Origin of the sequence: Natronorubrum marinum (genome assembly GCF_052040125.1) — an archaeon.
Taxonomy (GTDB): Archaea; Halobacteriota; Halobacteria; order Halobacteriales; family Natrialbaceae; genus Natronorubrum.
Map to the genome: position 1 here is coordinate 391,201 of NZ_JBPPFV010000001.1, position 221,709 is coordinate 612,909.

Annotated in this window: 226 protein-coding genes, 1 tRNA gene and 6 pseudogenes (2 of these 233 cut by a window edge); 127 read left to right on the top strand and 106 right to left on the bottom strand. The window is 64.0% G+C overall.

What is annotated here, in order from left to right; all coding sequences use genetic code 11:
• On the bottom strand, positions 1-1,028 hold the 5' portion of the coding sequence (locus tag ACSFC5_RS01980; protein WP_440763593.1) for a DUF92 domain-containing protein. The gene continues 325 nt to the left of window position 1, outside the view; only the first 1,028 of its 1,353 coding nucleotides appear in the window; it begins with the start codon at positions 1,026-1,028; its stop codon lies beyond the left edge, outside the window.
• Between the two features lie 255 nt (positions 1,029-1,283).
• On the opposite strand from ACSFC5_RS01980, the gene ACSFC5_RS01985 reads away from it, so the two are divergent.
• Positions 1,284-1,889: an undecaprenyl diphosphate synthase family protein gene (locus tag ACSFC5_RS01985; protein WP_440763594.1), complete on the top strand. Its 606-nt coding sequence runs from the start codon at positions 1,284-1,286 to the stop codon at positions 1,887-1,889.
• Between the two features lie 75 nt (positions 1,890-1,964).
• On the opposite strand, the gene ACSFC5_RS01990 is transcribed toward ACSFC5_RS01985, so the two are convergent.
• Together ACSFC5_RS01990 and uppS are read right to left on the bottom strand one after the other, a co-directional pair.
• Entirely contained in the window at positions 1,965-2,411 is a 447-nt protein-coding gene (locus ACSFC5_RS01990; protein WP_440763595.1) for a DUF7344 domain-containing protein, read from the bottom strand.
• 90 nt (positions 2,412-2,501) lie between these two features.
• Positions 2,502-3,458 (bottom strand): polyprenyl diphosphate synthase, encoded by a 957-nt coding sequence (gene uppS / locus ACSFC5_RS01995; RefSeq protein WP_440763596.1) that lies wholly within the window; start codon positions 3,456-3,458, stop codon positions 2,502-2,504.
• 145 nt (positions 3,459-3,603) lie between these two features.
• On the opposite strand from uppS, the gene ACSFC5_RS02000 reads away from it, so the two are divergent.
• From ACSFC5_RS02000 to hemA, 4 genes are all read left to right on the top strand, one after another.
• Positions 3,604-4,008 carry a DUF5778 family protein gene (locus tag ACSFC5_RS02000; protein ID WP_440763597.1) on the top strand — a complete coding sequence of 135 codons (405 nt, stop codon included), beginning with the start codon at positions 3,604-3,606 and terminating at the stop codon, positions 4,006-4,008.
• A gap of 114 nt (positions 4,009-4,122) precedes the next feature.
• Positions 4,123-5,226 carry a siroheme decarboxylase subunit beta gene (ahbB, locus tag ACSFC5_RS02005; RefSeq protein WP_440763598.1) on the top strand — a complete coding sequence of 368 codons (1,104 nt, stop codon included), beginning with the start codon at positions 4,123-4,125 and terminating at the stop codon, positions 5,224-5,226.
• Positions 5,227-5,380: 154 nt separating this feature from the next.
• Positions 5,381-6,037, top strand: coding sequence for a precorrin-2 dehydrogenase/sirohydrochlorin ferrochelatase family protein (locus ACSFC5_RS02010; RefSeq protein ID WP_440763599.1), 657 nt, complete (start codon positions 5,381-5,383; stop codon positions 6,035-6,037).
• Positions 6,034-7,440, top strand: coding sequence for a glutamyl-tRNA reductase (hemA, locus tag ACSFC5_RS02015; RefSeq protein WP_440763600.1), 1,407 nt, complete (start codon positions 6,034-6,036; stop codon positions 7,438-7,440). The genes ACSFC5_RS02010 and hemA overlap by 4 nt, the downstream gene beginning before the upstream one ends.
• A gap of 80 nt (positions 7,441-7,520) precedes the next feature.
• Here the strand turns inward: hemA and ACSFC5_RS02020 are convergent, their stop codons facing one another.
• Entirely contained in the window at positions 7,521-7,700 is a 180-nt protein-coding gene (locus ACSFC5_RS02020; RefSeq protein ID WP_440763601.1) for a hypothetical protein, read from the bottom strand.
• A 120-nt stretch (positions 7,701-7,820) separates the two neighbouring features.
• Between ACSFC5_RS02020 and ACSFC5_RS02025 the strand changes: the two genes are divergently transcribed.
• The 4 genes from ACSFC5_RS02025 (at position 7,821) to ACSFC5_RS02040 (ending at position 9,536) form a co-directional block, all read left to right on the top strand.
• Entirely contained in the window at positions 7,821-8,102 is a 282-nt protein-coding gene (locus ACSFC5_RS02025) for a 4a-hydroxytetrahydrobiopterin dehydratase (RefSeq protein ID WP_440763602.1), read from the top strand.
• Positions 8,103-8,124: 22 nt separating this feature from the next.
• Positions 8,125-8,508, top strand: a complete 384-nt coding sequence (lwrS, locus tag ACSFC5_RS02030) for an LWR-salt protein (protein WP_440763603.1) — start codon at positions 8,125-8,127, stop codon at positions 8,506-8,508.
• Positions 8,509-8,580: 72 nt separating this feature from the next.
• The gene (locus ACSFC5_RS02035; protein WP_440763604.1) at positions 8,581-9,228 is read left to right on the top strand and encodes an HAD family hydrolase; all 648 of its coding nucleotides are present in this window, start codon (positions 8,581-8,583) and stop codon (positions 9,226-9,228) included.
• 104 nt (positions 9,229-9,332) lie between these two features.
• Positions 9,333-9,536 (top strand): hypothetical protein, encoded by a 204-nt coding sequence (locus ACSFC5_RS02040; protein WP_006089844.1) that lies wholly within the window; start codon positions 9,333-9,335, stop codon positions 9,534-9,536.
• A gap of 90 nt (positions 9,537-9,626) precedes the next feature.
• Here ACSFC5_RS02040 and ACSFC5_RS02045 read toward each other — a convergent pair whose 3' ends face one another.
• The 5 genes from ACSFC5_RS02045 to ACSFC5_RS02065 form a co-directional block, all read right to left on the bottom strand.
• Positions 9,627-11,186 (bottom strand): glycosyl hydrolase family 28-related protein, encoded by a 1,560-nt coding sequence (locus tag ACSFC5_RS02045; RefSeq protein ID WP_440763605.1) that lies wholly within the window; start codon positions 11,184-11,186, stop codon positions 9,627-9,629.
• Between the two features lie 2 nt (positions 11,187-11,188).
• Positions 11,189-11,329, bottom strand: coding sequence for a hypothetical protein (locus tag ACSFC5_RS02050; RefSeq protein WP_440763606.1), 141 nt, complete (start codon positions 11,327-11,329; stop codon positions 11,189-11,191).
• A 103-nt stretch (positions 11,330-11,432) separates the two neighbouring features.
• Entirely contained in the window at positions 11,433-11,696 is a 264-nt protein-coding gene (locus ACSFC5_RS02055; protein ID WP_440763607.1) for a glutathione S-transferase N-terminal domain-containing protein, read from the bottom strand.
• 105 nt (positions 11,697-11,801) lie between these two features.
• Complete coding sequence (locus ACSFC5_RS02060; RefSeq protein WP_440763608.1) at positions 11,802-12,455, bottom strand: helix-turn-helix domain-containing protein; 654 nt, start codon at positions 12,453-12,455, stop codon at positions 11,802-11,804.
• A gap of 128 nt (positions 12,456-12,583) precedes the next feature.
• Complete coding sequence (locus ACSFC5_RS02065; RefSeq protein ID WP_440763609.1) at positions 12,584-14,467, bottom strand: molybdopterin biosynthesis protein; 1,884 nt, start codon at positions 14,465-14,467, stop codon at positions 12,584-12,586.
• A gap of 189 nt (positions 14,468-14,656) precedes the next feature.
• Here ACSFC5_RS02065 and ACSFC5_RS02070 point away from each other — a divergent pair, with 189 nt between their 5' ends.
• Positions 14,657-16,129 (top strand): MATE family efflux transporter, encoded by a 1,473-nt coding sequence (locus tag ACSFC5_RS02070; protein ID WP_440763610.1) that lies wholly within the window; start codon positions 14,657-14,659, stop codon positions 16,127-16,129.
• Between the two features lie 151 nt (positions 16,130-16,280).
• Here ACSFC5_RS02070 and ACSFC5_RS02075 read toward each other — a convergent pair whose 3' ends face one another.
• Positions 16,281-16,556 (bottom strand): hypothetical protein, encoded by a 276-nt coding sequence (locus ACSFC5_RS02075; RefSeq protein WP_440763611.1) that lies wholly within the window; start codon positions 16,554-16,556, stop codon positions 16,281-16,283.
• Between the two features lie 61 nt (positions 16,557-16,617).
• Here ACSFC5_RS02075 and ACSFC5_RS02080 point away from each other — a divergent pair.
• A pseudogene (locus ACSFC5_RS02080) lies at positions 16,618-17,543 on the top strand (IS1595 family transposase).
• 40 nt (positions 17,544-17,583) lie between these two features.
• Positions 17,584-17,835, top strand: coding sequence for a hypothetical protein (locus tag ACSFC5_RS02085; protein WP_440763612.1), 252 nt, complete (start codon positions 17,584-17,586; stop codon positions 17,833-17,835).
• A 7-nt stretch (positions 17,836-17,842) separates the two neighbouring features.
• Here the strand turns inward: ACSFC5_RS02085 and ACSFC5_RS02090 are convergent.
• A pseudogene (locus ACSFC5_RS02090) lies at positions 17,843-18,006 on the bottom strand (IS1595-like element ISHti5 family transposase); the annotation flags it as partial.
• A 295-nt stretch (positions 18,007-18,301) separates the two neighbouring features.
• On the opposite strand from ACSFC5_RS02090, the pseudogene ACSFC5_RS02095 reads away from it, so the two are divergent.
• Positions 18,302-18,406: pseudogene (locus tag ACSFC5_RS02095) on the top strand (IS6 family transposase); the annotation flags it as partial.
• A 296-nt stretch (positions 18,407-18,702) separates the two neighbouring features.
• Positions 18,703-19,830, top strand: a complete 1,128-nt coding sequence (locus ACSFC5_RS02100) for a serine hydrolase domain-containing protein (RefSeq protein WP_440763613.1) — start codon at positions 18,703-18,705, stop codon at positions 19,828-19,830.
• Positions 19,831-19,860: 30 nt separating this feature from the next.
• Here the strand turns inward: ACSFC5_RS02100 and ACSFC5_RS02105 are convergent, their stop codons facing one another.
• Complete coding sequence (locus ACSFC5_RS02105) at positions 19,861-20,001, bottom strand: hypothetical protein (protein WP_440763614.1); 141 nt, start codon at positions 19,999-20,001, stop codon at positions 19,861-19,863.
• 54 nt (positions 20,002-20,055) lie between these two features.
• Entirely contained in the window at positions 20,056-21,378 is a 1,323-nt protein-coding gene (locus tag ACSFC5_RS02110) for a molybdopterin molybdotransferase MoeA (RefSeq protein WP_440763615.1), read from the bottom strand.
• A 99-nt stretch (positions 21,379-21,477) separates the two neighbouring features.
• Here ACSFC5_RS02110 and ACSFC5_RS02115 point away from each other — a divergent pair, with 99 nt between their 5' ends.
• The 4 genes from ACSFC5_RS02115 to ACSFC5_RS02130 all read left to right on the top strand — a co-directional run bounded on the left by ACSFC5_RS02115 (position 21,478) and on the right by ACSFC5_RS02130 (position 25,720).
• Positions 21,478-22,302, top strand: coding sequence for a GIDE domain-containing protein (locus ACSFC5_RS02115; protein WP_440763616.1), 825 nt, complete (start codon positions 21,478-21,480; stop codon positions 22,300-22,302).
• Between the two features lie 95 nt (positions 22,303-22,397).
• A complete protein-coding gene (locus ACSFC5_RS02120) occupies positions 22,398-22,763 on the top strand; it encodes an Hsp20/alpha crystallin family protein (protein WP_440763617.1) in 366 nt (121 codons plus the stop codon).
• 46 nt (positions 22,764-22,809) lie between these two features.
• A complete protein-coding gene (locus tag ACSFC5_RS02125) occupies positions 22,810-24,525 on the top strand; it encodes an ABC1 kinase family protein (protein WP_440763618.1) in 1,716 nt (571 codons plus the stop codon).
• Between the two features lie 94 nt (positions 24,526-24,619).
• Complete coding sequence (locus ACSFC5_RS02130; protein WP_440763619.1) at positions 24,620-25,720, top strand: enolase-like domain-containing protein; 1,101 nt, start codon at positions 24,620-24,622, stop codon at positions 25,718-25,720.
• Between the two features lie 86 nt (positions 25,721-25,806).
• Here the strand turns inward: ACSFC5_RS02130 and ACSFC5_RS02135 are convergent, their stop codons facing one another.
• Entirely contained in the window at positions 25,807-26,280 is a 474-nt protein-coding gene (locus ACSFC5_RS02135; protein ID WP_440763620.1) for a DUF8162 family protein, read from the bottom strand.
• A gap of 256 nt (positions 26,281-26,536) precedes the next feature.
• Between ACSFC5_RS02135 and ACSFC5_RS02140 the strand changes: the two genes are divergently transcribed.
• Positions 26,537-27,394 carry a universal stress protein gene (locus ACSFC5_RS02140; RefSeq protein WP_440763621.1) on the top strand — a complete coding sequence of 286 codons (858 nt, stop codon included), beginning with the start codon at positions 26,537-26,539 and terminating at the stop codon, positions 27,392-27,394.
• A 185-nt stretch (positions 27,395-27,579) separates the two neighbouring features.
• Complete coding sequence (locus tag ACSFC5_RS02145) at positions 27,580-28,929, top strand: metallophosphoesterase (protein ID WP_440763622.1); 1,350 nt, start codon at positions 27,580-27,582, stop codon at positions 28,927-28,929.
• Positions 28,930-28,960: 31 nt separating this feature from the next.
• Here ACSFC5_RS02145 and ACSFC5_RS02150 read toward each other — a convergent pair whose 3' ends face one another.
• Positions 28,961-29,110 carry a DUF7557 family protein gene (locus ACSFC5_RS02150; RefSeq protein ID WP_440763623.1) on the bottom strand — a complete coding sequence of 50 codons (150 nt, stop codon included), beginning with the start codon at positions 29,108-29,110 and terminating at the stop codon, positions 28,961-28,963.
• A 255-nt stretch (positions 29,111-29,365) separates the two neighbouring features.
• On the opposite strand from ACSFC5_RS02150, the gene ACSFC5_RS02155 reads away from it, so the two are divergent.
• From ACSFC5_RS02155 to ACSFC5_RS02165, 3 genes are all read left to right on the top strand, one after another.
• Complete coding sequence (locus ACSFC5_RS02155) at positions 29,366-29,605, top strand: DUF8593 domain-containing protein (RefSeq protein ID WP_440763624.1); 240 nt, start codon at positions 29,366-29,368, stop codon at positions 29,603-29,605.
• A gap of 279 nt (positions 29,606-29,884) precedes the next feature.
• Positions 29,885-30,997 (top strand): aminotransferase class V-fold PLP-dependent enzyme, encoded by a 1,113-nt coding sequence (locus ACSFC5_RS02160; protein WP_440763625.1) that lies wholly within the window; start codon positions 29,885-29,887, stop codon positions 30,995-30,997.
• Positions 30,998-31,054: 57 nt separating this feature from the next.
• Positions 31,055-31,885 (top strand): universal stress protein, encoded by an 831-nt coding sequence (locus ACSFC5_RS02165; protein WP_440763626.1) that lies wholly within the window; start codon positions 31,055-31,057, stop codon positions 31,883-31,885.
• 100 nt (positions 31,886-31,985) lie between these two features.
• Here ACSFC5_RS02165 and ACSFC5_RS02170 read toward each other — a convergent pair whose 3' ends face one another.
• Entirely contained in the window at positions 31,986-32,483 is a 498-nt protein-coding gene (locus tag ACSFC5_RS02170; protein WP_440763627.1) for a hypothetical protein, read from the bottom strand.
• Between the two features lie 338 nt (positions 32,484-32,821).
• Between ACSFC5_RS02170 and ACSFC5_RS02175 the strand changes: the two genes are divergently transcribed.
• The 3 genes from ACSFC5_RS02175 (at position 32,822) to ACSFC5_RS02185 (ending at position 37,606) form a co-directional block, all read left to right on the top strand.
• Positions 32,822-34,156, top strand: coding sequence for a metallophosphoesterase (locus ACSFC5_RS02175; protein WP_440763628.1), 1,335 nt, complete (start codon positions 32,822-32,824; stop codon positions 34,154-34,156).
• Between the two features lie 167 nt (positions 34,157-34,323).
• Complete coding sequence (gene uvrA / locus ACSFC5_RS02180; RefSeq protein WP_440763629.1) at positions 34,324-37,344, top strand: excinuclease ABC subunit UvrA; 3,021 nt, start codon at positions 34,324-34,326, stop codon at positions 37,342-37,344.
• A 139-nt stretch (positions 37,345-37,483) separates the two neighbouring features.
• Positions 37,484-37,606 carry a hypothetical protein gene (locus tag ACSFC5_RS02185; RefSeq protein ID WP_440763630.1) on the top strand — a complete coding sequence of 41 codons (123 nt, stop codon included), beginning with the start codon at positions 37,484-37,486 and terminating at the stop codon, positions 37,604-37,606.
• A gap of 206 nt (positions 37,607-37,812) precedes the next feature.
• Here ACSFC5_RS02185 and ACSFC5_RS02190 read toward each other — a convergent pair whose 3' ends face one another.
• From ACSFC5_RS02190 to ACSFC5_RS02215, 6 genes and pseudogenes are all read right to left on the bottom strand, one after another.
• Positions 37,813-38,523, bottom strand: coding sequence for an ABC transporter ATP-binding protein (locus tag ACSFC5_RS02190; RefSeq protein ID WP_440763631.1), 711 nt, complete (start codon positions 38,521-38,523; stop codon positions 37,813-37,815).
• Positions 38,520-38,654: an ABC transporter ATP-binding protein C-terminal domain-containing protein gene (locus ACSFC5_RS23320; RefSeq protein ID WP_502262501.1), complete on the bottom strand. Its 135-nt coding sequence runs from the start codon at positions 38,652-38,654 to the stop codon at positions 38,520-38,522. Before ACSFC5_RS23320 ends, ACSFC5_RS02190 begins: the two co-directional genes overlap by 4 nt.
• Positions 38,655-38,708: 54 nt before the next feature.
• Positions 38,709-39,179 (bottom strand): annotated as a pseudogene (locus tag ACSFC5_RS02200) (ABC transporter ATP-binding protein); the annotation flags it as partial.
• Between the two features lie 181 nt (positions 39,180-39,360).
• A complete protein-coding gene (locus ACSFC5_RS02205) occupies positions 39,361-40,542 on the bottom strand; it encodes a branched-chain amino acid ABC transporter permease (protein ID WP_440763632.1) in 1,182 nt (393 codons plus the stop codon).
• 1 nt (position 40,543) lies between these two features.
• Positions 40,544-41,470 (bottom strand): branched-chain amino acid ABC transporter permease, encoded by a 927-nt coding sequence (locus ACSFC5_RS02210; protein WP_440763633.1) that lies wholly within the window; start codon positions 41,468-41,470, stop codon positions 40,544-40,546.
• 15 nt (positions 41,471-41,485) lie between these two features.
• Positions 41,486-42,730, bottom strand: coding sequence for an ABC transporter substrate-binding protein (locus ACSFC5_RS02215; protein ID WP_440763634.1), 1,245 nt, complete (start codon positions 42,728-42,730; stop codon positions 41,486-41,488).
• 175 nt (positions 42,731-42,905) lie between these two features.
• Between ACSFC5_RS02215 and ACSFC5_RS02220 the strand changes: the two genes are divergently transcribed.
• On the top strand, positions 42,906-43,742 hold the full coding sequence (locus ACSFC5_RS02220) for a proline dehydrogenase family protein (protein WP_440763635.1): 837 nt from the start codon (positions 42,906-42,908) through the stop codon (positions 43,740-43,742).
• A 79-nt stretch (positions 43,743-43,821) separates the two neighbouring features.
• Here the strand turns inward: ACSFC5_RS02220 and ACSFC5_RS02225 are convergent, their stop codons facing one another.
• On the bottom strand, positions 43,822-44,556 hold the full coding sequence (locus ACSFC5_RS02225) for a helix-turn-helix domain-containing protein (protein WP_440765006.1): 735 nt from the start codon (positions 44,554-44,556) through the stop codon (positions 43,822-43,824).
• A 113-nt stretch (positions 44,557-44,669) separates the two neighbouring features.
• On the opposite strand from ACSFC5_RS02225, the gene ACSFC5_RS02230 reads away from it, so the two are divergent.
• The 3 genes from ACSFC5_RS02230 to ACSFC5_RS02240 all read left to right on the top strand — a co-directional run bounded on the left by ACSFC5_RS02230 (position 44,670) and on the right by ACSFC5_RS02240 (position 47,379).
• Positions 44,670-46,253: an aldehyde dehydrogenase family protein gene (locus tag ACSFC5_RS02230; RefSeq protein WP_440763636.1), complete on the top strand. Its 1,584-nt coding sequence runs from the start codon at positions 44,670-44,672 to the stop codon at positions 46,251-46,253.
• Positions 46,254-46,464: 211 nt separating this feature from the next.
• The gene (locus tag ACSFC5_RS02235) at positions 46,465-46,884 is read left to right on the top strand and encodes a DUF7994 family protein (RefSeq protein WP_440763637.1); all 420 of its coding nucleotides are present in this window, start codon (positions 46,465-46,467) and stop codon (positions 46,882-46,884) included.
• A gap of 120 nt (positions 46,885-47,004) precedes the next feature.
• On the top strand, positions 47,005-47,379 hold the full coding sequence (locus tag ACSFC5_RS02240; RefSeq protein ID WP_440763638.1) for a hypothetical protein: 375 nt from the start codon (positions 47,005-47,007) through the stop codon (positions 47,377-47,379).
• 262 nt (positions 47,380-47,641) lie between these two features.
• On the opposite strand, the gene ACSFC5_RS02245 is transcribed toward ACSFC5_RS02240, so the two are convergent.
• Complete coding sequence (locus ACSFC5_RS02245) at positions 47,642-48,046, bottom strand: CBS domain-containing protein (protein WP_440763639.1); 405 nt, start codon at positions 48,044-48,046, stop codon at positions 47,642-47,644.
• Between the two features lie 197 nt (positions 48,047-48,243).
• Here ACSFC5_RS02245 and ACSFC5_RS02250 point away from each other — a divergent pair, with 197 nt between their 5' ends.
• The 3 genes from ACSFC5_RS02250 to ACSFC5_RS02260 are packed head-to-tail and all read left to right on the top strand — an operon-like array spanning position 48,244 to position 55,409.
• Positions 48,244-50,562: a PD-(D/E)XK nuclease family protein gene (locus ACSFC5_RS02250; protein ID WP_440763640.1), complete on the top strand. Its 2,319-nt coding sequence runs from the start codon at positions 48,244-48,246 to the stop codon at positions 50,560-50,562.
• A complete protein-coding gene (locus ACSFC5_RS02255) occupies positions 50,555-51,643 on the top strand; it encodes a PD-(D/E)XK nuclease family protein (protein WP_440763641.1) in 1,089 nt (362 codons plus the stop codon). Before ACSFC5_RS02250 ends, ACSFC5_RS02255 begins: the two co-directional genes overlap by 8 nt.
• A complete protein-coding gene (locus ACSFC5_RS02260) occupies positions 51,636-55,409 on the top strand; it encodes a UvrD-helicase domain-containing protein (protein WP_440763642.1) in 3,774 nt (1,257 codons plus the stop codon). Before ACSFC5_RS02255 ends, ACSFC5_RS02260 begins: the two co-directional genes overlap by 8 nt.
• 18 nt (positions 55,410-55,427) lie before the next feature.
• Here the strand turns inward: ACSFC5_RS02260 and ACSFC5_RS02265 are convergent, their stop codons facing one another.
• Positions 55,428-55,847, bottom strand: a complete 420-nt coding sequence (locus ACSFC5_RS02265; protein ID WP_440763643.1) for an EamA family transporter — start codon at positions 55,845-55,847, stop codon at positions 55,428-55,430.
• Positions 55,844-56,266 (bottom strand): EamA family transporter, encoded by a 423-nt coding sequence (locus ACSFC5_RS02270; RefSeq protein ID WP_440763644.1) that lies wholly within the window; start codon positions 56,264-56,266, stop codon positions 55,844-55,846. The genes ACSFC5_RS02265 and ACSFC5_RS02270 overlap by 4 nt, the downstream gene beginning before the upstream one ends.
• Positions 56,267-56,359: 93 nt before the next feature.
• Here ACSFC5_RS02270 and ACSFC5_RS02275 point away from each other — a divergent pair, with 93 nt between their 5' ends.
• From ACSFC5_RS02275 to ACSFC5_RS02285, 3 genes are all read left to right on the top strand, one after another.
• Positions 56,360-56,878, top strand: coding sequence for an 8-oxo-dGTP diphosphatase (locus ACSFC5_RS02275; RefSeq protein WP_440763645.1), 519 nt, complete (start codon positions 56,360-56,362; stop codon positions 56,876-56,878).
• A 125-nt stretch (positions 56,879-57,003) separates the two neighbouring features.
• On the top strand, positions 57,004-57,651 hold the full coding sequence (locus tag ACSFC5_RS02280) for a polymer-forming cytoskeletal protein (RefSeq protein ID WP_440763646.1): 648 nt from the start codon (positions 57,004-57,006) through the stop codon (positions 57,649-57,651).
• A 181-nt stretch (positions 57,652-57,832) separates the two neighbouring features.
• A complete protein-coding gene (locus tag ACSFC5_RS02285) occupies positions 57,833-58,399 on the top strand; it encodes a hypothetical protein (protein WP_440763647.1) in 567 nt (188 codons plus the stop codon).
• A 44-nt stretch (positions 58,400-58,443) separates the two neighbouring features.
• Here the strand turns inward: ACSFC5_RS02285 and ACSFC5_RS02290 are convergent, their stop codons facing one another.
• A complete protein-coding gene (locus tag ACSFC5_RS02290) occupies positions 58,444-59,415 on the bottom strand; it encodes a quinone oxidoreductase family protein (protein ID WP_440763648.1) in 972 nt (323 codons plus the stop codon).
• Between the two features lie 313 nt (positions 59,416-59,728).
• On the opposite strand from ACSFC5_RS02290, the gene ACSFC5_RS02295 reads away from it, so the two are divergent.
• Positions 59,729-59,863, top strand: coding sequence for a hypothetical protein (locus ACSFC5_RS02295; protein WP_440763649.1), 135 nt, complete (start codon positions 59,729-59,731; stop codon positions 59,861-59,863).
• Positions 59,860-61,179 (top strand): annotated as a pseudogene (locus ACSFC5_RS02300) (IS200/IS605 family accessory protein TnpB-related protein). Before ACSFC5_RS02295 ends, ACSFC5_RS02300 begins: the two are co-directional and overlap by 4 nt.
• Before the next feature lie 72 nt (positions 61,180-61,251).
• Here the strand turns inward: ACSFC5_RS02300 and ACSFC5_RS02305 are convergent.
• Positions 61,252-62,988, bottom strand: coding sequence for an alpha-amylase domain-containing protein (locus tag ACSFC5_RS02305; RefSeq protein WP_440763650.1), 1,737 nt, complete (start codon positions 62,986-62,988; stop codon positions 61,252-61,254).
• A 351-nt stretch (positions 62,989-63,339) separates the two neighbouring features.
• On the opposite strand from ACSFC5_RS02305, the gene proS reads away from it, so the two are divergent.
• Together proS and gltB are read left to right on the top strand one after the other, a co-directional pair.
• A complete protein-coding gene (gene proS, locus ACSFC5_RS02310) occupies positions 63,340-64,821 on the top strand; it encodes a proline--tRNA ligase (protein ID WP_440763651.1) in 1,482 nt (493 codons plus the stop codon).
• 443 nt (positions 64,822-65,264) lie between these two features.
• Entirely contained in the window at positions 65,265-69,815 is a 4,551-nt protein-coding gene (gene gltB, locus ACSFC5_RS02315) for a glutamate synthase large subunit (protein ID WP_440763652.1), read from the top strand.
• 21 nt (positions 69,816-69,836) lie between these two features.
• Here gltB and ACSFC5_RS02320 read toward each other — a convergent pair whose 3' ends face one another.
• From ACSFC5_RS02320 to ACSFC5_RS02330, 3 genes are all read right to left on the bottom strand, one after another.
• Entirely contained in the window at positions 69,837-70,301 is a 465-nt protein-coding gene (locus ACSFC5_RS02320; RefSeq protein ID WP_440763653.1) for a hypothetical protein, read from the bottom strand.
• An 87-nt stretch (positions 70,302-70,388) separates the two neighbouring features.
• Positions 70,389-70,991, bottom strand: coding sequence for a peroxidase-related enzyme (locus tag ACSFC5_RS02325; RefSeq protein ID WP_440763654.1), 603 nt, complete (start codon positions 70,989-70,991; stop codon positions 70,389-70,391).
• Between the two features lie 78 nt (positions 70,992-71,069).
• Positions 71,070-71,483, bottom strand: a complete 414-nt coding sequence (locus ACSFC5_RS02330) for a GIY-YIG nuclease family protein (protein WP_440763655.1) — start codon at positions 71,481-71,483, stop codon at positions 71,070-71,072.
• Positions 71,484-71,600: 117 nt separating this feature from the next.
• Between ACSFC5_RS02330 and ACSFC5_RS02335 the strand changes: the two genes are divergently transcribed.
• The 4 genes from ACSFC5_RS02335 (at position 71,601) to ACSFC5_RS02350 (ending at position 76,399) form a co-directional block, all read left to right on the top strand.
• Positions 71,601-72,590, top strand: coding sequence for an NAD-dependent epimerase/dehydratase family protein (locus ACSFC5_RS02335; protein ID WP_440763656.1), 990 nt, complete (start codon positions 71,601-71,603; stop codon positions 72,588-72,590).
• A 374-nt stretch (positions 72,591-72,964) separates the two neighbouring features.
• Positions 72,965-74,026, top strand: a complete 1,062-nt coding sequence (locus ACSFC5_RS02340; protein ID WP_440763657.1) for an NAD(P)-dependent glycerol-1-phosphate dehydrogenase — start codon at positions 72,965-72,967, stop codon at positions 74,024-74,026.
• Positions 74,027-74,105: 79 nt separating this feature from the next.
• Entirely contained in the window at positions 74,106-74,303 is a 198-nt protein-coding gene (locus tag ACSFC5_RS02345) for a hypothetical protein (protein ID WP_440763658.1), read from the top strand.
• 335 nt (positions 74,304-74,638) lie between these two features.
• Entirely contained in the window at positions 74,639-76,399 is a 1,761-nt protein-coding gene (locus ACSFC5_RS02350) for an acetate--CoA ligase (RefSeq protein WP_440763659.1), read from the top strand.
• A 46-nt stretch (positions 76,400-76,445) separates the two neighbouring features.
• Here ACSFC5_RS02350 and ACSFC5_RS02355 read toward each other — a convergent pair whose 3' ends face one another.
• On the bottom strand, positions 76,446-78,344 hold the full coding sequence (locus ACSFC5_RS02355) for a S9 family peptidase (RefSeq protein WP_440763660.1): 1,899 nt from the start codon (positions 78,342-78,344) through the stop codon (positions 76,446-76,448).
• A gap of 300 nt (positions 78,345-78,644) precedes the next feature.
• Here ACSFC5_RS02355 and ACSFC5_RS02360 point away from each other — a divergent pair, with 300 nt between their 5' ends.
• The 4 genes from ACSFC5_RS02360 to ACSFC5_RS02375 all read left to right on the top strand — a co-directional run bounded on the left by ACSFC5_RS02360 (position 78,645) and on the right by ACSFC5_RS02375 (position 81,136).
• Positions 78,645-79,280 (top strand): hypothetical protein, encoded by a 636-nt coding sequence (locus ACSFC5_RS02360; protein WP_440763661.1) that lies wholly within the window; start codon positions 78,645-78,647, stop codon positions 79,278-79,280.
• Positions 79,281-79,302: 22 nt separating this feature from the next.
• Positions 79,303-79,443 (top strand): hypothetical protein, encoded by a 141-nt coding sequence (locus ACSFC5_RS02365; protein WP_440763662.1) that lies wholly within the window; start codon positions 79,303-79,305, stop codon positions 79,441-79,443.
• A 141-nt stretch (positions 79,444-79,584) separates the two neighbouring features.
• On the top strand, positions 79,585-80,646 hold the full coding sequence (locus tag ACSFC5_RS02370) for a glycosyltransferase family 4 protein (protein WP_440763663.1): 1,062 nt from the start codon (positions 79,585-79,587) through the stop codon (positions 80,644-80,646).
• A 79-nt stretch (positions 80,647-80,725) separates the two neighbouring features.
• The gene (locus ACSFC5_RS02375; RefSeq protein WP_440763664.1) at positions 80,726-81,136 is read left to right on the top strand and encodes an HIT family protein; all 411 of its coding nucleotides are present in this window, start codon (positions 80,726-80,728) and stop codon (positions 81,134-81,136) included.
• Positions 81,137-81,191: 55 nt separating this feature from the next.
• On the opposite strand, the gene trpB is transcribed toward ACSFC5_RS02375, so the two are convergent.
• The 5 genes from trpB to ACSFC5_RS02400 form a co-directional block, all read right to left on the bottom strand.
• Positions 81,192-82,343 carry a tryptophan synthase subunit beta gene (gene trpB / locus ACSFC5_RS02380; protein WP_440763665.1) on the bottom strand — a complete coding sequence of 384 codons (1,152 nt, stop codon included), beginning with the start codon at positions 82,341-82,343 and terminating at the stop codon, positions 81,192-81,194.
• 79 nt (positions 82,344-82,422) lie between these two features.
• The gene (locus ACSFC5_RS02385; protein ID WP_440763666.1) at positions 82,423-82,995 is read right to left on the bottom strand and encodes a hypothetical protein; all 573 of its coding nucleotides are present in this window, start codon (positions 82,993-82,995) and stop codon (positions 82,423-82,425) included.
• A 48-nt stretch (positions 82,996-83,043) separates the two neighbouring features.
• Positions 83,044-84,027: a YeiH family protein gene (locus tag ACSFC5_RS02390; RefSeq protein ID WP_440763667.1), complete on the bottom strand. Its 984-nt coding sequence runs from the start codon at positions 84,025-84,027 to the stop codon at positions 83,044-83,046.
• 147 nt (positions 84,028-84,174) lie between these two features.
• Positions 84,175-84,771 carry an MGH1-like glycoside hydrolase domain-containing protein gene (locus tag ACSFC5_RS02395; RefSeq protein ID WP_440763668.1) on the bottom strand — a complete coding sequence of 199 codons (597 nt, stop codon included), beginning with the start codon at positions 84,769-84,771 and terminating at the stop codon, positions 84,175-84,177.
• A 39-nt stretch (positions 84,772-84,810) separates the two neighbouring features.
• On the bottom strand, positions 84,811-85,242 hold the full coding sequence (locus ACSFC5_RS02400) for a hypothetical protein (protein ID WP_440763669.1): 432 nt from the start codon (positions 85,240-85,242) through the stop codon (positions 84,811-84,813).
• Between the two features lie 186 nt (positions 85,243-85,428).
• Here ACSFC5_RS02400 and ACSFC5_RS02405 point away from each other — a divergent pair, with 186 nt between their 5' ends.
• The 3 genes from ACSFC5_RS02405 (at position 85,429) to ACSFC5_RS02415 (ending at position 87,337) form a co-directional block, all read left to right on the top strand.
• Positions 85,429-86,316 (top strand): acyltransferase, encoded by an 888-nt coding sequence (locus ACSFC5_RS02405; protein WP_440763670.1) that lies wholly within the window; start codon positions 85,429-85,431, stop codon positions 86,314-86,316.
• A 157-nt stretch (positions 86,317-86,473) separates the two neighbouring features.
• Positions 86,474-86,824: a DUF7577 domain-containing protein gene (locus ACSFC5_RS02410; RefSeq protein WP_440765007.1), complete on the top strand. Its 351-nt coding sequence runs from the start codon at positions 86,474-86,476 to the stop codon at positions 86,822-86,824.
• 195 nt (positions 86,825-87,019) lie between these two features.
• Positions 87,020-87,337 carry a HalOD1 output domain-containing protein gene (locus tag ACSFC5_RS02415; RefSeq protein ID WP_440763671.1) on the top strand — a complete coding sequence of 106 codons (318 nt, stop codon included), beginning with the start codon at positions 87,020-87,022 and terminating at the stop codon, positions 87,335-87,337.
• Between the two features lie 74 nt (positions 87,338-87,411).
• On the opposite strand, the gene ACSFC5_RS02420 is transcribed toward ACSFC5_RS02415, so the two are convergent.
• Positions 87,412-88,161: a hypothetical protein gene (locus tag ACSFC5_RS02420; RefSeq protein WP_440763672.1), complete on the bottom strand. Its 750-nt coding sequence runs from the start codon at positions 88,159-88,161 to the stop codon at positions 87,412-87,414.
• Positions 88,162-88,469: 308 nt separating this feature from the next.
• Between ACSFC5_RS02420 and ACSFC5_RS02425 the strand changes: the two genes are divergently transcribed.
• Complete coding sequence (locus ACSFC5_RS02425) at positions 88,470-88,721, top strand: DUF8593 domain-containing protein (RefSeq protein ID WP_440763673.1); 252 nt, start codon at positions 88,470-88,472, stop codon at positions 88,719-88,721.
• Positions 88,722-88,821: 100 nt separating this feature from the next.
• On the opposite strand, the gene prf1 is transcribed toward ACSFC5_RS02425, so the two are convergent.
• Positions 88,822-90,081 (bottom strand): peptide chain release factor aRF-1, encoded by a 1,260-nt coding sequence (prf1, locus tag ACSFC5_RS02430; RefSeq protein ID WP_440763674.1) that lies wholly within the window; start codon positions 90,079-90,081, stop codon positions 88,822-88,824.
• A gap of 192 nt (positions 90,082-90,273) precedes the next feature.
• On the opposite strand from prf1, the gene minD reads away from it, so the two are divergent.
• Complete coding sequence (gene minD, locus ACSFC5_RS02435) at positions 90,274-91,194, top strand: cell division ATPase MinD (RefSeq protein WP_440763675.1); 921 nt, start codon at positions 90,274-90,276, stop codon at positions 91,192-91,194.
• A 321-nt stretch (positions 91,195-91,515) separates the two neighbouring features.
• Complete coding sequence (locus tag ACSFC5_RS02440; RefSeq protein ID WP_440763676.1) at positions 91,516-92,049, top strand: hypothetical protein; 534 nt, start codon at positions 91,516-91,518, stop codon at positions 92,047-92,049.
• Between the two features lie 101 nt (positions 92,050-92,150).
• Here the strand turns inward: ACSFC5_RS02440 and argS are convergent, their stop codons facing one another.
• The 8 genes from argS to ACSFC5_RS02480 form a co-directional block, all read right to left on the bottom strand.
• Positions 92,151-93,938, bottom strand: coding sequence for an arginine--tRNA ligase (gene argS / locus ACSFC5_RS02445; RefSeq protein WP_440763677.1), 1,788 nt, complete (start codon positions 93,936-93,938; stop codon positions 92,151-92,153).
• Between the two features lie 76 nt (positions 93,939-94,014).
• On the bottom strand, positions 94,015-94,143 hold the full coding sequence (locus tag ACSFC5_RS02450) for a hypothetical protein (protein ID WP_440763678.1): 129 nt from the start codon (positions 94,141-94,143) through the stop codon (positions 94,015-94,017).
• A gap of 219 nt (positions 94,144-94,362) precedes the next feature.
• Positions 94,363-95,043, bottom strand: a complete 681-nt coding sequence (gene udk / locus ACSFC5_RS02455) for a uridine kinase (protein ID WP_440763679.1) — start codon at positions 95,041-95,043, stop codon at positions 94,363-94,365.
• A 128-nt stretch (positions 95,044-95,171) separates the two neighbouring features.
• The gene (locus ACSFC5_RS02460; protein ID WP_440763680.1) at positions 95,172-95,708 is read right to left on the bottom strand and encodes an NUDIX domain-containing protein; all 537 of its coding nucleotides are present in this window, start codon (positions 95,706-95,708) and stop codon (positions 95,172-95,174) included.
• Positions 95,709-95,774: 66 nt separating this feature from the next.
• Complete coding sequence (locus ACSFC5_RS02465) at positions 95,775-96,878, bottom strand: pyridoxal-phosphate dependent enzyme (protein WP_440763681.1); 1,104 nt, start codon at positions 96,876-96,878, stop codon at positions 95,775-95,777.
• Between the two features lies 1 nt (position 96,879).
• Positions 96,880-97,839, bottom strand: coding sequence for a succinylglutamate desuccinylase/aspartoacylase family protein (locus tag ACSFC5_RS02470; protein WP_440763682.1), 960 nt, complete (start codon positions 97,837-97,839; stop codon positions 96,880-96,882).
• Positions 97,840-97,995: 156 nt separating this feature from the next.
• Complete coding sequence (locus tag ACSFC5_RS02475) at positions 97,996-99,525, bottom strand: stage II sporulation protein M (protein ID WP_440763683.1); 1,530 nt, start codon at positions 99,523-99,525, stop codon at positions 97,996-97,998.
• A gap of 224 nt (positions 99,526-99,749) precedes the next feature.
• Positions 99,750-100,028, bottom strand: a complete 279-nt coding sequence (locus ACSFC5_RS02480) for a hypothetical protein (protein ID WP_440763684.1) — start codon at positions 100,026-100,028, stop codon at positions 99,750-99,752.
• A gap of 212 nt (positions 100,029-100,240) precedes the next feature.
• Here ACSFC5_RS02480 and ACSFC5_RS02485 point away from each other — a divergent pair, with 212 nt between their 5' ends.
• Positions 100,241-101,386: an MBL fold metallo-hydrolase gene (locus ACSFC5_RS02485; RefSeq protein WP_440763685.1), complete on the top strand. Its 1,146-nt coding sequence runs from the start codon at positions 100,241-100,243 to the stop codon at positions 101,384-101,386.
• Positions 101,387-101,531: 145 nt separating this feature from the next.
• Positions 101,532-101,705 carry a hypothetical protein gene (locus ACSFC5_RS02490; RefSeq protein ID WP_440763686.1) on the top strand — a complete coding sequence of 58 codons (174 nt, stop codon included), beginning with the start codon at positions 101,532-101,534 and terminating at the stop codon, positions 101,703-101,705.
• A gap of 48 nt (positions 101,706-101,753) precedes the next feature.
• Here ACSFC5_RS02490 and ACSFC5_RS02495 read toward each other — a convergent pair whose 3' ends face one another.
• Positions 101,754-102,077, bottom strand: coding sequence for a nuclear transport factor 2 family protein (locus tag ACSFC5_RS02495; protein WP_440763687.1), 324 nt, complete (start codon positions 102,075-102,077; stop codon positions 101,754-101,756).
• A 152-nt stretch (positions 102,078-102,229) separates the two neighbouring features.
• Here ACSFC5_RS02495 and ACSFC5_RS02500 point away from each other — a divergent pair, with 152 nt between their 5' ends.
• The 3 genes from ACSFC5_RS02500 to ACSFC5_RS02510 all read left to right on the top strand — a co-directional run bounded on the left by ACSFC5_RS02500 (position 102,230) and on the right by ACSFC5_RS02510 (position 105,042).
• Positions 102,230-104,044 carry a Rieske (2Fe-2S) protein gene (locus ACSFC5_RS02500; RefSeq protein WP_440763688.1) on the top strand — a complete coding sequence of 605 codons (1,815 nt, stop codon included), beginning with the start codon at positions 102,230-102,232 and terminating at the stop codon, positions 104,042-104,044.
• Between the two features lie 105 nt (positions 104,045-104,149).
• Entirely contained in the window at positions 104,150-104,677 is a 528-nt protein-coding gene (locus tag ACSFC5_RS02505) for a DUF367 family protein (RefSeq protein ID WP_440763689.1), read from the top strand.
• Positions 104,678-104,892: 215 nt separating this feature from the next.
• Positions 104,893-105,042 (top strand): 50S ribosomal protein L40e, encoded by a 150-nt coding sequence (locus ACSFC5_RS02510; RefSeq protein ID WP_019991865.1) that lies wholly within the window; start codon positions 104,893-104,895, stop codon positions 105,040-105,042.
• A gap of 56 nt (positions 105,043-105,098) precedes the next feature.
• Here ACSFC5_RS02510 and ACSFC5_RS02515 read toward each other — a convergent pair whose 3' ends face one another.
• The 6 genes from ACSFC5_RS02515 to ACSFC5_RS02540 form a co-directional block, all read right to left on the bottom strand.
• Positions 105,099-105,536, bottom strand: a complete 438-nt coding sequence (locus ACSFC5_RS02515) for a DUF7344 domain-containing protein (protein WP_440763690.1) — start codon at positions 105,534-105,536, stop codon at positions 105,099-105,101.
• A 113-nt stretch (positions 105,537-105,649) separates the two neighbouring features.
• Positions 105,650-106,261, bottom strand: coding sequence for an MBL fold metallo-hydrolase (locus tag ACSFC5_RS02520; RefSeq protein WP_440763691.1), 612 nt, complete (start codon positions 106,259-106,261; stop codon positions 105,650-105,652).
• Between the two features lie 408 nt (positions 106,262-106,669).
• Positions 106,670-106,972, bottom strand: a complete 303-nt coding sequence (locus ACSFC5_RS02525; RefSeq protein WP_440763692.1) for a HalOD1 output domain-containing protein — start codon at positions 106,970-106,972, stop codon at positions 106,670-106,672.
• A complete protein-coding gene (locus ACSFC5_RS02530) occupies positions 106,969-107,340 on the bottom strand; it encodes a DUF7344 domain-containing protein (RefSeq protein WP_440763693.1) in 372 nt (123 codons plus the stop codon). The genes ACSFC5_RS02525 and ACSFC5_RS02530 overlap by 4 nt, the downstream gene beginning before the upstream one ends.
• Positions 107,341-107,553: 213 nt before the next feature.
• A complete protein-coding gene (locus ACSFC5_RS02535; protein WP_440763694.1) occupies positions 107,554-108,066 on the bottom strand; it encodes an Lrp/AsnC family transcriptional regulator in 513 nt (170 codons plus the stop codon).
• 416 nt (positions 108,067-108,482) lie between these two features.
• The gene (locus ACSFC5_RS02540) at positions 108,483-108,878 is read right to left on the bottom strand and encodes a DUF7344 domain-containing protein (RefSeq protein ID WP_440763695.1); all 396 of its coding nucleotides are present in this window, start codon (positions 108,876-108,878) and stop codon (positions 108,483-108,485) included.
• Between the two features lie 311 nt (positions 108,879-109,189).
• On the opposite strand from ACSFC5_RS02540, the gene ACSFC5_RS02545 reads away from it, so the two are divergent.
• The 9 genes from ACSFC5_RS02545 to ACSFC5_RS02585 all read left to right on the top strand — a co-directional run bounded on the left by ACSFC5_RS02545 (position 109,190) and on the right by ACSFC5_RS02585 (position 118,603).
• On the top strand, positions 109,190-109,360 hold the full coding sequence (locus ACSFC5_RS02545) for a DUF5786 family protein (protein ID WP_006089939.1): 171 nt from the start codon (positions 109,190-109,192) through the stop codon (positions 109,358-109,360).
• A complete protein-coding gene (locus tag ACSFC5_RS02550; protein WP_440763696.1) occupies positions 109,360-109,932 on the top strand; it encodes an endonuclease dU in 573 nt (190 codons plus the stop codon). The genes ACSFC5_RS02545 and ACSFC5_RS02550 overlap by 1 nt, the downstream gene beginning before the upstream one ends.
• Positions 109,933-110,035: 103 nt before the next feature.
• Positions 110,036-110,641, top strand: a complete 606-nt coding sequence (locus ACSFC5_RS02555; protein ID WP_440763697.1) for a uracil-DNA glycosylase — start codon at positions 110,036-110,038, stop codon at positions 110,639-110,641.
• Between the two features lie 180 nt (positions 110,642-110,821).
• On the top strand, positions 110,822-111,892 hold the full coding sequence (locus ACSFC5_RS02560) for a PhnD/SsuA/transferrin family substrate-binding protein (RefSeq protein WP_440763698.1): 1,071 nt from the start codon (positions 110,822-110,824) through the stop codon (positions 111,890-111,892).
• 29 nt (positions 111,893-111,921) lie between these two features.
• A complete protein-coding gene (locus tag ACSFC5_RS02565; RefSeq protein WP_440763699.1) occupies positions 111,922-112,701 on the top strand; it encodes a phosphonate ABC transporter ATP-binding protein in 780 nt (259 codons plus the stop codon).
• Complete coding sequence (gene phnE, locus ACSFC5_RS02570) at positions 112,698-113,768, top strand: phosphonate ABC transporter, permease protein PhnE (RefSeq protein ID WP_440763700.1); 1,071 nt, start codon at positions 112,698-112,700, stop codon at positions 113,766-113,768. The genes ACSFC5_RS02565 and phnE overlap by 4 nt, the downstream gene beginning before the upstream one ends.
• A 160-nt stretch (positions 113,769-113,928) precedes the next feature.
• A complete protein-coding gene (hisH, locus tag ACSFC5_RS02575; protein ID WP_440763701.1) occupies positions 113,929-114,579 on the top strand; it encodes an imidazole glycerol phosphate synthase subunit HisH in 651 nt (216 codons plus the stop codon).
• A 435-nt stretch (positions 114,580-115,014) separates the two neighbouring features.
• Complete coding sequence (locus ACSFC5_RS02580) at positions 115,015-115,983, top strand: hypothetical protein (protein WP_440763702.1); 969 nt, start codon at positions 115,015-115,017, stop codon at positions 115,981-115,983.
• A 1,420-nt stretch (positions 115,984-117,403) separates the two neighbouring features.
• Entirely contained in the window at positions 117,404-118,603 is a 1,200-nt protein-coding gene (locus tag ACSFC5_RS02585; RefSeq protein ID WP_440763703.1) for a Cdc6/Cdc18 family protein, read from the top strand.
• Positions 118,604-119,043: 440 nt separating this feature from the next.
• On the opposite strand, the gene ACSFC5_RS02590 is transcribed toward ACSFC5_RS02585, so the two are convergent.
• Entirely contained in the window at positions 119,044-119,400 is a 357-nt protein-coding gene (locus ACSFC5_RS02590; protein WP_440763704.1) for a hypothetical protein, read from the bottom strand.
• A 122-nt stretch (positions 119,401-119,522) separates the two neighbouring features.
• Positions 119,523-120,386, bottom strand: a complete 864-nt coding sequence (locus ACSFC5_RS02595; protein WP_440763705.1) for a type 1 glutamine amidotransferase — start codon at positions 120,384-120,386, stop codon at positions 119,523-119,525.
• 457 nt (positions 120,387-120,843) lie between these two features.
• Here ACSFC5_RS02595 and ACSFC5_RS02600 point away from each other — a divergent pair, with 457 nt between their 5' ends.
• Complete coding sequence (locus ACSFC5_RS02600; RefSeq protein ID WP_440763706.1) at positions 120,844-121,965, top strand: tRNA (guanine(26)-N(2))-dimethyltransferase; 1,122 nt, start codon at positions 120,844-120,846, stop codon at positions 121,963-121,965.
• 211 nt (positions 121,966-122,176) lie between these two features.
• A complete protein-coding gene (locus ACSFC5_RS02605; protein ID WP_440763707.1) occupies positions 122,177-123,493 on the top strand; it encodes a YihY/virulence factor BrkB family protein in 1,317 nt (438 codons plus the stop codon).
• A gap of 92 nt (positions 123,494-123,585) precedes the next feature.
• Here ACSFC5_RS02605 and ACSFC5_RS02610 read toward each other — a convergent pair whose 3' ends face one another.
• From ACSFC5_RS02610 to ACSFC5_RS02635, 6 genes are all read right to left on the bottom strand, one after another.
• Positions 123,586-124,383 carry an alpha/beta fold hydrolase gene (locus ACSFC5_RS02610; protein ID WP_440763708.1) on the bottom strand — a complete coding sequence of 266 codons (798 nt, stop codon included), beginning with the start codon at positions 124,381-124,383 and terminating at the stop codon, positions 123,586-123,588.
• Positions 124,384-124,484: 101 nt separating this feature from the next.
• Positions 124,485-125,102, bottom strand: coding sequence for a DUF8593 domain-containing protein (locus ACSFC5_RS02615; RefSeq protein WP_440763709.1), 618 nt, complete (start codon positions 125,100-125,102; stop codon positions 124,485-124,487).
• Between the two features lie 176 nt (positions 125,103-125,278).
• Positions 125,279-125,863: a DUF8593 domain-containing protein gene (locus tag ACSFC5_RS02620; RefSeq protein ID WP_440763710.1), complete on the bottom strand. Its 585-nt coding sequence runs from the start codon at positions 125,861-125,863 to the stop codon at positions 125,279-125,281.
• A gap of 146 nt (positions 125,864-126,009) precedes the next feature.
• Positions 126,010-127,086, bottom strand: coding sequence for a Vms1/Ankzf1 family peptidyl-tRNA hydrolase (locus ACSFC5_RS02625; RefSeq protein ID WP_440763711.1), 1,077 nt, complete (start codon positions 127,084-127,086; stop codon positions 126,010-126,012).
• 190 nt (positions 127,087-127,276) lie between these two features.
• On the bottom strand, positions 127,277-128,452 hold the full coding sequence (locus tag ACSFC5_RS02630) for a Fic family protein (protein ID WP_440763712.1): 1,176 nt from the start codon (positions 128,450-128,452) through the stop codon (positions 127,277-127,279).
• 194 nt (positions 128,453-128,646) lie between these two features.
• On the bottom strand, positions 128,647-129,633 hold the full coding sequence (locus tag ACSFC5_RS02635; protein WP_440763713.1) for a DMT family transporter: 987 nt from the start codon (positions 129,631-129,633) through the stop codon (positions 128,647-128,649).
• 256 nt (positions 129,634-129,889) lie between these two features.
• Between ACSFC5_RS02635 and ACSFC5_RS02640 the strand changes: the two genes are divergently transcribed.
• The gene (locus tag ACSFC5_RS02640) at positions 129,890-130,687 is read left to right on the top strand and encodes a helix-turn-helix transcriptional regulator (protein WP_440763714.1); all 798 of its coding nucleotides are present in this window, start codon (positions 129,890-129,892) and stop codon (positions 130,685-130,687) included.
• Positions 130,688-130,721: 34 nt separating this feature from the next.
• Here the strand turns inward: ACSFC5_RS02640 and ACSFC5_RS02645 are convergent, their stop codons facing one another.
• Together ACSFC5_RS02645 and ACSFC5_RS02650 are read right to left on the bottom strand one after the other, a co-directional pair.
• Positions 130,722-132,320: a GMC family oxidoreductase gene (locus ACSFC5_RS02645; RefSeq protein WP_440763715.1), complete on the bottom strand. Its 1,599-nt coding sequence runs from the start codon at positions 132,318-132,320 to the stop codon at positions 130,722-130,724.
• Between the two features lie 196 nt (positions 132,321-132,516).
• Positions 132,517-134,025 carry a cation:proton antiporter domain-containing protein gene (locus tag ACSFC5_RS02650; protein ID WP_440763716.1) on the bottom strand — a complete coding sequence of 503 codons (1,509 nt, stop codon included), beginning with the start codon at positions 134,023-134,025 and terminating at the stop codon, positions 132,517-132,519.
• Between the two features lie 20 nt (positions 134,026-134,045).
• Here ACSFC5_RS02650 and ACSFC5_RS02655 point away from each other — a divergent pair, with 20 nt between their 5' ends.
• Complete coding sequence (locus ACSFC5_RS02655) at positions 134,046-134,273, top strand: hypothetical protein (RefSeq protein ID WP_440763717.1); 228 nt, start codon at positions 134,046-134,048, stop codon at positions 134,271-134,273.
• 212 nt (positions 134,274-134,485) lie between these two features.
• On the opposite strand, the gene ACSFC5_RS02660 is transcribed toward ACSFC5_RS02655, so the two are convergent.
• The 4 genes from ACSFC5_RS02660 to ACSFC5_RS02675 form a co-directional block, all read right to left on the bottom strand.
• On the bottom strand, positions 134,486-135,826 hold the full coding sequence (locus ACSFC5_RS02660; protein WP_440763718.1) for an FAD-dependent oxidoreductase: 1,341 nt from the start codon (positions 135,824-135,826) through the stop codon (positions 134,486-134,488).
• A gap of 186 nt (positions 135,827-136,012) precedes the next feature.
• Positions 136,013-136,894, bottom strand: a complete 882-nt coding sequence (locus tag ACSFC5_RS02665) for an ABC transporter permease (RefSeq protein ID WP_440763719.1) — start codon at positions 136,892-136,894, stop codon at positions 136,013-136,015.
• Positions 136,891-138,000: an ABC transporter ATP-binding protein gene (locus tag ACSFC5_RS02670; protein ID WP_440763720.1), complete on the bottom strand. Its 1,110-nt coding sequence runs from the start codon at positions 137,998-138,000 to the stop codon at positions 136,891-136,893. Before ACSFC5_RS02670 ends, ACSFC5_RS02665 begins: the two co-directional genes overlap by 4 nt.
• A 76-nt stretch (positions 138,001-138,076) precedes the next feature.
• Positions 138,077-138,472, bottom strand: coding sequence for a winged helix-turn-helix transcriptional regulator (locus ACSFC5_RS02675; RefSeq protein WP_440763721.1), 396 nt, complete (start codon positions 138,470-138,472; stop codon positions 138,077-138,079).
• A gap of 124 nt (positions 138,473-138,596) precedes the next feature.
• Between ACSFC5_RS02675 and ACSFC5_RS02680 the strand changes: the two genes are divergently transcribed.
• The 5 genes from ACSFC5_RS02680 to ACSFC5_RS02700 all read left to right on the top strand — a co-directional run bounded on the left by ACSFC5_RS02680 (position 138,597) and on the right by ACSFC5_RS02700 (position 144,430).
• Complete coding sequence (locus tag ACSFC5_RS02680) at positions 138,597-139,226, top strand: NAD(P)-dependent oxidoreductase (protein WP_440763722.1); 630 nt, start codon at positions 138,597-138,599, stop codon at positions 139,224-139,226.
• Between the two features lie 249 nt (positions 139,227-139,475).
• Positions 139,476-140,105 carry a class I SAM-dependent methyltransferase gene (locus ACSFC5_RS02685; RefSeq protein WP_440763723.1) on the top strand — a complete coding sequence of 210 codons (630 nt, stop codon included), beginning with the start codon at positions 139,476-139,478 and terminating at the stop codon, positions 140,103-140,105.
• A 410-nt stretch (positions 140,106-140,515) separates the two neighbouring features.
• Positions 140,516-141,733 carry a sensor histidine kinase gene (locus tag ACSFC5_RS02690; protein ID WP_440763724.1) on the top strand — a complete coding sequence of 406 codons (1,218 nt, stop codon included), beginning with the start codon at positions 140,516-140,518 and terminating at the stop codon, positions 141,731-141,733.
• Positions 141,734-142,229: 496 nt separating this feature from the next.
• Entirely contained in the window at positions 142,230-143,831 is a 1,602-nt protein-coding gene (locus ACSFC5_RS02695) for a histidine kinase dimerization/phospho-acceptor domain-containing protein (protein WP_440763725.1), read from the top strand.
• A gap of 137 nt (positions 143,832-143,968) precedes the next feature.
• On the top strand, positions 143,969-144,430 hold the full coding sequence (locus tag ACSFC5_RS02700; RefSeq protein WP_440763726.1) for a pyridoxamine 5'-phosphate oxidase family protein: 462 nt from the start codon (positions 143,969-143,971) through the stop codon (positions 144,428-144,430).
• 165 nt (positions 144,431-144,595) lie between these two features.
• On the opposite strand, the gene ACSFC5_RS02705 is transcribed toward ACSFC5_RS02700, so the two are convergent.
• Complete coding sequence (locus ACSFC5_RS02705; protein ID WP_440763727.1) at positions 144,596-146,437, bottom strand: hypothetical protein; 1,842 nt, start codon at positions 146,435-146,437, stop codon at positions 144,596-144,598.
• Positions 146,438-147,075: 638 nt separating this feature from the next.
• Here ACSFC5_RS02705 and ACSFC5_RS02710 point away from each other — a divergent pair.
• On the top strand, positions 147,076-147,867 hold the full coding sequence (locus ACSFC5_RS02710; RefSeq protein WP_440763728.1) for an aldo/keto reductase: 792 nt from the start codon (positions 147,076-147,078) through the stop codon (positions 147,865-147,867).
• 124 nt (positions 147,868-147,991) lie between these two features.
• Here the strand turns inward: ACSFC5_RS02710 and ACSFC5_RS02715 are convergent, their stop codons facing one another.
• The 3 genes from ACSFC5_RS02715 to ACSFC5_RS02725 all read right to left on the bottom strand — a co-directional run bounded on the left by ACSFC5_RS02715 (position 147,992) and on the right by ACSFC5_RS02725 (position 151,942).
• A complete protein-coding gene (locus tag ACSFC5_RS02715; RefSeq protein WP_440763729.1) occupies positions 147,992-148,693 on the bottom strand; it encodes a DUF2270 domain-containing protein in 702 nt (233 codons plus the stop codon).
• A 231-nt stretch (positions 148,694-148,924) separates the two neighbouring features.
• Positions 148,925-151,249, bottom strand: coding sequence for an aminotransferase class III-fold pyridoxal phosphate-dependent enzyme (locus ACSFC5_RS02720; protein ID WP_440763730.1), 2,325 nt, complete (start codon positions 151,247-151,249; stop codon positions 148,925-148,927).
• A gap of 489 nt (positions 151,250-151,738) precedes the next feature.
• The gene (locus ACSFC5_RS02725; RefSeq protein ID WP_440763731.1) at positions 151,739-151,942 is read right to left on the bottom strand and encodes a hypothetical protein; all 204 of its coding nucleotides are present in this window, start codon (positions 151,940-151,942) and stop codon (positions 151,739-151,741) included.
• Between the two features lie 350 nt (positions 151,943-152,292).
• On the opposite strand from ACSFC5_RS02725, the gene ACSFC5_RS02730 reads away from it, so the two are divergent.
• The 3 genes from ACSFC5_RS02730 to ACSFC5_RS02740 all read left to right on the top strand — a co-directional run bounded on the left by ACSFC5_RS02730 (position 152,293) and on the right by ACSFC5_RS02740 (position 154,060).
• Positions 152,293-153,027: a glycosyltransferase gene (locus ACSFC5_RS02730; RefSeq protein ID WP_440763732.1), complete on the top strand. Its 735-nt coding sequence runs from the start codon at positions 152,293-152,295 to the stop codon at positions 153,025-153,027.
• 59 nt (positions 153,028-153,086) lie between these two features.
• Positions 153,087-153,473: a pyridoxamine 5'-phosphate oxidase family protein gene (locus tag ACSFC5_RS02735; RefSeq protein WP_440763733.1), complete on the top strand. Its 387-nt coding sequence runs from the start codon at positions 153,087-153,089 to the stop codon at positions 153,471-153,473.
• A gap of 317 nt (positions 153,474-153,790) precedes the next feature.
• Complete coding sequence (locus ACSFC5_RS02740) at positions 153,791-154,060, top strand: PadR family transcriptional regulator (RefSeq protein ID WP_440763734.1); 270 nt, start codon at positions 153,791-153,793, stop codon at positions 154,058-154,060.
• A 46-nt stretch (positions 154,061-154,106) separates the two neighbouring features.
• Here ACSFC5_RS02740 and ACSFC5_RS02745 read toward each other — a convergent pair whose 3' ends face one another.
• The 6 genes from ACSFC5_RS02745 to ACSFC5_RS02770 form a co-directional block, all read right to left on the bottom strand.
• Positions 154,107-155,159 carry a deoxyhypusine synthase gene (locus ACSFC5_RS02745; protein ID WP_440763735.1) on the bottom strand — a complete coding sequence of 351 codons (1,053 nt, stop codon included), beginning with the start codon at positions 155,157-155,159 and terminating at the stop codon, positions 154,107-154,109.
• A gap of 295 nt (positions 155,160-155,454) precedes the next feature.
• Positions 155,455-156,627 (bottom strand): hypothetical protein, encoded by a 1,173-nt coding sequence (locus ACSFC5_RS02750; protein ID WP_440763736.1) that lies wholly within the window; start codon positions 156,625-156,627, stop codon positions 155,455-155,457.
• Between the two features lie 551 nt (positions 156,628-157,178).
• On the bottom strand, positions 157,179-157,946 hold the full coding sequence (locus ACSFC5_RS02755) for a Nif3-like dinuclear metal center hexameric protein (RefSeq protein WP_440763737.1): 768 nt from the start codon (positions 157,944-157,946) through the stop codon (positions 157,179-157,181).
• A 130-nt stretch (positions 157,947-158,076) separates the two neighbouring features.
• Positions 158,077-160,527 carry a cbb3-type cytochrome c oxidase subunit I gene (locus tag ACSFC5_RS02760; RefSeq protein ID WP_440763738.1) on the bottom strand — a complete coding sequence of 817 codons (2,451 nt, stop codon included), beginning with the start codon at positions 160,525-160,527 and terminating at the stop codon, positions 158,077-158,079.
• Positions 160,528-160,784: 257 nt separating this feature from the next.
• Complete coding sequence (gene speB / locus ACSFC5_RS02765) at positions 160,785-161,651, bottom strand: agmatinase (protein ID WP_440763739.1); 867 nt, start codon at positions 161,649-161,651, stop codon at positions 160,785-160,787.
• Positions 161,651-162,025, bottom strand: a complete 375-nt coding sequence (locus tag ACSFC5_RS02770) for a translation initiation factor IF-5A (protein WP_090302967.1) — start codon at positions 162,023-162,025, stop codon at positions 161,651-161,653. The genes speB and ACSFC5_RS02770 overlap by 1 nt, the downstream gene beginning before the upstream one ends.
• Positions 162,026-162,223: 198 nt before the next feature.
• Here ACSFC5_RS02770 and ACSFC5_RS02775 point away from each other — a divergent pair, with 198 nt between their 5' ends.
• Positions 162,224-162,829, top strand: a complete 606-nt coding sequence (locus tag ACSFC5_RS02775; RefSeq protein ID WP_440763740.1) for a hypothetical protein — start codon at positions 162,224-162,226, stop codon at positions 162,827-162,829.
• Between the two features lie 134 nt (positions 162,830-162,963).
• Entirely contained in the window at positions 162,964-163,632 is a 669-nt protein-coding gene (locus ACSFC5_RS02780; protein WP_440763741.1) for a GNAT family N-acetyltransferase, read from the top strand.
• Positions 163,633-163,678: 46 nt separating this feature from the next.
• Here ACSFC5_RS02780 and nrfD read toward each other — a convergent pair whose 3' ends face one another.
• The gene (gene nrfD / locus ACSFC5_RS02785; RefSeq protein ID WP_440763742.1) at positions 163,679-165,031 is read right to left on the bottom strand and encodes an NrfD/PsrC family molybdoenzyme membrane anchor subunit; all 1,353 of its coding nucleotides are present in this window, start codon (positions 165,029-165,031) and stop codon (positions 163,679-163,681) included.
• 167 nt (positions 165,032-165,198) lie between these two features.
• Between nrfD and ACSFC5_RS02790 the strand changes: the two genes are divergently transcribed.
• The 6 genes from ACSFC5_RS02790 (at position 165,199) to ACSFC5_RS02815 (ending at position 170,600) form a co-directional block, all read left to right on the top strand.
• Positions 165,199-165,615 carry a universal stress protein gene (locus tag ACSFC5_RS02790; RefSeq protein ID WP_440763743.1) on the top strand — a complete coding sequence of 139 codons (417 nt, stop codon included), beginning with the start codon at positions 165,199-165,201 and terminating at the stop codon, positions 165,613-165,615.
• Positions 165,616-165,774: 159 nt separating this feature from the next.
• A complete protein-coding gene (locus ACSFC5_RS02795) occupies positions 165,775-167,007 on the top strand; it encodes a digeranylgeranylglycerophospholipid reductase (protein ID WP_440763744.1) in 1,233 nt (410 codons plus the stop codon).
• A gap of 117 nt (positions 167,008-167,124) precedes the next feature.
• Positions 167,125-168,261 (top strand): hypothetical protein, encoded by a 1,137-nt coding sequence (locus ACSFC5_RS02800; protein WP_440763745.1) that lies wholly within the window; start codon positions 167,125-167,127, stop codon positions 168,259-168,261.
• Between the two features lie 6 nt (positions 168,262-168,267).
• Positions 168,268-169,332, top strand: a complete 1,065-nt coding sequence (locus ACSFC5_RS02805; RefSeq protein WP_440763746.1) for an ABC transporter permease — start codon at positions 168,268-168,270, stop codon at positions 169,330-169,332.
• A complete protein-coding gene (locus tag ACSFC5_RS02810; protein WP_440763747.1) occupies positions 169,332-170,081 on the top strand; it encodes an ABC transporter ATP-binding protein in 750 nt (249 codons plus the stop codon). Before ACSFC5_RS02805 ends, ACSFC5_RS02810 begins: the two co-directional genes overlap by 1 nt.
• A gap of 75 nt (positions 170,082-170,156) precedes the next feature.
• On the top strand, positions 170,157-170,600 hold the full coding sequence (locus ACSFC5_RS02815) for a universal stress protein (RefSeq protein ID WP_440763748.1): 444 nt from the start codon (positions 170,157-170,159) through the stop codon (positions 170,598-170,600).
• 156 nt (positions 170,601-170,756) lie between these two features.
• On the opposite strand, the gene ACSFC5_RS02820 is transcribed toward ACSFC5_RS02815, so the two are convergent.
• The 4 genes from ACSFC5_RS02820 to ACSFC5_RS02835 form a co-directional block, all read right to left on the bottom strand.
• Positions 170,757-171,089 (bottom strand): hypothetical protein, encoded by a 333-nt coding sequence (locus ACSFC5_RS02820; protein ID WP_440763749.1) that lies wholly within the window; start codon positions 171,087-171,089, stop codon positions 170,757-170,759.
• 12 nt (positions 171,090-171,101) lie between these two features.
• Positions 171,102-171,287: a hypothetical protein gene (locus tag ACSFC5_RS02825; protein ID WP_440763750.1), complete on the bottom strand. Its 186-nt coding sequence runs from the start codon at positions 171,285-171,287 to the stop codon at positions 171,102-171,104.
• Positions 171,284-171,634, bottom strand: coding sequence for a HalOD1 output domain-containing protein (locus ACSFC5_RS02830; RefSeq protein WP_440763751.1), 351 nt, complete (start codon positions 171,632-171,634; stop codon positions 171,284-171,286). The genes ACSFC5_RS02825 and ACSFC5_RS02830 overlap by 4 nt, the downstream gene beginning before the upstream one ends.
• 81 nt (positions 171,635-171,715) lie before the next feature.
• Positions 171,716-172,360, bottom strand: coding sequence for a helix-turn-helix domain-containing protein (locus ACSFC5_RS02835; protein ID WP_440765008.1), 645 nt, complete (start codon positions 172,358-172,360; stop codon positions 171,716-171,718).
• Between the two features lie 191 nt (positions 172,361-172,551).
• Here ACSFC5_RS02835 and ACSFC5_RS02840 point away from each other — a divergent pair, with 191 nt between their 5' ends.
• Positions 172,552-173,217 (top strand): helix-turn-helix domain-containing protein, encoded by a 666-nt coding sequence (locus ACSFC5_RS02840; RefSeq protein ID WP_440763752.1) that lies wholly within the window; start codon positions 172,552-172,554, stop codon positions 173,215-173,217.
• Between the two features lie 151 nt (positions 173,218-173,368).
• A complete protein-coding gene (locus ACSFC5_RS02845) occupies positions 173,369-173,683 on the top strand; it encodes a DUF7344 domain-containing protein (protein ID WP_440763753.1) in 315 nt (104 codons plus the stop codon).
• A 454-nt stretch (positions 173,684-174,137) separates the two neighbouring features.
• On the opposite strand, the gene ACSFC5_RS02850 is transcribed toward ACSFC5_RS02845, so the two are convergent.
• Both ACSFC5_RS02850 and ACSFC5_RS02855 read right to left on the bottom strand, forming a co-directional pair.
• Positions 174,138-174,551 (bottom strand): hypothetical protein, encoded by a 414-nt coding sequence (locus ACSFC5_RS02850; protein WP_440763754.1) that lies wholly within the window; start codon positions 174,549-174,551, stop codon positions 174,138-174,140.
• On the bottom strand, positions 174,548-175,015 hold the full coding sequence (locus tag ACSFC5_RS02855; RefSeq protein WP_440763755.1) for a phosphopantetheine adenylyltransferase: 468 nt from the start codon (positions 175,013-175,015) through the stop codon (positions 174,548-174,550). The genes ACSFC5_RS02850 and ACSFC5_RS02855 overlap by 4 nt, the downstream gene beginning before the upstream one ends.
• A 174-nt stretch (positions 175,016-175,189) precedes the next feature.
• Between ACSFC5_RS02855 and ACSFC5_RS02860 the strand changes: the two genes are divergently transcribed.
• Positions 175,190-176,008 (top strand): ZIP family metal transporter, encoded by an 819-nt coding sequence (locus ACSFC5_RS02860; protein ID WP_440763756.1) that lies wholly within the window; start codon positions 175,190-175,192, stop codon positions 176,006-176,008.
• 357 nt (positions 176,009-176,365) lie between these two features.
• Here ACSFC5_RS02860 and ACSFC5_RS02865 read toward each other — a convergent pair whose 3' ends face one another.
• Together ACSFC5_RS02865 and sp36 are read right to left on the bottom strand one after the other, a co-directional pair.
• Positions 176,366-177,382: a DUF7972 family membrane protein gene (locus tag ACSFC5_RS02865; RefSeq protein ID WP_440763757.1), complete on the bottom strand. Its 1,017-nt coding sequence runs from the start codon at positions 177,380-177,382 to the stop codon at positions 176,366-176,368.
• On the bottom strand, positions 177,379-177,585 hold the full coding sequence (gene sp36, locus ACSFC5_RS02870; protein WP_440763758.1) for a Sp36 family protein: 207 nt from the start codon (positions 177,583-177,585) through the stop codon (positions 177,379-177,381). The genes ACSFC5_RS02865 and sp36 overlap by 4 nt, the downstream gene beginning before the upstream one ends.
• Positions 177,586-177,718: 133 nt before the next feature.
• Here sp36 and ACSFC5_RS02875 point away from each other — a divergent pair, with 133 nt between their 5' ends.
• The gene (locus ACSFC5_RS02875) at positions 177,719-177,913 is read left to right on the top strand and encodes a hypothetical protein (RefSeq protein WP_440763759.1); all 195 of its coding nucleotides are present in this window, start codon (positions 177,719-177,721) and stop codon (positions 177,911-177,913) included.
• A 103-nt stretch (positions 177,914-178,016) separates the two neighbouring features.
• Here ACSFC5_RS02875 and ACSFC5_RS02880 read toward each other — a convergent pair whose 3' ends face one another.
• From ACSFC5_RS02880 to ACSFC5_RS02895, 4 genes are all read right to left on the bottom strand, one after another.
• Entirely contained in the window at positions 178,017-178,394 is a 378-nt protein-coding gene (locus ACSFC5_RS02880; RefSeq protein WP_440763760.1) for a DUF7344 domain-containing protein, read from the bottom strand.
• A gap of 129 nt (positions 178,395-178,523) precedes the next feature.
• Positions 178,524-179,111 (bottom strand): cysteine hydrolase family protein, encoded by a 588-nt coding sequence (locus ACSFC5_RS02885; protein ID WP_440763761.1) that lies wholly within the window; start codon positions 179,109-179,111, stop codon positions 178,524-178,526.
• Positions 179,111-179,908, bottom strand: a complete 798-nt coding sequence (locus tag ACSFC5_RS02890) for a YqcI/YcgG family protein (RefSeq protein ID WP_440763762.1) — start codon at positions 179,906-179,908, stop codon at positions 179,111-179,113. The genes ACSFC5_RS02885 and ACSFC5_RS02890 overlap by 1 nt, the downstream gene beginning before the upstream one ends.
• Before the next feature lie 90 nt (positions 179,909-179,998).
• Positions 179,999-180,472: an MOSC domain-containing protein gene (locus tag ACSFC5_RS02895; RefSeq protein WP_440763763.1), complete on the bottom strand. Its 474-nt coding sequence runs from the start codon at positions 180,470-180,472 to the stop codon at positions 179,999-180,001.
• A gap of 91 nt (positions 180,473-180,563) precedes the next feature.
• Here ACSFC5_RS02895 and ACSFC5_RS02900 point away from each other — a divergent pair, with 91 nt between their 5' ends.
• Together ACSFC5_RS02900 and ACSFC5_RS02905 are read left to right on the top strand one after the other, a co-directional pair.
• On the top strand, positions 180,564-180,854 hold the full coding sequence (locus tag ACSFC5_RS02900) for a UPF0175 family protein (protein ID WP_440763764.1): 291 nt from the start codon (positions 180,564-180,566) through the stop codon (positions 180,852-180,854).
• A complete protein-coding gene (locus ACSFC5_RS02905) occupies positions 180,855-181,367 on the top strand; it encodes a PIN domain-containing protein (RefSeq protein WP_440763765.1) in 513 nt (170 codons plus the stop codon).
• A gap of 2 nt (positions 181,368-181,369) precedes the next feature.
• Here the strand turns inward: ACSFC5_RS02905 and ACSFC5_RS02910 are convergent, their stop codons facing one another.
• Positions 181,370-182,110, bottom strand: coding sequence for an SDR family NAD(P)-dependent oxidoreductase (locus tag ACSFC5_RS02910; RefSeq protein ID WP_440763766.1), 741 nt, complete (start codon positions 182,108-182,110; stop codon positions 181,370-181,372).
• A gap of 150 nt (positions 182,111-182,260) precedes the next feature.
• On the opposite strand from ACSFC5_RS02910, the gene ACSFC5_RS02915 reads away from it, so the two are divergent.
• From ACSFC5_RS02915 to ACSFC5_RS02965, 11 genes are all read left to right on the top strand, one after another.
• Entirely contained in the window at positions 182,261-182,725 is a 465-nt protein-coding gene (locus ACSFC5_RS02915) for a universal stress protein (protein ID WP_440763767.1), read from the top strand.
• Between the two features lie 195 nt (positions 182,726-182,920).
• Positions 182,921-183,385 carry a universal stress protein gene (locus ACSFC5_RS02920; RefSeq protein ID WP_440763768.1) on the top strand — a complete coding sequence of 155 codons (465 nt, stop codon included), beginning with the start codon at positions 182,921-182,923 and terminating at the stop codon, positions 183,383-183,385.
• A 179-nt stretch (positions 183,386-183,564) separates the two neighbouring features.
• On the top strand, positions 183,565-184,536 hold the full coding sequence (locus tag ACSFC5_RS02925) for an ROK family protein (RefSeq protein WP_090302985.1): 972 nt from the start codon (positions 183,565-183,567) through the stop codon (positions 184,534-184,536).
• 210 nt (positions 184,537-184,746) lie between these two features.
• Positions 184,747-184,989 carry a hypothetical protein gene (locus ACSFC5_RS02930; RefSeq protein WP_440763769.1) on the top strand — a complete coding sequence of 81 codons (243 nt, stop codon included), beginning with the start codon at positions 184,747-184,749 and terminating at the stop codon, positions 184,987-184,989.
• Between the two features lie 156 nt (positions 184,990-185,145).
• The gene (locus ACSFC5_RS02935; protein ID WP_440763770.1) at positions 185,146-186,534 is read left to right on the top strand and encodes an LVIVD repeat-containing protein; all 1,389 of its coding nucleotides are present in this window, start codon (positions 185,146-185,148) and stop codon (positions 186,532-186,534) included.
• 92 nt (positions 186,535-186,626) lie between these two features.
• Positions 186,627-187,016 carry a NifU family protein gene (locus ACSFC5_RS02940; RefSeq protein WP_440763771.1) on the top strand — a complete coding sequence of 130 codons (390 nt, stop codon included), beginning with the start codon at positions 186,627-186,629 and terminating at the stop codon, positions 187,014-187,016.
• Positions 187,017-187,181: 165 nt separating this feature from the next.
• The gene (locus tag ACSFC5_RS02945; RefSeq protein ID WP_440763772.1) at positions 187,182-187,751 is read left to right on the top strand and encodes an amino acid-binding protein; all 570 of its coding nucleotides are present in this window, start codon (positions 187,182-187,184) and stop codon (positions 187,749-187,751) included.
• Complete coding sequence (locus ACSFC5_RS02950; protein WP_440763773.1) at positions 187,748-188,695, top strand: homoserine dehydrogenase; 948 nt, start codon at positions 187,748-187,750, stop codon at positions 188,693-188,695. The genes ACSFC5_RS02945 and ACSFC5_RS02950 overlap by 4 nt, the downstream gene beginning before the upstream one ends.
• Positions 188,696-189,216: 521 nt before the next feature.
• Entirely contained in the window at positions 189,217-190,482 is a 1,266-nt protein-coding gene (gene tuf / locus ACSFC5_RS02955; RefSeq protein WP_440763774.1) for a translation elongation factor EF-1 subunit alpha, read from the top strand.
• Positions 190,483-190,791: a 30S ribosomal protein S10 gene (gene rpsJ, locus ACSFC5_RS02960; protein WP_006090080.1), complete on the top strand. Its 309-nt coding sequence runs from the start codon at positions 190,483-190,485 to the stop codon at positions 190,789-190,791. It begins immediately after the preceding gene.
• Positions 190,792-191,253: 462 nt separating this feature from the next.
• Positions 191,254-191,958 (top strand): rhomboid family intramembrane serine protease, encoded by a 705-nt coding sequence (locus ACSFC5_RS02965; RefSeq protein WP_440763775.1) that lies wholly within the window; start codon positions 191,254-191,256, stop codon positions 191,956-191,958.
• Positions 191,959-192,015: 57 nt separating this feature from the next.
• Here the strand turns inward: ACSFC5_RS02965 and ACSFC5_RS02970 are convergent.
• Positions 192,016-192,276, bottom strand: a pseudogene (locus ACSFC5_RS02970) (ATP-binding protein); the annotation flags it as partial.
• A gap of 206 nt (positions 192,277-192,482) precedes the next feature.
• Here ACSFC5_RS02970 and ACSFC5_RS02975 point away from each other — a divergent pair.
• From ACSFC5_RS02975 to ACSFC5_RS02985, 3 genes are all read left to right on the top strand, one after another.
• Positions 192,483-192,554: transfer RNA gene (locus tag ACSFC5_RS02975), tRNA-Ala, on the top strand.
• Between the two features lie 425 nt (positions 192,555-192,979).
• Positions 192,980-193,174, top strand: coding sequence for a DUF4177 domain-containing protein (locus ACSFC5_RS02980; RefSeq protein WP_440763776.1), 195 nt, complete (start codon positions 192,980-192,982; stop codon positions 193,172-193,174).
• Complete coding sequence (locus ACSFC5_RS02985) at positions 193,171-194,172, top strand: DUF7972 family membrane protein (RefSeq protein WP_440763777.1); 1,002 nt, start codon at positions 193,171-193,173, stop codon at positions 194,170-194,172. Before ACSFC5_RS02980 ends, ACSFC5_RS02985 begins: the two co-directional genes overlap by 4 nt.
• Before the next feature lie 19 nt (positions 194,173-194,191).
• On the opposite strand, the gene ACSFC5_RS02990 is transcribed toward ACSFC5_RS02985, so the two are convergent.
• Both ACSFC5_RS02990 and ACSFC5_RS02995 read right to left on the bottom strand, forming a co-directional pair.
• The gene (locus ACSFC5_RS02990) at positions 194,192-194,419 is read right to left on the bottom strand and encodes a DUF8106 domain-containing protein (protein WP_440763778.1); all 228 of its coding nucleotides are present in this window, start codon (positions 194,417-194,419) and stop codon (positions 194,192-194,194) included.
• Between the two features lie 197 nt (positions 194,420-194,616).
• Positions 194,617-194,940: a hypothetical protein gene (locus ACSFC5_RS02995; protein WP_440763779.1), complete on the bottom strand. Its 324-nt coding sequence runs from the start codon at positions 194,938-194,940 to the stop codon at positions 194,617-194,619.
• Positions 194,941-195,321: 381 nt separating this feature from the next.
• Here ACSFC5_RS02995 and ACSFC5_RS03000 point away from each other — a divergent pair, with 381 nt between their 5' ends.
• Positions 195,322-196,056, top strand: coding sequence for a helix-turn-helix domain-containing protein (locus ACSFC5_RS03000; protein ID WP_440763780.1), 735 nt, complete (start codon positions 195,322-195,324; stop codon positions 196,054-196,056).
• Positions 196,057-196,075: 19 nt separating this feature from the next.
• Here the strand turns inward: ACSFC5_RS03000 and ACSFC5_RS03005 are convergent, their stop codons facing one another.
• The gene (locus ACSFC5_RS03005) at positions 196,076-197,569 is read right to left on the bottom strand and encodes an ATP-binding protein (protein WP_440763781.1); all 1,494 of its coding nucleotides are present in this window, start codon (positions 197,567-197,569) and stop codon (positions 196,076-196,078) included.
• Positions 197,570-197,755: 186 nt separating this feature from the next.
• On the opposite strand from ACSFC5_RS03005, the gene ACSFC5_RS03010 reads away from it, so the two are divergent.
• Entirely contained in the window at positions 197,756-198,823 is a 1,068-nt protein-coding gene (locus ACSFC5_RS03010; protein ID WP_440763782.1) for a WD40/YVTN/BNR-like repeat-containing protein, read from the top strand.
• 38 nt (positions 198,824-198,861) lie between these two features.
• On the opposite strand, the gene ACSFC5_RS03015 is transcribed toward ACSFC5_RS03010, so the two are convergent.
• Both ACSFC5_RS03015 and ACSFC5_RS03020 read right to left on the bottom strand, forming a co-directional pair.
• Positions 198,862-199,758, bottom strand: coding sequence for a hypothetical protein (locus ACSFC5_RS03015; protein WP_440763783.1), 897 nt, complete (start codon positions 199,756-199,758; stop codon positions 198,862-198,864).
• Positions 199,755-200,960: an outer membrane protein assembly factor BamB family protein gene (locus tag ACSFC5_RS03020; RefSeq protein WP_440763784.1), complete on the bottom strand. Its 1,206-nt coding sequence runs from the start codon at positions 200,958-200,960 to the stop codon at positions 199,755-199,757. The genes ACSFC5_RS03015 and ACSFC5_RS03020 overlap by 4 nt, the downstream gene beginning before the upstream one ends.
• Before the next feature lie 169 nt (positions 200,961-201,129).
• On the opposite strand from ACSFC5_RS03020, the gene ACSFC5_RS03025 reads away from it, so the two are divergent.
• From ACSFC5_RS03025 to ACSFC5_RS03035, 3 genes are all read left to right on the top strand, one after another.
• Entirely contained in the window at positions 201,130-201,447 is a 318-nt protein-coding gene (locus ACSFC5_RS03025; protein WP_440763785.1) for a 30S ribosomal protein S24e, read from the top strand.
• A 1-nt stretch (position 201,448) separates the two neighbouring features.
• Positions 201,449-201,583, top strand: a complete 135-nt coding sequence (locus tag ACSFC5_RS03030; protein ID WP_006090065.1) for a 30S ribosomal protein S27ae — start codon at positions 201,449-201,451, stop codon at positions 201,581-201,583.
• A 98-nt stretch (positions 201,584-201,681) separates the two neighbouring features.
• Positions 201,682-203,415, top strand: a complete 1,734-nt coding sequence (locus ACSFC5_RS03035; RefSeq protein ID WP_440763786.1) for a bifunctional N(6)-L-threonylcarbamoyladenine synthase/serine/threonine protein kinase — start codon at positions 201,682-201,684, stop codon at positions 203,413-203,415.
• A 20-nt stretch (positions 203,416-203,435) separates the two neighbouring features.
• Here the strand turns inward: ACSFC5_RS03035 and ACSFC5_RS03040 are convergent, their stop codons facing one another.
• On the bottom strand, positions 203,436-203,669 hold the full coding sequence (locus ACSFC5_RS03040) for a YgaP family membrane protein (protein ID WP_440763787.1): 234 nt from the start codon (positions 203,667-203,669) through the stop codon (positions 203,436-203,438).
• A gap of 63 nt (positions 203,670-203,732) precedes the next feature.
• Between ACSFC5_RS03040 and pcp the strand changes: the two genes are divergently transcribed.
• From pcp to arsM, 5 genes are all read left to right on the top strand, one after another.
• Positions 203,733-204,380 (top strand): pyroglutamyl-peptidase I, encoded by a 648-nt coding sequence (gene pcp / locus ACSFC5_RS03045; protein ID WP_440763788.1) that lies wholly within the window; start codon positions 203,733-203,735, stop codon positions 204,378-204,380.
• Positions 204,381-204,559: 179 nt separating this feature from the next.
• Positions 204,560-204,850, top strand: a complete 291-nt coding sequence (locus ACSFC5_RS03050) for a DUF5808 domain-containing protein (RefSeq protein WP_440763789.1) — start codon at positions 204,560-204,562, stop codon at positions 204,848-204,850.
• A 121-nt stretch (positions 204,851-204,971) separates the two neighbouring features.
• Positions 204,972-205,523: an XTP/dITP diphosphatase gene (locus ACSFC5_RS03055; protein WP_440763790.1), complete on the top strand. Its 552-nt coding sequence runs from the start codon at positions 204,972-204,974 to the stop codon at positions 205,521-205,523.
• A gap of 196 nt (positions 205,524-205,719) precedes the next feature.
• A complete protein-coding gene (locus tag ACSFC5_RS03060; RefSeq protein WP_440763791.1) occupies positions 205,720-206,109 on the top strand; it encodes an ArsR/SmtB family transcription factor in 390 nt (129 codons plus the stop codon).
• Positions 206,110-206,142: 33 nt separating this feature from the next.
• Positions 206,143-206,913 carry an arsenite methyltransferase gene (arsM, locus tag ACSFC5_RS03065; protein ID WP_440763792.1) on the top strand — a complete coding sequence of 257 codons (771 nt, stop codon included), beginning with the start codon at positions 206,143-206,145 and terminating at the stop codon, positions 206,911-206,913.
• Between the two features lie 75 nt (positions 206,914-206,988).
• Here the strand turns inward: arsM and ACSFC5_RS03070 are convergent, their stop codons facing one another.
• From ACSFC5_RS03070 to ACSFC5_RS03095, 6 genes are all read right to left on the bottom strand, one after another.
• Entirely contained in the window at positions 206,989-208,110 is a 1,122-nt protein-coding gene (locus tag ACSFC5_RS03070) for a guanosine monophosphate reductase (RefSeq protein ID WP_440763793.1), read from the bottom strand.
• 87 nt (positions 208,111-208,197) lie between these two features.
• Positions 208,198-208,671, bottom strand: a complete 474-nt coding sequence (locus ACSFC5_RS03075; RefSeq protein ID WP_440763794.1) for a DUF7384 family protein — start codon at positions 208,669-208,671, stop codon at positions 208,198-208,200.
• Entirely contained in the window at positions 208,664-208,792 is a 129-nt protein-coding gene (locus ACSFC5_RS03080; RefSeq protein ID WP_440763795.1) for a hypothetical protein, read from the bottom strand. The genes ACSFC5_RS03075 and ACSFC5_RS03080 overlap by 8 nt, the downstream gene beginning before the upstream one ends.
• Before the next feature lie 421 nt (positions 208,793-209,213).
• Positions 209,214-210,317: a molybdate transporter family protein gene (locus ACSFC5_RS03085; RefSeq protein WP_440763796.1), complete on the bottom strand. Its 1,104-nt coding sequence runs from the start codon at positions 210,315-210,317 to the stop codon at positions 209,214-209,216.
• A 147-nt stretch (positions 210,318-210,464) separates the two neighbouring features.
• The gene (locus ACSFC5_RS03090; RefSeq protein WP_440763797.1) at positions 210,465-212,084 is read right to left on the bottom strand and encodes a methyl-accepting chemotaxis protein; all 1,620 of its coding nucleotides are present in this window, start codon (positions 212,082-212,084) and stop codon (positions 210,465-210,467) included.
• Positions 212,077-212,712: a heme NO-binding domain-containing protein gene (locus ACSFC5_RS03095; RefSeq protein WP_440763798.1), complete on the bottom strand. Its 636-nt coding sequence runs from the start codon at positions 212,710-212,712 to the stop codon at positions 212,077-212,079. The genes ACSFC5_RS03090 and ACSFC5_RS03095 overlap by 8 nt, the downstream gene beginning before the upstream one ends.
• 529 nt (positions 212,713-213,241) lie before the next feature.
• On the opposite strand from ACSFC5_RS03095, the gene ACSFC5_RS03100 reads away from it, so the two are divergent.
• From ACSFC5_RS03100 to ACSFC5_RS03135, 8 genes are all read left to right on the top strand, one after another.
• Positions 213,242-213,757, top strand: coding sequence for a GNAT family N-acetyltransferase (locus tag ACSFC5_RS03100; RefSeq protein ID WP_440763799.1), 516 nt, complete (start codon positions 213,242-213,244; stop codon positions 213,755-213,757).
• 102 nt (positions 213,758-213,859) lie between these two features.
• Positions 213,860-214,894, top strand: coding sequence for an AIR synthase family protein (locus ACSFC5_RS03105; RefSeq protein ID WP_440763800.1), 1,035 nt, complete (start codon positions 213,860-213,862; stop codon positions 214,892-214,894).
• 353 nt (positions 214,895-215,247) lie between these two features.
• The gene (gene thiD, locus ACSFC5_RS03110; RefSeq protein WP_440763801.1) at positions 215,248-216,639 is read left to right on the top strand and encodes a bifunctional hydroxymethylpyrimidine kinase/phosphomethylpyrimidine kinase; all 1,392 of its coding nucleotides are present in this window, start codon (positions 215,248-215,250) and stop codon (positions 216,637-216,639) included.
• Positions 216,636-217,610: a TIGR03560 family F420-dependent LLM class oxidoreductase gene (locus tag ACSFC5_RS03115; protein ID WP_440763802.1), complete on the top strand. Its 975-nt coding sequence runs from the start codon at positions 216,636-216,638 to the stop codon at positions 217,608-217,610. The genes thiD and ACSFC5_RS03115 overlap by 4 nt, the downstream gene beginning before the upstream one ends.
• 154 nt (positions 217,611-217,764) lie before the next feature.
• A complete protein-coding gene (locus ACSFC5_RS03120; RefSeq protein WP_440763803.1) occupies positions 217,765-218,397 on the top strand; it encodes a hypothetical protein in 633 nt (210 codons plus the stop codon).
• A gap of 169 nt (positions 218,398-218,566) precedes the next feature.
• The gene (locus ACSFC5_RS03125; RefSeq protein ID WP_440765009.1) at positions 218,567-218,896 is read left to right on the top strand and encodes a tRNA-binding protein; all 330 of its coding nucleotides are present in this window, start codon (positions 218,567-218,569) and stop codon (positions 218,894-218,896) included.
• Between the two features lie 113 nt (positions 218,897-219,009).
• Positions 219,010-220,431, top strand: a complete 1,422-nt coding sequence (locus ACSFC5_RS03130) for an APC family permease (protein ID WP_440763804.1) — start codon at positions 219,010-219,012, stop codon at positions 220,429-220,431.
• Positions 220,428-221,135, top strand: coding sequence for a universal stress protein (locus ACSFC5_RS03135; protein WP_440763805.1), 708 nt, complete (start codon positions 220,428-220,430; stop codon positions 221,133-221,135). The genes ACSFC5_RS03130 and ACSFC5_RS03135 overlap by 4 nt, the downstream gene beginning before the upstream one ends.
• Before the next feature lie 73 nt (positions 221,136-221,208).
• Here the strand turns inward: ACSFC5_RS03135 and ACSFC5_RS03140 are convergent, their stop codons facing one another.
• Positions 221,209-221,709, bottom strand: the 3' portion of a protein-coding gene (locus ACSFC5_RS03140; protein WP_440763806.1) for a universal stress protein. Its footprint extends 315 nt past the window's final position; the window shows 501 of its 816 coding nt (coding positions 316-816); the start codon falls outside the window, past its right edge — the gene reads right to left on this strand; the stop codon is at positions 221,209-221,211.

Sequence of the window (221,709 nt, forward strand, 5' to 3'; positions counted from 1 at the left end):
CTCCCGATCTCGCTCGAGAGCGTGTCGCTCATCGCGGTCGAGACGGAGCCGGCGAAGGCGAACAGAAAGAGGCCCGGCTCGGGATTACCGGGCAGTATCGTCGCCGAACTCGCCGCATAGCCCAACACGGCGACGATCGCGACGGCGGCGTTGCCGAGCACGTTGCCGCTGCCGCGGGCGCCGTTGTTGTCCTCGGCGACGCCCAGTTCCTCTTTCTCCTCGTAGCGGAACTTCGAGGAGAGCCCGCCGATGGCGAAAAAGGAGATGAGGACGACGAACCAGCCGTAGCCGCCGAGGACGATGGTCAACAGCCCCAGCAGGATGCCGGTGAGCATTCCCGCGATCGAGGCCGTCTCGAGCGCATAGGAGGCGTAGCCGAGCGCGATGGTGATCCCGAGGGCGGCGACGATCTCAACGCTGTCGAGCGTCAGAGCCGGCTCGAGTTCCGCGAGCAGCCAGCCCAGCAAGCCGACCGAGAGCATGACGATGGGGTCGTCGCGGGCCAGCAGGACGTCCCGAAGCAAGGCGGCGAGCAACGCGGCGCTCGCGCCGAGAAAGAGCATCGTCGGAACGGTCGATCCTATCGACTCGAGCGAGCCCGACCCGTCGGTCAGCGACTGCGTGAGCGCCTGCCCGGCGACGGCTGCGGCGGTCGCGACCAGACAGAAGACCGCCACGAGGACGACGCTGTGATCGGTCCGGCGGCGGGCGAGTTGTTCCGCGGCGTTCCCGTAGCCGACGAGGAGCACGGCGCCGACGAAAACGGCGATCGACATCGAGGATGTGACCGCGATGAGACCGAGCGTGACGGCTGCGAGAACGAAGGTGATAACTCCGTAGAGGCGACCGTCCTCGTAGTCCCCCGGATACGCGAGGAGGTCGAAGAGCGGACCGTCGGTCACGGCGAACGCCCCCCCGATCACGACGGCCGCGATCGCAGCCCCGACCCAGGGGCCGCCGAGGGGCACGGCGAGGACGAGCGTACAGAGGAGCGCGAACGCCCCTGCTCGCCGAACGGGTGCTGTCACGATACCGAGTCCTTTCTGTGGCGTTTACTTGAAGGTTCGTGAACCGCGCCGCGGCCGTTCTCACGGTTGTCAACGGCGCTACCTGGGAAACGTGTCACTGCGAGAAAACACCGTTTCACTCCGAAATCTGGACTGTATCCAATTGCATACGTACACTGAAACAGAGCGGACGGCGATAGCTCCTCGCTCGCCGAGGCGGCCCGTCACCCCTGACGCTTCGTAACCGGTAAACCAACGCGCCGGAAACGCAAGGCTGTGGGTTTGTACGAACGGTACCTCGCGTTGCGAATCCGCCGCCACGACGGCACGCTGCCCGACCACGTCGCGCTCGTTATCACGGAACGCGACCTCCTCGAGCGCGGCGCCTACGAGACGCTCACCGAGTTTTTCGCGTGGGCGTTCGAGTACGCCTCGCAGGTGACGGTCTACGTGAGCGTCCTCGACGCCGCCGCGGTTCCCGCGTTGCGACGCGAACTCGAGACGATCGACGCGCCGCGAGCGGTGGCGGTTCGGGGACCGGACGATCAGACCCGTGCGGACGCGCCGATCCGGATCGGGATCGGTCTCGGCGGCAAACACGAGTTCACCAGCGCCGTCCGGACGCTCGCGGAACGCGTTGACGACGGCGAACTCGACCCCGACGAGATCGACGACGAGCGGGTCGAGCAACACCTGATCTTCCCGACCGAACCCGATCTCGTGATCAAGACCGGCGCCGAACGGCTCTCGGACTTCATGATCTGGCAGTCGGTCTACTCCGAACTCTACTTTACGGACGTCAACTGGCGGGACTTCCGCAAGCGGGACTTCCTGCGGGCGGTCCGAGAGTACTGCAACCGGTCGCGACGCTACGGTCAGTGAACTGCCCCACCCCGTTTTCCCGAACCCCGGATCCGGCCTTCCGTCTCGGCCACCGGTAGCGAGACGTCTGGGTGACTACTTTTTCGGGTCGCGCGCATCGATCGACCCGGGTCCGTCGCTGCCAGTCGTCGTCGTGCGACTCCCGCTCCTCGTCACCGGTCCACCACCCTCGTCACCCATCGCCTCCGGGGCCGTTCCGATGGGTTCTTCGAGGCCGACGATCGGGCCGTCGAGGTGCACGCTCTCCTCCCTCAGTTCGTACTTGAGTATGCTGTTCGCTTCGAGTTTCGGCAGGACGACGTGGACGAGCGAGATCCGGGCCGATGTCGGCGAGCCCTCGGGGTCCAATCGGGCGACCGCCGTTGCCAGTCGTTCGAGCGAGGAGCGCGGCCCGGCCGTCGAGAGCACGTGCAGGGCGATCCGAGTACGGGTACTCGCGAGGAGGGCGTAGGCTGTCTCGGTCGATACCTCGGCGACTCGCGTGAATCGATCGACGTCGACAGGGATGCGAGGTGTTGGCATGCCAGCTACATGTGCGGGAATGATCGATAAAATCCTTGTGGTGAGTAAACATGTTCGGCCGACCCCGTCGTCGGATGCCGGTCGTCGCGCTCAGTCTGCGGCCTGCCCGCTCGAGTCGAGGTCGTCGACCTGTCCGCTCTCGGCGGTCTCGAAGTCGTCCGGATCGGGCTGTTCGGCCGTCGGCAGCGAGTCCCGGAAGCGCTCGACGATCGACTTGGCTTCGACGAGTTCGGGATCGCTGACGGCGCCGAGCAGGGCCATCGCCCGCCGGGCGCGGGTCCGTCGCCAGGACTCCTCGCGGTGTTCGTACGTTCGAATCCCCCGAAGGAAGTCGGTCTTCGAGAACTCCGGCCAGTAGGGCGTACAGAAGAAGACGGCGGCCTCGTTGCCGTTGGCGTGCCACGGGAGGAAGTTCGACGTCCGCTCGTCGCCGCCGGTTCGGATGATCAGGTCGACGTCTCGAACCGGCTGGTCGTAGAGCCGATCCTCGATCGTCTCGACGTCGATCGCGGCCGGCTCGAGGGTGCCCGTTTCGACGTCGCTGGCGACGCCCTGGACCGCCTCGAGCAGTTGCGAGCGTCCGCCGTAGGCGAGCGCGATGTTGAGGACGAATCGGTCGTAGCCGCGGGTGCGGCGCTCGGCATAGTCGACCGCGTCTCGAACCCGCTCCGGGAGGCGTTCGACCTCGCCGATCACCCGGATGCGGACCTCGTTCTCGTGGACGCGCTCGGCGTCGGCGAACTCCCGGAGCTTCTCACAGAGGAGGTCGAACAGCGCCTGATTCTCTTCGTCCGGGCGGTTGAAGTTCTCGGTTGAGAACGCGTACAGCGTCAACTCCTCGACGCCGATATCCTGACACCACTCGAGGACGCGCTCGGTCGTCTTTGCCCCCTGGCGGTGGCCGTCGGTCGCGTCGTCTCCCTTGCGGCGAGCGTATCGCCGGTTGCCGTCCTGGATCACCGCGACGTGCGTCGGTGCGCCGGATATCTCTCTCGAGAGCACCTCCTCGTAGACCGCGTCGACGCGCTGCCGGAGCCACCGCTTCATTGCTCGGCAAAAGGTCACCTACCCCTATGTGTCTTGTGTGGTGTGTATCACCATGAGAATCCGAGTGTCGCGCCGCGAGCGTGGAGTTCCCTCGGTCTCCCGGAAATCGTGACGGCTATCCGTTCGGATGCCGTCGGCTCGAGCAATGGCAGACGCGATCGACGACGACCTCTATCAGCGGACCAAGCGGCTCCTCGAACCGGGCGAGATCGAACTCAACGGCGCGATCGTCCACACCGATCACGACGGACAGGAGGACGTCCAGATGATGCAGGCCACGCTCGACGTCGGCGACATCATCGCCGAGCACTCGGGCCACGAGCCGGAGGACTGCTACGTCTACTCGGGCAACGACGACCCCGACTTCTCCTCGAACCAGCACCAGGGGCTCACCCTCGAGGACGAGTCGTTCGTCTGGGAGTGCCAGCAACTGCTGCGTCAGGGGAGTTTCGACATCGTCATCTACTACCGAGCGAGCGCCGATCACGAGGCGATCCTCGAGGACGTCCGCAATCTCGGCTACGAGGTCACGGGCGTCGAGGGCGACTAACGACTCCGTCTCCGTCGAAGAAACAACCATCCTTCTCGGCGGTCGAACGTTCGAACAGCCCCTCGAGCGGACCGTCCCGGTTCGCTTATGCCACGGGACTCCCGAACGACTAGTATGAGCACGGACGTCGACCTGTCGGAACGCGAACGGGCGGTCGTCAACGCCTTTCAGGGCGGCTTTCCCGTCGTGGAACGGCCCTTCGAACCCGCCGCCGAAGCCATGCGCGACCGCGGGGTCGACATCGACGCGACCGGTTTACTCGAGACGATCCGCGACGTAGACGAGCGGGGCGTCCTCTCGCGCTTTGGCCCACTGGTCAACGCCCAGGAGATCGGCGGCGCGGCGACGTTGGTCGCCATGCACGCCCCCGAGGACCGCTTCGACGAGGTTGTCGACGCCGTCAACGCCCACCGCGAGGTCGCACACAACTACGAGCGCGCGCATCCGCACCTGAACGTCTGGTTCGTCGTGAGCGTGGCCGACGAGGAGCGAGTCGAGGAGGTATTGGCCGGTATCGAGGACGAAACCGGCCAGGAGACGTACAACCTCCCCAAAGAACAGGAGTTCCGGGTCGAGGCGAAATTCTACGTCGACGGCCCGCTCGACGGTTCCGACGACGACGAAGCCGAATCGGCCGGCGTCGACTGCACTGCTCTCGGCCCTGACGTCACCCCGACCGACGAATCGACGCTGACGCCGGCCGAGCGCGACCTCGTTCTCGAGATCCAGGACGGCCTCCCGCTGACCGAGACGCCCTACGCGGACGTCGCGGCGGCCATCGAGCAAGACCTCGAGTGGGTCCTCGAGACGATCAAGCGGTTCGAGCGGGAGGGCAAGATTCGGCGCATCGGCGTCGTGCCGAACCACTACGCGCTGGGGTACACGGAAAACGGGATGACGGTCTGGAATGTCCCGGACGACCTCGTGAGCGAGGTCGGTCCCGAAGTCGCGGGCCTGCCGTTCGTCACGCACTGCTACCGGCGCCCGCGCCACGAGGGCGTCTGGCCGTACAACTTCTTCGCGATGACCCACGGCCGCAGCGAGGAAGAGAGCCAGCGGCGGATCGAACAGGTTCGCGAGACGATGGCCGCCCACTGGGACGTCGGCGACGACGACTGGGACTCGCTGTTCTCGACGCAGATCCTGAAGAAGACGGGGATCCGGCTCGAGGAGCGAGCGGACGCGAACACTAAGGGAGGTGACGAACTGCAAACATGATTTATCCGCGAGCGACCGCAGGGAGCGAGCGGCCTTTTTTGGTCTCTTCGCGAGCGGCGCGAGCGAAGGTCAGCGAGAGCGCTGCTCTCGCCGGACAGATTTTTTGCGCGAGTGGTCCGCTCCGCGGACCCGAGTGGAAAAAAGGTGGGCACGGATGATTCCACTCTTGCACGATTTCACGGGTGCGACGGTGCTCGTCTTCGGCGGCGGCCCGGTCGGGGCGCGGAAAGCGCGCCGCTTCGCGGGCGAAGCCGAGGTGCTCGTCGTCAGTCCCGCGTTCGCGGACCGTGAGTTCGGTAACGCGACACTGATTCGGGCCGCTCCCGATGCCGTCGACATCAACGGCTGGCTCGAGCGAACCGCGCCCGCGCTGGTCGTCGCCGCCACGAGCGACGAGGCGGTCAACGAGGCCGTCGCGACGGCCGCTCGAGACCGCGGCGTCCTCGTCAATCGCGCGGATCGCTCCGGCGAGCGCGAGCCGGGCAGCGTCGTCGTGCCGGCGACCGTCCGGGAGGATCCCGTCGTCGTCTCGATCTCCACGGGTGGGACCGCGCCCGCGCTGAGCAAGTATCTCCGGCAGGAACTCGAGGAGACGCTCGCCGGCGCGGGCGAGATGGCGCGCGTCTGTGGCGAACTGCGGACGGAACTGAAATCACGAGACGTCGATCCCGACCGGCGACGCGAGATCGTCATCGATGTCGTCAATTCTCCGGCCGTTTGGACAGCTTTACGTACGGGTGCTTCCAACTGTAGTCAAGTGATCGAGGACGTGCTGGACGAGGAACTGCCCGCCAGGGGTGACCGACCGTGATTCCGGCGGGGGTCGTGACTGCCGGACGAGTAACGCACGAAAGCGGGAGCGTCGACGATCTCGCCGACGCGAGCCCCGAGAGCCAGCGGGCCGGCGTCGCCGACCTGCTCACCGTTCCGGCGGTCGAGGAGGCGTACGCCCTCTCGACGTGTAACCGAGTCGAAGCTTACGTCGTCGCGACCGACGCCGCCGTCGGTCGGGCCGCACTCCAGGAGTTTTTCACAAACGTATCCGACGACGCGGTCGTCATCACCAACCATGACGAGAGCCTGCGCCACCTGCTGTCCGTTGCGAGCGGCCTCGAGTCGGTCGTCCTCGGCGAGGATCAGATCCTCGGACAGGTCCGAACCGCCTACGAGGATTCTCGGAGCGCCGGCGGCATCGGCGAGATGCTCGAAGCCGCCGTCACGAAGGCAATTCACGTCGGCGAACGCGCCCGAACCGAGACCGAGATCAACGACGGAATCGTCTCACTGGGCTCGGCGGCGACGAAACTCGCTGCCGAGCGCATCCCGCTCGAGAACGCGACCTCGCTCGTCGTCGGTGCCGGCGAGATGGGGCGACTCGCGGCCCGCAGCCTCGCGGACGCCGGCGTCGAGGAAGTCGTCGTCGCGAACCGAACCGTCTCCCACGCCGAACACCTCGCGAGCGAACTCGAGACCGACACCAGTGCGGCACCACTCTCGGCACTCGATCAGTTCGCAAGCGACGCCGATGTCGTCGTCACGGCGACCGGCAGCGAGGACCCGATCCTCGAGGCACAGCATTTCGAATCGGATGGTGGTGTCGACGCGACCGGCCGCGGAGACGGAGACGACGCCGGGAGTCCCGGCGGCAATGAGGACGGTCCAGACGACTGTACCGAACGGGTCGTCGTCGACCTCGGACAACCCCGCGACGTCGCGCCGACGACCAACTCGCTTCCGACCGTGACCGTCTACGATCTGGACGACCTCGAGTCGATTACGGCCGAAACTCGCGAGCAGCGTGCCGACGCGGCCCGCGAGGTCGAGTCGATGGTCGACCGCGAGTTCGACCTGCTCTGCGAGCAGTACAAGCGCGCTCGCGCCGACGAGGCCATCGCGGCGATGTACGAATCCGCCGAGCGGATGAAGAAGCGAGAACTCGAGACGGCGCTCTCCCGTCTCGAGGGGGAGGAGTTCTCCGCGGAACAGCGCGAGGTCGTCGAGGCGATGGCCGACGCGCTGGTCAACCAGTTGCTCGCCCCGCCGACCAAGAGTCTGCGAGAGGCGGCCGCGGAAGACGACTGGAGTACGATCAACACCGCGCTTCAGTTGTTCAATCCCGACTTCGGCGGCGACGACGGCCCGATCGCACCGCCACTTCCCACCGGCGGTGCGACGGCCACCGAGACCCACCTCGAGGCGACGGACGACGATTAGTCGGCTCGAACGAGCACGCGACGTGCGCCACCGCGACCGTTTCTGACGACGTTCCCCGTCGAGTCGCGACAGCGACGCCGTCAGTGCCAGAGCTTCGTCGCGTCGACGACCTCGAGATCGTCGTCGGCTTCGACTTCCCAGATCCGGAGCACGAGGTGTGCCTTGCAGTAGTACTCGGTGGTCTCGATCCCGGTGTGCCCGTTTCTGAGGACGAGCTGGCAGGTATCGTCGTTCGAACAATTACCTGTCCGATCACACATTACACTGCCAGCACGTACTCCGCTCGTCGATAAGTCCCTGTCGGTGGGGTGAGTCCGCGTTCCGGTCGGACGACCTCGCGCGGCACAATCATTATTTGATTGGGTTGCGTTCGACCGACTATGGCCGATCTGCTTTCCGACGACGAAATCGACGCGCAGCTCCCCGACGAGTGGACCCAGGAGGGCGACGAGATCGTTCGTAAGTACGGGTTCAGTGACTACCTCCGCGGCGTCAACTTCGCGCAGATGGTCGGCGAGATCGCCGAAGCGCAGTTCCACCACCCCGAGATCATCATCCGCTACGAGGAAGTCGAAATCCGGCTCACCTCCCACGAGGAAGGCGGTATCACGGACAAAGACACCGAGATGGCGGAGCTGATCGAGTCCGAGAAAAACGCCTGAGCAGATGGAGAGAGGGTGAGCGATGGAGGCCCGATACGTCTTCCGCGCGGAGCTTTGCCTCGAGCCCGACCAGCCGTCGGTTCGGCTCGAGCCGTCGACGGCTGAGACGACGGTTACCGTCTTTCACGAGGCCCCCGAACCGGGGCGCGAGGGCTGGCTGTTCTTCCGGGACACGCTCTGGCGCGGCGAACTGAGCGACGCGGCGTACGGCCGCCAACTCGTCGAGGAGTGGCTCGACGAGCCGGTCGAGTCGGTCTCGTTTCGGGAACTCCAGGTCGACCAGGAGTACTTCGCAGCCATGAAAGACGGTATCGCGGCCGATCTCGAGTCGTTCAACGCCGAGACCGTCTCGGAGGTGCTCTCGAAGTATCTGGGCTCGAGTATCCGAGTTACCGACAAGGTGTGAGCGAGTGATTCCGTGACCGACGATTTGACAGACGATACATCTTTAGTTGAGACGCACGTACCTCAGCGTCCGATGGACGGCGAGATGGACGACGACGATCCGTACGATTTCTGGCTGCTCGACCTCGACGGGACGCTCGTCGACGTCGAGTGGTCGTACACCCGCGACGTATTCGACCGGGTCGGCGACCGGATCGGCCACGAGTTCACCGACCGCGAAGCCGACATTATCTGGAGCGGCCTGACCGGCTCTCGAGACCGCCAACTTCTGGAGTGGGGCCTCGACCCGCAGGCGTTCTGGGAGGCCTTCCACGACGAGGAGGATCCGCTGGTGCGGGCCGAACAGACCTACCTCCACGAGGACGCCGAGTTCGTCACCGACCTCGACGTGCCGGTCGGTCTCGTCACGCACTGCCAGCAGTTCCTCTGCGAGCCGGTGCTCGACCACCTCGATATTCATGACTGGTTCGACGCGCGCCTGTGCTGTACCGAGCAGACGGGCTGGAAACCCGATCCGGCGCCCGTCCAGTCCGTGATGGACGACCTCGGAGTCGCGAACAACGGTCATCGGGGCGTCCTCGCGGGCGACGGCGCCAACGACGTCGGGGCGGCCTGGAACGCCGGCCTCGACGCCATCCACGTCGAACGCGTCGGCCACGACCGGCGCGGGCGCTGCGTCCTCGGCGATTACCGGGTTCAGTCGTTCGACGACCTGTTCTGACGTCGGCCGTCGACTCCCGGACGTCTCGAATCGGGTCGAACCCCGAGTCATGCAATACCAAAAAAGATTCACGAGGCGACTCTAAGCTGAGAGCAGAGACGCGAATGAAATACTGCCTCACCTGCGACTGGCACACGAGCGAGACCGACGAGCCCTCCAGCAGCGCTCGCTCGCGCCGGGCAATCGAACACTACGTCGAGACGGGGCACACGATCGACTCGAGCGACGGGGTCGTTCCGCCACAGCTCCCCGATCTCCCCGACGAGGTCTTCGTTCGGGATCTGCTCCCTTCGCCCTCGAGCGACTAATCGACGGCGTATCGGTCGCGCTATCTGCGACGGTTTTTCGAGCGACTAGTACGGAGGCACGTCTCGAGACGGCAAGGCGATCGACGACGATCACGACGACTTCCACTCCCGTAGTTCGCCGTCGACGACGACCTCGCTTCCGACGTCGTCGAACGTGATGCCGCCGTAGGCGACGCGACTTCCGGGACCAGAGTAAATCCCCGCAGTGCCACAGTCGGCCGCGCGAGCGGTCGTGAGCGTCGCATCGACGTTCTCTCGGAATCTGTACGCTTGATGTCTGGCTCCCGTCGCCGTGACGGTACTCAGCTTCAGGTCGTCCATGTCGTCGAACACCATCGCGTTCGTAAATGCGCCGTCGACGATGACGTTCGAGATTTTCGCGCCGTCGAATCCGCTCGCGTAGAGTCCCGATCCGGCGGCCAGCCCCTTGTCGTCGGTTCTGATCGTGACGTTGTCGATGGTCAACTCCCGTCGACCGCTTCCGACGTGACCCAGCGAGATCCCTCGCGCGTTCTCGATGCACGAGACGCAGTCGATCGTCAGATCCGCGATCAGATCGCCGGTGTCGGCCCTGATCGCCGAGTGCTGACAGCCGGTGATGTAGCCGTCGCTGACGATGATCGACTCGTTTCCGTCGCGATGGATGTGAACGCCGTAGTCGGGGTCGTTCTCCGGATCGATCTCGAAGTTCGTCAGGCGGCAGTGTTTCGTCGGCGTGTCGTCGGCCGTCGCGGGGCTGTGATCCGTGCCGTTCCACACGCTGTTCCAGCCCGTCCCCGCATTCTGGTTGTCGAACTGAACGGGGGCGTCCGAACTCCCCTCGCCGCCGCGACTCGCCCAGTAGCCGTCCACGACGACGTTTTTCGACGAGACGACGTCGATGTGGTGGTAGTAGACCGCGTCGCCGTAGATATTCTCCAGTCGGACGTTTTTCGCGTGTGCGGGCATGATTCCGTTCGACTCCGGCGCGTCGATGCGGACGTTGCAGACGCCCCAGTTCGAGGCCCCCCCGTAGCCGGTCGCGTCGTACCCCCTGTTGGAGAGGAGCGCCCGTCCCTCCTCGCCGTCGGGCCGTGGCCCCTCGAGGACGGTCGATCGACCGGCACCCACGAGGAGCGTATCGTCACCCACCAGCGGCGTTCGCTCGAGGAGATACCGGCCCGGCGGAACGTAGACGATCCCGCCGCCGGCGTCCGCGACGGTTTCGAGGAGTTCGTGGACGGCCTGTCCGACGTCAGTCGTGCCGTCGCCCTCGATGCCGTGTGCCTCGACGTTCCAAACGGGAGTCTCCTCGCTGCGTGCGTGGACGAGAGTCGCTGCGTCGGCGCTCGCCGTATCGATACTCGCCGCGCCGATGGTTGCTTCGTCGACGTGCGTCGCCTCGAAGTGACTCGTCCCCGGCACCGGCTGATCGGCACTGCCCCGGCCGCCGAAGTACACCCAGTCCTCGCTCGAGTCGTCCCAGCGCCAGGTGATCCCTTGGTCGGTCGCGTGGAACAGTTCGTCGTCGTACTCGCCCGTCGCCGGACGGTCGGCGATCGGGGCGCGGACGATCGCGTGCTCGTCGAGCGCCTCGACCGTGTCGGTGTGATCCCACTCGTCGCCCGGTTCGTAGGTCCCCAGTCCGAGCCGCGGCGTTTCGTCCGGCATGCTCAGTCGGTCCCGTACCCGTAGCCGTACGCCGTTCCGTAGCCGGAGTTGGCGGTCCTGATCTCCGAACAGCCCGCGAGCGTGGCGTAGCCAGCCGATATTGCGACGAGGAGGTCCCGCCGTCGCAGCGCTGTACTATTCATACCACCTGACTATCCCGATACTGTATAAAAATAGTCATGCAGTGAGCAGATCCACGAACCGTCGATCGCTCCTCGTATGCGGAGTATCCGTGCCGTACCGACCTCAGGCGTAGTGGTCCTCGAGATAGTCGACGATCTCCTCGCTCTCGTAGAGCGCTTCCTCGCGGTCGGTGTCGACGAGGAACGGGATCGAGTCCTCGCCGCCCAGTTCGGTCATCACCCGCCGAGCTTGGTCGTTGAGCACGTCGCCACCCTCGCTGCCGGGCCGTCGCGGGTTGTGAATTACGTACGAGACGCCGAGATCGGTCAGTTTCTCGCGGACGTCGGCGCTGTGCGGACAGCCTTCCGCCTGGTACAGTTCGAGCATGCCACGAGGACCGTCGCCGCTGGCGGGCATAACCGTTGGCCGCGCACACTCAGCCGCAGACCTCGTTCGACGACTCGGCCGTTCGGAGGTGGCCCCAGATTGCGCTCACCTGACGTTCGACTGCTCGCTCGCCGGCTGTAGCTCGTCGTCGACCAGCGTCTCGTAGGCGCGTCGGAACCGTTCGGAGAGTGCCTGATGGGAAATTCCCAGCTCTTCGGCTAGCTCCTCCATCGAGATGCCGCGCGGAATCTCGAAGTAGCCGTGCTCGAGCGCCGCCTCGAGCGCCTCCTGTTGCTGGGGGGTCAGCCGCGTCTCGTCGCCGGTCACGCCGCTGATGTCGCTCACCCGGCGCAGGTCGACCGAAATCCCGGACGCCTCGAGGCGGTCGTACGCTCCGACGAGCGTCTCCCGATCGGGGAACCGGACCCTGACCTGCCACCAGCCGTCGGTGCCCCACATCTCGAGGACGGAGCCGCCGTTCGCGAGCAGTTCGTCGCGGAGTCGCATCGTCCCCTCGACGAACGTTACGTCGAACAGCAGCCGCGACTGGGTTTCGACGAGCAGTTCGTACTCGGCGACGGAGGGATCCGTCTCGAAGGCTGTGGCAGCCGTCTCGCGGCCAACGTCGGAGACCCAGAGCGAGGGACACGTCTTCGAGACCGACGACTCGAGCTCGAACGTGGCTTCGGGCGCGTATTCGAGTGCCGTACCCAGTGTCGTCTGCGCTGCTGGTAGCCGGAACTCGGCTATCGTCGACATCACCACCTGTACATCACACTGACGTAAAAAGCGCTGTTCTGGCGGTACTGACTGTCTGGCGGACTGATATCGGTCCGGAATCGGTTGGCGGTCACCGCCGATCTGTCAACGCGTCAGGTTGTCGAGGGTCAGGGCTCGCTCTCGGTTCCAGTCTCGTTCTCGAGGACCGTCTCGAGTTCGCGGACGCTCTTCTTGCCCGTTCGGTCGGGGTTCGCGAGCACCCGGACGGGTTGCTCCCCGAGGGAGACGAACGCGAGATCGAGTCGCTCGGCGGTCTCGCGCAGTCCCAGCCCGACGTCAACGTCGCCCGAGATCACTTTGCGTGCGGGACTCTCGTGGGCGCGAAGCCCCAGATCGAAGCCGTCGATCGACTCGCGAAGGTCGCGGGGGGAACCGTCGCGGTGCGCCGCGAGGTCGTCGACTGCGGCCTCGAGACTCGAGCGCAGTCCCGAGTCCGTCGTGCGGTTGACAAAGCGCAGGTCGCGGTCGACCAGATCGGCGAGTCCCTCCACCTCTGCGGGATTGCCGGGCCGGACGATCAGCCCCCACTCGCGGCTCCAGCCGCCGAGTTCGTCGGCCTCGTGCTCGCGATCGGTCGGTCCCGCGACGACTGCGACGTCCGGCACGCCCTCGCGCAGTCGGCGCAGCCCCGGCCGGGAGCCGACCGATAGATAGCGGGGGTTCTCGAGGCGGTCGAGCAGCCGATTCAGCGTCGGGTCGTCCTCGCCGACGCCGAGCAGCGTCGGCGGGCGGACATCCGGCGAAAAGAGCTGGACGGTGACGGGTTCGCCCGCCTCGAGGTAGTCGGTCTCGGGGCCGACTTCGACGACGCCGTCGGCTTCGGCGAGACTGGTCGTCGCGCCGGAGCCCTTGTCGACGGGGTAGACGAGCGGCTCCGCGTCGACATCGGTTACGACCCCGACGGGCATGAGCCGAAGTCGTCCCTCGCCGTGGCGTTCCTGTCTGGCCATCCGTCCCGAAACGGTCGCCGCCGTCGGCTCCGGCAGCCCCGCGGCCGCGCGGATCGCGGGCGCGACGAACGTCCGGAAGACCATCATCGCGGAGACGGGGTAGCCGGGAAGACCGATATAGGCGGAGCCCTGCAGCCGGCCGACGAGCATCGGTTTCCCGGGTTTGACGCTGACGCCGTGGAGCAGCAGTTCGCCCTGTTCCTCGATCACCCGGTAGATGACGTCGACCGCGCTCGCGCTGGTCGACCCCGAGGAGAGCACGAGGTCGCACTCGTCGGCCGCCTCGCGGAGGATACGCTCCATTTCGTCCTGCTCGTCGCCGGCGTGGGGGTAGAGCACCGCCTCGCCGCCGGCGTCCTCGACCCCCGCGGCGATCGTGTAGCTGTTGACGTCGTAGATCTCGCCGCGGTCGCTCTCGAGGTCGCCGCCCGGCCGGACGAGTTCGTCGCCCGTCGAGACGATGCCGACCGCGGGCCGTCCCCGGACGGGCACCTCGTCGATTCCGAGCGCCGAGAGCAGTCCGATGTCTCGCGGCGTGATTCGGGTCCCTGGACCGAGCGCGCGCTCGCCGGCCGCGACGTCGGCACCCGCGAACATGACGTTGTCGCCGGGGGCGACCGAGGTGCGGATCAACACGTCGTTCGCCCCCTCGCCGTCGGTTTCGTCCGTGTCAGTGCGCTCGACGGGAACCATCGCGTCCGCGCCGTCGGGCATCACCGCTCCGGTCGAGATCTCGACGGCCTGCCCGTCCGCGAGTTCGACATCGGGTTGCGCTCCCGCGTGGACCGCGCCCACGACCTCGAGTCGCGCCGGGTCGGCTTCGTCCGCGCCGAACGTGTCTCGTGCCCGAAGTGCGTAGCCGTCCAGACTCGCCCGGTCGAATCCCGGGACGTCGAGTTCGGCGTCGAGTCGTGCCACGAGCACCCGACCGCGAGCGTCTTCGAGTGAGACGCGGTCGATGCCGGCCTCGAGCGAGAGCGAGTCGATCGCCTCGCGGGCCGCCGCGGGCGAGGCGAGGTCGCGAAACTCCTTGCGTTCCATACGCGCCGTTGGCGGGCCGGGGCTAAAAACGTCGGTCGACCCGGTCGCGGCGTGTGAGTGTCACGCACGACATCGAACGTATGGATATCCAATGAACGATAATGGTGTACTATTTCGAGAAAATGAGAGTGACTGCCGGTGTACCTGCCGATATCAAGCCCTTTACCGCCAGAATCCAAACCCGTGTTCGTGTCTTTTCGATGGAGTGATCTCCCGAATCCGTTCCGGTGGCTGCTGCTCTCGGTCGGCTCGCTGCTCGCGCGGTTCGGGGTGATCGAACCTCGTCGCGTCGAGCGGACGACCGACCTCGCGTGGCCGCGGATCGTCACGGGACTCGCCCGGATGTCGAAGTCCGCGGCGGACGTCGCGATGGTCGGGATCGCCCTCGGACCGGCAGCGATCGCTGGCATCGGACTCGCGGCCCCGTTCTGGGGGCTGGCGTTCGGAATCGGCGGCGGGATCGCCGGCGCGACGATCGGGTTGGTCTCCCAGCGCTACACCGGCGGCACCGCCGAGGGGGTCTCGCTGGCGGTGACGACGAGCGGACTCATCGTCGTGGCGATCATGCTCCCGCTCGCAGCCCTCTACTGGCTGGTACCCCACCAACTGATCGCGCTCATCGGCAACGACGCCGCGTCGATCGCCTACGGCGCGGACTACCTCAAGGTCGTCGCGCTCGGGGTTCCCTTCGCGGCGCTGAACCTTATCGGGAGCCGGACGCTCGTCGGCGCCGACGACGCCTGGACGCCGATGATGCTCCGCGCGGGCGGTGCCGTCGTCAACGTCGCGCTCAACGCGGTGTTCATCTTCGCACTCGGGATGGGCGTCGTCGGCGCGGCGATGGGAACCGTCGTCGCGAACGTGGTCGTCCTGGCCGCGTTCGTCGTCGGATTCGCCGTCGGCCGACTGCCGCTGGTCGGCGAGTTCCCGGTCACCCTCGGCTGGCCCCAGACGACGCTCGAGGACGTCCGTGACATCCTCACTATCGGCACCCCGCTGGTGTTCACGAACGTCGCCCGACGAGGGGCTCAGTTCCCCATGCTCGCCATCGTCGCGCTGTTCGGCCCGAACGTGCTCGCCGCCTACGTCGTCGCTCGACGGGTCCGGGATCTGATGGACACGCCCGGTTGGGGGTTCTCGCTCGCCTCGAGCAGCCTCGTCGGCCAGGAACTGGGCACCGGCGACGAACGGGCCGCCGACAGCTACGGCCGTCAGGTCCTCTGGTTCGGCGTCGGCGTCTACCTCGTCAGCGCGGCGGTCGTCTTCGTCTTCGCCGAACAGATCGGTCGCGTCTTCGTCGACGATCCGTCGATCCTTCCGCTCGTGACCACGTTCATCGTCGTCGCCTGCGTCAGCGTCGTCTTCCGCGGCGTCAGCGGCGGTGCGACCGGCCCGCTCCGGGCCAGCGGCGACACCCGCTGGCCGTTCTACGGCCAACTGCTCGGGCTCTACGTGTTCGCGCTTCCCGTCGCCCTCCTCGGTGCCGTCTCGGTTCCGGTCCCCGGCCTCGAGGCCGTCACTCCGCTCGGGATCGAGGCGCTGTACGCTGCACTGGTCCTCGAGACGCTCGTTCCCGCCGTCGTCACCTACTACCGGTTCGAGACCGGGACCTGGAAGGCGATCAGTCGGTCGTATCGGCCAGACTCACAGCCGAGTGATTAAGCTTGAGGAACGGTCGACGAGGGACGACGGAACGACCCGTGAGCGAACGAAGTGAGCGAGAGCGGAGACTGTGCGATCGGTGTGCATATCGGTTCAGTGCTCACGAAACCAGTTCGCCGTCGTTCGGTAACTGGTCGCTCGTCGGAGGATGCTACCGATAGGGCTGTACTACCTCCCAGACGACCGCGGCGCCGATGAGGAGAAACAGGAGTATCCCGGCGAGAGATAACACGCTCGTCAGAATCGGCCAAATCACAGCGCCGACCAGACCGTGCCGGTCGATGAGCCACTCGCTGAACGTCAGACTGGTACCGTCTGCGGCCGCCGAATCGACATCGTCCGGCAGGAACGGAAGCCACGACTGGAGGCCCCACACTGTGAGTTCACCGACGTAGAGTCCGCGCCACGCCGCATCGTACTCCGGCATCGAGGCGACCGGTTCCGGCGTGCTCGTCTCCGAGAGGTCCGGCGAATGGGACTCAACGGGAATAATAGGGTTGTGTCGCGAATTTCGCCTCGAGCCCCTCGATGCCATCGTCAAGCGGCGCTGCAAACTTGTGTGAACAGGCTCCCTGGCCGGAATGCACCGACATAGCTCTACAGACGCGGGACGCCAGTCCCAGCGTCTGGTGCCGCAATTGCCGCTATGGCTTCCTTTGTGCCAGAGATACACCTTTCGCAAATAGTTGCCTCACTCACGGAAAACTCCCTCTCATGTTCATCCTCTACGCCGATACCTTGCCCAGCATCACCCAGATCGCCCAGCTATTCGACCGCTATTATGAAACGATCATATGCGCTTACGCGAGGGAGAAGTCGCGTTCGAACGCGGCTTTCCCCTCGTCTTCGGGCGCATTCAACACACTCTCGACGGACCAACTCAAGTCGATGAAACCGAAACCAAATGCTTTGCTACAAGGCTCAGTTGCCGTCGCGGGACGGTCTGTCCCGTGCCGGCTCCGAGGAGCCAGGTCGATCACGGTGGAAAGGAGTGCCAGGTGATTGGATGACGCTCGTCGGGGCCTGTCGCGACGTACTTCGGGTGGTACGGGCAGAGGATGGCACTGAGGCGGACGAACTGAAGCCAGCGATCGATGAGATCGAGGTCCTGTCGGGCGAACTCGAGGAGGTCTGGCATGACGAGTGGCGCGGGTATTCGCCACTCGTCTACGAGCACGAGGAGACGGTCGTTCACACCGACGAATTCGTGACCGATGAGGGCGTTCACATCAATCAAGTCGAATGCCTCTAGTTACTGGTGAACCCGTGGTTGGCGAAATTCCGCGGGCTCTCCAACCCAGGACTGGAACAGTCGGTCCGAACCTACAGATTCGTCTGGACCTTGAACCTCGTCGGAACACTGCTTCAGGGGCTCATTGACTGCTTTGTCCTCAACGTGTTTCACCAAACTTGATAAGAGACAGATGTGTAACTTCTCAACACAATCGTCAGTTATGGTCGGGTATCAGGAGGTCGCGGTCGCCGTCGGTGCTGGCCTCGTGCTCGTATGGGTACTGTCGGCTGTTGTGCAGGGAGATTCAATTACGGAGGTTGCACCGGCTGTTCTCGTCGGACTCGGACTGTTTTTCCTGGTCATTCCGTTGTATTTCGACGCCGGGTCCGCAGTGAACGCCGGACTGATTGGGCTGGCTGTCATCATCGGGGTTTTATTGTTCGTCGACACGGCACTGAAGCCGATATTTTGAGGTGCGCTCATCTATAGAAGTCAGGACCTATGATTTTCTTGAACCCATGGTCATCGGTGAGAATGAGGCTGAGGACGTTCAGATAGCCCTGTAAGTGGTGTTTTGAGACCCTCGAAATCTTCGCAAGCAGTTGCGAAGGAAGCTATGCCGGTTCTCACAGCTGTTTGTATGCACCCGTTATCGCTTTAGGTCCAGATGGTCGGTCGGTTCAGCAGTTTGAGCTCAAGAAGGGCTGTTGAATTGTGAGACGCAAGACGAAATCAGCGAATTCACGTCGATTCTTCGGGAGAAGCGGCGAAAGCCGTCCAAGGCTCCAGCTGCTCGATAGCGTTACCACTCGCTGCAGACGTTCCCGGCCCGGCTGACGGATTCAGCCGGGCCGAATTGTCGCCAATTCGCCGTCGTTGGTCAGGTTTGGATCGACGCTAGCGTGAGCCACGCGCTCGGTCAGCGCGTGGCGATCGACGTTCGGATCGACCGCTTTCACTCGTTTTGGCGGGGCAGTCTAGCCAGCGCTCGCCGCTGGCTGCGATGGTTCAGACACCACTACAATCACGATCGACCGAATTAGACGCTAGATGGGCGAACTCCTGTCGAAGAGGTGCTCAACTAGACAGTGCCGGCCAAATGGGTCTCCCGAGGATAGCACACAGGAGCGTAATGATGATATTTAGCCGGTAGATGATCACCGTTTCAGTCATTCATCGACCGTCTGTCAGTAAATAGCAAATATCTCCCAAACGTGATTATCACGCTGTTATTATTGAGGGTCAATTCGGGGTTACTCACTCGAGACCCGGTTCGTGAACCGAGTCGGAGTCGGCCTCGAGGACAACGATTACAATACTACCGCGTGAGTCTGCTGGTATGTCACGACTTGCCGAATCCGATCGCGAGCGGATCGCCGCGCTGTTCGACCGTCACCTCGAGGTCGGCCTCCACCACGGCGCCCAGTTAGCCGTCTACGTCGACGGCGAGCAGGTGCTCGACCTCGCGGGCGGCGTGACGGGGCCGGACGGCGACGACGAGACGACGGACACGCGCCACGTCCTCTTTTCGTGTACGAAGCCGTACGCCGCGGTGACCCTCCACGCGCTCGTCGACGAGGGCGAACTCGCGTACGACGACCGCGTCGTCGATCACTGGCCCGAGTTTGCCGACGACGGAACCGAGAAGGCTGAGATCACTGTCAGGCAGGTGCTCAGTCACACGTCGGGGCTCAATCGCGGCGAGATCGACGACCGACCGGATCTCTGGAGCGATTGGGACGCCGTCGTGGAGCAGCTCGAGTCGATGGAGCCGAACTTCCCGCCGGGCGAGCAACCGGCCTACCACGCGCTGACCTTCGGTTGGCTGGTTGGCGAACTCGTCCGCCGAGTCTCGGGGACGTCAATCGAGGACGCCGCCGCCGAGTGCGTGTTCGACCCACTCGGCATGGACGACACCGGCATTGGCCTGCGCGAAGACGAGGACGACGACGTCGCGACGCTGGTCGGCTTCGAACCGTTCGACCGCTGCCGCGACCCGGGCGAGGGACTCGGCGACCACACCGCAGTCGCCGCGCCGTTCAACACCGAGGCGATCCACCGCTCGGTGATTCCGGCGGCGAACGGCATCGGCACCGCGAGCGATATGGCTCGCTTCTACGCCTGTCTCGCCAACGGCGGCGAACTCGAGGGCTCCCGACTCCTCTCGGCCGAAACAGTCGAGAAAATGACCGGCCTCGAGGCCGAAACCGATTCGGACGGCACGCTCGGCCGCGAAGGCCGGTTCGCCCTCGGCTTCTGGAAGGGGGGGACGACGGTCGCACCCTACGGAACGCTCTCACCCGACCGGGTGTTCGGTCACGCCGGTCTCGGGAGCAGCGTCGGCTGGGCCGATCCCGAGGAGAATATTGGCTTCTCGTACGTCACGAACGGGGTTCGCGACGGTTCCTACGAACACGTCGCTCGCGTGAACGCGCTCGCGGATGCGGTTCGACTCGCGCTCGAGTAGGATTGACGACTCGAGTATGGGTCGACGGCTCTATACGGCGAGCCAGAAGACGTCTCTGAGCGCCACGAGGAGTATCCCCGCCAAGACGACCAATATCAGGAAGGTAAAGAAGATAATCGCGGCCTGTCGTCCGGTAAGCGACTCCCCTTCGAGGAGTTCGTTCAGTTCCATACGTGCAGAGTAGCCAGACAGTGTTATTAATGATGGTGGTCGCGAGCGCGCCGGTTACCCGTTCGGCTCCCAGTCCTCGACGGCGACCGTCTCACCCGCCGGAATCCCCTCGCGCTCGTCGTCGACGACTACCCAGCCGTCGGCCAGCGCGACGCTCGAGAGCACGCCCGACCCGCTCGCTCTGGTCGGCGTCGCAGTGTATCGCGGCTCGTCGGCCTCGAGTTCGCTCGCGTTTCCATCTCGCGGCTCGAGTTGCACTCGCGCGAACGTTCGCGTGCCGGGTCCGCTCGGAATCTTGCGCTCGAGTCGGGCCAGCGTCGTGGGGTGGGGATTGGGCTCGGTGCCCTCGAGCCAGCGCAGTACGGGGCGCAGGAACTGGACCGCGTTGACGATGCAGGCGACGGGGTAGCCGGGTAAGGCGAGGACGGGCGTGTCCTCGACGAGACCCAGACAGACGGGGTGGCCGGGTTTCAGGCCGACGCCGTGGACGAGCACTTCGCCCAGCTCGTCGATCACTTCGGGCAGGAGGTCGCGTTCGCCGACCGAGGAGCCGCCGGTCGTCACGAGGACGTCCTTCGTCAGATCCCGCTGGATCGCCACGCGCAGCGACTCGGGGTCGTCGGTGACGACGTTCCGGTAGGTCGCACGGCCGCCCCAGCGCTCGACCAGTCGGGAAACGGTGAGCCCGTTCGTTTCGACGACCTCGCCCGGTTCCGGATCGGCCGCGACGAGTTCCTCCCCCGTCGGCACGACGCCGACCGTCGGCCGCTTCGCGATCGGAACCTTCGCGTAGCCCGCGGAGCGCAGGAGCCCGAGATCCGACGGTCGGAGCCGATGGCCCGCGTCGTAGAGCCGTTGGCCCTCTGCGACGTCCTCCCCGATCGGCGCGACGTTTTCGCCCTCCGCGACCGCGTCTTCGACCTCGAGTTCGCCCGCGGACTCGAGGTCGGTCACGTGCTCGATCATGACGACGGCGTCGGCGCCCTCGGGCAGGGCGCTTCCGGTGTGGACCCGCGCGGCGGTGTCGGGTCCGACGCTGGCGTCGCCGCCAGTTCCCTCGGCGATCCGGAGCACCTCGGGCGAGCGATCGCTGGCACCGAACGTGTCCGCGGCGCGGACGGCGTAGCCGTCCATCGCGGCCCGCCGGTAGTGCGGGACGTTCCGAGCGGACGTGACCGGTTCGGCCAGCACGCGGCCGTCCGCGCGCCCGACGTCTATCCGTTCGGCGCCCGTCTGCGGTGGGCTGTCGTCGCTGGAACCGCCTCCGTCGGCCGGCTCGCCCGCCGCGAGGGCATCCCTGAGCGTCCGACGCGCCTCTGCCACTGGGGTCCGCACCTTGAACCCTGACTCCTTGCGCTCGCTGTCGGCTCCGTTCATACTCAGACTCGGGGCGGCGGGCGTCAAAAACGTGGGGTCCGCGGTCCGTCACCCGCCGATACAGTTATATTGGGTGTCTCGAAACTGTCACGATCACGGATGGTCCTTCAAGTCGAGTCGGCTTCGGTCGCGGTCCTCGCACTCGGTGCCGCGGTCGCGGTCGCGTTCTGCTGGTACGGCATCGGCGAACTTCGACTCGCGAACCGCATCCTCCGCTCGCGGCCGGATTCGGTCCTCGACACAACGGACGGCGGTCGGATCGAACTGCGCGGCACGGCCCGGCCGGTCGACGACGGGCGGCGCTGTCGCGCCCCGCTCTCCGACACGCCGTGTCTCGCCTACGAGTACGAGATCGAACGGTACAGCAGTTCGAAAAACGGTTCGAACTGGTCGACGATCGACGCCGACGAGGGGTACGTTCCGTTTCTGCTCGAGGACGACTCGGGAAACGTCTTGATCGAGCCGCCGGGAGCAGACCTCAGGCTGGAGACTGACAACCGAATTACCGTCGATGCTGGGACGGAACCGCCCTCGACGATCGCCCGGTTCATCGAGGACACCGACGCCATCGACGATCAGGCGACGGGATCGGACCGCGGAATCCTCGATCGGCTGACGGACAGCGATCGTCGGTTCACGGAACGGCTGCTCGTCCCCGACGAGGAGGTCCACGTCCTCGGAACGGCTCGATACGATACGACCGTCTCGAGCGCGCCGGGACAGGTCAACGCCGCCGTCGGCGTCGACGAGGCGGCGTACGCCGACAGCCGCTGGCTCCGGCTTCGTCACGCGCTGTTCGGCGATCCGTTCATCATCTCCGACAGTACCGAACGGCGACTCGGACTCCGCGCCGGCGCACAGGGACTCCTCACTCTCGGAATCGGCGCTCTCGCGGCGGTAATCGCCGTTTCGTGGGCACTCTGAGGCGTCCTCTCTCGAGCGTTTGCCACCGTTTCTCTCCTGCACCCGAATCGACCGCTACCGCGGGCTTTTTCGTATCGGCGTTCGAACCAGTAGCTATGTCAGCGCTTCGCGACGCACTGCGGGACCTCTCGGACGACGTCTTCTTCGATCTGCTCGAGAGCGAGGACGCCTACCTGCTCGTTCTCGACGTTCCGGGCGTCTCCGCCGACTCGCTCGAGCTATCGGTCGACGAGGGTCGGATCTCCATCGACGCCCACCGCGAGAAGGAACCCGAGGACGACTACCGCTACCTCGAGGAGAATCGCTCGCTGTTTCTGGACGTCGACCTCCCGATGCCCGCCGACGCCCTCGAGACGGAGGCCGAAGCGACGGTCGAGCGCGGCGTCCTCGAGTTAGACCTGCCCAAAACGTCCGGAGACGGAGAGACAACGATCGACGTCGTCGAAGAGGATGCCGACTAACGTGAGGTGACCGAGACTGGTCTCCCTCCGCGCCTACAAGCGGTTCGTGCTCGTCGCCTGGCAGTTCCTCCCGCTGCTCGTCGCCTTTGCCCGTGACCGACGACGGTTCCTGCTGTTCGGCCGGTCGCGGCGGGTCGACCCCGAGACCCACCGTCACCGCGCGGAGGTCCTCCTCGAGTCGCTGTTGACCCTCGGGCCGACGTTTATCAAACTCGGTCAGTTGCTCTCGACGCGGCCGGACGTGTTGCCGCCGGCGTACATCGACGTGCTCTCGGCGCTGCAGGACGACGTGCCGCCCGCGGAGTGGGCCGAGGCGAAGGTCGTGCTCGAGGACGAACTCGGCGGGCCGCTCGAGGACCACTTCGTCGAGTTCGAGACGGAGGCGATCAGCGGCGCGAGTCTGGGGCAGGTGTACCGAGCGCGCGTCGATCCCGACGCCGTAGCGGACGACGAAGCTGCCGTCGGGGGCACCGAACGGGCGACCGATGCCGATGCCGCCGACGACGCCGGCCGCGAGGTCGCCGTCAAGATCCGCCGGCCGAACATCGAGGAACTGGTCAACGCCGACCTGCGCGTGATCAAGTGGTCGCTCCCCATCTTGCTCACCTTCGTCGACGAGTCGCGGTCGTTCTCGCTCGAGAACCTCGCCGACGAGTTCTCGAAGACGATCCGCGAGGAGATGGACTACGAGCGAGAGGCCGAGATGCTCCAGGAAATTCGCGGAAACTTCGCCGACGACGATCGGTTCGTCATCCCCGACGTGATCGAGAGCCACTCGGGGCCGCGCGTGCTCACGATGGAGTACGTCGAGGGAACGAAGATCAACGACGTCGAGGAACTCGAGCGGCGGGGGATCGACCGGACGCGAGTCGCGGAGAACTTAGAGCGATCGTATCTCCAGATGATAATCGAGGACGGCGTCTTTCACGCCGACCCGCACCCTGGTAATCTCGCGGTAACCGACGACGGACGGATCGTCTTCTACGACTTCGGGATGTCCGGTCGGGTCGATTCGTTCATCCAGGAGAAGATCGTCGACTTCTACGTCGCCGTCGCCAACCAGGACATCGACGGCATCCTCGACGCTCTCATCGAGATCGGGACGCTCAGCCCCGACGCCGACCGCGGGGTGATGGCCGAGGTGATGGAGATCGCCATCCAGGACGCCCGCGGCGAGGACGTCGAGCAGTACCGAATCAACCAGATCGTCGGGCAGATCGAGGACTCGATCTACGTCTTCCCGTTCCGTCTCCCGAAGAACCTCGCGCTGGTCCTCCGGGTCGCGACCGTCGTCGAGGGTGTCTGCGTCACCCTCGACTCCGACTTCGACTTCATCGACACCGCGACGAACTACCTCACCGAGCAGGGCTACCGGGAGGAGACCGCTCGCCAGTACGTCCGCGAAACCGGCCAGCAACTCCGCCGCAGCGGCGAGTCGCTCACGCGGCTGGCACCCAAGACCGAGCGTACGCTCGACAGACTGGACCGCGACGACCTCTTCGTCCGGATCGGCGTCGAGGACGAGGAGAAGGTCTTCGCCACGCTCGCCAAACGACTGATTTACGGCTTGTTACTGACCATGTCGCTGTTCTCGATGGGCGTCCTCTACGCTCTCGAGGCCCCCGAAGCCAGCGTCGTCGCCGCGGTCTTCTCCGTCCTGGTGACGATCCAGCTCTACCGGTCGTTCCGCGAGCCGCGAACGACCCGCGTCAAACCGCAGTTCACCCGCCAGAACCTGCGTCAGCGACGCGACGAGAAGTGAGTTCGCCCCCGTTTACGACCGCGAGTCCCGTACCCCCTTCGAACGAGACTCTGTCGCCTGCAACCTTCATTCCTCTGGCCCACGTCTAGCCCGTATGGACTACGACCGGATCGCCGATCTGTCGCTGTCGATCGATGCGATGTCGACCGAACGGCTGGAACGGGAGACCTCGAGCGAGTTCACCCGCGTCTCAACCGAGTTCGCGCTGACCGGACCCGGATCGAACGCCGACGACGTTCATAGCGATCCCATCGTCGGCCGCGGTGAGGACGTCACCTATGAGACGGACGAGCACGACGCGCTGGCCGAGTCGGGGCTGCCCGACCTCACCGGCGAGTATACCGTCGACTCCTTTTCCGCCCGCCTCGAGTCGGTCGATCTGTTCCCAGCGGGCGCACCCGACCGCGAGGTCTTTCGGAACTATCGCCGCTGGGGCCTCGAGAGCGCCGCGCTGGATCTCGCGCTTCGGCAGGCCGGCACCGACGTCGCGAGCGCGCTCGGCCGCTCGTTCGACCCCGTTCGATTCGTCGCCAGCACGCGACTGGGCGAACCGCCGACGACTGACCGACTCGAGCAGTTGCGCGACCGGGTTCCCGACCTCGAGTTCAAACTCGATCCGATTCCTGAGTGGGACGACGACCTCGTGAGTGCGATCGACGAGAGCGTCGGCACCGACAGCATCCGAATTCTCGATCTCAAGGGCCAGTACGAGGGAACCGAAGTCGACGTCCCGGCGGACCCGGAACTGTACCGGCGCGTTCTCGAGGCCTTCCCCGACGCCGTCGTCGAGGACCCCGCGCTGACCGACGAGACCGAGCCCCTGTTCGAGGACGACGCGGTTCGACGCCGCGTCTCCTGGGACGCCCCGATCGACGGACTCGAGGACGTCCGGTCGCTCCCGTGGGAGCCCGACTGGCTCAACATCAAACCCTCGCGATTCGGCTCGCTCGAATCGCTGCTCGAGACGATCGCCCACTGTGAGGAGCGCGATATTCGACTGTACGGCGGCGGTCAGTTCGAACTCGGCGTCGGTCGCGGCCACATCCAGACGCTCGCGTCGCTGTACTACCCGGACGGCCCCAACGACGTCGCGCCGCGGGCGTACAACGAGTCCATGGCCGGGACCGAACTGCCGGCGAGTCCGCTCGATCCGCCCGCAGCGCCGGTCGGCTTTCGGTGGGACCGCGACGCGTAGCCGGGCGGGATGGGTCGGTGTAACAGACGACTGTCGACTACTGTGTGCGGGCGACGCCGAACTGGTGTGACCCGGCTCGACTGTTCTCACCACCCACCCGGTAGGGAGAGAACGACCCCGATAATCGCCAGCGGGATGGCAAACACGAGCGCGTACCAAAACGCACCGACCGCTAGCAACGTCCAAGTCGAGAGGCCGTACCCGGTTGGATCCCAGTCGATACCCACTTGTGGCAGTCCGACCGCGCCGATAATCGGGACGGCAACGACGTAGCAGACAGAAAGGAGTGTGGTGGCAGCGAGGATCGGTGGCCCCCAGATCCCGTCCTCGCCGGCGAGTGCGATTGCCACGCTGACGCCGACGATATAGGGTAACGACCCCGCCAGTCCGATCAGGGCGTATGAGAGCCCTGCCGAATCGGTCGGCGGGAGCGCGCGAAAGAGCGCACGAATCCGACTCGAGGCAGAAATGGGGGCGGTCATTGCAGTCGCGACAACGCCAGGAGCAAGGAGGAACGCCAGCAAGAATAGGATACTCTGGAGGGACTCAAGGACGGCCATGCGGGGAAACGAGTGAGCCAGCGATAACTATTCTTTGGACTAGGTAACTCCCTCGCACGGATCTTCGTCCTAACGTCTCACCTCGTTCTACCCCTGACCCCGCTCGAGAACAGCCTCGGCCGTCTCTGCCCCAACGTCCGTATATCCATTCGCGTGATACTACCGCGTAGTCGGCCGACTCGTATGCCACACGAGGGGAACGCCTTCATAGGCGGGTCAAACGGTATACCGATCCGGAACGAAGTTAGCGACGGCCATGTACGACCGCATACTCGTTCCCGTCGACGGGAGCGATTCGGCGACGGCAGCGCTGGATCACGCGCTCGAGATTGCCAGCGATCACGACGCGACCGTCACCCTCCTCTACGTCGCGGACACGAACGAGCCGAGTCAGACCCGCATCGGTACCAACGTCAAGGACATCCTCGAACGCGAAGGCAACGAGATCGTTTCGGACGCGCGGGAACGAGCAGCGGACAGCGACGCTCCTGTTACCACAGACATCGTTCAGGGCATGATTCACGACGCGATCGTCGACTATGCTGAGACGAAGGACGTCGATCTCGTGGCGATGGGGACCCACGATCGAGACGGCCTCGAGCGATACGTCATCGGGAGCGTCGCCGAACGTGTCGTTAATACGGCACCAATGCCAGTACTGACCGTTCGTGTGTCTGAGGATAGCCCGACCTATCCGTATCAATCCGTCCTCGTCCCGATCGACGGAAGCGCGCACGCGACAACTGCACTGCGGACGGGTGCGGCCATCGCGAAGCACCACGGTGCGACGCTTCACCTCCTCGTCGTCCTTGAGGACGGACTCTTTGGATCGGTCGGCGAGACTGATCGCGAGCGTCAGGCGAGGGACTTGCTCGAGGACGCCGAGTCGACGGCGAACGACGAGGGTGTCCACGATATCGTGATTGCCGTCGAATCGGGATCGGTACCGACGGAGATCGTCGCGTATGCCGACGCCGCGGGAACCGATCTGGTAGTGATGGGGACCCACGGTCGCACGGGACTGGACGAGCGGTTCCTCGGCAGTATTTCCGAACGGGTCCTCCGCGCCGCATCGGTCCCCGTCCTGACGACGAATCGTCGAGACGGTTCATGAATTGGCGTTGTCGAAACGACCACACGGGTAGCGCCCGGTGTTGTCGTCTCGAGGGCCGAAATGAGCTACTCGAGAGCGGGGACATGCCGCCGGCGAACGGTGTGGTGAGGGTTGTCACCAGTACGTACGTACCGATGTGACGAGCGGGAGTAGCACTATACCCGTCGAAGTCGAACGTCGAAGCCATGGCCGACACTGTCGCCGATCCGGTCTACTACGTGATCAGCGACCTCCATATGGGCGGCGACGAGCAACTGGGCGAAATCGACTTCCTCGAGGAATTACTCGCGTTTCTCGAGCGGTTGGAGACGACCGACGAGGACGCGGAGTTGATCATCAACGGCGACGCGTTCGGTCTGTGGGAGTTCACCGAGCCCGAGGGAGTAGCGAAGTTCGATGTTCTCACGGAGCGCTATCCGGAACTGTTCGAACAGCTGCGCGCGACTGGAGATTCGATTCCCATCACGCTGTTGCCGGGCAATCACGACAGCGATCTCGCCGCGTACGACGAGTACGTGAGCCGGTTGGCCGACTACAACATTACCCTCGTTCAGGACCAGTCGATCGTTCGACCGGTTGGCGATCGGACGATTCACTTCGAACACGGGCACCAGCAGGATCCCAACAACCGATTCAGGGACTTCGGCAACCCCTTCGAGACGCCGTTGGGCTACTTTTACAACGCGCTCGTCACGAGCCGAGCCGGCCAGCTCTCCGATCGAGGGCGGTACAACTGGTTGAAGGACGTCCAGGCGGTCACGCCGACCGAGCGGGTCCCGAACTGGCTCCTCTCGAAGTACTTTTACCGCGAGATGAACCCCCTCCTGCGGTACGCCGTGATTCCGTTCCTGCTGTTGTTCTACGTTAGCGCCATCATCGCCGTACTGGCAGGGCTGGACGTCGCCGGCGTCTGGACGATGCCGGTCGAGCAGGCTGATGCGGTTCTCGACCGGCTGGGACTGGTCGGGGAGACCGTTCACTTCCTCCTCGTCGTCAACGCGGCGATCACTGGCATGATTCTCATCGTAGGGGTTCCCGTCTACTTCATTTTTCGCGACGTCGGGCAGACCGTCGATCGGTTCGGCGTGTTCGAGACGGACCTCACCGTCGACCCCGAAGCGCCGTACGTCGAGGCCGCCCGCGAGGTGTTCGACGACCGACCGGAGACGGCGATCTTCTGCTACGGTCACACCCACCGGCCGTCGGTGACCGAGATCGACGGCCGACTGCTCGTCAACACGGGCACGTGGCTGAAACGCCTCCACCGTCGGGACGTCGTCGCGGGGCTGCTCCCGCCCGTGTTCTACCCGTCCTACCAGCTCTGTGCCGTCCGAATATCTGCCGATCCTGACGGCGTGGCTGTCGAATACGAGGAAATCGAGAAAACGGCCCCCCGCGCGGAGGAGATCACCCGAACCGAGCGCCTGCTCACGCTGGGGCGGGCACCGACGCCGACGTTGCCGGATCGAACGGTCGTCACCAACGAACTACCGGATTCGGTGACTGACGTTGATCGAGAGGCGGACCCGCCGTAAAACGCCGCACGGTCGGCCACCATCGCTCGAGTCACTCGGAGTAGCCTTCCCGGAGGAACGCGCCATCGGTCTCGTAGATCGAGACCAGTTCCTCGAGGAATTCCTCGATGGTCTGATCCTCCTCGCAGTGGCTGTCGAGTCGGTCCTTCAGGTCGTCGCTGATCTCGATGGTGTGGGTCATGGGTGGAACGAGGCGTCGTCGCTAGTCACGGCAGCCGTCGGCAAATACTCCGGGGGCGCGTGTGCAGCGGATCGCGTGGGCCGGTGGGACCTCCCTCGCTCCGGTCGGCAGGGATATCTTTTGCTCCGGCCGGCGGGACGGTAGTTCGCTCCGGGCCACGGAAGGGAAACCACCCGAGCGGCACTGGAGGGTCGCCCGACCGGACCGGCACGGGACGGCCACGAAGTTATCCCGGCCGTCGTGATAGCATTCGCTATGACAGCGACACTGACCGACGACGAAGTCGGGAAGAAAGTGATCGACGTGGAAGGGAAAGAGCTCGGAATCGTCGCGCAGGTCGACGGTGGCCGCGCCGCCGTGGATCCGAACCCCTCCGTCGCGGAGCACGTGCTCGCGAAAATCGGCGTGGAGGGGGAAGACGAGGAGGATTACATCGTTACGGAAGACATGCTCGAGACCGTCGGCGAGGATATCGTTCTCCGCGGCGAACTCTGAGGGACGGCCGCGGACGCCTCCCTCCTGCGAACACAGTATCGACGCGACACAGTGCAATTGCCTCGTGTCCCGTCCAAGTTACCATGCCCATAGTTACCACTAATCACAACGAGTTTCCCGACGAAGTGCCGTCGGAGCCGTCGTTTCCGCTGGGCCAGCGGCCGCTCCACGAGTACGTCGCCCCCGACGGAGTGAGAGCGAAACAGAGACAGGAGACGAGCACCGAACGGAGCCACGCGAAAGCGAGTTGCTAACACGACGGGCCGCGAACGAGTGCGCATGACACCGCTGGAGCTTCGCGAAACCGTTCCGGCGCTCGAGTCCGCCGCCTACCTGAACTGGGGTGCGGGCGGGCCGAGTCCGCGACGCGTCGTCGACGCGGCCGAATCGACCCTCGAGCACCACGAGTACGAGGCACCGACCAACGAGGGACAGTACCCCGCCGCGTTCGACGTCTACGACGAGTCGCGAGCGGCGGTAGCCGGCGTGCTCGGTGCCGACGCAGACGAAATCGCGCTCACCGAGAGCACGACGGACGGGATCAACCGAGTTGCGGGTGCCATCGACTGGGAGGCGGGGGACGTCGTCGTCCGGACCGACCTCGAGCACTCCGCGGGAACCCTCCCGTGGCAGCGACTCGAAGCCGAACGCGGGATCGAAATTCGAACCCTCGAGACGGAACGCGGCCGTCTCGACCTCGAGTCCGTGAAAGCGGCGGCGAGCGAGGCGACCCTGTTCTGCGTGAGTTCGCTCACCTGGACGCACGGCACCCGGCTGCCGATTTCGGACATCGTCGACGTCGCCCACGACGCGGGGGCGCTCGTGCTCGTCGACGCCGTCCAGGCTCCCGGACAGCTGCCGGTCGACGTCGGGGACTGGGGGGCCGACTTCGTCGTCGCCGCGGGCCACAAGTGGCTCTGTGCGCCGTTCGGCTCCGGCTTCCTCTACGTTCGGGATGGACTCGTGCGCGAACGAGACCTCGTGCCGCCCGCCATCGGCTACCGTAGCGTCGTCGACGAGAACGCCGTCGACTACCGGTACGAACCAGGGGCGAAGCGGTTCGAGGTCGCGACCGCGAGTCCGGCCCCCTACGCCGGGTTGACGGAAGCGATCGACTGTCTCGAGGAGGTCGGTATCGAGACGGTTCGCGACCGGATCGAGACGCTGACGGATCGGCTCAAAGCGGGCCTCTCCGACGAGCAGTTGCTGAGTCCGCGGCGCTACGAGTCGGGGCTCGTGACCATCGCGGTCGACGAGCCGGAACCCACCGTCGAGCGACTCTCGGAACGCGGAATCGTGGTCAGGTCGCTTCCCGGCCCCGAGGCGATTCGCGCGTCGATCCACGCGTTCAACACCCGCGAGGACGTGGACGCGTTACTCGAGGAATCGTAACTCCCGATCGACTGGAACGAGAGGTAGCTGTAAGGGGCGTCGGAACGACGGATACGTATGTTCGAACGGATCCTCGTGCCGACAGACGGAAGTGGCCCGGCGAACGCGGCGCTCGAGTACGCCGGCGAAATAGCCGCCGTCGAGCAGGTGACCGTCCACATCCTGTACGTGATCGATCCGGACGAGACGGAGGAGATGGACGACCCTCTCGCTGGGAGTCGCGACTGGGCAGGGGAGACCGGCTCACCGATCATCGAAGAGATCGAGACCGGCGAGCCGCGGGACACGATCCTCGAGGCCGCCGTCGAGCACGACGTCGACGCGATCGTCATGGGGACGCGCGGCCGACGCGGCGTCGGTCGACTCCTGCTCGGCAGCGTGACCGAGTCGATCGTCCGCGACGCCGACGTCCCCGTCCTCGTCGTCCGGGGTGCGCCCGAGGTCAGACGCCCCTATCCGATCGAAACGATCGTGGTTCCGACCGACGGGAGCGCACACGCCGAAGTCGCCCTCGAGCGCGCGCTGACGGTCGCAGCCCACCACGACGCGACCGTTCACCTCCTCTCGATCGTCGACGTCACGCCGGCGGGAATCGAAGACCAGAACGATCTCAGGCTCGATCGACTCGAGCGGTACGCCCGCCGAGTCGTCGAGGAGGGCGTCGAGCGGGCGGCAAACTTGGGCGTCGAGACGGAGGTGATGGTCACGTACGGCTCGACCCACCGGAAGATTCGAACGTACGCGGACGACGTCGATGCGGACCTCCTCGTGATGGGGACGCACGGACGCAGCGGGCTCGATCGGCTCCTCCTGGGGAGCGTCACGGAACGCGTCTTGCGGACGGCGACGACGCCGGTGCTGACGGTTCGAGCAGCGAGCGAGGAGTAAACGCTGGCTGTTCCAGCATGGCGGCCCCGGTCAGTCGGTCTCGAGTCCGCAGGGGTGTCAGTTGGAAGTGGCCGATTTCGAGTCGGGCGGGACGCTGGCGTCAGTCGCCGTCAGTCGATCTCGAGTCCGCCGCGGCTTCGACGAGCGTCTCCCGCTCCTCGAAGTACGCCGGGGCGTCGCGGTCCGCTTCGAACCGAATGATGCGTTCTAGCGCCGCCGACCCGTCGTCGGCGTCGGACTGCAGATCCTCGCCGAGATCGGTGTACGCCGCTGCGAGATCCTGAAACGCCTGCATGCGCGTTTGCTTGGCTTCGACGAGAAGCTGTTTCTCCTTGACGTCGTTCTCGAGCGCTTCCAGGGCGTCGATATCGACGTCGCCCGGTCCGGCCGGGGTCGACGGGCCGCCGACCCCTTCGACGCCCGACGCGTGCTCTTCGAGTCGCGTCCGGAGTTCGGCCATCTTCTCGTCGATTTCGGAGAGCAGGTCGTCAGCTTCGTCGCGCATCGTCTCGACGCGCCCCGAGAGCAAGCCGGCCTGCGTGTGACAGTAGTCGACGAACTCCTCGACGACCAGTTCCGGGCCGGTGTCGTCGCTCATAGCGATCCGTTCGTGCTTCTGACCGAAGTCAGTTTGGACTGAGCGGTTCGGTAGCTCGAGGAAAGAGGGAACCCGCATTGAATTTCGAGTGTCGCATCCGCGAACGGCCGATAGCGCAGCGATACTGCCCGAAGACGCAGTGAACGATGTCGTTTGCGACGGTAAAGCCGTTGCGTGCTGTCGAACACGCGACGCGTTTTCGACCGGCTCGGCGGAACGCCGTTCTTCCGGGGTTAGCGTAGCATTTTGCACGCGGTTCGAGCGAGTGCAGCAGAGGGGATCCGCAGCACGACGGGACGTTCATAATGACTTTACCGCCGGCTCTAAAACGTGATGGCATGGCTGCTGACGCCGACGATACTGTCTACTACGTGATCAGTGACCTCCATATCGGCGGCGACGAGCAACTCGAGGAGGTGGAGTTTCTCGACGAACTGCTCGCCTTTCTCAAGCGCCTGGAGACGACCGACGAGGACGCGGAGTTGATCATCAACGGCGACGCGTTCGGCCTGTGGGAGTTCACCCGAATCGACGGCATCGAGAAATTCGACGCGCTGGCGGAGACGTATCCGAAGCTGTTCGCCCAGTTCCGGGCGACCGGCGAGAACGTCCCGATCACGCTCCTGCCGGGCAACCACGACCACGAGCTGGCCGCCTACGACGAGTACGTCGAGCGCTTTGCCGAGTACAACGTCGATCTCGTACAGAAGCAGTCGATCAGCCGTCCCGTCGGCGAGCAAGCGATTCACTTCGAACACGGTCATCAGCACGATTCCAACAACCGCATCGAGGACTGGGGGAACCCGCACGCGTCGCCGCTCGGCTACTACTACAACACGCAGGTGACGAGCCGGGCGGGCCAGCTGTCCGAACGGGGACGGTACAACTGGTTGAAAGACGTCCAGGCGGTTACGCCGACCGAGCGGATGCCGGTCTGGCTGTTCTCGAAGTACTTCTACCGCGAGATGAACCCGCTCATGCGGTACGCGCTCGTCCCGTTCTTGCTGGTGTTCAACATCAGCGCCCTCCTCGCCGTGCTCGCGGGACTCGATCTGGCCGGCGTCGTCTCGCTGCCGGTCGACCAGACCGAGGCCTATCTCGGCCAGTTCGGGCTGGCGGGGACGGCCGTCTGGTTCCTGCTCGCGATCAACGTCGGGGTCGCCGGACTGCTCGTGCTCGTCGGCATTCCGGTCTACTTCCTGAAACGGGACGTCAGGAAGACGATCGATCGCTTCGGGGTGTTCGAGACGGACATCACCGTCGACCCCGAAAAGCCCTACGTAGCGGCGGCTCGAGACGTCTTCGACGAACGGCCGGAGACGGCCGTCTTCTGTTACGGTCACACCCACCGTCCGGGCGTGCGGGACATCGGCGACGGGCTGCTCGTCAACTCCGGGACGTGGTTGAAACGGCTCCACCGCCGCGACGGGATCATCGGCATCCTGCCGCCGGTGTTCTACCCGTCCTACCAGCTCTGTGCCGTCCGTATCGCGCCCGAATCCGACGGCGTGGCCGTCGAGTACGAAGAGATCCAGAAACCGAGTCCGAGCCCGGACGAGCTCACCCTCACCGAACGGCTGCTCACGCTGGGTCGGAAACCGGATCCCGAACTGCCCGACCGAACGGTCGTCGAGGGAACGAGGACCGTTCGGCCGGCCGAACCCGCCGAGTGACCGAATCGGCGGTACCGTCTCGCTCGAGTCGCACCGAAACTCCATTTGCTAGCATAGCCCACGCTACCGGGCTTCCAGACCCGTTAAGTCCCTTCGGCCACTGACTCACTCACAGTGAATCGAGCAGCGAGTCGCGAGTATCTGCAGTCACCAGTCACCACCAACACATGAGCAAGGACTACATCGAGGTGCGGGGGGCGGAGGAGCACAACCTCAAGGACCTCGACGTCACGATCCCCCGAGAAGCGTTCACCGTCGTCACCGGTCTCTCCGGATCGGGGAAGTCGTCGCTGGCGTTCGAAACGATCTACGCCGAAGGCCAGCGCCGGTACATCGAGAGCCTCTCGGCGTACGCCCGAAACTTCCTCGGCCAGATGGACAAACCGCAGGTCGAGACCGTGGAGGGGCTCTCCCCGGCGATCTCGATCGACCAGAAGAACGCCGCGAACAATCCCCGATCGACGGTGGGGACGGTTACGGAGCTCCACGATTACCTCCGGCTGCTCTACGCCCGCGTCGGCACCCCCCACTGTCCGGAGTGCGGCCGCGAAGTCGGCGAGCAGTCGGCCCAGAACATGGTCGAGCGCATCCTCGAACTCCCCGAGGATACCAAGGTCAAACTCGCGGCCCCGGTCGTCCGCGACCAGAAGGGCGCCTTCGAGGACCTGTTCGACGAACTCGTCTCGGAGGGCTACGCCCGCGTCGAGGTCGACGGCGAGGAGCACGACCTCACGCTCGACAGGCCCGAACTGGACGAGAACTTCGACCACACGATCGACGTGATCGTCGACCGCATCACGGTCTCGACCGAGGCCCGCCCGCGGATCATCGACAGCGTCGAGACGGCGCTCGAGGAAGCCGAGGGCGTCCTGAAGGTCATCCTTCCCGACGCGCCGAAAGACGTCGCGAGCGATCTGGGCGACGCGGCCCGCCGAACGGGCGCGCTGGGCGACGAGACCGAGGAGGACGACCGCTTCGTCGTCGAGTTCTCGAAGGATCTCGCGTGTACCCACTGCGGAATCGACGTCCCCGAGATCGAGACCAGATCGTTCTCGTTCAACTCGCCCCACGGAGCCTGTCCCGAGTGTGAGGGGCTGGGCGAGACGAAGGAGATCGATGAGAGCCTCGTCATCCAGGACGAGTCCAAGTCGCTGAAACACGTCTTCGAGCCCTGGAGCTACAACCGCTCGTACTACCAGACACGCCTCGACGCCGTCGCCGAACACTTCGATGTCTCGCTGTCGACGCCGTTTGCGGAGATCGACGACGAGATCCAGCAAGCGTTTCTCTACGGCACCAACGAGAAAGTGACGTTCGAACGCCACACGAAAAACGGTACCCGACGCAAGCGTAAACAGTTCGAAGGCGTCATTCCGAACCTCGAGCGGCGCTACCTCGAGACGGACTCGGATTCGACCCGCGATCACATCGAGGACTACATGTCGGCGACGGAGTGTCCGGCCTGCGACGGCACTCGTCTGAAGGCCGCGAGCCGGGCCGTCCTGGTCGACGGCACCGCGATCACGGAGATCAACGCACTGAGCATCGGCGACGCCCTAGAGCACTTCGAGTCGATGGAAGCCGACCTCACCGAGCGTGAGAAGGTGATCGCCGAAGAGATCTTAAAGGAGATCCGATCACGGCTCGGCTTCATGTGCGAGGTCGGACTCGAGTACCTCACGTTAGACCGGGAAGCGGCCACGCTCTCCGGCGGCGAGAGCCAGCGGATTCGACTGGCGACGCAGATCGGTTCGGGTCTCGTCGGCGTCCTCTACGTGCTGGACGAGCCCTCGATCGGGCTCCACCAGCGGGACAACGACCGACTGCTCGATACCTTAGAAGAGCTGCGCGACATCGGCAACACCCTGATCGTCGTCGAACACGACGAGGAGACGATGCGCCGGGCGGATCAGGTCATCGACATGGGGCCCGGCCCCGGCAAGCGCGGTGGCGAGGTCGTCGCGAACGGGCCCGTCGAGGAGGTCAAGGCGACCGAGGGATCGGTCACCGGCGACTACCTCTCCGGCCGCCGCCAGATTCCGGTTCCCGACGAGCGACGGGGCCCAGACGGCGGTCCCGCGAGCGAAGCGAGTGGGACTACGTCGGACGAGCAAACCGAGTCCGACGGCGCGCTGACGATCCGCGGCGCCCGCCAGCACAATCTGGACGACGTCGACGTCGACATCCCGCTGGGCTGTTTCACGGCGATCACGGGCGTCTCGGGCTCCGGCAAGTCCACGCTGATGCACGAGGTGCTCTACAAGGGACTGGCCCGACAGATGAACGACAACACGAGCGTGATTCCGGGCGAGCACGACGCGCTCGAGGGCCTCGAGGCGATCGAGACCGTCCGACTGATCGACCAGTCGCCGATCGGTCGAACCCCCCGATCCAATCCGGCGACGTACACCAACGTCTTCGACTACATCCGCGACCTGTTCGCCTCGACGAAGCTGGCGAAACAGCGCGGCTACGAGAAGGGGCGCTTTTCGTTCAACGTCAAAGGCGGCCGCTGCGAGGAGTGTGGCGGACAGGGAACGGTCAAAATCGAGATGAACTTCCTTTCCGACGTGTATGTCCCCTGTGAGGAGTGTGACGGCGCGCGGTACAACGACGCCACCTTAGACGTGACGTACAAGGGCAAGACGATCGCCGACGTGCTCGAGATGGAAGTCGAGGAAGCCTACGACTTCTTCGAGTCCTCGAGCCAGATTCGGCGGCGGCTTCAGCTACTCAAGGACGTCGGGCTGGGCTACATGACGCTCGGACAGCCCTCGACGACCCTCTCGGGCGGGGAGGCCCAGCGGGTCAAGCTGGCGGAGGAACTCGGGAAAAAGGACTCTGGCGAGACGCTCTACCTGCTCGACGAGCCCACCACCGGACTCCACAGCGAGGACGAGCGCAAACTCATCGACGTCCTCCACCGGCTGACCGACAACGGCAACACCATCGTCGTCATCGAACACGAACTCGACCTCGTGAAGAACGCCGACCACGTCATCGACCTCGGTCCCGAAGGCGGCGAGCACGGCGGCGAAATCGTCGCGACGGGGACGCCGGAGGACGTCGCCCGACTCGAGGAGTCGCACACCGGGCGCTACCTGCGCGACCTGCTGCCGAAGATCGACCTCGAGGGGCCGCGCGGCGAGCGCGTCGAACCGGTGTCGGCGCCGATGGACGACGACTGAGTTGCTTCGGTTCTCACCACCGGTCTCTCGCGTGGCGTGGTCGGTCGCTCTGAACCCGTCCATGGGGGAGACCGTCTATATGCCCGTTCGGCTACTGACTGGATACTGTCGCCCGGAACCGCCGGGGCGGCCATCACCAATGACCGATCGAAACGTACACGACGCGACCGGGTGTCTGAAGTGTAACACGACGATGACTGCGGTCGGCGGCCGACTCACGTGCCCCGCCTGTGGCTGGGGTGAGTGTGCGGGCGCTGACTGATACGGTGCTGTTCCATAGCCGTTTCCGACGGGTGCTCGAACGGACCACGTCGAAACTCGTCGGGGCGTGTTTTGTACGGTAAATAGGGCTCTCGACGCTAAGTTCCCGTCGCGGCCGCTCGAGACTGTTCGTTCCGTTCGCTCTATGCACTCAGTCGTGAGAACGGAACCGTAAACGCAGGGCGGATCGGCTGTCGATGCCGATCGTCAGCCGCCGAGATACAGCTTGGACACTTCTTCGTTGTCCAGCAGCGCGTCGGCTTCGTCCTCGAATCGCACGGTTCCCTGATCGAGGACGTAGCCCCGATCGGAGATTCCCAGCCCCTTCTTGGCGTTCTGTTCGACCATCAGGATCGCCGTGTTCATGGCGTTGACCTCTTGGACGTCCCTGAACACGTCGTCGGCGGTGTTCGGTGCCAGTCCCGCGGAGGGTTCGTCGATCAGGAGCACGTCCGGTTCCATCACCAGCGCACGGGCCAGTGCGAGGACCTGCCGTTGGCCCCCCGAGAGGTTCTTGGCTTTCGCCGAGCGCTTCTCGTCGAGCAGCGGGAACCGGTCGTACAGCGTCTCGAGCACCGGCCCGAGGTCGTCGTCGCGGGCGACACCGCCCATCCGCAGATTCTCCTCGATCGTCAGCGAGCCGAACACGTTCTCCGTCTGGGGGACGAAACCGATTCCCTCGCGGACGATGTCTTCGGGTGCCATACCGCCGATATCGTCGTCGTGGTAGCGGACGGCTCCCTCCCACGGCGTCAGCATGCCGAACGCGGTTTTGAGTACCGTCGACTTCCCGGCGCCGTTCGGACCGATCAGACAGACGACCTCGCCCGCGTCGAGGTGGAGCGAGCAGTCGTCGAGCACCTGTACCTCGCCGTAGCCGCTGTCGACGGCCTCGAGTGCGAGAACGTGGTCGCTCATACGCCACCACCACCGAGGTAGGCGTCGATGACCTGGGTGTCCGACTGGATTTGGTGTGGTGCCCCTTCGGTGAGCACGCGCCCTCGGTCGAGGACGACGATCGGATCGGCGAGCTCCATGACGAACTCCATGTCGTGTTCGATGAGCAGGAAGGTCGTCCCCTGCTCGTTCAGCCGCCGAATCTGTTCGGCGAGCTTGTTCCTGAGCGTCGGGTTGACGCCCGCAACCGGCTCGTCGAGCAGGAGGATTTCCGGTTCGGCGAGCATCGCACGCGCCAACTCGACCAGTTTCATCTGGCCGCCGGAGATATCCGTCGCGGCCTGCGTCGCGAGGTGATCGATTTCGAACTCCTCGAGGATGCGTTCGACGTCTTCTACGTTCCGTTTCTCGTGTTCGCCGACGGTCTCGGGATCGGTGAACAGTTTGATGAACGACTCGCCGGGCTGATTCCGCGGACCGACGAGCATCGCCTCGCGGACGGTCATTCCCTCGAGCTTACGCGGGGTCTGGAACGTCCGGATGAGGCCGTGTTCGGCGACCTGATATGGTTCCTTCCCGGTGACGTCGGTTCCGTTGACCGTCACGGAACCGCCGTCGGGCTCGTAGAAGCCGGAGATGAGGTTGAACAGGGTCGATTTTCCGGCTCCGTTCGGTCCGATCAGCCCCGTAATCGTTCCACGTTCGACCTCGAAGGTGGCGTGGTCGGTCGCGACGAGCGCGCCGAAGGACTTCTGGAGGTCCTCCACCCGGAGGACGACGTCGTCTTTCGCCATGTTGGCGTTCGTCCGGACTGTGCTCGCGTTCGCATCGCCGGTCGTCGCTGGTTCTTCTCTCGCCTCACTCATTCTTCTCACCTGCCTTCACGTCGCGGACGCCCCGCTCGGGGCCGGACGGCGCGCTGCTGTCGACCGCACTCGACCAGATCAGTTCCCGCTGGGGCGGCAGAATCCCTTGCGGTCGGAACCGCATCACGAGGATGATCAACAGCCCGATCGCGAGCAGTCTGAACGGTGCGCCTCCGAGCGGAATTGCACCGATGTCGTTGACGAACCGAGAGCCCTCCCGGATAGCTACGACGACGAAGCCGCCGAGCAGGGCCCCGCGGTTCGAACCGCTGCCGCCGAGGATCACGGCGACCCAGACGTAGAAGGTTGTGATCGGATCGAGATCGCCCGGGTTGACGAAGAGATTCAGGTGGGCGTAGAAGACGCCCGCGAGCGCCATGATGAGGCTCCCGAGGACGAACGACTGCATCTTGTAGGAGTAGGTGTTCTTCCCCAGCGCTTTCGCGAGATCCTCGTCGGAACGGATCGTCCGGAGGAGTCTGCCCCACGGCGATCGCTGCGCCCGCCGGAGCACGGCGAACGTGGCGCCGAGGAAGACGAGCAACAGTGCGACGTTGAGCAGTTGCTGCCAGAACGACAGGCCGAGGACGACCGGCGATCCGGGAACGAGTTCGATTTCGATGGCCGGCATCGCATCCGGGAACGTACCCAGTACTGGCCACTCTTCGAAGAACGTCGGGATTCCCCGGAGGCCGGCGCTCCCGTTGGTCCACTGCCGTTCGTTGACCATGAATATGCGGATGACTTCCGCCAGTCCGAGCGTCGCGATCGCGAGGTAGTCCGCGCGCAGTCGTAGCGTCGGAATCCCGATCGCCACCGCGACGACGGCGGCGACGGCGAGTCCGACGATCAGTCCGTAGATGGGGTTGAACCCGCCTGCGATCGGCGAGTTGTTGGCCGTCATCAGGGCCGCACCGTACGCGCCGAGGCCGAAGAAGGCGGCGACGCTGAAGTTGATCAGTCCGGTAAAGCCCCACTGGGAGTTCAGCCCGAACGAGAGCAGCGCGTACATCCCCGCCAGTCCGAACAGGAAGAGGAAGTACGACGCGCCGAGCCAGCCGGTGAGAAGCAAGAGCACCAGTACCAGGACGATCAGCCCTATAGCAGCTGTGACGCCCTGTTCCGTTATCGTCAGGTCGTCCCAGTAGCCCCGGGGATCGCTGAGAACCCCCATACTATACCCCCTCCCCGCCGACGGCTTCACCGGCGATACCGGTCGGCCGCACGAGCAGAACGGCGACCATGATGAGGAAGGCAACTGCGTTCGCGTACTCGATACCGATCGGGATGCTGATATCGGACAACAGCGGCACCATCCTGACGACCATCCCGATAAGGAAGCCGCCGAGCATTGCGCCGTAGATCGACCCAATCCCTCCGAGGATCACCGCGGCGAAGATGATCAACAGGATGTCGAACCCCATCCGGGGCTCGAGGAGGCTGAACAGACCGAGGAACACCCCGCCGGCGCCGGCCAGTCCCGCACCGATGATCCACGACCAGAGCTTGATTCGGTACGTCCGAATCCCGCTCGCGCGTGCGAGATCCGGATTGTCGGCCATCGCGCGCATCTTCCGGCCGAGATCGGTGTGTTGCAACAGGACGTGCAGGCTCGTCACGAGGACGACCGCCGAGAGGACGATCGCGACGTCGTGCTGTGTCACCCGGATCCCGTAGGGCAACAGCGCCTCGATCGGCTGGACGAATCCGACGTCGTACCGAACCGAGTCCGCACCGAAGCCCATCTGGATCAGCGCGCGGTACACGAAGGCGACCCCGATCGACGTGATCAACAGCCCGATCGAGCCGATATCCAGCGGCTCGTAGACGATTTTCTCGGTGACGAGCGCGACGACGGCGGCGACCGCGACGCCGATCAGTAACGCGAGGAAAAAGCCCATCGGCAGTCCGAGGACGCTGAACCCGACGCTCCCGATGAAACCGAACGCGACGAGCGTGGCGTACGCGCTTACGGTCATCGTGTCTCCGTGTGCGAAGTTCGCGAAGCCGCCGATGCTGTAGATCAGCGAGAGCCCGATGCTCCCGAGAACGATGATACTACTGTATACCAGTCCGTTGGCGGCGTATTCGATAACAGACATTGTTGAGAGGATCGATTACGATTCCCGAAACTCGATCGAGACGTAATCGTGGTCTTGTACCTCCATCACCACGAGACTACCCCGCGGATCGCCGTTCTCGTCGAAGTCGATCGGGCCGCTGACGCCCTGGTAGTCGATGTCGTCGGCCGAGCCACCGTCGGCGAGAATCCCGTGGGCCTCCTCGTACGTGAAGACCTCCTCGCCGTCCGGGCGAGTGACGTCGCGGACGACCGCACCGAGCGCCTCGCCGGTGAACTCGTCGGCGGCTTCGATCGAGAGCGCGGCGGTGACCACGCAGTCGTACGCGAACGCGGACCAGGCCGTCGGCGACTCGCCGTACTCGTCCTCGAATGCCGCGGCGAACTCCTGGTAGTTCTCCTGTCCTTCCGGTGCCGCGGGCTCGACGAGTTTCATGCCGTCCATACTGCCTTCGGGCGTATCCTCGAGCACGCTGTCGCCCCGGTTGGAGTCCGCACCGTATAGCTGGGCCTCGTACCCCCCCGAGTACATGTCGTTGACCATCCTCGCGAACGGTCCCTGGTAGGTGATACAGAGCCACGCCTCCGCCCCGGAGCCGTCCATGCTGGAGACGAGACTGCTGTAGGACGAATCGCCCCCGTCGTGGGAGCTCTCGTAGACGACTTCACCATCGTAGGCCTCCTCGAAGGCGTCGTAAAGGCTCTCCCCGAACTCGTCGTTGATGTATGTGACCGCGACCTCGTCGTACCCGTCCTCTGCGATGATATCCGCCAGCGCGATCGACTGCGTTCGGCCGCTGGGTGACATTCGAAGCAGTCCCGGCTCGTCCGTCAGGCCGAGTCCGGTCGAGTTCTGGCTCAACTGAACGACGTCGGTGCTCGAGATGACGCTGTCGTAGATCGCCAGCGAGACGCCGGATCCCACTGCGCCGATGACGAACGGAACGTTGTCCTGGTTGACCAGTTTTTGGGCCGCGTTGACGCCCGGCTGTGCTTCCCCTTCGGAGTCCTCGACGATGATCTCGAGTTCCTGACCGCCGACGCCGACGTCGTTGACGTGCTCGAGCGCCAGGTCCTTGGCGTTCTGGTTTCGTTCGCCGAAGTCCGCCAGATCGCCGGTTAGCGAGTCGATCATTCCGATCGTGTAGGTGTCCTCGTTACCCTCGCCGTTCTCGTCTTCCTCCGTCGTGCTGATACAGCCGGCCAGTGCCGTTATTCCGAGTGCGGCCCCGCCGGTCAGCAGTTCTCGCCGATTTCGTAGTGATGTGTCATCAACCGCCATAGCTATCCGTTCGGTTGGGAAGTTCTCGGGTTAGTACCACCCCCGACCATGGACGAAACAGACCTTAGATGTCATCTTCTGGTAGTAATCGAACAGATCTAGCCGCGGACAGTCCCGCGGCGAATCGTCTATGGTCGGGTGGCCGTTTACCCTGATACCGTTCGAGCGTCCGATAATGCTCCTTCCAGTTGCGAGAAAGTTCGTCGCCGCCGAGGATCAATCGGGGGCGCTATCGCACGTTGCGGATCTCAACGAGGACGGTGTCGGCGGCATTCTGAACTTGCTCGGCGAACACTACGACAATACGGCGGAAGCCACCGCCGACACCGACGCCTACATCGATATGATCGAGTCCATCGACGACGCCGACCTCGACTGCTGCGTCTCGATCAAACCCTCCCAGATCGGCCTCGACCTCGGCGAGGACGTCTTCCGGACCCACCTCGAGCGAATCGTCGACGCTGGTACCGAACACGGTGTCTTCGTCTGGATCGACATGGAGGACTACACGACGACCGACGTGACCCTCGACGCGTTCGAACACCACGCACACGAGACCGACGGAAACGTCGGCATTTGCGTGCAGGCGAACCTAAAGCGCACCCGGGAGGACGTCGAACGACTGGCCGACGTTCCCGGCAAGATCCGGTTCGTCAAGGGTGCCTACGACGAACCCGCCGACGTCGCGTACAAACAGAAGGCGCGAGTGAACGAGGCCTACCGCGAACTGCTCGCGTTCGCCTTCGAGACGTTCGACGACGGCATTGCCGTCGGTAGCCACGATCCGGAGATCATCGAGTACGTCGAAGGGCTCGCCGAAACTCACGGCACGCCCTTTGAATTTCAGTTACTCATGGGCGTTCGCGAGGACGCCCAACGCGACCTCGCGTCGGAGTACGAGGTCTACCAGTACGCGCCGTACGGGCCGAAATACCTCTCGTACTTCTACCGTCGTGTTCGCGAGCGAAAGGAGAACGCGCTGTTCGCGCTCCGGGCGGTGCTCGGGCGGTAGTCGCCACTAACAGTCAGTGCAGACCCGATCGCGAAACCGTATGCGATCTGGCGTGACTCGTCTCAGTGGCGACTATAACTCAGCAGGTACCGAGGTCGTCGGGATCCAACAGCTTCGATTCGGCTTTTCGCAGGTGGTCGAGCAACGTCGTCTTCGAGACGTCGAGTTCGGCCGCGAGTTCGCGGGTCGAGACGCCGCGGGGCCACTGGTAGTAGCCCCGATTGCGCGCGAGTTCGAACACTTCGCGCTGAGTGCTGGTGAGCGTATCCATTCGGTGCTTGCGCTCGGGTTCGCCCGTCGGCGTACTCGTGATGGACTCGACGGTGATCTCGGCGTCGCCGTCCTCACAGACGCGGTCGATTTCGGCCTGGACCCCCTCTCGCTCGCCGGCGAACCCGACTTCCCAGTACTCCTGTCCGTTCTGGATTCGAACCGGCGCGCTATGGACGAACCCGTGCTCGAGCAGCGTCGGACAGATCATGTCCTGGGGATCGTACTCGAGGAAGAACTCCCGAATGACGTTGCCCGGAACCGACGAGGATTGCCGTCGTCCGAAACGCTCCTGCAATTCGAGCACCTCGCCGGCTAGGGGCGACTCGCGAATCTCCTCGATCAACCCCTCGACTTCGTCGACCGTCTGTCCGAAGGCGGTGAACAGTCCGTTGACCGACTCCCCCTCCGTCGTCGGTGCCGTGTAAATCGCGTGTGCCAGAATGCCCCCGCCAACCCGATCGGTTGATTCGATCGCCCAGCAGTTCGGATGCCACAACTCGAGTGTCACCCGAGTGCCGTGTACTGACTGGCTCCGTCCCATTGTGGTCTCTACCATTGTCTCCGTCTGTCACACTAAGTAGTTCTCGTTTCACGAATCACCACCCTCCCATGGACGGGTCGCGTTATTCCATACCCGCCGACCGATCGATATCTATGAGCCGACAAACCACAGAGCAGGTGTACGGCCACCACATCGGCGGCGACTGGACCGACGGAGCGGGACGACGTCCCGCAAGCAGTCGGACGCAGTCCGACGACGGTGACGGCACCGAGACGTTTGTAAGCGAGAACCCGGCAACGGGCGAGGAACTCGCCCGCTTCCACCGGGGCACCGAGTCGGATATCGACGCCGCGCTCGAGGCCGCCGAAGCGGCGACCGACGAATGGCGCGAACTCTCCTACATCGATCGCGCGGAGTACCTCTGGGACATCTACCACGAACTGCGCGAGCGCACCGACGAACTGGCCGAAATCGTCACGAAGGAGTGCGGCAAGGAGATCAGCGAAGGTCGCGCGGACGTCGTCGAGGCCTACCACATGGTCGAGTGGGCGGCGGGCAACGCTCGCCACCCCCACGGCGACGTAATTCCGAGCGAAATCGGGAGCAAGGACGCCTCGATGCGCCGCAAACCCCGCGGCGTCATCGGTTGTATCACACCGTGGAACTTCCCGGTCGCGATCCCCTTCTGGCACATGGCGATCGCCCTCGTAGAGGGCAACACGGTCGTCTGGAAACCCGCCGAACAGACGCCGTGGTGCGGCCAGATCATCGCCGAGATGATGGATGACGCCGGAATTCCGGACGGCGTCTTCAACATGGTACAGGGCTTCGGCGACGCTGGCGCGAGTATCGTCGACGACGATCGAGTCGATACCGTCCTCTTCACCGGCTCCGCGGAAGTCGGCCACGAAATCGCGGGCAAGGTCGGCGGCCAGCCCGGAAAACTCGCGGCCTGCGAGATGGGCGGGAAGAACGGCATCGTCGTCACCGAGAAGGCGGATCTGGACATCGCCGTCCATTCGGCCGTGATGTCGAGTTTCAAGACGACGGGCCAACGCTGTGTCTCGAGCGAGCGCCTGATCGTCCATGAGGACGTCTACGACGAGTTCAAAGCACGGTTCGTCGCGGTCGCCGAGGAGATCACTGTGGACGATCCGCTCGAGGAGAACACGTTCATGGGGCCGGCTATCGAGCCCGAGCACGTCGAGAAGATCCACCGCGCCAATCAACTCGCTCGTGAGGAGGGCGCCGAGGTGCTCGTCGACCGCGCGGAACTCGCAGCAGACGAGATTCCGGACGGTCACGAGGACGGCAACTGGGTCGGTCCGTTCGTCTACGAGATCGAGTACGACACCGACCTGCGCTGTCTCAAAGAGGAGGTGTTCGGCCCGCACGTCGCCCTTATGAGTTACTCGGGTGACATCGAAGACGCCGTCGAGATCCACAACGACACGCCGTACGGACTCGCCGGAGCCGTCATCTCGGAGGACTACCGCCAGATCCACCACTTCCGAGACCACGCGGAACTCGGCCTCGCGTACGCGAACCTCCCGTGTATCGGCGCGGAGGTCCAGTTGCCCTTCGGCGGCGTCAAGAAGTCCGGCAACGGCTACCCGAGCGCTCGAGAAGCCATCGAAGCCGTCACGGAGCGAACCGCCTGGACGCTGAACAACTCGAAGGAGATCGAGATGGCACAGGGGTTGTCGGCGGATATCGAGACCTCGAGCGACGACTGATCGGCGAGGTCGCTCGGAGCGACCGAGTTGCGGGCTCGCTCGAGTGACGGCGACGACTGATCGGCGAGGTCGCGCAGAGCGACCGAGTTGCGGGCTCGCTCGAGTGACGGCGACGACTGATCGGCGGACTCACACAACAGGGACGATCGTCACGAAGACACATCGAAGCGATCCGAACGGTTAACGCCGACGGGCACCGAATGCCGCGCCTATGAACTCGAAGAAGGCCGTCGTCCGACACGGGCTCGTCGGTGGTGGCTTCGTCACCCTGTTGCTGGCGGGGACGATCGTCGTCGGACTCGGCGTTCCGACGACGCCGTCGATGCTCGGCGTCGTGTCGTGGCTCGTTTTCGTCGGTGCGACGATGCTCGTCGCCGGACGCCGGGAGCGCGTCAGGATCGGTTCGAGAACGGTCGACTGGCCGCGCGTCGCCGCCGTCGCAATCGCGATGATCGCCGTCGGCTGGGGTGTGATCAGCTTCGGAAGGTTACTCGCGGGTGACAGTATTACCGGGATCGGGCCGATCGAAGCGGTCCTCACGGTTGGGATGGTGGGCTACTTCGCGTGGTTCGCCCGCGAGTGCTGGGTCGGCGGGGCGCGAATCGACCCGGAGACGTTCGCGGTCGACTGAGCGACCGACGCCGGTCGGGCGGTCCGCCGAGCGAGCCCTCTGCGTGTTTTCCGGCTAGTGGAGGAGCGGTCGGATTCACCCGGGAGTACAGCCAAGGCGAATGCGGTCGAACTCACGAGTATGCCGGACGATACCACGACCGATCGGCTCGAGGAGACGGAGCGGGAGCGCGAACGGGACCGGATCGACGAGAAGCCGACGGATTCGATCGATCTCGAGCACGCGGACCGGGTGCAGGTGGGCGTCACGCGTGGCGAAACCGATCTCGAACTCGGCCCGCCGCGGGATTATCCGGACCGAGCAGACGTTTCGGTTCGGCCCGAATCGGCCGACGGTCACCGGCTAATCCTGAGTGTCGACGCGATGGCCGGCGACCACGGAACGGGCCACGCGGACGTCGAACTGACGCCGTCGGAGGCGCGGGCGTTATGTGAACAACTCGACGAGACCGTCCGCTGGATGACCGAAGACGACGGTTCGGAAGCCGAACGCTGAGCCGTTCGGTTGGGGTCGACTCGAGGGTCACGAACCGGCCTCGCCGGGTGCGACTCGAGACAACTTCTTGAAGAATGGAGCGAGTACATCGGTACCGGAACCGAACGTCGGCCGATCGGTGGCCGCTCCACCGTCGGCCCGTCCCGACGGACGAATCGACCGACCTCTCGAGGTGTGCATCGCTGGTCGGAAGCGGCAGTGATGACGGTGAAAATCGACGGGCTGTGGACTCGTCGTCCCCAGACTCGCCAACGCAGTGTGGTTACTCCGGGCTCGGCGTCTCTTCGCGCGAGAGGTACGCCGCCAGATCGGACGTCGTGACGATGCCGATCACGCCCTCGTCCTCGTCGACGACGGGGAGGTGGTGGAAGCCGTGTTCGACCATCAGATCCGCCGCGTCGCGAATGCTCTCCTGTGCGGTCGCCGTGGTGACGTTTCGGCTCATGTACGTCGAAACCGGCGTCTGATCTTTCGGCTTGCGTTCGGCGACGATCTTGACGAAGTCCGTGTTCGTCAGGATCCCCTCGAGTTGGTTGTCCTCGTCGACGACGATGACCGAGCCGATCTCGTTTTCGAGCATCTGTTGTGCTGCCTCCTCGACGAGCGTGTCGGCGCGGACCGTCTCGAGCGGCGTGGACATGACCCGCGCGACGAAAATATCCTCCATACACCTGTGTACTCTTTATACACTATAAGAATTGCCGAAGCGGATAGCATCGTCCATCGGGGAAGACAACGCGGCTGGAGTCCAAGCGGCCGTGTGGACGTCCTCTCGATCCCATCGACGCCGTGACCGACGACCACGTTCGGGCTCCGCCGCACATTTAAGTACAAACCCGGCTATATTCCGTGACGTATCAACCGATGGCGTCCCCTCCAGCAGGTCTCGTCGGCACCTGCAAACTCCGCTCCGAACCCGCACCCAGTGACGAGCTTTTCGACCGCATTGTGGCGGAGTACGCCACCCTCGCCGACGAGTACGGTCCTCGAAACGTCCTGGTCCTGAAACGTCACCCCGCGGGTCTCGAGTCGCTCACCGAAGCCCTCGCCGGCATCGATGCCACGAGCGGCTCGCCTCGATCACCGCGCGTCGAGTCGCTCCCGGAACACGCCTCGAAGGTGCTCGAAGCGTACGATCCGACGCTGGATCGACTCGAATACGAGGAGCGTATCGAACTCATCTCGCTGGTGATCGACGGCGCCAGCCGCGACGTTCCGGACTACCTCGAGCGAGCCGCGGAACACGAGAGCTTCGCCCGAGACGTCGGACAACTGCTGCTCGAGGCGACGCGCCAGCAGTTGCGACTCGAGGACGTCGCGGACCGCGATCCACACGACTCGCTGGCCTTCCTCTACGCGATGAACGATCGGTTCCACGCGGAACTCGAGTCGCGGGAGTACGTCGAGCGAGCGGACGTGATCCCGCGGACCGTCGAGTTGCTCGAGTCGGATACGGACGGGCTCCGGACGCGAGTGACGGACTCGATCGACGCCGTCCTCGCCGTCGAGTTCGAGGAGTATCGCCGACTCGATCGGCGATATCTCGCGACGCTCACGCGCGACGCGGACCTCGTCTGTCTGGGTGAACGCCACGCCAGCGTCGAGCGCACGCGGGTCGAACCGGGCCGTATCGAGGATCTCGTCGGGGACGAACTCGAGGTGAAGATCGTCGACTCGGGGCTCGAGCAACCCGACGACGACCGCGGCACGACACCACCGCATCACGCGATTACGCGACTGTTAGCGACGGGAGAACCACCGAAACCGGCAGAAATCGGGGGACGACAGTCGATTGGTACCGACGACCGAGTCGAACCAGCGGAGCGCGGACGGGCCCGGCGTATTCGGACCCGGACGGCCCGCGATCAGGTCGGTGCCGTCGCGAGCGAGATTCAGGCGCTTCGGGACCGACACGACTGGCGTTTCGACGCATTCGCTGTCGCCGTCCCGCGAATCGAACGCGTCCCCGAAACCAGACGACAGCTCCGCGAGGCGGGGGTTCCGACGGCGACGATTGGCACGCCCTCGCTCGCCGAAGACCCGGTCGTCCACGAACTCTACGCGTTCGTGACGCTCCAGTGCGAACGCGAGCGAGACGCTAACAGGATCGACGCCCAACTCCGCGGCGACGCCGTCACTGATCACGCCGTTCGCGGTCGAGAGGGCCCAGAATTGACGGATCCGTGGACCGTCTCGCTCGAGCGCCTTCGCGCCCGCGCCGACGACGTGACGCCCGAGTTGCTCGCGTCGTGTACCGACTCGAGCGTCGCCAGGTCGCTCGAACGCTGGATCCGGCTGACGGACCTGAAGGGACGCATCGCCCGCGACGAGGCGTGGGTCGACGCCCGCGAGCAGTACGCGAGCGTCCGTCGAGTGCTCGAGATCGCCCGGTTCGTCGAGGAGACGGACCTCGTCGGCCCGGACTGGCAGGGGCTGCGGCGGATGCTTCGCCGAACAATCCAGTACGACGCGCCGTACGTCCACGCGGTCGAGGCCCAGCCGCCGACGGGCGGCGTCACGGTCTGTGCCGTCGACGACTGTAAGTACGACTCCTGGGAGGCCGTCTTCCTGCTCGACCTGCTCGACGAGAACTATCCCGGCGAGCAGTTTCTCACGCAACTGTTCCCGACGGCGTGGCTGCGCGAAATGGACAGCTATCCCGCGGTCACCGATCCGTCCGTGACCGACATCGCACGGACGTTTGCTACCGCCGATGTCGATTCCGGCGGCGACGATTCCGTCGGAGACCCGTTTAAAACCTATCACGCCCAGCGGTCCCGGCGGCGACTCGCCCTCGGCACCCGTGCCGCGAGAACCCACCTCTACTGTTGCTCGTACGAGCGGGGCTCCGGCGGCCTGCGACGGACGTACGACGAGTCGCGCTACCTCCAACTGATCGACGCGACCGACGGACTCGATCTACCGGACGTCGAAACCGACACCGCCGCAGCGATCCACGGCGAGACGAACGCCCTCGAGGCGCTGCTCGCCCAACCCCACGGCGAACTCGAGCGGATCCTCCGGGAGGCGAGCACCGGCGGCGAGGCCGACCTCGGCGCGACCGAGGAGCTGTTCGAGGAGATCGCGGTCGTCCTCGAGGACGGCGACATCGACCCGGAGCTGGCCGAAGCCGTCCGTTCGCAGTTCGAGTTCGCGGCCGGCGAGGTGGTGCGCGATGACTGAGGGTGCGGTTGACTCGAGTACTGACGGTTCGGCTGCAGACAGCCTCGACGTCGACGGTCTCGTAACCTACCTCCACTGTCCCCGCCGGTACGAATTCGCCCACGTCGACGGGCTCGAGGGAAGTAACGACGAGACGACGATCGACGACCGCATCGACCTCCTGCGAACGGCGATCTGCGACGCGCTGCGACGCGGCGAGACGGACCGCGAGGCGCTCGGCGATGTCGCACAGGACCGACTCGAGGCGCTATGGACAGACCACGACGAGCGCTTCCACTCGAGGACACAACGGCGACACGAACGACGGGTGCTCGAGGCGACGCTCGAGGCGTACGTCGAGACCGTCGGCGTCGACCACGCGGCGGGGGTCGAGCGGCTGACGGCCGAGGCGACGGACGGCGAGCTAATCGGACCGGATCTCCCGCTCTCGAGTACGGTTTCGCTGCCGGAACCCGAATCGGAAGCGAGACCGAAACCGGAGACTGAGGGCGACGCCGGCTCAGTCACGATCGACGCCAGCGTCGACTACATCTACGCCGACGGCCGGTCGATCGTCGGCGTCCGGTTCGTCCCGACGCTTAGGCCGCTCGGTCTTCTTCGGTACCGATCGGACTGGGAACGAGGGATCGCCGAACGGTTCACTGACCACTTCGATCCGGATGCGGGCGTCTTCGATCCGTCGTTCGTCGCCTCGCTCTTCGAGACCGCCGTCATCATCGACGGGCTTCGAACCCGCTGTCAGCAGTTGGGACTCGAGGATCGAACCTGTCGGTACGTCCAGATCCCCCTCGCCGAACGGTCGGGGACCGCGATCAACTGGGTTCGCGAGACGGTCGAAACGAGCCTCGAGGCGAAGGATCTGACCGACGGCTACATCGACCACCACACCTACGGCATGACCCACGAACACCGAAATCGGACGGTCGACGACCGGCTCGCGGACGTCGTGAGCGAGATCGCGGGTGGCGCGTTCGATCCGACCGATCGCTGGGACGACATCTCGAGCGACGCCTGTCCGGACTGTGGCTACACGGTCTGCTGTCAGGACTACATCGCCGAGGAGGTGCGATTCGATGGCTGATGCGAATCGAGAGCGGAATGTCGAGACGGACGACGACAATTGCGAGAGCGACTCGCTCGACCCAAAGGGGAATCAGCCCGCCGTCATCGAGAGCAACGCGGCCTGTACATCCGTCGACGCCGGCGCGGGAACCGGGAAGACGACGACGATGCTCATGCGGATCGAGCGCGCGATCGAACGCGGTGACGCCGATCCCGAGGACGTGCTCGTCCTGACGTTCGCGAACGAGGCTGCGGGGAGCATTCGGGACGCGGTCGCCGAGCGCCTCGACCCCGAAGCCGCCGCCGCGATCGACGTCTACACCTACCATTCGTTCTGTTATCGACTGGTCCGGGAGTACGCCTACTACCTCGGCTACTCGCCGGAGTTCGACGTCGTCACCGAGCGCAAGCGCCGCCGGATCGTCGGCCGACTGCTCGCGACCAACGACTACGACTTCGCGACCGTCGGGCAGGGCTCGCCGGACGACCTCGCCGCCGGCGTCGATCGGTTCATCCAGGCCATGAGCCAAGAGGACATCACGCCCGAGCAGCTAGAAGCGCAGCTTCCGGACGTTCGCACTCTCGAGCTCTGCAACGAGTTCGTCCTCTGGCTCGAGCGGACCGCGGGCGACGAACTCTCCTTCGATAACGAGGCACTTCGCTACTTCAACGCGGACGATCACCTCGAGGCGTCACAACAGTCGCTGGTCGGCTACGGGACGCTCATCACCTACTGTCGCGAGAAGATCGCGGAAGCCCCGGCGGAGTTCCGCGACGACGACGTCGTCCGCGACGTCGATCGTTACCTCCGGGTGCTCCAGCAGTGCGTGACGAACACGATCGAGGTGCTCTCGCTCGAGGAGCCGACGACGAAACAGCTGCCGCGAGCGCTGTTCGGCAACGAAATCTGGCGCACCGCGACGAGCCGGATCGAGCAGAGCCCGTTCGGTCGCCTGAAACACTACGTCGAGTTCATGCGCCTCGCGCGCCACTACACCGCGGTCTACGCCGACTACCACGAGCATCTCGAGGACGAGCGGACGCTGGACTTCGACGAACTGGTTCGGACGGCGACCGAGCTGCTGACGGACGACGATATCGCGACCGAGATCACGGACCAGTGGACGCAGGTCTACTGCGACGAATTCCAGGACACCGACGAGACGCAGTTCGCCCTGATCACCGAACTCACCGACGGTCCCGACCGGCCCGACCTGCTCGCCATCGGCGACAAGGATCAGGCGATCTACGGCTGGCGGGGCACCGACCGGGAGGGACTCGACCGGCTCGCCGAGACGTACGACGACCACGAGGCGATCGAACTCGAGCTCAACTTCCGCTCGCGCCAGGAGATTTTGGATCTCACCAACCACTGCGACTACGGACCGCAGTCCTCGAAGACGCTCCGCGAGGTCGGAAGGGAAACGGGCGAGTACGGAGGCGGAGCAGATGCCGCGACCGGGAACGAAGGCAACGCCACGGACGAGAGCGAAAGCGACGCCGCGACCGAGAGCGAAGACGGCAACGCGGAACAGCCCCCGGATCGCGTCGTCAAAGTCGAGAGCGAAGAGATCGATCGACCGACAGCCGAACAGGTCGCGACGACCGTCTCGCGGCTGTTGAACGACGAAGCCGAGAACGTCCCCAAACGCTCGCTCGAGGATATCGCCGTCATCGTCCGGACGAACCGTCACGCGCAGGCGGTCGCCAACGAACTCCGCGACCGGCAGATTCCCTACGAGATTTCGGGCTCGCCGCGAGGCGAGATTTCGCCGGGCATGCAGACGCTGCTCTCGTACTTTCGCGTGCTCGTCGATCCGACCGCCGACACTCACCTTCGGCGCGTGTTGCTCTACCGATACCGGCTCACCGAGGGCGATCTGGCGACGCTTCAACACCGCGACGGATCGCTGTACGACGCGGTGCTTGACTGTGAATCGACCGCGCTCGAACACCCGGATCGACTCGAGCGAGCGCGCGATCACCTTGCCGAACTGGAGACGCTGCGGGACGTCTACCCGCTCTCGGGCTTCGTTCGCCGGTTCCGCGAGGTGACCCGCCTCGAGTGGTTCCTCACGACCGACGAGCGCGAGGAGTTCCAGCGTCTCGAGCGGTTCGTCGAGGCCTACACCGCCGATTCGGTCGTCCAGACGCTGACGCTGGCGTTCGTCGACGCGCTCGAGGGGACCCTCCGCGGGAGCGACAGCGAGCGAACCCGGGGCACCCAGTCGTCGGACTCGATCGACGTGATGACGGTCCACCAGGCGAAGGGGCTCGAGTTCGACACCGTGCTCGTCCCGTATCTTTCCGACGAAGAGTGGTGCGTCGACCGCGATTACGCCGAACGCGCGCGCTATCGACTGCTCGCGGCGACGCTCGACGACGAGGTGGACTCGCCGCTGCTCGCGGACCTCGCAGCCGAGACGGTCGGCGAGGAGTGGCGCGTGCTCCACGTCGCGCTCACGCGCGCCGAAAACCACCTGTTCGTCTTCGGCTCCGAGTACGAGTACGACGGCGACGAGACCGAACTCGGCGTGTCGACCGCCGAGGCGTGTCTGTCGAGCGAGATCGAGTGGTCCGTCGCCGGCCAGCGAATGACCCTCTGGGCGTCGCTGACCGAGAGCTTCCGGCGTGTACAGGAGACTTACCCCGAAACCGTCGTCGACCGGACGGCGGAGATCGGTCGCTCCGCCGGCAGTAGCCCGGGGACGATCACCTACTACGCCGGCTACGACGATCGGTTCGTCGAACCGCTCGAGACGCGGGAAGCGATCGAGACGGTGCACCGACTCGGGCGGCAGTTGCGCAGCGGAGCGCTGTTGCCGGCGGCCGACGCGGCGAGTCACGACGGATCCGCGACCGTCGGCTCTGTGGAGGGATCGATACGACAAGTGCCGACCGGCCGCCGGCCGTCGGCGCTTTCGACCGACACCGTCCGATTCCCCGTCGAGACGCTCTCGAACGCGACCGAGGTGCCGGCCGCGTTGCGCCACAGCTACACGGCGATGGAGACCCACGAGACCTGCGCGCGGAAGCACTACCTCGATCACGTCGTCCGGGCGGTCGACGATGCGATCGAGCGGTCTGGCGGGGCCGAAGGCGGGGGAGACGACGAGACGGGGTCGCGAGTCGTCGGGACGATCTTCCACGCCGTTGCGGAGGAAGCGTTCTACCGCGACTACCGAAGCCGTGAGGAATGGCGCGAGGCGGCCGTTCGACAGCTAACGGCCCGCGATCTGCTCGAGCACCGCGAGGCCGTCCTCGCCTGTGTCGATCGCTACTTCAAGGCCACAGCACCTGCGTTCGACGAACGAGTTGCCGACTGGGAACAGCTTGCTGCGGAGCTCCCGTTCGCACTCGAGGACGTCACCGGGGTGAACGGCGAGGTCGTCGGCTTCGTCGATTCCGTTCGGCGGACGCCCGACGGCAACGTCGTGATCCTCGACTACAAGGCGACGGCCGACCGGATCGATGCTGAGGATGCGACGCAGCTAGCGCTGTACGCACGTGCCTGCGAGCGCCGGTTCGACGAATCGGTCGCTGCCGTCGGCTACGTCTACGTCGGCGCGGTCGACGGGCCTCGAGTCGATCTCGTGGCGCCCGAGGAACTCCCACCGTGGCCGTCGGTGCGCGAGACGCTCGAAGCGGTCGACGATCCGTCCTTCGAGGAGACGACGGCCGGCGATCACTGTCGGTACTGTCCCCACCGGTCGCTTGGCTGTGGGCCCGAAGCGGAGACGGCTGAGACGGTGGATATGCCGAGCGAATTCGCTGACGACGATTGAGCGGCGCCGGCGAGCGTGTCAGATAGACATTAGAATTACCGCGAGCACGGCGAAGGCGATCCCCAACAGTTTTCTGGGCGTCAGCGACTCCTCGAGTGCGAGCATGCCGATCACCGAACTGACCGCGATGAATAGGCCGTAGATCGGGACGACGACGCTGACAGGACCGAGGGCGAGCGCTCGGTAGTACGCCAGTAAGCCGACGGCGAGCAACATCCCCCAGCCGACGATGTGTGGCAGTTTCGGATGTGAGAGATACTGATGGGGGGACTGTCCCTGATAGACCAGCAGACCGCCGAGGAGGGTGAGCATGACCGCGTTCGACATGAAGACCGCCGTCGTGCTCGGAATCGTCTCCATCGCGACCTTCAACAGCGGTGCGACCAGGCTGTACGCGGCGAACGCGACGAACGAGAGCAGCAGATACCCTCGCTTCATTTACGATCACCCGCGCTGCAGACGATCGCGAGCACGGCACAGACGATTCCGGCCGCCCGGGTCACCGACATCGTCTCGCCGAGAAAGAGGATGCCGAGTATCGAACTCCCCACGATGAACATGCCGAAGATCGGCACGACGACGCTTACGGGACCGGTCTCGAGGGCGGCGGTGTAGGCCAGAATGCCGATCGTCAGGAAGGCCCCGGCGACGTAGACGTAGCCGGCTTCGACCGACATCGCGTGGGCGGGATCGGCGGTTCCGGTCAGGACCATCACGCTGCTCGCGATCAGGAGAAAGACGCATGTCGAGAGAAACAGCCCGGGCGTCGCCGGGACGTCCTGCACGATAACGCTCGTGAGAGGTGCGACGAACGAGTAGGCGAGGAGCGCTATCAAGACCCACAGCAAGTACTCCATGGCACGACGCTACTGGCGGTATGGGCTTAAAGGCCACGAGAACGTCGCCAATCGACACTGATACTTTATTTTCCGGGGGCGGAACGAATTCGTATGATCGAAGCAACGCTGTGTTTTCCGAGACGGACGCGCGACACCGAGAGCGACGCCACGGAGGAGGTGCTCCTCATCGAAAAACGTCGCGGGCTCGGCGAGGGCTGGTACAACGGTCCCGGTGGGAAACTCGAGGCAGACGAAACGCCCCGCGAGTGTGCCGTTCGAGAGACTCGCGAGGAGGTGGGGCTCGAAATCGATCCCGAGTCCCTCGAGAAAGCGGGCGAACTCACCGTTCTGCTGGACGGCGAGAGACACACGTTCTGTCACGTTTATCGGACGCGCTCGTTTGCGGGTGAACCGACGCCTACCGAGGAAGCTCGACCGGAGTGGGTGGCCGTCGACGACGTCCCCTACGATCAGATGTGGGCGGACGACCAGTTCTGGCTCCCCGGCGTCCTCGAGGGCGAGACGGTCGTCGGCGAGTTCCGCTTCGAGGGCGGGCCACCGCTGGACGAGGCGGCGTTCGTGGGCCACGACCTCGAGTGGAACGACCACCTCGAGGCGTCGGACACGTGAGCTGGCAGACAATTCATCACAGAGATGTAGATAGAGCGCGCACGGCGCCGACGATCGGTTGATCCTCTCTACCGAGTACAGGACGATTACTCTTTTATCCCTTCGTGGTAGCCCGGGTCGAGAACATGACCGATACGACTCGTCGGCGGACGCTCGTCGCTGTGGCCACCGGAACTGTCGGCGCACTCGCGGGCTGTCAGGGTCTCTCGACCGACGGCAGTTCCGACGCCGAGACAGACACTGCCGAAGAGATATTTTCGAACGGGTCGGAAGCGGACGACGATGGCAACGAGAACGGACTCGGCGATGACGACGAGGACGGCGATCTTACGGTTGCGGAAGATACGGACGACGACATCTCGGTCGAGGGGACGATCCAGGTCCTCGCCGACGTCGAGGTCGATGGCTCCGTCGAAGCCGCCGGCGTGCTCCTCGAAGAGGACGCCACGGTCGAGGGAACGATCGACACCGGTGGCACCGTCGATCTCGGCGACGACAGCGAGGTCGGCAGCGATGTCACTGCAGGCGGTGACGTGACGACTGCCGCGGACGCCGAGATCGATGGCGCGATCGATACCGACGGCGCCGTCGTTCTCGGCGACGACGGCTCGGTCGACGCCGGTGGAGAGGTGTACCTCGGGAACGGCACCGAAGTCGGCGGCGACGTAAACGGCGAGTCGGTCGATGAAGGTGACGACGTCGAAATCGGCGATGACGATGATGACGACGATGGGATAGGGTGGTTCAGCTTCGGCAGCGATGACGACGAGTAAGTCGAGTGGTCTCTTCGATCGGCCGTTGAAAACCCCCTTCGAGAGAACACCGGTTAGCAAACACACAGTAGTAGGCGGATACGTCCGTAGCGGACCGTTGTTTCTACGCGGTGGGAGCGTTGTCCGCTTGAGTACAGCACGAATACTCTTTTATCCCTCTGTGGTAGCCCGGCGTGAGAGCATGACCGATACGACTCGTCGTCGGTTGATCCTCGCAGCGGCAGGTGGAACCGTCGGCACACTCGCGGGATGTCTGAGCGAGACGTTCGACGAGGACCCCGACGAAGACGGTGGCGATGAAGAAGAGCTGTTCGGCGGGGACACGGAGAACGTCAGCGCCGACGAGAGTGGCGACGACGGGGACGATGCGGACGGCGAAAACGGTGACGACGGTAGTGAAACTGAGGAGGACGACGATACCGACGACGATGGCGACGGCGACGCCGATGACGATGACGATGACGGAGACGGAGATGGAGACGACAGCGATGATAACGGGGAAGAGGACGATTCCGACGAAGGCGATGGAGACGATACCGACGAGGATGATGACGACGGAGAGGACGGGGACGATGCGGAGGATGACGAGAATGAGGACGATGGGGAGGACGGGGACGATGCGGAGGATGACGAGAATGAGGACGATGGGGAGGACGGGGACGATGCGGAGGATGACGAGAATGAGGACGATGGGGAGGACGGAGACGATGCGGAGGATGACGAGAATGAGGACGATGACGACGATTAGTAACCGTCCGGTTTCTGATCGGCGTCACTCGAGTCTGCCCGCGCTCAGGGCTTCAGAACAACCTTTCCAGAACTTTTGCGATCCTCGATGTACTGATGGGCCTCGGCGGCGTCCTCGAGTGCGAACGATTCGCCCAGAATCACCTCGAGATCGCCGCTCGTCAGTCCCTCGGTGAGCTCGGGGACGGCCTTCATCACTGTACCCGGATCGTGATAGGAGGCCTGCCCGAGGTGGAACCCTTTGATCGTCTTGTTCTCGAAGAGGAGCCGTCGGTTCTCGATTTCGCCGGGGACGCCGCTGGCGACGCCGTAGGTAACCATCCGGCCGAAGTGTTTCATGGCGTCGAGGCTGCGCTCGAAGACGTCGTCGCCGACGCTCTCGAGGACGAGATCGACGCCCTCGCCGTCGGTTTCCTCGTCGATGATTTCGCGGAAGTCCGTCTCGGTGTAGTTGATCGGGTGGTCACAGCCCAGGCCTTCGGCGAGGTCGAGCTTTTCCTGCGTGCTCGCGGTGCCGAACACCTCCGCGCCGTGGTTCGACGCTAACTGCACGGCAGCCGTCCCGACCCCGCCCGCGGCGGCCTGAATCAGGACGGTTTCGTCTTCCTCGAGGCCGCCCCACTCGAACAGACAGCTGTGGGCGGTGAGAAACTGGACGGGGAAGCCGGCGGCCTCCTCGAAGCTCATCCCCTCGGGAATGGGAAACAGCATCTGGGCGTTCGCGACGGCGTACTCGGCGTAGCCGCCGGTGCTGAGCATCGCGACGACGCGGTCGCCTTCCTCGAGGCCGACGCCCTCGCCGGTCGCGTCGATCGTCCCTGCGGCTTCCATACCGGGGGTGTATGGCGCCTCGGGACCGCCGGGATAGACCCCGCGGCGTTGCATGATGTCCGCGAAGTTGATTCCGGCCGCCTCGACCTCGATACGGACCTCGCCGGCGCCCGGTTCCGGGAGGTCGGCGTCGGTGGCCTCGAGCTGGTCGCTGTCGCCGTACTCCGTTACCTCGATAACTCGCATACGTTTCCGTTTGTAACGCACTCGCTTAAAGGTCAGAGAACGTGGAAGAACTGGTCGGCCGTTGTCGGCGGGCGATCCGACGGGAACAGCCGAGACCGGTTCCGACAGACGCGACTATCTTTAATCAGCGAGAGAATCCCGCCGTTTACGGCGTCCTCAGAACGCGAAGCGTTCTGATGGGCATCGCAAACCGAAGGTTTGCACAACGGGCGTGAATCGCGTCACTCGACCACACAAGCCACGAGTAACAGCACTTTGAATACCCAACGCCAATACGAACATTTAACATACGAAAAAACGTACTGAAAAACGGATGCGAGTTGATATAGCCATCAAACGTGGAAGCGACCTCCACGAACAAGTGAAAGAATACTCCCGGGAGAACGGCCTGCGAATGGACTTCGCATACGCCGAACTCATCGAACAAGGACTCGACGCTGAAGAATGAGTGAGGAGTGCAAGACGCTCGAAGCGTATCTTGTCCCACCCACACAGCACAAGCAGCGCAAGCTCCACAACGAGCACGAACGATACGAGCAACTGCTTCGTCGGAGTTTCAACAACGAGTGCGACACGATGACTGCCGTCAACGAGGTCGTCAGTGGTGAAGAACTCAACTAGCACTCGAAAAACGCACTCAAAAAATATGTACCCAACCTCTTAGACGAGGACACGTATGATGCGAAACAACTCGCAGACACGCACCCAATCCGTTACGCCAACACCGCAGCCGTCTTCGACGTTGATAATAACCGCTACCACGAAATCTGTTGGGAAGTCCCGCTTCCCGGTCGCGGGACGAAATTCTGGATACCCCTCCAGTTGAATCCTGAGCAAGAAGACTGGTGGCATTTGCTAATTGACAACGAAGATGAGAGTGTATGGGCTGGAGAAATACGCCTGCAGCGTGACGGTAATCAATGGGTGTTACACGTCGCAGCGAACTACGAAATCGCACCAGGCCACTCGTGTTCGTATAATATCGACGACGTGACGCCTGTCGGGTTCGATGTGGGTGAGTCGAAGCTCTTGGTGGGCTGTGCCCTCCGAGACGACACACCCATTGATCCGTTGTTCGTGGATGGTGGTCGCATCCGACACCTCCGACAGAAACAAGCCTCTACCGAAGACCGCTTGAAATCACGCTACGCCTCAACGCTTTTGGACGACCTCGTGTGGGGACGGTGGCAAGACGCCATCGAAGACGAAATCGAGAAAGCATCCGTACGAGCCGTCGAATACACCACTCAGTTCGAGAACCCTGTCATCGTTCTCGAATACCTCAACGGTATCACCGACGAGGATATTGGCAAGTATTGGAATAGACGCCTTGGCAAGTGGCTGTTCTCCGAACTACAGTCACGCATCGAGGACAAGGCAACGGAGCACGGCATTCCTGTGAAATACGTGTATCCGCACCATACGTCGAAGACGTGCCACGCGTGTCAGCATATCGGGTATAGGCCGCATCAGGGCACGTTCAAGTGTACGAATGAGGCGTGTTGGGTGTCGGAGTATCAGGCAGATTTGAACGCAGCAGCGAACATAGCTAATCGGCTGAATCCGTGGGGAGAGAGCCTGTCTTGGAAATCGGCAGGCGATGACTCGCCTCGGAGCGGGGGCCAGTGGCAGGCCCACGAAGACACGTCACCGAGCGAGGGACTCCCGTCCGAGAGGCGGGCTTCCGATGACAAGGGTTCGTCCAGCTCACCACCGATGGGAGCGGGGGAGGAGCCGGAGACCGGTGGCGCGAACACGTCTTGAAACCTCAATCTAGCACAGTACTGGTATTCCACCTGTGGTGGAAGCCCCCGGCGTTCACGCCGGGCGAGGATGTCACTCGGACCAGCCCTGGTGGGTGGGGTGGACGTCGCTCTCGTCGTGGTTGCCTCCTTGTTCCCAGACGTCACCGGTTTCGCCGCTCGAGCCGCGACGGGTCTTCCACTCGAACTCGCCGGGATCGTCGATAGTGACCTCCCAGACGTTTCCCTCCGTCCAGGTCCCTTCGACGCCGCCGCCCCAGTTCGTGAGCTCGTCGGTGCTTCCGGTGAAGTAGACGGAGTCACCGTGACCGACGTCGACCGTCATCCGTAACGTGATCTGGTTGGACTCGCCGTCGTCATCGCCGTCATCATCGTCTTCCGTTTCGGGTGCATACATGACCCAGCCTTCGGCCGGAACCGTGATCTCGGCCCATCCTTCGTCGTTGGTGACAACCGTCTCCTGGCCGCCGGCGTGATCGGTGAGCGTCTCGTTCGTCCAGGACGTTTCGACCCATTCGGTCCAATCGCTCCGCTCGCTTTTGTTGATGCCAGCGAGCAGGTTCCCGCTGCGTTCGAAGACGTAGGTGTCGTAGTCGACGTGGCGGTCGATCACGTTGCCGTGTGCGAACTCCCGTGAGACGTCGACGAGATCTCGGAACGCCTCGTCGTCGAGTTCGGTCCGGTCCTCGGGCCCGGATCGGTACACCATCGGCATCCCCGCGTACGCGAGGATGAACGCTTCGGCGAGTTCGACCGCCCGGCCCTCGGGTTCGTCCGCCTCGACACTCGGACCGACGGTATCGTGGTTCTGTGCGAAGGTGACCGCGACGCTCGGATCGTGGTGTGCGACGCCGTTGGCCGCGTCCTGCGAGAGCCCCTCCATGCTGCCGCCCTCGAAGGCGTCGACGATGGCGTCGTACAGCGGGAAGTCGAAGACGGTCATCCCGGTGTCGGCGAACTCGAGCAATCGCCCGATGTCGTAGTCCCAGATCTCGCCGACGCGCCAGAGGTCGAGGTCGTCCGCGAGCGCGTTGATCTCGTATTCGAAGTACCACGGCCAGACGTGGCCAGCGGCGTCGTATCGGAGCCCGTCGGCACCCAGGTCCGCGATCCGCTGGAGATAGTCCCGATGGGCGTCCTGGACGTACGAGAGTTCGATATCGAACGACGGCAGTCCGAGGAGGTCGCACTCGTACTCCGCTGCCTCGCCGTCCAGTCGGCAGTCCTCGCCCAGCGTGCCGTTGTCGTGGAAGTGTCCGTCTCTGTCGAACTGCGGGAGTTCTACGTAACCGTCCGGACCCTGTTCTGCCGCCATGTGGTTCAACACGACGTCGACGATGACCTCGATCCCGTGGTCGTGGCAGGTCTCGATCAGCGACTCGAGTTCGCGCTCGGTCCCGAGCGTCGAGTCGAGATTCGTCAGGTCGACGGGCTGGTAGCCGACCGGCGGGTGCGGATCGCGGAAGCCGAACGGCGAGGTCTCGTCGTAGAAGCCGTACTCGCCGTCGTACGAGAGATCGTCCCAGTCGAGTTTTCCTCGCGCCGGCTGCTGGATCCAGATCGCGTCGATGCCGACCTCCTCGAGACGAGGGACGTCGGCTTCGATGTCGGTCCACTCCGCGTGGAAGTACTGGTAGGCGACCGTCCCGTCTTCGGCCACCGGTTGGTCCGGCAGCGGGCTCCCGTTGACAGCTCCCAGCGACGCACCGCCGATCGCCAGCGTTCCGAGGGCTACGCTCGTCTTCAACAGCGTTCGCCGTTCGATACCGTCCGCGTGGGTATCCTCACCCTGTGTGTGGTTATCTCCCATTGCGCTCGACAATATAATGTATGATGTAATAAAACATAATACTTTTATCCCCCATTCGAAACGGAATAGTATTGATGAGAAATAGTCGTGTAAAATTGCGTCTGGTAAACACTCTCAGCCAATCACTGTCGGTGGGCGGGAGTAGTATCGGCAACGAGGTTCAGGGTCCGTTGTCGAGGATGGAAACCTGGATCGTGAGGGAGTGAAGCCGTCGGCAGATCCGTACGTCCCACGGTTTCCGAGACGCTTCGGTGTCGAGACCCCGATCGACGGGTTTGGTTCGACACCAATCGCAGGGTCGGCCACCGTACCTTCGTATCGTTTAAGCGTGCGGTGGCAGTGAGTCGATGTATGAGCGACGAGAGCCAGGAACTCGGGATCACCGAGTCGAAATCGCACAAACCCGGCGAGTGGTACGCCGAAGTCGTCCAGAAGGCCAACCTCGCGGACTACGCCCCGATGGGCGGCTTCATCGTCACGAAGCCGCGCGGCTACGCCCTCTGGGAGGCCATTCAGGACGCGCTGGACGGCTGGTTCAAAGAGACCGGCGTCGACAACGTCTACTTCCCGATGTTCATCCCAGAGAGCTTCTTAGAGCGCGAGAAGGACATCGTCGAGGGTTTCGACCCCGAGGTCGCGTGGGTGACCCACGGCGGCCACGAGGAACTCGAGGAGCGTCTCGCCGTCCGACCGACCAGCGAGTCGATCATCGCGCCCTTTATGGCCGATTGGACTCGCAGCCACCGCGACTTGCCGCTGCGGCTCAATCAGTGGTGCTCGGTCGTTCGGTGGGAAGCGACGGAGACGAAGCCGTTCTTCCGGACGAAGGAATTCATGTGGCAGGAGGGCCACACCGCCCACGCCGACAACGAGGGGGCCTGGGAGGAGGTCTGGACCCGACTGAGCCAGTACGAGCGCGTCTACGAGGACGTACTGGCGATTCCGGTACTGCGAGGAAAGAAGCCCGAACACGACAAATTCCCCGGGGCCGATACGACGACGACCGTGGAGGCGTTGATGCCCGACGGCAAGTCCGTCCAAGGCGCGACGAGCCATAACTTAGGGCAGAGTTTCGCCGAGGCGTTCAACATTACGTTCTCCGACGAGGACGGAGACGATCGAACCGCCTACACGACCTCCTGGGGACTCTCGTGGCGGGCAATCGGGGCGCTCATCATGACCCACTCCGACGATCAGGGGCTGGTTCTGCCACCGACAGTCGCCCCCACCCAAGTCGCCATCGTCCCCATTTGGCAGGAGGACACCAAAGAGGATGTCCTCGAGTACTCCGAGACCATCGCCGACGAACTCGAAGACGCCGGCTTCCGCGTCGAACTCGACGACCGCGACGAGCGCAATCCCGGCTTCAAGTTCAACGAGCACGAACTCAACGGCGTCCCCCTCAGGCTGGAGATCGGCCCCTACGAGGTCGAAGACGAGGAGGTCACGATGGTCCACCGACCGGACAATGAGGAGGCAGTCGAGGATCGCGACGAGATCGTCGACGCCGTCGACGAGCACCTCGAGGACATCTTCGACAAACTGTACGATGCGGCCGAGGCGAACCTCGAGGAGAACGTTCGCGAAGCCTACAGCCCCGAGGAGATCCTCGGCACGATCGGCAAACACGGCGGCTACGTGAAGACCTCGTGGTGTGGCGACGAGGCCTGCGAGGAAGCGATCAAGGAGAAGATCGCAGCCGAGATCGTTATGCAGCCACTCGAGGACGAGGGCGGGACGACGGCCGGGGAGGTTCCCGAACCCGAGCACGACGAGTGTGGCGTCTGTGGCGACCCCGCGGACGAGATCGCATACTTCGCGAAGTCGTACTAACGCACGGCTCACCTCACCGATCCGCCTCGATTTTGTCGCATTTCAGTCTCATCCGCCGTAAATCGCCGCCGTTTGCGAATTTCGACGTCCGAACGTGGGCGAGAGTTTGTGTACGTTTGTCACACCCAAACCTAACTCTTTAACCCAATACTGCTTACGGCTGGCGGGAAATAACACAGATGTGGTGTTCACTCTGGTGGGTGAGCACTACGTGCCTCTGACACTTCTGCCCTAGTCGGGCAGTTATTCCTTCACCGAAACTTGCCGTTGCCGACGCTACTCGGGACGAACGGGCGACAGCGACGCCACTCTGAATCGGGATACGCAGTGAGCGGCCGCTGCGGATGTGACCACTGATAGACCTTATATCCCATTATATGTGTGTATAATACACTTAGTCATTATGGGACAGCCTCTTATAGCAGTTTTTGCTACGAGTGTGTATGCCACAGCCACAGATAGCGTCATCCACCGAGCGTTCGCGGGGACTTGCAGACCCCGCGGACGAACGGTCGAACTGCGGCGTCGGCGTCGTCATGGACCTCGATGGGGATGGGGGACACGATGTCGTCGCCGACGGATTGGAACTGCTCAAAAATCTCGAACATCGCGGGACCACCGGCGCGGAGAAAAACACCGGCGACGGTGCGGGCATCATGCTCCAGACGCCCGATTCGTTTTTCGATAGCGTTCTCGAGGCCGACCTCCCGGAGACCTACGCCGTCGGGTCGCTCTTTTTCCCACAGGAGGAGACGGCGCGTACGGAACTCGTCTCGATACTCGAAGACGCCCTCGAGACGTACGATCTCGAGGTCCTGGAGTGGCGCGACGTGCCGACGAACAACGAGGATCTCGGCGCGACAGCCGTCGACTCCGAACCCGACGTCTGGCAGGTCGTCGTCACGCCCGCGGACGATATCGATGACGAGACATTCGACCGACGACTCTACGTCGCACGGCGCGCCCTCGAGAACGCCGTCGAAGACGCCGATGTCGAGAACGCGGAGCGCTTCTACGTCTGCTCGCTTGACTCCGATACCATCGTCTACAAGGGCCTGCTCAAGGGGGTGCAGGTTCCGTCTTACTACGAGGATCTGACCGACGAACGCATCGAATCGACGTTCGCCATGGTTCACGAGCGGTTCTCCACGAACACGCTCGGCGCCTGGCATCTCGCCCACCCGTACCGAAACATCATCCACAACGGCGAGTTCAACACCATTCAGGGCAACATCAACTGGATGCGCGCCCGCGAGACCGACATCGAGAGCGAAGTCTTAGAGGATCTCGAGGCGGTCAAACCGATCATCGACGACCCCGATCAGTCCGACACCGCGAGCGTCGACAACGCGCTCGAACTGCTCATGCAGGACGGACGCGATCTCGAGCACGCCCTCCGGATGCTCGTTCCCGAGGCCTGGCGCGGCGACGACGCGATGGATCAGGACCGCAAGGACTGGTACGACTTCCACGCCTCGCTCGTCGAGCCCTGGGACGGCCCCGCACTCGTCGCGGCGACCGACGGCGAACGCGTCGGCGCCGTCCTCGACCGCAACGGTCTGCGCCCCTGTCGCTACGACGTCACCAAGGACAACCGGCTGATCGTGGCCAGCGAGTCCGGCGCGCTCGAGCCCGCACCCGACGAGATCCAAGAGCGCGGTCGTCTCCAGCCCGGCCAGCTGTTCCTCGCCGATCCGAACGAGGGCCGCGTCATTCCCGACGACGAAGTCTTCGAGGACCTCACCGACGACCGTTACGGTGAGTGGCTCGAGGCCGAACAGGTCTCCCTCGACGATATCCGCACCGCCGGCGACAGTTCGCCGCGCCAGCCCGTCGGCGGCCTACGCGACCAGCAGGCCGCCTTCGGCTACACGCACGACGAACTCGAGAACATGATCGAGCCGATGACCCAGAAGGGGAAAGATCCCGTCGGCTCGATGGGCGACGACACGCCGCTGTCCGTCCTCACCGAGTTCAACCGCCCGCTGTTCTCCTACTTCAAGCAGCTGTTCGCACAGGTTACCAACCCGCCGCTGGACTACATCCGCGAGGAGCTGGTGACCTCGATGGAGAGCCGACTGGGCTACCAGCGCAACCTGCTTACCGAGTCCCCCGAGCATGCCCGTCAGCTCGTGCTGGACTCGCCGATCCTCACCGACGCCGAACTCGAGTCGATCCGCGACTGCTCGGCCAACGGGATTACGGCCGCGACGATCGACATCACGTACGAACCGACGAGCGAGGAACTCGGCGACGACCTCGAAGCGGCGATCGAACGCGTCCGTGCGGACGCAGTCGAGGCCATCGAGGCGGGTCACGACGTGCTCATCCTCTCTGATCGAGACGTCGACGCGGACCGCGTAGCGATTCCGAGCCTGCTCGCGACCGGCGGCGTCCACCACCACCTCGTGCGCAACGGCCTGCGCAACCACGTCGGACTCGTCGTCGAGTCCGCCGACCCGCGCACGGTCCACCACTTCGCGACGCTGGTCGGCTACGGCGCCGGCGCGGTCAACCCGTACCTCGCCTACCAGACCATCGAGGACATCACCGCCGGCCCCGACGGCGCCGACACCGAGGTCGCCATCGACGCCTACGTCGGAGCCGTCGAAGACGGCCTCCTGAAGATCATGGCCAAGATGGGGATCTCGACGGTCGAGAGCTACCAGGGCGCCCAGATTTTCGAGGCGGTGGGTCTCGACTCGGACCTGGTCCGCGAGTACTTCGAGGGAACCGAGAACCGCACCGAGGGGATCAGCCTCGCAGAGATCGAAGCGGACGTTCGCGAACGCCACGACGCAGCCTTCGGCGAGGAGGAGTCCAAACTCGACCGACAGGGCGAGTTCGAACACCGCTCAGACGGGATCTACCACCAGTGGAACCCACAGACCGTCGGCGCGCTCCAGCAGTCCGTCCGATCGAACGATTACGAGCGCTACCAGGAGTTCGCCGAACTCATCAACGACCAACAGCAGAACCTCCAGACGCTTCGCGGGCTCCTCGAGTTCGACTCGGACCGCGATCCGGTGCCGATCGAGGACGTCGAGCCGATCAAAGACATCGTTCAGCGCTTCTCGACGGCCGCGATGTCGCTGGGCAGCCTGTCGCCGGAAGCCCACGAGAACAACTCGATCGCGATGAACCGCATTGGCGGCAAGTCCAACTCGGGCGAGGGCGGCGAACCGCCGGAACGGTTCGACACCGAACGCGAGTGTAACGTCAAGCAGGTCGCCAGTGGCCGTTTCGGCGTCACCTCGACGTACCTCTCGAGTGCCGACGAACTGCAGATCAAGATGGCTCAGGGATCGAAGCCCGGCGAGGGCGGCCACCTGCCCGGCGAGAAGGTCAACGAGATGATCGCCCACGTCCGCAAATCGACCCCGGGCGTCGGCCTCATCTCCCCGCCGCCGCTGCACGATATCTACTCCATCGAGGATCTCAAACAGCTGATCTTCGACCTGAAGGCGGCCAACGAGCAGGCGGACATCAACGTCAAACTCGTCTCCGAAGCCGGTATCGGCACGGTCGCCGCCGGCGTCGCGAAGGCCAACGCCGACGTGGTCCACATCTCGGGTCACTCCGGCGGGACGGGCGCCTCGCCGCGCACCTCAATCAAGAGCGCCGGCCTCCCCTGGGAGCTCGGCCTCGCCGAGGCCAACCAGATGCTCTGTCAGACCGGGCTGCGCGACCGCATCCGCGTCTCCGCGGACGGCGGAATGAAGACGGGCCGCGACGTCGCCGTCGCCGCCCTGCTCGGCGCCGAGGAGTACATCTTCGGGACCGCCTCGCTCGTCACCGGCGGCTGCGTGATGGCCCGGCAGTGTCACAAGAACACCTGTCCGGTCGGCGTCGCCACCCAGCGCGAGGACCTGCGCAAGCGGTTCCCCGGCGAGCCCGAACACGTCATCAACTACATGACGTTCATCGCCCAGGAGCTGCGCGAGATCATGGCCGAACTCGGCTTCGAGACGATCGACGAGATGATCGGCCAGGTCGACGTCTTGGCGCAGCGGACCGACGTCGACCACCCGAAGGCACGTAACGTCGACCTTTCGGACGTCATCGCGGATCCCGGAAGCGACGTCCGCCGCAAGATCCGCGAGCAGGACCACGAACTCGAGGACCAGCTCGACCGCGACCTCATCGAGGCCGCGGCCGACGCCATCGAAGACCAGGAGCCGGTCACGCTCGCGGCCGATGTCTCGAACGTCGATCGCACCGTCGGGGCGATGCTCTCGAACCGCATCACCAGCCGCTACGGCGAGCCCGGCCTCCCCGAAGATACCATCACGGCCGACCTCGAGGGAACCGCCGGACAGAGCTTCGGTGCGTTCCTGGCAAGCGGCGTCTCGATGCACTTAGACGGCAGCGCCAACGACTACGTCGGCAAGGGGCTCTCGGGCGGGAAGATCACGATCCGTACGCCGGAGACGGCGACCTACGACCCGACCGAGAACATCTCGATCGGTAACGTCGCGCTCTATGGCGCGACCGACGGCCAACTATACGTCAACGGCGTCGCCGGCGAGCGCTTCGCCGTCCGCAACTCCGGGGCCAAAGCCGTCGTCGAGGGCGTCGGCGACCACGGCTGCGAGTACATGACCGGCGGCGTCGTCGCCGTCCTCGGCGAGACGGGCAAGAACTTCGCGGCCGGGATGTCCGGCGGCGTCGCCTACGTCTACGACCCCGACGACGCGTTCGAGGCCAAGGCCAACACCGGGATGGTGTCGCTCCACGACGACCTCGAGGAAAAAGACGAGGAGATGCTGCGTCGCCTCGTCGAGAACCACGTCGCCTACACCGGCTCCGAGCGGGGTGAACTCCTGCTCGAGAACTGGGAGCGCGCGCTCGAGGCCTTCGTGAAGGTCATGCCCGACGCCTACTACGAGGCGATTACCGAGCAGGGCAGCGACGACGTTCGCAGCGAACTACCGGGTACGCCCGAGGCGGCCGTCGAAGCCGATTCGGCTACCTTCGCCGCGAGCGACGACTGAGCCGCGGTCGGACGCTTCTCTTTAGTCGCCGTCCATATACGACGCAGCGTAGGCGATCAACGCGGCGTTGAGCGCGACGAGTACGACGACCAGCAGTCGCGTGGTGTTCCGGCCGCCTTCGCCGTTCGCCACTACGAACGCCAGCGCGCCGATCCCGACGACCCCCAGTCCGACCGCCAGCAGGCGATCGAGCCGCGGATCGTAGTCGAACGAGACCGCCTCCCCGATTCGCTCGTCCTCGCGCGCTCGCCGCTCGCGGTACCGCTCGGCGACCGGATCGTCCTCGGGAACGCGGCGAATCCCGAACGTGAGCAGGGCGTCGATGCCGACGCGTGCCTTCGCGATCGTCGTGCACGTGACCGCGACGAATAGCATGACGACGACGCCGATTCCGGAACCAAAGGCGGCGACGGGGAGCAGAGACAACGCGGCGAGGGCCGCGATCACAGCCGCGATCCGCTCGAGTCGAGTCGGGACGGGGTCCACGGTACGTTCGTCTTTCCTATTGCTCAACAATAACGTTCCGTCAGGGAATCGAATTCGACATCGGCCCGGAAGTGCGAAACGCGACCGCTACTCGCGACCCAGCGTGTGGAATTCGTCGTTCGGTCGCATCGCCGCGAACATCGCGAGCCGATTGCTCAGGTTGTAGAAGGCCGTGACAGAGGCGATATCCCAGAGCGCCTCCTCGCTGAAGCCGGCCTCGCGAAGCGCCTCGAGGTCGTCTTCCTCGACCTCGGTCGGTCGCTCGGTCAGTTTCACCGCGACGTCGAGCATCGTTCGGTGGGTCTCGTTGATATCTGCGGTCCGGTAGTTCGCCACGAGTTGATCGGCCAGTTGGGAGTCGTCGGCGTAGATCCGCACCAGTGCGCCGTGGGCGACGTTGCAGTAGTAGCAGTGGTTGACCCCCGAGACGGCGACGACGATCATCTCGATCTCCTCGCGCTCGAGGGCGGTGTCCTCGACCAGTGCGTCGTGGTAGTCGAAGAAGGCTCGGAAGTGCGATGGTTTGTACGCCATCGCGGCGAAGACGTTCGGCGTGAATCCCGCCCGTTCGGTCTCGTCTTCGATACGCTCGCGGAGGTCGTCGGGGAGGTCCTCGAAGTCGGGAACGGGGAACCGATCCATCGCGTCGTCGTTCAGCACCGGATCGTCGTCGGTATCGTCTTTGGCCATAGCTACCACTTCACGGCAGTGGGACATAACTCGTGGTGTGTGAGTTGTCGGCGAGGCTGGCGACCGATGACGCTCGGTCTACTCGCTCTCGAGCGTGCCGCCCTCCGCCACGGCGGCGTCGCGAACCGTCTCGAGTCCGGGCGCGGCGAGGAGGTGAGCCGAACAGTCGCAGTCCGAGGCGCCGAACCCGGTGACGCGCTCGCCGGGGAGCCGGTCGGCCAGTTCGCATTCGCGGTCGGCGTCGGGGAACGTGATCGCGGTCTCGAGGCTCGTCTCGGCGTGGCCGAGCAGGTAATCGATGTGCCAGTGTCGGGTGTCGCGGTCGCCTGCGGCGAGTTGGCGGTGTCGATCGACGCGAGCGAAGCCGCCGGGGCCGAACGCGCTCCCGACGTACGCGTAGGCTCCGGCGTCGAATTCGATCCGGCCCAACGCGCCGACCTCGATGGTCGCCGCTCGAGTGAGGTCGATACCGAGTACGTAGGTGCCGCCCATGGCGGAAGGGACGGCCACAGCGACAAAAACAAAATCGATTCGTGACCTGAGGTGCCTCCATCACGACTCGACGCCGTCGACCGCTGGACCTTTCAGCCACAGCAACGAGGCTCAGGCATGGACACGGCACTTGTTATCGGTGGCACGCGCTTTATCGGTCGCCATCTCGTCGACGACCTGCTCGAGCACGGCTACGACGTCACGATACTCAACCGCGGGAATCACGAGAACCCATTCGAGGGCAACGACCGGGTCGAACGCGTCGAGGGCGACCGGACGAACGACTCGGTGCTCGAGGCGGCCGCGAGCACGGTCGACCCCGACGCCGTCTTCGACTGCGTCGCTTACTACCCGAAGGACGTCCACGCGGCCACCGGCATCTTCGCGGACTGCGAGGCGTACGTCTACATCTCGAGCGGCGCGGCCTACGGGTCCGAAGAGATCCCCAAACGCGAGGGCGTGACGCCGCTCGAGCCCTGTACGTCCGAGCAGGCCGTCGACGACTCGGGCGAGACGTACGGAAATAGAAAAGCGGCGGGCGATCGTGCGGTCGTTGCGGCTGCAGACGAGGGCGTCAACGCGATGAGCGTCCGCCCGTGTATCGTCTACGGCCCCCACGACTACACCGAACGCCTCGACTGGTGGATCGACCGCGTGAACCGCTTCGACCGCGTCGTTGTCCCCGGTGACGGGACGAACGTCTGGCACCGCGCATACGTCGAAGACGTCGCGAGCGCGCTGCGGATCGTCGCCGAAGAGGGGACGGCCGGCGAGGCGTACAACGTCGGCGACCGACGACTGGTGACGCTCGAGGAGATGGTGGAGCTGATCGCGACGGAGTTAGACGCGGATGTCGAGGTCGTCACCGCCGGCGCCCGCGAACTCGCGGCCGGCGACATCGAGCCCGAGGACTACCTTCTCTACCGGGAGTACCCCCACGTGCTCTCGACGGCGAAACTCGCCGCGCTGGGCTGGGAGTCGACGCCGCTCGAGGCGGCGATGGAACGGGCGGTCGACTCCCACCTCGAGAGCGATCGCGACGGCAGCGAGCACGGGCCGAACCGGGAGGCCGAGGAGCGCGTGCTGGGGATTCTGGACACGTTTTGAAATGCGGCGCTCGAGGGAGCGTCGCGTTCGACCGGCACATCCTCAGCGCCGGCGGGCGATGGCGAGCCCGGCGACGGCGGCGACGAGAGTCAACGCGCTGATGAGGACGAACGCCAACGTGTACTCCCCCGTACGTCGCGAACGTGGCCGGTGATCGCGGGCGGGGAGCGCGCGGCGACGTTCCCGACGGCGACGACGAACGTGAGATGCGGTCCGTCCCTGATTTCAGTGTCCTGAAACGCCATTTGGGTTGTCGTTCGCTCGGACGAACAGGCCACCCAAACACGTCACAACTCCCGACGAACCGGTCCTTCCCGACCGGTCGTCCGGATCGACGAGAACGATTTTATGTGTTCCCTTCCGTGGTCAGCAATATGTTCGAGAAATCGACGTGGATTCGCCTGCCGCGAAACGTCGTCGTCGGCCACGGCGTCATCGATCAGGTGGTCGACGTCATCGACGACCTGCACCTCCAGGGCCGGCCGCTGTTCGTGACCAGTCCGACGCCGCGCGAGGTCGCCGCGGATCCGATCGCCGCCGATTTCGAGGCCGCGGGGATCGATCCCGCGGTCGTCACCATCGAGGAGGCGACGTTCGACGCCGTCGAGGACGTCATCGAGATCGCCGACGCCGAGGAGGTCTCCTACCTCGTCGGCATCGGTGGCGGGAAGGCCATCGACATCGCCAAGATGGCGAGTCACCACCTCGAGATGGGCTTTCTCTCGGTTCCGACGGCGGCCAGCCACGACGGCGTCATCAGTAATCGCGGCTCCGTTCCGGACGGCGACACCCGTCACAGCGTCGCGGCCGAACCGCCGCTCGCCGTCGTCGCCGACACCGAAGTGCTGGCGCAGGCACCCTGGGAGCTGACGACCGCCGGCTGTGCCGACATCATCTCGAACTATACCGCGGTGATGGACTGGCGGCTCGCGAACCGGCTCAAGAACGTCGAGTACTCCGAGTACGCCGCCGCGCTCTCCGAGATGACCGCAGAAATTCTGGTCGACAACGCGGATCTCGTCCGCCCGGGACTCGAGGAGTCTGCCTGGATCGTCAGCAAGGCGCTCATGTCCTCCGGCGTCGCGATGAGCATCGCAGACTCCTCGCGACCCGCGAGCGGCGCAGAACACCTCTTTTCCCACCAACTCGACCGGCTGGCACCCGGCGCGGCGCTCCACGGCCACCAGGTCGGCGTCGGCTCGATCATGACGGCCTACCTCCACGGCGGCGAGAAGGGAATCTGGCGCGATATCCGCGACGCCCTCGACAGCATCGACGCGCCGACGACCGCCGACGAACTCGGCATCGACGACGAGACCGTCCTCGAGTCGCTGACGACCTGCCACGCGATCCGCGACCGCTACACGATTCTGGGCGACGGGATGGACGAGCGGGCCGCTCTCGAGGTCGCGACGGTGACGGGCGTTATCGACTAATCGGCGGCTACGCCTCCACCCACGACCGCCGCGTACCGGACACGGTGAGGTAGTCGGCCGCGAGGCCGCAGATGCCGAGGTGCAGCCAGTAGGTCATCAGCCGGTAGAGGATCGCCCCCGCGGTGGCGGCGGCCGCGGCGAGCATCGCGGGGTGGGCGCCTCGAGCGTGCTCGAGGACGTCCTTTCAGCCGACGCCGTAGACGAACAGCGCGACTACTGCGATAGCGATGACGAGTCCGGCCACCGCTCGCAGGCAGCGCATACGGCCGTACAGTGAGTGGACGGGTCAACGACTCCGAATCGGTAAGGCTGGCCGTTTGTTGCATCGTCTATCTGTCGGTTACGGAACAATACCAATTGCTCCGCGGTCGATCAAAATCCCGTTGCCGTCTCGAGGGTTGCGAGTCGACCGGCCGTCTGCGGCGACCCAAACAGTTATCGCCGATATCGTGGCCAGTGTCTTGTGGTAGCAATATTCAACGGTGCCGCCGGGGTACTCGAGGACGCACCGAGGGCGGAAGATACGGACTCCGCTACGTCGGCGCGCCACTGAAGGCCGCCCAGGGCGGCGACTCGTCGGCCAACCCCATCGCGATCACGTGATTCAGAACAATGCCCGAGACACCACGACTCGACGCGTACCACTTCGACGAGAGCGAGTGGGACGACTACGATCACCTGCGGGAGGAATTCGAGTGGGAAGTACCGGACCGGTTCAACATGGCCGCGTACGTCTGCGATCGGTGGGCGACGGCGGAGCCCGTCGACGGCGGCAAGCGCGGCGACGAACGCGTGGCGCTCTACACCGAAACGGCGGCCGGCGACCGCGAACAGTACACCTACGCGGAGTTCGACGACGCGACGAATCGGCTGGCGAACTGCCTCGCCGACGCCGGTATCGAGCGCGGCGACCGAATCGGCGTCAACGCACCGCAAACGGCGGAGACGGTGTTCACGCACGTCGCCGCCTGGAAACTCGGTGCCGTCTCGATCCCGCTGTCGACCCTGTTCGGTCCCGACGCGATTTCGTATCGCCTCGACGACAGCGAGTCACGCGTCTGCGTCGTCGACGAGTCCAACGTCGACGCGGTTCGCGAGGCCGCCGCGAACGTTCCGTCGCTCGAGCGACTCCTGACGGTCGGCGACGTCGATACCGAGGTGGAGGACGACGGGGCCGCCACCGAAGAACTCGACTTTTCGGAGGCACTCGAGGGCCGCTCGAGCGAGTTCGAGACCGTCGATACGGCCGCCGAGGACGACGCGATCATCATGTACACCAGCGGGACGACGGGCGAGCCGAAGGGCGTTCGCCACGCCCACCGGATGCTGCTCGGCCACCTGCCGCTGTTTCTGACGACGTTCTGTAACCTCGAACTGGGTGACGACGACGTCTACTACACGCCCGCGGAGTGGGCGTGGATCGCCTCGCTGTTCGACGTCGTCGTGCCGGGACTGTACTACGGGAAGCCCGTCGTCGCCTACGACGGCGGCCAGTTCGATCCCGAAACGGCGTTCGAGATCCTCGAGCGCTACGACGTGACGAACTTCTTCGCGCCGCCGACGGCATTACGAATGATGATGCAGGCCGAAGCCCCGGGCGAACGGTACGATATCGACTCGGTTCGCGTGATCCCCAGCGGCGGCGAGTCGCTGGGCCAGAGCATCGTCGACTGGGCCGAGGCGACGTTCGACGGCGCGGCGGTCCACGAGGGGTACGGCCAGACCGAGGCGAACCTCCTCGTCGGCGACTGCACGGCCCTCGCCGAGTTCCGAGAGGGGAAGATGGGGCTCGCTGCGCCGGGTCACGACGTGCGAATCGTCGACACCGAGACGGCGGAGCCGACCGTCGAGACGGGCGATATCGGCGAGATCGCGGTCAGGTACGAGGGGAATCCGGTCTGCTTCAAGGAGTACCTCAACAAGCCCGAGCGCACCGAACGAAAGGTTCGCAACGGCTGGCTGCTCACGGAGGACCTCGGAACGGTCGACGAGGACGGCTACTTCACGTTCAAGAGCCGGAAGGACGACGTAATCATCAGCGCCGGCTACCGGATCGGTCCCGAGGAGATTGAAGAGAGCCTCGCGGGCCACGAGGTGGTCGCCGACGCCGCCGTGATCGGGGTCCCAGACGACGAACGCGGTGAAGTGCCGAAGGCGTACGTCGTCACCGCGGCCGGGACCGATCTCGCGGACGGCGAGGGCGAGGACGGAACCGACTCGGCTTCGCTCGAGAACACCCTGCAGGAGCACGTCAGAACCCGACTCGCCCAGTACGAGTATCCCCGAGCAATCGAGTTCGTCGAGGAACTGCCGAAGACGGCGACCGGCAAGGTTCGACGGGCCGACCTTCGCGAGGAGGAGGGACTCGAGTAAGGTCGGAGTCGACCCCGCGGCCGCGGTCGGTCACCGAGAGCGACGATCAGACGTGCTCGTCGAGGAACTCCGCGATCGCGGAGTACGCCTCGATGCGGTTCTCGAGCTTCGAGAAGCCGTGCCCTTCGTCATCGAAGATCAGTTTCCGGACCGGAACGCCCTGCGATTCGGCCTTCTCGACGATCTGTTCGGCTTCGCCGACGGGAACGCGGGGGTCGTTCTCGCCGTGAAGGACGAACAGCGGGGCCTCGATCTGCTCGATGTTGTTCGTTGGCGAGATCTCCTCTAAGAACTCGCGGTCCTCGGCGAGACTCCCGTACTCGGCTTCGCGGAGTTCGCGCCGCCAATCGCCGGTGTTCTCGAGGAACGTGACGAAGTTGGCGATGCCGACGATGTCGATGCCGGCGGCCCACAGATCGGGGTACTCCGTCAGTGCGGCGAGGACCATGAAGCCGCCGTAGGATCCACCTTTGGCGACGATTTTGTCCGGATCGACCGCGGGATGGTCTTGTAACCACTCCACGCAAGCCTCGATATCAGCGACCGAGTCCATCCGTTTCTCGACGTCGTCCAGCGCCGCGTAGTCGGCCCCGTAGCCCGCCGACCCGCGGACGTTGGGTTCGAAGTAGGCGTAGCCGCGATCGGTGAAGTACTGTTTGACGCTCGAGAACGAGGGCCGACGCTGGCTCTCGGGGCCGCCGTGGATGTCGACGATGACGGGGAGACCGTCGTCGCTCGCTTCGCCGTCACCCGCTTCGTGGCCGTCGGGGAGGGTGAAGAAGCCGGGGACCTCGAGGCCATCGAAGCTCTCGACGCGAACCAGTTCGGACTCGTCGAACGTCTTGCGAGGGATACCCGCCGTCGGCGCGCTCGTCCACCGCTCGGTCTCGCCGGTCTCGAGATCCACCACGAAGACGTTCGTGTTGACCGTATCGCCGGTGGTCGACAGCGCAAAGCGCTCGGTGTCGGGATCGAAGCTCACGCCGCCGGAGATGCCGCCCGGAAGGTCGGGTTCGGGGAACGTTTCGAACGCGGTGGGATCGTCGTCGTCGAACTCGCCGACGGTGAGTTCCGTGTAGCCCTCGACGTTTCGGGAGAAGACGAACCGCCCCGTTTCGTCGTCCAGCGCGATGCCGCCGACGTTCCAGCCGTTGCCGTCGGCGACGATCTCGAACTCTCCGCTCTCGAGATCGAGGTAAGCCAGATAGAGCGTGTCCGCGCTCCCCTCGTCCGTCGCGAGGTAGATCCCCTCGCCGTCCGGCGCCCAGCTGGCGCTCTGATACCGAACGTCGCCCTCGTGGGGCGTGAGGTGCTCGAGATCGGGCTCGTCGGCCTCGAGGTCGAGCACGTAGAGGTCCTGATCGAAGTTGGAGTACGCCTGCGAGACGAGGAGTCGAGAATCGTCGGGGCTCCAGCCCGCCAGCGAGAGCCAACCGTCGCCCTCGTAGACGAGCGTCGCATCGTCTCCGGTCTCCTCGCGCTGTTGTACGTAGAGGTCGAAGACCGACTCGTCGCGGCGGTTCGAGGCGAACGCGAACCGCTCGCCGTCGTGGCTCCAGCCGCCCCAGCGGTGTTTCGCGCGAGCGATGCGAGCGCGAGGCTCGTTGCGGCTCTGCGAGCCACACCGTTGTTTGGCGTCCGGTTTCGCGGTCAGATTCACGATCTCGCCGGTCTCGGCGTCGAGTTTGAAGAGTTGGGTGCGCTCGTTGCCGCCTTCGTCCATCCCGAAGATCAGTTCCGGCCGCTCCGGCGACCAGGAGGCGAACGACACCTGTTCGTCGTAGAACGTCCGCTGTTCGGGCCAGGACTGGGCGTCCTCGAGCGTCCAGATCTGTGCAGTGCCGGTCGTGTTCATCAGAAACGAGAGCCGGTCGCCGTCGGGGCCGAACGACGTGCCGTAGGCGCTTCGGATGTTGAGATAGCGTTCGATCTCGTAGCCGTCCATACCACAGCCTCTCGACTCGGCGCGGTAGTGGTTTTGGTTGCGGAACGTCCACAGCCGTCGTGAAAGACAGGGATGATGGATTGTATGCCGGAAACGACTTTCAACGTGACAGAACTATTATGGTCGGGATACCGCCCCAATATACCCTTACACCGTCTCTCGATTACAGTGACTGGATCAGTTCTCCTAAATTGTCAGGCGGTATTCTACGCGCTCGCGTCACCGAAATGCGTGTGGCTTTATACCACGTGATGGTTTGCCACGCGTAACAAAACATCTCGGAACGAGTAGTGCCGGGTAATGCAAGATACGGGTGAAGACAGTGGTGACGGACAGGGCGTCGCCTCGAGTGCGGTAGTCCTCGCGACGGTACTGGTCGTGCTCGTCGCGTTCGGCGTGACTCTGGCCGTCGTCGGCACCGGACTCTCTCCTGGAGAGATATCGCCCACCAACGACAGCGACACCGAGACGCCCACGAACCTCACTGAAGAGGACAACGAACCGGTCAATCTCGGCGAGGAACTCAGCAGTGACGAATCGAACGAGAGCGACGATCCGGACGACTTCGGTGACGAAGGCAATGACACGGACGCGGACGAAAGCGGCGAGGACGACGCGGACGATGGAGACGAAACTGAGGACGACGAGGGAAATGAGAGCGAGGAGGCGGAGGATACTGCAACGGACGACGACGCGGATTCGGAGAGCGACGATACCGAGTCGGAGAACGGTACGGACGAGGAGAATGCTGCAAACGAGGACTCAGACGAGGAGAGCGATGCGGACGACACGAACGAGAGCGACGACGATATCGGAAACGGGAACGACGCAACTGACGACGACGAAGACGACACCGAAACTGATGACGACGAGGGCATCGTCGATCGGATTACCGGCTTTTTCACCGATATGCTCAACTTCGGCAGCGATAACTAACTGATCGGCGACGACAATCGGAGTGGTTCGGCTCCGTTCGTCGATCCTCGACAGCTCCCACGGCGACGAGGATACGAAAGACGACGAAGGCGCCGATGATGCAGGCGACACGAACGGCGACAACGGAGATACTGATAACGGCGATAACGGCGACGCCCAGTAAAACCCGATCGGCTGAAGAGTGACCCTCGAGTCCGACGCTGCGCCCGCAGTTCCAGCCGTCAGTTTTTGACCGCAGCGTCGGTCCGAACGCCGACTGGCCGAAAGAAGTGACTTTTTATCCCGGCGCTACGTTCCGCGCCACATGCGCATCGCGTTCGTCTCGATCGACACGGTACACCACCGCGATACCGAGACGAACCAGCGGTTTCAGACGATTCTCGAGGTGCTCCGCGATCACGGCCACGACGTCCACTGCTTTTGTGCCGGATTCTGGGACGACGAGTCGCCGACGCTCGAGCGAGACGAGATTACGTACCACGCGGTGACGGACGACGTCGACGCACGCAGATCGTTCTGTTGGCGACTGCCGTTCGATCTGGCGGCCGCGGGCCCCGACGTCGTTCACGCCAACGCCAACCCCGCGACGGCGGTGCTCGCGGCCGGGTGGGGTGCGACGCTCGCCCGGGTTCCGCTGCTCGTCGAGTGGTACGGCGACGGCGGCGTCGCCGACGATCGGTGGACGCGACGAGCGACGAAACGAGGCGACCGACTCGTCACCCCGTCGGAACTCGTCGCCACGTGGGTCCGCGAGCGCGGGGCCGACGGCGACGACGTCGAGACCGTTCCGAATCCGATCGACGTCGACCGCATCCAGTCGGTGACGCCGGGGGACCGAGTCGACGTGGTCTACGCCCGCCGACTCGACGAGGGGGCGAATCTCGAGAGTCTCCTGCTCGGACTGGCAGAGCTTCGCGGCCGGGACTGGTCGACGACCGTCGTCGGCGACGGTCCCGAACGGGCAGCGTACGAACGCCTCGCGAGCGACCTTCGGATCGAAGACCGGATCACGTTCGTCGGCGACCTGTCGCTCGAGGAGCGCATCGCGGCCTACCGCGGCGCGCACGTCTTCGCCCAGACGGCCGAACGCTGCGTGTTCCCGACGGAGATGTGCTGGGCGCTGGCGTCGGGCTGTGTCGGCATCGTCGAGTACCACGCCGATTCGAGCGCCCACGAACTCGTCGAGGGCTGGGACCGGGGCTTCCGGACGACGAGCGAGGAGGAGTTGGCCGACGCGATTCTCGAGGCCGGCGACCTCGAGTACCGCGAGTTCAACGACCGGTTCGCCGACTACGACGAGTCGGTGGTCGCCGACCGCTACCTCGAGCAGTATCGCACGCTACAGGACGAGCACGGACTGTTGTAGGCCGATTTCTCGAGGCCGACTGAGGAACGAACCGTTCGTACAGAGATACCTATATGTTCGTTCGCGAGCAGAACCGGGTATGAACGACGACTGTGAGTTCTGCCGGATCGTCGCCGGTGACCGACCGGCGCACGTACTCTACGAGGACGACCGAACGATCGCGTTTCTCGATGCCAACCCGGCGGTCCGGGGCCACAGTCTCGTCGTGCCCCGCGTCCACGAGCCGGAGTTGTTGGCCCTCGAAGACGGAACGTCGACGGCCGTCTTCGAGTCGGTCCGCGCCGTCGCGAGCGCGCTCGAGTCGGTGCTCGATCCCGACGGCTTCAGCGTCTTCCACACCAGCGGCCCGCTGGTCGGGACCGTCGATCACGCACACGTCCACCTCCTACCGCGGACCGCGGACGACGACGTGTCGCTCTCGCTGTCGCGGGATCGACTCGAGTCCGACGATGCGTCGGAGCTGGCGACTCGCGTGCGAGAGTCGGTATGACGGCGTCGGCCGTTCTGGTGTGCTGTTTCGGGCCAGGACAACGGCAGTCGGCTAATTAGAGATCGAACGTCGACGCCGCGGTCTCCATGTCCTTGTCGCCGCGCCCGGAGAGGTTTAGGAGGATGGTATCGTGGTCGCCCTCCTCGGCGAGTTGGATCGCCCGCGCGACGGCGTGGCTGGACTCGAGGGCCGGAATGATTCCTTCGGTCTCGCTCAACTCGCGGAACGCGGCGAGCGCTTCTTCGTCCGTAATACCGGTGTACTCACATCGGCCCACAGCGCGGAACATGGCGTGTTCGGGGCCGACGCCGGGGTAGTCGAGACCGGCGGAGACGGAGTGCACCTCGACGTCGTCGTCGATCACTCGCGTACGCATGCCGTGGATGACGTCGTCTCGCCCCTTCGCGAGCGGGGCCGCGTGGCGGCTCGAGTCGCTCCCCTCGCCGCCGCCTTCAGCGCCGAAGAACTCGACCGGATCGTCGCGGAACGCGTGAAAGAGGCCGATGGCGTTCGAGCCGCCGCCGACGCAGGCGACCGCGGCGTCGGGCAGGCCGCCCGTTCGCTCCTGGAACTGCTCGCGGGCCTCCCGCCCGATAACGCTCTGGAAGTCCCGCACCATCCGCGGGAACGGGTCCGGACCGACCACGCTGCCCACGAGGTAGTGGGTGTCATCGACGTTCTGTGCGAAATCCTCGAGCGCGGCGTCGACGGCGTCCGCGAGACCTTCGTTTCCGCGGGTCACCTCGTTGACCTCGGCCCCCATCAGCCGCATCCGGAAGACGTTCATCTCCTGGCGGGCGACGTCTTTCGCCCCCATGTAGATCTCCGTCTCGAGACCCAATAGCGCGCCGACCATCGCCGTCGCGGTGCCGTGCTGGCCGGCCCCCGTCTCGGCGATGAGTCGCTCCCGGCCGGCGTGTTTGGCGAGCAGCGCCTGCCCGAGACAGTTGTTGATCTTGTGCGCGCCGCCGTGGAGCAGGTCCTCGCGCTTGAGGTAGATTTCCGCGCCGTAGCGCTCGCTCAGGTTCCCCGCGTGGTACAGCGGGGTCGGTCGGCCAGCGAACTCCTCGAGCAAATTTTGTAGCTCGGTCTGGAACGCGTCGCTTTCGGCGACGTCGTCGTAAGCCGTCGCGAGTTGTTCGAGCGGTTCCTGTAGCGGCTCCGGGACGTGTCGCCCGCCGTAGCCCTCGAATGCGCCGTCAGACATACGTCGAGAGTGGAACGCCGGTGACAAATACGTTCTGTACGATCGGGGCGACAATCGGCGTCTCCTGCCGGCTTCAGCCTTATCGGACCGTTCGTGGTAGGGTTCGACCTGCACCAGCCATCTCCCGAGCGAGTCCGTACGCGAGTCGACGAGCGAGCGAGGTGACGGCGGCGTAAGAGTCTCGAGTCTGCTCGCGGGCGAGCGCTCGACGCCGCCCGCGCTGGCGAACTTCGATTCGACGACGGTGTTCGTCGACACCGTGCTGGCGAGCGACGGAACGATCATCTCGCTCGAATGTGAGTACGACTGGCCGAAGATCGAACTGGGCGAGCGTCACAGCTTCCAGGTCGGCGGTCTCGGTGGCCTCTCGCCCGAGGCGTACTACGTGGGAAGCGAGAACGTCGCGAACTTCCTCGAGCGGCAAGATGCCGGTATCCGCGAGTGGGACGTCCCCGAGACCGACGGCCGACTGCCCGAGGCGGAGTGGGGGTTCGATACAGCACTTCGGGCGGACCTGGAGCGAGTCGCGGACGAGCAGGGGTACGATCTGCGTCGGCTCTCGTTCGACGATCCGCGTGATCTGAGCCCGTTCGTCGCGGACTGGTACCGAGAGCTTGCCGCCGCTGTCGTTCGATCGCTTCGACTCGATCACGAGCGATATCGTCTCTTAGCCGCTCGAAACCGGCATCACAGTCACTTCTCAGAACAGGGCCAAGAGTGCCGTGAGGGTGATCACGCTGGTCGCGAGAAACGCCACGAGGACGACGATCGCGGGCGTGACGCCGGTCGCACGGAGATCGGCGAGTCGGATTTCGGTTCCGAGACCGACGAACGCCAGCATGAACAGCCAGTTGTAGGCGCTTTCGATGGAATGCTGCTGGGCCGAGGAGAGCAGGCCCGCACTCGAGACGAGTGCGAGGACGAGAAAGCCGAGGACGAACGTGGGGAACTCGTCCCAGAGCGTCCGGAGGGACGGCCGGCCACCGCCATCTTGGCGAGCGTAATAGCTCGCGTACAGTAGCACGACGGCGCCGATCAGCGCGTTCCGTGAGAGTTTCGTCACCGTCGCCCACTGGCCAGCCAACTCGGAGTGTGCGAAGCCGACCGCGACGACGGGTCCCGTCGAGAACATACTGAGCCCGGCCCAGATCCCGAACACCCTCCCCGACAGGCCCAACAGGTCGCCGACGATCGGGTAGACGACGATCGTGATCGCGTCGAACAGCAGTATCGTGGCCGCCGCGTACGCGATCTGTTCCTCGCGCGGACGAATCGCCCCGGCGACGCCGACGATCGCCGACACGCCACAGATGCTCGCACCGGCCGCGAGCAGCGACCCGAACCGTTCGGGGAGCCCGAAGACGAGACGGGCGAGCAGTTCGACGCCGACGAGCGAAATGCCGACCGCAGCGATCAGGAGAACGAACACGGGGACGCCGACCTCGAAGGCGGTGTCGACCGTGACGGACGCTCCCATGAGGACGATTCCGGCGGCCAGCCACAGCCCGTGCGTGGTGATCCCCGGCGCGAGTCGGGTCGGGATACCGACCAGATTCGCCGCGAGGAACCCCAGTACGATCGCAAAGAGGAGGTGATTGACGCCGAGTGCCGTCGCGAGCGTCTGTGCTACCAACGCGCCGAGACAGAGCACGAGCAATCCCGGAAGGAGTCGTCGAATACCCATTCGTCACTAGAGCCTCTGGGAGTCGCGTGAGCCGACGGTCGGCCACCATCCATCGCTCGACATACGTTCGATCCGCGGGCGCCGTCACGCTTAACAGTTGCCGATCATTTCGGGTCGAATCCCACATCGCTCCGCCTGGAGCCGCGATCACTCGGTTCGGGAGTGATACTCCGTCCACAGCGCCGCAGCCACGGTAAAATCCTCGGCGGTCGCGTAGCCGCGCTTGACGTAGGGCTCGCCCTCGAGCGTACAGACCTCTAGGAAGTTTCCGTACGGCTCGAGCAGCGACTCGACGCGCTCGACCTCCCGCCGAGCGCGGTCGTCGTAGCCGTACCGTCGAAGACCAAGCGCGTACATGAGGCTGTTCCAGGGCCAGACGTGGTAGTGGTAGTCCCGATGGAGGAGAAAGAAGGGGTGGACCGCCGCGTGCGAGAACGGTTCGGCGCGCATTACGAGCCCGAACGACGTCTCGAGGCGCTCGAGCGCGGAGACGATCGCGGCCGCGCGGTCGTCGTCGACGACGCCGAGATACAGCGGGACGACGTTGGCATCGCAGGCGAGGACCGACCGATTGCCGCCGCCGTCACGTCGGTCGCCGGAGCCGCGAGCTGTGCCGCGGCGTTCGTCGAAGTAGCGGCCGTTCCAGAGCTGGGTGTACAGCGCCGCTCGGATGTCCTCTGACTCGCCCGTAAACGTCGTCTCGACGCCGCGTTCTTCGAGTCGTTCGACCGCTGCGAGCAACATCGCGGTGTTGTAGGTCTCTCGAGGGCCCGTGGCAGAATCCTACCAGGCGCTTCCCGACCCGGTGACGAGCCCCCCGGTGACGAACCGATCGCGGTGGACGGCCGCGAGATCGGCGACGGCGTCGGCCTGTTCGCGGAGGCAGCCACACGCCGCGAGCACCAAGACGAGCGCTGGGAACGTATCGACGCCCTCCGCCGGCGACGCGGCGTGGAACCGGTCGTGAAAGTCGGTGTAGAAGACCGAGCTGTCGGAGAGCTGGTCGACGAGCCACCGTCCTGTTTCGGCGACGCCCTCCTCGTATCCCGCCGCGGAGAGTCCGCGCGCGCCGAACGCGAGGTCTCGCGGCCGCGCGCTCGAGCGAGCCGTGATCCCGAAACCCGTACCGGCGTTTCTCGACGTAGTGGGCGAGCCGTCGCTGGAGCTCTCGAGCGTAGTATCGACCGGTCCAAGCGGTCTCCATGATCCGTCCAAGGGCTCGCGTTCGGAAGTGCGGTCCGGCTGCACAGGACGGCGAGCCGGCAGTTCAGCGCCCGCCGTGGCGGTGTCGATGACGGTCCGTCCCGGCCGAAAGGGGCGTTCACTCGGCTATTCGAATGCGTCGGCAAGCCGTTCTTGTAACCGAATCCCCTATCAACACGGCGAGCAATACCTCGGGATATGACAAAGCGGTACGTCTCGCTTCCCGACGAGGCGGAGGCGGGAATGCGGGAGTTCATCGACGAGGTCGATCGACGGCTGTCGAGCGACGAGGACACCTGCGCCGTCGTCGAGGACGTCCTGATCGACCTCTCGGGGGATCGCGAGGCATACGAACGCTGGCAGGACGGCGAGTCGGTCTCGCCGGCCGAACGCGTCCGCCTGCAGAGCTACGATCCCTGTAACACCACCCTCGAGAGCGAGTACTACGCCGAGAAGGACGAAGATCGGTTCCGCCGCTCGAAACACCTCCAGTGGCTCTGGCGGCAGTTCGACAGCCTCCCGATCGCGGACAACGTCGAGTTCGCGCTGCGGTTCCGCCGAATGCTCGCGAACCACCTCTTCGAGGAGTGTGGCGACGACTGCCGGTTCTTCAAGGGGATCTCGTTCACCTACGGCCACAACATCACGATCGGGGACAACACCGTCGTCCACGACGACGTCCACCTCGACGACCGCGGGAAACTCACCATCGGCGACCGCGTCTCGGTTTCGGACGGCGTCCACGTCTACAGCCACGATCACGACGTCGTCGACCAGACTGCGGTTCGAAACTACCACACGGTCGTCGAGGACGACGTTCGACTCACGTACGATGCGATGATCCGCGCGGGCTGTAAGGTCGGGGAGAACGCCATCGTCGGCGCGCGCGCCATCGTCCAGCACGACGTTCCGGCCCACCACATCGCCATCGGCATGCCGGCCAAGAGCGTCAAGATCAAACCGGGGTGGGAGGATGCCGCGGTCCCCATCGAAGACGCCGGCGTCAACCGCCAGGAGCAGCGACGCATCGAGTACGATCTCCCCGACGATCTCGAGGTCTTCGACGAGTTCGGCCGCGATCTCTAATCGGGATCAGCGTTTCGCCGACTACAAACGGTCCTCCCGTCACCTCCCGGCGGCATCGTTTCTTATCCACCAACGAACGGTATATTCGTCCCGGCATGACTCTCTCCCCCGGTGATGCAGGGAATATCCAAGTGCCTTGAGAACCTATAACATGCCAATGGAGCTCTGGGGCTGGCTCATCGGCTACGTGGTGCTGTTCACCCTCTTGCACCTGCTACTGTACTACGTGTATGTAAAGGGGGAGGACGGCGAGAACGCCGGCACACCCAGCGAGAGAACCGGCTCGCCGTCGTTCGCCGATCCCGACCGCGCGAGTCCCCACAGCTCGCCCGGCCCCGACCGCTATCCCACCGCGACGGACGGCGTCGACGACCCCGAGGAGTTCGAGGAAAGGCAGGAACTCGAGTTCGACGGCGAGACGATTCGGTGTCCACACTGCGGCGCGCGCAACGAGGCCGATCAGACGTTCACCTACTGCTGGAACTGTATCTCGACGCTTCGGCGATGAGTTCGTCAGGGATTAGCCGTCGCGTTCGGACGGGAACCGCCTCGATTCGCCGGTAGCTGACGGACGAATAGTCGCCTTTCGAGATAGTCTATTCACGAAGAACAAGTTTCAGGCTTGATCCGCTACGTTCGGGTGGTAATGAACGATTACGCTTTTAGTCTCTGAACGTAGAGAGTGACACGACGACGACCAGGTATGTACGGACAGAACTCCCCGCACGGCTCGCAGTCTCGCTCTCCACCGGTGTATCGCGCGGTGCACGACCCGTCCGGTCCGGCGACGCTCAGTACGACAGTCGTTCACGCACTCTCCGACTGTCTGGACGTCGACGTCACCGACGGCCGACTCTCGCTCTACGACAGCGTCGACCCCGACGCGCTCGACGTCCTCTTTCGACCGCGCCACGACGGGCGTCCGCGACACGGCGGCACGCTCTCGTTTTCCGTTCGCGATCACTCCGTCACGGTCGACAGCAACGGCGAAATTCTGATCGAACCGCCCGTCCGGCGGTAGCGATCGGCGGTTCGACTTCTCGAACTCCGACGCGGAACATATCGGGATGGGCGCCGACCGAGCCGCGGCCGCGATCAGTCCTCGAGTTCGTCCGCGAGTCGCTCGAGGTGGTCCACGCCGACGACGGCGACGACGTCACCCTCGGTGGCCGCTCGGAGGTCCTCGAGGCGGTCGATCATACAGCGCTCGCGGGTATCATCGCGGTAGGCCAGCGCGCTGTCGTCGGTCTGGACGCTGCTGAGCAGCGCCTGCACGCCGGCAACGTGCGAGCGCTCGTGGTCGGCCTGGCGTTCCGGCGAGTCGTCGTGATCGCAGTCGTACTCGATCGGGTCATCGCAGGTGACGGTCATCGACGTCGCGTGGGTCAGCGTCGCGGCGACTCGACAGGTCAGCGCCTCTCGCGTCGCGCCGCCGAGACTCGAGATGACGCGTCTGGCCGTCGACGTCGAGACGCGGTCGGCGATCAGCCGCGTCACGAGCTGGTGCAGGAACGACCAGTTCGGCGCGTCGATGCCGACGACGTCGGCGTCCGGCGCGGCGCGGATCGCTGCGCTCATCTCGCCGCCGAACCGCGGCGGCGCGTCGGCCGAACCGTCGCGAGCGTAGGCGCGGTAGAGGGGGAGGGCGGCCGTCGGCAACTCGAGAGCGAGCGTCTCGGGCGCGACGGACTCGAGGACGCGCTCGACGCGAGCGATGCTTGCGGGGTGGTCGTGGACGACGCCGAGGAGGAGACAGTCACTCGACGGCCCGGCCACCCGCCGACAGAACTGGGCGGTGATCCGGGGGTCGTCGAACGACGCGGCGAAGGAGGGAGCTTCGTCCATTGATCGACTGGTAATACGTGACTACCGGTATAACCCTTCTGTTGTCGTCGACTACAGGCGGGCGTCAGACGGACGTTCTCGGCAGTAAGGGGAGCATACTCGTGCGATCGTGGCGCGTTCCGGCGTAACTGTCGAGTGGGAGATGGGAACGGTTTTGCCGCTTTATTGTTCGTGCATCCTTGCGACCGATATCCGGTCCGGCCGCCGACCCGCCGACCGTCGGCGGACTGCACTCGACTGTACGACGCCCACACTCGACTGCGGGACACCCGATGGATTCGGCGCGCGGACGGACCGCTGGCTAACCAATGACCGAGGAGACGCTCACCAAAGCCGACGAGGGAAAACGGGTGTTGAACGCCGACGGGACCGAAGTCGGCCTACTGGTAGACGTCCACGACAATCGCGGTTACGTCGAGCCGGATCCGGGCATCACGGTGACGATCAAAGCAAAACTCGGCTGGGCGACGAAGAGCGAGGACGCCCACCCGCTCGACGAGGGCAGTATCCAATCGATCACCGACGACGCGGTCTACCTTCGGGGCACGCTCACCCACTGAGCGAGCGCCGCGCTTGCGAATCGAGGAGTCGAGAAGTGGTCACGGAGAATTACTCGGCGGTCGAGTCGCGGAATCGCCAGTCAGGAGATGACGACTGCGTTCAGACGCCCGTACTGTACCGCAGGATGCCGGCGAAGCCGCCGAAGGCGTTGTAGAGCTGTTCGCCCTTCTCGAAGTCCGTCGAGATGAACTTGGTCTCGGTGCCCCGCTGTTCGGCGATCTCGATGAGGTGGTCGATGGCGTCCTCGCGGTCCTCCTCGGTCGCCTCGACGTCGGCGCCGCAGTCGGTACAGGTGTGCGAGGGCGTGTTCTTCCGTCGGTCGACGACTTGGCGGTCGGTGTTGCCACACTCGCCGCAGTCGTAGGTGATGACGTCCTTCCGGAGGTCCTCGCTGATCAGGAGCCGATCGACGGCCCCCATCACGAGGTTTCGCCGGGTCTGTTCGAACCCGTACGTTGCGAGGTCGCCCGCGTTGAGTTGCTTGAAGAACTCCTCCATCTGCTGTTTGTCCTTCATCACCTCGGCGTCGGCCAGCGCCTCCTCGGCGTTATCGACCAAATCCTTCAGGCCGGACTCGTCGGTGTAGGCGACGTCGAACTTGCCCAGGACCTTGTCCTGGATTTCGTGGTGGAGGTAGTCGCCGTCCAAGAATTCGTCTTTCGTCGGCGAGGGACCGCCGACGAGGATGCCATCGATCTCGTGGCGCTTGGCGACGAACAGGTCGTTCGCCATGCCGGCGACCTCCTGATAGAAGTTGTCGATGGCCTCGAGGCGCAGGCGGGCGAATCGCTGGGCGGACTGGCCACCCTTTCGCTGCTTGCCGGGGACCAGCGAGGAGGCGGACTTGACGGGCTCGATGCGTTTGCCCTTCAGCCAGCCGACGTTCGCCTCGCGTCGGTCGAGGACAATCAGGCCGTAGAGGCCCTTGTCCGCCAGCATGTTCTCGAGTGGCTCGGTGAGAAAGTCCGAATCGCAGTGATAGCGGAAGGACTCGACGGGCTGTGGCGGGCTCTCGAGGACTCTGGTGACCATCTCGGTGCGGCCGCCGCTGGAGTCGACCGCACCGGAGAACAGGACGAGTCCGTTCTCCGGCGGGTAGGTGTCGTAGTATCGGAGCCGGTCCTTGATACTGGTCAGCGCGTCCTGGACGGCCGTCCGGGTCTGCTTGGACTTGATGTTGGCCGCCTCGCTGTGTTCCTGCGTGACGTGTGCGACGACGTCACTGATCTGTCTATCGTCGGGAACGTAGATCGTTACGAGCTGTGTCCCGGAGCCGTCGAAGTCCTTGAGATCCTCGATAACCTTCCGGAACTCGTATTTTTTCCGGTCGGATTGCTCCTGCTCGCCCTCCTGGCTCATTGTCCGTACAAAACGGTGCTGTGGGTAAGAATCCTTTGACACACCTGTCGACGTGGTACTGTGTGTCGGGAGAAACCCGGTATCCTGTTCCAGTTGGTGCGTGTCAGTATCCGCTCGACCGCGAGACACACCCCGCGTGTTGACGTGACGATTTAAGGTGCTCCCGTTCTACAGTCCGCACAGTACTTGAGTATGTCTCACGAGACGGTCTATGCTATTGCGAGCGGGAAAGGTGGCGTCGGCAAGACGACGACGACGGTGAACCTCGGTACGGCCCTCGCGGAGGCCGGCGAGCGCGTCGCGATCGTCGATGCCGACCTCGGAATGGCGAACCTCGCCGGGTTCGTCAGCCTGTCCCCCGACTCGACGACGCTTCACGACGTGTTGTCCGGTGGCGCATCGATCGACGACGCCACCTACAGAATTACAGAGAACATCGTTGCGGTTCCGAGCGGCACCAGCCTCGACGAGTACGCCGACACCTCCCCCGAAGGACTCAGCGACGTCGTCGCGGAGCTTCGAGAGGAGTTCGACTACGTCTTTCTCGACGTCGGTGCTGGTGTCAGCCACGAAACCGTCCTCCCGCTCGGGCTGGCCGACGCCGTCCTCCTCGTTTCGACGCCCGAACCCGCGGCCATCCACGACTCGAAGAAGACCCTCGAGTTGACCGAGCGCGCCGGCGGCGAGGTGGCCGGACTCGTCCTCACGCGGACCCGACCCGAGAGCGACGTCTCCTACGACGAGATCGCCGCTCGGCTGGAGACGCCCCTACTCGGCACGATTCCCGAGGACCCGTCGGCCCGCGAGAGCGTCTACGCCGGCACGCCGCTGGTCGTCTACCGACCCGACGGGCCGGCCGCCACCGCCTACAAACGGCTCGCGGCCGACCTGGCGGGAATCGAGATTCCGACCACTGCGACCGAACCCAGTGTGGAGTCCGACGGCGACCAGTCGCCCGGCGGTATCGACCAATCCGACGACGATATCGGCCCCGACACGGACACTGTCGACTCGAGCGCCAGTTCGACGACCGACGACGACGAGTCCGGCGGCCGAGAGGCGGCTCACGACGACGTCTCGAGTGCGATCACCGAGGCGGAGTCGGATACCTGAGCGCGGAATCCGGATTTTCGCACGGTTTTACGTTCGCGAACGGTCTCGATTCCTCGGTAAGCGGTTCCTGTCCGATCGTATCGCCGGGGAGACCGCTGGGAAGCAGGCACCGATGAGTGTCTCGAAATCGCGACATTCTGTACAGTTAGGTTGTGCTGAACGGAGTAACGACCGCCATCCGGAACTGTGTCGTACCGATTCGACGACGAGAGCGCGTCACACCTGCCCTCTCACCGTTTTTCGTCGGTTGCCTCCTACCATCACGTGGCACGGACTGTAACGAACTGATTACTAATCATATCCGTTATCGATGGCTCGACCATGGAGCGACGAAAAATCCTCCTCGGCAGTGGCGCAGCGCTCGCAACCGCACTGGCTGGCTGTTCCGGTAGCGAAACAAGTGACGACTCGGGCGACGATGACGACGGCTCCGATCCGGACCCCAACGGAAACGGCAAGGAAAACGGTGAAGACAACGACGACCACGACACCGACGGAACCGACACGGACGACGTGCCCGGCTTCGACGGCAAGAAACTGGACGTCGACAGCGACGCGATCTCGGTCAAAGCGATCGACAAGAAAGGCGACAAACTCGAAGTCCTCGTCGAGACGGAGATCACCGACCACGAGAAACTGTACGCCGAACTGGAATCCCTCGCGGACGACCACGACGACGCGGTCGTCGATCCCGAGGCGTTCATCGCCGAGATCAAGACCGTCGAGTGGATCATCGAACACGAGAAGACGACGGTCGCCTCGTTCTACGTCGACGTCGACTGGATCGTCAGCTACCTCCAGAACGAACTCTCGAAAGAGGAGTTCTACGAAAAGGTCAAGCAGACGGCCGAGTGACGGAACGCTCGAGCGAACGTCCACCCGGCCCGAGACGGTGACTCGACTTTTTCGGACGACGACCCGACAGCGGCCAGTACCGAACGAACCGGAAGCTGTTGCTACATCGAGCGCGGCGGTTCGACGCCGAGGATCGACAGCGCGTTCGCGACGGTGTGTTTCGAGGCGGCCACGAGCGCGAGTCGCGCCTCGCGGGCTTCGGGATCGACGTCGTCGGCCAGCACGGGACACTCCCGGTAGAAGGCGTTGAATCGGTCGGCGAACGTGCGCGTGTAGGTCGCGATCTGGTGGGGCTCGAGATCGTCGGCCGCCTCGTCGACGACCGCCGGGAATCGGGCGATCGTCTCGAGCAGCTCACGCTCGGCCTCGGTCGCGAGCAAGTCGGCCTCGAGCGACTCGAGTTCGATATCCTGGGTCGCGAGGTCCGCCTCCGGATCCAGCCCGGCCTCCTCCAGAATCCCACAACAGCGCGCGTGGACGTACTGGACGTACGGCGCGGACTGGGCCTCGAAGTCGAGGGCCTGCTCCCACTCGAAGGTGATCGCCTTCGTCGGCTGCTTGGAGACGATGTCGTACCGGACCGCACCGATCCCGACCTGATGGGCGATGCGCTCGATATCCTCCTCGTCTAAGTCGTCGTCGCGGATACGGTCGTCCAGTCGGTCCTCGACTTCCTGGCGGGCGCGGTCGATCGCCTCGTCGAGCAGGTCGTCTAAGTCGACGCCGGTGCCGCGACGCGTGCTCATCTTCCCCTCGGGGAGGTTGACGTAGGAGTAGAGCACCTGCCGGAGGTCGCTCGTGTCGTTGTCGAGCAGTTCGAGCGTCGTTTTCAACTGGCGGGCCTGCAGCTTGTGGTCCTCGCCCAGCACCGTCACGGCGCGGTCGTAGTTGTCGAACTTCCACTCGTGGTGGGCCAGATCGCGGGTCGCGTAGAGGGAGGTGTCGTCCGACCGCAGGAAGACGAGGTTCTTGTCGATGCCCTGGTCCTCGAGGTCGAGCTGCCAGGCGTCCTCCTCGTAGACGGCCTCGTCGAGTTCCTTCAGGCGGGCGACGAGGTCGTCGGTGTCGCCGTTGCGCATGAACCGCGTCTCCTTGACGAATTCGTCGAACTCGGCGGGGAGACGTTCGAGACAGCCCTTCATCCCCGAGAGCACCTGATCGACGACCTCGCTGACGCGCTCGTAGGCCGACTCGTCGCCGGCCTCGAGCCCCTGCATGATCGACTCGATTTCGGCTTCGGCGGCCTCGCGGTCGGCTTCGGCGGCGTTCTCGAGGTAGGCGTTGCCCTTTCGGTAGTAGCGCACGAGGTCGTACTCGATGCGGTCGCGTTCCGGCTCACCGTCGAGGTCCGTCTCGTCGAAGGTCTCGTAGGCCCAGGTGAAGACGGCCATCTGCCGACCCGCGTCGTTGACGTAGTAGTGGCGGTCGACGTCGTAGCCGGCGATATCGAGCAGATTCGCGACGGCGTCGCCGATGATCGGGTTTCGCGCGCGGCCAACGTGGACTGGTCCCGTCGGGTTCGCGCTGGTGTGTTCGACGACGACGCGCTCCTCGCGGTTCTCGAGCGCGCCGTAGGACTCGTCCGTGCCGGCCGTCAGCGTCTCGGCGAAGTAGGCGTCGCTCGGCAGGAAGTTGAGGTACGGGCCCTGCGTCTGAATCTCCGCGACGTAGGTCAGCTCGTCGGCGTCGATCTCGTCGGCGAGTCGGCCGGCGACCTGCGGCGGCGGGGCACCGACTTCGCTGGCGAGTCGAAAGGCCACGCTCGAGGCGAGCACGCTCTCGACGTCTTCCGGCGGTTCTTCGATTCCCAGGTCGTCAGTCGGGAACTCGAGTTCGGAGAGCGCCCCCTCGAGGGCGTCCTCGACCTCCGTGCGTAAAGAGAGGAACATACCCGCCCGTATTCAGGGGGCAAGTAAAGGAATGTCGGGTTTCGTCGCCGCGTTCAGTAAGTCGGCTACCGGTTCCCTACGTAACCGCTCGACGTCGCTGATACTGCCGCCACAGTTCTTGTCCGAGCCAGACGAGCCCGACCACCAGAAACGCGATACCGAGGAGACGGTTTTCTTCGTAGACGAAGACGTATGGACCGCTCACGATCAAAAATACACCACTCGCTATCCGAAACGTAGTCCAGTTCGTGTTGCTCATCGTGGGTCGTTCACGTATTAATCACCGTTTTTTCCGGGTCTGTACTGCTCGTTTCGGTACGCTCCAATCCGTCCGTCGGCACCCATCCCTGTCGTCGGCAACCGGTTAAATTACTGTCGTATTTCGCTCACTTGAGACGGTCACCGCCGTGACGGCGGGAGGCGGTCACTCCGACCTCGAGCCGTCGAACGACAGTTCGGCGGGAAGTTCGGGCTCCGGTTCGGTCCCGTCGGCCGCGAGTTCGGCCTGCACTTTCTCGATCAGCAGGTCGACCGCCATCCGATTCGCGCCCTCGGGAATGATGACGTCCGCGTTCTTCTTCGTCGGTTCGACGAACTGCTCGTGCATCGGTTTGACCGTCCCGAGATACTGTTCGATCACGCCCTCCAGGCCTCGCCCGCGGTCGATGACGTCCCGTTCGATCCGTCGCAGGATTCGGACGTCCGCGTCGGTCATGACGTACACCCGCAGATCGAGCATCTCGAGGATGGCGTCGTCGTACAGCGAGAAGATACCCTCGAGCACGATCACGTCCGTCGGCTCGACGGTCACACGCTCGTCCTTGCGGTTGTGTATCTCGAAGTCGTACTGCGGCATCTCGACCGCCTGACCCATGAGCAGGCTGTTGAGGTGCTCCTGTAAGAGCTCCCATTCGAAGGCCGAGGGATGGTCGTAGTTGACGTTCGCCCGCTCTTCGAACTCGAGGTGCGAGAGGTCCTGATAGTAGTTGTCGAGCGGGATACGGGTGACCGCTTCACCGACCGTTTCGGCGACGGTCCGCGAGACGGTCGTCTTCCCGGCTCCCGTCCCGCCGGCGATCCCGATGACGAACGACGGTATGCTCATCGTCCGATGCTGGGTCGGACCGCTATTGAATCCCCTGATCTCGACTCGGACCGATAACGTATCCGTTCGTTGACACAGTACGGCCTCGCGGAACCGTCACTCGAACCACACCCAACCCCGCGGAACCGTCACTCGAACCACACAGCCGCTTGGCGAAATCGCCGTTCGTGGATCGGTCGGAACGCTTCCCCCGACGCGTCGAACTCGCCTGGCGACCAGAACCGGGCCGCGCTCGCGTCGCTGCCGGCCGTCGGCTCGCCCGTCGCGTCGGCCCGATCCGCGACGTAATGAACCGTCAGCACGTGTTTGCCGTCCCGCGGCGGCATCGTCGTCGCGTCGAGGAGTTCGAGCGAGTTGGGGTCGAGGACGACGCCAGTTTCCTCCTCGAGTTCGCGAACCGCTGCGGTCTCGGGAGCCTCGCCGACCTCCATGTGGCCGCCGGGAATCGTCCAGTCGCCGACACCCGGCGGGACGGCCCGCTCGACGCAGAGCACCGCAGGGGTGTCACCCGATCGGTCGACGACCGCGACGCTCGCACAGGGGACCGGGTTGTGCCAGATCACGTCCTCGCAGGTCGGACAGCGCTCGCGCTCGCGGCCGTCGAACGCGGTCGTCTCGAGGGAATCACCACAGTGCGGGCAGAACTCGGCTGGACGGCTGACCATCTACGATGGTGTCGGCACTGGGGGTATCAAAGCGTTTGCAATCCGATCGGGCCGAGAGATGGTGAGTTATAGCGTCTTCAGACCGCTTCCCGTCAGCGGCACGACGACGTCCGCGTCCTCCTCGAGCGCGCTCCGCTCCCGATACTCCTCCAGCGCTGCGGGCGCGACCGCGCAGGTGGGTTCGACGTAGAACCCGCCGCGGTGGAGCCGATCGAGTGCCGTTTCGACCGGATCCGAGCCGAGCGCGATGGCGTCGCCATCGGTCGCCTCGATGGCCGCGAGAATTTCGTCCTTGCGAGCGGGTTCGGTGATTTTGATGCCGTCGGCGATGTCCGTCCCCTCACCGTCCTCGTCGGTTGTCGCACCGCCGAGTTCGTCCACGATGGGTGCGTAGCCCGCCGCCTGTGCGCCGAGCAGTTGGGGCATACCGTCGGTAATTCCGGCTTCTTCGAGCAGCGAGAAGCCGCGATAGGCACCGAGGAAGAGCGTCCCGTGGCCGATCGGGAGCACGACCGCGTCGGGGACGGTCCAGCCCTGCTGGGCGGCGATTTCGAACGCGAACGTCATCGTACCCGCGTAGAACGCCGGGTTCCAGGCGTGGCTGGCGTACCAGCCCTCGCCACCCTCCACGGCGTCGATACAGGCGTCGGTCACGTCCTGACGGCTCCCCTCGATCCGAACCGGGCGGGCGTCGGCCCGCTGGATCGTCATCAGTTTCGACTGCTTGACGTCCGCCGGGACGTAGATGTCCGCCTCGATGCCGGCGCGGGCCGCGTAGGTCGCGATGGCGGCTCCGGCGTTCCCCGAGGAGTCCTCGATGACCTTGTCGACGCCGAGTTCGACGGCTCGAGAGAGCGTCGTCGTCGCCCCGCGATCCTTGAACGAGCCCGTCGGGAAGACGTACTCGAGTTTGAACTGGGCGTCCCACTCGGGGGCCTCGACGAGCGGCGTAAAGCCCTCGTGAAAGGTTACGTGTTTCTCGATCGGCAGAAACTCGAAGAACGTCCAGAGCCCCTCAGTAGTATCTAAGCTGTGTAGCGGAAGCGGGTCGCCCTGTGGATGTGGCCGTTCGGTGAACTCGAGGGCGTGGCCGCAGTTACAGCGCCACGGCTCGTTCGGTCCGGCTTCGTAGACGACGTCGCAGTTCGGACAGGTGAGATCGGCAGGCATGTTAGTAGTTGTCGATGTCGGTGGCGACGGAGCAAACGTACTCGCCCGTGGCGACCTGTGGAAGTCGCCGCGTGCGCCAGAGGATTCCGTCGCTGTCGGCCGTCACTTCGGCTTTCGGTTCGCCGAACGGTGTCGTCACGTCGAACAACGTCTCGCCGCTCCGGACCCGATCGCCCAGCTCCGTTCGGAACGACACGAGTCCGCCGCTCGGTGCACCGTACTGTTCGAACCCGCGAGCGCGGGTCTGCTCGTCGACGTCGACGCTCCCGTCGAGAAAGCCGTAGTGAGTGAGGACGTTGAAGACGCCGTCGACCCCCTTCTGGATGCTCACCTCGTCCCAGCCGACGGCTCCGCCGAGTTCGGGATCGACGGTCGGGATCCCCTCGTCAGGCGCCGCACGGGCGAGTTGGCCGTCCGGCCCCTTCTGATCCAAAATGTGGCCACAGCCGAACACCTTCGCCAGTTCGAGACAGTCCTTGTGGAGTCGGTGGCGTTTGCCACAGCGAACGCGGACCTCGTCGATCATTCGACTGGTCGATCCCTGGTGGAGGTCGAGGATCAGATCGGCTCGCGTCGCCGCCTCGTACGTCGCAGCTGCGATCCGCTCGCTCGAGGTTCCGGTCTCGTTGCCGGGATAGGCCCGGTTCATCTTCGTGTCGTCGATCGGGTTGCGGTGTTCGGCGATCTGAAAGGCGTGGTAGTTGACGATCCCGGTGATCAGGATCGTTCCCGCGAGTTCCGCGGGGTCGAGTTTCGGAACGACGCGCTGGATAACGCCGATCCCGTTGAGTTCGTCCCCGTCGCTCGCGGCCTGCATGTACAGCGTCTTTCCCGGCCGTTCGCCGTTGATTACGGCGACCGGCAGACCGAACGGCGACCCATCCCGTGTCTCCCCCACCTCGAGACGGCCCGTGTCGATCTCGCCGGGATCAGCGCTCGCCGTTCCGAGCGTCGTCGTCATGTGCCTGCAGACGGACCCGTTCGTCTTTATTGGTTCGGTGTCCACCAGCAAGCACTGGGTTCGAACGGCCGTCGTTCTATGAAGGTATCTGTCACTTCATCTCGGCTCGGCCGACGACGAGAGCGGGCGGTCTGCGACGAGACGCGTTCGACGCCCTCAGAGGAATAACCGGAAGTAGTACGGGCTCAGGAACCCCTCGATGACTCCCGCGACCGCGAGCAGGATGCCGACGCCGACGAGCACCCAGAACGCGCGCTCGAGCGCGTCCGCGAACTCGGCTCGCGTCGCTCGCCCGCGAAAGGCCCGCCAGCCGATACGCCCCAGCCAGATGCCGACCGCCGTTGCGATGAAGATGGCCGGAATCTCGAGGATGCCGTGGGGTATCACGAACGCGAGGAGTTCCATCGGTTCGGCCTCGGTGCGGCCGTAGACGCCCATGAAAACGCCGTTGAACAGCAGCGAGGCGACCGCTGGGAGGACGAACGCGACGCCCGAGAAGGCCGTCGTAAGCGCGACCATCCAGTTGTTCCCGAAGAACTCCAGCGCCGCCGCCGGCGGAATGTGGCCCTCGAGGCGGGCCGAGATCGAGGTCTCGACGGTTCCGGCGAGGGGTTCGGCGGCCTCCCAGCCGACCCAGAAGCTGGCGAACGCGAGGACGACGACGAGCGCGTGCGTTCCGGGCGTCGCGCGGACGAACGCGACCATCTCGTTCCAGCCGCGGCGAACGCCGGCCCGGAACTGCCCGCGAGCCGATCGCTCGGGTTTCGTCGGCGGTCGCAGTCGGCCGCGGTAGTCGTTGTAGAGGGCCGTCTTCAGGAGGTCGAGGAAGGGGAAGACGAGCAAGGCCGTGACGAGCGAGGTGAACGCCATCACGTCGACGAGCAACAACACGCCCGAGACGGCCGAAATCGCGAGCATCGTTCCGAGCGAGACGGCGTAGTAGAATCCCGCGCCGACCGGCCGGGCGCGGACGAACGCGAGGGTGTTGGAAAGCGAGCCGAGCGCGGTCGCGTCGTCGACGACGACGGCGACCGGCGCGAACGCGAACAGCGCTCGAACGGCCGCGAGCGCGACGAACAGGACGAGCACCGCCACGAGCGCGATCAGTCCGGCGACCACCCCCGCACCGGTCGCCGCCAGCGCGACCACGGCGACGACGAACACCATCGTCCCGATCGTGAGCAACACCGCGATACACGCCAGGAACTCGAGGACGTACAGGCCGAGAAACCGCAGCCAGTAGCGGCGCGCACCGGCGATACCGGCGGTTAGGCCGCGCCTGTCGATCAGCCGGGCGCTACAGGCGGTGAGCTGTCCGGCGCTGACGATCGGGAAGAGGACGAGAAACAGCAGGAACGACAGCCCGATCGTCACGAGGACGAGCGCGACTATCTCGGGCGTGAACACCTGCTCGAAGACGGGTTCGAAGCCGCTCATCCACTCGTCGAACGCCTCCTGGTCGGCCTCGGGATCCGGCGGCTGACCCTCGATTCCCTGCAGGTGGTCCTGAATCGTCGCGAGTCGGCCGGTGGTCTCGAGGTAGACGAACCCGACGGCGATCGCGAGAAACGGAACGAGACGGACGATGGCGGGGACGGCAGCCCCGAGCAGGTACCACGGCAGGAGATCGGACGGCCGGCGACGGAGCGCGGCGATAGCGGCAGTGACCGAATCGGAGAGGGACATACTGACACTTCGATCGTCTTTCAGATAAATGAACCTCTATCGGTCGGGACGGACGGTCGCGTTGGGCAGCCACCCAGAGGCCAGTTGTCGATCCGTGGCTCGGGTCACCTTCCCCTCCCTCCTCACTCGATTCACTCGTTCCTTGCGGGTAGTGCGGAACCTTCGGTTCCGCTGACCGTGCGAACGGCAAAGCCGTGAGCAGAAGGGGACTCCGCGCTACCACATCAGTTGAACGTTCGGTCGTCGAATGAGTCATTCGAATCGTCGTCCGAACCGCCGCTCGAGAGTCGCGGCGTGAATCCACCCGTGAGAATCACGGAGACGACGACCAGCGCCGCGGCGAGGACGACGAAGTCCGCGCTGGGGTCGTAGCCGGCGAGCCCGGCCCCGGTCGAAACGACGAAGATGGCGACTGTGAAGACGATGGTCGCGAGGAGTCCGACGACGACGATTCCGACGACGCTGGCCAACAGCCCGCGCAGTATTCGGCGTATCGATGACATTCGTTACGAACGGATTGCAGTCGAATGAACCTAATAATTGTGACATCGATCTCGAGTCAACAATGCCGATATTTGACCGCTCGTGACGGGACGAATTACGATCCCCATTGCTCGAGGGTGTCGCGGCAGAGAGCCACGGTATCCGTGGTCGGCGTGTAGCGGCGAGAAACGCCGTGGCGGGATTTACGTCGCGCGGTGGCGTACGGACGGCTATGGTCACGACGCTCTCTGCAGACCGACTCGCGGAACTCATCGACGACGACGCGGCGTTCACCCTCGTCGATACCCGTCCCGAAGACAGCTACGAGGCCTGGCACATCTCCGGGGCGTTGCACTTCCCGTTCGGTCCCGAGGAGGAACTGGACGGCCGCACAGAGGAGTTCGAGGAACTGGTCGGCGACGCCGACCGGGTGATCACCACCTGCGCGAAGGGGATCTCCTCGGGGAATCTGGCGATCCAACTCGAGTCGGCCACCGACGCCTACGACGTCCAGACCGTCGAGGGCGGGATGAAGGGCTGGAGCGGCGTCTACGACCACGTCGAGATCGACGCCGGCGGCGACGCACTGAGGATCGTCCAGATCCAACGGCGCGCGAAGGGCTGTCTGGGGTACGTCGTCGGCTGCGAGGCGACGGGCGAGGCCGTCGTCGTCGATCCGACCGGCGACGTCGACGAGTTCGAGATCGCCGCCGAGGAGGCCGGTCTCTCGATCACGGGCGTGATCGACACCCACGTCCACGCCGATCACATCTCCGGCGGGCGCGACCTCGCCGACCGTCTCGAGGTCCCCTACTACCTCGGTGCCCGCGCCGCGGAGCGCGGCGTCGAGGTCGCGTACACGCCGCTCGAGCGAAACGAGGTACTGGACGTCGGCGACCTCGCGGTCAAGGCCGTGATCGCGCCGGGACACACCAGCGAGATGATCAATATTCTCGTCGACGACGCGGCGCTGCTGACCGCCGATACCCTGCACGTCGATTCCGTGGGTCGGACGGAACTCGAGTTCAGCGAGGACGAGGGGGAGCGAGGGGCCCGGATGCTCTACGAGACGCTGCACCGTACCCTGCTGGCCGAACCGGAGGGGATCACCGTTCTGCCGGGCCACGTCACCGTCACCGCCGACGGCGAGTTCGAGCATGGGTCGCCGGGCGAACCGATCGCGACGACCGTCCGCGACGCGCGGACGGGGATCGACCTGCTCGGACTCGAGGAGGACGCCTTCGTCGAGCGGATGGCCGACGCCGGCGAGAAGCCCGTGAACTACGAGGAGATCATCGACCTGAATCGCGGAATCGCCGAGAGTCCGCCGGAAGAGCGAACGGAACTCGAGTTAGGGCCGAACAACTGTTCGGCTTGAGCGAGGGCCGACGCCGAGCAGTGTCGCTGACACTCCGGCAGGCGCTCGTGCAAGACACGGCTCGACCGGACCGCCTCCGAAATAGCCAGCGCGCCTGAGAATTGGTTATGTAGTTTAGTGTCATACTATACCACGGCGAACAGCAATGCAAACAACAGCGATATACCAGGTCAAGTGCCCGGAGTGTGCCACCCGTTCGAGTATTTCACTCCCCGGTGACGACGTCGAACCGAAACCCAGTCGCTCCGTCGCAGCGTTCGGCGAACAAACGAAAGTAACGTGCTCGAACGGACACACCTACTGGGTTCAGTTCTGCTAATCTTCCCTTTTTGAGCCCCGTTCGGACGATACGGCGAGCGCCGCCGCGTCACCGCGAGTAGGTCTCGAGCCTGACGATTCGGCCGTCCGCACACTCGAAGAAATCCGCGAACTCGAACAGCACTCGCTCCCCGTCTCGAACGCGTCCGCGGGCGGCGGCCCGCTCGCCGTCGGCGATCACCCCCTCGAGTTCGTGGTTGGTGTCGGGATTCGGCCGATCTTCGCGCATGAACCGGACGAACGATTTGCGGTCCTCGAACGTTCGGTCGGGTCGTTTTTGGACGAACTCGGGCGCGAGGACGTCCTCGAGGACGCCGTACTCGTGGCGGTCGAGCGCGTCGTAGTACTGCCGAACGAGGGCTTCCGGCTCCATACGACCACCGTTTCGGTGCGACGGTCAAAAGGGTACAGTTCTGTCGGCCGCTCCCGTCCGGGGTCGAGACGACCGTTCCGGGAAGATATCAGCTTCGTTACCGTAACTCGTTTCAGCGAACGCTTACACGTGCGTGTGTCGACGGGTCACACATGGCATCGACGGACGATTTTCGGGCGGCCGTCTCCGTGGCCGACCTCGAGGAGACCGGACGCGAACTGGTGAGCATCGACGGGACGCCGCTGGCCGTATTTCACCACGAAGGCGAGATTCGAGCCGTGAACAACCGCTGTCCCCACATGGGGTTCCCGCTGGTCGAGGGCACCGTCGACAACGGCATCCTCACCTGCCACTGGCACCACGCGCGGTTCGAACTCTCCTGTGGCGACACCTTCGACCCGTGGGCCGACGACGTACAGACGTATCCTACGGAGATTCGGGACGACACGGTCTACGTGAACCCGAATCCGCCCCGCGAGCTGCCGCCGGCCGAACACTGGGCCGACCGCCTCGAGACCGGCCTTGAGGAGAACCTCCGACTCGTCGTCGCGAAGTCGACGATCGGACTGCTCGACGCCGGCGTCGACCACCGGGAGCCGACGGCGACGACGCTCGAGTTCGGCGCTCGGTACCGGGAATCGGGCTGGGGCTCCGGGCTGACGATTCTGGGCTGCATGGCGAACGTGATCGACGACCTCGCACCCGAGGACCGGAAGCGAGCGCTCTACACCGGCGTCCGGCACGTCGCGAGCGACTGCGCGGGCGAACCGCCACACTTTGACCAACCGTCGTTCTCGACCGAGGACGTCCCCTTCGACCGCCTGAAGTCGTGGTTCCGCGACTGCGTCGAGGTTCGGGACCGCGACGGAGCGGAACGCTGTCTTCGCACTGCCGTCGCGTCCGGACGTTCCGAAGCCGAACTCGCCGAACTGATCGTCGCCGGCGCGACCGACCATCCGTACCTCTCGACCGGCCACGTCCTCGACTTCGCCAACACGGCGTTCGAGAGCCTCGAGCACGCCGGCTGGGACCACGCCGACCGGGCGCTCGCGAGCCTCGTCGAGCCGCTCGTCACCGCCAGCCGCAGCGACGAGCGATCCGCCTGGCGACAGCCGGTGGATCTCGTCGCGCTGCTCGAGGACGTCTACGGCGGGGACGTGAGCGAGACGCGCGGTCTCGAGGCACTCGTTCGAGAAGGGGTGGACGAGACGTGGACCCCTCCGGAGGAGTTTCAGGCGATCCTGCTCGGGGACAACCCCGAAGCCGTCGTCGACGCGCTCGCCGACGCCGTTCGGGAGGGTGCGACCAGCGAGGCACTCGCCGCCGAAGTGGCCCACGCCGCCGCGACGCGCGTCGCCCAGTTCGGTACCGCAAACGAGTTCAGCGACTGGAACACCGTCCACCACACGTTCACGTACGCGAACGCGGCCCACCAATTCGCCCGTCGGACGGACGCCGTCGAGTGCTATCGCGGCGTCTTCGACGCCGCACTCAACGTCTACCTCGATCGCTTCCTCAACACGCCGCCCGTACCGATTCCGGCGGTCGGGGAGAACGAAACCGACCGCGAACCGGATGCGATTCTCGGGGACCTACTGGAGACGTTCGACACCGAAGGGGAGGTCAACGAGGCCGGCCGACTCGTCGCCGAGTACTTCGACTGCGGCGGCGATGCCGCGGCGCTGAAACGAACGCTCGGCCACGGACTGCTGCGCGAAGATTCAGGCTTTCACACGTTGCAGAGCCTCGAAGCGGCGTTCCGGCAGTTCGATCTCGCCGACGCAGGCGAAGGCGGCGATTGTGACGACGGTTCCGGACCGGCCGTCGACCTCGAGCGACGGCGGCGCGTGCCGATGATCGCAACCGCTCGCTACATGGCGGCACACTTCCCCACGCGTCGGGAGGCAGAACAGACGTTCTCCATCGCCTCGCGGCTCAACCGCGGCGAAACGATCCACGAGGACTGAGCTCGATCGCGAAGAGCGGGGCCGCTCGCGGGTCTCGAGGCCGGGTGCGGGTCCCGTTTCGGCGCGTTCCACATGGCTTTTCTCTCGGCTGTCCCTACGGACCGTGTGGAGTGTCACGTCTACTACGAAGGCGACGACGACCCGAAGAAGTGCACCGCGCGTCGCCTCGAGAAGTTCGATAAGGCCACCCTCTACCGACGGATGGAGCAGGTGCCCTACGGCGTCGTTCTCAACCCCCACGCCGACCAGGCGCTCTCGCCGGCCGACGTCGCGGACGGGCTCGGAACGGTCGTCGCGCTCGACTGCTCGTGGGAGTCCGCCGAAGCCGCCTCGTTTCGGATGAACGGCGTCCACCGGGCGCTCCCCTTTCTCGTCGCCGCGAATCCGGTCAACTACGGCCGCCCGTTCCGGCTGACGACCGTCGAGGCGCTGGCCGCCGCGTGCTGTATCTTCGACGCGTACGACCGCGCCGAGGACCTCCTCGAGCCGTTCCGCTGGGGCGAGACCTTTCTCACGCTCAACGAGGAACCCCTGCGCCGCTACAGCGAGTGTGCGGACTCGAGCGAGATCGTCGCGGTACAGGACGACTACCTGGCCGACGAGGAGCCGAGCAACGAACCGATCGACGAGTGATCCGCCGACGATCGGGACACGGCGACACCGAATACGCCGTCCATCAGCCGCTCCGTCGGTACAGTGTCCAGTCTTCTCACAGGCTGGTCGCTTCCCCCTTCGAGACGGGCTCTACGACCAGTGTCCCGCTCCGTCTCAGAGACAGTCGGTGCTGTCCGACGTTTTCGCAGTCGCAGGACCACAGCGGTTATATGTGCGACCGATCAACGACCGGTATGGCCAGTTTCGACGCCGCGGAAAAACGAACGCTTGAGAAGATGATCTGCATGCGCTGTAACGCCCGCAACTCACAGAAGGCCAAACGCTGTCGCAAGTGCGGCTACGCGAAGCTCCGACCGAAAGCGAAAGAGGCCCGCGCCGCATAATCGACCCGGTCGAAACCGCCTTCTCGAGTCGAGCCGATATCGTCCAGCGAGAGCGCTCAGTCGGATGTAAACGGTGTCTCTTCCAGTTCGGCACAGCAGTCGAGGAGCGTCGTCAGTCGGGCTGACGGCTGTCGATAACGAACCGTCCCGCTTCGGCGATCGTACTCGACGATATCCCTCGCCGTGAGCTTCGGCAGGTCGACGTGTCTCAAGGCGAGTTTCGTCTCTTCGATTCGGTCGTCGAGATCCGCCGACTCCGCGAGTGGACTCGGTTCGTCGGTGACGAGCCTCGCCAACTCGTCGACGGTGGCGACCTCGAGTTCGCGTAGATAGTAGAGCGCGTGCCGCCGGCGGTGCGTGGCGAGGAGACTCAACAGCTGGTCCACCCCTTCTCTGTCGCGACCGTCGCTGGCACCACCATCGGTTCGAATTCTGCACTCGGCGCTATCGCTCCCGTGTGCGATATCCGAAACGACCCCCACGTCGTTGGACATACAACTAGACAATTACTATAGCAAATTAGGTGTTATGGCCAGCAGGCGACCACTCTCCAACCGTATGAAATCAAACATTTCGACGCTCGAACGAACGGCTATTGTTCGCGTTGCTACTCGTTGGGATACTTCGGCTCCCGCTTTTCGGCCCGCTCGAGCGCCGTTTCGACCACGTCTCGTACGTCGCCGTGGAAGACGCCGCCGTGGCCCGCGTACAGGTGTTCGATACGATCAGGCATGCGCTCGAGCAGCTCCCGAATGCTCTCGATGAGTCGGTCGCGGGACTGGCCGGCCATGTCGGTGCGACCGAAGCTCCCGTAGTCGAATGCGCCGTCGTCGTGGACGACGACGTCGCCCGAAAACAGCGACGAATCGGAGACAAACGAGACGTGGTCGTCGGCGTGGCCCGGCGTGTAGACCACGTCGAACGACTCGCCGCCGATCGACACCGCGTCGCCGTCCGCGAGTTCGTGGGTGCGCGTGGGGTGGTCGTCGTAGGCGTACACGTCGGGATCGAACGCGTCGACGACGGCCTCGAGTTGGGCGACGTGATCGCCGTGTTGGTGGGTCATGACGACGTTGTCGACGTCGTCAGTGTGTGATCGAACCTCGTCGACGACGCCGTCCCAGGCACCGGCGTCGACCAGCGTGGTTTCCTCACCGACTACCAGAAACGCGTTACAGGTGAACGTCTCCGCCGCCTCCGTAACGTGATGGACCTTCATAGACGACGACTCGAGGGCCGGCCCCAAAATGGTGCCGTCCGCGAGGGGTCGTCCAGAATCTGTCGAAGCGACGCTTTGGAATTTTCAGAGCGTGATATGGTTCCGATTGTCGGTGGTACGCACAGTGTGTGTAACCATCACTCGATATCACAGCTGATGTTGAGCGCGTGCATTCTGTACCCTATCCAATTTTCGTCTGCCGAGTTCTGAGAGAGTAGGCGTTTGAGGCCCTTCGTGGCATATCAGATGGTGGGGACGGCTCACCATGTTCTCCAAGGAGGGTCACGTGAGGTTACTATTCTCATTCTCCCATACTGAGATGAGTGACTGCTACTCATTGGCCCCTCTAATTCAAGCTCGTGGGGCCTTCGGAAGGATAGTCCTCGGATTCGCGAGTACTGTGGTCCCTTACTCACCACCGGCAATCTTCATAAACGTCGCTTGACCGTCCTGATTTAGGTTGATCCGATACCCTTCATACGAGAACTGAATGACTGCTTGGGACTCTGCAGCGGGCGGCTCGGAAAACAACTTCTCAATGAGGTGGTCTATAGTGTTGTATATAGGCGGCAGGTCGATACCATCCTTCCCCTCGAGTTCCGCAACTACCGCTACTACGTCGATTGCCGGATCCTCTTGGTCAACGTCAAATTCCCAATGAGTTGCCGCCATCTCTTCTCCATCGCCGTGCTCACTACTTTGCTCACTCATGCTCTTGTTAGCGTCCCGTCAGCGGCGATGTGACCGTACCCATCAATACGGGCCGCGTCGGCGAGAAACCGGTCAAGTCCGTCCGTTCTTGCGAGTCCAATGGAATCCATAGTCGTGTCAACTGTAATGAAGCCGGCATCCGCAAGTTTCGGGAGGTGGGTGTGATACAACGCCGTTTTGATTTTGTCAATATGACTAGCCCGTTCCATCCTTGAGTGTGCCTCGTTCCAATCGGCGATCGCGGCTGCAAGCGTCTCGATGCCAACGTCCCTGACTTTTGTTCGCAGATGATACAACACGTATCGCCGGTGCGGATGCGTCAAGAGATCGAAGGTCTCGTTCAGTCGTGATGTATTCAGTGGTGCCATCATCTATCGGTTAGGCTGGAGAGGTATAGTGTTTCTTTGACTATAATTTTATACCTTTGATATTTTCAAGGTGAGCGCGGTGATTGATTGACTTTCCCAAGCAAAACAAGGATTATCAGTCAAGCACCGCCACCAAATTTTCAATGACAAGCCCCGCGCCACCGTGCGCGGGGCAGTTGACTAGTCCAACTACTAATGCCTTACTGGCGCAGGCTATCTCTCAGTAGACTCGCTTTCTGAGAGCGTGTCAGGCTCGCCGGCAATCTCCTGGTGGAAGTGATTCCACGGTTGGGCATGTTCCTCCGCCAGAATGTTGCTCGTCACGATCTGCAGGCCCAGTTCGTCTAACTGTTCGGTGCTTTCCTTGACGTCGGAGGTCGCTTCGGCCACGACTTCGACGTGGAGGTTCTCCTCGCCGGCCAGCATCTCCCGCACATTGACGACGCCCCGGACTTCGAGAGCCTCTTTCGCCATTTCTGACCGTCGGGAAAGTTCGGTCGAACAAATAAACAGGACACGCATCGGGTAGCCTGCCGCCTCGTAATTGATTTCCGGGTTATACCCGAGAATGACCCCTTGTTCCTCGAGTTGCTTGATCCGATTATGGATGGTCGTCCCGGTCACGTCAGTTTCGTCGGCAATGTCCGTGTCGCTGGCACCACGGGCGTCGATCTGTAACAGATGAAGGATCCGACGGTCGAGGTTGTTTAATGGATCATCGACCATGTCGTCTTATTCGGCAGCGAACCAATTGAACCTCTCGCCTATCCAAACGCAAGAAGAATCCAGAGACAGGATCTATAGAGAAGCCATCTCAGTGAGCACAATCAGATAACGATTCCATCGATCAATACGCACACGTATAGTAGCCACTGAACGTTGCCGTTCAGTACAGGCGAAGCGAGTATCGCTTAGTATCGTATCTTTGGCTCAAATCCGCAGATATCTGTTATCCAACCCCCCATCTGTATCGGAGTAAATGAATTGACGAGTACCTGAACGCCGTTTGTGAACACTCGGTTTTTATAGCGCGGGATGGTATAACACAGTGGCTGCCCCACAACGTGGTTGGGGCCGAAGGAGCAACTTGGGGCAACACTCCTTCAGTATCGCAGCTGTGATGCGATATGTTATTTCGGTTCTCACCGACGCTTGGTTACGACGGGACCTTTTGTAACGACTGGATCTTTTGTGCGGCGTCCATCCTGCTGTTCAGCCAATAGTTTGAGATGAGGTATTATCTCGTCAAAACGGTGGCCTCGTACGACGAGATCGTCATCTTGACTCCACACGATGAATCCGTACTTTGCTAATTTAGGAAGATGGATGTGGTGCATACTGACCGAGTACTCATCCACTTCTGCAATCGTTCGAGAACTGGATAGATGTCTCTGAAGTAGGTTCTCGTCCGCTTCTGCAATCTCTCGAGAAATGCCAGACGGTTTTGAGACGTATTGGGGGATTGAGAGTAATTTTACTAGTAACTGTCGTCGGTGGCTGGCCGTCAATGCGTCAAATACGTTATCATAATTAACCATCGTCTATCCCTTGGCTTCAACTACTACCTCCCACACATTAACACCGTATCATTTTCACGGCCAACAGCTGTTTTGATTAACTGAGTGATTACGTGTATACCGTTCAATTTGCACGAATAGTGTGCGACTCTCTCATCACGGTGGTTGTCCGAAAAGAATCGTTCGACGGCGCCCTCACAGCGGACTGTTCGGAATCCATCCCACCACTGAGCGGGGATGATTCGCTCGAGCGACGACACTGACCGACGCGAAGGCGACCTCGAGTGAGAGACCACGAGATTTTTTAGCCAGGTCGACGTAGAGGACACCGTATGGGATTCGGGAGCTACGACGAATCCGAGCAACAGGAAGTCGACGCTGATTTTGACGACGACACGGTACAATCCGGCGAGAACAGCCACGACGGATCGATCGAGTTCGAGAACGGCGCCTCCAGCGACGAGCTGCTCGATCGACTCCAAGAGATCAAAGACGAGGACTGATGAAGCCCGGGGTGCGGGCGCTGGGTATCGCCGAATCGGTTCGCGGTGACGGGACTCGCGACCGAAGCACGCTCGCCGGTGCCGTCGTTCGCGCCGACCGCGTTACGGACGGACTCGCGTACCGCTCGTGTACCGTCGGCGGCACCGACGCGACCGACGCCGTGGTGGCGCTGCTCGAGGACCTCGGTCGGCCCGACGTGCGGTACGTGCTGCTCGGCGCCATCGCTCCCGCCTGGTACAATCTCCTCGATCTCGCTCGAATTCGGGAGGCTGCTGACCGGCCGGTGATCGCCGTCTCGTTCGAAGCGAGCGACGGTCTCGAGGCCGGTCTCCGCGATGCCTTTTCCGACGCTGCACTCGAGCAGCGTCTCGAGAGCTACCGATCCCTCCCCGAGCGACGAGCGCTGTCGGTCAACGACGAGACGGTCTACGTACGACACGTCGGTTGCGACGCCGGGACGGCCGCGGCGGTCGTCCGGGCGTTCACGCCCGAAGGCGGTCGGCCGGAGCCGATTCGGGTCGCGAGGGTCGCGGCTCGAGCGGGGGATGCGTACCTCGACTCGCTCGAGTAGCGCCGCGCTCGGACGATTTTACAGATCGAGACCAGCGACTGCGACACCGAGACCAGCAACTGCGACCCGAAAGAGGTAGTAGTCGGCCGTTTGATCCTCCGGTATGGGAACGATGGACGAGTCAGGGCTCTGTGTCAGCGAGTGTTCGCGCTGTCCGGCGCTCGTAGAGTCTCGCAGCCGGATCGTCAACGGAACCGGACCCGAGGATGCCGACGTGCTGTTCGTCGGCGAAGGACCGGGAGCACAGGAGGACAGCGAGGGCGAACCCTTCGTCGGTCGCAGCGGCTCCGTCCTCGACGACGGACTCCGGAGCGTCGGCCTGATTCGCGAGGACGTTCGGATCACCAACTGCGTTCGCTGCCGGCCGCCGGAAAACCGCGATCCCACGACCGAGGAACTCGAGAACTGTCGCGGCTACCTCGAGCGGGAGATCGACCTGCTCGATCCGGAGATTATCGTGACGTTGGGGAAAGTCCCCAGCGAGCATCTCTTGGGTCGATCGGTTGCGGTAACCAAGGAAGCGGGCTCGATCGAGGAGGTTCGGATAGAGGGCACACCGCGACGCGTGCTGCTCTGCGTTCACCCGGCGGCGACGCTCTACGACCGAAGTCAGGAGGATACGTTCACCGACGCGCTCGAACGTGCCGCGGACCTCGCCGGTGTCGACGGTGACGGCGGAAGCGGGCAGACGAGACTCGACGGGTTTTGAGAAGTGTTTGAATATCGATCGGTTTTCCTCATTACCATTTTAAATAATCCGCTCTTGGTGTGGACGAACGTGGCGTTATTTTGATTATATGGGCGCCTTCAAATCGTTATGGCACCGATCGATGGACGACTACGTAGGTAACATAGAAACTACTAAATAAATTCATGCATAGTCCCTGTTATGTCCGACACCGATCGGTGGGCAACGGATCGACGAACGGTTTTGAAAAGTGCCGGCGCGGTGGGGATGGCGGGTCTCGCCGGCTGTACGGGTGGCAGCGACGATTCGGATACGATTTCGTGGGTGATGAATCCCGCGGAGGAAACGGTCGATATCGAACTGCAGTACCAGCCGCTGTTCGAGTACCTCGAGTCCGAAGCCGACATCGAAATCGAGGGCGTCCAGACGTCCGACTACAGCTCGACGGTGCTGGAGATGCAGGGCGACCGCGGCGACTTCGCTGATACTTCGCCCGGTGCAGTGGCCCAGATTCCCGACGACATCGACGTCGTCGGCATGCGCCTCGCGTTCGGCGCCGAACAGTACTTCTCGCTCATTACGACGACCCCAGACAGCGGTATCGAGGAGCTGTCCGACCTCGAGGGCGAAGAGATCGCGTTCGGTGCCGCGACGTCGGTCTCGGGGACGCTGTTCCCCATGCTGATGCTCGAACAAGCCGGTCTCGACACCGGCGGCGCACCCGACGGCAATCCCGAGGACTTCACCGCGCGGTACTCGGACCACGATACGGCACGGACGCAACTGCTCGAGAATCCGGACGTCGCGGCGGCGGCGACCGGTGCGTTCTCGACCGGTCCCCACGTCCCCGCGGAACAGTTCGATGAGCTGTCCGAAGACTACGTCGATATCTCCGTCGAGTACGACGGCGCTGGCTCGCGGGATCCGGAGCTTCAGTTGCTCGCCGTCTCCGACCCGATCCCGCGGGCACCGATCGTCGCCCGTTCGAACTGGGACGACCCGGTCCGCGAGGAACTCGAGGAACTGATGCTCGAGGCACCGTCGGAAGCCTTCGAACACGACGACGAAGAACTCGCTGACGAACTCGGTATCGACCCCGAGATCCTCGATAAGGACGAGGACGATCTCACCGAGGAAGAAGAAGAGGACCTCCAGACGTTCGAGGACCATGGCCTCTGGTTCGACGGTATCGAACCGGCGACCGCTGACGACTACCAGCCGGTCGTCGATCTCCTCGAGGAACTCGGGCTCGAGCCCGAGGAACTCGACTGAGCACACCCGATTGAAGAGTATCGATTATCATGTCTAAAGTTGTAGTCGACGGTCTCACCAAACGATACGGGGACGTCCTCGCGCTCGACGACGTCTCGTTCGAGGTACCGGCAGGTGAGTTCGTCATTATTCTCGGCGTATCGGGGTCTGGAAAATCAACGCTGCTGCGATGTATGTCGGCGCTGACGAAACCGACCAGTGGCGAAATACGGATCGACGGCGAGCCGATGAACGTCCCTCGTCCCGAAGTAGCGATGATCTTTCAGCAGCACAACATCATCGGCGATCTGACGGCGTACTCGAACGCGCTGTCGGGCAGCATGAATCGCAGTTCGTTCCTCGAGAGTCTGCTGCAGCTTCAGCCCGACGAGGAGAAGTATCGCGCCCTCGACGCGCTCGATACCGTCGGCCTCTTAGACGAAGCAGAGCAGAAGGCGCGTCGAATGAGTGGCGGTCAACAACAGCGGGTCGGTATCGCCCGCGCACTGGTGCAACGACCGGAGGTATTGCTCGCCGACGAACCCGTCGCGAGCCTCGACCCCGGGAGTGCACAGGAGGTGATGCGCTATCTCCAGACGAGTACCGTCGAGCGGGATCTCACGACGTTCATCAGCCTTCATCAGGTCAATATCGCACGCAAGTTCGGCGAACGGTTCATCGGCCTCCGCGAAGGCGAGAAGGTCTTCGACGGCTATCGTGACGAGTTGACGATCGACGCCATCGACGAGATCTACGGCGATATCGATACCGAAGGCATGTTCGTCGACGTGGACTCGAGCGGCGACAGCGAATCGGAGGTGACGCCGTGAGCCGACCCGATTCGGCGGAGGCAGCCGACGTCGACGGATCCGTATCGACGGACGGCGGCCAGCCGGCGACCGGCGCCGCCGACGAACCGAACCGAGACGAACGGCTCACCGAACAGTTCGAGAATATCCGGCGACGGCGACGGCGACGGGCCATCAGCGGAGCGGTAGTTCTCGCGTTCGTCGGATTTGTCTTCGCGCAGGGGCTCAGCGCGATCCAGATCTTCTCCGAGTTCCTCAACTGGAGTTTCTTCGGCGAGTCGCTGCGAAACTTCTTCCCGACCACCGAATACTTCGACGTGATCCCGTTCGTCGACTTCGGACGGTACTTCTCGTACATCCGTGAGGAAAACCTCCTGTTCAACCCCGAGTTCGGCGGTATCGTCAGCGGTCTCGGTATCTTCGGGATCTTCGGTGAGGCCGGCATCACGCTCGCGATGGGCGTCGTTGGAACCATCCTCGGCCTGCCGTTCGCGTTGTTGTTCGGCGTCCTCGGCTCCGAGCGGGTGACGCCGTTCCCGTTCAACTTCATCTTCCGCGGGACGATGTCGTTCATCCGCTCGATTCCGGCGCTCGTCTGGACGCTGATCTTCATTCCGCTCGCCGGTCTCGGTCCCGTCGCCGCGACGCTGGCGATCATGGTCGACACCATCGGAAACCTCGGTCGGCTGTTCGTCGACGAACTCGAGGAGATCTCGGACGGACCGATCGAGGCGATGGAAACCACCGGCGCGAACAGACCGCAGACCATCGTCTTCGGGATGTTGAGTCAGGTTAAAACGTCCTTTATCGCCTGGACGCTGTACATCCTCGAGATCAACGTCCGGATCGCGGTTACCGTCGGCGTCTACGGCGCCGGCGGACTCGGGCAGGTCGTCGAGGTCCAACAGGGACTGCTCAACTGGACGAACATGATGGCGACGCTGCTGTGTATCTTTCTGCTCATCATCACTGTCGAACTGTTCAGCCAGCGCCTGCGCGCCCGGCTTCGCTCCGACGAGGAGAAAATGGGCTGGCGGGAGCTGATCTTCGGCTTCCCCAACCGGATGGCCGAATCCGCGATGAAGTAGCGACGGTCGGCCGTCCCCACCGTTCTGGAACTCTTTTTTTCGGTACTGTTCCCCTCTCTGCACGTGAGTCGGTAATTCGGTCTCACGTCGGATTCACCCGGCTATCGCGAACACTGCACGGATGGAAACCCACTTGCCGCTCGACTCCCCATCTGCAGCTATGAATGCGACCCAGCAATCTCTCGCGTCCGTCGTCATCGTCGACTACGGACTGGGGAACTTACGCAGCGTCACCCGCGGTCTCGAGCGTGCGGGTGCCGACGTCGAGATCACCGACGATGTCGAGGCTTTCGCCGCGGCAGACGGCGTCGTCCTCCCCGGCGTCGGCGCGTTCCGGGAGGGCGTCGAGAACGCCGATCCGCTTCGGGAGGACCTCCTCGAGGTCGCCGAGTCCGGCACCCCGCTGTTCGGTATCTGTCTCGGCATGCAGATGCTGCTGACGACCAGCGAGGAGGGCGAGAACGACGGCGAGTCGGCCGTGCAAGGGCTGGACCTGATTCCGGGCACCAACGTCCGATTTGCGGAGGGCCAAAAAGTCCCACACATGGGTTGGAACGAACTGAACGTGGAACGCGACCACCCGCTGGTCGACGGCGTCGACGGAGACCACGCTTACTTCGTCCACTCCTACTACGCCATGCCCGACGACGACGATGCGACGGTAGCGACGACTGACTACGAACTCGAGTTCCCGTCGATCGTCGCCAACGAGGCGGGGAACGTCTTCGGCACTCAGTTCCACCCCGAAAAGAGCGGCGAGACGGGGCTGCAGATTCTGCGGAATTTCGTCGAGATCTGCGCCGAGGAGTAACGCTGCGACCGGGAGCGTCGTTTCCGACCCATGTGTGATGAGATACCTGTTTATGCGCCTTCAACAAGATCCGAGAACAGTTTATTCGCCAATGTCTCGGGGTATCGAACGAAGGAAGCCGGACCGCGTTTGCTAAGACAAATTTGATGAGGGGTTAAAGCCCACCTCATCGTGCTGGGATGCAGCAAGTCGCCCGAAGAGCGCGTTCACTGAACACTTCACCACCTCGCCACAGGTTTGTTGTTCTTGAGGTGATCAACGTCGAGTCAATCTCCATGGAACCACTCAGCGGACGCTAAAAAGAATTCCAAGGGCACTAATCCAAAACAGGAGTGATATGCCTCCCGAAATACACAGAGCATAATAGTTAGATACATATAAACATTTAATAACTAACTCGTATTAGTAAAATACAGAGCAATGAGGTAAAGATCATTGTTACGTCAAGTTGGACCGCTTACCATCAGTGGAAGCCTTCTCGCAACTGGAAGTGCTTCAGCTCGGGAGGCTGAACAAAATGATGTAAGTACTGCAACGATTCCAGATGAGATTGAACTCAGTGGGTCTTCCACTACTGATAATGTTCTCCCGATCACTGATGAGTCCGAGCTTTATTTAAGATCGCTGGATCGATACGGAGATTCTGCATCGTCTGTATCTGGATCCAATTCGAGCGCTAAAATAGTCGATGAAGATCCGGCAGAAAGCGGTTACGTGGGATTCTCACTTGGTGCGTTCAGTGAAAGTCGTATTAATCAAGCAGAATATGCTACCACCGTAGCTTGGGTTGAATGGGAAACTGATATTGATGAGCCAACTTCCTTCGAGATTGAACCAAAGTTCCATTATATAACCGCTGCAGGAAGTGCTTCTATCTCCCCCTTCAGTGAAGAAGAAGAGACCACAGAATGGAAGGAAAGCGAACGTGAAGGGAAAAAGAACAATCAGGTTTTATCGGAAGATAAAGCAGAGATGAGTCTTTCCAGAGTCGGAATCCCTGTTCTCGCTGGACTAATAAGTGGTAGTGATAGTGACACTGCTTACTTAATATCATTTGTCTTACAAAAATTAAACGAAACTGATGATTCAGCAGCAATTGTTCGCGAGGTAGAGGTCACATCTCAGACTGCTGAATATGACGAACATGAGGAAGATGAAATACGAACTATCACTGAGACACTCGACACTAATTCGCAATATCGCTTAATCTGTATCGCCCATGCCGAATCAGAGGCAATGGGTCTTGCAGGAGGTGGTGGTTACGTCGCATCAGCCGGAGGAGACGGATTGCTACCAGGTTTGTGGGTCCGTCGGGTCAAAATCAGCCCTCAGGGATACGACGGAGGTGACCCAACCTGTCCCCCTGGAGAACCTTGCCCCACTGAGGAAGAAGAAGGCGAATAAAAATTATTAACCATCTATCTCAACTAATACTATGGATGTGTTCGACCCCGAACAAACACAATCAACTTCTGATATAGCGAATTGGTTGTTTATTCGAACTGTGATTCTATTCGTTCTGGCTCTTAATGGGGCTCTTTTTGCCGAAGAAATGATTGGTACTGGTGCCCCCATTTGGGTACTAGGACTTTGGTTCTGGTTTCGGTTGCTATTCCGGGCTATTAGCGCGTATGAACCTGCCACTCAGAGTGCTCTCGAGGCTTGAATAACAGTTCCGTCTTTGACTACGGACCTCCGCTGCCTACTGCCTCTTCGGACGCCGGTCCGTCCGGGTGCCGTCCAGTGCGCGCTAAAATCTGACGTTCGTGACTATATTTTACGATCGTTCGACTGTCAGTACCAGCCATGTACACTTCTCGAGGGGGATTGTCACGAGAGGGCGGCTCGTCGGTGGGTTAGGAGATCGTCTCGTCGGTGCGTCAGTTCCTCAAGAGCGCGATTCGTCGGGACGGATTTCGGCTGGAGACACACCCCACGGTGCCGCTGTATAGCTACGGGAGATCGCTCCTTCTTCGCGTATTCGCCAGAATCGGTGGGACCGTCGGAACAGTTCTCGAACGCATCCCGCCCCCGGAACGTCACTACTAAATACTAGTCCTGTGTTACCGACCATTAAGAGTATTGCACGCGGAGCGACGGCATCGGTCTTGAACGCGGGTTCGCCGTTCGAGTCGAACTGAACCGTTCTCTTCGCCGGTCTGCATCCGACCGTGACGGATGCTATACCCGGTTTTCCACGATCCAATGAGAGGTTCATCACTCCACATTCCTCCACACCGATACAGCGGCACTCCGGGGTGTGTGACCCGACATACAGCGGCACCGTGGGGTGTGAAACTATCGGTTCGGCTGCTATCAAACCCCGTTCGCGCTCATACAGCGGAATTGGGGTTTCGCCTCGAGCGGTCCCGACGTTCCTCGTCTATCCCTCGTGGAGGCTGCCCAGGAGTCGGCTGACGTTGTAACTCAGCAGTACTCCGGAGTCGAACCACCACGATACAGCGGCACTCCGGGGTCGTTCCTCCCACAACTTCGCCGCACCGCGACTGCTATCGCCACGATACAGCGGCACTCCGGGGTTGTCGTCGACCCGATACAGCGGAATCGTGGAGTCTGATACGGTCACTGGCAGTCGGCTGCTATACAGCGGAATTGTGGGGTTCAATAGCACTGTTACAGCGGAACTGCGGGGTTCGATAGCACTGATACAGCGGAAACGAGGGGTTCGACAGAACGAATACAGCGGCACCGAGGGGTGTGTTTTACTGTTTTGAGAGGGTCGAGGACACTAATAGCATGCTATACAGCGGCAACTAGGTTCCGAACAGTTAAGTCGTGACTGTGTGATGTGCGTGATAGCTGAATGTCGGATTCGATGGACTACTTCGGAAGCGAGAACGAGATCTTTCAGAACAAAGAGCTACTGCAGGTCTCGCACCTCCCCGACGGCGACCGCATCATCGGCCGCGAGGACGAACTGACGAACCTCGCGAACGCGATCAAACCGGCGACGCGCGGTAACACGCCCAACAACGTCCTCGTCTACGGCAAGACGGGCACCGGGAAGTCGCTGTGCTCGAAGTTCATCACGAATCAGGCTGTCGAACGCGCGAAACGGGACGACGTAACGATCGGCGTCGCCTACGTCGACTGCCTGCAGGAGTCGACGGAGACCCAGGCCGTCCAGTCCGCCGGGCACCAACTCAACGAGCAGGACGTGACGGGAATCTCGATTCCCCACTCGGGGCTGAGCACGGCCGAGTACTACCGCCGACTGTGGGAGATTGTCGACAGCCGGTACGACGTCGCGCTCATCATTCTGGACGAGGTCGACAAGATCGAGGACGACGATATCTTGATGCAGCTCTCGAGAGCGGTCGAGTCCGGAAAACTCACCGAGAGCACGGTCGGCGTCATCGGCATCTCGAACAAGGTTCGGTACAAGGATTCGCTGGACGAGCGCATCAAATCCAGTCTCTGTGAGCGCGAGTACGTCTTCTCGCCGTACGACGCGACCCAGATTCGAGAGATTCTGCGTTCGCGTGCTGATGCGTTCCACGAGGGCGTTCTCGAGGACGGCGTCGTCCCCCGGGTCGCCGCGCTCGCCGCCCGCGAACACGGCGACGCGCGGAAGGCGATCGACATCCTCCGCTTTGCGGGGGAGATCGCCGAGGAGAACGACTTAGAGCGCGTTACGGAATCCTGCGTCGATCAGGCACACGAGCGCGAGGAGACCAGTCGCCTCGCCGAACTCATCTCGAAGAGCCCGAGCCACGCGAAACTCGTCCTCGAGGCCATGGCGCTGTGCACCCAGCAGACGGGCAACGACGACGCGCCGGTGACGACGAACGAGGTGTACGACCTCTACAAGCGACTCTGTGAGCGAGACCAGTCCGAGCACCTGAAGCTCCGCCGCGTCAGGGATATCCTCTCGGAGCTTGAGTTCCTCTCGATCATCGACCAGGAGCGCAAGTGGGCTGGGAAAGGGAAGGGCAACTACATGGAAAACCGGCTGATCGACGATCCGGAGGTCATCATCGCCGCGTGTAACGAATCGGACTAGCGATCCTCGTTCATTTGTTCCCGACTGTGGTTTCGGTAGGAGATTCTGGCTTCGATAGGAGATTCTGGCTTCGGTAGGAGATTCTGGCTTCGGTAGGTGGCACCCTCGCACAGTACGTGCGCTTATTGAACGATGCTGTTTCGACGAATGGTTCGGAAAACACGAGTGTTCTGCTGACGCTGGCGGCAGTGAGTTCCACGTCCTCCCCAGCCGATTCACTCGCGCCAACGGGCGCTCGTTCATCCATAGGAAGACGCTTCGCGTCTTCCACGCAGTCGCTCGTATTACTCGCGACGACCTCGCACGGCTCTGAGCCACGTCTCGCTATTCGCTCGCCGTGGCACAGCGCGCGCCACCGCACGTGGATTGTCAGTTCCAGCAGTATGTCTGTCACCTGTACCGTACGTGTTCCTACGAGAGAATAGCCGACAGTGGGGATCTCAGAGCAGTTCCCGGACCTCGGAGTACCACATGTCGTGATAGTCGACGTGGCCGACCCGGCGTGCGATGGCGACGGCGAGGGCGTGCCAGCACTGCTCGGTCGGATCGTCGGCGTCGAGATTGTACTCGCTGTCCTTGCAGGTACAGCCGCCGTCCTCGACGATGTACTCGTCGTCGTAGCCGACGACGATCGTAAAATCGCGGTAGGCCTTCACCCGGTTCTCCCCAACGGCTTCGATGGCGCGGACCCCACGGTCGCCGTGAATCTGGGAGATCTGCTCGACGACCTCGGGCGTCAACTCCCCCATCTCCTCGAGGTCTGCCTGCCATCGCTCGACTGGGTTGGCCTCCGGCACGACCGGAACTGTGTCCCCAACTGTAAAATCGGTTTGGTTGTTCGGCCGGTTTCCCTCGGAAGATCGGCGCTTCGAGTGACAGTACCCGTGACCGTTCAACGAACGGGCGCGTCGATCGCGACTCAGGACGATGGACTCGAGTCAACCGACGAATCGGCAGCCGACTCCGTCGTCGCGAGATCGGTGTCGACGGTGGTTTCGATACGGGTATCGACGCCAGCCGTAACTCCGGTATCGGTGGGTCCCTCGAGTCGAACGTTGCGCTGTTCGCGAACGTACTCGAGGAAGTTGTCGAAGAGCCGTTTGGCTTCGCAGGCGGCCTCGTAATTCTCGGCGTCGATGCCCTCGAGGACGGCTTCGATCCGGCCCGTCTCGAGTTCGCCTTCCTTTCCCTCCGTAACTCGCGTTGCCGTCGTCGTGTCGTACTCTGGGTGAAACTGGACGCCGAAGACGCGGTCTCGCTGAAAGCCGTGGATGCCGTACTCGTTTCTGGCGAACACGGTCGCCCCTGGCGGAGCCTCGGCGACGCGATCCGAGTGCGTGGTGAAGACGGTAAAGCGCTCGTCGACGCCGGTCAGCAGCCGATTCGCCCCGTTCTGCTCGACGATTCGGTAGCCGATCTCGTACTCGCCCATGCCCTCGACGCGGCCGCCGAGGACGTCCGCGAGCAGTTGGTGGCCGTAACAGACGCCCAGAAACGGGAGTCCGGCGTCGACGGCCTCGCCGACCCACTCCTTGAGCGCGCCGATCCACGGCTCGTCCCAGTAGACGGAGGCACTCGAGCCGGTGACGACGCAGGCGTCGAACGCGAACGTCTCGGGCAGATCGCCCGACGGACAGTGAAACTCGACGAGGTCGGCGTCGAGTTCGCGTTCGAAGTTTTGCTGGGTCGTTCCGCGTTTGTGTGCGGCGTTCAGCAGGGCGATTCGCAATCGCTCGGTTCGTTCGTTCGAATCGGTTGGCTCGTCGGTCGACGGGTCGGTCACGAGAGACTCCGCTCCGCGAGACCGGGCGTGTTCGAGGAATCAGGCGGCCGTAGATCGTTGCGTGTCAACTGTTCCCAGGGCATCGATATACGGATCGAAGGGGGCCGGATACAAAGGGCTTTCTAACGAGTAGGTCTGTTAGGGGCAGATTTAGCCCACTATTCAAACATTGTTCCGGTGTTCAGTGGACGGATGTCCCGCGCCTATCCGGTCGGAAAATACTCCCCGAACTACCGGTGTGTCGTCGTAAGCGAGGGCTACTCCAGATAAGATGCAGTTCGGGGCGAGTGACGATAGTGAAAAACGGCCCGCAATCGGGAGCAGTGTTCTTCTCCGCGCTTTCGACCCCCACACCACACGGAAGGTGGCTGCAGGCGCACTCGCTCGAGAGATCGGTTTCGGGTCATAGACGCGCGGAGACCACACCGTTTTTCGCAATCGGCCGCCGACAGCCGGTATGCGCGTCACCGAGAGCGGGGTCGAACTCGAGGTCCCCGGCGAACAGACCGAGGGCGTCGAGGAGTCGGTGTTCTACAACCCGCGACAGGAGCTGAACCGGGATCTGACGATCGCCGCGCTGCGAGCTTTCCGCGAGCGCGAGAACCGCGCGGAGTCGTATCTCGACGCGATGGCCGCGAGCGGCATCCGCGGCGTTCGAGCGGCCGACGACGGCTGGCGGGCGACCTGCTGTGACATCGACGAAGACGCCGTCGACCTCGCGCGAGCGAACCTCGAGCGAAACGGTCTCGAGAACGGCTCGCGGGTCGAACACCGCAACGTCAACGCCCTCATGCACGAGGCGAAGTTCGACGTGATCGATCTCGATCCCTACGGGACCCCGATGCCATTCGCCGACGCCGCGTTCGCGCGCTGCCGGGATCTGGTCTGCGTGACGGCGACCGATACCGCGCCGCTGTGTGGGGCTCACTTCAACAGCGGCGTTCGCTCGTACTCGGCCGTTCCCAGAAACACGGACTATCACACCGAGATGGGTGTTCGGATTCTCCTCTCCGCGCTCGCTCGCAGCGCCGCCCGCTTCGACGTCGGCGTCGAACCGATCTTCACCCACGCGACGAGCCACTACGTCCGCACCTACCTCGAACTCGATCGGAAGCCGACGGCGGCCGACGCCGCCCTCGAGCAACTTGGCCACCTCTCGCACTGCGAGGACTGCCTCCACCGCGAGGCCGAACACGGCATGACAGCGGATCCCCTCGAGTCCTGTCCCAACTGCGGGAGCGAGCGGATCCTCGTCGCCGGTCCGATCTGGCTCGGCCCCTACCGCGACCGCGAGTTTACCGCCGAAATCCGCGAGCAGATTCCCGACGCGTTTGGGACCGCCGACAAGGGACGGGAGCTCTGCGAGACGATCGAGGCGGAACTCGACGTGCCGACCTACTACGATCAGCACAAACTGGCCAAGAGCTGGGGACTGCCGGCCAACGCGATGGACGACTTTCTGGCCGATCTCCGGGACGCGGGATACGACGCCTCGTTCACCCACTACGGCGGGACGACGTTCAAGTCGGACGCGAGCGTCGCCGAGATCTTCGAGGCGACCGAAGCCAACCTCGAGTAGCTCACTCGAGTCGGCGTACGGCCGAACGAGTCCGCACCCAGGACAACGAACGCCCTCGCGTGTCGACGCGTTCTCCATTCCGAGCGTTCCACGATAGCGACGGCGCCTGAAGCCTCGAGCGAATCTCGAGAGGAGACAAGACGGTTGTCTTCAGGCTGCAGGCCTGTGCCACACGACCACATATTGTGCTGGCTGCGGACAGTTCCGAGACGTGATCGATCGAAGACAGGGTCTCGAGTTCGCGACCGCCGCCGTGTGGCTCGCCCGGACCCAACAGCTGACGCTGCTAGCGGCCGGCGTCGCCTTCTATGGCTTCATCTCGCTCGTCCCGCTGATGTTGCTCGGACTGGGGATCGCGGCCTCGATCGGGGGGGAAACGCTCGCGAACCAGCTGACGGCAGCGGCCAGCGACGTCCTCACGCCGTCGGCACAGGAGGTCCTCGCCGACACGGTCCTCGACGATGCCGGGCGGCAGGGAGCCACCGTGTTCGGCGCGCTGGGGCTGTTGTGGGGCTCGAGTCGGGTCCTTCGTGGACTCGACCGGGCGTTCTCCCAGATCTACGGCACCGCGGCCTCGAAGTCGTTCGTCGACACCCTCTGGGACGCGATGATCGTCTTCCTCGTCATTTCGTTCGGCCTCGCGCTCGTCGCGGGCCTCGAGTTGCTCGTCCGGTTCGTTCCGTTTCTCGGCGTGAGCGTCGTCGGCCCGATACTCGTTATGCTCGGTCTGACGGTGACGTTCCTACCGCTGTACGTCGTCTTTCCGGATGCGAACGTCGGTCTCCAGGAAGCCATCCCCGGAACGATTTTCGCCGCCGTCGGCTGGTTCGTCCTGAGTCGCACGTTCGGGCTGTACGCCACCATTGCCGGCGATTACGCCCTCTACGGCGCGCTCGGCGCCGTCTTTCTCGTGCTCATCTGGCTGTACGTCGGCGCGATCATCCTCGTCTTCGGGGCCGTCGTCAACGCCGTCCTCGCCGACCGTGAGGTGGATCGGCAGCTACAAAGTCCCGGCGCACGACAGTTTTGGACAGAAGCGATGACCGACGACGCCACGGGTGCCGACGAGGGGGCGACCGACGACCAGGCAGGGACGGGTACGCAAACGGCGGAGACGGGCGCAAGCGCCCGCCGGAGCGCCCGAACTCGAGACCGATCCGACGACCCCGAAGCGCTCCGCGAGGAGATCGAGCGCCTGCGCGATCGGGTCGAGTCGTTCGAGGAGGGCGTCGAACGCCGAACCGTCAGGAAGGAGTCTCTCGAGAGCGAACTCAAACGCTACGTCCGTCGCAAGTACCGTCGCGGCCACGCTCGCGACTGGGGGCCGTACCTCGTCCTGTTGTACGGGACCGCGATGTCCGTCGCGGCGTTTTACTTCCTCTCGGGCGGCTGGGCCATCTTGGCGATGTTCGTCGTCTGGACCTCGACGCTGGGCGTCTACGCCCTGATGGTGCTGTTCGGTTTCGGGATCTCCGTGCTCGGGGTTCCCGGCCGGATCCGCGACGCGATCGGCGACCGACGCTCCTGAGTCGGCCGTCACCCGCACACCCGTTTTGCCGTCTCGTTGATCCTCGCTCGAGCCCGTTACGAGCCGCGACTCGCGGCTTCGAGCAGCATTCCTTACTGCGCCGGAACGACTCGCTGTCGGACGAAGTTCCGAACGCGAGACGTGTAGGTCTCCGGGCGATGAAGATTGCAGATGTGGCCGACGTCCGCGAGCACTTCGATGCGCCCGTCCGTGGCTGCAGCGGCGTGGTCGCGCTCGCCGCGGCGCATGATCTTGTCGCGTTCGCCGTTGAGAATCAGCGTCGGGCCGGGATACGTCGAGAGTTTTGCACGGAAGTCGACGCCCGCGACGTCCGGCCCCGCGTCGCCGAACTGCTTCGGGTAGATCCCCGCGTCGATGATCTCCCGCTTGACGTCCTCGGGGAGGTCCCGGTTGTTCACCCATCGTGCGCCGAGTCGTTCGACGACGCGCTTGCCGATATCGGGTTTCGTCGCGAGCCGAGAAATCGCCCCGGTAGCTCGCGTGAGCGTCTCCATGCCGCCGATCGGGTTCGCGCTGGAACCCGAGAGTACCAGTCCGTCGACGTCGCTGGGTCGGCGATATGCGTACTCCGTCGCGACGTAGCCGCCAAGCGAGAGGCCGACCAGCACCGCCGTCCCGTCAGTGTGGGTGTCGATGACGTCCTCGAGCAGGTCGATCGCGGGATCCATCCGGAACGTCTCGTCCGCGCGAACGCCGTGACCCGGGAGATCCGGGGCGACGACCCGGTACTCGTCGGCAAGCCCGCGAATCTGGGGCAGCCACAGCTTTCGCGTGAACATCGCACCGTGGACGAACACGATCGCCTGCCCGTCGTCCGGGCCGGCGACGTCGATACCATCGGGTCCGCCTTCCTCGCTGCGCCTGGACATAGCCGTCGTATTACGAGGTGCGACTTAGTTTCCCGGCCGGAACACACAACGGGTCCGGAACACGGCGACGAGGTCGATTGTCATCGATTCTTTGTGCGATCTCACTCGCGGTCGTCAGCGTCCGTTTCCTCTCCACGATCGCCTCGGCGTTCTTCGCGCCCGCCCTCCGGGTCGACCGACGCGTCGGTCGACCGGTGATCATCGGTCGGTTCGACGGCGGCGTCGGTTCGGGAACTGGTATCGCCGGGGTTGAACTCCGCTTCCGGCTCCTGTCCAGCCAGTTCGGTCGGATCGACCTCGAGCCCCCGATCCATCTCCCGTTCGTCGACCGAGCCCGAGTCGTCTCGACGCTCCTCGGCGACGTCGGTCTCCTCGAGACCGGCGGAACCGCCGGCGGGTTCGGTCGCCGGCTCCGATTCGTCCTCGTCGTCGCCGATTTCGACGGTCGGTTCGGAGTCGGCCGCGTCCCCGTCCGTCGGCAGGCCACCCTCGAGCCGGACCGCGTCGTCGGTGATCTCTTGAACGGCGTCGCTGCTCAGCGGCTGAGTCTCTTCGGCGACGCTGTCCCATCCGATCGAGGATTTGATGGAGTCGACGGCGTCGGTTTCCGGCCTGACATGGGCGATATCGCCCTCGACCGACGTGACGACGCCGAGCTCCTCGCCGGCGTCGTTCACGATGGGCTTACTGACCTCGTCGTCGGTAAACGTAGCACACATGCCTGAACTGACTCCCCGTCGAGATAAGCCGGTGGTGCCTGCAATCGTCAGGAAGTAGCGGACTCGCGGACTGGGCCGAACCGTCCCGGTATCGTGGACGGGCGGCTGCTCGTAACGTCCAGTTCGTCCTCGCAAACTGCGTCAAAAACGTGACCGACGATATTCGAATCGGGCGTTCAGTGATCGAGCCCGGGTTCCATGTAGACCGCCATGACGAGCGCGACGACCCCGAAGAACGCGACCAGCATGAGCCCGGCGGCGCCGGAGATGATGTTCAGTTCCGGACCGACGGCGAGCAGGTTCGTCCCCTCGTATCCGGCCCAGCCGAACGCCAGCGCGAGGAGGAACAGGACCCCCGAGACGACCGCGGCGCCGATCTGGAAGGTGGTGTTGAACGGACCGATGCCGCCCGACTCGCCGGTCGACTCGGTCGCGGCGGCTTCCGATCCGGTCGCGGCGCCGGCTCCGGCCGTCGATCCGTCGACCGACTCGGACGCCGTCGGGGTTGCCGCATCCGCCCTCGAGAACCCGTCTGAAAGGTGGACGCGCGTCTCTGAAATTTCCCGAACGTCGCTCTCATCGAGGATGAACGGACCGCCGAGCTCGCCCCAGTCGAAGCGGGCTTTGAGCTGGTCGACGACGTCGGGTGCCGGTTCGACGTGGGCACCCTCCGTTTCGATCGAGGCGACCGTTCCGATCACCTTTCCGTCGGTTCGTTCGACGGGCTTACCGACATCATCGTCGGTGAAAGTCGCACACATTAGTAATTCCACGGCCGGGAAAGCCCGTAAAGGCTCTGATTCGTCCCCGCCGTCTTCCCGCCGTTATCGGTGAACGTCGTCCGTACTGACGGGTCTCGGAGTGGGGTGATCACCGTACTCCGAGGCGGGACCCGATGGCTGACCGATCACTCGATCGGGAACCGCAACAGCGCGCCGACCCCGTCGAACGCCTCGACGAACCGATTCCCGTCGGGGAAGTCGTCCGGGACGACGACGGTTTCGCCGCCCTGTGCTTCCGTTCGGTCGCCGAACTCCTGAAGGTCGGCTCCCTCGAGGGCCGTCGAGAGCAACAGCGTCTCGACGGCGTCGTACTCGAGCGCGTCGTCGACCTCGTCGTGTCCGTAGGCGACGGGTTCGTCGTCGCCGATCCGCTCGAAGAACTCGTCGAGCGTCTCGGTGACGGCTTCGCGGTCCCGTTCCTCGATCGCCTCCTGTCCCTTCTCCGCGAGCTGGTGGAGCCCCTGCTGACTCGCGTACTCGACGGCGAACTCGCCGACGATTCGGTCCTCGAGTCGGTGGTCCAGTTCGGCTTCCTCCCGGAAGGTCTCGATGGTACCCGTCGTCCCGCCCAGGAGGACGCCGTCGACGGGGTCGTCGCCGAGGAACTGCCGGTCGGCGCGCTCGGCGACTTCGTCGAAGAACTCGCGTTTCTGCCGTTCGCGGTCGCGTTCGAACCGCTCGGCGGACTGGCCGCCGGCGCTCGACTTCCCGGGCACCTCGCTCTCGAAGGTGTCGATCGGCTCGACGCCCTCCTCGTCGAGCAGCCCTAACGCAGCGCCGCCACGTTCGACCACCAGCAGGCCGTGGGTCGACTCGGGTTCGGTGATCGCCTCGAGCGGCTCGAGGTCGAACTCGGTGGCGTGGCGGTAGACCGAGTCGTCGATGGAGACCGGCAGATCGTCGAAGACCGACGTGAGCAGGTCGCCGTCGGCGACTCCGGCGTAGATCGCCAGACCGTTGTCCGGAATCTCGTCGTACTCGTTCAACTCACTTCGGACGCTCTCTACGGCGTCGATGAGCGGTTTCGGGAACGACTGCTCGTCGAGTTGGCTCGCCTCCGCGTAGTCGGTCTCGACGGGCTGGCGGACCTCGCCGATCGACTCGTTGGGCGGAGCGGCGAGTGTGACGAGGATGTCGCGGTCGGCCGAGGCCGAAGAGAGTCGATTCAGTCGATCGTGGAGTTCGTAGTCCGAGAGTGACATGGATATCGTACTCGTAAATCTGGAAGTGAGTGCCGGCCACGCGGCGGAAGCTGCGTGTCGCGAGGCCGGCGAGTACCCCTGCTACGACCAGTGTCAGGTTGAGCGACCGGCCGGCGCACTCATGCAGAACGGGGCGCTCGAGTCGCGGCGTTCGTCGTCAGTAGCGATCACGTCGGCGCTCGAGCGAGGATCAGTACGTCCGCGGCGGTCGCTCGAGAATTTCGAAGATTTCCCGCGAACGATACTCCCGGTTGCGCTCCTTTCCAGTCGTCTCCTCGAGAATGCCGTCCTCCTCGAGTCGGTCGAGTGCCCGATAGGCGGTTGGACTGGCGACATCCAGTAACTCTTCGACGACGGCTGCAGTGAGATACGGTTGGTCGAAGAGTTTGCACGCAAGTCGCGCGTACGTGGCGGAGTCGTCGCCGTATTCGGCCTCGTACTCCCGTTGCAGGGTGTGCAACTCCTGTGAGCGCAACAGCGTCTCCTCGGCCTGCCGGCGGATCCCCGTCACGAAAAAGTCGATCCAGGCCTCCCACTCGCCGTACTTGCGGACGGCGTCCATACGGTCGACGTACGTCTGCTTGTAGCGATTGAAGTACTCGCTGAGATAGAGCGTCGGCCGCTCGAGGTAGCCGTCGTCGTACAACTGGAGTGTGACGAGCAACCGACCCAGACGACCGTTCCCGTCTCCGTACGGGTGAATCGTCTCGAACTGGTAGTGGGTGAGCGCGATATCGACGAGCGGATGATAGCTCCCGCCGGTTCGAACGTACGTCAGAAGGGCGTCCATGGGCCCGTCGACGGCGCTCGGCACGGGCGGAACGAACTCGCCTAAGTGATTCGGAACCGTCTTGAACGCGCCGAGGGTGTCCGTCTCCCGTCGGTCGTCCGGAACGCCGCCGAGGAGCGTTTCGTGGAGGGTGTGAAGGAGATCGATCGAGATTCCGTCACCGCGCTCGAGCGCCTCGATCCCGTCCTCAAGCGCCCGTTCGTAGTTGAGAACTTCTTGCACGTCTTTCGTTTCGTCCGCCGCCGGAGCCCTCTTCCTATCTGACCCTCCAGTGCCGAGCGATCGGGTCTCGAAACTGTAGAGCGCGTTGTAGTCGATATCGGCACCCTCGATCTCGGACGACTCCATCGCTTCCTTCCGGAGCAACGAGGTGTACAGAACGGGGGCGAAATCGGTCGTCAGACCGAATCCACTGAGCTTTCCGAGCCAGAAGGTCGCCTCCGAGAGCGTCTCGTAGAACTCTGTATCGAGTTCCAATTCGGTATCCGGGGGGAGCGGATCCGGACTATAATACGGCCGCTGTCCGTACGGGACGAGCTGTCCGGGCGCATCGTCGGCTAACTCTCGCAGCACCATTCGTAACTACGAACGTATACGAACTCCCAGTAGTTAAATCCACCTTACTGAATGTAACTAAGGGGTGGCATATTCGGAGTCGCATTCATTTTGTGCCGTCTAACGAGAATACGTCCGTCCCGGATAGCAGACGGTTACGGACGAGTAGTCGGTTCGTAGCTGCGACGTTTCGATACGGGATCTGACGGTGTCGATCAGTCGGATCGGTAGCCGCGCGGTTCCTCCCTCGCTGCCGACTCTTCGACAGCCGGCGTGCTGACGACCCACTCGGGCAGCAGCGACCGGACGTCGCTCGACTCGCTGCCGATGACGGCGAAGCCGGCGAAGATCGTCAGGAAGCCGACGACCGCGAGGGGAGCGATGGTCTCGCCGAGCAGCGCCCAGCCGCCGATCGTCGAGACGACCGGGACGACGTAGAAGACCAGGTTGGCCTGGGTCGCGCCGGTCGACTCGAGCAGCCCGAAGTAGGCGATGTACGCGAGGACGCCGGCGACGAGGCTGACGTAGGCGAGTGCGACGAGCGCTTCCGTCGTCCACGCGATCGATCCCATCGACTCGCCGGTCGACCAGGCGAGGCCGTGACTGAGCGCCGCGGCGATGGGCAGTCCCCACGCGATGCGGACGGTGCTCGAGAGCGTGGCGTTCCCACCGGAGCGGCGGATGAGCACGGCTCCCAGTGCGGCGCTTGCGGCACCGGCGAACAGAATTGCGCGGCCGAGCGCGTCGCCGCCGACCAGCATCGCGGGATCGGGGCTGACCACGAGTGCGACGCCGGCGAGGCCGAGGACCATCCCGAACGCGCCGCGAGTCGAGAGACGCTCGTTCGAGAGGAGCACGGCCGCAAAGACCGGCGTCAGGATCGGGTTGAGGCTGAAGACGATCGCGCCGACCGCGCTGGTGGCGTACTGCTGGCCGACGAACAGGAGCGCGTTCGAGAGACCGATTACGAGGCCGCCGGTCGCGAGGATGCCGACCACGTCGCCGCGCGTCCGGGGCCGAAGCTCCTCGACCGAGGCGGTGAGCGCGACGTAGCCCAGCATGACGAGCGCCGCGACATCGAACCGAATCGCGACGAACAACAGCGGCGGGAAGTACTCCAAACCGGCCTTCGCGGCGACGAACGTCCCGCCGAAGAAGATACTCGAGAGGAGGAAGTAGACGGCCGTTCGGCGATCGATCACGGTCTCACCTCAGTTGGGAGCGTGCGCGTCGGGAGTACCGAGAGCGCGCCGCGCGTCGTGGAGGAACTCATCTTAGATACGGGTACGGGTCCGGCGCATATAGTTTAATTCAGAAAATATTTCACGCGAGGAAACGAAATAGTGACGGGAAAATCGAACTCACCGGGAAACTCGTTACTGTTTGTGCCATCTTTTCATGTTATGAGATTATTTCATGGTGCGAAAACACTATCAGGGACCGGCCGAATAGATCCGTATGGAATCGGCACTCGAGGAGATCGAGTTCCTCGCACTCTCGGCGAACCGCGTCGAGGTATTGGGACTGCTCGCGGCGGAGGGACACAGTCGGAACGAACTGGCCGCGGAGACGGGAGCGTCACAGGCCACGCTCGGACGGATTTTAAACGACTTTCGGGAACGGTCGTGGATCGACCGCGAGGGCAGCGAGTACGTCGCGACCGCGACCGGCCGACTCGTCGCGTCGGGCTTTACCGACCTCCGGGAGATCATCGAGACCGAACAGCGCCTTCGCGGCGTCGTCGAGTACCTGCCGACCGCCGAGATGACGTTCGACTTGAAGCGACTCTCCGACGCGACCATTACGATGCCGACCCAGACGCGGCCGAACGCACCGCTGTCGCGCCTGCTCGAGTTGCTCGAGACCGCCGACGAGGTGTGGACGGTCTCGCACGCATTCAACGAACAGACGCTGACGGTCGTCCAGAAACGGGCCGAAACCGACGAGCAGACGTTCAGAGGCGTCTTTTCTCGGAGCGCAATCGACGCGCTCGCGGCCGACACGGAGCTTCGGAATCGACTCGAGGATTTGCTCGCCGCCGACGACGCCTCGGTTCGGGTTCGCAACGGGAGCGTCCCGCTCGCGGTCATGCTCCTCGACGAGGTCGTCTACATGCTCGTTCGGGACGAGCAAGGCGTCCTGCGGGCCTCGATCGACACCGACGACGAGGTCGTTCGCTCGTGGGCGCGGAAGACGGTCGAGGACTACTGGGAGCGCGCCGAGGCGCTCGAGGACGCCGGCGTGTCCCTCGAGTGAACCCCAGTACGAGTCGAAAATACGATGCGATCGATCAGCGACGGTCCGCTCGAATGTCGTCGGCCGCTTTCTCGGCGATCATCGTCGTCGGCGCGTCCGTGTTTCCGCTCGTGATCGTCGGCATGATTGAGGCGTCGACGACGCGCAGTCCCTCGAGCCCGCGGACCCGCAACTGATCGTCGACGACGGCCATCTCGCCGTCGCCCATCTTGCAGGTTCCGACGGGGTGATACAGGGTTTCGGCGGTCTCGCGGATGTACTCGGTCAGTTCCGCGTCGCTCTCGACGTCCGATCCCGGCAACACCTCCTCGCCGCGATAGTCGTCGAACGGTTCGGCCTGCAGGACCTTCCGGACCAGTTTGATCCCCTCGAGTAGAATCTCGAGGTCGTCGCCCTCGGTGAGATACTGGGGATCGATGACCGGCTCGTCGAAGGGGTCGGACGAACGGAGCGAGATTCGGCCGCGGCTGTCGGGTCGCAGTCGGAGCGCGCCGAGCGAGAAGCCGTGGCCTGCGGGGTTGTCAAACCCGTGTTCGACGAAGTACGTCGGCCCGAAGTGGAACTGGATCTCGGGCACCTCGGCGTCCTCGGAAACGGTCGTGAATCCGCCGGCCTCCGCGATGTTCGAGGTCAGCGGCCCCGTTTTCCGGAGCAGGTATCTGAGCGTGTTCCACAGCGAGTCCGCGTCGGCCAGCGTAATCGCCTTCGTTGACTCGTAGTTGACGCCGACCTGCAGGTGATCCTGGAGGTTCCGGCCGACGCCGGGGAGGTCCTCGACGACGGGGATCTCGTGCTCGGCGAGGTGGTCGGCCGGGCCGACGCCGGAGCACAGGAGGAGGTGAGGCGAGTTGATCGCGCCGGCGGAGAGGATCACCTCTTCGGTCGCCTCGACCGTCGCGGAACGACCGCTAGCGTCGTCGCGGGCGTACTCGACGCCGACGGCTTCGCGGCCGTCGAACCGAACGTTGGTCACTCGCGCACCGGTCACGGCAGTCAGGTTCGACCGGTCGAGGACCGGTTTCAGATAGGCATCCGCCGCGCTGTGTCGCTCGCCGCCCTTCTGGGTCACCTGATAGTAGCCGACGCCAGATTGGTCGCCGGCGTTGAAGTCCTCGTTGTACGGAAATCCGACCGACTGCCCGGCCTCGAGAAACGCCTCGGTGAGTTCGTTCGGCGATCGAAGGTCGGCCACGTTTCGCGGGCCGCCGATCCCGCGGTACTTCGAGGAGCCGCGCTCGTTGTGTTCGGCGCGTTTGAAGTACGGCAGTACGTCCTCGTACGCCCAGCCCTCGTTGCCCAGTTCGGCCCAGCGGTCGTAATCCTCGGGCTGGCCGCGGATATAGATCATCGCGTTGATCGAACTCGAGCCGCCCAGCGTCTTCCCGCGGGGCCAGTACAGTTCCCGGTTGTGTAGTTCCGACTGCGGTTCCGTGTAGTACGCCCAATCGACCGCCGACTCGAACAGTTCCGAGAACGCCGCCGGCACGCCGATCTCTCGGTTCTCGTCGGGCTCGCCGGCCTCGAGCAACAGCACCTCGGCGCCGCCGTCGGCCGACAGCCTGTTCGCGAGCACGCAGCCGGCCGGTCCCGCACCGACGATCACGTAGTCGTAGGCTCTCCCGTCCACGGACATGTTGGGTTATCACATAGCACGGGGGTGCTATAGTCGTGTCCCCGTGTTTCGCTCACGGATAGTGGATCCCGGCGTTCGTCGTCCGCTCCGACCTGACGACGGTCCGAGGAATCCGTAGCCGACTGCGGGTTGCTGTCCGGGGTGGGCCGATGATCTCACGGAATCGAACCGTTCGTACCGGGCTGTCGAGCGCGGATCAGTTGTCGCCCGGCGTCTCGAAGTGGCTGCGACCGCGTTCGACGAACCCCTCGCGAGAGAGATCGCCCTCGAGCAGCGCCTCGAGGTCGCCGCCAACGCGTTCGGCGGCGATCGTGTCCGGATAGATGATACCGTCCGCACCGCGCTCGAGGAACTCGGCGGCCGTCTCGGTCGCGTCTACGCGAACGATCCGCGGCACGTCGCTCTCGAGGTCGACGACCGCCTCGCTTCGGTCGTGCTCCGGCGTCAGCGAGACGACGAGCGCGGCGTCCTCGAGTCGCGCCAGCTCCCAGACGCGTTCGTTCGAGACGTCGCCGTAGACGTAGTTGTCGCACTCCTCGCGGATCGCCTCGAACAGGACGGGGTTGTCCTCCACGACGAGCGTCGGCCGATCGAGGAACGAGCACGCGTCGAGGACCCGCCGGCCGCCGTGTTCGAAGTCGACGATGATGACGTGGTCTTCGAGTTCCTCGGAAACCTGCGTGCGGTCGCCCAGCGGCTCACCGAGAAGCCGAATCAGGCCGCGCTCGCGCAGCCAGCGATTGATCGCGCCGGCGTGACGACCCGTGTACGTCGCGACGATCATCGTGACGGCGGCCGCGAGGACGATCGCGTCGAACACTGGGGGTGCGATCTGATCGGCCGCGAACGCCTCGAGCGCGATGAAGAGGCTGAAGATGCTCACCTGATCGAGCGTGAGACCGGTCAGGATTGCCGTTCGGCCGTCGAATCCGCTTCTGAGCAGGATGAAGGCGACGAGCAGCGGGTTGAGAATCAGGATCGCGACGACCAGCGTGAGGGTGTAACCGATCGACTCGAGCGAGTGGGGGTAGTCGTCGGCGATGGCGATGCCGGCGGCGAACGCGCCGACGACGATCGAGAGGTCGGCCGCCTCGGCGAGCGCGATGAACCCGACGACGAAGGAGATGCCGAGCAGCATCATCACCTCCGGATCGCCCCGGAGCCGCGCGGTCAGCCGGTGGAAGAGCAGATACCGAATCCCGAGTGCGAGCGCGAACAGGCCGCCACCGACGGCGATCTGCTCCCAGGCGGGAGCCGCCGCGTAGACGAACGCGCTCAGCCCGAGCACGACCAGCACGCCGAGGAGGTCCTCCGTGAAGTGGATCGATTCGGCCAGCCGTTCGTACGTCGGCCGGGCGCCGTTCTCGTCGTCCAAGTAACTGGTCGCCACGAGCGACGAACTCAACGCGGCGGCGATTCCCAGGTAGCCGGCGTTCAACGGATCGAGCCCGAACGCGAGCCCCGCGCCGAACGCCAGCGCGCTGACGATCGACGCCTGCAGGAGTCCGACGGTGACGCTGATCCGTCCCGTCGATCGGAACGCCTCCACGTCGACGTGGATCCCGAAGAGGAAGACGAGGAAGGCGATCCCCCACTGTGCGAGGTCGAGCAGTTGCGTCTCATCGATCGCCGCCCCGGCCAGCGCTCCCGCGAGCAGGTAAAACGGGATCACCGAGAGTCCCTTCTGGGCGGCGACGAGCAGCAAGACGGCTGGCGAGGACGAAGATGAGCGTCAGCGCGAACAGGATCTCATACATCGGCATCACCTCCGGTCGTGTCGGCGTCGTCAGATCGCTTCGAGCCGCCGGATCCGGCTGCGTCACCGGCGTCGTACCGTGCGTCTTCACCACCGAGGTCGACCGTCTCGTCCGCTCGCTGCGAGCGATCTCGAGCCCGCGCGTTCAGTTCCTCGAGCCGGCGTTCGAACGCCTCGCGGTCGATCTGGCGGCGTAGCTGAGGACGGCCGCGGCCACGATGAGCAACGCAAAATCCGTTGCCAGTGCGATTCCTCCGAGAGACACTGTCCAACCGATATCGTAGTTGCGACGACTCGACGCCGTTCAAATCGGGATACCCGATACTGTCGGAAAAGCGTTGGCGCTGCACATATCTCGCGTGAAAACGGGGAGTACGCCGGTTCCGTCTCTCGAGAAACCGTCGATCGTTTACGCCGCGCGCGGGAAGTTGTCGATCGTTTCCGCGCGGAACGCCTCCTCGTCGAACTCGTACTCGCCGTCGAGGAACTCGAGGACCTGCTGTGTGTCCTGACGTGCGTTTTTCAGACACGTCGACGCGCCGGGCGACGGCGTGATGTTGAAGATGATATCGTCGCCAACGAGTTTCGCCTCGCCCATGTCGAGGGACTTTGTCTTCGTGTCGACGATCTGGGGACGGACGCCGCCGTACCCTTTGGCGCGCTGGATGTCCTCGAGTTCGACGCTCGGGACGACCTTCTGGACGTGAGGGAGGAACTGCCGTCGGCCGATCTCGGGGACGTCGTAGACGAGATTTCTGAGGACATAGGGCAGAAGGATACGGTCGGAGAGAATGTTCCCGTAGCTGAGAAACGCCGCCGCGTTCAGTCCGAACACGTCGAGGAAGTCCTTCACGGTCGAGATGCGGCCGCGCTCGAGCGTCGGAACGAGTTTCGCGGTCGGCCCGAATCGGGTGACGCTGGGGTCGTGGACGTCGGCGTCGCCGTGAACCGCGGCGAACGGCAGTTTCTTCATTTGGAGCGTGTACACCTTCCCGTTCAGGAGATCGTCCGCGAGGAAGAAGCTCCCGGCGATGGGGAGCAACACTTTGTCCTGCCCGTAGCCGAGTTCCTTCGCGATCTGGAGGCTGTGCGAACCGGCGGCGACGACGGTCGTGTCGCAGTCGAACCGCCCGTTGTTCGTCTCGATCGTGTAGCCGTCGAGCGTGGGCGTGATATCTTTGACTTCGGTGCCGGTGAAGACGTCCACGTTCGGTTCCTCGTCAGCCTGCTCGACGAGCGAGCGCGTCGTCTCGCCGTAGTCGACGACGTAGCCGTCCGAGGTCTGGAGCGCGAGCATCTCCTTCGAGGGATCGCGACCCTCGACGACCTTCGGTTCGATCTCCGCGATCTCCTCGCGGCCGATCGCTCGAAGTTTCGGGAAGAGGTCGCCGAACCCCTCCTCCTCGTACCGGCGCTCGAGCTGGTCGACCTCCTCGTCGCCGACCCCGAGCACCATCTTGCTCCGTTTGTCGTGCATCTCCCGATCGGGGTCGTGGTTCTCCAGATAGCCCGCGAGAAGCTCCGCACCTTCCTTGACGTCTTCGGCCTTCTCGAGCGTGTAGTTCGTCTCGATGTCTCCGAAGTGGAGCGTCTGGGAGTTGTTCGTGTGATCCGTGTTGATCGCCGCGATTGACGGCTCCTTCTCGATCAGCGCGATGGAGTCGATGTCCGAGAACTTTGCCGTCGTGTACAGAAGGGAGGCCCCACTGATCCCGCCACCGACGATAACGAGGTCGTATTTGCCAGACATGATTGGTTCTGTTATATACCCTACCCGGACCTCGCGACTCCGCACAGATAACTCATATTTTTTCGAACGAGTTTTCGATAATCGACGAACGGGGTATCGACACGGCAATTTTCGCACAGAGATGTCGGGCAGAATAGTGTCAGTAAACCGGGGGAAACCGGGCGGTGCCGCGTTCGCGCTCGTCGATCAGCGTACGTCCGAACTCGACGCCCGAGAGAGCAGATAGACGGCCACCCCGCCGAAGGCGACGCCCAATCCGACGAGGACGGCGACGGCGGGGACAATCGTATTGAGTGCGCCGTCGAACGCCGTCACGTCGAGGACTGTCATCACGTCTTCGTCGAGCATGATCGCCCGCGCCGCGTCGACGCCGTACGTGACGGGATTGATTTGAGCGAACGTCTGGATCCAGTTCGGCAGCACCTCGAGCGGGAGAAAGGCACTCGAGAGGAACAGCAGCGGGAACTGTAACAGGTTCGCGCCGATGATTGTCGACTCCTGATCTCGGGTCAAGACGGCGAGGGTGTTCGAGAACGCGATAAACCAGAGCGAGAACACGATTCCGACGGCGATGATTCCGAGGGCACCGACGACTCCCGTTGTGATCTCCGCGCCCAGAAGCACGCCGAGGCCGAGGATGATCGCGATCTGGAGCGCGATACGGAACACCTCGGCGAGCGTCTTCCCGACGAAGACGGCGGTTCGGTTCATCGGCGAGACGAGCACCTTTTCGAACATGCCGTTCTCGATGTCGTTGACCAGTCCGATCCCGGAGGTGACCGCCGACGCGAGCGCGACCTGGATCGCGATCGCCGGTACGAGGAAGGTGGTGTAGTCGACACCCGGACCCAGCCCCTCGCTGACCGCCCCGCCGGCCACGTTGCCGAACACCTCCGTGAACAACACGAGAAAGATGAACGGCTGTGCGAGCGAGACGACGAGGACGAACGGGTTCCGGACGGCCTTGAGGTTCCAGCGCTTGAAGTTAACCCAGACGTCCCCGGCGAACGTGTTGGAGGAGCGCGGGACCGAATCGCGCTCCGACGACTCCGCGGTCGGCGCGCTCACGACGCGTCCTCCGTTCCGGCGGCGGCTTCCGTCTCGACGGTCCCGGCAGTATCGACGCCACCGACCGTCGACTCGGTATCGACGCGCTCGCCGGTGATCGCGAGGAACACGTCGTCCAGCGTCGGCGCGCGAACGTTGAAGCCGGTGACCGTCAGCCCCGCGTCTCGAAGCGCGACGAGGAGATCCGTTCCCGACTCACGGGCCGTTTCCGCGGTGACGCTGATCCCGGTCTCGGTCTCCTCGACCGTCGCATTGTCGAAGGCCTCGAACTCTCCAGCGATCTCGACGGCCCGCGCTCTGGCATCTTCGCCGTCTTGCAACTCGATGTCGAGCACGTCGCCGCCGACCTGCCGCTTCAACTCGTCCGGGGAGCCGTCGGCGACGATCTCGCCGTCGAGGATCACCGCCAGCCGCTCGCAGAGCTGATCGGCCTCCTCTAAGTACTGCGTCGTCAGGAACACCGTCGTCCCGCGAGCGTTGATCCGTCGGAAGTACTCCCACAGCCGATTGCGCGCGTTCGGATCCAGCCCGGTGGTCGGCTCGTCGAGAAAGACCAGCGGCGGCCGGTGAACCAGCGCCGTCGCGGCGTCGAGTCGCTTTTTCATCCCGCCGGAGAACCCCTCCGACCGTTTGTCGGCGACGGCCGCGAGATCGACGAGATCGAGCAGTTCGGCGGTTCGGTCGTCGCGCTCGCCGCGCGGAACGCCGTAGGCCTCACACGCGAACCGAATGTTCTCCTCGGCGGTGAGCTCCGGATCGATGCTCGTCTCCTGAGCCATGTAGCCGATCGACTGGCGGATCTTCCGCGGCTCCGATCGGACGTCGAACCCGTTGACTCGAACCTCGCCGGCAGTCGGCGAGAGGAGCGTCGCGAGAACCTTGATCGCGGTCGTCTTGCCCGCGCCGTTGGGCCCCAAAAACCCGAAGAACTCGCCGTCGGCGACCGTCAGATCGACGCCGTCAACCGCGGTCGTCCCGTCGCCGTAAGTCAACTCGAGTCCGTCCATCTCGATCGACGCGGTCGGCGGCGTTGTTTGGTCCGTACCACCCTGTCGTGAGCGCTCGCGCGAGGTTTCAGCGTCCGCTACCGCCCGTTCGTTCGACATAGCGTTGGTACGGGACCTGACGTGAAATACGCCCCCCTTCCAGATCAGGGAGCCCCTCCGAAAATCGAAGTAATGGTCAGAGCTCGTACGCCATCGCCCACCGGTGGAGGTGGCCGAATACCGGGAAGATCGATCTGGCTTTCTCGGTCGGCGCGTACTCGACTCGCGGCGGCACCTCGTCGTAGGCGGTCCGCTCGAGCAGCCCCGCTTCGGTCAGGTCGCGCAACCGCGTCGAGAGCGTGTTCGCCGGGACCGACAGCGCGTCCTCGAGTTCGGAGAATCGCAGCGGTTCGCTCGCGAAGGCGAACTCCGAGAGGACTGCCATCGTGTGCGTTCGACCGAGCAGGTCGAGCAGTTCCGCGACCGTTCGTTCGACGCGCTCTCGCTCCGCGGGCTCGAGCGACCCTCGAAGCGCGCGGGCCTCCTCGGGGCCGCCTCCGGCGTCCAGCGGGATCGGACTATCGTCGGTCATAGTCGACGGGTAGCCCCCTGCGGGTAAGTTGGTTTCGGGAGATGCAGCTACTCCCCGTTTCGGCCCCGTTACTTCGAAGCTTCGAAGTTGCAAGTATAACCGCGCGGAACCGCTACGTCCTGCTATGCAAATCACCGTATTCGGTGCAACCGGTCGAACCGGGCTCCCGCTCTGTGAACAGGCGCTCGAGCGAGGTCACGAGGTCGTCGTCCACGCTCGATCACCCGAAACGGTCCCGTTCACCGACGATCGAGTGCGGGTCGTTGCGGGCGATGTCTACACTGGCGACGGCGTTCTCGACGCGGTCCAGGGCGCGGACGCAGTCGTGAGCGTCCTCGGACAGGGTGAGGGCTCGCCGGATGATCTCCTGACCGTCGCCGGCGAGAACATCAGCCGCGCGATGAGCGAGGCAGACGTCTCGCGGTTCGTGACGCTCGTCGGTGCAGGGGTCCGTGAGGACGGCGAATCGGTCTCACTCGGCGGTAAAATGATGGGGGTCCTGTTGAAGCTGCTCGCTCGAGACGTCCTCGAGGATGCCGAATCCCACGTCGAACACGTCCGGGCGACGGACCTGGACTGGACGGTCGTCCGGGTCCCTCGACTCGACGAGGGGGATCCGACGGGCGACTACCGCGCCGGCGACGTCGACCTCGGATTCGAGGCGATCGACCGAGCCGACGTCGCCCGGTTTATCCTCGACTGTCTCGAGAGCGGCGAGTACAGCCGACGAATGCCGAAGGTGGGGCCCGCGTAGCACTCTTCGGCCGGTTCACGCTCGAGTCATCGGGAGGGCCCGTTCACGCTCGAGTCGCCGGCAACGCCACGAAGAACGCCGGTCTCTCCTCTGGCGCGGAATCGTCCAGGTCCCGCCGTCGTGTCGGTCGGCGACGAGTACACGGCGGTCCGACGCCGGCGAGACGCTCGCCGACGAGTCGGAGTGAGACTGCTCTCAGAATTCGGACGGGTCCGACGAGCGTTTACGTGTTCGCCGACGATGTGAAACGTGGATTCGAAGGTAGTTAGTCGACGATGGGCGGAACGGTCCGGAGAGTACTCGCCAGAATATTACGCCTATTACGGGCCGAACGAGACGAGCGAGACCATCTGTGACACGCTCGAGCGGTTCGTCGACCGAGACGCGGCTATCCTCGAACTCGGCTGTAGCTCCGGCCGTCACCTTGCACACCTGTACGAACACGGTTTCGAAACCCTGGCGGGAATCGACGTCAACAACGACGCGTTCGACGTGATGAGGGAGACCTATCCGGAGCTCGCCGACGACGGAACGTTCTACCACGACAGAATCGAAAACGTCGTCGACGACTTCGAGGCGAACCAGTTCGATGTCGTCTACTCGGTGGAGACGCTCCAGCACCTGCACCCGGACGTCGAGTGGGTCTTCGAGGACCTCGCACGCATCACCGACGACCTCCTCATCACGGTCGAGAACGAGGGCGAAGACGGGAGCGAGCAGGACCAGTCGGCCGACCCCGGCGTGACCTACGTCAACGACGAGTTCCCGCTGTACCACCGCAACTGGAAGCAGGTGTTCACCGAGTTCGCGTTCGTTCAGGTCGAGGCCGAGTCAGGCAAGCGGGATACCGTTCGAACGTTCCGCTCGACGTCGGAGTGAGCGGCATAACTGGATATCTTCTCGGAGCACGGACTGTTCCCGTGTGGGTCCGTCTACCGGCGGTTCGAGGTCCGCTCGGAATTCGACCCTCGAACAACTCACGCTCGCGTGGGATCGACTTCCGAGCCCACAACTGACGTGGTTCGACGAGCCAGCGCGGATCGTCTCTCCACTACATCATGTGTGCGTGTGGATACACTATCCGTAATCCGCCGTTGTGATTCTATATTACACGTGCTGACAGTTCTACGCTCGAAAGTGTACGCTGAAATTGACAGAAGGTGTATGTGTAGATGAGCCGTATGAGTACGACATGTACTGGACGGCAACCACAGGTGGGCCAGTGAGTCTGCAGTATGACTGAGACGCCAATCGAGCCTGACGACGCTCGACACGAACTATACAGGATCATGAAAGCCGAGCTGCCGTTCGAACAGAAGGCGGCGCAGGCGCTCGAACTGGGAACACGCTATCTCGGGGTCGAAAACGGCCACATGACCAAGATCGACGCGGAGACCGACTACTGGAAGGCCACCGCGAGCACCGATCCGATCGACGGCGCGTTTCCACCCGGCCTCGTTCTCGACCTGCAGACGACGTACTGTCGGCGAACGATCGCTCAGGACGAACCGATCGCACTCCACGACGCCTCGAATCAGGGCTGGGAGAACGACCCCGCGTTCGCGGAACACGGTCTCGAGTGTTACCACGGAACCACCATCACCGTCGATGACGACGTCTACGGGACGGTCTGTTTCGTCTCGACGGGCCCCCGTTCGGACCCCTTCGGTAGCGACGAAACCATGTTCGCGGAATTGATCGCGCGGATGCTAGAACACGAACTCGAGCGCCGCCGAACCGAGGCTCAAATCGAGCAGCTCGACACCTTTGCCAGCACCGTGAGCCACGACCTCAGAAGCCCCTTGACCGTGATCCAGGGCTGGGTCGAGGCGACCGAGCAGTCGGCGAACATCGAGTACCTACGGAAGGTCTACCCGGCGGTCGACCGCATGCAACAGCTGCTGGACGACGTGCTCGCCACCGCCAGAAGCGGCCAGGTGATCGGGAACGTCGAACCGATCTCGCTCGAGACGGTCACGAGAACCGCCTGGGACCAACTCGAGACCGGATCACACGAACTGGTCGTCGAGACGGATGCCGTCGCGCGGGCGGACCAGGAACGGTTGCAGGCGGTCTTCGAGAACCTGTTTCGAAACTCCGTGGAGCACGGCTCCACGAGCCCTGCTTCGCAAACTCCCGAGGACCCCGCCGATCACGGCTCGACGGATCCGACAGAAACGGGCGGCTCGGCGGCTTCTGCGTCTCCGGAATCGGTCACATCAGGGTCCCCGTCGGCCTCGAGTGGCGGGCTGACGATCACCGTCGGCGACATCAGCGACGCAAACGGGAATCCGGTCGGGTTCTACGTCGAAGACGACGGCTGTGGCATCCCCGAATCCGACCGGGAATCGATCTTCGAGACCGGGTTTACGACCGCGAGTCTGGGAACCGGATTCGGACTCTCGATCGTCCAGAGCATCGTCAGCGCCCACGACTGGTCGACCGACCTGGCCGAGAGCGAGGCGGGCGGTGCCCGATTCGAGATCGCGAACGTCGATTTTCAATGAGACCGTCTGCCCCTCGTTGCCGCTCTCACAACTCGGTCGCTCGCAGCGTGAATCTCGACACGGCGAAGCCGGATTACTTCCTCGGCGGTGCAGCGATCACGAGAGACGCGTCCGATCGACAGCTGACCCTCACCTCGAAGCTGCCCCTGACTACACCTCACCGGTGCGTTCGCCGTGACGGGCGTAAATGTAACCATCAATGACAACACCATTGTATGCCTCCGGATCCTCGAAACACGTGAAGAGCAACCGAATCGTTCGAGACGGCTTCGAGACACGGACCGCAACGTACGCCACCGCGATCACGACAGCCCACCAGACAACGATTCCATCGACCGATGATCACGACCGCTGACGACGCTCCACCGGTGATACACCGCCTTGGCCAGCGACGGTCCCGTTCGATACTCGCCCGGCGGTTCGAGGTATCCGACGCGCCGATCGTGACCTCCTCGCTCGAGACGGAAGAACGGCCGGAGCCAACGGGTGGATCACGATGACCGACGAGGATCCGGACGGGGAGTTCGAATTGGGGTCGGACATCCGTACCACCCTCGAGAACGCTGTTCCGGACGACATCTCGCCACACCGGCTCGATCGGCTCCACGATATCGCGACGGGGTTCGTCGACCGCTCGACGGAGACTGCCGTATACCATCACGCGATCGACGGCGCGTACGATCTCTTCGACGTCCGGTACGTTGTCATCGTCATTTCGCGGGAAGACACGTGGACGACGGTCACCAGTACACATCCAGATCTGGACGCTCAGGTCGGACAACACCCCATCATCTGCGCTGCAGTCGAAACGGCGATGGATCGAAACGAGACCGTCGTAGTCGACGACCTCGAGGCGGCGACCGACGGCCTCGTTCCGCTAGACTGTGCGCTGTCGACGCCGATCGACGACACGACCACGCTGCAACTCGTCCGAGACGGAGACGGCTTCGACGAGGTCGACGTTCAACTCGCGAAGCTTCTCGGATGGGTCGCCGGATCGCGTCTCGAGCAACTCTCGCTTCGCGACGAGGTCGAGACGATGGCGGACCATCTCACCTCGTTTACCGACTTCCAGGGGGAGGTCCTCGAGCAGACTACACACGATCTCCGGACGCCGTTGACGTCGGTTATCGGCTACGTCGAACTGCTCGTCAACGAGGACGTCGGTCCGCTTACCGACGAACAGCGAGCGGTTGCACGGGTCGTCCGTCGAAAGGCGACCGATCTCGACGCCGCGATTGAGGCGCTGACGTCGTCGTTCGATACGGGACTGACGAACGTTCGCGCTGGCCGGAGCACGGTCCCTTCCGGCGATTCTGTCGCCGTTTCGGATGCCGTCGACGGACCGTTCGTCTTTCTCTCCATCGACGACGAACTGGGAACGTTCCTTGCAGCACAGCTCGAGGGGCTAGACTACGACGTGACGGTCGCCGACGACCGCGAGGCTGCTCGGGAGGCACTCCGCCGGACGCCGTCCTTGACGCTCCTCGTCGACCTGTTCGTGACCGGCGACGAACCCGACGGCAACAGTAGCGGGACGGTCGAAAATGGTGTCACCGTGGCGGAGCGTATCGGCCGTGAAGCGGGGACCGAGGAGACGACGATCAGCATGGTGTCGTTCCTTCGCGACGAGCCGGAGGGGCTGGTACAACTCGGCGTCTCCGCGTACGTTCCCGAGCGTCCCGGGGCGATCGTGGAGGCGGTCGAACAGGTACTCGGGGTGGACGAGTCCGAACACCTTCGCGTGCTGGTATTCGATGCAACGGCGTCCGAGGAGCCGATAGGCGGGCTTCCTCCCTCCTGGGAGGTGACGGCAGTCGACCAGCTCGAGTCCGTCCAAACCGCCTCGAAGACGGGTTCCTACGATCTCGCGCTCGTTCGCGCTTCGGATCTCACTGGCCGTGAACTGGAGATCGTCCGGACGCTCCGACAACGACAGCGCGGGCGCAGACTGCCGGTAGTCCTCGTCGACAGCGGATCGGCGTCGGCCGACAGCCAGTACACACTCGGTGGGAAACTGTTCATCCAGCGTCCGCCGTCCGTGTCGGATCTCGCGTCGATGCTGGTTTCGTCCCCGACCGACGACGACGGACGCTGACTCTCCTCCTTGTGGCGCGTACGCCCCTCGAACCGGACTGGGTGAAGCGGTTCATCTGTGACTGGTTCGCGGGGGCGAGCACCGCGACCGGACTGACAGCGGATGAACTTATTCGACTGCTTCACGAACGGAGACGTATGACCGACTACCGCGGGACCTGGGGCGCAGACGAGGTCGAGACGTTCCTCCGAGAGACGACGATCCCGGTCCGAATCGCCACCCATCGGCCGGACGGTTCGTTGTGGCTCGTGACGTTGTGGTATCGCTATCGCGACGGCGTACTCGAGTGTGCGACGCAGGCGAGCGCGGACGTAGTGCGCTTTCTCCGCAACGACCGAGACGTCGCGTTCGATATTTCGACGAATCGGATCCCGTACCGCGGGATCAGGGGTAACGGAATCGCGACGATCTCCGACGATGGCAAGCCGGTCCTGCGTGATCTCGTCGAGCGCTACCTCGGCGGGGACGACTCCTCGCTCGCCAGGTGGTTGCTCGCGGACGACCGCGAGGAGGTCTGTATTCGGCTCGAGCCGCGGGAGATCTACAGCTGGGACTACGGCGACCGGATGGGAGATGCCGGCACCAGCGGAGCGAACTGACGTCGACTCCCACTCCGTCGACATGTCGGTATAGGACGGGGGGCGTGGACGTGCTGCTGCAGTCTCGTCTCCGGGACTGCAAAAATATCGGAATTCGATCGAGTCGACCGATACGATCCCGGCGGAAGCGCGGGGTTCTCGAGTGTGCGAAACGTAGATTAGTGTCTATTCGTTGGTGATCACGTGAGAGACACAGCCTTCGTCGACGAAGGTTCCACCGACGAACAGGCGTGCACAGTTTTGGACGCCGTCGGAGCCGCCGGGGAACTGGTCTACCGGTGCGACGTCGACAGTCAACTCGAGCGTGGGGAGACAGGCCCCCGGTCCGAGTCCGGCACCGTTCGAGTGAACGGCGGTAACGGTGCCACCTGACACCGAGGCGGTCCAGCCGCTTCCGGACGCGGAGACGAACGAGATGCCGTCCGGCAGCTCGTCGGTCACGCTCACGCGACCGTCACACTGTTTCTCCTTGTGGTTACAGACGTCGATCTCGTACGTCGCCTGATCGCCGTAGGTGAACTGGCTGGCGGTCCGTTTGTCGATGTTGAGCCCGTCACAGTCGGTGTCCGCAGGGCGGACGGGAACGTCGATACAATCGCGGTTGTTGTCGGGGTCGACGTCGTCGTACTCGGTGCTCGCACAGTTGGTGATCACGTCGCCGGTTTCGTCCATCGAGCCGATCTCCACCTCGAGTTCGATCGTCGGCAGACAGTCACCGGGTGCGAGCCCGCCGCTGTTCTGGTGGTCGCAGGTGACGACACCGCCGCTTTCGGTGAAGGCCCATCCGCCCCCGCTTCCGGAGACGAACGTCACGCCGCTCGGCAGCGAGTCGATAACCGAAACCGGTCCGCGACAGAGATGATCACCGTCGTTGCAGACGGTGATCTCGAACGTCGTCGTGTCCCCTGGCGAGACGTGCGTTCCGTCGTGGGTTTTGCTGACAGACAGATCGCACTTACCGTGTCCGTCCCCATCGGTTTCGATCGGCACTTTCGCACAGTCGCTCTTGTTGCTCGCACTCGCGTCTCCCTGCTCGACGGTGGCACAGTTGACGATCGTCTCGCTGACGTCGTCGCTGTCGTCGATCTCGACCGCGAGCGTAAGCGTCGGGAGACAGTCGCCCGGACCCAGGCCGTTCGAGGCGGGGTGCTCGCAGGTGACGACGCCGCCGCTTTCGGTGCAGTCCCAGCCGGTGCCGCTATCGGAAGCGTAGGACGTTCCGGGCGGCAGTTCGTCGACGACCGTGACGGGTCCCGGTCGGCACGTGCCCTCCCCGTCGTTGCAGACGGTGATCTCGAACTCGGTCGTGTCGCCGGGTGCGACCGGAGTCCCGTCGCCGACGTGGGCTTTGGTTATCGAGAGATCACACACGTCCTCGTCCGTCTCATCATCGCAGTCACAGAACACTTCGGCATCGATCAACAGTCCCGTGATCGTCATGGTGTTCGTAACGATCGCTCGGAGCGTGTACTGGCCGGGGCCAACCGACTGGGTTTCCGGCCCTTTCAGCGTCGTGTGACCCGAGTCTTGGACGAGCGTCGTCGTTCCGGACGGTCCCTCGAGTTCGATCGTCGCGTCGTCGTCGACGGACCACTGATGGATGCGGAGTTCGCACTGATCGTCGTTCCAGTCGTCCGAGATTTCGAAGTCGATCTCGTAGACGTAGTCCCCGATCGGGTCCGACGGGGCGGGCCAGCCGCCGGTGCCGTGGGCATCGATCCAGTTCGCGGTCGTCAGGGTGACCCACTGCGAAACCGGCTCGATACTCACTGCTGGCCCCGTCGTCCCGTCGGGTGAGCTGACGACGCGCCAGTCGGGATCGGGCGTCCCGAACGAATCCGGCGTTCCGTTCGTCGTCCCGGTGCTCAGGTCGATGGTGAGATCGTCGTCACAGGAGTTCCCGTTGCCGCCGTTGCCACCGCCGATACAGCCGGCCACTGCCACCGCCCCACCCGACCCCATCGCTCCGAGAATTCGTCGACGAGAGATCGATCCGTCGTCGGTCATCGGCGCCTCGAGTCTCCGGTCGGAGAACGGTCGCGTTCTCCGCCCGACTCCGTTAGCCGAAGCCGATCACAACAGGGTCCGTCGATCGCTCTCCCGTTTAGGGGGAACCGTTCCCGCCGATCGCAATCAGCTGACTGCGCGCGTCGATAGGTCGGTCCGAGACTCGTCCGGCCCTCTTGCCGTGAACGGTCGTGATAATGCTGTTGCTGGCCGTTTTGCACGTATATCATCGTTGTAAGTTGTAGTCTCAGATCCGTTGCTGACCTCTCGACAACAATTCCGGTACTACCTTGCTACCGGAAGGTATGACGCTGATAAGTACTTTCCGGAAGATTATACATTTTTGATAGTACTGTCATTATATCCGTGGTTACCAGTTTGACGGAAAGTATCGACTTCGAGTTGACGGTTTGCTCCACTCGAGTCCACCGTCCACTCCCTCTCCCACTGACGACGTGGACGGTATCGGGTCCGCCTCCCACGAGTCGCCGACCGGGAGCGAGCAACCGCTATCGTCGCAACCGAGCCGACCGCACTCGAAATGCGGAGTCTGGACGCTCCTGTAGGAGCGACAGTCCCGACGACTGCGCCACCCACAGATGGACCGGTTCTTGTGCGTTCGCACACGAGTGAGTGTAATGAACGCGACGCGACTCCAGCTCCCGACGGTCGGTCTCGGCACCATGGGGGTCGACGATCCTGCAGTCATCGAGACGGCGCTCGAACTTGGCTATCGCCACCTCGATACCGCACAGATCTACGAGAACGAGGGTGTCGTCGGCGAGGGACTTGCCCGCGCGCTCGAGTCGAACGCCGTCGACCGGGATGACGTCACCGTCGCGACGAAAGTCTGGGCCGACAGCCTCGCGCCCGAGGACGTCCGCCGGACGACGGGCGAGAGCCTCGAGCGACTGGGCCTCGAGACCGTCGACCTCCTCTACGTCCACCGGCCGATAGACACCTACGACCCCGAGACGACGCTTCCCGCCTTCGACGACCTCGTCGCCGACGGACTCGCGCGCCACGTCGGGGTAAGCAACTTCACGGTGGACGAACTCGAGCGAGCGCGAGGGATCCTCGATTCACCGATCGCGGCCCACCAGGTCGAGTACCACCCGCTGTTCCAGCCCGAGGGTTTGCTCGAGCACGCCCGCGAGCACGGCTACCCGCTGGTCGGATACGCGCCGCTCTCCGGCGGCCGCGTTCGCGAGGTTGACGCCGTCGTCGAGATCGCGGCCAAACACGAGACGACACCCGAGGCGGTCGCGATCGCCTGGCTCGCGTCGAAAGCGGGCCTCGTAACGATTCCGAAGGCGAGCAGTCGGGCTCATCTGGCGGCGAATCTCGAGGCGAACGGGTTGGATCTCGACGCCGAGGATATCGGGCGGATCGACGGTCTCGAGCGCGAGACAGAGCTGTTTCCGGAGTGAACGGGCGCCGAGGCCGGTGGCTGCGTCCCATCGGTCTTGGCGACCGCCGAATCCGAGTCAGTTCGCGGCAGTAGATCGACCAACGGAAGATACCGATCGACGCCGAGCACCACGCTCTCGGTCCTCAATCGTTCGAGTCCTTCCACTCGCCGATCGCTTCGTCCTCGAATTCGCCCTTCGCCTCGCGTTCGTCCCGTCGGAGGACGATACCGAGTAGTACCAGATAGAAGCCGCCGACGATACCGAGGACGACCGTGCCCGGAAGCGTCCCGATCGACGCTGCCTCGAGAAACGTCGTCCCGGGCATGAACGCGGTGATTCGAAAGAGCCAGGCGAGCAACAGAACGCTGATCAGCGCGAGATAGATGCGCCGGAGCCGGTGTTCGACCGCCTCGAGTAGCGTAATCTTCACCGTCGGGTTGCGATAGTCTGCGGCGAGTTTCTCGCGCCAGTCACCGTGCTCGAGTTCCTGCGTCGGATCGAGGGTCGTCGCGAGTAAGTTCTGCTGAAAGAGCCTGATTCGCGAGCGGTAGACGTCGTAATCTCGATACCGTCGGGCCTCGATGAGCAAGAACAGCGTCGCGACCAGGACGCCGACGAGGATGATATAGTGGGGGTTGTCGGGACTCGAGAACGCCCAGGTGAGGATCGCGGCCATCACCGTCACGCTCCAGGTCGTCGTCTGATCGAGCCGTGAGCGCCAGGTGGTCTCGCGATCCAGCTCGCCGCGGTAGGCATCGCCGAGAGCGGTGCTCAGTTCGGAGACGTCCCGCCCGATCGTATCGCCCACGTCGGCGCCGGCCTCCGCGTCGGTGTCGTCGTCCATCTGGAACCACGTGTGATAGACGACCGCTGGAAGGAAATACTCGAGCGGTTGCGCTGGGAGTACTGACGGCTGTTCGACGGGGAGTCTCGAGCCTCGGTATCCGTAAATTGAGGCCCTCGGCACTCGAACAGGTACGACTGCCATCTACCGCTGAATCGAATTGGGTTTTGGAATTATGGTGACTTCCCCGCGGCAGTATCGAGCTATTCGGATTCGGACTTCTTCTCGCCACTACACATCGTTGCCCAGACTGGCAAGTACGACGTCGAGAGCATCTAGAAGGCGGTCTGCGTGTTCTTTCTCGAACACGAGCGGAGGGCGGATCTTCAACACGTTATCGTGCTTCCCGGACGTACCGACGAGGATTCGACGTTGCCGAAGCCGATTGACGATTTCCACCGCTTCGTCAGTCGCTGGCGTCCACGCCTCTCGGTCGGAGACGAGTTCCACACCGACCATGAGTCCGCTCCGTCGAATCTCGCCGATACGTTCGTGTTTCGTAGCCAACTTCGCTAGGCCGGAATGGAGGTACTCGCCGACTTCGCCGGCGTGTCCCAGTAACTGTTTATCTTCGAGAACGTCGAGGACTGTGAGGGCCGCGACGGACGACACCGGATTTCCGCCGAACGTGCTGAATATTCCGGAGCCGTTACGGAGCGTCGACAGGATCTCAGATCGCGTCACGACGGCAGCAACGGGGTATCCGTTCCCCATCGGTTTCCCCATCGTGACGATGTCCGGAACGATGTCTGCCTCCTGAAATCCCCACGTGTTCGAAGCGGTTCGACCGAATCCTGCCTGCACCTCGTCGGCAACGATCAAGCCGTCCGTCTCGCGCACGTGATCGGCCATCTCGGCCAGGTGCTCGCCGTCTGGAGGAAAAATCCCGGTGCTCGTAAACAGCGGATCGAACATGAACGCAGCGGCCCCCACGTTTCGGCTTTCGAGCGAATCCAGCGCATCGATCATCGGTTCTGAACGTTCGGCCGTTTCGCTCCAGTGGTGACTCGACCGCTGGACTGGCGGTGCGACAGTTTCGACGTGGGCCGGCCGGTTGCCGTCCGGCCAGTACTTCGGCGAGAGCGACGCTGTCGATTCCGTAATGCCGTGGTACGCGTGATCAGCGACGATCGCCCCGTCGCGTCCCGTCGCAGCGGTCGCCAGTCGCCAGGCGATATCGTTCGCCTCGCTTCCCGAGTTGACTAACAACACCCGGTCGAGCTCGTCGGGCATCGTCTCCAACAGTCGTTCGGAAAGCGTGGTCACTGATTCGTGCAAGTACCGCGTGTTCGTCGTCAACGTCCGAGTTTGTCCGGCAACGGCCGCCGCGACGCCGGGGTGTCCGTGCCCGAGGACCTGTACGTTGTTGTACGCGTCGAGGTAGCGGCGACCGTCCTGATCGAACAGCCAGACACCGTCGCCAGCGGCGAAGTGTACGGGATCACGGTAAAAAAGCGGTGCCGGCCCGAGAACCTCGCGGCGACGCGAGCGCAGGTCGGACGTATCGGCCCGCTGGTACGGAAGGTCTCCTTCCATAGCGGCGGCTCGCAGCAGTTGGCGAATCACATCCGGGCCGGTTTCGTCGAGCGCGATCAACGAATCCCACACTTGGGCGACGTCGGTAGTGTTGTGTTCGTAATTCGCGCCTTCCCGCACATGCATAATCGCCCTGACGGCGAGTCGTCCCAATACGAGATCGGGCAGCAGCCGACGTTCGTCCTCCTCGAGCGGCGTAACCGTCACGTATCCCCTGACTATGGACTGAGCCGCCGACAGCGGGTCGTCCCGGCGAGGCAGTACGTTCGCAAGCACGACGGCCAGGTCACAGACGAGTGCCGTGTAGGTGAGATCACCGAAATCCGTGATGCCGCTCACCCGGTTGTCGTCGTCGAACAGCACGTTGTTCAGCCCGAGGTCGTTGTGCACGACCTGCGCCCGGAGCGAATCGAAGACCGGGTCGACGTTCGCTTCGAAACGGTCGAGAACGCGTTCGGCGGTGGCGCGTCGCTGCTCGTCGTCGATCTGCTCGAGCATCGTGTGGAAATCGGACGCGTACCGAAGATCCCAGAGTACGTCGTACCTCGCGTCCGGGTGGAAAAAGCCCCGTAGCGCCGTCCCCATCGTTGCGACGGACTCGCCGTACGCGAACAGCGCATCGCGTGAAAGCTCCCCGGGCGAGGGGCTCCGCCCTGGAACGAACGAGTACAGTTGTGCAAAATAGGTGTCTCCGTCCTCGGTGATCGTGGTCCATGGCTCTCCATCAGTCGTCGGAATGATCTCCATTACCGGCAGATCGAGATCGGCCCGGTGTACGTGCCGAATTGCCTGCGTTCGGAGGTCGATCACGCCACGGTCGTCCGCCGAATTGACTATTTTGAGGACGAACGCGTCTCCGCTATCCGCGTCGATACGGAAGTTCTGATCCCGCTCACCGCCCAGTTTCGTCGCCGGTCCGGATACCCCGAAGGCACGACCCGCGACCGTCGACGCTCCGGTGGCATCGATTGGCGGCGGGTCGGTCACGATCGGTTCGGACCCGCGTATTTCGTCGATCATCTCACGTCACCTTTCGGCCGGCATTCATACATCGAACTGCTCCGAGTGGGCTGTTAAACATTTTGTGCAGCAGAACATCCAGTGTCCTCGAGATGTCGCTGCTGCCCGTCTCATCGGCGCCAACCTGCAACGACTCCATCGTCGGTGGGACGTGGCTCAGCGAACGCCATCGACGAATCGATTCCTGTTAGCCGAGTCACAGAGGGATCGATCCCAGCACTACTGGAGTACAGCCACTCTCGTTATGAGTTAGCCCTTGCATGCATTTTATACCGTTCACCGACAGGACAAAGGTTTCGACCGTTCTCGACCAACCGTACAGAATCAAGTAGTAGAATGAGGCCTCAGCACTCATAGGGCTCGTCACCACCGGGTGCCGAGTCCGGCTCGGAGCGAGTGAATCGTCATCGGCCACTCGAGCATAGCGGACGCTCTCAAAAGACGGTTTGGATTGCTCGAGCGATGCCAGATACCAGTGTAACCGATTCGTTACGATCCGTTCGCGAACGCGGCGTTGAATTCGTCGATCAGGTTCTCGAGTCGTGCCCGATTCTGATTCGAGAACGTTTGTGGGGCGCGGTCGGTGGCCGTCCGCGGGTCCGTCGTGGGGGTCGTCGTTTCGGCGGGGGTCGCTCGGGTTGTGGTTCGGTCGGGCTGTCGTTCGGTCTGGGTCTGCAAGTGTTGTGTGCTCATGTCGGTCGGATGGGTTCTGTGTCGTCGGAATACGATGCTGGGGACTCGTCGGAGAGAAGGGGCGAGTTTACGCTACTACGTGTACGACCGACATCTGTACTCACCCCTACAGGCTCCTCCATTATAAAAGTTCATGATAGATAATCCTCCCACCGATACCAGCACGAAAGTAAGTGGCGAGGTAGCAACTGGCACAGTCGACTCGAGACAACTAGTCGAACACCGACACGATTGCAGTCATGAACGGAGACGGTGCCGTCCCGTCCCAACGTCACCTGTACTCGCGAGCGCTCGGGTGCGCGCTCACAAATTAAGGCGGTACGGGTGAGAGCACTCGAGTAGACGCTTCGATGGGTGGTGACGACGACTCCGAGGCGGACGCAGCGATCGACGACTCCGCGGAGCCCGCCCGGCCGGACGTGAGCTTCGTGATCCCGACACGAAACGAGGCCGACTACCTCCGGGCCGCCCTCGCGAGCATCGCGGCGTTGGACACGAGCTACGGCTACGAGGTGTTCGTGGTCGACGGCGGCTCGACGGACGACACGCGAGCGATCGCTCGAGCGTACGACGCGACCGTGCTCGAGGCCCTCGATTCGAGCATCGCTCGGGCCAGAAACCTGGGTGCGGCCGCCGCGAGCGGCGAGTGGCTCGCGTTCGTCGATGCCGACACCGAACTCCGGGCGAACTACCTCACCGACCTGCTCGGCTGCCTCGAGGCGAACGGGCTTGCTGCCGGCAGCTCCTTCTGTCGGATCACCGGCCCGCGACGCGCGAGGCTGATGGAGGCGACGATCAACCACGTCTTCCCGCGGCTCGAGTACCCCATCCTCCCCGGCTTCAACTGCGTCGTCCACCGGCGGGCGTTCGACGAACTGGGCGGTTTCCCGGAGGTTCCGAACGAGGATACTGCGTTCAGCCGGCGGCTCGCCCGCCGGTATCCGACGGGGTACTGTCCCGAGGTGCTGGTCGAGAGCTCCGGCCGCCGGATCGCCGCGGACGGCCTGACCGGCGCGCTCTGGCACTACGCGACGCTGGACGTCGAACGAATTCGGCAGTCGAGACGCGGCGGGTTCACACTGTAATCGACATTTCGGCACCCACAAGGCCACCGTTTTTTGCTGCCGCCGTCGGAGGACCCTCCGTGACGATTTCTCCAGAGGCCGAACGACTGCTCGAGAGCGAGCCGCTGATGGCCCACCTCGGGACTAGCGTCGACGATCGGCCACACGTCGCCCCCGTCTGGTACCGCTACGCGGACGACGACATCATCGAGATCGTGACGACGGGTCGGAAACTGGCGAACGTTCGCGACAACCCCCGCGTCGCCCTCTCCGTGCAGGCCGACGACGCGGGGCAGACGCGCTGGATGGTAACGTTGCTCGGTACGGCGACGGTCGTCGACGACGAGGACGAAGCGGCCGAGGCGCGCAGGCGGATCAACGAAAAGTACGGCGCGGAATCCGACGCCTACACCGAGAATACGCTCGTTCGAATCGACGTGGGTTCGGCGAGTTACCAGACGTACTGACGGTCCGGTTTCGTCTCGCGATCAGTATCCCACGAGCGGTTGTCGGTCCGGATCGTTTGGCTCCGTACAGTGGCCCGTACTGTTCGTCAGTCGAGAGACGATGCGGTGGCCGGCGAGACCGCTCGAGATCGAATCGCTTCGTGAGCGACAGTCTCAACCCGCTGCCACTTTCGCCCTCGAACCGCCGCGTTCGAACATCGTAGGGAGAGAATACGGACTGTAACCGACCCTAACAGGTCTTGTACCGTGATCTATCGTCCCGTATGTGCTGGATTACGATTACTACGTTCGTTATGTGAGTAGTCGAGTAACAAACAATGGACGACCTGACTGGATTCCAACGAGACCTCCTGTACGTGATCGCCGGCGCCGACCAGCCGTCTGGCCAAGATGTAAAATCCGAGATAGAATCCTACTATCGCGCAGACATCAACCACGGCCGCTTGTATCCGAATCTCGACACGCTCGTCAACAAGGAACTGGTCGACAAAGGCCAACACGACAGACGAACGAACTACTACGAAATTTCCGAGAAGGGGAGTCGGTCGATCGACGATCGTCAGCAGTGGGAACAACAGTACATTTGAACGGCAACTCGTCTGTCGTCGACCGCACGTCCAGCGTCACCGCGCACTACTGGTTCTCGAGTCGCTCGAGCGCAGCCGCAACCACGAGCGGCAGCGTGATCGTCGCGTCCGCGTAGACCGAGACGTTCTCGGCGTCTTTCTCGAGTTTTCCCCACGATCGGGCTTCGTCGAGCGTCGCGCCGGAGAGTCCGCCGGTCTGTTTGGGGTCCATCGTCAACTGCACGCCGTAGTCGTACGCCCCCGGTGTGACGAGCATCGTCTGGAGGGTGAAGTTCTTGGGGACGCCGCCGCCGACGACGAACGCGCCGGCCTCGTCGGCGTCGAACGCGATATCGGTGAGCGGCGTCATATCCGAAAGCGCGTCGAGCGAGAACGGGCCGGTCTGGGAGTACATCCAGGCCTGGAGGCCGAGCACGGAGTCCTGGACGGCGGGACAGTAAATCGGCACGTCGTTCTCGTAGGCCGCGGCGGCGATACCGGGGGCTTCGTCGACACCGTCCCGTTCGTTCACCTCGGCGTTGGCTCGCCCCAACGCTTCGGTGAGCCGCTGGATCGAGACCGGCCCAGATTCTTCACACTCCGCCTCGAGCACCGGAAACACTTCCTCGCGAAGGTGGCTCTCGAAGTCGGCGAAGAACTCCTGTGGCAGGTAGACGTTGTAGATCCGATCGACGCCTTCGTCGCGCAGCGTTTCGTCGTGCTCGCGCTCCGTCTTCCCCTCCGCGTGGACGTCGCCGTGGTGGTGTTTGCCGCCGATAGCCTCGATGGCGTCGTGGGTGAGGTTCGCCCCGGTCGTCACGAGGACGTCGATGTGACCCTCGCGGATCAGGTCGGCGACGATCCGGCGCATTCCCGTGGGGACCATCGCGCCCGCAAGGGAGAAGAAGACAGTCACGTCGTCGTCGAACATCGACTCGGTGATGCCGACAGCTTCGTGGAGATCGGCCGCACCGACGCCGGCGGACCCGTACTCTTCGGCGAGTTCGCCGACCGTCATTCCGGCGCGAGCCTCGGCGTGGCCGATCGGATCGTGTGAAAACGTCTCGCGCTCTGGGTCGTGGTGTCCGTCCTCGGGGTCGTCCGCGTGGTCGTCACTCATGTCCTCGAGTCGGCCGGCCAGCGGTTTGAACGCCGCGATTCGGTGTGCGTTTCGGATCGGAACCAACCGCACAGAACTGGTCGGTGGAGCTGGTACTATAGTAGCCACTGCAAGTCAGTGCACACCTGATCGCCAAGCGAGTCGGCGATCAGTGTGTAACCCGTTGCAGTTGGTACTATCTCGCCGCGCCTGCACTGAAGAAAAGCGAAGCGACGTCTCCCGTGCGTTACGGCGCGAGTGGACCGCCGTTCGACGGCCGGCGATCCGCCGCTGTGTGCTCGGTTAGCAATCGGATTCAGTAGTCACCGTCGCAGTCGGTACACTCCGTTTCCGTATCGGCCTTCTCGGTCGCGACTTCCTTCCCGTCGTGGGTGATCGTGACGTAGGTCTTCTGTCCCTCGAGGACGGTGACCCAGAAACTCTCCGAGCCCTTGCCGTCGGGGTACAGTTTGCCGCCCTGTCCGTCGCCGTCGACGGTCCAGTTCGCCTTCACTTCGTGTTTGGTGTCGTTCGTGACGCGGAACTTCGCCTCTCGGATCGTCCGTTTATCGGCGTCGTCGTCCTCGTCGGCTGCGTCTTCACCGTTATCGTAGCCGTCGTCGTCGCCATTGTCGCCGTCGCCATTGTCGCCGTCGCCGTTATCGTCGTCCTCGTCGACTTCCTCGCCGTCTTCGATCGTCTCGCCGTCGGGATCGAAGTCCTCGTCGACCGCCTCCTCTTCGCCGTTCGGGTCCTCGCCGTTCTCGTCGGTGTCGTCGCCGTTGTAGCCGGCGTCGTCCTTGCGCGTTCGGTAACAGACGGCCTCGAGATTGAGTTTGTCCGCGATGCCCTTCGTGTCACACTCGAGTTTCTCGATGTCCGCACTGGCGACCTTTTTGCCGTCCGCGTAGACCGTGACCGTCGAGTCTTTCGTGGCGGTGCCGACCCAGAACGTCTCCGAGTCTTTCTCCGGGACCGTCAGCTTCCCTTCGAGACCGTACTCAGCACCGTCGCCGTTATCGTAGCCGCCGTCGTGGCCGTTGTCGTCGTGGCCATTGTCGTCGTGGCCATTGTCGTCGTGGCCATTGTCGTCGTGGCCGTTATCGTCCTCGTCGACCTCTTCGCCGTCTTCGATCGTTTCGCCGTCGGGATCGAAGTCCTCGTCGGCCGCTTGTTCGTCGCCGTTTGCGTCACCGTTGCCGTCGACGTCGTGGGCACCGCTGTCGACCGCCCAGTTGACCTTCGCGGCCTCCTTGGTCTCGTTGTAGACGCTGAACTTTGCGTTGCCCTTCTCGAAACAGACGAGATCCAGTTTGAACGCGCCTGTCTTCGGGTCGGTGTCGGCCGCGTTCTTGTCGTCCGACTTGCCGTCGGAGTCGTCGCCGGCCATCACGCTCGAAATCCCGAGCGCGCTCCCGCCGAGTACTGTTCCCGCAGCGCCGATACCGAGCAAACTCTCGCGTCGTGAAAGTGAATTGAACTTTGTCATCGTTGTCCTCCCGACGGACAGGTTCTGTGACCGTCGAGGCTGACTGAGACTCTGTCTCTCCGAAGTATTGTTACTCGAGGACTATCCTGCAAAAGTGATAGACGATATATCCAAACTGCATTGAACGGAATATTATTGGATGAATTACAGGACATGGGAGAGGGTTCAGCGCCTGTCCGCCCATCGATCTCGAGTAGAACCCTGCAACTATTCTCAGACTTATCACACGATTCCCTGCGGGAAATCGAGCTCGGTTACGCGGTCGAAACGGCTGAGAAATCAGGGCCGTGACACCCGAGTTTGAGGCCGGAGACGGACGGTGATCGACGACTCGCGGACGGCCAGCGATCGGTTCGACGCTTCACAAACGATGGTCGCGTTTTTCCACCGAGATCGTGAACCGACATTTCGAGACCGTTCACCGTCGCCCCGTGGGGGATCGCTCGGTGGCGAGACCAGCACAGCATGTATGCGGCCCATACCGTTCACACACGGTTGCTTCTGTGGCGATCCGGGTCGACTATGGGGGGTGATATCCGGCAGCGAACCGGCTACAATCCGGTCGGCTCCGCGAAGTAACTCGTCTCGAGTCCCCACTCCTCGACCACGTTCTGCAGCGCGCGGACGCCGAATGTCTCGGTGGCGTAGTGGCCGGCGAGGAAGACGTGGATACCGGCCTCTCGAGCTTCGTGGTAGGCCTTCTGTTTCCCTTCGCCCGTAATCAGTGCGTCCGCGCCGGCCGCTTCGGCCTCGGCCAGCCAGTCGGTACCGCTGCCGGTGACGATCGCGACCTCCTCGATCCCGTCGGGGCCGAACTCGAGCACCGGGATGGGTCGACCGCCGGTCTCGAGGCTCGACTGCAGCCGTTCGCGGAGTTCGTCGACGGTGTAGGACTCGGCTGCAGTACCGCGCTGGCCGATGTACTCCGGCCCGAGCTCTCCGAAGGGGGCGCGGTCCTCGAGGTCGAGTACGTTGGCGACGCCGGCGGCGTTACCGAGCTCCTGGTGGCCGTCCAGCGGGAGGTGCGAGACGTACAGCGCGAGGTCGTTCGCAATCAGGGGTTCGATTCGGTCGTACGTTCGACCGGTCACCCGGTCGAAGCCGCCCCACGAGAGGCCGTGGTGAGCGACGAGTACGTCCGCGTCGGCCTCGACCGCGCGCTCGAACGTCGCTTGCACGCCGTCGACGGCGAAGGCGACGTGCTCCACTTCGCCGTCGTCGGGACCGACCTGCAGTCCGTTCGCGCTGGCGTCGAGGTCGGCGTAGTCGTCGGTGCGCAGTTCCTCGTCGAGTCGGTCGACGAACGTCGCGAGCTCCATGTCCCGTGGTTGCTCGGCGAGGTCCTTGTATTCGACTGGTTCCGTGTGGGAACTCCGTCGGTCTCGAGTGCCGGGCGGGCACACGCGACCGAAACGAGCGGATGATGGGGAACCACAACGGCTCCGGCCCCTACATCAGGTAGAACAGCGGGAACAGGAAGACCCAGACGATGTCGACGAAGTGCCAGTAGAGGCCGAAGAACTCGACCGGCCGATGGTCCTCGAGATAGGCGTCGACGCTCGCGATTCGGTAGAGCATGAAGACGGCGATGAGCAGGCCGAGCAGCACGTGCAGGGCGTGTAGCCCCGTCGTGACGTAGTAGACCGTGTACTCGAGTCCGTACCACCAGTACTCGCCGTCGGCGAACTTCACGCTGTACTCGTAGGCCTTGACGCCCATGAACGTCAGCCCGAGAAGGAGCGTCGCGCCCAGCGCGCCGAGTAGCCCGGTCTTGTGCTGGCGCTCGGCGAAGACGAGCGCGAGGACGACCGTGAAACTCGAGGTAAGCAGAATGTAGGTGTTGAGCAGGCCGGGCCAGGCGGCAAACGGCACGGTCACCCAGTTGTTCCAGCCCATGTGCAGGCGCATAAAGACGTACGCGCCGATCACGGCACCGAAGACGACGACGTCCGACGCCAGGAAGAACCAGACGCCGAGTTTCGTGTTGCCGACGCCCTCGAACGGCCAGCGCTCGGCGATCGCCATCTCGGGCGCGTTGAACTCCTCGCGTCCGTACTCGAAGAGCGTGTACGCGAGAATCGCCACGCCGAGTACGGTGAGAATTGGATACAGCACGGTCGGCTCGGCGGCGGTACTGGCGTCTTCGAGCCCGCGCGCCTGAGCGAACTCGAGTACGTACGGCGTCAGTCCAGATAACCCGAGGAAGAACACGAACGCCCCGAGTCCGATACCGAGGGGCCAGATGCTCGCGTGATCCGCGTGTTCGACCTGCCTCGCCTCCTCGGTCACCACGCCTCCGTCGGTCGTCGCCGACGTGTCGTCGACGAACTCGAGTCGGCCGCTGGCGTAGCTCGGCCGACCGTCCCAGTTCTCGAGGGGCGGGGGCGAGGGAATCGTCCACTCGGCGGTGCGGGAAAACTCCCACGGGTTGTCGGGTGCGTCGGGCCCCGAGAGCCAGCTCTTTGCGAACGTGTAGAACATGATTACGAACGACGCGGCGAGGACGAACGCCCCGACGGTCGCCAGCTGGTGGTAGATCTGCATCCCCTCGCCGTAGTCGAAGACGCGCCGCGGCGTCTCCCAGGCGAGGAACATCGGGAAGTACAGCAGGTTGAAGCCGATGAAGTAGACCGCGAAGTTGAGTTTGCCGAGCGTCTCGGAGTACATCTTCCCGGAGAGCTTCGGCCACCAGTAGTAGAGGCCGGCGATCAGCGCCGTCACGCCGGAAACCATCACGTAGTGGAAGTGCGCGACGACCCAGTAGGTGCCGCGGAACTCGAAGTCCAGCACGACGGCACCGAGGAAGACTCCCGTGATGCCGCCGAGAATGAACAGGACGAGCGCTCCCAGCGAGAAGAGAAACGGGGTCGTAAACCGGACCCGTCCTTTGACCATCGTGTAGATCAGCGCGAAGACCATCAGGTCAAAGGGCAACGAGATCCCGATCGTCGTCGCCATGAACAGCGTCTTGATCTCGAGGTTGATCGTCGTCAGGAACATGTGGTGCATCCAGACCAAAAAGGACTGAATGGCCACGAGGACCATCGCGATGATGACCCACTTCCGACCGACGAGCCGTCGACCACAGAAGGTCTGGAACGTCTCGAACATGATCCCCAGCGCAGGGAAGAAGACGATGTACACCTCCGGGTGCCCGAAGAACCAGAACAGGTGCGCCCACAGCAGACTCGAACCCTGGTCGGTCGCCATGTACTGCGTGAGGAGGATGCGATCGCTCGCCTGGAGTAAGAGGGCGGCGAGCAGCGCGGCGAACGCGAATAGCATCATCCAGACCGTCAGCAGCCACGACCAGGTGAACAGGGGCATGTTCCAGAGGCCGAGTCCCTCCGCGCGCGATCGATGGATCGTCGTGAGGAAGTTCACCGTCCCGATGGTGATCGAGAAAACGAACAGAATCAACGCGAGGACCGCCGCGTTGCCGCCGGTCGTCGCCTCCATCGCCGGCGTGTACACCGGCACGTTCAGCGGCGCGTACATCGTCCAGCCGCCAGCGTACGACCGTCCCTGGAAAAACGACAACACGAACAGTAGTCCAGAAAAGAGATAGAACCAGTAGCTCATCGCGTTCAATCGCGGAAATGCGAGGTCCTTCGCCCCGATCTGCAGCGGCACGAAGTAGTTCGCAAAGCCGGTCGCGATCGGGGAGAGGAACCAGAAGACCATCAGCAATCCGTGAGTCGAGACGGCCTGATTGTACTCGCTGCCAGTGAGCAGCCCCGTTCCGCCCGGTGCCCACAGCTGGATGCGGAATATCAGCGCGAGAACGCCGCCCAGCAGGAGGAAAAACAGGGCTGTCGCCAGATAGAGGAGGCCGACATCCTTGTGGTTCGTCGTAACGAGCCAGCGCTTGACGGACGTCATCGGGGGCAGGTCGCTCATCGGGAGCCCCCGTCGTGAGAATTGTTCGGCTCGTCTGGCAGCCGGCTCGCCGGTAGACGAATCGGGGAATCCATACCGACGGTCTCCACACCCAGTTCCCGTATCAATGTGTGTGGCGCACACGCAAGGGAAGCGACAACCCCGGACGGCCTCGAGGCTGGTCGAGTCGTCGATCCGCCGGTGACAGTGCGCGACGCGGTGCCGAAGGCGTACCCGTCGTCGCCATTGTGACCGAACGCCGCCGAGCGTGAGCGACGCTACGGTCCGTCACCGCCAGTCCGGTCAGCGTGTGAAAAGACGAACTCTCGCAGCAGTTTCCCGGCGAGCGACGCGGCCTGTCCGTCGTCGCGGTCGTTGACCTCCACGACGTCGAAGCCGCTCGCGTGGGGGGCTACCTCGCGGACGATATCGCGCATCTCGCGGGACTCGAGACCGAAGGGCTCCGTCGTCCCCGTCCCCGGCGCGTACGCGGGGTCGGCCGCGTCGATGTCGACGCTCAGGTAGACGTTCCGATCCTCGAGTCGGTCGTCGAACGACCAGTCCGCGATGTCCGCCGGCGGGACGACGGTCACGTTCTCTTCGCTCGCACGGTCCCACTCCGCCTCGCTGCCCGTTCGGACGCCGAGGAGGACGACCTCCTCGACGCTATCGACCTCGAGAATTCGCCGCATTACGGCGGCGTGGGACAGTTCGTTCCCGTCGTAGGCTTCGTAGAGGTCGAGGTGGGCGTCGAGACAGACTACGACCTCGGGCTCGACCGCGCGTACGCCCGCGAGCGAGACGGTGTGTTCGCCGCCCAGTACCAGCGGGACGGCGTCGTCCCAGACGATATCGCGCAGGGTTCCCTCGAGGTACTCGAGATACGCTTCGGCATCGTCCCAGGCGCGGACGTCGCCGCGGTCCTCGACGTCGAGGTCGGAAAAGTGCTGGTCCGTCCGGTAATCGTAATCGTCGAACGGTTCCGCAAAAGTTCGAATGCGTCGGGGACCGAATCGGGTCCCCGGTTGAAAGGTCGTCGAGACGTCCAGGGGCGCACCGACGACCACGAAGTTCGCGCCTCCACGGTCGGGCTCTCGCCCTCGCGTGTCGGAGTCCTCGCGTCCGTCGGTCGCCCCGGGAAACATTAGACGATTTTTCGCTGGTCTTCCATCTCGAGGTACTCGATGTTCTCGTCGGGGGAGACGTCGACGTCCTCGGGGATTCGCATCGTGAGCGTTTCGTACGTCTCGAGGTCCATGACCTGCATGTCGTCGCCGTCGACGGAGACGACCTGTCCGTTCTTCCGTTCGATGATCGGGACCCAGATCTTCGCGTCGACGGGCTGGGAGAGCGAGCGCTTCTTGCCGTCGAAGACGCCTGCGGCCTCGACTCGGGCCTTCGCACTACCGTGTTTACCCGGCTTGGCGGTCGAGTAGGCGTTGATCTTGCAGGCTGCGTCGTCGATCATGACGTAACTTCCTTCCTGGAGTTCGCGAACTTCGGTCTGCTGTTTCGCCATATCCCGGCGTAATCAACCGACGGCCATAAACCGTTTGGAATGGACGCTGAGACGAGTTTGGTGTGCTAACACGTCCGAACCGTCCGATGCGGCCGGTGTTCGAGGAGCGAGTTCTCCACGGACGGGTCCGAGACGGCCGTTCGCGATCGGTGATCCTCGAGCGAAATCACTAGTAACTGGCCGACGAAGGCACGACTGATGCCCGGCAGCCTCGTCGCCGTCCTCGGTGTCGTCGCCGCGTTTCTCTCCGGTCTCAGCATCGCCATGGTCGTTCGACACCGCAGGCGTCGCCACGCCCGGTCCGAACTCGCGTCCGCCCTCGACGATCGACTGGCCGAGGCGTTGGGTCCGGGAACTGGCTCCCACCTCGAGCGCTCGCCGACCGTTCGCCGAATCGCTGTCGTCGATGCGGATGCCGAGAGTCGTGACGGGTCGGCGGACGAGGGCGACCGACCGATGCTCGTCCCGATCGTTCGCGTCGACCTCGAGACCACCGACGCGCCGGGAATGGAACTCGTTCTGGAGTACGTCGCGGACGTGCTCGAGGCGATCCAGCCCGAACTCGAAGCGCGCGACGAACGCGTCCGCTGCTACGACGTCGAGTTCACCTTCGGTCCCGGCGGGTTGATCGTCGCAGGGGAGTGTCGACGCGTCTCGGTCGCGCCGGACCTGGCCGCTCGACTGCTCGAGGACGAGCGCTACGGGGCGTTCGAACTCCTTCGAGACGTCGAGCGTGCCGATCGAGACGGCGACGGCCCGACCGTCCTGTGGGACGACTGTCGGTCGTCGACCGGTCGTCACTGACCGGGGATGTTCGGGACGAATACTGCTATTCGGTCGATCCGCTACGGCCGCGTCTCCATCGGTTGGCGACGGAGGCGAGTCCGAGCGACTCTCTATGGTAAATGTTAACATTGGTCGGCGCGTAACGGTTGTGAGTGTTCTTCGGCCTCGGCGGTGAGACACCGGTCTCCCGGAGCGACGAGCGCTCGGAGAGTGGTCCAGAGATGCCGACGATTCACAAACCCGCGGAGATCGAGATAGCGACGGAGGCCGAAGAGCGACAGGTCATCAATACCCTCGTGCTGGCGTTCGGTTCGGATCCGATGATGCGGTGGTTCTATCCGTCCCCGAACGACTACATGGAGCACTTCCCGGAGTTCGTCCGGATCTACGGCGGGAAGGCGTTCGAACACGGGACCGCTCACACCCTGCACGATTTCGCGGCGGCGGCCCTCTGGCTCCCGCCGGGTGTGCACCCGGACGAAGACGCGTTGGTCGCCCTGTTTCGGGACGCGCTGCCCGAAGAGCGCCGGGCGCACGCCTTTTCGATCATGGAGCAACTCGAGGCCTACCACCCTACCGAGCCGTACTGGCACTTGCCGCTCATCGGCGTCGGCCCCACCCAGCAGCGCCGGGGATACGGATCGGCGCTGATGCAGCACGCACTCGAGACGTGCGATCGAGCGGGCGAACTCGCGTATCTCGAATCGAGCAATCCGCTGAATATCTCGCTCTACGTTCGGCACGGATTCGAGATACTCGGCGTGATACAGGAGGGTGCGATGCCGCCGCTCATTCCGATGGTTCGTACGCCACAGGAGTGAGAATCACCGGATCGGCTGCCGATGAACGAGGAGCGAGCCGAGACACTCAGTCGTCGTGGGTCGTCGGTTCGTGCGCTCGCTCGTGGTGGTGTCTCTCCTGCAGGTGCTCGATCGCGTGAAGTTCGACGACGGGGACGACCTTGGCGACGGTCAGGAAGATCAACACCACCATCCCGACGGTGCCGATGATCGACGCGATCTCGATAAAACTCGGGAAGTAGTCGCCGGGCGTCGCCGCGTAGATGTTCATCGTCGGGTACATCAGCCCCTCGACGACGAAGAGGATTTTCTCGAGGAGCGTGGCGGTGAGGACCGCGAGTCCGCAGGCGAGGGCTCGCGACTTGGTGAACAGCGAGGGGCGGATGGTCTGTGCGAAAATAAAGGAGAGGACCCCGGCGACGAGCCCCATCGAGAGGAGATAGATCGGATGTGTAAGCGTCGCATGTGTGGCGTATTCCACGTCGACCGGCGCGGCGTACCCGCCGGTGACCTGCTGCTGGAGTTGTAGCCAGAGGAAGAGCAGGCAAAAAAAGCCGAGCCACAGGAGCAGCCCGCGGAAGATGTCGTCGGTGATGATGTGGTCCCAGTCGTAGGCCCGGCGGAAGGCGTAGGCGAGGAGGATCACGCCGCTGATCGCCGAGGTGAGCGCGATGGTGAGAAACTGTGGCCCCTGCACGGCGCCGAACCACCCGGGCATGCTCGGGATCAGGGCGAACAGCCACGGAATCACGCCGCCGTGGAGCAAGAGCGGGGCCATGATGATGATGGCCAGCGCGAGCCACCAGACCATCCGCTGGACGATCTCGTCTTCCTTCTCGGAGTAGCCGAGCGTCAACAGTTTGTAGACGGGGCCGAAGTGATCCGGCAGATCACCGCGCAATCTGGTGACGTCGTACCGGAGCGTGAGTGCGAGATAGGTCGCCGTCAGCACGAAGTAGGCCGTGATGACGGTGACGTCCCACACCAGCGGCGAGGCGTGGATCGTGATGTGGTAGTGGGTGATAATGCTCGTGACCATCCGATCGGGTCGTCCCAGGTGGACGACGATGTAGAAACCGGCCGCGGAGAGACCGGCGATGGTCAGCAACTCGGCCAGCCGAGCGACCGGCATGTAGCGTTCCATCCCCAGCAGGCGGACCGCAGCGGAGAGGATGATCCCCCCGTGGGCGATCCCGACCCACCAGATGAACGCGCCGATGTACAGCCCCCAGGTCACCCCGCCGCCGGTCCCCCAGTCGGAGAGCCCGGTGACGATCATCCCTTTGTAAAGTTGGTAGAGCCACCCGATCAGAAAGAGTGCGAGCGCAAGGCCGGCGACTCCGGCCAACACGAAATACTTCGTCGACGTGTTCTGTATCGGCCGAAGGATATCGGCCTTCTGTGGCGTTTTCGTGCTCATCGTGCGAGGGTCTCACAACCATACCGTCGCCACATCCGTCATTGCATCCGTTGGCCTTGCAAGCACACCCTCTGGCGTGACCGTTCACGACCCGCTCGTCGTCGAACGACTCGTGGGCCGTGTTACCGAGGGGACCACTCAAGTGTCCGCAAACCAAAGATCTCGATATGGCGCTGTTGGTGGCCCTCGACGAATCGGAACCGGGCTGGGCGGCCCTCGAGTACGCCCTCGAGGAACACGCTGACGACGCAATCGTCGTCGCCCACGTCGCCGATCCGAACCGGAGCGGCTACGGCGAGTTCGCCCATCTCGGCACGGAGGCGATGCGCGAACGGATGCGCGAAGCGGCGTCCGACCTGTTCGACGCGGCCCGCACTCGAGCGGCCGATCAGGGTTGCGAGATCACGACGGAGCTACTGACCGGCCAGCCCGCACCGATGATCGTCGAGTACGCGACGGATCACGACGTCGACCGCATCGTGGTCGGTAGTCACGGCCGGTCCGGGTTCTCTCGCGTCCTTCTCGGGAGTGTGGCGGAGCGTATTGCCCGACGGGCACCCGTTCCCGTGACGATCGTCCGCTGACCGCTCGCCGTACCGACCGTCGGTAAGCACGCGCTTACCGCGATTGTCGATCCGTCGACTCGTGTCTCACTGGGTAAGTATAAATTATGAAACGTGTGAACTTCCGGTCACTCCGTCGCAACTGAATAAACTAATGAGGCTCCGAAATAGTTTCGCGGTATGAACAACCGCTACGATGTGGTTATCGCAGGCGCTGGCCCAGCCGGTGGCCAGTGCGCACGCGACCTCGCAGCCCGAGGATACGACGTCGTCGTCCTCGAGACCGAGTCCGAGGACGAGTTCCCGCGCCAGAGCAACAAGTCCACCGCGGGGACGTTCCCCTCGATGATGGCCTCGTTCGGGATTCCCGACGATGTCGTGATGCAGTACACCGACAGCGTCGTCCTCGAGTCGCCGACCGAACACTACGTTCGGGAACAGCCCGGTGCAGTCCTCGAGTTCGCCGACTTCAAGCGATACCTCGTCGAGGACAGCCGCGCGGACGGCGCGGAGTACCGCTTCGACGCGCGCGTCACCGCGCCCATCGTGGAAAACGACGAGATCGTCGGCGTCCGATACAACGGCGACGAGGAGGTCTACGGCGAGATCGTTATCGACGCGACGGGGCCGGCCGCGCCGCTCGCGAAGAAACTCGGCGTCGTCGACCTCAAACGCGAGAACCACGCGATCGGCATCGAGTACGAGTTCGAAGGGATCGATATCGACCGCCCCGGCTTCGCGGACCTCCACGACGCGATGATGCTCCGACTGGACCACGAACTCGCTCCCGGCGGCTACTCGTGGATCTTCCACACCGGCGGTGACACCGCCAAGGTCGGACTGTGTTACATTCAGAACGACGGTCACAAGCAGTACGCGCGCGACGGCTACGCGATCGACGACTACCTGAACCACTGGCTCGAGACGGATCCCCGCTTCGCGAACGCCGAGCGACTCGAGGGGAAACAACACCGGGGCTCCGCGCACATCCAGCTCCCGGGCCGGATGCACACCGATCGATTCATGGCTATCGGCGACACCGTCCCGACGGTCGACCCGCTCTGGGGTGAGGGAATTAACAAGTGCATGCAGTCCGGCCGGATGGCCGCTATTGCGGCCGACTCCTGTCTCAAACACGGCGACGTGACGCCGACCGCCGAGAACCTCGAGGTGTACGAGAACCTCTGGCATCGCGACGTCGCCCCGAACATCAAGACCCGCCAGCATATGACGCAACTGCTCTATCTCGCGTCGAACGAGCGCTACGACAAGCTCATGCGAGATCTAAACCGATTCGACGAAGAGACGCTGGCGGAGGCGAACCGCGGAAACGTCCGAGCCGTGTTGAAACTGCTCGGTCCCGGCGACGCCCCCCTGCTCGCCCGATTCGCGAAACAGCAGTTTGGATTCTAAATCGACCGATATCGACGCGATTGCTCGCCCTTCCGTGCGCCGTTACTTCCGATTCCTGACCGATCTCGGCCACGGTCACCGAACGGTTAATGGTTCTCGCCTTCGAGACGTGCCAATATGTTGACTCCCCGTTCGGACGCCGTCGACGCTCTCCCCCTCTCGAGGCGAGCGCTGCTCGCCGCCTCTGGTGCGCTGGTCTCCGCGACGGCCGGCTGTGCCGGCTTTCTGGACGACGAGGATTCCCGAGCCAACGGCGACCTCGTGGACGACGTGCCGGCGGAAACGGCCGTCCTCGCTCACCTCGACGCCGCCGCGGTCGCGGACGCGGGTGCGCTCGAGGTGGACGAAGACGTATCGGATTCTGACGGCGACACGGCCGGCACTGACGATGATGCGGCCAGTGCGGACGACGGGGCAAACGGCGCGGACGGCGACGCTCTCGAGGACGACGGCTCCGTCGACCCGGGGTACGTCGCCGACGTCGCGGCGACGGTCGAAGCCCGAACCGGACTCGACCCGCTCGCGGCGACCGAGCTGTTGCTGTTCGGAGACGGCGAGGCCGAACTGAACGAGACGACCCTCGGGGACACCGACTCTGACGATTGGGCGCGGGTCAACGCCGTCGTCGACGGCGACTGGAGCGACGACGAGGTCGTCGCCTCTCTCGAGGCGACCACCGACGTCGCGTACGAGGAGACGACGTACGCGGACGAGTCGGTGCTGTACGAGCCGGCGGCGAGCGCGGACGACCCGGACACCCCCTTCCTCGGCGTCCTCGGCGACGGTCGGTTCGTCGTCGGGGACGGGGCTGCGGTGCGATCCGCGCTCGACGTCCGGTACGGCGATACCGATCCCGTCTCCGGGCTGGTTCGCGACGCGTACGAGGACGCCCGCGGCGCCCAGTTGACCGTCGCCTCCGAGACCGACGGCCTTTCCGTGCCGGAGACGATCGAACTGCTCGTCGACCTGGAGTTCGATATTCTCGACGAAGTCGACGCCGTCGGCCGGAGCTACACTCTCGTCGACGACGGGCTCGAGTTCGAAATCGACCTCCACGTCGGCGACGACGGCGACGCCGCGGAGCTCGAGACGCTACTTCGCGGTGCGCTTCCGTATCTCGGAAGCATCGACGCGGAGTTCGACGCGGTGCGCGAGGATATCGACCTCGAGCGGGACGGACCGGTGGTAACGGCCGCCTACGAGGGGGAGGCCGACGCGGTCCTCACCCTCCTTTCCGTGCTCGACGGGGTGTAACGTCGCGTGGACCTGCTGGCACTGGTGCGAAAGGAGGCGATCACCGTCAGGCGAAATTGGGGATTGATTCTCGTCCTCCTCGTCTTACTTCCCGGTGGGCTCGTCGCGGGGACCGCCATCTTCGAGCAGACGATCCCCCGCGACGTGCCCGTCGGCGTCGTCGCCGGGGAGGGGACGACTGAAGACGATATCGCGATTGCCGAAGCGGGGATGATCGCGTTCGCGACGCCGGTCGAGTACGAGTCGTCGGCCGAGGCGCGCGAGGGGCTCCAGCGCGAGGAGGTGTATCTCGTCGTCCACGTGCCGGGCGACGTGATGAACGAGAGCGGCGAGGCGAACGTGACGATCGTCTCGGATCGTGCATTCGTCCCGTTCGAAGAGCCGGTCAACGAGAGCGTCGGCGTCGCCGAGTCCGAGATCGACGCGCTCGTCCCGGCCGACGTCACCGTCGATCACGAGCAAGTCGGCGCACAGCGGAGCCTCTCGGAGTTCCTCGTCCCCACCGGGCTGTTCGCGTTCGTCACGCTCTACGCGCTGGTCTTTCTCCCCTATCAGGTCCGCTCCGAGCGGCTGGTGCTCGATCGACTCCAGACCGAGTCGCGACTGGACACAGTCGTCGCGAGCAAACTGCTGTTCTACGGTGCCGCGCTCGCGATTCCTGCGGCCGTCGTCGCGGCGATGGGGGTCTGGTTCGGCTACGACGTGACCGTCCTCTCACCGCTTTCGATCGCCGTCTTCGGTCTCACCTTCGTTTATCTGGCCGCGATCGGACTCGCCGTCCTCTTCACCCTCGGGCTCCGCCAGACCGCCCTGTTCGTCAACCTCGGGCTCGCGCTGGCCGTCTTCGGACTCTCGAGTCTGGTCTATCCGACCGGCTTCTTCTCCTCGGCGCAGGGGACGATCTCTCGAGCGCTGCCGACCTACTACTCGGTGGTCACGACCCGGAGCGCAATGCTTCGCGACGCGCCGGCGTCGCTGTACGCCGACTACCTGTGGTGGCTCGTCGCGACGACGCTCGCCTCGCTCGTCGCCCTGAAACTGACACTGGTCGTCTACGAACGGAGGCGCTGATGACTGACGCCGATCCACCCCGCGACGCCGACCCGTTCCGAGATGATCGAACTGTCGCCGCGAACGGAGATGCATCCGACGGGGCCGACGGTTCGCTCGCGCTCGTCGACGTCACGAAACGCTACGGCGAGACGACGGCGCTCGAGGATCTCTCCATCGCGTTCCGTCCCGGCACGTTCCACGGCCTGATCGGCCCGAACGGCTCCGGGAAGACGACGCTGTTCGCGCTGCTCGCCGGCCTCACGCGACCCACGAGCGGCCGGATCGAACGCACCGACGCGACCGCCGCCGTCGGCTACAGCTTTCAGGAGCCCCGATTCTACCCGTCGCTCACCGTCCGCGAGAACCTCGAAATCTTCCGCAAGTTCGCCGACGATCCACCGCCGGACACCTGGACCGAGACGCTGCTCGAGGAGCTCCGACTCGAGCCCGCTGCAGATCGGCGGGCCGACGAACTGTCGGGCGGCTTTCGCAAGAAACTCGATCTCGGGCTCGCGCTGATCAAGCGGCCGCAGTACCTGTTGCTCGACGAGCCGCTGGCCGACGTCGACGACTACTCGAGGCGTCGCATCACGGCCTTCCTCGACTCGTATTGTGAGGGCAATCGGACGGTCGTCGTCTCGACGCACAACGTGGTCGCCTTCGCCGACCAGCTCGATCGGCTCTCCGTCGTCGTCGACGGCGACCTTCGGTACGACGGCTCGCCCGCGGACGACGTCGTCTCGCAGTACCGGGCGCTGCTGGAGTGACGGTGCTCTTTCGGGAACGTACATCGTTTCCGATGGGTCCGAGAGGGTTTCACCCGGGTCGTCGTACGCGTCGCTATGTTCGAGACGATCCTGCTCCCGACCGACGGCAGCCAGCACGCCGAAGCCGCGGCCGAAACCGGCCTCGAGCTCGCGGGCATCCACGACGCGGCGGTACACGTCGTCTGCGTGGCAGATACTGGTCCGCTGAGCGATCTTCGCCTTCCCGGCGACGCCGCGAGCGCCGAAGACGCGATGCGCCAGCGCGCCCAGGAGTCCGTCGACGCGATCGTCGAACGGGCCGAAGACGCGGGTCTCGAGGTGACCGGCACCGTTCTGGAGGGGCCGCCCGAGCACGAACTGCTCGAGTACGCCGACGAGGCCGGCGTCGACCTCGTCGTGATGGCAACCCGCGGTCGGGGCGGGGTCCACCGAATGGCGCTGGGGAGCGTCTCCGATCACGTAATTCGGTTCGGCGACGTTCCCGTGCTCGTGGCGAACTCGGGTTCGCGCTCGGCGTGAGAACCGGGCACGGGCGTCTCACCGGGGTGAGCGACCTCGAGCGTTCACTCGCTGAGCGGGCTGACCGCTGGGATTCCTGCCAGCTATGGATGATGTTCGTAGCGTCGTGCAAGCCTCAGGGCACATATTCAGCAGCGAAGCGATTACAGTTCCAGGTTACTTGTCAGGATCGTCAGCGACCTGTTCGAGAAATCGACGCACCTCGTCGAATCTCAGTCCTCGCCGTACCTCGTCTTCAAACCTGTCGAACTCGACAAGTCCCATATTCGCTAATTCGGGGAGTAGAACGTGGTGGAGTTCGTAACAGATCGTGAGGTACTCACCGGAGTCAAGCGTCTCTGCCTTTCGAAGAATCGGATCTGCAGACACCGCACTCTCGTCCAATAGCGCGCGTAATACTCGCCACTGTTGCGCTGAGAGCACACGTTCGATACGATCACCGTCACAGCGTTTCTCCCTCACAGCCATGTTACCTGTCACGACTGGCACTCTCGTCCTCGGTCACTCCGAACGCTCGTTCTTTTCGACTTCCGTGACGATCACGTCCCAGTCGGGATGTTCGACCCCATTCCGACACTCGAATCCACCTTCAACATTGAGTCCACTCTCGTAGGCCCTGCGAAGGAGGGCTTTCAACTCCGCGTTCAATTCCTCCTTCGACGTAAGCGAGGTCTCCTCAGATGTCATCTTCCCGCGCCCCTTTCGTAGTTCTCCGCTGTGAGTTCGTGTTCTGGTGTGATGGTGATTGCACCGTAGCTGTGTACGGTTATTGCGTGCCCCTCGTGCGTGAAGGTAACGTGGGTATCTCCGTTCGTCCCGTTTCGAACGCGGACGAGCGCTTCTAATTCGTCGGAGTCAACAGTGGAATGGAGCGGGTCGAGTTCTACAGGATCAGTGTCCATTATGTCCGCCAGCGTTGCGATAATAGCGATGCTCGCTGGTGTCTTTTTTTGATCAAACTGCGTGCGAACAGTCCCTGATTCCTGAAAGTACTCGACCGCTTCGACCCCAATCCCAGATACTGTTACGTCCATCTTGCCCGATTCTAGCCGTCTGAGTCGGTTCAATAGGGATACTGATTATACAGGAGGTTTAAATAGCGACCACCAGACCACTCACAGCGAACTGCTGAGCGTTGCTCCAATGAGGCGTCGATGCCCGCGTCGGAGCCGTGAGGAAAGCGACTGCTGGGTGATGTCGAGTTCGTCAGCGATCTCTTCGAGCGACGCCTCGCGTGGGGTGTCAAAGTAGCCCCGTTCGTAGGCCAATATTAGGGCCTCGCGCTGGGTCTCGGTCAACTCGTAACCCTCTCCCTGGATCGGAAGCATTGCGTGGACGGCAGTGATAGCTATCGGAATATCGTTTTCCTGGCAGTACTCTCGAAACTCGGCGATTGCCTCCTGACCCTCGCCGCGCACCTCGAATTGCCACCCCTCTTTTGTACCGATTCCAGAGAGCACGACGACGTTGGCCTCGGCAAGCGCACTCAAGATACCGAAGTACTCTTGCTCCCACTCGGCACGCATGAGATACTCGTCTTCGACGCTATCGACCACTCGGATGTTGCTCACGCCGGCGTGTTGTTCGAACGCAGCTTCGATATCCTCCGTTTCCGCATCGCGAACCCAGAAATACGGGATGATCAGCGTCTCGTGTGGAATCAGCCGCTCCAGTTCGACCGTCACTCCCGGCAAGTTCTCGAACACACTCCCTAGCGGAAACTCCGCTACCGGACTCGTAAACTCCATCACAGTCGCCATAAGGAACCCTACGTCTAGCAGGCCGATAACCAGCATGGGTGGTGTATCATGGCTTCGAGACGAGCCAACGCACCGTTGATGGCTGGGATAGTGTGTTCTGCGAGCGGGGAGTCCGTTTGGTACCCGGGCGGCCATGGTACACCATGTCTCCTCCTTTTGTATGATCGACCAATCTAGTCTCACAAGTTAGCATGAGTGTGATAACGGAGATTCGAATCCCGTCCGAGGACTTCGAACTCGGACAAATCCTCAGTCTAGAGCAAGCGTCGGCGGTCGAACTCGAAACGCTCGTTCCGAGTGGGGACGCTACCGTGCCGCTCTTCTGGGTCTACGAACCGGTCGAAAACGGATTTCTCGATGCCGTCGAACGCTATCCAACTGTCAACAGCGTCATGGAGGTGGACGCATTCGATGACCGGAAGCTGATCAGGCTCGACTGGGATGCGAGCCAGGATCACCTTTTTCAGTGTATCTTGGAACACGACGGGCAAATCCTGAGTGCTACTGGATCATCGGAAGGATGGAATTTCGAGATACGATTCTCTGCCCGCGAGGCATTAAGTCAGTGCCAGAACTGTTGTGAGGACGCGCACATCTCCCTGAAAATAACCCGTATATACAATCCAACGGACCCCAAGGCTGGTCCGTGGTACGGCTTGAGTGAGCCCCAACGAGAAGCGCTGACGCTTGCCATTCGATTGGGATACTACGACATTCCACGAGGCTGTACGACCGCGGAGTTAGCTTACGAGCTCGGGATTTCAGATCAGGCAGTGACGGAGCGACTGCGTCGTGCCATTAGTACGTTCGGGACGTACGCACTTCTCACTCCCGAGTCGGCGGCGCACGTGGACTGATTGCTTCCATTATACACCATGGGACAGGACCAGGCAGTTGGGCCGCCGCTATGTGAGTATGGATAAGAATCGAAATCTGGGGACACGTAATATTCAGTCGATTGATTCGTCTTCCGATTCTTCAGGGCGTGAGAGACCGATCTCCCCCGATATGATTCTGTCGGCAGTAACGAACGAACACCGACGCGCCATCCTCAAGGCGTTGGACAACGCATCCGAGAAGACACTGGCATACGATGTGCTCGTAGATCGTGTTGCAGACCGGGTTCGAGACGAAGACGCGGACCAGGTGTCCGACGGGCACCGACAACGCGTCCGAATCGCACTTCACCATACCCATCTCCCAAAAATGGAAGAGGCCCGGATCATCGACTACGAGGCTGAAACGGGGCACGTCCAGCTTGTTGGCGGTGAACTGGAACGAGATATCCTGGCGTTGGTCGAACCGTACGCCGTCCACGAGTGAGAGAGTCGGGTGTGATTGAGGATGAGTAGCACCAGAATCTAACTCATTTTATTCATTCAATCTGATGACATTATTTGCCAAGTGAGGAGGAGTAGCACCATTCAGCGAGTCGTTGCGATTCAGGACGGGTGGGAGTTGGGGGGTGGTTCGTGTTTCCTGGCTTATCAATAATGGATATATTTTTCGAGTGTCTCCCGGACCATACTTTCGATTTCGATTTCCTTGATGGTAATAGGTTAAAATTCGTCCAATAAATAACCAGGGTAATCAAAGACCGATCAAAATGGCTTGCAACAATCAAATCCAAAACACCGAACTCATGTTCTGCATGCAATTTCTATCAGGGGTCGGTTAGATCATAATCCGTCGCGTGACATCCGTCCCCTGTACTGATCTCCCTGATCGTTCGCCACGTCGATTGATGCTCAATACTCTCCGGTAGCTGAACGGTCGCTCAGCGAACGATCTCGTTGATCGCTTCGGTCCGCCGCCCGATCGACCAGCCGAACAGCGCGAGGCCGACGTAGATTCCGAGTGCGGGCAGGACGTACGCCTCGAGGATCGCCTCTGGTGTGAACCCGAACCCGTCGAGGGCCGCGGCGAGCAACACCGAGACGAGAAAGAGCGCGATTCCGACGTCGGCAAAGCGCATGCTGGGGAGTTCGTCCGGCTGCGAGCCGATGCGACCCACCGCGTAGAACGCGAGGGTGTAGGTCAGCCAGCCGAAGACGAGCGCCAGTCCGGTCGTGAACACGTCCTCCGGGTACCGCTGGGGGACGACCGAGAGGTGAACCACCAGCGTTACGAGCGCCGCACTCGCGAGGAGGACGACCAGGAGCGGCCGTGCGCTTGCGGTCGAATCGCTCATTCGAGGACGGTTCCGTGTTCGTCGATCTCGCCCGCGACGATCCGGGTCGAGGAGATGCGCTCGCCGTCGTCGGCGAGGGTGTACGGGGCGACGATTCCGGAGAGCGGGTCGAGACCGTGCTCTCGGCGTCGGTCGTTGATCGCCTCGAGTTCGGGTGCCGTCTCCGGCGAAACGACGAGCGCGTCGATCTCGGGATCGTCCTCCGCGATACCGTACTCGCCCGTGAGCTCTCGAATCTCGACGTCGCGATCCCACTCGTCGAGATCGTCGATAGCGTCGGTGACTTGCCGGACGCGGTCGTCGAACGCGGGGATTTCTCGGGGTTGGGTGCGCGTTTCGACCGCGAACTCGTCGCTCGTCAGGGCGACGACGACGCCGTCGTCGCCGAACCGGAGCGCGTGCTCGAACAGGGTCCGATGGCCGTCGTGCAGCGGGCCGAACGTCCCAGCGACTGCGACGTACATACGAGTCCACGCAACGGGAAGACCCATAGGTGTGTCACGTTCTCTCGACTGCTGAACTCCCGGCACCGCGTGAGACTCGAGCGGACAGATGACGGGGCTGCGTATAGCGACTCGAGCGAATAGGCGAATATATCCGTCCGAAGAACGATTCGCGAACTAGAAACGTTGGTCTTGATGTCGCTGACTACCGAACTCTCGATCGTCTTTCTCGTCGGTCTCGTCACCGGTCTCGCCACCGGGCTGGGCGTCGCGCCGTTTTTCCTCGTTCGCGAGATCGCCGACCGCTGGCTCGTCGTGCTCTGGGGTCTCGCGGTCGGCATCCTGCTCTCGGCGGCCCTGTTCGGGTTGTTAGGTGAGGCGCTCGCCGAGGGCGAACTCACACACGTCGTGGCCGGCCTGATCGGCGGCGTCGCGTTCGTCTACCTCGCCGACCACCTCGTGTCGGGGTACGAGTTCTCCCCGCGGACGGTTTCGGCCGTCGATCCGCGAACGGTCGTGCTGACCGTCGGCGTGCTGACGATCCACAGCATTCCTGAGGGGATCGCCGTCGGCGTCGCGTTCGCCGATCTCGGGACGGGCGAGGGACTCGAGATTGCGGGGCTCACGGTGCCAGCGCTCGCCGTCTTCATGGGAATCGCCATCTCGATCCTGAACGTGCCCGAGGGGCTCGCCATCGCCATCCCGCTGATCGCCTACGGGATGGACCGCTGGAAGGTCGTCGGCTGGGCCGTCTTCTCCGGCCTGCCACAGCCGATCGGCGCAGTGGCCGCCTACTATTTCGTCAGCACGCTCGAGGGCCTGCTGGCGGTGAGCTTCGGGTTCGCCGCGGGGGCGCTGTTCTACCTCGTCGTCGTCGAATTCGTTCCCGCGGGGATCGACGCTGGCCGATCGCTCCCGCGACGGGGGCGACCGCGGCTCGTCGCCGGCGGTTGCGTCGGCTTCGTGGCGACGCTTGCGATCATCTTCGCGGTCGAAGGGATCGGGACTGTCTGAGTTCGGGTCGATGACTGGGATTCGGCAAGTACAGGGAATGCACATATCATTCAGCGACTGAACTACCTAATACCTGCCAATAATGACGTGCGAGATACAAAGTGTCCATCGGTCATTCCAGTGGATAGGGGCGACGAATCGTTTCGGGGCTATATTTTCGATGTTAGAGGCTTCAATGGGGGTGGGGAATTTCCCAAAGACATTCAACAGCGCCTGTGTCAATCTCCTCGCGGAGGACGGTAGTGGAACTGTGGCGGGACGCGAGCAATCAACACCCGTTCTGAGAGTGACTACTCTCAGTACCTCACGAAGCGTCCACATCCAACCGTGTCTGAGGTTTGAGTTCTGCGTCGGATCTTAGCGTTGTGATTCGCGGAGGATCAGCGGCTCGATGGCGAGTGTTCGTTTCGCTATGGTGACGATGCGAAGGACGTACGAGACGAACAGCATGAACGGAACGAGCGTCACCGCAAACGCACCGCCCACGACGAGGATGATGTGATCGAGACCGAGTGTGCTTCCTGGGAACGTCCCCGCATCGACGATTGCGACCATGATACCCGCAACGGCCAATACCGGGACTGCAGCATAGAGAATCATCTGAGACAAGTCGATGAGTGCCCACTGGAAGTACAGGGTCTTGATGTGTTCGCGCGCCGGACCAAACAGAGACAGCGCTGTTTTGAGGTCGTCAAGTAAGCCGCGTTCTTCCTCATTGAGGCTCCCTTCGTATTCGTTCGCGAGTCTTTCAACTTGGAATATTTTCCAGCTATAATTGAAATTTAATGCAGCGAATAACACATCGAACGAGCCGAATTGCGCATCTTCGAGTTGGTCATGCACCGTGTCAGCGTTCCCAGTGACGCTTTCAGCGAATTCATCGACTTCTTCTCGGAGGTTCTCGTTATCATTCTTGTCAATAGACTCTCGAAGGGCCGTCGCCCGTTGTGCCGTGATTCCGATGATCTGCCGGAGAAATTCGGATGGATCGGCAGGACTCGGAGATCCGATTAATCCTTCAGTAAAGTCCCGGACATCCATCGAACTGGACATACGCTCGCGTTGATCGCCGAGCGGGCCGTTCTCTTGGGAGAGAACGAGTTGACCGATCGTGACGACGAGTGTCGTCCCAGTCACGATGACCGTGATCATCGTTGAGAACATCGTGTCGATCATGTCGCCGGACTCGATTTGCTGTGAAAACGGTGGATCAAGGACAGCAACGGCGATGACGAATGCGACGAACACGGCACTGGTCAGGATGCTGGAGACGAGAAGACGGTTCGCGCGCAGCAGCAACCAGAGTTTAATCCGACTCTCGCCCGAGCGCTCACGCATCGTGTTGGCCGTACTGATGTCGTTCTCGTCAGTCATACTGGCTCATCCGATTGGGCAGGTCGCTTGAAAACGAGGTACTTGGTGCCGCCTCCTTCGTAGTCGATCGTCTCCACAAACTCCCAGCCCTCTGCACCGAGTTGATTCAACTCTGCTTTCGGATCCTCTGCTTCTCTTTGGCTCTCATCGCGCGGTGGGCGAAGCGTCTCGTACTCCCAGCGGGTCGCTTCTGATTCAGACATCACTACTAGTAGGTACTGCAGCCCTCTATACCCCGCTCCACCACAGAGGTAGTGAGAACATTCCTGACACGGAATATGGTCTGCTTGGACCCCAGCAATGCAACACGCAAGCACTCGGACATCGAAGCGGACAATGGATGACGAGTACTCCCTCACGCCGCCGGGCCGTTGCGACGATAGCCTTGGGCTGGTTGTTGAGACCGGCTACCTGACGCTCAGCCCCACAGTCACGATAGAGACGACCGGGTCGATAGTGCTCCAGCCACTCTCGGTGAGCGACCCCTGGTTGGTGACCGATATGCGCTGTATATTCAGCATGACTCCCTGAATATCAACGCAGATTGGTAAATTCCCTGGCGGTCAGTTCGCAGGTTTAGTTGCCGATCAGTATCGGTGAAATACTGAACAGAGACTTCTGTCTCAACCAAACCTCACTTACGATGAGTTACGACGGGACCTTCTGTACGGCGTCCATCCTGCTGTTCGGCCAATAGACTGAGATGGGGTTTTAGCTCGTCGAAACGAGGGCCTTGTAGTACGAGATTGTCACCGCGATCCCACTCGATGAATCTGTTCTCTGCCAATGTAGGAAGGTGGATGTGGTGCATACTGACCGAGTACTCATCTACTTCTACAATCGTTCGAGAACTGGATAGATGTCTCCGAAGTAGATTTTCGTCCGCTTCTGCAATTTCCCGGGAAATCCCAGATGGTTTTGGGATGTATCGGGGACTGGAGAGCAATTTGACTAGTATCTGTCGTCGGTGGCTGTCCGCCAATGCGTCAAAAACCTCATCGTGGTTGACCATCTCATATTCCACGGACCTATATTAGTCTCCCACAATATTAAGCACCTGTTGTTTTGATTAGGCGAGTGACTGAATACACCCGTTCAGTTCGCCAAAATACACCCCGAAATATCGATCGCGCAGATCGCGCTATGACTGCGACTCGAGTCCGACTACCTCCCCGGTCCGAACCACGTCCGCGAACTCGCCCTCGAGGTGGGCCAGCGCGGTCCGATGGACCGTTTCGGCGTCGAACGCCTCGCCGTCGAACCGTCGGTCGAAGGTCGCGGTTGCGTCGGCGACCACGATCGGATCGAACCCGAGGTTCTCCGCCATCCGCGTCGTCGTCGAGACGCAGTGGTCGGTCGTGAGCCCGACGATAACGACCGTTTCGAGGGCCCGCTCCCGAAGCCACTCCTCGAGGTCCGTCCCGATGAACGCGCTGTTGACCGACTTCGTCATCGTCGGCTCGCCCTCGAGCGGGGCCGTCTCGGATTTGAACGCGAACCCCGGACTATCTCCCCGCAACGGCGAGTCCGGCTCCGTGGAGTCGTGACGGACGTGGACCACCGGCCGATCCGTCTCGCGCCAGTGTGCGAGCAGGCGCGCCGCGTTCGCTTCGGCCTCGGGATTGTTTCGCTCGCCCCACCCGGAGTCGTCGAACCCGGTCTGGAGGTCGATCAGGAGGAGCGCGGCGTCCTCGAGTCGCCCCTCGCGGTCGGCGTCATCGACCACCATTACGGCAACCTCGCGGCCGGTTTCGGATGCTCCCGCGTCACCGTGAGTGGACACGTCGAGGGAGCCTGCGTCTCGTCCTCCGAAAACAGGTACTGGGGCCACTCGCGGTCGGTGTCGACGCCCCAGTCGCCGAGGTCGGCGTGCGGGCAGACGCCGTCGTACTCCTCGAGTCGGCCCTGGATGACCTCGCGGGCGTGCTGGCCGGCCTCGGTGTCGCCCGTGACGCCCATATTCTCGAACAGCGCGCGGGGCTGGAAGGTGATCTCGAGGCCGATCGGACAGTAGCGACTCTTCCGGTCCTCGTAGAACGGCGCTCGGCAGGTCGGAAACATCGGCTCGCCGCCGAGACAGAACTCCCAGTAGGGATCGTCGGGATCGGTCGGAATGTCCTCGGGCCACGGCTCGGGATCGTGGAGGTGTAGCGTCTGGAGGATGTGCCAGAGCGCGTCGTGGTACTCCCGCTCGGAGAGCGACCGCTCGGGCGGCTCGAAGAAGGTGACCAGCGACGCGCGCTCGGAGTGGTCCTGATAGATTTCGAGGTACTCGAGGATTCGATCCCGGAGCGTCAAGAGCGCGTCCGCGTCGCTCATCGAAGGGACGGCGGTGTAGAGCGGGTCGCCCTGCTGGACGGACTCGGCGCCGAAGAAACAGGGAAACGGGGTTCCGTTTCGCTCGCCGAGCAGCCCGTCTCGGAACGTCTCCCAGTGGTCGACGACCCACGACGGCGTCTCGCCGGCCTGCACGCGTCGCTCGAGCGTCTCCTGATCCATCAGCGACTGGATGCCCGGCTCGTTCATACGTCTCCCTTCGGCCTCACGAAAATGTAGCTTCTGTTTCCGTCGGCCGCCAGTTCCCGAACATATGTGGTCGGTATTCCGTATCTGTGATCAGTCTGTCCGCTCGTCGACCCGTTCGACGGTCACGCCGGGAGTCAGGGATCCGCCCTTGAGAATCCGCGCTCGAAGCCCGCCGCGGTGGACCAGCGCCTCCCGGACGCCCTGTTTCTCGAGGTGTCGCTCGAGGTACGAACACGGCTCGCAGAGTTCGACGCCCTCGCAGACGACGTCACCGACGCGGAACTGCTCCCCGACGAGGTGGTTCAGCGCGACCCCTTCGGTCGTCACGTTCCGGCGGTGGACGCCCGGCTCGAGGCTGATGTCGTACTCGTCCGCGACGCCCTCGAGCGCTTCGCGTTCGATGAGCGTGAGGTCGCTGCCGTCCCGATCCGCGAACGTCCCGTCGGTGTCGAAGTAGCGGTCGCCCTCGAGTCCCTGGTCGGCGACGGCGCGTACTTCTTCGAACTGTTCCATCGGTTCACCCTGTTCGGGTGCGATGTGGATCGCGCGTACGTTGCCGGTCATGTGTGTCTCGTGGGGGTGACTCGAGTTATATGTAGAGGGTCCTCGTTCGGACGAGCAAAACACTTGTATGCATTGTGTGCGATGTGTACATATGGGAACGATCTCGACTCGGGTGCCCGACGAGCTCGAAGCGGAGCTCGAAGAGTTCCTCGAAGCGGAACGACTCGACCGAAGTACGGCAGTTCGAAAGTTTCTGGCAGAGGGTCTCGAGGAGTGGCGTCGCGATCGCGCACTCGAGCGCCTCGTTGCTGGCGAGGTGACGCTCGCGAAGGCCGCCGAACTCGCGGACATGTCCGTCTGGGAGTTCGCACAGTTCACGAAGGACCGTGAACAGACGTGGGTCTCGAGCGACCATCTCGAAGCCGATCTCGAGGAACTGTGAATGTGGGTGTTCGACTCGACACCGCTCATCTATCTCGCAAAAGCCGACCGACTTGCACTCGTGTCGAAATTCGATGACCAGTGCTGGATCCCAGAACGAGTGTACGCGGAAGTCGTCACGGACGGTCTCGAGGCCGGATACGCTGATGCACGTCGTATCGAACGATGCGTCGATGAGGGGATATTCGAGAGCGTCACCGCTGAGGAAACCCCGCTGACGGCCCGATTACGACAGAACCCGAATCTGAGTCCCGCAGACGTCGCCGTGCTCGCCTGTGCTGATACGTGCGATGCGATCGCCGTGATGGACGAAGCCGCCGGGCGGACTGCCGCGGAAGTCGAAGAAATCGAAACCAGAGGGACGGCGTACATCGTCCTTCTGTGTGCAAAAGAAGGGACTATCTCCGTCTCCGAAGCGCGCGAAACGATCGATTCGATGATCGACGCCGGGTGGTACTGTGCTCCTGATCTGTACGCCCGTCTCGTCCAGAAGCTTGAGTCGTTCGACACCTGACCTCAGACCGTCTCGGGCAACCAGCCGCCGTCGACCTCCACGTTTTCCCCGCTGATGTACCCGCTTTCGGGATCCAGGAAGAAGTACAGCGGCTGGATCAGGTCCTCGAAGCTCGCGGGCCGGTCTCGAGGTAACTCATCGGGGAACTCGTCGGAGTTTTCGACGACGTACGGCGAGATAGCGTTGACCGTCAGGTCGTCGCCCTGCGTGTCGGCCGCGAGCATCCGCGTGAACATCAGTACCCCGGCCTTGGCGACGAAGTAGGGGAAGTTCTTCGGGCTGACGAGGCCCTTCTCGCTCGAGGCGTAGCCGATGTTCACGATCCGGCCGTACTCGCCCTCGCGCAGGTTCGGCAAGGCGCGCTTCGAACAGAGTGCGGTGCCGTTGAGGTTGGTCTCGAGCACCCGGTTCCAGGCGTCGAACTCGATCTCTTCCCAGTGGGCGGGCGCGAAGTCGCCGACGTTGTTCACGAGGACATCGACGGGACCGAGTTCGGACTCGACGGCCCCGAACAGTCCGTCGACGCTCTCGGGATCGGTGACGTCTCCCTGCACCGTCATCGCGTCGCTCGCGCCGCGCTCGAGCGCGTCGTCGGCCACCTCGCGGGCCGCATCGGCGCTCGTGTGGTAGTGGACGGCCGTCTTCGCCCCGCAGTCGGCCGTCGCCAGCAGGAGCGCCCGGCCGACGCCCTTCGCGCTCCCCGTTACGAGCACCGTTCGATCAGCCAAATCTGGTCCGTCCATATCTCGTCTCTCTCAACGGGTTCGGCGTGGAAAAAGCGACCGGAACGACGGCCCTTGTGTGGCGTATGTGGCCCGCTGTGGCCGAACGAGACGGAACGGGACGTTCGCAAAAAACGTGGCTTTACGGTACTCCGTTGGAATAGTGGCAGTATGGAGTTAGAAACCGTCCTGCTCGCCGTCGGACCTGGCGACACCGATCGAATCGACGAACTGGCAAAATCGGTCGTCGAAGTAGCCAAGCCGGCCGACGCGACCGTCATCCTCGCGCACGTGTTCACCAGCAGCGAGTACGACGACGTCCTCACGCGACTCGAGTTCGACCGCGCCACGGACGAGATCGATCCCGACGACGTCGCTCGACGCCACCAGTCGATCATCGACCTCCGTACCGTCCTCGACGAGCACGATGTCGATCACGTTATCAAAGGTGCGATCGGCGAACACGGGCCGACGATCGTGGATCTCGCGACCAGCAACGACGTCGATCGCGTGATCGTCGGCGGCCGTCGTCGATCCCCGACCGGAAAAGCGGTATTCGGCTCGACGGCCCAGGAAGTCCTGCTGTCGGCGCCGTGTCCGGTGACGTTCGTCCGGAACGACGATCTCGAGGAGTGATCGGCGGAGTTTCGACGCGGTAGTCGCACTGCACTCTCGGTCTCCGGCGCTGTCGGCATTTCTCGACACCAGTAGTCATGTTGCCACCTCGATCTCGAAACGGCGACGAAGCCCGCTCTCGAGTCGGCTTCGTCCGGTTCGGGAATACTGCGACGACGAGAATACTTAAGCGGATGGCACCACCACTGTGATGGTATGGCGATCGATACGATACTGCTTGCTGTCGGGCCGATGGATACCGTCCGAGCGGGGGAACTCGCCGATACCGTCCTCGAGATCGCAGAGCCGCTCGATGCAACGGTCGTGATCGGTCACGCGTTCACGGAAGACGAGTACGAGGACATCCACGACGATCTCGGCTTCGACGCCCGCGTCGAGGACGTCGATCCCGACGAGGTCGCCGCCCGACGCGCACCGGTGGGGGATCTGGAGGAAATCTTCGCGGACGCCGGCGTCGACTACGAGGTCCGCGGTGCACTCGGCGAGGTCAGCAGCAAGGTCGTCGACATGGCGATTGAGGTCGACGCGGATCGGATGGTCGTCGGCGGTCGACGCCGTTCGCCCGCCGAGAAGGCCGTACTCGGCTCTGTCTCCCAGGAGATCATCCTGCAGGCACCCTGCCCGGTCACGTACTTCCGCGATCTCGACGTCATGGAGTAGCCGGTCGGTTCTGCGTTCGCCGTCGTTCGTCCGGTAGGTCGGACACCGAGCGGGCTCGAGGTCGCCGAGCGACCGATCGTGGGAGCGCTTCGGCCGTCGGTCCGACCGTTTGTAACCACTACTCGTAGTCGAGTACGATCTGTGTAGTTAAGTACGGCGACGGCGGTTTCTAGGATAGCATGGACTACTATGCCGGCGTCGATCTGGGCGCGACCAACGTCCGGGCGGTCGTCGCCGAACAGGACGGGACGACGATCGGCGCGGACCGCCGGGCGACGCCGCGCGGACCGACGGGAATCGACGTGACGGAGGGCGTCCTGCGGACGCTTCGCGGCGCGTGTGGCGACGCCGGGATCACGCCGACGGAGATCGTCGCCGCTGGAATCGGCTCTATCGGCCCGTTCGATCTTGCAGAGGGGACCGTGATCGATCCCGCGAACCTTCCCGATTCGATCGATCGGATCCCCCTGACGGGTCCCATCGAGAAACTGATCGACAGCGACGAGGTCTACCTCCACAACGACACCAACGCCGGCGTCATCGGCGAGCGGTTCCACGCCGACCGGAACCCCGACGACATGGTCTACATCACCATCTCCTCGGGGATCGGGGCCGGCGTCTGCTGTGACGGCAACGTGGTGAGCGGCTGGGACGGCAACGCCGGAGAGGTTGGTCACTACGTCGTCGATCCGCGCGGCCGCCTGACCTGTGGCTGCGGCCGCGACGGTCACTGGGAGGCCTACTGTTCGGGCAACGCGATCCCGGACTACGCCCGACTGCTCGCCGAGGACGATCCGACGATCGAGACCGACCTCCCGCTCGACGGACCCGATTTCACGGCGAAAGACGTCTTCGATCTGGCCGGCGAGGACGAACTCGCCGACTACGCGATCGAGCAACTCGCCCACTGGAACGCGATGGGCGTGACGAACGTCATCCACGCGTTCGCGCCGATCGTCGTCTCCTTCGGCGGCGCCGTCGCCTTGCACAACGAGGAACTGGTCGTCGACCCGATCCGCGAACGCGTCGCGGAATCGGTGATGACGAACGTCCCCGAGATCCGCGTCACCGACCAGGGTGACGACGTCGTCGTCGAGGGGGCGCTCGCGAGCGCGCTGACCGGCGGAACGGGTGACCGTCAACGGCTGTAGTCGTGGCTGCCGCGCGCTCGTCGATTATCGGTGGCCGTTTCTCGCTTGGTAGCCGCTCGGGGAGTCGGTTTCGGTCCACTCACACGCTGTACGATCGAATTGGCGGGGCTGTCGTTGGCGCCGAACAGGTAACCGATTCCTGTTAATTCATCGTTTCTTGTCCTGTTGGGGAGAACGCTTATTGTGGACGGTAATATCTGACCGGCCACGATGGCTACGGGGGACGACGTCCGGGGGGACTGCGAGGAGCTGTCGATACTCCTCGTCAATCCGGATTCGGTCACGATCACGAGGCACTCCGTCGAGGTGGCGCTGTGCGAGACAGAGGAGGGGTCGGCGACCGTCGACGTCGACCTCGAGTTCGAGTGGCACCAGATCTGTCACGGTTGCGGCGAGCGAAAGTGGTTCAGTTCGATGATCTGTGACGACTGCCGGGACCGACACGGCGTCTGACAGCCCAAAACGACGTTGGCGGCCCGACACACCGTCTGACGACCGTATCGAGTCGCGATCTCGGCATGGTGTTTCTCGCTCTCCGATCGGCAACCGCTCACTCACTGACCGGGAACGGACCACGCGTTACTTGAGCGGCCGGTACGAGGCTATCGTATGCAGCGGAGAGAGCTCCTCCGAACGAGCGGGGCGGTCGGAGTTACCGCAGCGCTCTCGGAGGCCGTCCTCACGGCGACGACTCGAGCCACGGCGGCCGCCGCCGAGAGCGCGCCCGACGACTACGAACCGCTCGGCCGCGTCGAGGTCACCGGGGCCGCCGAAGCCGTCGTCGGCGACGACGGGGAAACGGCCTACCTCGCCACCACCGACGGCTTTGCGACGGTCGATATCAGCGATCCGTCCGAACCCGAACTGCTCGCGGACCGATTCCCGCTCGAGGTCGACGACACGCCGTTTCGGGAGATCCTCGACGTGAAAGTCGACGGCGACCGACTGGTCGTCGCCGGCCCGGCAAACCCACATGGGGACGACGTTTTCCACGGATTCGAACTGTACGACGTGAGCGACCCCGCCGACCCGGTCCCCGTCGGCGAGCCCTACGAAACCGGCTCCCATATCCACAACTGCTTTCTTTCGGACGGCGTGCTCTACGTGGTCGCCAACGGCGAGTCGGAGAATCCGCTCGTCATCTTCGACGTCAGCGACGACGACGTCGAGGAGATCGGCCGCTGGTCGCTCGTCGATCACGAACCCGAGTGGGAGGAGGTCTACTGGTTCGCGCGGTACAACCACGACGTCTACGTCCGCGACGAGATCGCCTACCTGGCCCACTGGAACGCCGGGACCTACCTGATCGACGTGAGCGATCCCACCGAGCCCGAGTACGTCTCACGCGTGATGAACACCGACCTTGAGGAGTCGCTCGCGCTCGACGACGACGAGGCACAGATGGGGCTCCCGGGGAACGATCACTACTCGGCGGTCGACGACACCGGTGACCTCCTCGCGGTCGGCCGGGAGGCCTGGGCGACGGGCGGCGACGAACCCGACGGCCCCGGTGGAATCGACCTCTACGACGTGAGCGACCCGACCGAGCCCGAGGAACTCGCTTCTATCGATGCCCCGCCCACGGAGGATGCCTCCTACTACGGCGAGGAGTGGACGACGGCCCACAACTTCGAACTGCGCGACGACCGCCTCTACTCCTCGTGGTACCAGGGCGGCGTCAAGATCCACGACGTGAGCGACCCGACCGAACCCGAGGAACTGGCCCACTGGCGCGACACCGACGCGGCCGGCTTTTGGACCGCTCGCGTCGCCGACCCCGGCGAGACGTTCGTCGCGAGCAGTACGCCGCTCATTCCCGGCGCGGAGACTGAGGGCGCGCTGTACACCTTCCCGACCGACCTCGAACCCGACTCGAGGGCGTCCGACGGCCCGCTCGATTCGATCCCCGGATTCACGGGCGCGGCCGGCGTGGCCGGAGTCGCCGGCGGGGCCGTCGCGCTCGAGTGGCTCCGTCGCCGCGACGGCGCCGACCGGTAACCGCGCCATCGCCCGAAATCCTCAGGATCGATCCTGATGGATGGTAGCAGCTGTCAAAACCTTATTCACCGCTCGAGTCCGTAGTTCGAGTAATGACTACGTCCGACGCAGCAGCCGACGCCGATGCGGACGGCGAGCCGTCGCTCAAAGAGCGCGTCGAGTCCTGGCTCACTCGAGAGATGCCGATCATTCAGATGCACGGCGGAACGAGCGCCGTTCGGGAAGCCGACCCCGAGACCGGCGAAGTGATCATCGAACTCGGCGGCGGCTGCGAGGGCTGTTCGGTCAGCGGCATCACCTCGAGTAATATCGAGGCCGAACTCCTCACGTGGCCCGAAATCGACGAGATCACCGTCCGCGTTCCCGACCCCCGCGAGAGCCTCGGCGGCCCGGATCAGGCCGAGTCGATCATGGGGGTCGACCGCACCGAGGGCGGCCGCGGCGACTGGGGCTCCTCGAACCCCGGGAAGGATCACCTCTAAGTCCCGACTCGTTTCGGATCCCGATCGACTGCGCGATTACCCCTCGTCCGACTCGGTGTGCGCGTCGGTAACAGGGGCGGATCATTTTGGGAATTCCTATATCCTTTTACGCGCCCATTGCGGAGTCGTATACCATGACGACGTGTAGACGCTCGAAAGCAAGGGGTGACGGCAGTGAGTGACGATTCCGCCGCGGAAGAGAACGCGGAGACGGACGGCGGCGTTCGCGCCTACACCGTCCGCCTCGAACTCGTCGACGAACCCGGCGAGTTACTCCGTGCGCTCGCACCCATCGCCGACAACGGCGGGAACCTGCTGAGCATCCACCACGAACGCGGCAATATGACGCCTCGCGGGCACATTCCCGTCGAGGTCGATCTCGAGTCGCCACCGGATCGATTCGACGGCATCGTCGACGCCCTGCGCGACGCCGGCGTCAACGTGATTCAGGCCGGCGCGGAACACTACGGCGAGGAGATCAACGTCGTGCTGGTCGGCAACATCGTCGAACACGACCTGTCGAACACGCTCTCGCGGATCGAAGACGAAGCTAACGCCGTCGTCCGCGACCTCTCGCTTTCTGCACCCAACGGAACGGAGGCCGTCTCGAGCGCTCGTATCCGCCTGGCCATCGACTCCGGCCAGACCGACGCGGCGCTCGAGGCCATTCGCTCGATCGGCTCGGACAAGGAGCTCACTGTCGTCGAACCCCTCCTCGGAGGTGACACCGCATGAAACTCGCAATCCTCGGTGCCGGCGACGTTGGCCGTTCGGTGGCCGACCTCGCGGGCGAATACGGACACGATGTCGTCGCGCTCGCCGACTCTACGACTGCCGCGGTCGACCCCGATGGGATCGACATTGAGGGCGCACTCGAGCGCAAAGCCGGCGGCGACGCGCTGGGATCGAGCGATCCCGCCGACGTCTTCGAGAGCGAGTACGACGTGCTCGTGGAGGCGACGCCGACGACGCTCGGCGACGCCGAACCCGGCTTCTCGCACGTCGAGCGCGCACTCGAGGCAGACCGTCACGTCGTGTTAGCGAACAAGGGGCCCGTCGCGGAACGGTACGAGGAACTCCGCGCGCTCGAGGCCGACAGCGAAGGTTCGATCCGCTTCGAGGCCACGGTCGGCGGGGCGATTCCGGTGCTCTCGACGATCGAAGACTCGACACCGGAGGCCGTGACCGCCGTCCGGGGCGTCCTGAACGGCACCGCGAACTTCATCCTCACGCGAATGGCCGCGGAGGGACTGGACTACGAGCACGTCCTCGCGGAGGCCCAGGACCTCGGCGTGGCCGAAGCCGATCCGACGTTCGACGTCGACGGCACCGACGCTGCGCTCAAGTTCGTCATCCTCGCGAACGTGCTCGCCGACGGCGGGTTCTCGCTCGAGGACGCGACGGTCGAGGGCATCCAGAACATTCCCGGCAGCGCGCTCGACCTCGCCGCGGAGGACGGCCGAACGATTCGCCTCATCGGCGAGGCGACCCGTGACGGCGTCCGCGTCGGGCCGCGACTCGTCCCCGAAAACGGCCCGCTGGCCGTCACCGGGACGCGAAACATCGTTCAGATCGAGACGCGGAACGCGGGTTCGCTCCACTCGAGTGGCCGCGGCGCCGGCGGCCCCGAGACGGCGACTGCCGTCCTCTCCGACGTCGGACGACTTCCGCCGCTGTAGGCGGTTGGTCTGCGTCAACTCCGCGCATCGGTCGCGGTCGCCTCCGTCGACACCTCCGTCTCATTCTCGATGATCCGTGCGGTTCGCCAATCAACTCGGGAAATTTTATGGCTGTTGTTTCTTCCGCGCACGTACGTCGACGTCGAATTGGTGCTGGTGCATCACCGCCGGACTCGCCTTTTACCGCCGACCTGCCGCTCTACCGCCGATTTGCCGCTCTACCGCCGACCTACCGCTCTACAGTCGAACTTCCGCTTTCCCACCGGATCTGGCCCTTTGACGTCGTGCGGGCGACGGGAGACCGATCGGTTCGGGGTGCTGTCGGTGCTCGAACAGCGCCTTCTCGCCGCTCAGTTGCTCTCGTCGGCCGATGGAAGCCGAGAATCGGCGTCCCTACACCGTGTGAACGCTAGGCAAACCGCAAGAGGGCGACGGGTTCGGCAAAATACGCTTTCGAAATGGTTTTAACCGCAACGAGCAAAAGAGACCGATATAAGCGCCTCTGCGCGTGAGCTACAACAATGAGCGAACAACACCAGAACCTGGCCATCATCGGCCACGTTGACCACGGGAAGAGCACGCTCGTGGGACGCCTCCTGTACGAGACAGGCAGCGTACCAGAGCACGTCATCGAACAGCACCGCGAAGAAGCAGAAGAGAAGGGCAAGGGTGGATTCGAGTTCGCCTACGTCATGGACAACCTCGCCGAGGAGCGAGAGCGCGGTGTCACCATCGACATCGCCCACCAGGAGTTCTCGACGGACGCCTACGACTTCACCATCGTCGACTGTCCTGGCCACCGCGACTTCGTCAAGAACATGATCACGGGCGCATCCCAGGCGGACAACGCCGTCCTCGTCGTCGCCGCTGACGACGGTGTCGCGCCCCAGACCCAGGAGCACGTCTTCCTGGCCCGAACCCTCGGTATCGACGAACTCATCATCGGCATCAACAAGATGGACATCGTCGACTACAAAGAGGAAACCTTCAACGACGTCGTCGACGAAGTGAACCAGCTGCTCAAGCAGGTTCAGTTCCAGACCGACGACGCCTCGTTCATCCCGATCTCGGCGTTCGAAGGCGACAACATCGCCGAAGCCTCCGAGAACACGCCGTGGTACGACGGCCGTACCCTGCTCGAGGCACTCAACGACCTGCCGGCACCGGAGCCACCGACGGACGCGCCGCTCCGACTCCCGATCCAGGACGTTTACACCATCTCCGGCATCGGTACCGTCCCAGTCGGACGTATCGAAACCGGTGTCATGAACATCGGCGACAACGTCTCCTTCCAGCCCAGCGACGTGGGCGGCGAAGTGAAGACGATCGAGATGCACCACGAAGAGGTGCCGAAAGCCGAGCCCGGTGACAACGTCGGATTCAACGTCCGCGGCATCGGCAAGGACGACATCCGCCGCGGTGACGTCTGTGGCCCAGCCGACGACCCACCGAGCGTCGCCGAGACGTTCCAAGCGCAGGTCGTCGTCATGCAGCACCCGTCCGTGATCACGGCCGGTTACACGCCGGTCTTCCACGCACACACGGCACAGGTCGCGTGTACGATCGAGTCCATCGACAAGAAGATGGACCCAGCAAGCGGCGAGGTCGCCGAGGAGAACCCCGACTTCATCCAGTCGGGTGACGCTGCTGTGGTCACCATCCGACCACAAAAGCCACTCAGCATCGAGCCGTCGAGCGAGATCCCAGAACTCGGGAGCTTCGCCATCCGCGACATGGGTCAGACCATCGCGGCCGGAAAGGTCCTCGAAGTTCACGAGAAAGAATAAATGCAGCAGGCACGCGTTCGACTCGCGGGCACGAGCCCAGAAGACTTAGACGACATCTGTGACGATGTCCGCGAGATCGCGAACAATACCGGCGTCAACCTGAGCGGTCCGATCCCGCTGCCGACGAAGACCCTCGAGGTGCCGACCCGGAAGTCGCCTGACGGCGAAGGGACTGCCACGTGGGAGCACTGGGAGATGCGCGTCCACAAGCGCCTGATCGATCTGGACGCCGACGAACGCGCACTCCGCCAGCTCATGCGCATTCAGGTGCCGAACGACGTCTCGATCGAGATCGTCCTCGAAGACTAACGGTCGATTCGCGTTTTTCACCGTTTTTGCGCGTTGATTGCTGATCCGCAGCGGTAGCTGTCCGATTCATCGACTTCCTCATGAGATACCAACCAGTCCACATGCAGCGGCGCGTGCTGGGCTACGGTTCGCCGACAGCGAACCGTCTCACAAACGCACGCGAGGTCGTCGCGAGCTTCGCGAGCGACTGTTCGGAAGATGTAACACATCTTCCAGTGGATGAGTGAGAGACCGCAGGGAACGACCGAATCGGCTGGGGAGGACGTGGAAACCATTGCTGCCGGCATGAGCAGAACGCTCGCATCGTCTTCAGAGTCCGATTTCCGCATTTAGTAGCAATCCACTCGAGTCGTCGGCATCCAAATCTCGCATTCAGTAACACCCTCCTCGAGTCGTACCCACTGTTCTCACGCTCGACGGTCAGTGCGGACGCTTTTGTCGGTCGCCGTCGCAGAGACTCGTATGTCGAGGCGCTCGCGGTCGCAGTCGGATACTTACCTGCGATCCGACTCCAGTGGAGACGACGGGTCGGCCGAGGGGGCGAGCAGCCCCATCGTCGAACTGCTGATCGTCTTCGTCGTCGTCTTTGCGGCCCAACAGGTGGCGGCGATCATCGGAATCGGCCTGATGGCCGGCCTGTTCGTCCTCGCGCCGCCGTTGACGACCAACCCGTGGACGATCGTCACGAGCGTCTACGCCCACGGCGGGATCGGCCACCTGGTGTCGAACAGCCTCGCGCTGATCGTTTTCGGCTGGCCCGTGGCGCGTGCGACCACCCGACTCCGGTTCCACACGTTCTTCCTGGTGACGGGCGTGATCGCCGGAATCTCACAGATCGTCCTCAGCGGGGTCTTTGAAGGGATGCCCCTCGTCGGCGGCTGGGTCGAACAGGCTCCGGTCCTCGGCGCCAGCGGGGCCGTCTTCGCCTTGCTTGGCTACCTGATCGCTTCGAACCGGCTGTCGACCGGGGTGGCCTCGTTCGTCGACGTTCCGCAGTGGCTGGCCGCGCTCGTGTTCGTCGGGCTGGCAGTCGCGGTGACGCTGGCCACCGCCGCGCCCGGCGTCGCGCTGCTCGCACACTTCACCGGGCTCCTCGTGGGGCTAGTGGCCGGACGCGCTCGCGTGTTACACGTCGGTGGGTCGGGTGGGCGCGGCTCGAGGCTGTAGCTGGTCGAATACGACGAATCGTGGTCTGCGCTGTACGCCGTCGGATTGTGCTCCAAGTCAGTCCGTGACGATATCCGCCGGGGTGCACAGTGAGAGGTCGTCTCGATCCTCGGCGACCGCTTCTAATTCCGCCGAGAACCCGGACCGGCAGAAACAGCAGTAGTGGTGTGTCAGCTCGGTGCCCTCCGGTGGCGTCCACCGAACCTGCGCCGTCCGTCGCTCGAGAGCGGTTAGATCGCTCTTCGTCATCTCTCTGGTGGTGTACGTACACTCGCCGGCGACGAGGGTCCCGTCGCTCGCGAGTCCCACGACGCCGAGTGACGAACCGTGGCTGACTCATATCGGTCTCTCGCTGGCCACGAGGATAATAATCGCAGGTAAGAAATCACGATTATACTACTTACGATTTTACTATTTGAGTTCGAATGAGAGGCGGGACTCGAGTGCTGGGGATCGTGGTGGTGACTCTCGAGTCGTCCACGAAACACAAGCTACAAATAGAAACCGAGGTTAGGAACGGTCGAGGGCTCGTAGATCAGTGGTAGATCGCTTCCTTCGCAAGGAAGAGGCCCTGGGTTCAAATCCCAGCGAGTCCACTTCTTCACGTCGCTTCGCTCGTTCAGTCGTGGACTCGCTGTACATCGCAAACCCTTCGGGTTTGCTCAATCCCAACGAGTCCATGATTTCTGCGCGGCGAGTAAACCCGCGAGCGGCGCAAATCGTCGTCGAAACTGAGATTTGAAGCATGGAAGTCGAAGTGCGGGCGCGGACACTCCTCGAGCGATACTGATTACCGAAGCGTATCTAGTTTAGAGTCCGACGCGACTCAGACAGCGTCGTTCCCCGACTGCCCGCGCTGTGGTGAGCCGATCACGATGGCGGTGGTTGCCGGACCGATGACGGCCACGATCTCGCCCTGTGGCTGTCGGGTGGTGCCGGGGTCGCTCGACCGCTCCCACCCAAATACCTCTATCAGGTGCAGGGACAACCATCACCTGTCACCGAGTGATCTCTTACGAAGATGACCAGCGAGTCCGCTGACTGGGAGTACAAAGCCATCGAGCCCCCCACGGAACTCACAAAACGCGAGTCCGCCAACCCCGAGAAGCGGCTCAACGAACTGGCCGCCGAGGGCTGGCGACTCGTAGAGACCGTCTCCTACGACGGCGGCGGGACGAAGTACCTGATCTTCGAACGGTCGCTCGAGGACGAATGAAGGACTTCTCGTCCGCCAACACGATGCGGGGCCGGGCCGACGAGAACCGCTACAAGCTCTGGGTGTTGCTCAACGCGAATCGGTGGTGGCTCACCGGGGCGATGGCCGCCGGGATCTTCGGGGCGCTGTTGCTCTGGGGCGTCTCGAACCCGCCGTCGGCACAGGAGGTACTGTTGACCACCGACTGGGTCAAGATGTCGTTCCAGGCGCTGATCGGCGCGCTCATCACCGGGACCACGCTGGTCGTCTCGATCAACCAACTCGTCCTCTCCCAGGAGATCGGCCCGCTCGGCGGACAGCGCCGGCGGATGGACCTCGCGATGGACTTCTACAAGAACACCGATGAGTTGCTCGAGTTTCCAAGCCCTGCCAATCCCGCGCTCTTTCTCAAGGAACTCATCGACGCGACCAGCGACCGCGCTCGTGTCTTCGAAAACGCGGTTCAAGAGAGCGACGACGAAGACTTTCGGGAGCACACGGAGGCGTACGTCGAAGACCTCCTCGAGAACGCGGAGGTGGCGACGGACCAGCTCGAGAACGCCGATTTCGGCTCCTTCGCCGTGATGAAAGCCGCGCTGAACTACAACTACGACCGGAAGATGTACGATCTGCGCTGGCTGTTAGACGAATACGAGGAGCGTCTCACGAGCGAACAGCGCGAGGCGGGACGCGAAACGCTCGAGGCGCTCACGATGTACGGCCCCGCCCGCGAGTACATCAAGACGCTGTACTTCCAGTGGTCGCTGGTCAAACTCTCGCAGGGAATTCTGTATCTCGCGGTGCCGGCGCTCGTCGTCGCGGGTGGCATGGTGATGCTCGTCGACGGGACCGCGATCAGCGGTACGCTCCTCGGCATCGACGTCTGGCTGTGGGTCATCTGCGCCGCGTACACGATCTGTGTCCTGCCGTTCTTGCTGTTCGTCTCCTACATCCTTCGGCTGGCGACGATCGCGAAGCGAACGTCCGCGATGGGGCCGCTCGTCCTCCGCGGGGACTGAGTTCGCAGAAACAGGTCGGTCAGTCGCTCGAGCAATGAAGCAGCCGCGCGTCACCGGCCGGCTGCCGATCCCGGCTCGGTCGGCTGGTGATCGTCGTCCGACAGACCGGACAGTCGTAGTCGACCGAGTCGCCGTTCGGTCGCCGGTTCCAGTCGCCCTCGATGGGGCTCTCGTGGCCGCAGTCGAAACAGTACAGCGTCGTCTTATCGGGTATCAGGGGGTCGGTAGTGGAGGCGGGGAGTGTCATACCAGCGGTCCGAACTGGGTGGACATAACCCCGTTGGTGTCAGCCGTGTTCGACGTGTGATAGCGGCTATCAATCCTGTGACAGTGAGACTATCTCGCACGAATCCGTCGAATGCCCCGTCGATAGCACTCACCTCGAGACGGCCGTAAGCGACGTGCTCGAGCCGCGATCCGACTCGAGTGGGCTGCCGTCGTCAGTTACGCGCCACTCGTCAGTTGGGCCTCGAGCCACGCTTCGACGCGCTTGACGACGACCGTCGCTACGGCGTCGGCGATCCGGTCGGGCGAGTCGGTCAGATCCCAGACGTACTCGCCGTTTCGAGTCATCGTCACCCACTCGACGTACTCGCCGCGGTCGAGTTCGAGGAGCAATTCCTCGAGGACACTATTGTCGAGCCGACAGCCGACCGCGTCTTCGATGCGTGCGGTGAGCTGGGGTGTCGTTGCGACGATACGGTCCTCGTCGGTGGCGGTCGCGGGGAGGGCGGTCGGCGATTGCGGGGACGGCAGCCGGTCGGTCATTGTCGGCCCATCGGTTGGTGTTCGAGGTATATTAATTCTGGTGGAAGTCTCGGTATCGTGACTATCGCGAAACACGACCGGATCCGAGCCGCGAGGTCGACCCCGTCCGAGTCGAGCACTGTCCGGCGAGGGCGTCGAGAACGCAAGCGTTCCACCATTTGAGTGCTCTCCTTTTCGGACGAACGCGAGCGATGTCGCCTGCGGAACTGGCCCCGACTCACCGCGAACCGAAATATCCCGTCTGCCCCTCTCAACGACGGAGTCCAACGATCGCCAATAGCCGTTGGCCGTAACCTATCCTTAGTAATTTTATGTTATACTCTTTCTTCAATATCTTGTTAACCAGAAATATTATTAGTCAGTACAGTATTGGGATGCGATATGCGATATGTGACATACGTGCTCACGCCACAACAGGGGTACTTCGATCCGGGGGAAGCGCTGTTGCGCGAGTGCGGAGTCACCCTCAGAACGATACAGGACATCGACTTCCTCACCGACGGAACGTTCGTCACGCGACGTGAGATCCGGGGGGACCGAGGGGACATCATCAGCGCACTCGAGCATCCCGACTCGAAAGTCTTCGATTACCTGCTCAGCGACGTCGACGGTAACACGATCCTGCAGATGCACTACCAGCCGAGCGAGCAAACGACGACGCTCTTCGAGATTCACCGGCGACACGCCGTCTTGCTCGACTACCCGATGGAGTACACCGGGCCGGAGAACGCGCGTCTTCGGGTCTCCCAGATCGGCTGCGAGAGCGAACTGCAGTCGCTCGTCGCGGAGACGCGAGACGCCGTCGACCTCGAGATCGAACGCCTCGGCAGGTACGACCCCTCCGACGGCCAGCCGTTGACCGATCTGACGGAGCGCCAGCGCGAGGTGCTCTCCATCGCGATCGAGGCGGGCTACTATCAGGAGCCACGCGAGGTGACCTATCAGGATATCGCCGAGCGACTGGGCTGCTCGGCGGGGACCGTCGGCCAACATCTCCGTCGAATCGAGTCCCAACTTATGTCGACGGTGATCACCGGCGGCACGTCGGCCACAGGGCACAACTCGACGTCGGAGACCGGATCGAACGCGGAACCGAGGCCGCCGTCGGGGCGATAGACGCCCGAGCCGAGTCCGGTTACGGAGCCGCTCGCGTCGCCGCATCCGCCGAAACCGACTGCTCCTGCGGGAACGAGAGCGTGACGATCGTGCCGCCGCCGGGCCGATCCGCAAAGCGCAGGTCGCCCCCGGCGTTCTGGACGATCCAGGCGACGAGCCACAGGCCCAGCCCGGAGCTGTGTTCAAGTTGCGTCTCCCGACCCTCGAGGACCGCCCGCCGTTCGGCTTCGGGAATGCCGTCACCGTCGTCGGTGACCGTGAACTCGAGTCTGGACTCGGTCTCGTACGCGACGGTGCGAACGGCGATTTCGACGGTCGGCACGTCGCCGCCCTCCCCGTCCGAATTGCCGTCGTCGCGGGGCCCGTTGTGCTGAATCGCGTTGGCGACCAGTTCGTCGAGCGCGTCGGTGACGCTGCCGTCGACGCTCGGTCTGGTCGCCGCTGACCCCTGCTTGTCGACCTGCGTGATGATTCGAGCGGCGGGGTACGCGGCTCGCGCGCGGTCGACGACCGACCGCACTACCGCCGTCGTCTCGACCAGTTCGGCTGTCCCGTTCCGCTCGAGGGTTCGCTCGACGCCGCGGGCCTTGTCGGCCGTCGTCATCAGATCGTCGATCTCCTCGAGAATGGGGGCGACGTGACGGCACTCGAGGGTTGAGTCCCGCTCGCCCGCGAGGGTTGCGTGGCCCTGGATAACGGTGACGGCGTTCCGGAGGTTGTGCCGAAGCACGCGGTTTAGCACCTGAATGCGCTGTTCGCGGTCGCGCTGCTCCGAGACGTCGCGTGCGACGACGACGGAGCCGTACTCGAGAGCGCTCACCGTGACGTCCTGGGGGAAGGTCGTCCCGTCGGCACGCTTGCCGGTCAGGGTTCCCCGCCAGTAGCGCCGCTCGTCCAGCGCCGGGAGGACCTCGCGTTTGATCGTGGACCGGGCGGCGTTCGTGTACAACGTTCTCCAGGGTGTTCCCTCGAGCGCCGCCGCGCTTCGAACGCCGTAGAGAGCGGCGTAGGCGTCGTTGGCGTAGGCGTGGTGATCGTCGACGACGATGGCGATGCCGTCCATCGAGGCGTCGATGGCCTGGGACAGCTGTGCGTTCTCGCGATAGTGGTGGGCGAACTCGACGTAGATGTGGCCGAGAACCGCTCCGAAGGCGATACCGGTACTTAGCGCACTGAGCACCGGCTGGGCGAACCCGTCGGTAAAGCCAGCTCTGATCGAGAGGAGGTAGATACTCCAGGCACAGAACGTTGCGACGATCGCACCGCAGGTAACCGAGGACGCGGTGACGATATCTGCCCGCTGCGTTCCGCTCTCGCGAGCCTGCGATCGGAGCCCGTACCAGACGAGCGCTGCGCCGATCGCCCCCGGAACCAGGAGTTCGACGACCAGCAGTGTGAGGGGGCCACCGAACACGAACGCGTACGCGCCGACAGTGCCGAGAAGGACGATTCCGACGATCGAAACCGAGTACTCGCGAACTATTGAAATCGCGAGGCGAGCACTCGAGTTCATCGGTGTGACAGTAGCCGATGGGGGAACGGTCACGATAAATCAATTGGCAGTTCCGCCAACAAATTCGCAGTGAACCGCCGTTCCAGTACGGCGCTCCCGAGTCGAGACGATACTCGAGTCGCCTCGAACCGCCCGTCCGGCGTCGCCACCCCTGATCGTTTGTAGCTGGCGCCCGTCCAGTCAACTATGTCGACCCTCTACGCGGCACTCCGCGATCGACTCCTCGCGTGTACGCCCGGCGGACCGACCGATTCCGATTGGACGGTGACGACCCACCTCGAGGGCCACGACCTCGAGTGCGTCGCGGCCTCACCCGCTGCCCCGGATCGGGTCTTCGTCGGGACCTTCGAAGACGGACTCTTTCGCGCGCAGGCGGCGGACGACCGGGCGGGTGAATCGAGCGACGAGGTGGACGAACCGAGCGCCGACGCGGACACCCCGTCGTTCGAGCGCCTCGAGACCGAGTTCGTCAGCGACGCGGTCATGTCGCTCGCGATCAGCCCGCACGACCCGGACGTGGTCTACGCCGGCACGGAGCCGAGTCGCGTCTACCGTTCCGCCGACGGCGGCGACTCCTGGACACTGCTCCCGGGACTGACGGTCCTCCCCTCCGCCGAGGAGTGGTACTTCCCGCCGCGCCCGCACACCCACCACGTCCGCTGGCTCGAGGTCGATCCGTTCGACCCCGACCGACTCTACGTCGGCATCGAGGCCGGCGCGTTCGTCCTGAGCACGGACGGCGGTGAAACCTGGCACGAACGGCCCGAAGGCTCTCGGCGGGACAATCACACGCTGGCGATCCACCCCGATCGAGAGGGGCGCGTCTACACCGCAGCCGGCGACGGCTACGCCGAGAGCGACGACGGCGGCGAGTCCTGGACGCATCCCCAGGCGGGCCTCGAGCACACCTACTGCTGGGGTCTCGCCGCCGATCCGGGCGATCCGGACTCGATCATCGTCTCGAGTGCGAGCGGCGCTCGGAGCGCCCACACGGCCGAGACGGCCGAGTCGTACGTCTACCGCCGCACCGACGACGAGCCCTGGGTCCGACTCGACGATCACGGGCTCCCCGTCGGCGACGGTGTCGTCCGCGCCGTCTTCGACACGACGAGCGAAGACGGCGTCGTCTACGCGCTGAACAACCGGGGCCTGTTCGTCAGCGAGGACTTCGGCGGCCGCTGGGAGCGCCTCGATATCGAGTGGGAGACGGAACTCGAGACGCAGACGCCGCGGGGACTGGTCGCGCTTCCCTGATACGGACTGTCGGACGGAACTGGTCGATCCACGACGCGTCAGTTCGGCCGCTCCGCGTCGCCGATGCGTTCCCAGACCACTGCGACCGAGACCGCGTGGACCGACGCGACGAGCGCGCTGCTCAATATGGGTTCTGCGTACGAAATCGGGACGAGCCCGAGGGCCCACGCCGCGAGTCCGAACGCGAGGACGAGCCCGAAAATCGACCAGCCCGAGCCGCGAGTCGTGCGAGCGCTTCGCCGAAGCGCCGCGATCGGTCCCGAGCCAGCGACCGCGAAGGCGGGCGCCGCGAACAGCCGCACCAGTACGACGGAGACGACGATCAGCAGCGGAATCCCGAGGAACAGGCCGACGTCGCCGATCGAACCGGTTAGGCGGTACCATGTGTCGAACATCACGACGAGGCCGAGATACGCGGGCACGCATCGAACGAGACCCGTTCCGTCGCGCGATCGCTCGTCGTCGACGGCTCGAGCGATCGTCACGGTCCCGGCGACCGCGACGATCAGCAGAGCGGCCACCTCGAGGCCGATTCCCCACGCGAGGTAGCGCAGTTGCAGGTCGACGAAGGCCTCGAGCGAGCGCCCGGTCTCCGGAACGCCTGTCGGGTAGCCGGCGAACTCGACGGTGATCGAGAAACTCTCGCCACCGTCGGACACCAACGCCGGAACCGGATCGTGTCGACGGAGCCAGTCGATAGCGGCGAGGAGGAATCCGGCCACGACGAACGGCACGGCGAGCGCCGGATCTCGTCGGATCCGCGCCGTCGCTACCGAGAGCGGAGACGGCGGCCCGTCGGCGTCAGCGCCAGCCCGTTCGTCGAGACCGAATCTCCGGTCCGAAAGCGAGTCTCGAGTCGGATTCGGGCCGGTGTCTGACCCCGGTTCAGGATCGCACGATTCGTCCCGATCCGAGCCGGTCGATTCGCCGGTCATGCGTTCTCCTCCAGGGCGAGGACGCGGTCACCGTCGACGATGTACAGGACGCCGTCGCCGATCGAGGGCGGTGAGAAGTGCCACTCCGATTCGTGGGAAAACCGCTGCTCGCCCGTTTCGGCGTCGAGTCCGAACAGTTCGTAGCCGCCCGTCCCGTAGACGACCCCGTCGGCGACAACTGGACGGACACCGCGACCCATTGAGACGGCCCACTCCTCGTCACCAGACTCGAGGTCCAGTGCGTGGAGCGCCCCGTCGGTCCCGTCGTCGGTGACGAACACCGTCCCCTCGGCGACGGCCGCGGCTCCGTCTGTCGCGTTTCCCTCGAGATCGCTGGTCCAGCGGACGCCACTGCCGTCGGCCTCGTACGTCACGACGCCGGACCGCGTCGGAACGACGACGGCGTCGCCGGTCGCCGTCGGTGCGAGCACCATCTGGTCCTCGAGTTGCTCGCTCCACCGCTCGTCGCCCGTCTCGGCGTCGAACGCACGGAGTTGGTATGGCCACGCGGCGACGAAGACGGTTCCGTCCCGCACCGCCGGCCGGCGCGGGGTGACGCTGACGTAATCGTCGGTCGAGAGATCCCGTCGCCACCGTTCGCGGCCGTTGTCCGCCTCGAGCGCGACGATATCGCTGGTGTCGGGAACGGCGGCGTACACCGTTCCACCGACCGCGACGGGCGACGGTGTCTCGGGCGAGCCAAAAAACGACGCCGACGTTCGACCTGGGCCCCGCCATCGTTCCGCGCCGAATCGGTGTCCAAACAGTCCGAGGCCGCCGCCGGCGTTCAACCCGACGACGCCCTCGGGCGAACTGACTGCCAGCGTCTCTGTGCGGTAGATCGATGCGGACGCACGGGCGGGACTCGAGCCGTACGCCTTCCCGTAGGAGAACCGAACGTCGCCGGTTTCGGCGTCGAACGCCACGAGTTCGTCGGTGCCGGCGTACAACGTCCCGTCGACGACGACGGGTTGGTCGACCGCGAACCCCCCGGCACGCTCGAGCGACGCTGCCCACGAAACTTCGACGTCGTCTTTCGGTCCTGACGCGTCGGGATTGTAGCCGGTTCCGGCGGCGTCGTATCGGTCCATTGGCCAGTCGATCGTCGTCGAGTCCGACTGCGCGCCGATAGCAGCGTGAGTGCCGAGGGAACCGGCGGCGGCGAGCCCGACACCCGCGAGTAACCGTCGTCTGGAGGGCATCAACTCGGCTGTCTCGGCGCGAATATGTAATCGCTTTCATCTGTTCGGATCGGGCACAGAAGAGAGACGACTGGCAGGATCGGACCGACGGGGTGACGGCACGGTCGGGGTGTGGCTTCGAAATCCTTTTAGGCGCTACACGGGGATAGTAGTGTAACTGAGTGATATCATGGACGTCGACATCATCTCCGAAACGGAGAACCCCATGTTGCATCGAACGGACGTTACCTTCGAACTGACCCACGATGACGCGACCCCTTCGCGCCTGCAGGTTCGGGACAGTCTCGCGGCCAAACTGAACAAGGACGCCGACGAGGTCGTCGTTCGCAAACTCGACACCAAGTTCGGGATGCGCAAGACCGTCGGACAGGCGAAGGTCTACGACACGGCCGACAACGCCCGCGACGTCGAGCAAGACCACATGCTCGAGCGAAACAAGATCGGCGCCGCCGAGGAAGACGCAGAGCCGGAAGCGGAGGAGGCCTGAGATGGCACGACACGAACTCTACAACGACGACGGCACCACGGAGCGCGAGAAGTGCCCCCGCTGTGGCGACGTCTTCCTCGCGGACCACGGCGACCGAACCCACTGCGGGAAGTGTGGGTACACCGAGTGGGAGTAACGGCGATGTGCCGAGCGGTAGCGAGGCACATCGAAATGCGAGCGGGGAGTGAAACGACCCGCGAGCAACCGATGTATCTCGGCGATAACCGCTAACACGTGAGTTCTGACACCCGAATTCTCGGCATCGAAGGCACCGCCTGGGCGGCCAGCGCGGCCGTCTACGACGGTGCGACCGACGACGTATTCATCGAGAGCGACGCCTACGAACCCGACAGCGGCGGCATCCACCCGCGCGAGGCAGCCGAACACATGCACGACGCGATTCCGCGCGTCGTGGAGACCGCACTCGAGCACGCCCGCGAGACGGCTGACGGTCCGTCCTCAGAGGCACCGATTGACGCGGTCGCTTTCTCGCAAGGCCCCGGCCTCGGCCCCTGCCTGCGCATCGTCGGCACGGCCGCGCGCGCGCTGAGCCAGGCCCTCGAGGTCCCCCTTGTCGGCGTCAACCACATGGTCGCCCACCTCGAGATCGGCCGCCACAGCTCTGGCTTCGACTCCCCTGTCTGCCTGAACGCCAGCGGTGCGAACGCCCACCTGCTGGCCTACCGCAACGGCCGGTATCGCGTCCTCGGCGAAACGATGGATACCGGCGTCGGCAACGCGATCGACAAGTTCACCCGCCACGTCGGCTGGTCCCACCCCGGCGGGCCGAAAGTCGAGGCGGCGGCCAGGGACGGCGAGTACGTTGACCTCCCGTACGTCGTCAAGGGGATGGACTTCTCCTTTTCGGGGATCATGAGCGCCGCGAAGCAGGCACACGACGGCGTCTCCGCAAACGGCGTGAGCGGAGGCTCGTCGGGCTCGTCCGACGGTGGGACCTCCATCGAGGACATCTGCTTTTCCCTCCAGGAGAACATCTTCGGGATGCTCACCGAGGTCGCCGAGCGCGCGCTCTCGCTGACCGGCAGCGACGAACTCGTCCTCGGCGGCGGCGTCGGGCAGAACGCCCGCCTGCGCGAGATGCTGGAGTCGATGTGTGGCCAGCGCGGGGCCGACTTTCACGCCCCCGAGCCCCGATTCCTGCGGGACAACGCGGGGATGATCGCCGTGCTCGGCGCGAAGATGTACGACGCGGGCGATACGCTTGCGCTCGAGGACTCGCGCGTCGACCCGAACTACCGGCCGGATCAGGTGCCCGTCACGTGGCGATCGGACGAGCCAGAACTCGCAGCCGGGCGGGCCGACGGCGAAACCCAGGTCCGCGGCGCCGAAGCCCTCGTCTCCCTCGACCCCGACGTCGGCCGGGTCACGAAACGCCGCGAGTCGAAGGCCTACCGCCACCCCGCCCTCGACGAGCGGCTCCGGCGCGAGCGGACGACCCTCGAGGCCCGACTGACGAGTCTCGCCCGGCGCGAGGGCGTGCCGACGCCGGTACTCACCGACGTCGATCCGCTCGAGGCGCGACTGGAACTCGAGTACGTCGGCGACGCCGACCTCCGCGACGCGCTCACGGCCGAGCGCGTTCGCGATGTCGGCCGCCACCTCGCTCGCCTGCATCGGGCGGGGTTCGTCCACGGCGATCCGACGACGCGGAACGTCCGGGTCGGGAGACGCGACGGGGGTCCAGCGCAGCGAGCAGCCGACGAGCGTGGTCCGACTTCGGATCGGACCTTCCTCATCGACTTCGGCCTCGGCTACCACACCGACCACGTCGAGGACTACGCGATGGACGTGCACGTCTTCGATCAGAGCCTCGTCGGTACCGCGGACAACCCCGAGCCGCTGCGCGAGGCGGTCCGGGAGGGCTACCGCGAGGTTGGCGAGGAGGGAGTGCTCGAGCGCCTGCGGGATGTCGAAGGACGGGGTCGGTACGTCGTCGACGACGCGTGATCCGTTAGCTGGCGGTCGAATTAGCGACGGTACTCGATCGACCGCGACTCCTCCGACGTCGTGTCGATTCCGAGCAGGAGGTTTCCGCCGCAGAAACAGGTTAACGCGTTCTGGAGCAATCCGAGTCCGGCGATCACCGCGATCGCCGCGCGTTCGCGTTTCCCCTCGGAGTAGGCTGCCACACCGACCACGACCAGCCAGATGCCGAGGACGCCTCGGACGATCCGATCGAGACCACCGACGTTGCGTTTCATACACTACTGTAAGATTATTGGGGTGAAAAACGTTCGTGTCGTCGCCGTCGAACCGAGGAACTCATGCCCGATCAGTTGGAGATGCGACCGATGGCCGAAATCCTGCTTACCGGCTACGAACCGTTCGGCGAGTTCGAGCACAACCCCTCGAGCCAACTCGCGAACCGCCTCGACGGAACGACCGTCGGCGACGCGACGATTGTCGGGCGCGAACTCCCCGTCGTCTTCGATCGAGTTCGTCCGGCGCTCGAGGCCGCGGTCGACGAGCACGATCCCGATATCGTCTGCGGGCTCGGCTTGGCCGCCGGTCGGAACACGCTCTCGCTCGAGCGGGTCGGGATCAACCTTCGAGACGCCGCGGGAATCCCCGACAACGAGGATCGAACGGTAGTCGACGAGCCGGCGACCGACGACGGTCCGGACGCCTACTTCGCGACGCTGCCGGTTCGAGCGATGAAGGAGCCGATGCTCGAGGCGGGCGTGCCGACGACGCTGTCGACGGACGCCGGAACGCACGCCTGCAACAACCTGCTCTACGCCGCGCGCCATCTCGTCGAAACGAGCGACCGCGAATACAGCGCCGGGTTCGTCCACGTCCCCCTGTCGCACGAGCAGGCGGCCGAACGCGACGACGGCGAACCCAGTTTGGCGCTCGAGGCGATGGCGGACGGACTCGTCGCCGGACTCGAGACCGCACTCGCGGACCGGTAATAGGTACAGGCGGCCACGGAACGGCCGAGTGTAGACGACCACGGAACGGCCGGGTATAGAGGGCTACGGAACGAAAACAAGTACGGTGATAGGGGGTCCGAAAGTACCGCAGACTGGCCCCTTGCGAGCAGAGAGACGAGTACCCAATACTCATATCCGGGGAGGATGTACGTTCGCGCATGGCAGATAAGCCGAGTTCCGGAGAGATTCTTGGGGTACCGTACAACTTCGAACGACCTAGCATAGGCCGCATGCTCTCGTCGTACTGGCAGCCCGGCGAAGGGATGCTCGTCGAGAAACCCTTCGGCGTCGGCTACACGCTGAATCTCGCCAACTGGCGATCGTGGGTCGTCGTGCTCGTCGCCGGCGCGCTCCTCTGGCAGCAAGAGCAGGGAGCCACGGAACAGCGTCAAGAGCGCGAGGACGAACCCGTCGAAGTCATCGTCGACGACGACGAGTCGGCGGACTGAGTTCGTCGGCCGATTGCACGTCTCGAACTGCCGCCATCGTCGATCAGCGGCCACCGCGTTTCCACTGCAGTCGAGACTGCCGATCGACGGTACTTTGCCGGCACCGACCCGTCTCCCGCACATGGCCATTCGATTCGTGACGGGTAACGAGGGGAAAGTCCGCGAGGCGCGCGAGTATTTCGACGGTCTCGCGGCCGTCGAACAGATTCAGCACGACTACACCGAGATCCAGAGCGACTCGCTCGAGGAGATCGCGATCCACGGCGCCCGCGAGACGTTCGCGGCGCTCGAGAGCGACGAGCCGGTGATCGTCGACGATACGGGGCTGTTCGTCGACGCGCTGGGCGGGTTTCCCGGCCCGTACTCGGCCTATGTCGAGGATACCGTCGGCGTCGAGCGCCTCTGGCGACTTGCACGCGAGGAGGAGAATCTGCGGGCGCGTTTCAGGACGGTTCTCGTCTACGCGGATGCCGACGGAACGGCGACGTTCGAAGGATCGGTCGCCGGCACGCTCGTCGCCCCGCGCGGCGAGGGCGGATTCGGCTACGACCCCATTTTCGAGTACAACGACCAGACGCTGGCTGAGATGAGCACCGAGGAGAAGAACGCGATCAGCCATCGCGGTCGCGCGTTCGCCGCATTCGCGGAGTGGTACGCCGACAACGAGGCGTAGTTCAAATCGGCCACTCCCGATCTGTTTGACAAGATCGTTTACCTTCTCGTAGCTACTTTCGCCCCGAATTCCCTCTGTAGTGGTCGCGATCCTTCGCCAGGCTAGCTCTTTATATCGGTAGAACCCAATACGTTATACACGATGCCGACGACCCCGAACCGTTTCCGAAGGCGACCCCAGATCGATCAACTCCGATATGAACTCGAGCAGTGAGGCCCTCGAGGCAGCTTGTCAGGCACTCGAAGGCGTCTACGACGACGTCGACGGAGCCGTTGCCGGGCTCGAGGACCGGCGGCCGACCGACGGCCGGACCGAGACGCAGGTGACCGTCTTCGGGGCCCTCGCGAACGACCACCGGGTCCGCATCCTCGAGGCTCTTCGAGACGGCGAACTGTGCGCCTGTGAGTTGCAGGTCGTCGTCGAAGCCCCCCAGTCGACGGTCGCGACGCACCTCCGGACGCTCCGGGACGCGGGACTGGTCGCGGGCCGCAAGAAGGGCAAGTGGACCTACTATCGGATCGCCGACACGGCGGTCTTCGAACTGCTCGATCTGGGGGCTGTCGTGGACGTTCCGGCGGACGACTGATCGCGATACCGAATTACGACCCGTACACCACTAATGACGACAAACGAATCACCCGACGACGACGCGACGACCGACCAGCGAACGCACGTCCGCGAGACGTACGGCGATATCGCAGCGACCGGCGACGGCTGTTGTGGAAGCTCCGACGCCGAGATCGCGGCCGATCCGGATCGCACGCTCTCGCTCGGCTACGATCCCGACGACCTCGAGTCCGTCCCCGACGAGTCGAACCTCGGACTCGGCTGTGGCAACCCGGTCGCGATTTCGAACCTCGAGTCCGGCGAGACCGTGCTCGATCTGGGTTCGGGCGGCGGCTTCGATTGCTTCCTGGCGGCCCGTGAGGTCGGCCCCGAGGGACGGGTTATCGGCGTCGATATGACCCCGGAGATGCTCGAGCGTGCCCGTCAAAATGCGCTCGAGAGCGAGTTCGCGAACGTCGAGTTCCGACTCGGCGAGATCGAACACCTGCCCGTCGCCGACGCGGCCGTCGATACGATCATCTCGAACTGCGTCGTCAACCTCTCGCCGAACAAACGGCAGGTGCTCGCGGAGGCGTACCGCGTCCTGCGACCCGGCGGCACGCTCGCGATTTCGGACCTCGTCGCGACCGAGCCGTTGCCCGACGAAATCCGGGACGATCCCGACGCAGTCGACGCCTGCGTCGGCGGTGCCGCGACGGTCGACGAGTTGGAAACGTGGCTCGCCGACACGGGATTCGTCGATCGCTCGATCACTGTCGAGGGCGAGTGGACCGACGACCTGCCGATCGTCTCGGCTCGAGTCGAAGCCGGAAAACCCGCCTGAGACACGCCGTCGTGATCGGCCGTCCGATACCGGACGCCGTATCGACGGCGGGATCCGTTCGAATCGAACGAGAAGTCAATCGTCGTCTTCGGTGGTGGCGTTTGCCGCCTCGTCGGGCGTCGGTTCGCCGCCGGCCATCGATTTGCTATCGACGCTGACGCCCTCCCAGTCGTGGTCCGCGTGGTAGCCCTCGCGTTCTTTCGCGCTGGGAGCGACCCGGATGAACTCGGCCTTCTCGCGGGCCTCGGGGATCGTGTGGCCGCCGCAGTAGGAGAGTCCGGATTGGATGCCGGCACAGAACTCCGCAACGGTGTCGGCGACCGGTCCCTTGTACGGCGTCAGGGCCTCGACGCCCTCGTCGGCGCGAACGTTGTTTTCTTTGTCGTCGCGCTTTTTGGCAGCGGTCGTGGTCGCCATTCCCCGGGAGCGTTTGTACCGCGTTCCGTCGACTTCGACCACTGCACCGGGTGCCTCCTCGGTCCCGGCGAAGAGACTCCCCATCATGACGGTCTCCGCCCCTGCCATTAACGCCTTCACCGCGTCGCCGGACGTGCGGATGCCGCCGTCCGCACAGATCGTGACGTCCAGGTCCTCGGCCGCCTCCGCGCAGTCGTCGACCGCGGTCAGCTGCGGGACGCCGGTTCCGGCGACTTTTCGCGTGGTACAGTGCGAGCCCGGACCGATACCGACCTTTACGCAGTCGGCACCGACAGCCGCGAGATCCTCGACGCCCGCGGGAGTCGCGACGTTGCCGGCGACGAGATCGGTCTCCGGGAACGTTTCCCGGAGGGTCTCGACGGCCTCGAGCGTGCGCTCGAGGTGGCCGTGGGCCACGTCGACGACGAGGGCGTCGACGCCGGCGTCGACGAGATCGGCACAGCGGTCGACGTAGTCCTCGTCGATTCCGACTGCGGCACCCACCCGTTCACCGCTGTCATGGACCTGCTCGACTTGTTCGGCCTGTTCCGCGGGCGTGAGAAACCGGTGGAGGACGCCGAACCCGCCGGCTCGCGAGAGTTCGATCGCCAGTTCGGCCTCCGTGACGGTGTCCATCGCGGCGGAGACGAGGGGCGTCTCCAGTTCGATCGACGGCGTGAAAGACGTCGAGAGGTCGACGTTGCTCCGGCTGTCGACCGGCGAGCGGTTCGGAACGAGGAGTACGTCCCCGTAACTCAACCCGGTGCGTAGATCGTTCATGCCCCTCCATACTCACCGCTGTACCCGAATAAGCGTCCCGACTCGAGCGGCAGATAGGCCGCCGCGACACCGCTCCCAGCCGTTGGCTCACTCCCGCGGGTCCCGATCCGGGCCCGGATACGCGCCCCCTTCGACGGCCTCGTAGAGGCTCTCGGGATCGAACAGTCGGGCGAACGCGTCCGGCGAACGGACGCTCACCGAGACGCGAGACTGCAGGGAGAGCCCAGCCTGGGGTGAGCCGAGGTCCTCGTCGTAGGAGAGCAGGTGTGCCGCCTCCCCCCGGTACGCGGAGGCGAGCGCCGGATGGTCGTCCGCGGGGTGCTCGACGGCGACCCGCTCGGCCTCGAGACGCTCCCGGTGGTCGGCTGCGAGGTCCGAATCGGCGAGTCGTGCAACTACCTGTTCCGTCCGCTCGAGCAGCGGATCGCTCGCGACGAGGTCGACCCAGGTGTGACTGCGGACGCGATCGAGGGCCTCGCGTGCGTCGCCGTCGACGAACAGGTCGGCCGTGAGCACGCCGACGTCGGCGACGACGCGTGCGGGATCGGGTCGGTCAGCCATCGTCGGACGCCTCCTCGGTCGCCGTCGTGGCCGCAAGATCGTCGACCGCCGTCCGCACGTCCTCGAGCGTGACGTCGTACTCCCCAGCGCGGTCGAAACAATCGGCCCAGGTTGCTGTCATCGCCGGTGTTTCGCAGTCCGGGGAGAAAAGCGGCGTGTCTCTCGAGGAGCCTCGATTTCGTATAGCTCATATCGATGTATGAGTGTCGTCGTCGCGTGTGAGTGGTCGGGTGCCAGGGCTCGACTCGAGCGCTGAAACAGCTTTTCGGGCGTCTTCGCTGGTATAAGGGCCTCGACTCGAGTTGCTCAATCTATGTGCAGAAGTACCTTTTTGCGCTTCGGGTTCGCTCGCTGCGCTCGGAACCACTCGGCGCAAAAATCTACGCTAAAAAGGCCGCTCGCTCCTGTTAGTCGCTCGCGGGTGCTGCGCTCGTGGCTCGACCGCAGCGGCAACGCCTCCGCCTGTGCTGATCGCGTGCAACATCACTGATCCCGGACGACGAAACTGGCTCACTGCGGCGTTTACCGATAGGTACGTTTCGTCACGCTCGGCTCGAGAGCATCCAGAACGCGACGGCGCCGAGCACGAACGCCACGCCGACGTTGACCGCGAGACCGATTGCGCCAACGCCGACGACGACCGCCAGTGACCGGCGATCCGCGACCGGTTCGAACGCCGCTCGGGCCAACTCGAACGAGACAACCACGAGCAAGACGCCCAACACGGCGACCGGGAACGCGGCCAACAGTGCGCCGGTGGCCACCAGCGCGAGCGCGAGGTAGCCGACGCCGAGAATGACGTTCGCACCCCCGGTGCGAGCGCCGAAGGCGTACTTCCCCGCGACCCCGCCGCTGCCGTGACACATTGGAATCCCACCGATCGGGATCGCTGCGAGACAGGTCGCGCCCATGCTCCGCGAGAGCGCGTCGGGCGAAACGTCCCGATCGTACAGATCCCCACAGAGCAGGGCCGTCGCGATGGCGGCGTTGCCGACCGTCATCCCCAACTGGGCGACGGTTCCCTCGAGTGCGCCGGCCGAGAGCGTCGGCGTTCCCGCGGGAAAGAGCGCGGGTTCGGGAACTCGAGGCGTCGGAACGCCGGTCGTCACAACGGCCGCGACCCCGCCGAGACCGAGAATTAGCAGGACGCTCGCGGCCCGGTAGCCGACGAGCGCCAGACAGCCGACGACGGCCAATCCGGCGACGGCGACTGGAACGTTCCCTGCCGAGAGCCCGACGGCCGCCTCGAGCAACAGCAAGGCGACGGCGAACTGGACGCCCCGAATCACGGGTTCGCCGACTACCCGCTGGAGCTGTCCGACGAGACCCAGTTTCCCCACGGCGAGCAGGACGCCGCCCGCGAGGAGCCCGGCCGCGGCGAGTTCCGGATACGAAAGCGAGCCGACGATCGCGAGCCCGATAAGGGCCTTCATCGGCTCGATGGACATCGGCATCCCGTAGTAGATCCCCCAGACGATCTGAAAGACGCCGAAGCCGACCAGTACGTGGGGGAGCGAGACGCTCGTGGTCGCTGCCAGCGCGATGAGCAAGGGGAGGACCGTAACCGAATCTCCTAGCGCACCCGTCAGTTCCGACGTCGAGAACTCGAGGTCGGATTCGGCCGCAGTGTGTGACGAGTACGCCATTGACTTCTGCTATGGGCAAGATACACTTCACTGTTGTCCGTAACTGGTTCCACTTTCACTACCGTCCGACGCTAGCGGATTCAGTTACATATGCCGACCGAGGGCCGATAACAAATGGAAGGAGCCAACGCGGACGCGTCGTCGCGGCTACCGCGACGCCGGTTCGCCGTCACCGATCGTCTGCGTCGAGGGGTCGGCAGTCGATACCGCCTCCGGATCGACATCGTCGCCTGTTCGCGCTTCGGGTAGTTCGTACCCGGTTTCGGTCGCGTAGCGCTCGAGATGGGTGTTTAACTCGCCGGCCTGTTCGGTGAGGACCGTCGCGCTGTGGGCGACGTGGGAGAGGGCGTCGGCCTGTGCAGCCGCGCGTCGGGAGGCTCGTGCCGACATCGTCGCCGTCTCGTCGCTCGTCTCTGCGGCGTCTTCGACGATGGCGACGACCTCCTCGGTCGCCGACGCCTGTTGCTGGGTCGCGGCAGAGATCTCCTGGACGCCGTCGTTCGTCTGCTCGGCGAGGCCGGCGATCCGCTCCAGTGCACTCGCCGCGTGCTCGACATCACCGACGCTGTCCTCGATGCGGTCGCGGCTGGTTCGAACCTCGTCGGCCGCCGAGATCGCTCGCGTCCGGAGCTGCTCGAGGCGTTCCTCGACCGACTGGACCGAGTCGTAGACCTCTTCGGAGAGGGTCTGGATTTCGTTGGCGACGGCACCGAACCCCTGATCAGCGCTGTCAGCGGATCGAGAGGCCTCGATGTTGGCGTTGAGCGCCAGCATGTTCGTCTGCTCGGCGATATTGCTGATCGATTCGATGAGATCGTCGATCTGCTCGGCTTCCGCCTCGAGCTGCTCGATCTCCTCGAGGGTCCGTTCGGTTTCCGCATCGATCACGTCCATCCCTTCGATCGCGTCGCTGGCTGCCTGTTCGCCTTGATAGCCGACTCTGGCAGTTCTATCTGCCCTGTCCGCGACCTCGGAAGCCGTCGCGGCGATCTCCTCGATCGTCGTCGAGAACGTCTGCATCTCGGCCGAGACGGTTCGAAGCTGTTCGTGTTGGGAGCGGTTCGTCTCGACGACGTCGGAGAGCGTCTCGCTCGCGCGGTCGCCCTCGGCCCGGACCGTCTCCATGCTCGTGTTGAGTTCGTGGCTGTAGGTGACGACCTCGCCGGAGAACGACTTCAGCGTCGCGAACGTGTCCTCGATCTCGGCGAGCATCGCGTTGGAGTTGTCGGCCAACTCGTCGACCGCGTCGTGGGTTCCGGGACGGTCGAATCGGTGCGTGAGATCGCCGCCGGCGACCGATTGGGTCGTCTCGGCGTGGGATTCAACCATCGACTCGAGTTCCGTCAGCGACTGATCGGTCCGCTCGCTTCGCGTGAGTTGGGCGCGAATCGACGCGAGCGCCGCTTCGAGCGCCGCCAGTTCGTCGTCCCGATCACCGTCGAACGAGACGTCGTGCTCGCCCGCCTCGAGGCGGCCCACACGCTCGGTTACGTCGTCGATCGCCTCCCGCAAGTCGTCGCGCTGGCGGGGAGCGGTTCGGCCGTCGGACACCACAGCGACTGCCGTGGCGACCAGCCCGGTGGTGGCAACGCCACCGACGCCGACGCCGAGTACGGCCGGCGTCGCTTGGCCGAGTGCGACCGCGCCGACGGCGATACCGAGCAGTCCGACGAGCGTGACGACTATTCCGAAGCCGATCGGTCGCTGGGACTGTATCGCGCTCGGAACCCTCGACTGACGGTCTGGACCCGTCGCGGACTCAGACATCCGGCCCTCCGCTCGCGGCTTCGGTCGTCGACTCGGTCTCGGCGTCGAACTCGAACGTCGCCTCCGTGCCGCTCGTGGATGTCACGGCGTCGGTCCGTCGAATATCGAACCGGCAGGCGTCGTCGCCCTCGTGCATGCACGTCTGTTCTTCGGCGACCAGCTCTTCGTCGAACTGGGCGGCGACGCCCTGAATCGCACCGCGCGCGACGTCGCACAGTTTCCGGTCGGAGTCGTACGTAATCCGAACGTGGTGCTCGCCGACTCGCTCCGATCGAATCCGCGGCGTCGTCAGCGTCGTCATATCTCGGGTCCGCAACGACGTGTGAAACTGCTGGATGTTCGCGATGAGCTCGAGTCCGTCCCACTCGTCGTCGATGTGGAGATCGTAGGTCTCGAGCAGTGCCGGAACGACCCACTTCCCGTACTGAGTCAGGATCGTTCGCGGACTCTGGTCGGTCAGTTCGCCCGCGACTCGGACGATTTCGTACACGTCGCCGTCCGGGTAGACGGTAACGGGCACGTAGACCTTCTCTTCGATGTCCGCTTCGTGCTGGATCGTCAGCCAGGCGTCTTCGCCGTAGGTGTCCACGACGAACGCCTGTAGCGTCTTCAGAATAATGCCGTGCATTCGGTCCCCCGTTCTGCACCGATACGATCTGTCCCCCGTGAGTTATCATATCTCATGATAGTATAGTCCGTTACCAGTAGTGGTACTTAGCGATTCACCCTGCATTGTTGGGTAGTTCCGATCACCGACGGTGACATAGCTACTCGCTGTCGTCGCGGTGTGCGGGAGCGATGGTTTCTGGGACGAGGGGGAGTCAACAAACTCTATATCGATATACAAAACTGCCGAGGTCGACGACTCGTCGCCCATATTGCGGTACGACTCGAGCGCCACGTGGTCCGAGCCGTAGTACGTCGGCGTGACTCACGAGCGGCGTGTCCGCGCCCGTTTGGGCCACTCGTTCGGTGTTCCCAGCAATGACTGTCCCGAGGCTGTCGTCGTCGACGGTGCCGCCGTCGAACGATGTCGCGAGTGGAACGCCAGCGCCGTCCACGAACGCTCGTGGGGAGGTCGAAGCTAGCGGTCGGATACTCGCGACGGATTCGCGACGACGAAACTGTTTTGAACTGTCACGACGACCGTGATCGGTATGGAGATTCGCCGTCTGCGAGGGACTTCGGATGCTCGCGCGATCGTTCGGATCAACGTGGTGGCGATGCGTGCGGCCTACGACGAGTTGCTCCCTGCCGACGTCCTCGAGCAGTTCGATCCTGATCCACCTGACGAGGCCGTCCGGGAGTACGCTGGCCGATTACGTGAGGATCGAGACGGCATCGTTCTCGCCGACATCGACGGCACCGCCCGCGGCTACAGCTATTTCCGCTGGGGCGACGACACCAAGTCCTTCGTCGGCGCGAACGAGGCCGGCCTCAAGGAGATCTACGTCGAACCCGACCACTGGGGCGAGGGCGTCGGCACCGCGCTGCTCGAGTACGGACTCGATAGCCTTCCGGCCTCGATCGATCGCGTGAAACTCGAGATGCTGGACGGAAACGATCTCGGCCACCGGTTCTACGACGCTCGGGGCTTCGAGCGGACGGGTTCGAGCGAGTTCGATATCGGAGACGAGTCGTATCCGACGGCGATCTACACGCGCGAACTGTGAACTGTCGCGGTCGGCACGTCAGAACCGTTCCCAGCGATCGCCTGCTCGAGCGACGCGCCGACAACCAGCACGTCTAAGCCGTCCCGATTAGACCACTCGAGCGTGAGCGACCTCGGCAAAATCGACCGGACGTTCTTCGAGCGCCACGTCGCGCCGAATCTCGGCGCGGATCGCACCGACGTCGCCGTGGGGCCGCGCCACGGCGTCGACTTCGGCGTCCTCGATATCGGCAGACGGGCGCTGGTCACCGCGACGGACCCGCTGTCGATCCTCCCGGCGCTGGGGTTCGAGCGAGCGGGCCGGTTCGCCCTCGACCTCGTGCTCGCGGACGTCGCCGTCAGCGGTATCGCGCCGTCGCATCTCTCGATCTGTTTCACGCTGCCCGAGACGATGACCGACGAGCAGTTCGCGACCGTCTGGGAGGCGATCCACGCGGAGTGTGCCGACCTCGGCGTGGCCGTCGTGACGGGACACACGGCCAGATACTCGGATCCCTCCCATCCGTGGGTCGGCGCGGCGACCGCGATGGGCGTCGGCGACCGCGCGGATATCGTCCGCCCCGACGGTGCCAGCGTGGGTGATCGACTCCTCCTGACGACCGGTCCCGCCGTCGAGTCCGTCGGGCTGTTGAGTACCCTCTTCGGTGGCCAACTGGATCTCCCCGATAGCGTCGTCGCGGACGCACAGAACCGACTCGAGGAAGTCTACTGCGTTCGGGATGCCCTCACGGCAGCCGCCGCGGGTCCCGTGACGGCGATGCACGACGTGACTGAGGGCGGACTCGCGGGCGCGTTGAACGAGATGGCCGACGGGGCGGGGGCTCGGTTCGCGGTCGATAGAGCGGCCGTGCCGATGCGTCCCGGCGTCGAGGCGGTCTGCGACGCCCTCGAGATCGACCCGTGGGCGGCGACGAGTAGCGGGTCGCTGTTGATCGCCGTCGATCCCGCGGGTGTCGACGCGGTTCGCGAGGCGCTCGAGGATCGGGACACCGTCGTCGCCGACATCGGCCGCGTGGAGCCAGGAGGTGGCGACGACGGGGAAGGCGACGTGATCGTCAACGGGGAGCGACTCGAGCACCCGAGTGTCGATCCGTCGTGGGCCGCGTACGCCGAACTGGCCGATTCGGCGAACGATTGAATTGTGTACCGTTTGCGGCGGCGCGTGCTGTGGCGCGGTGAGCGAATCGGCTGAGGGGGCTGTGAAATTCCTTGGTTCCGGTACGAGCACGGGTAGAACCCGTTAGAAGGTGATCGCAACTAACCGACTGACGTGGCGGCGGTGATTTCCACGCCCTCCCCAGCCGACTCGTTCACTCCCTCTGGTCGTTCACTCGTCCCTCGCGCGGGTAGCGCCGCAGTTCGTTCGTCACTCACTGCGGCTCCGCACGCGCCACCGCCGTCGACTGAGTAGGCTGAGAGAGACGGCAGCCGAATCGATTCTCAGGATCGCTTACCACGACCACTTTGTATAACCGGGGAATACCTACGGGTATGAGAACGCCAGCACCTGATACTCGCCCGGTAGGATTGACGATCGCGGGGAGCGACTCCGGCGGCGGCGCCGGCATTCAGGCCGACCTCGCGACGATGGCCGCCCACGGCGTCTTCGGGACGTCCGCGATCACCGCCGTCACCGCCCAGCACACCCGCGGCGTCGAGTCATCGCACGTCCTGCCGCTCGAGGAGATCGAGGCCCAACTCGAGGCCGTCACCGGCGACTTCGATGTCGGGGCCGCGAAGACGGGGATGCTCGCGACGACCGAGATCGTCCGGCTCGTCGCCGACCGCGCGGAGTCGTTCGAGTTCCCGCTGGTCGTCGACCCCGTGATGGTCGCGACCTCCGGCGACCGCCTGCTCGAGCCCGAAGCCGAACGCGCCTACGAGGATCTGCTGGGTGCGGCGCGGCTGGCGACGCCGAACGCCGACGAGGCCGAGGTGCTGACCGATATCGCGGTCGCGGATCGGGAGAGCGCCCGCGAGGCGGGCGAGGCGATCCTCGAGACGGGCGTCGACGCGGTGCTCGTCAAGGGCGGGCACATTCCCGGCGAGCAGGTTCGGGACACGCTCGTCACGAACGACACCGTGCGCGTGTTCGAGCATCCGCGTATTCGGACGGAGGCAACCCACGGCTCCGGTTGCACGCTCGCCGCAGCCATCGCGGCCCGCCTCGCGACGGGTGACTCGCTCGAGCCCGCCGTCGAGGGTGCGACGAACTTCCTCGCCCGCGCGGTGCGGTACTACTACGACGTGGGGGAGGGCCACGGCGCGGTCAACCACCTCGTCGACCTGCGAAACGAGGCGAGTCGGAATCCGACCGCCGAGGAGGTCCAAGCCGTCGTCGATCGATTCGTCGAGCGCGACGTCTCCCTCCTCGTCCCCGAGGTCGGGATGAACGTCGTCGGCGCGACCCCCGCAGCCGAATCCGTCGCGGAAACCGCGGCCGTCGAAGGCCGGATCACGCGCACGCTCTCGGGCGTCCAGCCGAACCGCGGCGTCCGATTCGGGGCCTCGAGCCACGTGGCCCGGTTTCTCCTCTCGGCCCGCGAGTTCCACCCAGCGCTTCGGTTCGCGGTCAACTGCCGGTTCGGCCCGGACGTCGAGGGCGCCCTCGAGGACCTCGAGTGGCAACTCGCGGCGTACGACCGGGACGAGGAACCGACGGACGTCAAAGAGACCGAAGGCAACACGATGAGCTGGGGTGCCCGGCAAGCGTTCGGCGATCGCGAGGAGCCGCCGGCGGCCGTGATCGACCGTGGCGACGTCGGGAAGGAGGCGATGACGAAAGTCGTCGCGAGCGATCCGGAGACGCTCGCGGATCGAGTGCTCGAACTCGAGGAGGCGGTCGAGTCCGACGTGGAACTCGAAGACGAGGTGAGTCGATGAGTGCAGCGGATCTCGAGGTCGGGATCATCCTCCCCCAGTACGGCACCGACATCGGAACCGTTCGCGAGACGGCACTCGAGGCCGAGTCGCTCGGTTACGACGCGGTGTGGCTCGAGGACCATTTCCAGTCGTGGATCGGCGACCCGCGCCGGGCGACACAGGAGTGCTGGACGACGCTCAGCGCGGTCGCCGAAGCCACCGACGAGATCCGGCTCGGAACGCTCGTCACGAGCCAGTCCTACCGCCACCCCGCCGTGCTGGCGAAGATGGCGGCGACGGTCGATCGAATCAGCGACGGACGGCTCGAACTCGGGCTCGGCGCGGGCTGGTACGCCGAGGAGTACGAGCGCTTCGGCTACGAGTTTCGGGAGCCGCCGGCCGAACGGCTCCGTCGGCTCGCCGAGACGGTCGAGATCCTGCAGGGACTCTGGACGAACGAGACGTACAGTCACACGGGCGAGCATCTGGCTGTCGACCTCGAGGATGCGTTCTGTGAGCCCCAGCCAGTTCAGGATCCTCACCCGCCGATCTGGATCGGTGGCGGCGGCGAGCAGTTTACCCTGCGATACACCGCCGAACTAGCTGACGGCTGGAACTACGGGACGCTCGAGCCCGCTGGCTTTGCCGACAAACTCACGGTCCTCAGAGAGCACTGTGAGAGTGAGGAACGCTACGAGGAGATCCGCAAGTCCGCCGAACTGTTCGTTTTCGTCGGTGAGACGACCGAGGCGGCCGAAGCAAAGCGTGAGGCGTTCCGAGACGAGTTCCTGCCCGACGAGCCCACCGAGCCCCGCGAGTTCTTCCTCGCGGGATACGTCGAGACGGCACCGACGGGGACGCCGGCCGAGGTACGAGATCGACTGGCCGACTACGGCGAGGTCGGTATCGAAGAGATCATGCTCGTCCTCCCGAACGCGACCGACGACGGGGACGAGAGCCGCTCGTTGCTAGCCGAGACACTGCTCGAGTAGACGCCTCGCGAATTGCGGTGGACGGCCGCCTAGAATCGGACTTCGACTTCGGCCCCGCGTTCGCTGGGGACCCACAGACGGAACGAAATGGATGAACATGTATGCCTTATTCTACACCAAACGTTTTACTATCTTCTTTTTATATAGAAGAATGATGGCTAATAGGCGGAATATACTCGCGGCCGTCGTTTCAGGGACGACGGTAGTCGCCGGGTGTCTCGGAGCCGCTGCCTCGGGTGGAACCGACTCCACGTTCGGCGAACTCGACCTCTCGATTCCCGCGGACGCTGTCGCCGTCGCTCGAGAGACGGCGGAATCGACCGACAGTTCGGGACGAGTGGACGCGACGGCGACCGTGTACGAGCGGGAGGCCGACGGCTCGGTATCGTTCATCCTCCTGACGGAGTATCGCGTGTCGCCCCTCGCCGGCGCGTGGAACCACGCGGCGTTCCGCGAACGGCACGACTGGACGGTGCATCCGGGATCGGTGTCGGTTCGGGATCACTCGACGAATACGGCCGCGACCGACGCGGACGACCCACCGCTCAGCGTGGAGACCGCCTCGAGCACCGAGCGGGGACGGTGGACCGTACATCTGACACCCCCGCAGGCGAATTCGGTGACGTACCGGTTCCTGACGTGGGTTTCGTCGGCGGCGGCGCTCTCGGACGGCGACCGCATCGTGGAGGCGCGTCCCGAGGCGGCGTTCGAAGAAGACGGCATACTGGGCGACGATACCGCCCTCGCGATGGAGTCCTCGCTCGTGTACGGTGCGATCGAGGACTGAGGGCGACGCGGGAAACGGCGGACTCCCGTGGCGTCAGCAGACGTGTCGCCACCGTCTCGAGCGCCGTTCGGAGCGCCTCGCGTTCGGCCCGCACGCGGTTCCCGTCTGGGCGCACCGACCGCGTTCCGAAACCCGAACGCTCATTCTCGAGGCCGGCGATACGGGCCACATGGTCGAGAACCCCTTCGACGTCGAGATTCGCGTCGGCGAAGTGCTGGAAGCCGAAGCGTTCACCGAGGCGAACAAGCCGAAGATGACCAAGCTGTGGATCGATCTCGGCGAGGACCACGGCGAGATCCAATCCGCCGCACAGCTGGATCACCACTACGACCCCGAGGAACTCGTGGGACGGCAAGTCCTGTGTGCCACGACCCTCGGATCGGTTCGGATTGCAGGCTTCAAATCCGAAGCACTGACGGTCTGCGTCCCCGGCGAGGAGGAGTATCCCGTCCTCGTCGAACCGGACGAGGACGTCCCGCTGGGCGGACTGCTGTTCTGATCGGGGACGGGCGGGAGCATCGGTGGCCCTCACCCGTTACCTTCCAGCGGGAGAACACCCAACCTGTAATATTCACCTGAAAAATTATCCGTCCGGCATGAGTCATCGCCACTATGAGCGGAGAACCGCCGCCGGCCGAGGGAACCAACATCGAGGGCGAGTCCCCGGAGGTCGAACCGACGGTCGAGACGGACGAGGCGACGATCACCGACGACGCCGAACTCGAGCGAACGCTCGGCCTGTCCGGCGGCCTCGCGATCGGAATCGGGACGATGATCGGGGCCGGCATCTTCGTCTTTCCGGGGCTGGCGGCCGGACAGGCGGGGCCCGCCGCGGCGGGGTCGTTCGCCATCGGGGCCGTCGTCGCCCTGCTCGTCGCCTTGCCGACCTCCGAACTGGCGACGGCGATGCCGAAAAGCGGTGGCGGCTACTACTTCATCTCGCGGGCGCTCGGCACGCTCGCCGGTGCCGTCGTCGGACTCTCGCTGTGGTTCGGACTCGTGTTCGCGACGGCCTTCTACCTCGTTGGCTTCGGCTACTACGCCGTCGATACGCTCGCCGAACTCGGCGTCGCGGTCGGCGACGGACTGGTTATCCCCATCGCCTTGCTGTTCGGCGCGGGCTTTACCGTCCTGAACGTCACGGGGACCGAAAACGCCGCAAAGCTCCAAAACGGGATCGTCGCGCTGTTGCTGTCGATCCTCGTCGCGTTCCTCGGCTACGGCGGCCTCGACGCGGTCGGGCTGATCGGCGAGTCGGCGGCGCCCGAGCAGTTCGCCCCATTTGGGACGCTGCCGATCCTGACGACCGCCGCGCTCGTCTTCACGTCCTATCTCGGCTTCGCACAGGTGGCGACCGTCGCCGGGGAGATGAAAGATCCCGGCCGGAACCTGCCGCTGGCGATGGTTGGTTCCGTCCTCGCCGTCGGCGTGCTCTACGTCGTGACCATCTTCGTTGCGACGAGCGCGTTCGGCAGCGAGACGCTCGCTGGATTCGGCAAGACTGCGATGGTCGAGGTGGGTCGCCACTACTTCGGCGCCGCCGGCGCGTTCGCAATCGTCTTCGGCGGCCTGCTCGCGACGATGTCCAGCGCCAACGCCTCGATTCTCAGCACGTCGCGGGCGATCTACGCCGTCTCGAGGGACGCCCTGCTCCCGAAACGAGCGAGTCGGATTAACCTCCGCTACGGCACGCCACACGTCGCCCTGGGACTGGCCGGCGGCCCGATTCTCGTGCTGACCGCGACGGGCAGCGTCGAACTCCTCGCGGAGGTCGCCTCGTTCCTGCATCTCATCATGTACGGGCTGATCTGCGTCGCGCTGATCGCCTTGCGCCGGAACGAGCCGGAGTGGTACGACCCCGATTTTCGGGTCCCCGGCTACCCCCTCGTCCCGGCGCTCGGGGCGATCTGCAGTTTCGCGCTGATCGGCTTCATGGAACTCGCGTCACAGATCGTCGGCGTCGCCATCATGCTCATGACCGCCGGGTGGTACGCCTATTACGCTCGGGACGTGAACCTCCGAGGTGAACTATGACCCGCGTTCTCGTTCCGCTGGCGATTCTCGAAGGCCAATCGGTCTCCCCCGGGCTGACGAGGCTGCTCGAGTCGGTCGACGTCACCGTACTCGGCTACCACGAACTCCCCGAGCAGACGCCGCCGGATCAGGCTCGGCTCCAGTACGAGGAGCGGGCGACCGACGCCCTCGAGGACCTCGTCGCCCAGTTCCGGGCCGCCGGCGGTCGAGCTGATCACCGGCTCGTGTTCACCCACGACAGGGAGCAGACGATCGATCGGGTCGCCGCCGAGACGGCGGCGAACGCCTACACGATTCCCGGCGCGAGCGGGCAGATCGAGCGAGTCCTCGTTACGCTGACGGGCGACGTCGCCGTCGACCGGATCTGCTCGTTCGTCGGCGACCTGATCAGCCCGCGCGAGATCGGCGTCACGCTCTTTCTGGCGACCGACGACGAGGTCGGCGGACGAGCGCTGCTCGAGGCGGCCGCCGAGACGCTGTCGGCGCGCGAAATCGACGTGGAAACCGAACTCGCCGTCGATACGCCGCCGTTCGAGGCGCTGCTCGAGGCCGGGGTCGATCACGACGCGATCGTCGTGGGCGAACGGGCCCCGTCGCTTCGCTCGCTGCTCTTCGGCGAGGAAGCCGAGCGGATCGCTGTCGAGTCGGTCGCGCCGGTGCTCGTCGTGCGAAACGTCGACGAGACTCCGCCCGACGGCCCGTAGCCGGGCGAGTTCGTTTTCGGTCGAGGGGAGGATATCGTCGGGAAGGGGCCGCGTTCCGAATCGTCTCCGCGCCCTATTCTCTGCCGTCCGTCGTCTTGCTGTCCGTCTTCTCGTCGCCAGTCGTCTCGCTATCCGTAGTTTCGCCGTTCGCCGTCTCGTCGTCTGCTTCGAGGTACTCCCCTCGAATCACGAGCACCGGATCGACGGTCCGTTTTGCCAGCCGTTCGGCCCGGTCCCGAAACACGTAGCGACGGACCGAGGGTCGACTCTCGCCGACGACCAGCAGGTCGTGATCGTCGGCCGCCTCGAGGATCTCTGTCGTCGGTGAGCCGTCGACGACGACCCTGCTGTCGATCCGATCGGCGGCGACCCCTTCGTCGACCAGCGCGGTGCGTGCCGTCTCGAGCAGTTCCGTGCCCGCGGTTCGGTCGTCCTCGTCAGCGGCGACGTGGAAGAGCGTCACCCCGAGGTCGGTTCCGTCGAGAAGCGTTCGGAGCAGTCGCGCGATGTGATCGACATTGACGTCGCTCCGGATCGCGACGAGAACCGACTCGAGGACGGGTGCCGGATTGAC

What these genes read in the sequence shown, in the direction of transcription:
- ACSFC5_RS01990 (WP_440763595.1), bottom strand. Translation starts at nt 2,411, where the DNA reads ATGCCAACACCTCGCATCCCTGTCGACGTCGATCGATTCACGCGAGTC.
- uppS (WP_440763596.1), bottom strand. Translation starts at nt 3,458, where the DNA reads ATGAAGCGGTGGCTCCGGCAGCGCGTCGACGCGGTCTACGAGGAGGTG.
- ACSFC5_RS02000 (WP_440763597.1), top strand. Translation starts at nt 3,604, where the DNA reads ATGGCAGACGCGATCGACGACGACCTCTATCAGCGGACCAAGCGGCTC.
- ahbB (WP_440763598.1), top strand. Translation starts at nt 4,123, where the DNA reads ATGAGCACGGACGTCGACCTGTCGGAACGCGAACGGGCGGTCGTCAAC.
- ACSFC5_RS02010 (WP_440763599.1), top strand. Translation starts at nt 5,381, where the DNA reads ATGATTCCACTCTTGCACGATTTCACGGGTGCGACGGTGCTCGTCTTC.
- ACSFC5_RS02020 (WP_440763601.1), bottom strand. Translation starts at nt 7,700, where the DNA reads ATGTGTGATCGGACAGGTAATTGTTCGAACGACGATACCTGCCAGCTC.
- ACSFC5_RS02025 (WP_440763602.1), top strand. Translation starts at nt 7,821, where the DNA reads ATGGCCGATCTGCTTTCCGACGACGAAATCGACGCGCAGCTCCCCGAC.
- lwrS (WP_440763603.1), top strand. Translation starts at nt 8,125, where the DNA reads ATGGAGGCCCGATACGTCTTCCGCGCGGAGCTTTGCCTCGAGCCCGAC.
- ACSFC5_RS02035 (WP_440763604.1), top strand. Translation starts at nt 8,581, where the DNA reads ATGGACGGCGAGATGGACGACGACGATCCGTACGATTTCTGGCTGCTC.
- ACSFC5_RS02040 (WP_006089844.1), top strand. Translation starts at nt 9,333, where the DNA reads ATGAAATACTGCCTCACCTGCGACTGGCACACGAGCGAGACCGACGAG.
- ACSFC5_RS02045 (WP_440763605.1), bottom strand. Translation starts at nt 11,186, where the DNA reads ATGCCGGACGAAACGCCGCGGCTCGGACTGGGGACCTACGAACCGGGC.
- ACSFC5_RS02050 (WP_440763606.1), bottom strand. Translation starts at nt 11,329, where the DNA reads ATGAATAGTACAGCGCTGCGACGGCGGGACCTCCTCGTCGCAATATCG.
- ACSFC5_RS02055 (WP_440763607.1), bottom strand. Translation starts at nt 11,696, where the DNA reads ATGCTCGAACTGTACCAGGCGGAAGGCTGTCCGCACAGCGCCGACGTC.
- ACSFC5_RS02060 (WP_440763608.1), bottom strand. Translation starts at nt 12,455, where the DNA reads ATGTCGACGATAGCCGAGTTCCGGCTACCAGCAGCGCAGACGACACTG.
- ACSFC5_RS02065 (WP_440763609.1), bottom strand. Translation starts at nt 14,467, where the DNA reads ATGGAACGCAAGGAGTTTCGCGACCTCGCCTCGCCCGCGGCGGCCCGC.
- ACSFC5_RS02075 (WP_440763611.1), bottom strand. Translation starts at nt 16,556, where the DNA reads ATGCCGGAGTACGATGCGGCGTGGCGCGGACTCTACGTCGGTGAACTC.
- ACSFC5_RS02085 (WP_440763612.1), top strand. Translation starts at nt 17,584, where the DNA reads ATGGTCGGGTATCAGGAGGTCGCGGTCGCCGTCGGTGCTGGCCTCGTG.
- ACSFC5_RS02100 (WP_440763613.1), top strand. Translation starts at nt 18,703, where the DNA reads ATGTCACGACTTGCCGAATCCGATCGCGAGCGGATCGCCGCGCTGTTC.
- ACSFC5_RS02105 (WP_440763614.1), bottom strand. Translation starts at nt 20,001, where the DNA reads ATGGAACTGAACGAACTCCTCGAAGGGGAGTCGCTTACCGGACGACAG.
- ACSFC5_RS02110 (WP_440763615.1), bottom strand. Translation starts at nt 21,378, where the DNA reads ATGAACGGAGCCGACAGCGAGCGCAAGGAGTCAGGGTTCAAGGTGCGG.
- ACSFC5_RS02115 (WP_440763616.1), top strand. Translation starts at nt 21,478, where the DNA reads ATGGTCCTTCAAGTCGAGTCGGCTTCGGTCGCGGTCCTCGCACTCGGT.
- ACSFC5_RS02120 (WP_440763617.1), top strand. Translation starts at nt 22,398, where the DNA reads ATGTCAGCGCTTCGCGACGCACTGCGGGACCTCTCGGACGACGTCTTC.
- ACSFC5_RS02130 (WP_440763619.1), top strand. Translation starts at nt 24,620, where the DNA reads ATGGACTACGACCGGATCGCCGATCTGTCGCTGTCGATCGATGCGATG.
- ACSFC5_RS02135 (WP_440763620.1), bottom strand. Translation starts at nt 26,280, where the DNA reads ATGGCCGTCCTTGAGTCCCTCCAGAGTATCCTATTCTTGCTGGCGTTC.
- ACSFC5_RS02140 (WP_440763621.1), top strand. Translation starts at nt 26,537, where the DNA reads ATGTACGACCGCATACTCGTTCCCGTCGACGGGAGCGATTCGGCGACG.
- ACSFC5_RS02145 (WP_440763622.1), top strand. Translation starts at nt 27,580, where the DNA reads ATGGCCGACACTGTCGCCGATCCGGTCTACTACGTGATCAGCGACCTC.
- ACSFC5_RS02150 (WP_440763623.1), bottom strand. Translation starts at nt 29,110, where the DNA reads ATGACCCACACCATCGAGATCAGCGACGACCTGAAGGACCGACTCGAC.
- ACSFC5_RS02155 (WP_440763624.1), top strand. Translation starts at nt 29,366, where the DNA reads ATGACAGCGACACTGACCGACGACGAAGTCGGGAAGAAAGTGATCGAC.
- ACSFC5_RS02160 (WP_440763625.1), top strand. Translation starts at nt 29,885, where the DNA reads ATGACACCGCTGGAGCTTCGCGAAACCGTTCCGGCGCTCGAGTCCGCC.
- ACSFC5_RS02165 (WP_440763626.1), top strand. Translation starts at nt 31,055, where the DNA reads ATGTTCGAACGGATCCTCGTGCCGACAGACGGAAGTGGCCCGGCGAAC.
- ACSFC5_RS02170 (WP_440763627.1), bottom strand. Translation starts at nt 32,483, where the DNA reads ATGAGCGACGACACCGGCCCGGAACTGGTCGTCGAGGAGTTCGTCGAC.
- ACSFC5_RS02175 (WP_440763628.1), top strand. Translation starts at nt 32,822, where the DNA reads ATGGCTGCTGACGCCGACGATACTGTCTACTACGTGATCAGTGACCTC.
- uvrA (WP_440763629.1), top strand. Translation starts at nt 34,324, where the DNA reads ATGAGCAAGGACTACATCGAGGTGCGGGGGGCGGAGGAGCACAACCTC.
- ACSFC5_RS02185 (WP_440763630.1), top strand. Translation starts at nt 37,484, where the DNA reads ATGACCGATCGAAACGTACACGACGCGACCGGGTGTCTGAAGTGTAAC.
- ACSFC5_RS02190 (WP_440763631.1), bottom strand. Translation starts at nt 38,523, where the DNA reads ATGAGCGACCACGTTCTCGCACTCGAGGCCGTCGACAGCGGCTACGGC.
- ACSFC5_RS23320 (WP_502262501.1), bottom strand. Translation starts at nt 38,654, where the DNA reads ATGGAGTTCGTCATGGAGCTCGCCGATCCGATCGTCGTCCTCGACCGA.
- ACSFC5_RS02205 (WP_440763632.1), bottom strand. Translation starts at nt 40,542, where the DNA reads ATGGGGGTTCTCAGCGATCCCCGGGGCTACTGGGACGACCTGACGATA.
- ACSFC5_RS02210 (WP_440763633.1), bottom strand. Translation starts at nt 41,470, where the DNA reads ATGTCTGTTATCGAATACGCCGCCAACGGACTGGTATACAGTAGTATC.
- ACSFC5_RS02215 (WP_440763634.1), bottom strand. Translation starts at nt 42,730, where the DNA reads ATGGCGGTTGATGACACATCACTACGAAATCGGCGAGAACTGCTGACC.
- ACSFC5_RS02220 (WP_440763635.1), top strand. Translation starts at nt 42,906, where the DNA reads ATGCTCCTTCCAGTTGCGAGAAAGTTCGTCGCCGCCGAGGATCAATCG.
- ACSFC5_RS02225 (WP_440765006.1), bottom strand. Translation starts at nt 44,556, where the DNA reads ATGGGACGGAGCCAGTCAGTACACGGCACTCGGGTGACACTCGAGTTG.
- ACSFC5_RS02230 (WP_440763636.1), top strand. Translation starts at nt 44,670, where the DNA reads ATGAGCCGACAAACCACAGAGCAGGTGTACGGCCACCACATCGGCGGC.
- ACSFC5_RS02235 (WP_440763637.1), top strand. Translation starts at nt 46,465, where the DNA reads ATGAACTCGAAGAAGGCCGTCGTCCGACACGGGCTCGTCGGTGGTGGC.
- ACSFC5_RS02240 (WP_440763638.1), top strand. Translation starts at nt 47,005, where the DNA reads ATGCCGGACGATACCACGACCGATCGGCTCGAGGAGACGGAGCGGGAG.
- ACSFC5_RS02245 (WP_440763639.1), bottom strand. Translation starts at nt 48,046, where the DNA reads ATGGAGGATATTTTCGTCGCGCGGGTCATGTCCACGCCGCTCGAGACG.
- ACSFC5_RS02250 (WP_440763640.1), top strand. Translation starts at nt 48,244, where the DNA reads ATGGCGTCCCCTCCAGCAGGTCTCGTCGGCACCTGCAAACTCCGCTCC.
- ACSFC5_RS02255 (WP_440763641.1), top strand. Translation starts at nt 50,555, where the DNA reads ATGACTGAGGGTGCGGTTGACTCGAGTACTGACGGTTCGGCTGCAGAC.
- ACSFC5_RS02260 (WP_440763642.1), top strand. Translation starts at nt 51,636, where the DNA reads ATGGCTGATGCGAATCGAGAGCGGAATGTCGAGACGGACGACGACAAT.
- ACSFC5_RS02265 (WP_440763643.1), bottom strand. Translation starts at nt 55,847, where the DNA reads ATGAAGCGAGGGTATCTGCTGCTCTCGTTCGTCGCGTTCGCCGCGTAC.
- ACSFC5_RS02270 (WP_440763644.1), bottom strand. Translation starts at nt 56,266, where the DNA reads ATGGAGTACTTGCTGTGGGTCTTGATAGCGCTCCTCGCCTACTCGTTC.
- ACSFC5_RS02275 (WP_440763645.1), top strand. Translation starts at nt 56,360, where the DNA reads ATGATCGAAGCAACGCTGTGTTTTCCGAGACGGACGCGCGACACCGAG.
- ACSFC5_RS02280 (WP_440763646.1), top strand. Translation starts at nt 57,004, where the DNA reads ATGACCGATACGACTCGTCGGCGGACGCTCGTCGCTGTGGCCACCGGA.
- ACSFC5_RS02285 (WP_440763647.1), top strand. Translation starts at nt 57,833, where the DNA reads ATGACCGATACGACTCGTCGTCGGTTGATCCTCGCAGCGGCAGGTGGA.
- ACSFC5_RS02290 (WP_440763648.1), bottom strand. Translation starts at nt 59,415, where the DNA reads ATGCGAGTTATCGAGGTAACGGAGTACGGCGACAGCGACCAGCTCGAG.
- ACSFC5_RS02295 (WP_440763649.1), top strand. Translation starts at nt 59,729, where the DNA reads ATGCGAGTTGATATAGCCATCAAACGTGGAAGCGACCTCCACGAACAA.
- ACSFC5_RS02305 (WP_440763650.1), bottom strand. Translation starts at nt 62,988, where the DNA reads ATGGGAGATAACCACACACAGGGTGAGGATACCCACGCGGACGGTATC.
- proS (WP_440763651.1), top strand. Translation starts at nt 63,340, where the DNA reads ATGAGCGACGAGAGCCAGGAACTCGGGATCACCGAGTCGAAATCGCAC.
- gltB (WP_440763652.1), top strand. Translation starts at nt 65,265, where the DNA reads ATGCCACAGCCACAGATAGCGTCATCCACCGAGCGTTCGCGGGGACTT.
- ACSFC5_RS02325 (WP_440763654.1), bottom strand. Translation starts at nt 70,991, where the DNA reads ATGGCCAAAGACGATACCGACGACGATCCGGTGCTGAACGACGACGCG.
- ACSFC5_RS02330 (WP_440763655.1), bottom strand. Translation starts at nt 71,483, where the DNA reads ATGGGCGGCACCTACGTACTCGGTATCGACCTCACTCGAGCGGCGACC.
- ACSFC5_RS02335 (WP_440763656.1), top strand. Translation starts at nt 71,601, where the DNA reads ATGGACACGGCACTTGTTATCGGTGGCACGCGCTTTATCGGTCGCCAT.
- ACSFC5_RS02340 (WP_440763657.1), top strand. Translation starts at nt 72,965, where the DNA reads ATGTTCGAGAAATCGACGTGGATTCGCCTGCCGCGAAACGTCGTCGTC.
- ACSFC5_RS02350 (WP_440763659.1), top strand. Translation starts at nt 74,639, where the DNA reads ATGCCCGAGACACCACGACTCGACGCGTACCACTTCGACGAGAGCGAG.
- ACSFC5_RS02355 (WP_440763660.1), bottom strand. Translation starts at nt 78,344, where the DNA reads ATGGACGGCTACGAGATCGAACGCTATCTCAACATCCGAAGCGCCTAC.
- ACSFC5_RS02360 (WP_440763661.1), top strand. Translation starts at nt 78,645, where the DNA reads ATGCAAGATACGGGTGAAGACAGTGGTGACGGACAGGGCGTCGCCTCG.
- ACSFC5_RS02370 (WP_440763663.1), top strand. Translation starts at nt 79,585, where the DNA reads ATGCGCATCGCGTTCGTCTCGATCGACACGGTACACCACCGCGATACC.
- ACSFC5_RS02375 (WP_440763664.1), top strand. Translation starts at nt 80,726, where the DNA reads ATGAACGACGACTGTGAGTTCTGCCGGATCGTCGCCGGTGACCGACCG.
- trpB (WP_440763665.1), bottom strand. Translation starts at nt 82,343, where the DNA reads ATGTCTGACGGCGCATTCGAGGGCTACGGCGGGCGACACGTCCCGGAG.
- ACSFC5_RS02390 (WP_440763667.1), bottom strand. Translation starts at nt 84,027, where the DNA reads ATGGGTATTCGACGACTCCTTCCGGGATTGCTCGTGCTCTGTCTCGGC.
- ACSFC5_RS02395 (WP_440763668.1), bottom strand. Translation starts at nt 84,771, where the DNA reads ATGTTGCTCGCAGCGGTCGAACGACTCGAAGAACGCGGCGTCGAGACG.
- ACSFC5_RS02405 (WP_440763670.1), top strand. Translation starts at nt 85,429, where the DNA reads ATGACAAAGCGGTACGTCTCGCTTCCCGACGAGGCGGAGGCGGGAATG.
- ACSFC5_RS02410 (WP_440765007.1), top strand. Translation starts at nt 86,474, where the DNA reads ATGGAGCTCTGGGGCTGGCTCATCGGCTACGTGGTGCTGTTCACCCTC.
- ACSFC5_RS02415 (WP_440763671.1), top strand. Translation starts at nt 87,020, where the DNA reads ATGTACGGACAGAACTCCCCGCACGGCTCGCAGTCTCGCTCTCCACCG.
- ACSFC5_RS02420 (WP_440763672.1), bottom strand. Translation starts at nt 88,161, where the DNA reads ATGGACGAAGCTCCCTCCTTCGCCGCGTCGTTCGACGACCCCCGGATC.
- ACSFC5_RS02425 (WP_440763673.1), top strand. Translation starts at nt 88,470, where the DNA reads ATGACCGAGGAGACGCTCACCAAAGCCGACGAGGGAAAACGGGTGTTG.
- prf1 (WP_440763674.1), bottom strand. Translation starts at nt 90,081, where the DNA reads ATGAGCCAGGAGGGCGAGCAGGAGCAATCCGACCGGAAAAAATACGAG.
- minD (WP_440763675.1), top strand. Translation starts at nt 90,274, where the DNA reads ATGTCTCACGAGACGGTCTATGCTATTGCGAGCGGGAAAGGTGGCGTC.
- ACSFC5_RS02440 (WP_440763676.1), top strand. Translation starts at nt 91,516, where the DNA reads ATGGAGCGACGAAAAATCCTCCTCGGCAGTGGCGCAGCGCTCGCAACC.
- argS (WP_440763677.1), bottom strand. Translation starts at nt 93,938, where the DNA reads ATGTTCCTCTCTTTACGCACGGAGGTCGAGGACGCCCTCGAGGGGGCG.
- udk (WP_440763679.1), bottom strand. Translation starts at nt 95,043, where the DNA reads ATGAGCATACCGTCGTTCGTCATCGGGATCGCCGGCGGGACGGGAGCC.
- ACSFC5_RS02460 (WP_440763680.1), bottom strand. Translation starts at nt 95,708, where the DNA reads ATGGTCAGCCGTCCAGCCGAGTTCTGCCCGCACTGTGGTGATTCCCTC.
- ACSFC5_RS02465 (WP_440763681.1), bottom strand. Translation starts at nt 96,878, where the DNA reads ATGCCTGCCGATCTCACCTGTCCGAACTGCGACGTCGTCTACGAAGCC.
- ACSFC5_RS02470 (WP_440763682.1), bottom strand. Translation starts at nt 97,839, where the DNA reads ATGACGACGACGCTCGGAACGGCGAGCGCTGATCCCGGCGAGATCGAC.
- ACSFC5_RS02475 (WP_440763683.1), bottom strand. Translation starts at nt 99,525, where the DNA reads ATGTCCCTCTCCGATTCGGTCACTGCCGCTATCGCCGCGCTCCGTCGC.
- ACSFC5_RS02480 (WP_440763684.1), bottom strand. Translation starts at nt 100,028, where the DNA reads ATGTCATCGATACGCCGAATACTGCGCGGGCTGTTGGCCAGCGTCGTC.
- ACSFC5_RS02485 (WP_440763685.1), top strand. Translation starts at nt 100,241, where the DNA reads ATGGTCACGACGCTCTCTGCAGACCGACTCGCGGAACTCATCGACGAC.
- ACSFC5_RS02490 (WP_440763686.1), top strand. Translation starts at nt 101,532, where the DNA reads ATGCAAACAACAGCGATATACCAGGTCAAGTGCCCGGAGTGTGCCACC.
- ACSFC5_RS02495 (WP_440763687.1), bottom strand. Translation starts at nt 102,077, where the DNA reads ATGGAGCCGGAAGCCCTCGTTCGGCAGTACTACGACGCGCTCGACCGC.
- ACSFC5_RS02500 (WP_440763688.1), top strand. Translation starts at nt 102,230, where the DNA reads ATGGCATCGACGGACGATTTTCGGGCGGCCGTCTCCGTGGCCGACCTC.
- ACSFC5_RS02510 (WP_019991865.1), top strand. Translation starts at nt 104,893, where the DNA reads ATGGCCAGTTTCGACGCCGCGGAAAAACGAACGCTTGAGAAGATGATC.
- ACSFC5_RS02515 (WP_440763690.1), bottom strand. Translation starts at nt 105,536, where the DNA reads ATGTCCAACGACGTGGGGGTCGTTTCGGATATCGCACACGGGAGCGAT.
- ACSFC5_RS02520 (WP_440763691.1), bottom strand. Translation starts at nt 106,261, where the DNA reads ATGAAGGTCCATCACGTTACGGAGGCGGCGGAGACGTTCACCTGTAAC.
- ACSFC5_RS02525 (WP_440763692.1), bottom strand. Translation starts at nt 106,972, where the DNA reads ATGAGTGAGCAAAGTAGTGAGCACGGCGATGGAGAAGAGATGGCGGCA.
- ACSFC5_RS02530 (WP_440763693.1), bottom strand. Translation starts at nt 107,340, where the DNA reads ATGGCACCACTGAATACATCACGACTGAACGAGACCTTCGATCTCTTG.
- ACSFC5_RS02535 (WP_440763694.1), bottom strand. Translation starts at nt 108,066, where the DNA reads ATGGTCGATGATCCATTAAACAACCTCGACCGTCGGATCCTTCATCTG.
- ACSFC5_RS02540 (WP_440763695.1), bottom strand. Translation starts at nt 108,878, where the DNA reads ATGGTTAATTATGATAACGTATTTGACGCATTGACGGCCAGCCACCGA.
- ACSFC5_RS02545 (WP_006089939.1), top strand. Translation starts at nt 109,190, where the DNA reads ATGGGATTCGGGAGCTACGACGAATCCGAGCAACAGGAAGTCGACGCT.
- ACSFC5_RS02550 (WP_440763696.1), top strand. Translation starts at nt 109,360, where the DNA reads ATGAAGCCCGGGGTGCGGGCGCTGGGTATCGCCGAATCGGTTCGCGGT.
- ACSFC5_RS02555 (WP_440763697.1), top strand. Translation starts at nt 110,036, where the DNA reads ATGGGAACGATGGACGAGTCAGGGCTCTGTGTCAGCGAGTGTTCGCGC.
- ACSFC5_RS02560 (WP_440763698.1), top strand. Translation starts at nt 110,822, where the DNA reads ATGTCCGACACCGATCGGTGGGCAACGGATCGACGAACGGTTTTGAAA.
- ACSFC5_RS02565 (WP_440763699.1), top strand. Translation starts at nt 111,922, where the DNA reads ATGTCTAAAGTTGTAGTCGACGGTCTCACCAAACGATACGGGGACGTC.
- hisH (WP_440763701.1), top strand. Translation starts at nt 113,929, where the DNA reads ATGAATGCGACCCAGCAATCTCTCGCGTCCGTCGTCATCGTCGACTAC.
- ACSFC5_RS02585 (WP_440763703.1), top strand. Translation starts at nt 117,404, where the DNA reads ATGTCGGATTCGATGGACTACTTCGGAAGCGAGAACGAGATCTTTCAG.
- ACSFC5_RS02600 (WP_440763706.1), top strand. Translation starts at nt 120,844, where the DNA reads ATGCGCGTCACCGAGAGCGGGGTCGAACTCGAGGTCCCCGGCGAACAG.
- ACSFC5_RS02610 (WP_440763708.1), bottom strand. Translation starts at nt 124,383, where the DNA reads ATGTCCAGGCGCAGCGAGGAAGGCGGACCCGATGGTATCGACGTCGCC.
- ACSFC5_RS02615 (WP_440763709.1), bottom strand. Translation starts at nt 125,102, where the DNA reads ATGTGTGCTACGTTTACCGACGACGAGGTCAGTAAGCCCATCGTGAAC.
- ACSFC5_RS02620 (WP_440763710.1), bottom strand. Translation starts at nt 125,863, where the DNA reads ATGTGTGCGACTTTCACCGACGATGATGTCGGTAAGCCCGTCGAACGA.
- ACSFC5_RS02625 (WP_440763711.1), bottom strand. Translation starts at nt 127,086, where the DNA reads ATGTCACTCTCGGACTACGAACTCCACGATCGACTGAATCGACTCTCT.
- ACSFC5_RS02630 (WP_440763712.1), bottom strand. Translation starts at nt 128,452, where the DNA reads ATGGTGCTGCGAGAGTTAGCCGACGATGCGCCCGGACAGCTCGTCCCG.
- ACSFC5_RS02640 (WP_440763714.1), top strand. Translation starts at nt 129,890, where the DNA reads ATGGAATCGGCACTCGAGGAGATCGAGTTCCTCGCACTCTCGGCGAAC.
- ACSFC5_RS02645 (WP_440763715.1), bottom strand. Translation starts at nt 132,320, where the DNA reads ATGTCCGTGGACGGGAGAGCCTACGACTACGTGATCGTCGGTGCGGGA.
- ACSFC5_RS02655 (WP_440763717.1), top strand. Translation starts at nt 134,046, where the DNA reads ATGAGCGTCAGCGCGAACAGGATCTCATACATCGGCATCACCTCCGGT.
- ACSFC5_RS02660 (WP_440763718.1), bottom strand. Translation starts at nt 135,826, where the DNA reads ATGTCTGGCAAATACGACCTCGTTATCGTCGGTGGCGGGATCAGTGGG.
- ACSFC5_RS02670 (WP_440763720.1), bottom strand. Translation starts at nt 138,000, where the DNA reads ATGTCGAACGAACGGGCGGTAGCGGACGCTGAAACCTCGCGCGAGCGC.
- ACSFC5_RS02675 (WP_440763721.1), bottom strand. Translation starts at nt 138,472, where the DNA reads ATGACCGACGATAGTCCGATCCCGCTGGACGCCGGAGGCGGCCCCGAG.
- ACSFC5_RS02680 (WP_440763722.1), top strand. Translation starts at nt 138,597, where the DNA reads ATGCAAATCACCGTATTCGGTGCAACCGGTCGAACCGGGCTCCCGCTC.
- ACSFC5_RS02690 (WP_440763724.1), top strand. Translation starts at nt 140,516, where the DNA reads ATGAAAGCCGAGCTGCCGTTCGAACAGAAGGCGGCGCAGGCGCTCGAA.
- ACSFC5_RS02695 (WP_440763725.1), top strand. Translation starts at nt 142,230, where the DNA reads ATGACCGACGAGGATCCGGACGGGGAGTTCGAATTGGGGTCGGACATC.
- ACSFC5_RS02700 (WP_440763726.1), top strand. Translation starts at nt 143,969, where the DNA reads ATGACCGACTACCGCGGGACCTGGGGCGCAGACGAGGTCGAGACGTTC.
- ACSFC5_RS02705 (WP_440763727.1), bottom strand. Translation starts at nt 146,437, where the DNA reads ATGACCGACGACGGATCGATCTCTCGTCGACGAATTCTCGGAGCGATG.
- ACSFC5_RS02710 (WP_440763728.1), top strand. Translation starts at nt 147,076, where the DNA reads ATGAACGCGACGCGACTCCAGCTCCCGACGGTCGGTCTCGGCACCATG.
- ACSFC5_RS02715 (WP_440763729.1), bottom strand. Translation starts at nt 148,693, where the DNA reads ATGGACGACGACACCGACGCGGAGGCCGGCGCCGACGTGGGCGATACG.
- ACSFC5_RS02720 (WP_440763730.1), bottom strand. Translation starts at nt 151,249, where the DNA reads ATGATCGACGAAATACGCGGGTCCGAACCGATCGTGACCGACCCGCCG.
- ACSFC5_RS02725 (WP_440763731.1), bottom strand. Translation starts at nt 151,942, where the DNA reads ATGAGCACACAACACTTGCAGACCCAGACCGAACGACAGCCCGACCGA.
- ACSFC5_RS02730 (WP_440763732.1), top strand. Translation starts at nt 152,293, where the DNA reads ATGGGTGGTGACGACGACTCCGAGGCGGACGCAGCGATCGACGACTCC.
- ACSFC5_RS02740 (WP_440763734.1), top strand. Translation starts at nt 153,791, where the DNA reads ATGGACGACCTGACTGGATTCCAACGAGACCTCCTGTACGTGATCGCC.
- ACSFC5_RS02745 (WP_440763735.1), bottom strand. Translation starts at nt 155,159, where the DNA reads ATGAGTGACGACCACGCGGACGACCCCGAGGACGGACACCACGACCCA.
- ACSFC5_RS02750 (WP_440763736.1), bottom strand. Translation starts at nt 156,627, where the DNA reads ATGACAAAGTTCAATTCACTTTCACGACGCGAGAGTTTGCTCGGTATC.
- ACSFC5_RS02755 (WP_440763737.1), bottom strand. Translation starts at nt 157,946, where the DNA reads ATGGAGCTCGCGACGTTCGTCGACCGACTCGACGAGGAACTGCGCACC.
- ACSFC5_RS02760 (WP_440763738.1), bottom strand. Translation starts at nt 160,527, where the DNA reads ATGAGCGACCTGCCCCCGATGACGTCCGTCAAGCGCTGGCTCGTTACG.
- speB (WP_440763739.1), bottom strand. Translation starts at nt 161,651, where the DNA reads ATGTTTCCCGGGGCGACCGACGGACGCGAGGACTCCGACACGCGAGGG.
- ACSFC5_RS02770 (WP_090302967.1), bottom strand. Translation starts at nt 162,025, where the DNA reads ATGGCGAAACAGCAGACCGAAGTTCGCGAACTCCAGGAAGGAAGTTAC.
- ACSFC5_RS02775 (WP_440763740.1), top strand. Translation starts at nt 162,224, where the DNA reads ATGCCCGGCAGCCTCGTCGCCGTCCTCGGTGTCGTCGCCGCGTTTCTC.
- nrfD (WP_440763742.1), bottom strand. Translation starts at nt 165,031, where the DNA reads ATGAGCACGAAAACGCCACAGAAGGCCGATATCCTTCGGCCGATACAG.
- ACSFC5_RS02790 (WP_440763743.1), top strand. Translation starts at nt 165,199, where the DNA reads ATGGCGCTGTTGGTGGCCCTCGACGAATCGGAACCGGGCTGGGCGGCC.
- ACSFC5_RS02795 (WP_440763744.1), top strand. Translation starts at nt 165,775, where the DNA reads ATGAACAACCGCTACGATGTGGTTATCGCAGGCGCTGGCCCAGCCGGT.
- ACSFC5_RS02800 (WP_440763745.1), top strand. Translation starts at nt 167,125, where the DNA reads ATGTTGACTCCCCGTTCGGACGCCGTCGACGCTCTCCCCCTCTCGAGG.
- ACSFC5_RS02810 (WP_440763747.1), top strand. Translation starts at nt 169,332, where the DNA reads ATGACTGACGCCGATCCACCCCGCGACGCCGACCCGTTCCGAGATGAT.
- ACSFC5_RS02815 (WP_440763748.1), top strand. Translation starts at nt 170,157, where the DNA reads ATGTTCGAGACGATCCTGCTCCCGACCGACGGCAGCCAGCACGCCGAA.
- ACSFC5_RS02825 (WP_440763750.1), bottom strand. Translation starts at nt 171,287, where the DNA reads ATGACATCTGAGGAGACCTCGCTTACGTCGAAGGAGGAATTGAACGCG.
- ACSFC5_RS02830 (WP_440763751.1), bottom strand. Translation starts at nt 171,634, where the DNA reads ATGGACGTAACAGTATCTGGGATTGGGGTCGAAGCGGTCGAGTACTTT.
- ACSFC5_RS02835 (WP_440765008.1), bottom strand. Translation starts at nt 172,360, where the DNA reads ATGGCGACTGTGATGGAGTTTACGAGTCCGGTAGCGGAGTTTCCGCTA.
- ACSFC5_RS02840 (WP_440763752.1), top strand. Translation starts at nt 172,552, where the DNA reads ATGAGTGTGATAACGGAGATTCGAATCCCGTCCGAGGACTTCGAACTC.
- ACSFC5_RS02845 (WP_440763753.1), top strand. Translation starts at nt 173,369, where the DNA reads ATGATTCTGTCGGCAGTAACGAACGAACACCGACGCGCCATCCTCAAG.
- ACSFC5_RS02850 (WP_440763754.1), bottom strand. Translation starts at nt 174,551, where the DNA reads ATGAGCGATTCGACCGCAAGCGCACGGCCGCTCCTGGTCGTCCTCCTC.
- ACSFC5_RS02855 (WP_440763755.1), bottom strand. Translation starts at nt 175,015, where the DNA reads ATGTACGTCGCAGTCGCTGGGACGTTCGGCCCGCTGCACGACGGCCAT.
- ACSFC5_RS02860 (WP_440763756.1), top strand. Translation starts at nt 175,190, where the DNA reads ATGTCGCTGACTACCGAACTCTCGATCGTCTTTCTCGTCGGTCTCGTC.
- ACSFC5_RS02865 (WP_440763757.1), bottom strand. Translation starts at nt 177,382, where the DNA reads ATGACTGACGAGAACGACATCAGTACGGCCAACACGATGCGTGAGCGC.
- sp36 (WP_440763758.1), bottom strand. Translation starts at nt 177,585, where the DNA reads ATGTCTGAATCAGAAGCGACCCGCTGGGAGTACGAGACGCTTCGCCCA.
- ACSFC5_RS02875 (WP_440763759.1), top strand. Translation starts at nt 177,719, where the DNA reads ATGGATGACGAGTACTCCCTCACGCCGCCGGGCCGTTGCGACGATAGC.
- ACSFC5_RS02880 (WP_440763760.1), bottom strand. Translation starts at nt 178,394, where the DNA reads ATGGTCAACCACGATGAGGTTTTTGACGCATTGGCGGACAGCCACCGA.
- ACSFC5_RS02885 (WP_440763761.1), bottom strand. Translation starts at nt 179,111, where the DNA reads ATGGTGGTCGATGACGCCGACCGCGAGGGGCGACTCGAGGACGCCGCG.
- ACSFC5_RS02890 (WP_440763762.1), bottom strand. Translation starts at nt 179,908, where the DNA reads ATGAACGAGCCGGGCATCCAGTCGCTGATGGATCAGGAGACGCTCGAG.
- ACSFC5_RS02895 (WP_440763763.1), bottom strand. Translation starts at nt 180,472, where the DNA reads ATGACCGGCAACGTACGCGCGATCCACATCGCACCCGAACAGGGTGAA.
- ACSFC5_RS02900 (WP_440763764.1), top strand. Translation starts at nt 180,564, where the DNA reads ATGGGAACGATCTCGACTCGGGTGCCCGACGAGCTCGAAGCGGAGCTC.
- ACSFC5_RS02905 (WP_440763765.1), top strand. Translation starts at nt 180,855, where the DNA reads ATGTGGGTGTTCGACTCGACACCGCTCATCTATCTCGCAAAAGCCGAC.
- ACSFC5_RS02910 (WP_440763766.1), bottom strand. Translation starts at nt 182,110, where the DNA reads ATGGACGGACCAGATTTGGCTGATCGAACGGTGCTCGTAACGGGGAGC.
- ACSFC5_RS02915 (WP_440763767.1), top strand. Translation starts at nt 182,261, where the DNA reads ATGGAGTTAGAAACCGTCCTGCTCGCCGTCGGACCTGGCGACACCGAT.
- ACSFC5_RS02920 (WP_440763768.1), top strand. Translation starts at nt 182,921, where the DNA reads ATGGCGATCGATACGATACTGCTTGCTGTCGGGCCGATGGATACCGTC.
- ACSFC5_RS02925 (WP_090302985.1), top strand. Translation starts at nt 183,565, where the DNA reads ATGGACTACTATGCCGGCGTCGATCTGGGCGCGACCAACGTCCGGGCG.
- ACSFC5_RS02930 (WP_440763769.1), top strand. Translation starts at nt 184,747, where the DNA reads ATGGCTACGGGGGACGACGTCCGGGGGGACTGCGAGGAGCTGTCGATA.
- ACSFC5_RS02935 (WP_440763770.1), top strand. Translation starts at nt 185,146, where the DNA reads ATGCAGCGGAGAGAGCTCCTCCGAACGAGCGGGGCGGTCGGAGTTACC.
- ACSFC5_RS02940 (WP_440763771.1), top strand. Translation starts at nt 186,627, where the DNA reads ATGACTACGTCCGACGCAGCAGCCGACGCCGATGCGGACGGCGAGCCG.
- ACSFC5_RS02950 (WP_440763773.1), top strand. Translation starts at nt 187,748, where the DNA reads ATGAAACTCGCAATCCTCGGTGCCGGCGACGTTGGCCGTTCGGTGGCC.
- tuf (WP_440763774.1), top strand. Translation starts at nt 189,217, where the DNA reads ATGAGCGAACAACACCAGAACCTGGCCATCATCGGCCACGTTGACCAC.
- rpsJ (WP_006090080.1), top strand. Translation starts at nt 190,483, where the DNA reads ATGCAGCAGGCACGCGTTCGACTCGCGGGCACGAGCCCAGAAGACTTA.
- ACSFC5_RS02965 (WP_440763775.1), top strand. Translation starts at nt 191,254, where the DNA reads ATGTCGAGGCGCTCGCGGTCGCAGTCGGATACTTACCTGCGATCCGAC.
- ACSFC5_RS02980 (WP_440763776.1), top strand. Translation starts at nt 192,980, where the DNA reads ATGACCAGCGAGTCCGCTGACTGGGAGTACAAAGCCATCGAGCCCCCC.
- ACSFC5_RS02985 (WP_440763777.1), top strand. Translation starts at nt 193,171, where the DNA reads ATGAAGGACTTCTCGTCCGCCAACACGATGCGGGGCCGGGCCGACGAG.
- ACSFC5_RS02990 (WP_440763778.1), bottom strand. Translation starts at nt 194,419, where the DNA reads ATGACACTCCCCGCCTCCACTACCGACCCCCTGATACCCGATAAGACG.
- ACSFC5_RS02995 (WP_440763779.1), bottom strand. Translation starts at nt 194,940, where the DNA reads ATGACCGACCGGCTGCCGTCCCCGCAATCGCCGACCGCCCTCCCCGCG.
- ACSFC5_RS03000 (WP_440763780.1), top strand. Translation starts at nt 195,322, where the DNA reads ATGCGATATGTGACATACGTGCTCACGCCACAACAGGGGTACTTCGAT.
- ACSFC5_RS03005 (WP_440763781.1), bottom strand. Translation starts at nt 197,569, where the DNA reads ATGAACTCGAGTGCTCGCCTCGCGATTTCAATAGTTCGCGAGTACTCG.
- ACSFC5_RS03010 (WP_440763782.1), top strand. Translation starts at nt 197,756, where the DNA reads ATGTCGACCCTCTACGCGGCACTCCGCGATCGACTCCTCGCGTGTACG.
- ACSFC5_RS03015 (WP_440763783.1), bottom strand. Translation starts at nt 199,758, where the DNA reads ATGACCGGCGAATCGACCGGCTCGGATCGGGACGAATCGTGCGATCCT.
- ACSFC5_RS03020 (WP_440763784.1), bottom strand. Translation starts at nt 200,960, where the DNA reads ATGCCCTCCAGACGACGGTTACTCGCGGGTGTCGGGCTCGCCGCCGCC.
- ACSFC5_RS03025 (WP_440763785.1), top strand. Translation starts at nt 201,130, where the DNA reads ATGGACGTCGACATCATCTCCGAAACGGAGAACCCCATGTTGCATCGA.
- ACSFC5_RS03030 (WP_006090065.1), top strand. Translation starts at nt 201,449, where the DNA reads ATGGCACGACACGAACTCTACAACGACGACGGCACCACGGAGCGCGAG.
- ACSFC5_RS03040 (WP_440763787.1), bottom strand. Translation starts at nt 203,669, where the DNA reads ATGAAACGCAACGTCGGTGGTCTCGATCGGATCGTCCGAGGCGTCCTC.
- pcp (WP_440763788.1), top strand. Translation starts at nt 203,733, where the DNA reads ATGCCCGATCAGTTGGAGATGCGACCGATGGCCGAAATCCTGCTTACC.
- ACSFC5_RS03050 (WP_440763789.1), top strand. Translation starts at nt 204,560, where the DNA reads ATGGCAGATAAGCCGAGTTCCGGAGAGATTCTTGGGGTACCGTACAAC.
- ACSFC5_RS03055 (WP_440763790.1), top strand. Translation starts at nt 204,972, where the DNA reads ATGGCCATTCGATTCGTGACGGGTAACGAGGGGAAAGTCCGCGAGGCG.
- ACSFC5_RS03060 (WP_440763791.1), top strand. Translation starts at nt 205,720, where the DNA reads ATGAACTCGAGCAGTGAGGCCCTCGAGGCAGCTTGTCAGGCACTCGAA.
- arsM (WP_440763792.1), top strand. Translation starts at nt 206,143, where the DNA reads ATGACGACAAACGAATCACCCGACGACGACGCGACGACCGACCAGCGA.
- ACSFC5_RS03070 (WP_440763793.1), bottom strand. Translation starts at nt 208,110, where the DNA reads ATGAACGATCTACGCACCGGGTTGAGTTACGGGGACGTACTCCTCGTT.
- ACSFC5_RS03075 (WP_440763794.1), bottom strand. Translation starts at nt 208,671, where the DNA reads ATGGCTGACCGACCCGATCCCGCACGCGTCGTCGCCGACGTCGGCGTG.
- ACSFC5_RS03080 (WP_440763795.1), bottom strand. Translation starts at nt 208,792, where the DNA reads ATGACAGCAACCTGGGCCGATTGTTTCGACCGCGCTGGGGAGTACGAC.
- ACSFC5_RS03085 (WP_440763796.1), bottom strand. Translation starts at nt 210,317, where the DNA reads ATGGCGTACTCGTCACACACTGCGGCCGAATCCGACCTCGAGTTCTCG.
- ACSFC5_RS03090 (WP_440763797.1), bottom strand. Translation starts at nt 212,084, where the DNA reads ATGTCTGAGTCCGCGACGGGTCCAGACCGTCAGTCGAGGGTTCCGAGC.
- ACSFC5_RS03095 (WP_440763798.1), bottom strand. Translation starts at nt 212,712, where the DNA reads ATGCACGGCATTATTCTGAAGACGCTACAGGCGTTCGTCGTGGACACC.
- ACSFC5_RS03100 (WP_440763799.1), top strand. Translation starts at nt 213,242, where the DNA reads ATGGAGATTCGCCGTCTGCGAGGGACTTCGGATGCTCGCGCGATCGTT.
- thiD (WP_440763801.1), top strand. Translation starts at nt 215,248, where the DNA reads ATGAGAACGCCAGCACCTGATACTCGCCCGGTAGGATTGACGATCGCG.
- ACSFC5_RS03115 (WP_440763802.1), top strand. Translation starts at nt 216,636, where the DNA reads ATGAGTGCAGCGGATCTCGAGGTCGGGATCATCCTCCCCCAGTACGGC.
- ACSFC5_RS03120 (WP_440763803.1), top strand. Translation starts at nt 217,765, where the DNA reads ATGGCTAATAGGCGGAATATACTCGCGGCCGTCGTTTCAGGGACGACG.
- ACSFC5_RS03125 (WP_440765009.1), top strand. Translation starts at nt 218,567, where the DNA reads ATGGTCGAGAACCCCTTCGACGTCGAGATTCGCGTCGGCGAAGTGCTG.
- ACSFC5_RS03130 (WP_440763804.1), top strand. Translation starts at nt 219,010, where the DNA reads ATGAGCGGAGAACCGCCGCCGGCCGAGGGAACCAACATCGAGGGCGAG.
- ACSFC5_RS03135 (WP_440763805.1), top strand. Translation starts at nt 220,428, where the DNA reads ATGACCCGCGTTCTCGTTCCGCTGGCGATTCTCGAAGGCCAATCGGTC.